The sequence below is a fragment of the Citrobacter sp. Cpo090 genome, assembly GCF_030332665.1.
Taxonomy (GTDB): Bacteria; Pseudomonadota; Gammaproteobacteria; order Enterobacterales; family Enterobacteriaceae; genus Citrobacter; species Citrobacter portucalensis.
Genome location: NZ_JAOWHK010000036.1, coordinates 241,975 through 406,974 on the forward strand (window position 1 = coordinate 241,975; position 165,000 = coordinate 406,974).

A 165,000-nucleotide genomic window follows, 5' to 3' on the forward strand; every position below is an offset into this window, starting at 1 on the left:
GCATCCGTAGCTCAGCTGGATAGAGTACTCGGCTACGAACCGAGCGGTCGGAGGTTCGAATCCTCCCGGATGCACCATCTTCTCCCAAATAACAGCTAAACTGTTTTTTCATGGTCTGCAAGATAATCGCGAGCACCAGGGAGGATAACGTTGCTTCAGCAACGGCCCGCAGGGCGAACACGAGTGAGTAATCCTCCCGGATGCACCATCTTCTCCCAAATAACAGCGAAACTGTTTTTTCATGGTCTGCAAGATAATTGTCAGCACCATCTCCCCCTCTAAATCATTTCCACATATTCTCTGAACACTCCTCAATTCGCTGTCAGCGACAAAATCAATCAATTACGATAAAATAACGTCTGGTCATTCGGCTTGTGAGAAGACGATGTACGAACGTTATGCGGGTTTGATTTTTGATATGGATGGTACCATCCTGGATACCGAGCCTACGCATCGTAAGGCGTGGCATGAGGTATTGGGGCATTATGGACTACGGTTTGATGAACATGCCATGGTCGCCCTCAATGGCTCCCCAACGTGGCGTATTGCGCAGTCGGTAATTGAATTGAACCATGCCGATCTTGATCCTCATGCACTGGCACGTGAAAAAACCGACAAGGTGAGAAGCATGCTGCTGGATAGCGTCCAGCCTTTGCCGTTGGTTGATGTCGTGAAAGCCTGGTATGGTCGACGTCCTATGTCGGTAGGTACGGGTAGTGAAAGCGCAATTGCAGAAGCGCTGCTCGCTCACCTTGGTCTGCGTCGCTATTTTGATGCTGTAGTCGCAGCCGATCACGTACAACACCATAAACCGGCTCCTGATACGTTTTTGCTTTGTGCCGAACGTATGGGGGTTGTTCCAGCTCGTTGCGTCGTGTTTGAAGATGCCGATTTTGGAATACAGGCAGCGCATGCCGCGGGAATGGATGCCGTGGATGTCCGGTTATTGTGAGTGATGGGCTGTCGCTCCTGTCACTGTTTGCCAGCAGTTTTCTCAGTGCCACGCTATTACCCGGCAATTCTGAAGTTGTTCTGGTTGCTTTGTTGGTTTCCGGGGTCAGTCATCCCTGGGTCTTAGTCTTAACAGCAACAATGGGTAATAGCCTTGGAGGGTTAACTAACGTTATCCTTGGGCGTTTCTTTCCATTGCGTAAAACATCGCGCTGGCAAGAAAAAGCCACTGGCTGGCTGCGGCGCTATGGCGCTGTCACACTATTATTAAGCTGGATGCCGGTTGTGGGGGATTTGCTGTGCCTGTTAGCCGGGTGGATGCGTATCTCGTGGGGCCCAGTTCTCTTTTTCTTATGTCTTGGCAAGGCGTTGCGCTATGTTGTTGTCGCAGCGGTTACGACGCAAGGCATTATGTGGTGGCACTAATTGTGTTGTGGGATAGCCTTCAGGGTAACCAATACCATTATGCTAATTAAAACGATTTTGACAGGCGGGAGGTCAATTTGATCCCGGACGTATCACAGGCGCTGGCCTGGCTGGAAAACCATCCTCAGGCGTTAAAGGGGATTCAACGTGGTCTGGAGCGCGAAACGCTGCGTGTTAATGCAGATGGGTCATTAGCAACGACAGGCCATCCTGAGGTGTTAGGCTCAGCGCTAACGCATAAGTGGATAACCACTGACTTTGCCGAAGCATTGCTGGAGTTCATTACTCCACCCGGTGACGACATTGAGAAAATGCTCACGTTCATGCGCGACTTACATCGTTATACCGCCAGAAACCTGGGCGACGAGCGTATGTGGCCGTTGAGCATGCCTTGCTATATTGCCGAAGGTCAGGATATCGAACTGGCGCAGTATGGTTCGTCGAATACCGGTCGCCTGAAGACGCTGTACCGTGAAGGCCTCAAAAACCGCTACGGCGCGTTGATGCAGACAATCTCGGGCGTACACTACAACTTCTCACTGCCTATGGCTTTCTGGCAGGCGAAATGCGGTGTAACCGAAGGTGAGGATGCTAAAGAGAAGATCTCCGCGGGCTACTTCCGTCTGATCCGCAACTACTACCGTTTTGGTTGGGTGATCCCGTATTTGTTTGGTGCCTCTCCGGCCATTTGTTCCTCATTCCTGCAAGGAAAACCGACAACTCTACCGTTTGAAAAAACCGACAGTGGGATGTATTACCTGCCGTATGCAACGTCGCTGCGTCTGAGTGATTTGGGCTATACCAATAAGTCGCAAAGCAATCTCGGAATTACGTTTAACGATTTGCATGAGTATGTGGCAGGATTAAAGCGCGCGATTAAGACGCCTTCCGAGGAATACGCGGCGATCGGTCTGGAGAAAGACGGTAAGCGTCTGCAAATCAACAGCAACGTTCTGCAGATTGAAAATGAGCTGTATGCGCCTATTCGTCCGAAACGCGTCACTCGTCGTGGTGAAACGCCATCAGATGCGCTTCTGCGTGGCGGTATTGAGTACATCGAAGTACGCTCGCTGGATATCAACCCGTTCTCGCCTATCGGCGTGGACGAGCAGCAGGTGCGCTTCCTCGATCTGTTTATGGTCTGGTGTGCACTGGCTGATGCCCCGGAAATGAGCAGCGATGAATTGCTGTGTACGCGTAAAAACTGGAATCGCGTGATTCTCGAAGGGCGTAAGCCTGGGCTGACGTTAGGTATTGGCTGTGAAACAGCCCAGTTCCCGCTGCCTAAGGTTGGGAAGGATTTGTTCCGCGATCTGAAACGCGTGGCACAAACGCTGGACAGCATCGATGGGGGAGAGGAGTATCAGAAGGTCTGTGATGAACTGGTTGCCTGTTTTGACAATCCTGAACTGACTTTCTCTGCCCGGATCCTACGGTCTATGATTGATGAAGGCATTGGCGGCACGGGCAAAGCGCTGGGTGAGGCTTACCAAAATCTGCTGCGTGAAGAGCCGTTAGAAATAGTGCAGGAAGCTGAATTTATTGCTGAAACTGAGGCTTCAAAGCGTCGTCAGCAGGAGATCGAAGCGGCTGATACTGAGCCGTTTAGCGTGTGGCTGGAAAAGCACGCTTGATACAAAAGAAAAAGGCCACTCGGGAGTGGCCAAAATTTCATCTCTGAAAACAGGGATGATGATAACAAATGCGCGTCTTTCATATACTCAGACTCGCCCCGGAACAAAGAGTTCAGATTATTTTTAAAAAATTTATCGGAGGTGGCTAAATGCCGTTGTTAGATAGTTTTACTGTCGATCACACCCGGATGGAAGCTCCCGCGGTCCGGGTTGCAAAAACGATGAACACCCCGCATGGCGACGCAATCACCGTGTTTGATCTGCGTTTCTGCATTCCGAACAAAGAAGTGATGCCTGAGAAAGGTATCCATACGCTGGAACACCTGTTTGCAGGTTTTATGCGTAATCACCTTAACGGTAACGGCGTTGAGATTATCGATATCTCTCCGATGGGATGCCGTACCGGCTTCTACATGAGCCTGATTGGTACGCCGGACGAACAGCGTGTAGCCGACGCGTGGAAAGCGGCAATGGCGGACGTGCTGAAAGTACAGGATCAGAACCAGATTCCGGAGCTGAACGTTTACCAGTGCGGTACGTATCAGATGCACTCTCTTAGCGAAGCACAGGATATCGCACGTCATATTCTGGAGCATGATGTGCGTGTTAACAGCAATGAAGAGCTGGCGCTGCCGAAAGAGAAACTGCAGGAACTGCATATTTAGTTGTCATGCTGGATGGTGACGCTAACGCATCTAATCCAGCCGACAAATAATTAGCGCCATCCGGCATAAAAAAGCCAGTTCATTTGAACTGGCTTTTTTGATCAATGCGCGCCGCCACCACCACCGCCCGCGCCGAAGGGCGGTTTGGCGAACCACACCAGGCCAAGCAGGACCAGGAAGATCCCCGCCGACATCCAGAAGATTTCGTTAGCGGAAATAATCAGCCCCTGATTGGTGATCTGCTGAGCTATCCAACCTGACGCCTGCTGGTGCGTCATCCCTAAATCCTGCAGCTTGTCGTACATAGCCTGTGCATTTGGGTTGTAGGGGTTAACAGATTCCGTTAGCTGAGCATGGTGCAGCGACTCGCGGTTCGTCCACATTGTCGTCGTAATTGATGTGCCAATGGAACCTGCCAGCGTTCGCGTAAAGTTCGACAAGCTGGACGCCGCCGCCAGACGCTCAGGCGGTAAACCGGACAGCGTAATTGTGGTTAGCGGCATAAAGAAGCAGGCTACCGCGAACCCTTGAATAAACTGTGGCCATGCCGATGCGCCAAAGTCCATACCCGGCTCGAACGTCCATGCACGCCAGTAGAAACAGACGGCGTACATAATAAAACTGAACGTCACCAGACGACGCATATCCAGCTTGTGCGCGAAGCGGCCGATAATCGGCGACAGGATCACCGGAATCACCCCAACCGGCGCTGACGCCAGGCCAGCCCAGGTTGCCGTATAGCCGTATACCTCCTGCAGCAGCTGCGGCAGCAGGACGATTGCGCCGAAGTAGAGCATATAGGCCAGACTGATACACAGACAGCCAATGGTAAAGTTGCGCGACTTAAACAGCGAAAGATCGACAATGGGGTGCTCGTCGGTAAGCTCCCAGACGATTAGGAAGCTGATAGCAACCACGGCGACCACCGTCAGGATGATAATCTCCTGCGAGGCGAACCAGTCCAGCTCTTTGCCGCGGTCGAGCATAATCTGCAAACTGCCGATACCGATGACCAGCAGTGCCAGACCAATGGCGTCAATGCGCCGCTGCTCGGTTTTGGTCTCCCGACCGCGCAGGGTTTGCAGGGTCATCAATACCACCACAGCCCCGATTGGCACGTTGATAAAAAATATCCAGCCCCAGTGATAGTTGTCGCTGATATAGCCCCCAAGAATAGGACCACATATCGGGGCAACAATCACCGTCATCGACCATAGCGCGAGGGCGATGGAGCGCTTGGCGGGTGGATAGTTATTCAGCAACAGGCTCTGTGACAGCGGAATTAAAGGACCGGCGACAATGCCCTGGATTACGCGGAAGAAAATCAGCATGTTCAGGCTGGTGGACATCCCGCATGCCCATGACGCAATGACGAAGGCGATAGTTGACCACATGAAGAGTCTTACTTCGCCAAAGCGTTTTGCCAGCCAGCCGGTGATCGGAATAGAGATAGCGTTCGCCACCCCGAATGAGGTGATCACCCAGGTTCCCTGGCTCAGCGAAGAGCCGAGGTTCCCGGCGATAGTGGGGATCGCCACGTTAGCAATGGTGGAGTCCAGCACCTGCATGAATGTCGCCAGGGACAGCGCGATCGTCATAATGACGAGCTGCGCGCCTTCCAGCGGTTTTTGCTGTTGCATCACACGCACCTTTGAATTAGCCCGCGTTGGCCCGCACGATCTCTTCGATCATCTTATTGACCGGAGCAAGGTCGATTTCACGTGCATTACTTTCTGCTACCGGTGTGGTACGAACCTGGCTTGCCAGAATTTTTCCGTCACGATTTGAGGTATCTACCGTAACCAGCGTAGACAAACCAATACGTAATGGATGCTGTGCCAGTTGCTGTGCATCCAGTTCGATACGTACCGGCAGACGCTGGACGACTTTGATCCAGTTGCCGGTCGCGTTCTGCGCCGGCAGCAGGGAGAAGGCGCTGCCCGTACCCATATCGAGGCCGACAACTTTACCGGTATATTTCACGTCGTCGCCATAAATATCGGTAACAACCGTCGCGGGTTGACCAATACGAATATGGGCCAGTTGTGTTTCTTTGAAGTTAGCATCTACCCACAGATTCGTGGCCGGAACAACCGCCATCAGCGGCGTGGTTGGGCTAATTTGCGCACCAGGCTGTACGGCACGGCGCGAGACATAACCGGTCATTGGGCTGACGATTCTGGTACGTTCCAGCGCCAGCCAGGCATCGCGCACTTCGGTGGCGGCTTGTTGGACGGCGGGTTGATCTTCCAGCTTGCTACCGAGAATCATTGCCTGGTTAGCATTATATTGTTGGATTGCAACATCAAGCTGCGCCTGAGCGCTGGCAACGGCATCACGCGCGTGTTGCAGCTCTTCGCGGCCAATCAGGTTGGCGTTGCCCAGCGGAACTCGGCGATTAAAGTCGCTTTGTGCTTGCGCCAGAGCGGTTTTCTGCACCTCAATGCTTGCCTGTAACTGCTTGCTGTTGATCATCAACTGGTGCGTCTGACGCACGCTGGAAGCCAGCGCAGTTTTGGCTTTTTCAAATGCCTGTTTGGCGTCTGTCTGGTCGAGGGTAACCAGCACATCGCCTTGTTTTACAAAGTCAGTGTTATCAGCCCAGACTTTCGTCACGCTGCCTGATACCTGAGCCATGATTTGAACCTGGTTCCCTGCCACGTACGCATCGTCTGTCTCTTCTACATGACGAAGTACTAAAAACCAATAAATCCCATATGCCACGGCAATGATAATAAAGAGCAAGGTCAGAAGGAGCAGCATACTTTTACGTTTGCCATTCTTCTTGACCGGTTGCTGCGGGGTTTGAGTCTCCGCATTTGCGCTCATGTTGTTCTCCACGATCTTATTTTTTCGCATCGGCTGAGCCGACCTGTTTATCAGACAGGCCAGCAGTATGCGTGCTGGCCTGTCGGTTTTTTCATTTATAAATCTGGATTTCTGAGCGAGTCGGCGCGTTAGCGCAGCGCTTCTAACACCGCGCCATCCTGCTCCATCTGATCAAGACGGGTCAGAAGTTTACGGGTAATTTGCTCAAGCTGATCTTTTTCGGTGGTGCTAAGAGACGACCAGAGTTGATGCAGGCAGTTATGCTGAGGCGGTAATACCTCTTGCAAAAATGCATGGCCTTTCTCGGTCAATTGCAGATGCAGACAGCGGCGATCGTTATCGCTTTCGCGACGTTCGATCCAGCCACGTTTTTCTAACTCATCCGCGATGCGGGTAGCGTTAGTACGCGACGAGCCAAGCGCACAACTCAGTTCAGAAGGCTGAATACTGTGGTTTTCCTGAGACTCCAGCGTAATCAACGCCATAAACAACGTCTCGTTAATCCCTTGAGCCTTCAGCATCTTATTGCGGTTTTCCAGCAGCTTGCCCTGCATGTGCATGCATAGACGAGTCAGAAGCACTTCCTGATAAGGGAACTCTTCGTAGCGGCTGGCGCGAAATTTTAGCATTTGTTCAATGGGCGTAAACGAACTATCCATTTGGGTATAACCTCATTAATTTCAGCCGATATAGTAACGACAGTGACAAATAAAGTAAATGTATTATTTATTTAAAATGATTGTTTTTATCTATAAGACAACCAGCATTTTCCAGGCTAATCCATAGCCCAGAGCACTCAGTAACGTTGGAATGATGATGCTGCGGGTCTTATAGAAGCTTGCACCCAGTATGACAAACCCCACCAGAGTAGGCACGAACCGACGAGCGTCGTGCATCACTTCTGGCGCTGTAGACACCACCAGCAGGGCGCAAATTGATGTAATGCCAATAGTGTCGAGTAATATGCCCGTCGCGCCGCGCTTGGTCGGGCGAACATTGCCGACCCCAAGACGGAGCGGCAAATAGCGAAAACAGTAATTAACGCAGCCGACCAACAGGCCAAGCAGCAGAACCTCATAGCTCATCAGGACCTCCCTGCCAAAATGACTGGATGAGCGCCGTCAGGCATCCACAGACAATACCTGAAAGGATAGCGGCAGGGATGGAAAACAGCATGACGCCAGCCAGCGCCCCGGCCAGGGCCGCTGTCACGCAGAGCGCTTGTTTACGTTGGAATGACGCGAGCAGGAAGCTCATAAACAGCGCCGGGAGCATGAAGCCCAGTGCCGCTTCAACCGCCGGGTAATCCTTGAGTAAACCACTGCCGGAAAACGCGCCGATCACCGTACCAAACACCCAGGAGGCCCAGGAGCACAGTGCGATGCCGATCATCCAGTTTTCACTCCAGCGCCGGTTATCCCGTACCAGCTTTGCCGTTGCGGCGGCAAAGACCTCATCGGTAAGGCCAAAAGCCCACAGCGCGCTTTTAGGTTTACTCAGTCGCTGGGCGATCCGACTACGCAGGGAAGGGCCGTACAAAACATGACGGACATCCATGGCCATGACGGTCAGCGCGGCGACCCACAGCGAACTGCCTGCGGCGAGCATGGTGGTAATGACAAACTGGCTGGCCCCCGCATAGATAATGCAGGAGAAAAAGACGCTTTCAACCGGCGTGAAGCCAAGGCGAGTGGCATTGAGACCAAATGCAAAAGCGACCGGAATATAGCTGATGACTATTGGCAGGCTGTCTTTAAATCCTTCCGTTAACGTTGCCGAACTGGATTCAGACTGAGGTACAGGGTGTTCCATAGGGTTATAGGTTTCATTACCGAAATTAATATAACTTGGTTCAATGAGTTATAACCTTAGCAGACTGATGGGCTCCTTAACACCCTGTGGAGCCCAATCAGCGGTAAACATGCGTTATACGCTTAATTTACGGCTTCCTGACGGTGAAAACCTCGCCACCAGACCAACAGGTTGAGTATGGCAACGGTCGTACCAGCCAGGCAAACGCCAGCCCACCCGGCATGCTGCCAGGCGGAGGCTGAAATCAGTGAACCTGCCGCTCCGCCAATAAAATAGCTGGTCATGTATCCGGCGGTCAGGCGATTACGCGCGTCAGGATGAATGCGATAGATAACCGTCTGGTTGGTGATGTGTACTCCCTGAACGGTGAGGTCCAGCACCAGAATACCGATAATCAGCATGGGGACTGAAGCGTGCCCAAGCCAAATAGCAAGCCAGGAGAGCAGCAGTAATAGCAGTCCCATGGTTGTGGTCAGGTGGGATTTACCCTTATCGGCAAAACCGCCTGCCGGACGTGCACCTAACGCCCCTGCGGCACCCGCCAGACCAAACAGACCAATCATTCCTTCCGAATAGTTAAACGGCGGCGCGGCGAGCAAAAACGCCATCGAGGTCCACAGAATACTGAAATTGGCAAACGTCAGGCAGCCCAGCATCGCGCGGGTACGCAGCAATTTATCGTGAATAAACAGGCTGAATACGGAGCCTAACAGCTGCGGATAGTTAAGATGAGTATCGGATTTCATCTTCGGCAGGCCGCGCCACAGTGCAACCGCCATCAGCGCCATTAATACCGATGCCACCCAAAATACGGTGCGCCAGCCGCCAAGATTCGCCAGTAATCCTGCCACGGTGCGCGCCAGCAGAATACCCAGCAGCAGGCCGCTCATAATCGTACCGACGACCTTCCCGCGCTTGTCCGGTGTGGCAAGCGTTGCCGCCAGCGGAACCAAAATCTGTGCCACTACCGAGAACAGCCCGGTTAGGGCAGTACCGAGAATCAGCATACCCAGCGACTGACTGCTGGCGGTGATCAGCATGCCGCCAGCCGCGAGCAACGTCATGGAGACAATCAGCATCCGGCGTTCAAACATATCACCGAGCGGTACTAAAAACAGCAGGCCGGCGGCGTAGCCGAGCTGGGCCGCGGTGACGATAAACCCGGCGGTACTGGCAGATAGCGAAAAGTTACGCGCAATGGTGTCGAGCAACGGCTGCGCATAATAGTTACTGGCGACGGCGAGGCCGGTGGCGATAGACATTAACAGGATTAGCGAAGGGCTAAGTCCCTGAGTGGTTTTCGTCATTGTTTTCAACTGAGTAATGGGTTGCAGAAAACAATCATAACGGAAGTGATTAAATGTTGCTGATTTGTTGGGTGATGGATTGTGCGGTTTAGGTGAGATAGAGGGAGGTAGACCGGATAAGACACATCGCGCCACCATCCGGTATTGGCATAGTTACAGTGCCTGATGAGACTACGCTCATCAGGCCTGCGTGCCGGTTATTTCTGCGCAGCCAGCGCTTCGTTCACCCAGCCGTCAAACTGCTGCTGGTGGGCTTTGATCCAGCCGTCAACGTGACCCTGCACGTCGGCTTCAGACGCTTTCCCGTCGTGCATCATCGCGTTCTGCGCGTTGATATCCGCCAGCGGCAGCTTCATGATGGCAAACAGTTTCGCCGCAGCCGGGTTTTTCTCCGCCCAGGCTTTATTGGCGACAATATGCATAGTGTTCACCGGGAAGCCGTAGTTGGCGCCGTTTGGCAGTTTGGTATCAATATCTTTCTGCTCGCCTGGCAGGGAAGAGAACGGCACCTGTAGCCAGACCACATCTTTACCTGGTTTCATTACATCGCTCACCCAGTACGGTGTCCAGGTGTAGTAAAGAATGGGTTTACCTTCTTTGAAGCGGGTAATGGTGTCAGCCATCATCGCCGCATAGTTACCGTGGCTGACCTCGACGGTTTTTTCCAGATCGAAAGCTTTGTTCTGGTGGTTGATGACTGCTTCACAACCCCAGCCCGGTGAACAGCCCATCATATCGGCTTTTCCGTCACCGTTGGTGTCAAAGATTTTGGCGATCTTTGGATCTTTTAACTGGGCGATATTGGTGATTTTGTACTGCTCAGCGGTTTTCTTGTCGATCAGATAACCCTGTGCGGCACCCGTAACGAATACCCCCTCGCGATAAAACTTTTTGTCTCCGCCCGCCGCGGCGTACATATCATCATGCAGCGGCTGCCAGTTCACGGCGGTAAAAGTTGCATCGCCAGAGGCAATGGAGGTATAGCCGACGTTGTAGTCAACTTCGCTGGTTTTGTTAACGGTGTAACCCAGTTTCTCCAGCGCACGGGCGACTAACTGCGTCTGGAAGGATTCTTCAGAGATCGTACTCTGGATTGGCTGTACGGTGATGCCTTTGCCCGGCAGGTCGGCAGCGAAAGTGCTGGTGGAGACAAGGGTGGCAAACGCTGTGGCAATAATTACTTTCTGTCGCATCGTTGTTCCTTATTACACATTCATCCTGAATGATTTTGTGTAAGCTGATGAATTGTAGGCCCGGTAAGCAATGCGCCACCGGGCAACGGGTGAATTACTTCGTGAATGGGCGAGTGATAAGCCCAACGGGACCGGTGGTGTACCAGCGACGGTTGCCACGACTACGTGAGTCGCGACCAACGGCCTGCGTCAGGCGGTCGAGAATGATGGCGAGGATCACAATCCCAACTCCGCCGACGGTGGCAAGCCCCATATCCAGACGACCGATTCCACGCAGAACCATCTGACCCAACCCGCCGACGGCAATCATCGACGCGATGACGACCATTGAGAGCGCCAGCATCAGCGTCTGGTTAACCCCAGCCATAATGGTGGGCATTGCCAGCGGGAGCTGCACTTTAAACAGCATCTGACGCGGGCTGGCACCAAACGAGCGCGAAGCTTCAATCAGATCGGCTGGCACCTGGTTAATCCCCAGAATAGTCAGACGCACGATTGGCGGCAGGGCGAAGATAATCGTCACCACTACGCCCGGGACGTTACCAATACCGAACAGCATGACAATCGGCACCAGATAGACAAACGCGGGCGTGGTTTGCATGGCGTCCAGCAGCGGGCGAACAATTTTTGCTGCTCGTGGACTGCGCGCCAACCAGATCCCCATCGGCAGACCGATCACCACGCAGAACAGCAACGCGGTCAACACCAGCGCCAGGGTTATCATGGCCTGCGACCACGCGCCGATGGCACCGATGGCAATCAAGGAAATCAGCGTAGCAACGCCCATCCCAACGCCGGAAATCTGCCAGGCAATCAGCGCGAACAGGATAATCGCCACCGGGGCTGGCATACCTAACAGCAGCTGTTGAAAGCCGTTAAGAATGTAATCCACCGGGACACGAATGCCCTGGAAGACAGGACGGAAATGGGTAACGACCCAGTCGATCCCCTCGGTGACCCAACTATCCAGCGGGATCAGCGTTTTATGGAACGGATCCATAATATTGAAATGCTCTGGTGCCGGCGCGGGTGCGCTGGTCAGCCAGTCCGCGCCACCGCCGTCAGTGGGCGCGCCTGACGGCGTACTCCAGGCGTCGGCATTTTGTGCGGCACTGTCGGCCGCTGGTGTGGTGTCCCACGGATTAGTTTGATCAGCCATTGTTTACCCCCTCACGATCTAAAGCCTGTAACAGCATGCGTTTTGAAATGATGCCCACATACTGCTGTTCCTCATCTACAACCGGCACCGCGCACGGGGCCTGGCCGACATGAGAAAGCAACTCGCTGAGAGGAGTTTGTGCATCAACGGCTAACGGCTCATCGATCAATGCCGCTTCAATACCTTGCGCCTGACTTAATGCTGTTTTTAATGAGTCGATAGAAACAACGCCAACGAATTTATTGCCACGTTCAATCACGTAACCATATTCGCGATCTTTGTCCTGCAATAATTGCAGCGCCGAACGTGGACCCACCCCGGGGTTTTTACGAATTAAACCTTCGGGACTACGGCGTGAAATATCTTTCGCGCTAAAGACCTGGCTAATATCAACGCCACGGAAGAAGGTGCGTACATAATCATTGGCCGGATTATTCAGGATTTCATCCGGCGTACCGACCTGGACCACTTCACCGTTTTGCATAATGGCAATTCTGTCGCCAATGCGCATGGCTTCATCGAGGTCATGGGAAATAAAGACTACGGTACGTTGATGTTTCGCTTGTAGCTTTACCAGCTCATCCTGCATCTCGGTACGAATTAACGGATCGAGGGCTGAGAAGGCCTCATCCATTAATAAGATGTCAGGATTAATGGCTAATGCGCGGGCGAGGCCCACACGCTGGCGCATCCCCCCGGAAAGTTCATCCGGGTAACCGTGAGCATAATTCTCCAGACCAACCTGGCGCAGCGCATCAAACGCTTTTTCACGACGTTCATCCGCACCAACACCGGCTAATTCCATGCCGAATGCCGTATTGTCCAGGACCGTCATGTGTGGCATCAGGGCAAAGGACTGGAACACCATCGCAATCTTTTTTCTGCGCACCTCGCGAAGCTCAGCATCGGATATCCGGGCGATGTCTACGCCGTCAATCAATACCTGCCCGCGGGTGGGTTCAATCAGGCGATTGAGAAGGCGTACCATTGTGGATTTACCCGAACCGGATAATCCCATGATGACAAATATCTCGCCTTCTTCAATGGCCAGACTGGCGTTCTTAACGCCAAGCGATAGCCCCGTTTTATCCAGAATCTGCTCTTTTGAAAGTCCTTTTTCAATATATTTGAAGGCTCTCTGGGGATGCTCTCCAAATATCTTATAGAGATTTTTAACTTCTAATTTAATTGCCATGCAATAGAATGATTCCTGTTATTTGTTTATATCGATATATTACCTGATGGAAATAGTGACCTTTTTCTACCCTAACATACTGAGAATCTGAGACAACCCTGAATTTGGTTGTGGCATGAATATTGCCAAAGGCCAGATGGCGGGACTTCCCGTGATATAAGGGCTGAGCGCGAATGTGAACCGGTTAATATTTTTTGTAAATGCCAATGAAAAATCGCCTGAATTGCTGGAATGCAGGCGAATAATGCGGCTGATATTGAGTGTAGATCACACAATTATATTTGCACGACAAAAGTGTGATCCTGTTAAAATATTTCCGTGAAAAATGTACGGTATTTCCCGTGAAAATGAGTGCTAGAAATTCCAGTCGTCATCTTCGGTTTCGACCGCTTTTCCCATCACATAAGATGAGCCGGAACCCGAGAAGAAATCGTGGTTTTCGTCAGCGTTGGGCGACAGTGCGGCAAGGATTGCCGGGTTAACCTCCGCCATTTCAGGCGGGAATAGCGCCTCATATCCCAAATTCATTAATGCCTTATTGGCGTTGTAACAAAGGAAGGCCTTGACGTCATCCACCCAGCCGGTTTCTGCATACAACTCTTCCGTATAACGCGCTTCGTTATCATACAATTCCATCAGCAGGTCAAAGGCAAAATTCTTTAACTCCTCGCGTGCTGATTCGGAAATATGCTCCAGACCTTTTTGATATTTATAACCAATGTAATACCCATGAACCGCTTCATCACGAATGATCAGACGAATGAGATCGGCGGTATTGGTCAATTTGCCGCGGCTGGAAAAATACATCGGTAACCAGAAGCCAGAATAGAAGAGGAAGGATTCCAGAAACACGCTGGCTATTTTTTTCTTCAACGGTTCGTCGCTGGCGTAATGTGCCAAAACGATCTGCGCTTTGCGCTGGAGTGAGGTATTTTCTTCACTCCAGGCGTAGGCTGCATCCACGTCATTGGTCTGGCAAAGGGTGGAGAATATAGAGCTGTATGAACGGGCGTGCACCGCCTCCATAAAGCTGATATTCGACAGCACCGCCTCTTCATGCGGCGTTAACGAATCAGCCATTAACGCTGGTGCTCCGGCAACATTCTGAATGGTGTCGAGCAGCGTCAGCCCGGTAAAAACGCGGATTGTTAACTGCTGTTCGGCAGTATTCAACGTTTGCCAGGCCGGAATGTCATTGGAGAGCGGGACCTTTTCCGGGAGCCAGAAGTTACTGGTCAGACGGTTCCATACCTCAAGATCTTTATCATCCTCAATCTTGTTCCAGTTGATGGCGCTCACGCGGGATAATGTCATTTTCTCCTCCTTACAGCGCGCATGACACGCAGCCTTCGATTTCGGTGCCTTCCAGCGCCAGCTGGCGTAGTCGGATGTAGTACAGGGATTTGATGCCCTTACGCCAGGCGTAAATCTGCGCTTTATTGATATCGCGCGTGGTGGCGGTATCGGGGAAAAAGAGCGTCAGTGAAAGCCCCTGATCGACATGGCGCGTTGCTTCTGCGTAGGTATCAATGATTTTTTGTGGACCAATCTCGTAGGCATCCTGATACAAGGCCAGATTCTCATTGGTCATAAATGGGGCAGGGTAGTAAACGCGCCCGGTTTTGCCCTCTTTGCGAATCTCCACTTTCGACACGATCGGGTGAATGCTTGACGTGGCATGATTGATGTAAGAGATAGAACCGGTGGGGGGAACCGCCTGTAAATTCTGGTTATAAATGCCGTAGCGCATCACATCTTCACGCAGCTGTGACCACATCTCGCGCGTCGGCAGCGTAATGCCGCTGGCGGCAAACAGGACGCGAACCTTGTCGGTTTTTGGCTGCCAGTCGCCCTGCAGATACTGCTTAAAATACTCACCGCTGGCGTAGCGCGACTGTTTGAATCCGGCAAAGGTTTGGCCGCGCTCGCGGGCGATCTTCATTGACGTATTCAGAGCATGCCAGGTGATGGTATAGAAATAGAGATTGGTAAAATCCAGCCCTTCCGGTGAACCGTAGGCGATCCCTTCCCGCGCCAGATACCCGTGCAGATTCATCTGCCCAAGACCAATTGCGTGCGATGCGTTGTTCCCGGCCTCAATCGAGGGCACGCTGCGGATATGGCTCATGTCCGAAACGGCGGTTAAGCCACGAACCGCCGTTTCCACGGTACGACCAAAATCGGGTGAATCCATGGTATGGGCAATGTTCAACGAGCCGAGATTGCAGGAAATATCGTGCCCAGTCTGCGCGTAATTGAGATTTTCATCGTAGGTGGAGGCACTGTTAACCTGCAAAATCTCCGAGCACAGGTTGCTCATATTGATCCGACCGGCAATCGGATTGGCGCGATTCACCGTATCTTCAAACATGATGTAAGGATAGCCAGACTCAAACTGGATCTCGGCCAGCCGCTGGAAGAAATCGCGGGCGTTAATGAATTTTTTGCGCACACGTTCGTCGGCAACCAGTTCGTCATACCGCTCGCTCACGGCGATATCACCGAATGGTTTGCCGTAAATCCGTTCCACGTCATACGGTGAGAACAGCGCCATTTGGGCATTTTCTTTCGCCAGTTGAAAGGTAATATCCGGGATCACCACGCCAAGCGAGAGCGTTTTGATGCGGATTTTCTCGTCGGCGTTTTCGCGCTTAGTATCGAGAAAACGTAAAATATCCGGATGGTGTGCGTGCAGATATACCGCCCCCGCACCCTGACGTGCCCCGAGTTGATTCGCATAAGAAAACGCATCTTCCAGCATTTTCATTACCGGGATCACCCCAGAGGACTGGTTCTCAATGCGTTTAATGGGCGCACCAGCCTCGCGCAGGTTGGAGAGCAAAAATGCCACGCCGCCGCCGCGTTTGGAGAGCTGAAGTGCGGAGTTGACCGCCCGACCAATAGACTCCATGTTGTCTTCAATACGCAACAGGAAGCAGGAGACCAGCTCACCGCGTTGCTGCTTGCCGCAGTTTAAAAAGGTTGGTGTGGCGGGCTGAAAGCGCCCGGAGAGCATTTCATCGGTCAACTGCATCGCGAGCGTTTCATCGCCCTGCGCCAGCGTGAGCGCCACCATCGTGACCCGATCCTCAAAGTCTTCGAGATAGCGCTTACCGTCGAACGTTTTCAGTGTATAGCTGGTGTAGAACTTCCATGCGCCGAGGAACGTCTGGAAACGGAATCCGCTGGCGTGGGCGTGAGCGAATAGCTTCAGCACGAACGCGCGATCGTAGCGGGCTAACACGTTGGCATCGTAATAGCCTTCATCCACCAACGTTTCCAGGCGCTCCTGCTGGCTGGCAAACGTCACCGAGTTGGGGCGGACGTGGGCGGCAAAGAAAGCATCCACCGCCTGATGGTCTTTGTCGAACTGAATGCGCCCGGCTTTATCGTACAGATTCAGCATGGCGTTCAGGGCGTGATAATCCAGCGTTGGCTGCATTACACGTTCTGCGGTTGTCGTTGCCAAAATTCGCTCACTCCTTTTCGAACGTTGTCGATATCGCTTTGGGTGCCCATCAGCTCAAAGCGATAGAGCCACGGCACGCCGCATTTTTGTGAGATGACATCACCTGCGCGACCGTAGGCGTCACCGAAATTACGATTGCCGGAGGCGATCACTCCACGGATTAACGCCTGGTTGTGCGTATCGTTTAAAAAGCGGATCACCTGTCTTGGGACCGCGCCAGCAGTGCCGCCGCCGCCGTAGGACGGCACGATTAATAGGTAAGGTTCGTCTACCCGGATCCGCTCGCGTTCGTTAAGCGGAATGCGGATGGCAGGCAGCCCCAGACGCAGAATAAAGCGGTGCGTATTTTCGGAGCTGCTGGAGAAGTAGACGAGCTGGCTCATGCGCTGGCCACACGGTGTTCCGGATGCAGACGGTTGATCATGTCCGGGCGAAACCCTGACCAACTGGTTTCACCCGCGACCACGACCGGTAGCTGGCGAAACCCTTGATCGCGCAGGCTATCAGCCAAATCGGGCTGTAAATCGACATTTACCATCTCAAAGTCAAACCCACGGCTTTCCATTGCCCGTTTGGTGGCATGACATTGAACACAGTTATTGCGAGTGTAAATAATAATACGCATGATTCGTATTTCCATTTAAAAATAAAAGATCGGCGCGATAGAGAGCGTCGGGTTGTGTGTGTCCTGATAGGAAAGATACTATATGTAGTTTTAAAAAGATTCAACTATACAAGATATGGGAATTTTAGATTGATGATGGGCAGGGTAATGAGCGTGGCGGGGGAAGGCTAACGGGGGGTTATAAATTGCCCGATAGCGCTAAGCTTATCAGGCCTACGGGCAACAGGAGAGCACAACGTAGGCCGGATAAGGCATTTATGCCGCCATCCGGCAGCGCAGAATCACATGCGCATCCCCACCGCCAGGCGGTTGAAGCAGTTCATCAGGCTAATGGCAAATGTCAGGTCGCTAATCTCTTTCGCGCTGAAATGGTCGAGCAGCGGCAGATAAACGTCATCTTCGGCGTGAGTAGTGGCAATTTGGGTGACCGATTCGGCCCACGCCAGCGCTGCACGTTCCTGCTCGCTGAAATGGTGACTCACTCGCCAGCCTGCCAGTGCATCCAGTTTGGCCTGCGCAACACCTGATTTTCGCAGTGCTTTACTGTGCATTTCCAGACAAAAGGCGCAGCCGTTGATTTGCGAGACCCGCAGGTAAATCAGTTCCGTCAACGTAGGTTCCAGCGCGCAGTTTTCCAGCGCTTGGCTTGCCTGAACCAGAGCGTTATAGATTTCAGGACTGAGTTCGTAATAGGGCTGGCGTAACATTGTCATGGTATTTCTCCTCGTTTGGATGACCCGCAATGTAGCACTATAATGGACTGCAACAGAGAGCCATATTGTTATCAAAAAAGCAGACCATAAATGCCGCGCTATCAGCAAATCGCTCGTCAGTTAAAAAACGCAATTGAGAAAGGCGAACTCAAGCCCGGTACCAGATTGCCCTCCAGTCGGACCTGGGCCCAGGAGCTGGGAGTATCACGCTCGACGGTGGAAAATGCCTATGCAGAGCTGGTGGCGCAGGGCTGGCTCGCGCGGCGTGGACAGGCAGGAACGTTTGTCAGTGAGCAACTGCGACCAGAAAGGGCGCCTGCATCTCCTGCCATCTTCGCCGGAGAAAATCCCAGACCACAACCTTTTCAGATGGGATTACCCGCACTCGATCTTTTTCCGCGCGAAGTCTGGGCGCGGGTGATGGGACGGCGTTTACGCACCCAAACGCGTTTTGATCTGGCGGTAGGTGATGTGTGTGGCGAACGGGTGTTACGCCAGGCAATTGTTGATTACCTGCGCGTTTCACGCAGCATTGAATGCCAGCCAGAGCAGATTTTTATCACTTCAGGCTATGCGGCATCAATGACGTTAATCCTGCGCGCTCTGGCGCATCCCGGTGAGGGAATGTGGGTCGAAGATCCCGGTTTTCCGCTGATCCGGCCCGTGGTGGCTCAGGAACGCATTGAGTTGATGCCGGTAGCGGTGGATGCCGATGGTCTGGATGTCAGCACCGGGATCCGCGACTACCCGCAGGCGCGTTTTGTACTGCTCACTCCCGCACATCAAAGCCCACTGGGGGTAGCACTGTCTTTGGACCGTCGCCACCAGTTGCTGGAGTGGGCGACTCGCGCGCAGGCGTGGGTAATCGAAGATGACTATGACAGTGAATTTCGTTACCACGGTAAGCCGCTGCCGCCGCTAAAAAGTCTGGATGCGCCCCAGCGGGTGATTTATGCCGGAACGTTCAGCAAATCGATGTTTCCGGCTTTGCGCACGGCGTGGCTGGTGGTGCCTCCGACTCAGGTCGAATATTTTCGTCAGCAGGCGGCGCTAACGGCCTGTAGCGTTCCGGTTTTATGGCAGCAAACGCTGGCAGATTTTATGCAGGATGGCCACTTCTGGCGGCACTTAAAACGTATGCGCCAGCATTATGCTCTGCGACGTCAATGGATGGAAAATGCTCTGACCGAACAAGGATTTAGCGTTATTCCTCAGGAAGGTGGGATTCAACTGGTGATGAGTGTCGACGGAGATGATATTGCGCTAGTGCGCAAAGCGAATCAGGCTGGGCTGGCGGTTCAGGCGTTAAGCCGCTGGCGAATGACTTCAGCAGGAAAGGGGGGAATATTGCTGTCATTTACCAATATCAGCTCGGCGGAAATGGCGCAACAGGCGGCGTATCAACTGCGGTTGGCGCTGACATAAATCTGTACGGTTCTTAAGATATTTGTCTCATCGTGTTCACTCGTTTATGGACTTTTCTGAAAGCGTTGCTAATGCTGAATCAGGTAAGGTAAGCCCGCAGTAAAAGATAACGAGGAAAATAATATGTATTTACGACCTGATGAGGTGGCGCGCGTACTTGAAAAAGTGGGCTTTACCGTTGATGTAGTGACGCAGAAAACGTACGGCTATCGTCGTGGCGAAAATTATGTGTACGTTAACCGTGAAGCACGCATGGGACGTACCGCATTAATTATCCATCCCACGCTAAAAGAGCGCAGTTCTTCGCTGGCGGAACCCGCGACGGATATTAAAACCTGCGATCATTACCAGCAATTCCCGCTGTATTTAGCCGGAGATACTCATGAGCATTATGGTATTCCGCACGGCTTTAGTTCGCGTATTGCGCTTGAGCGTTATCTGAGCGGGTTGTTTGGCGACGTTAATTCTAACTAATAACGCGACTGGCAGTGCCAGTCGCGAAGAAGTGTGTCAGGCTTTAGCCTGGTGATAGCTGCTGACCTTAAACAAGCGGCGGCAATAATCAAGAAAGTAGCCATAGACAGCGCCCATCAGCATTGATACCACGATGTTCGAACTTACTGCAGCCGTAATCTGATGCCAGTCCGCACCAACCGTTAGCAGAATAATCACATACACCGGCGACTGGAAGGTAACATAAGCCAGCACATCCGCCAGATTTTTTGCCCATCCTGCCTGTGTGGCTTTCCGCGCCGCGCGCATGAACAAATCACGGTACATGCCGTATGGCCACGCGATCAGTATGTTGACAGGGATAGCGACTAATCTGGAATACAGCGACTGTTCGAAGCTCATTCCAGAAAGGAATATTTCGATCAACATGTTCACGACAGAACAATAAACAACCATCGCGAACGTGTCTGCTACTGCATGACGCAAGCGTGACTGCGGAGAGAACATGTTAATGCTCCTTGTAAAAAGGGGAAAAAAGGTTTTGAATACCTTAACTACTAGTGATTTGTCTTGCTGCTTTCGCGTTTTAATAGGATATATGCCTGGATAATAACTAGCAACTAGCTTAAGATTTTTATTTATTGTCTTTTTGTCGATAAAATGCTCTGTAGTGGTTTGTTTTTTGTTCGTTTTGGTGTTTTCGTTGCTGTGTTGACTAAAATCTTTTTAGATCAAAGAGTTATTGTTGCTTGTTTTTCTGAATTTTTTGCGCTCCTTTTCTGAATGTTGACTGATGTGCAATATGTATACTCGTTGGTTCCACGCGATGCTGTGGCCTGTTTCTAAAGTGACGCACTGAGATACCTTGCAGGTATATTCAAAGCTGCAATCAGGGTAATAGAATATATTGTCTGGGCGATAGCAGAATGGATGCTATAAATATCAGAGTTGGCTATTTGTTTAATGATAAAAGAATAAATTAGACTGGAAATATAATAATCAGTTGCATACAATATTTAGCGTAATACCGTTTTTATGTTTTACGTTAAAGAGGTTTTGTTAATATGAGTTCAATGTTAAAAAACTTAAATAATATCCGCTCGCTGCGTGCAATGGCTCGTGAATTTTCCGTTGATGTACTGGACGATATGCTTGAAAAATTCAGGGTTGTGACCAAAGAACGGCGCGATGAAGAAGAACAGCTACAGCGCCAACGTGCAGAACAGCAGGCAAAAATTAATGCCTTGCTGGCGCAGATGCAGGCAGACGGGATCAGCCCGGAGGAGCTGCTGAGCATAACACCGGTTACGGCACGTTCAGTTAAAAAACGCCAACCGCGCCCGGCGAAATATCGTTTTATCGATCTCAATGGTGAAACGAAAACATGGACCGGACAAGGTCGCACACCGAAGCCAATTGCCCAGGCGCTGGCTGCCGGTAAATCTCTTGATGACTTTTTGATCTAATTACGAAGGCGGTGAGGAGACCCTCACCGCTTATTTTCAGCAAACGCCGAAATCACCTTCTTCGGTATATCGCGTGACATCAGCTGCTTTCAGCGTGAATTTATCACCGCTTTCATTACTGGCTTGTACCGCCACAATTTGATCGTCATTGACTTCAACAACCTTCAGTTTTGGACCGCCCATACGCGGTTGAACCAGATCGCCAGGTTTAAACATATTGTTGCGCTCCTTTATTTATCATTTATCGCAGAACTCACCATAGATCACGTCAACCGGCGGGTACAGTGCTGTTTCAATGATTACCGCTTAATGAGTACGTCGGTTCCAGGGCATTTTGTCCAGCAATCGTGCCATGCCGCAAAAGCCGGTCACGCCAGCGAGAATCAGCCCGGCGCCGACAAAACCGCTCACCAGGAAGAAGGCGCTGCTAACGCTATAGCCCAGAATGACGCCGAGTAGGGCAAGGCTGCCTGCGGCTATCTGTACCTGACGCATCAGCGGTAACGGTTGTGAACTGTCTTTTGCCACCGGCAAACCAGCGGCTTTCCAGCCCTCAATTCCACCTTCCAGCAACCAGACCTGCGCGGGCGCGGCAATGGCACTCAGTTTTGTTGCCGCATTTTGAGTACGTTTGCCTGACTGGCAGTGAAAAATCACCTGCTCTGCGCGTAAATTCGCAGGCAGCGATCCCTGCTCAAGGGTAGGTAACGGCGCCAGATGTGCCTCAGGAATATGCTCGTGTAGATACTCGTCAGCATCGCGGATATCAATCAGTTTTGCACCCTGCGCGACCAGTGTCTGCGCCTCGCGCGGGGAAATAGTCCCAATAGTCATGATGGCTCCTTATGGGCAATACAGTGTTTTTAATGTGGCGATCAGTGAATTCACGGCCGCATTTTTAATGGAGTAGAGGATGCGCTGGGCATCGCGCTGGCTTTCTATCAGACCTTCTTCACGCATACGCGCCAGATGCTGGGAAGTGGCGGAAGGGCTAAGACCGGTAACACGGGCTAATTCGCCCGCGCTGGTACCGGGCGAACCGCAGAGCATGCACAAAATCAGCAACCGTTTTGGGTTACTCATCGCTTTTAGCAGGGCGGCAGCCTGTTCAGCGCTGGCCTGGAGTTGTTCAAGTTCAGTCATATGTATTTAAGCATAATCTAAATTAAGCATATTCTAAAATAAACAACCAATGTACGCCAGCGTAAAGAGCGTAAAGGAGGGTAAAACAGCCGCGGAATGCTGGCAGAGTTGGGTAGAATGGCTACTCTTAGAGATAAAATCTCTTTTTAAACAATGATTAATTTTTTGCTTGTAGGGAGTGTGTATGGGTTTCTGGAGAATCGTTTTTACTATTATTCTGCCCCCGCTTGGCGTACTGCTGGGGAAGGGGTTCGGCTGGGCATTTATCCTCAATATCGTTCTGACGCTGCTGGGCTACATCCCAGGTCTGATCCATGCCTTCTGGATACAGACGCGTAACTAATTCCTTTCTACTACGGCGCTTTGGCGCCGTTTTCTTTGTGCCCCTTTCTCCTCTGCTACACTTTTGGGTGTTGATTGTTAATTACCGAGGTGGATATGGGACTCTTTAATTTTGTAAAAGATGCGGGTGAAAAACTGTGGGATGCGGTAACTGGAAACCATGACACAGCCGATCTGGCAAAAAAAGTGCAGGAACACCTGAACAAAACCGGCATCCCTGATGCGGATAAAGTGGATGTGCAAATTAACGAAGGCAAAGCCACTGTTTCTGGCGATGGATTAAGTCAGGAGGCGAAAGAAAAAATTCTGATCGCGATTGGTAATATCTCCGGTATTGCCAGCGTAGATGATCAGGTTAAAACCTCTGCGCCCGCGAGCGAAAGCCAGTTTTATACCGTGAAATCAGGGGATACACTGAGCGCTATTGCTAAACAGGTTTACGGTAATGCCAACCTGTATAACCAGATATTTGAAGCGAACAAACCAATGCTGAAAAGCCCGGATAAAATCTATCCAGGGCAGGTATTACGTATTCCGGAACAGTAATGTGATTCAGGCTTATTGCGCCAGCAATTTGCCGGACATAGCCTGTTGAATAATCGGAATCGGCGTCAGCAAGTGCTGGCGCATTAATTCGCTGGCGCGCGCGGCATCACGTGCCAGAATCGCTTCGGTTAGCGTCTTGTGCTGATCGTGTTTGTCTTCCAGCATTTCAACCGACAGCACCGTTTTACGCAGCCAGATAAACCGGTAGCGCGCCGCCAGAGAGAACAGCCGTTCACGCATTTGCAGCAGATATTGTGAACCACAGCCGGCGACAATCGCCGAGTGAAACGCCTGATGGCGCTGATCCCACTCGTCGAGCATCTGTTCGCTGGCGTCAATGGCTTCAAGCTTACTGAGCATATGCGCGCGCGCCAGAATTTCAGCTTCCCAGGCGTCGTCGCCGCGTTCAATGGCCAGCGCGACCAGCATGGCTTCCATATTGGCGCGGGCATCGAAAATATCGAGCAACTCCTGTTCTGACATCGGGGCGACACGATACCCTTTCTGATTAACCACCGTCACCAGCCGCTCGGCAACTAACTGCGAAAGCGCTTCGCGTAGCGGTCCCACGCCAAGCTCATAGCGTGAGGTCAGCAGGCTCATACGCAGTTTTTCATCAGGCTGATACACACCGCGGATGATGTCGTTCTTCAGCCAGCGGTATCCATCAATGGCCGTCGGTTGGGGAATGGCGGTCATGGTCATACTCCTGAAAGGATTTCCCGGCCTGCGCCGGGAACAGGTTTAATGCGTATTTTGCAATGGTGCTTTTTGCCACGATAGCAGTTTTTTCCAGCGTGACATAATGGGCACGGTGCAAATAATTCCTATGGCTAACAACCCGGTAGAGATAACTTCCAGCTGTTGGGCTGGGCGAAACAGCATGACCACCAGCACAAAGATAATAAACGCGATGACCAGCCAGGTAAGCCACGGATAGAGCCACATTTTCAGTTTAATTTCACCACCTCGCGCCAGCAGGATTTTGCGCATCCGCAGTTGAGAAACGGCAATGACCAGATAGACCAGCAGCGCGATGGCACCGGAACTGTCGATCAGGAATTTAAACACTTTGGCCGGGGCGTAATAGTTGACGATGACGGTGAGGAACGCGGCACCTGTCGACAGTAGCACCGCCACATAAGGCGTTTTGCTGCGGTTCGTTTTACCCATAAAGGCGGGGGCATCGCCACGGCGGCTCAGGGAGTAGAGCATGCGCGAGGATGTATACAGCGCGGAGTTAAGACAGCTGGTCACCGAAAGCAAAATGACGCAGTCCATGATCAATTTCGCGTGCGGGATATGCAGTAGCTCCAGTACCGAGCGGTAAGAACCCACTTCTTTCAGTCCCGGCATGTTCCACGGGATCAGCGCCACCACCACAAAAATAGAGCACAGATAGAAGATAGAGATACGCCAGATAACCGAGTTGGTGGCGCGAACGATATGTTTATCCGGGGTATCGGATTCGGCGGCGGCGATGGTAACTATCTCCGCACCCATAAAGGAGAACATGGTGATTAACATCGCGCTGATCACGGCGCCAAAACCGTTGGGCATAAAGCCACCCTGATCCCACAGGCGTGAAACTCCGCTAACCTCGGCATAAGGATAGAAACCGCTAATCGCCGCCGCACCGAGGGTAATAAACGCCAGAATGGCAATCACTTTGCACAGCGCCAGCCAGAACTCGAACTCACCGTAATTTTTGACGCTCAGCAAATTACTGCCGGTTAACGCCAGCGTGATAACCAGAGAAAACAGCCAGATAGGAATACCCGGAACCCAGGAGTGCAAAATGATGGCGGCGATATTCGCTTCCAGAGGGATAACTAACACCCAGAACCACCAGTACAGCCAGCCGATGGTATAACCCGCCCACGGCCCGATGGCCTTATCGGCGTAGGTGGAAAAGGAACCGGTATCCGGGGTGGCAACGGCCATTTCGGCCAGCATGCGCATAATCATCACCACCAGCAATCCGGCGAACAGATAGGCTAATAATACTGCGGGACCGGCTTCTGCAATCGCCACGCTTGAACCGACGAACAAACTTGCGCCGATTACCCCGGCAATAGACAGCATGGTGACGTGGCGTGATTTCAGCCCGCCCCCTAAATCATGTGATTGTGACACTTGCCCCATCTTTAAACCTCGTTATTGTTATTGACGTCGCTTCCTGCACCTTACCCGTAGGCCCGGTAAGCGTAGCGCCACCGGGCATCACAACATTGCCGGATGGCAGCGCTTGCGCTTTATCCGGCCTACAATTTCCCGTTTTTATTCGGGGGTTTAACCCTGTTTTGCCTCGGCAAAACACTGGGCGATAATGTCCAGCCCCTGGCGGATTTGCGCATCTTCAATGGTCAGCGGGACAAGAATGCGCAGCACGTTGTAGTAAGGTCCGCAGGAGAGCAGGATCAGTCCTTTATCGCGTGCACGCGCCACCACTTCCGCAGTCAGTTTGGCGTCTGGCTTCGTGTGGTCGCCGTTTTCAAACAGTTCGATAGCAATCATCGCGCCCAGCCCGCGTACGTCGCCAATCTCGCGATGAGTTTCCGCGATAGCCAGCAGGCCTTCGCGCAGGGTTTGTCCCAGCTCGTTGGCTTTTTGCAGCAGATTTTCCTGTTCGAAAATGTTCAGTACTGCCAGCGCGGCGGCACAGGCAATTGGGTTACCGGCATAGGTACCGCCCAGACCACCCGGTGGGATTGCGTCCATGACTTCGGCGCGTCCGGTCACGCCTGCCAGCGGGAAGCCTCCGGCGATGGATTTGGCGAAGGTGGTGAGATCGGGCGCAACGCCCATCTGCTCCATGGCAAACAGCGTACCGGTGCGGCCCGCACCGCTCTGTACTTCATCCGCAATCAGCATGATCCCGTGTTCGTCACAAATGGCGCGCAGCCGTTGCATAAAGGAAGGAGAGGCCGCGTAAAAGCCGCCTTCGCCCTGAACGGGTTCAATCACGATAGCGGCGACGTCTTCTGGCGCGGCATCGTTTTTGAAAATGCGGTGAATGCTGGCGATAGCATCGTCGTCACTGATGCCGTGCAGCGGGCAAGGATAAAGCGCGCGATACACGTGGCCCGGCATCAGCCCCATTCCGGCAGAGTATGGGTTAACTTTCCCGGTCAGTGACAAGGTGTAGTGGGTACGGCCGTGGTAAGCACCACTGAAGGCGATCGTACCGGTGCGTTTGGTGGCGGCGCGGGCGATTTTCACCGCGTTTTCCACCGCTTCAGAACCGGTCGTCACCAGCAGGGTTTTCTTGGCAAAATCACCCGGCACTTTCTTATTCATGATTTCGCACAGCTCCAGGTACGGCTCATAGGCCAGCACCTGGAAACAGGTATGAGACAGCTTTTTCAACTGCGCTTCTACCGCAGAGACGATCTGCGGATGCAGGTGACCGGTGTTCAGCACCGCAATACCGCCAGCAAAGTCGAGGAATTCACGGCCTTCAACGTCCCAAACCCGACAGTTTTCTGCCCGCTCGGCAAAAATAGGGTGGATCTGTCCTACGCCACGGGGAACGGCGTTGCTACGACGTTGCATTAGTTCTTTGTTGGTGCTCATCAGGTATTCTCCAGTATTTATTTTATTAAAGGCCGATGCACATATATTTGATTTCTAAGTAGTCTTCGATGCCGTATTTCGATCCTTCACGACCAAGACCGGAGGCTTTGATTCCACCAAACGGGGCGACTTCGTTGGAGATAATGCCGGTGTTAATCCCGACGATGCCGTATTCCAGCGCTTCGCCAACGCGGAAGACGCGGCTCAAATCACGGGCGTAGAAATAGGCGGCCAGACCAAACTCGGTGTCGTTGGCCTGAGCGATGACGTCAGCTTCGTCTTTAAAACGAAACAGCGGAGCCAGCGGGCCGAACGTTTCTTCTTTGGCGACCTTCGCGTTATCTGGCACATCCACCAGAATGGTGGGTTGGAAGAAGTTACCGCCGAGCGCGTGAGGTTTACCGCCCGCGATAATGCGTGCGCCTTTATCAAGGGCATCGGCGATGTGTTCCTGCACTTTGGCAACCGCTTTCTCGTCGATCAGCGGTCCGGTGGTGACGTCAGGTTGCAGACCATCGCCGAGATGCAGCTTGCTCACCGCCTGCTGGAGTTTTTCGGCAAAACGCTCATACACGCCGTCCTGCACGTACAGGCGATTGGCGCAGACGCAGGTTTGCCCGGCGTTACGGAACTTCGATGCCAGCGCACCTTCCACGGCTTTATCGAGATCGGCATCGTCAAAGACGATAAACGGCGCATTGCCGCCCAGCTCCAGCGATACCTTTTTGATGTCTTTGGCGCACTGCTGCATTAACTGACGGCCAATTTCGGTTGAGCCGGTAAATGACAGCTTGCGCACCAGCGGGTTGCCGGTCAGCTCGTTACCAACCGCGCTCGCAGAACCGGTCACCACGCTGAAAACGCCAGCCGGGATCCCGGCGCGATTAGCCAGTTCAGCCAGCGCCAGTGCGGAGTAGGGAGTCTGGCTGGCGGGTTTAAGCACCATCGTACAGCCCGCTGCCAGCGCCGGACCGGCTTTGCGGGTGATCATCGCCGCCGGGAAGTTCCACGGCGTAATCGCGGCAGTAACGCCGATCGGCTGCTTAATGACGATCAGACGCTTATCGGCCTGATGGCCAGGGATGGTATCGCCATAGATGCGTTTGCCCTCTTCGGCAAACCACTCAATAAATGACGCGGCATAGGTGATTTCGCCTTTGGCCTCCGCCAGCGGTTTACCCTGTTCCAGGGTCATCAGGCGGGCGAGATCGTCCTGATGCTCAATCATCAGGTTGAACCAGCGGCGCAGGATATTGGCTCGCTCTTTGGCAGTCAGCGCACGCCAGGCCGGCAGAGCGCGGTTAGCGGCGTTAATCGCTTCGCGGGTTTCATCTGCCCCCATTTTAGGTACGCTACCCAATTTCTGACCGTTGGCGGGATTGGTCACCTCGATGGTCTCGCCGCTGTTGGCGTCACGCCAGTTGCCGTCGATCAGTGCCTGCTGGCGAAATAAGGTTGGATCGTTAAGTTGCATGATTGCTTCCTGTCTTAATCGGTTTAACGGGTAAATGCGGCGTGTAATGTCTCCACGCTACGTGCCGCACGCAGCGTGCGTCCGGGATTACTCTGGTTCTCCAGCAGCGCATGAACTTTGCTGACAATATGTGCGCCGATAGGGATTGCCGACGTTGCCGCCGGAGAAGGAGCGTTACAGGTGTGAATTGAGCGTGGCGTGGTGACAAACAGAAAATCGTCGATAAGCTTGCCATCAGGTGACACCGCCTGTGCCCGCACGCCCGCAGGCCACGGTTGCAGATCCTTAAGCGTCAGGCTCGGACAGTACTTTTGTACCAGCCGCAGATAACCGCTTTTGCACAGCGAATTCTTCATTTCGCCAAGCCCTGAGCGCAGGTTGTTTTGCAGCACGCGGCGAATACCCGAAGAGCCGAGGATCTCCAGCGTATCGCTGAGCGAGAAGTCACGCTTACGGTAACCTTCGCGTTTAAATGCCAGTACTGCGTTGGGACCTACGGTGACGCTGCCGTCAATCATCCGGGTCAGATGAACGCCGAGAAACGGCATCGCCGGATCGGGGATGGGGTAGATCAGATGGTTGACTATCTGGTTATGTTCTGGCGCCAGGCGGAAATATTCGCCACGGAACGGGCAAATGATAAAGCCAGGTTCAACGCCGAGCATTTTCACCAGTCGGTCCGCCATCAGGCCAGAACAACTAATCAGCGTCGCACCTTCATATTCCTGGCCCTGACGGGTATGGACAATCACGCCCGCGGCATGCTCTTTCAGCGCGCTGACCTCGGCGTTGTAAATAATCTCACCGCCTTTGGCCTGGAAAATTTTCGCCATCGCGGCGGTGACTTCGCGGTAGCTGACGATCCCGCTCGACGGGACAAAAATGCCGCCCAGTCCGGTGATATTGGGTTCACGCTCGCGAAGCTCCTGCGAATTCAGCCATTCGCGCTCCAGACCGTTAGCGGCGGTGCGATCCCAAAGCGCGCGCATGCGCTCCATTTCCAGTGGGGAGGTGGCAACCAGCATTTTTCCGCAGACGTCGTAGCGGATGCCGTTTTGGTCGCAAAAGGCTTTTGTGGCGCGATTTCCGGCCAGGCAAAACTGAGCCTTCAGGCTGCCGGGGGTGTAATAGACCCCGGCATGAATGACGCCGCTGTTGTGGCCCGTCTGGTGGCAGGCCGGGCCGGACTCTTTTTCCAGTAGCGCGATTTTGGCGTCCGGATAGACATCAATCAGTTGCATGGCGGTCGACATGCCGATAATGCCGCCGCCAATAATCACAAAATCATACATCCGCTTTTCCTTCGCGCTTACTGATGGGTCTGGTAGTGGTTTGTCGCGTACGCAAAATAACCACGCTGGCGCATCAGTTCGCGGCGCAGGTCCGGGTGCGAAGTGAAACGATCGCGACCGTGCAGCCAGAACAGGTTGTTGATCAGCAGGAATTTACCCACTGAAACCGGAACGGAAATAATGCTCTTGCTGGTTTCCAGCGCATCGGACAGGTCACTCAGCCAGACGCCTTCTTCATAGTCTTTTGGCTGGACGAACTGGTCGATGTAGCGCATTACCGGGCGGCCCTGCTGGTCAACGTCAAACACCGGATGGAACACTTCCTGGCTGGCGTTTTTGCTTGGCGGAGCGGCAAAACGCATGGCGCGACGTGCCAGCGGATGGGTAAAGTACTGATCCAGATGTTCCCAGTCGTCGAGGTGTAGCAGCAGCGAGTTACCGCCGGTCATGTTCTGCTCGTCGATCTTCATCATCAGCACGTAATCGGTGATTTCTTCGAGGTAGGTTCCGTCGTTGTGCAACTCCATTACTCGGTGAGGCTGGCGCAGATAGCTGTCTGAGTTATCGACGTTTTTCACCACAAAACGTGCGTAATATTGACCGCTCATCGCATCAAAATTAGAGCGTCCGATTAGATGCGCTACCGCCGTTGCCAGCTTGACCATCTCTTCCGCCTGCGCCACGTCGTCTACGCCAACGGCATTGATCAGTAGTGCGCCTTCGGCACGATCGAGCAATGTTTTCAGCAGCAGGGGCTGTAACTGATTGCCGCACAGGTCGTCGAGGATCTTGCCCACTTTGAAGCGCAAGAAGGATTTGTATTCCAGCGCTTGAACCGGCCACTGCGCGACGGCCTGCAGAAATTGCTCAGTGGTTTCAGCGGAAAAAGTCAGCTCCAGCAGGCGTGGGGATTGGGCTGATGGTTTCAGCGTGAAACCGCTGTAGTGCTGGGCAGGATCTTCAGCATTCGGTTTTACGGCAGTCAGTGCGTTCATCAAATCGTTCCTCTCAGTAGATTGTCAGGGAGATATGGCGCAGCTCGTTTCGTAGCCATAAATTAAAAATATCTACATTTTTGAAAAACGCGCACAGAATGAGCTTGTTTGTTTATTATTTGTGATCAAAAACAACAATTTTTTAACATTGTAAACGATGTGGATATCACGGAGTGAGGCGGGAAGGCAAGCTATCAGGCATCATACAAGCAGAGTTTTTGTCTATCTAACTTTTTGGTAATTAATGAATTTTTTGAGTGGTGCCACGTGTTCCACGTGGCCAATTAGTCTTTTTCTTCTTCAGATTTATGGCGACTGCTTTGATTGCTCAGTTGCGCTATTGGCAGAGACCGAATACGACTGTGAATACTCTGCGTAGAAGGGGTAGATGGTAATAATATCGTCGCTAATACTCTGTAACTGACGCAGTTTAACTGAGAAGTAACTTAATGAAGTTTTATTCGCGTTGCAGGCATCTTTGCGTTTCTTCCCGACGACCAGGAAATCTTTTAGTGCTGCAATATTATTCCTGCTGTTGATGCGAGCGATTTTAATTAAAACATTGAAATGTTCTTCGCTGAGGCTTCCATTTGACAAAGAACGATAGCTACGTGGACGGCAGTGTGACTGAGAAGGATGGCGCTGTGACATAAAAGGATCCATGGCTTTGGTTTCAAAAGTTCATTTTTTGCCATAGAAAATCATAAAATTTAATAATTTGTAATAACTCTAATTTAATCTAAAATCCGTAAAAATCAATAATCTAATTTTATATAAATTTATATAAAAAATGATATATATAACGAGTTCATTATTGTGAACCATGAGCGAATGATTAAGTGTTTATCGATCCTGGAGGGCGATGTATAGAGTAGGTTTTCAGGTGCTTTTATGAAATTTTGCGGTAGTGACTATTTTTCTTTGGTTGATGAAACATATTGTTACATTTTAACTTGGGTTATGGATTATTCTTTGTTTAGCGATTAATTTTATTAAATTTATATAACTTTTATTTGTAATAACGATACGTGCATTTTTATATTACAATTAGTTAACTATTTTATTAACAATTTGCTGTCTATTTGTTAGGGTGAATAACAAAAAAAATAGCCACTTTTTTTCCATGTTTACACTTGGTCTTATTTTACTATCATAATACAAAGTTAAATGTGGCTGGGATAGATGGATGATTAAATGAAGTATACTTTATCAGCAAAGATATTCATTAGTGCTCTGGCTGTAAGCACAGTTTTTATCGCATGCTTGCTTTCCTGGATTGTCTCTTTGTAAATGTGGGGTGAAAAAATGAGCTCTAGTGAAGAAATTGATTTATTAGATTTTATAAAGTATGCCTTTAATAAATATCTACTAATATCATTTATCGTGTTTTTCTGTATTGTAATAGGTGGCGTGTTTTGTTACATCAATAACGATAAGGTGACGTTAACACTTGATATTACACCGAAAGTTTACTCGCCATTTTTTTACACTTCATGCAACGATGATGTTGAATGCCGTAATGAAATATTCAAAACATTATTGGTGTCCAGAGTTGATAGTCGCTTTAGTGTCAATGAAAATAAAAAAAGTAATACCCTGAATCTGAAAGCCTTGGTTTCCACGAATGAAGCAAATGAAATTGAGAACTCACTGCTCTCTCTTAACGCCGCACTCAATGCATGGTATGCAGATGATGTTGACAACGTGTTGCAGGAGTTGAATGCGCGGCACGCTGATAATAAATCAACAGAGACACTATCGCGTGCCTATCTAATCGCAGTGGCAACGAAACGTTATTTGGATAAGGGCGATATTGTTATTATATCAGATCCGGTAGTGGTAGCACGATACAATACTACTATGGTTCTTTTACTGTCAGCGTTTGTAGGCCTTATTTTTTCTTTGTTATTGTTGATGTTAAGCTACCATAACCGTCAAGAAGAAAATAAATGTATAAATTGTCAGTTTAATATCAAGTAAACTGCTCCACTTACGTAATTGCGCCCCTGATGATTTGCATCGATGAGGGGCGTTAAAATATTCATTAACGTATAGTGGAGAGGAACATAAAAAATAGTAGAATGATTTTCTCAAGTATCTACTTTAAAAGCTAGCTATGACATTTTTGAATTCATGAAGATGATTCAATTTTAAATAGTTTAGACCTGCTTTCCTGTGCGCATACAATGTTGGTGGTGTACGTCCAGTCTTTTCTGCAATCTCTTTAATCTCAACACCTATAAATGAGAGCCATAATGCTTCCCATTGATATTTTGTAAGCCCCAATATGCCGTTAGTATAGTGAGGATGACGGGAGCGAAGATAAGTACTTCTTTCAATGGAATCTTTTAAATCCGCAATCGGCGTTCTGATGTCATAGGCCCTCAGTCCAGTCATATCGACAAAACGTCTTTCATTCGCATTTTTTTGATCATATAACAAAATGCCTTTCCAGCCGTAGTTGTTGGAAATCTTACGCGTCATATCGAGCATTTTTATACGTTGTTTAAGGGTACTACCCGTGGTTACTAGCAACATGATGCCGATGCTTGCTGATGGATAGCAAAACGCAGGCGAAAGGTCTGATTCATTTATCCATGTGAAATCCACCAGGTTTTGGATGGCTAACTTCAGATAGCTATTAGCCGATATGCACACGATCTTAATATTATTACTCATTTTATATGAATTAGGTAAGTTAATTAATATTTGCACAATACCAAGGGTACATCTGTACGACGGAGCGACTAATGCGTTGCAATTGCCTGAGTTTAATTGACAGACAACTCTGTGAGACGCCGCTGATAAGACAAGCTTCATTTCGTTTTAATCCATTAACTAAATGAAGTTCGAGTGCGTATATGATCTTTTCACTATATATACTGGATATATCAATAAGTAAATGGAAATGGGTTTTATCTACCATTCCTGGTGTTAGGGTCCCTGGCGCTGGAATAGAAGAGTAATGTTCTGCAAAGCCATCCTTAATGTTCATTTCTTCCTCATGGCGCAAAATGATAACTATTCGCTTGAAAGGTTCATTGATGAACTCTTCTTTAATAATAGCTTTAACATTGATTTAGTAAATAGCTCACTGTTTTATATTTGACATTTTTGCGGGCTGATTTAATTCAGGAGTTACAAAAAAAACCAATAAAATCAATTGTGAAGGTGTTTTTTTGCTAATTATAACATTATGTGTTTTGATGAATTTGGCGATAATGCTCCTGGTATTTATTAAATAATGATAAAGGTTTAATCAATATAATAGAAAATTGATGTTTATTAAATGTTAAATTTATTAAAAATAATATAATTTGAATGAAAGTATAATAATTACCAAGTGGACTAAAATGTGCATCTATCTAACATAGGAAATGTGCAATGTATTGCCAGGCAACCGACTGGTGCAAATTAACTCTTTTGTGTGATGAAAGCATAAGTACTTATGGTAACTGGATGTGTAAGCCATACGAGTATAACTTTTTTAAAAATCACGAAGTCACCTACGTTAATTTTTTTAGGAGGATTACTTGCTATTATGAAAATTATAATTTTTTTTGTGTGTAGTAACAATGTCGACACAAAATAGTGAATTTTATGTCAATAATAAATTTTATACATCTGGCTGATGAGTAATTTAATTTGCTTAGAAAACATATGGTTGCATTATGACTAATCAACTGTATTTGCAATGGAAAGATAAATAATATAAAAATGCCAGAAATATTCATCACCTGGATAAGTATGAACAAAAAAACGTATAGATTTAGTAATGGATGGATTGTTGGTTTTTATATTATATTAATTGTCTTATATTTGGGGGTGGGGTTATGTCTTTCGCAATTTAAAATAAGTGTAAAAAACGTCCCGCAAACAACATACTTAATCGTCATTGTGGGACTGTTGTTTCTCTATGCAATAATGTTTTTGTTTATGCTGTTTCAATATCTATGTCGAAAAGAGTTATCCTATGTCTTTATTCTGGGTATAGCATTTATTAGTTGTGATATCTATTTTATTGAAACTATCTATATTGTGCAGGCGCTGATTAATGATAGTGTTTCAATCGAACAGAGAACCAATGACATTGCTATCTTTTACTACTTTCGGCAATTGAGTTTTATCATTACGTTGTGTATCGGCATTAAAGCATATAGAAACGATACGATTGTCATTGAGGATAAACAAAAGAAGCCGATACTGGAGATGATAACGGTCATCGTTGTGGTCGCAATAGGTATTCTTGCTCACAATTTATCAAGTTATAATCCTGATGTCGTGATAGATATCACCTGCTTAAAAGACGATCTGGTGACGTTGCATTGGGAATTAAGATACATTTATTCGTTAATTGCAGGTTGGGCCATAGCTTTAGTATACCTTACGTTGAAAACCCGATTGAACAATGCGTTGTGGGTCAGTATCGCTCTGATGTGCTGCTCGGCGATATTAACCAATTTACTACTTATCAGTCTTGATGAGTACAGTATGTATATCTGGTACGTCAGTCGCGGACTTGAAATAATAAGCGCATTATGCGTAATCTCAATTTTAATGTTTAATACTTTCCTGCTGCTAAAAAGAGAAACGGAATCCTCTATGAGAGATGTACTAACCAAAATTTATAATCGTAAGCTGTTCTATAAAACACTTAACTCTGCCATGCTACGTGGAAATGTTTGTGTGTTGATGCTTGATGTTGATAAATTTAAGAGGATTAACGACACTTATGGACATCAGGAGGGAGATAAGGTGATTGTCTCCATCGTTTATATCATTAATAAATCGATTCGTGACTCCGATGTTTTTGCTCGGGTGGGGGGAGAGGAGTTTGGCATTTTATTGAAATGCAATGATAAACAGGAGGCTATGGTGGTGGCTGAGCGGATTCGACAAAATGTAGAAAAACTCACGTTACCGCCAAATGTATTTGGTATTAAAGAACAGATGACCATAAGTATCGGGGTTTATTTTAGTTCTCCGAAAGATGAATCGGGTGATAAAGTCGTTTCCTATGCTGATGCTGCACTTTACGCCGCAAAAAATGCAGGCAGAAATAAAGTGATGTATTACTGCGGTCCCCACGAGCTAACGTGTCCGTGCGTACAGTCATAACCAGCAGTATGTTAGCCGGCCAACAACGCCATCGCGTAGTTGGCCGGCAATATTGACTAACCTGCACCTACCTGCGGTTTGCTGTTGCGTTTACGGATCATGCGCAGCACCGGCGGGACCACGATAACCAGTACCGCCATCACCAGCAGCACTTTCGCCACGCCGCTGGCCCACAGAATATCCATACTACCGTTACTGATAGACAACGCCCGGCGCAGGTTCTGCTCCAGCATTTCCCCGAGGACGAAGCCTAAAATTAACGGCGACATTGGGAAGTGCATTTTTCGCAATATGTAGCCCAGAACGCCGAGGGCGACCATCAACACCAAATCGAAGGTGGTACTGTGGACGGCGTACACGCCTACCGCGGAGACTGCCGCGATAGCCGGTACCAAAAACCACAGCGGGATAGTCAGCATGCGGGTAAACAGACCGATCAGCGGAATGTTCATCACCAGCAGCATTACGTTAGCAATCAGCAACGCCGCAATCAGCCCCCAAACGATATCCGGCTGCTCGGTAAACATGGCCGGACCCGGAGTGATGTTGTACAGCGTCAGCGCGCCCATCATCACCGCCGTGGTACCGGAGCCCGGCACGCCGAGCGTCAGCATCGGAATAAAAGAGCCGCAGGCCGAGGCATTGTTGGCGGCTTCTGGTGCCGCAACGCCGCGAATATCCCCCTTGCCAAAGCTGTCGCTGTTGCCGCTGAGCTTTTTCTCTGTCATGTAGGTGATGGCACTGGCAATGGTAGCGCCAGCGCCAGGCAGAACGCCGACGAAAAAGCCAATTACTGATGAACGCAGGGTGGCCCCTACGCACTGTGCACCTTCTTTGGCGTTGAACAACATGCGGCCCGTTTTACGCACCAGCGTTTGGCCACTGCTGGTATGTTCCAGCATTAACAATATTTCAGAGACAGAGAACAGACCAATCACCACCACGATAAACTGCACACCGTCGGAGAGATGGACACTGTCAAAAGTAAAGCGATAAACCCCGGTGTTGGCGTCTACGCCGACGGTCGCAAGTCCGAGACCGATAAGCGCTGCCAGAAATGATTTCAGCGGATTTTGCGCCATCATGCTGCCGAGACAGGCAATGGCGAAAACCATTAAGGCAAAGTATTCCGCCGGACCGAAGGCCAGCGACCATTGGGCTAACGCCGGGGCAAACAAAATGATGCCGCCGATGGCGATAAGCGAACCAAAGAAAGAGCTGACCGCCGAGATAGAGAGCGCCACTCCGCCGCGTCCTTGCTGCGCCATCGGGTAACCATCCAGAGCGGTCATAATCGCCGCCGCATCGCCGGGAACATTCAGCAGGATAGAGGAGATGCGCCCGCCATATTCACAGCCAATGTAGACCGTAGCCAGCAGGATCAGCGCGGATTCTGCGGGCAGATGCAAAGCAAAGGCCAGCGGCAGCAGGATCGCCACGCCGTTGATCGGCCCAAGGCCGGGCAGCAAACCCACAATGGTACCGACAAAACAGCCAATCAAGGCGATGACCAGGTTTTCCGGCGTCATTGCCACCGCGAAACCCTGAGAAAGATAAATCCAGGTATCCATCGTTTCTCCGTTAACCCAGCCAGGCGCCGAGTGGTAAGGTGACGTCAAGCAGTCGGTCAAAGGCATACCACAGCAGAATGCCGAGCACCGCGCCGGAAATACCCGCAGCCGGGATAGTTGCGCCAAACAGCATGCCAATCACCACGGTGAGAATGGCGGTGGCGATGGGAAAACCGAGCCACTCAAAACCCCAGGCGTACATCAACAGAACAATTACCATCGTCAGCAGCTTTTGCAGCACGTGGCGACGGGGCCAACTGATGGTGTCCGGATGGCGCAACAGCAGCGCCACGGCACAGACCAACATCAGACTGATAATGCCAAGCGGGAAGGGACGCGGCCCTACGGGTTCATAGCTGTATTCGCTGCTGATTTGCCAGGCCACGAACAGCCCGGCTATGCAGAGCAACAGCCAGATACCTGCAAAAATACGATCGCTCATCATCTTTGCCTCTGCGTTTACTTCGCCAGACCGAAGGCTTTCGCCTGCTCACGATAATCCGTGACCTGCTTTTTCACGTAGTCGTCGAGCTGTTTGCCGCTCATGTTGAACTCAAACAGACCGCGCAGATCGCGCTGCTTTTTAAACTCATCGGTCTGCTGGAGTTTGTTAAAGGCATCAACCCACCACTGATACTCGGCGTCGCTGACTTTTGGCCCAACGTAGAAGCCACGAATGATAGGCCACACGAGGTCATAACCCTGCTCTTTGGCGGTTGGCACGTTGGCTAACTGTCCCGGCAGGCGTTCATCAGAGAACACCGCGAGCACGCGGATTTTGTCGCCGCTGAGGTAAGGCACCATCTCACTGAGATCGCCGGAAACCACCTGCACGTGATTGCCCATCAGTGCGGTAACCGGTTCGCCACCGCCTTCAAAGGCCACATAGCGCATCTTGTGCGGATCGACATTGGCTTTTTGCGCCAGTAGCGCCGACTTCATCCAGTCCTGGCTACCGATAGAGGCGCCTGCGCCAATGACCACGCTGTTAGGGTCTTTCTCCATTGCCGTCAGCAGATCTTTCAGCGTTTTCCACGGTGAGTCCTGGCGTACGGCAATCATGCCGTAGTCGGTGCCGACACTTGCCAGCCAGCGGACATCATCCACGCCGTAGCGACCAAACTTGCCCTGTGACAGGTTCAGCAGTGAGCCGCCGGAGAAGGCCACTACGGTTCCCGCTTCAGCCGGGCGTTGAGCGACGATCGCGTTATAGGCCACGGCACCAACGCCGCCGGGCATGTAGGTTACGCGCATCGGTTTTTCGATAGCGCCGGTTTCCATCATGCTCACCTGAATCAACTTACAGGTGAGATCGAAACCGCCGCCGGGTTTAGCAGGGGCGATACATTCAGTGCGCGAAGGCGCTTGTTCCGCCAGTACAGAGGTACTCATCAATAAAATGCTTGCAGTAAGGGTACGAAGTAACTGTTTTTTCATTGTTTATCCTCACGCCGGAAAACCGGATTTTCGGGTACGGAAGAAGATTTTTGTGATTATGTGAGCCGATGTGTAGCAGTTCGGTTGCGTGATTGTTAAAACATTAACCTTTCAATTCCCTTTCAATGCGGCAGAAACTTTACAGGATGTGATATGCGTCTCTTATTAGCGGAAGATAACCGTGAGTTAGCTCACTGGCTGGAGAAAGCGCTGGTACAAAACGGTTTTGCCGTTGACTGCGTTTTTGATGGCCTGGCGGCCGACCATCTTTTACATAGCGAAACGTATGCGCTGGCGGTGCTGGACATCAATATGCCCGGTCTGGATGGTCTGGAAGTCGTTCAGCGGCTGCGCAAACGCGGGCAGACGCTCCCTGTCCTGCTGCTGACGGCGCGTAGCGCGGTGGCCGATAGGGTGAAAGGGTTGAACGTCGGAGCCGATGATTATCTGGCAAAGCCGTTTGAAATCGAGGAGCTGGATGCCCGGCTGCGGGCCTTGCTGCGTCGCAGTGCGGGACAGGTGCAAGGCATACAGCAACTGGGGGAGTTGGCGTTTCACGATGAAGGCTATTTTCTGTTGCAGGGGCAGCCGTTGGCGCTCACGCCGCGTGAACAGGCGCTGTTGACGGTGCTGATGTACCGTCGGTTGCGACCGGTTTCACGTCAGCAGTTGTTTGAACAGGTCTTCAGCCTGAGTGATGAGGTGAGTCCCGAAAGCATTGAGTTATATATCCATCGCTTGCGTAAAAAGCTACAGGGAAGCGATGTGCGTATTGCTACGCTGCGCGGTCTGGGCTATGTGCTGGAGCTTCGCGATGAAGTGGGTTAAACCCCAATCGTTATACCTGCAACTGCTGATGTTTCTGGGCCTGCCGCTAATGTTGCTGTGGGGACTGTCGGCATTTAACAGCTACGTTAGCGCATTACAGGCGGCGACCCAGGCGTATGACCGCACGTTGCTTTCATCCGCCAGGACCGTCTCTGAGCGGCTGGTGGTGCGCAATAAACAGCTGGAAGTGAACGTGCCATGGGTGGTGCTGGACAGCTTCGAACTGAATATGAATGACCGACTGTACTACAAAGTGGTTGATCCGGCGGGGAAGGTTATCTCTGGTTATGACGATTTACCGGCGCTGCCGCCAACTACCTCGCGCACGCGGCTTTATCCGGCGCTGGCATGGTTTTATCACACTGAATATCGCGGTGAGGCAATCCGCGTGGCGCGTCTGCTGCAGCCCGTCAACGAAGGCGGCATTGTCGGCATGGCGGAGATTTATGTTGCCGAAACGCTGCAATCGCGGCGTTATCTGGCGCGACAACTGCTGTTTTCCTCGTGGGTTTCGCAAGGGCTGCTGGTACTACTGACTCTGGTGCTGGTTGGCTGGCTGCTGCGCCGGGTGTTACGCCCGATGCGCCAGCTGTCATCCCTGATGGTGCGTCGTGAGCCAGGCCTGCTGACGCCGCTGCCGGAGCTGCTGCCATGGTCGGAAACCCGTCTGCTGATTGTGGCATTCAACCGTTATTTGGACCGACTTCGCGGTCTGATCTCTCGCCAGGAGCGCTTCAGCGCGGATGCTTCCCATCAGCTTAAAACGCCGTTGGCGGTACTGAAAACTCAGGCATCGGTGGCCCTCGCCAGCGCCGAGCCGCGGCAATGGTATGAGAGTTTACAAGCCATGAGTAGCACGCTGGAGAGCACCATTCAACTGACGGAGAGGCTGTTGCAGCTGTCTGCGGTGAAGCGCAAAGAGCAGGGGGAAAGGCATTTCTCGCCGGTTAATCTGTATGAGGTGGTGCAAAGCAGCTGTTTTACCCGACTGGCGCAGGCGCGTAGTAAAGGGATCGATCTGGGCTATGAAGGGGAACAGGACGCGGTGTGGGTCGAGGGAGATGAAGTGCTGCTCGGCGAACTGAGCGGAAATCTGCTGGATAACGCACTGAAATATACACCGCCGCATGGCGTGGTGACTGCCCGATTGCTGCGAGAAGGAGAGGCGGTGGTGCTGGTGGTTGAAGATAGCGGGCCGGGCATAGATGAGCAGATGGTTCATCAGGCTCTGCTACCGTTTCATCGTCTTGATAACGTAGGCAATGTCCCTGGCGCCGGGATCGGCCTGGCGCTGGTCAATGATATTGCTCGTCTGCATCGAACGCATCCTCAGTTAACGCGTAATGAGGCATTGGGTGGGTTGAGGGTTCGGGTGCGCTTTTTAAGCGTAGCGAGCTGAATTATCTTTTTGATGATGCGAACGGTATTAATATAATTAAAAGTAATTAATTGTATTGTTATTGTAATTTTAAATTTCACCGAGAGGCCGTGAATTATATTTTACTTGCTGTATTTAACAGCAATTCTGCGACAATTTAGCGTCAATTAAACTAAACTTTTGCGTTATTTATCATACATAAATTACTTTTTCATAGACCAAGAATTGTTACCTGTCAATAGCAAGAGTGTTGTTAAAAGTCATCTTTTTTGCTTAGTTGGCTAAAACTTTTCTTGATTCAATCCTCATCAAAATCATATAGATATGATTGTGCTTGGGATGTTTATCACAGTAAGAGACATTATTTTTTACATTTAATGACAATGTGCCATTGCGTTTTTTAGACTTGTGATATAATTAGCAACATAAATGAGAAAAAAACAATTAAAGATCAATAAATAATGGGCTGAGATATGCTTAAAAAATCGCTAAAGATTAGCAGCCAGGGATATCCAGTCTTTTTAAAACTGGTCGATTTCATTGTAATCAATGCGACGTTGGTTTTTAGCGCCCATCTGTTAGGTCTGGCGCCATTTAACACCATTGCCATTTTGAGTCTTCTCTTCTCGGTCTTTTTCTTGCTGTTTGCTGAATACATTAAAATGTACCAGCAAAAGATTAAGACGATCGGTTTGCGTAATCAAAAACGGTTGGTTTTTTGTACGTTACTGGCGATTTTTTTTAACGAACTGGTCAGTATGACGGTGGCTGAACCTGAGTCACTGGGCTACTTAGACAGACTGCCTTCCCCTTTTTATTCAGCCATTATTTACTGGTACTTCATTCCATTACCTTTTCTTTACTACATTCGCTTTTTTATTTTTAAGTATTCAACGAAAAAGAGTATACGCGTGGCGATTATTGGTCTGACGGACAATGGTCTGGCTGCAGAAAACGCGCTAATGAATGAATATGCCAATATCACATTAGATCTGGCTTTTTATGATGAGCGCGCCTTATCCCGCAGCGGCGATATCGTAGATAAGGTGAAAAGCCCCTTCCGTGGTCCGGTGATCAATCTGGTCGAGGAAGCCAAGAAGGGAAACATAGACGAAATCTATATTGCTTTACCGATGGTTGCTTTACATCGCATTCGTCACTTTTTGGCCATGATGTCAGACACCACCGTAGATACCTATATTGTCCCTGACTTTTATACCTACAGTAACAACATGTCCAAGTTACGCTCCATCCATAACCTGCAAACTATCGGTATCTTTAGTTCACCGTTTGAAGGGGCGGGCTCGTTTATTAAGCGGGCGGAAGATCTGGTTCTTGGCAGTATCATTATGGTGATGATTTCCTCCCTGATGCTGGCGATTGCCATTGGTATCAAACTCACGTCCCGTGGGCCGGTTTTTTTCAAACAGGATCGCTATGGCTTGAGTGGGCAAAAAATTAAGGTCTGGAAGTTTCGTTCTATGCGCGTCATGGAGAATTCCGATACGGTTATTCAGGCCACTAAAAACGATCCGCGGGTAACCAAATTCGGGAGCTTTTTACGTCGCACTTCGCTGGATGAACTTCCGCAATTTATTAACGTTTTGCAGGGAAGTATGTCGATTGTCGGTCCCAGGCCTCATGCGGTTACGCATAATGAGCAGTACCGCAAACAGGTCGAAAATTACATGATTCGCCATAAAGTTAAGCCAGGGATCACTGGGCTTGCGCAGATCAACGGGTTCCGCGGGGAAATCGATGCGCTTTATAAGATGGAAAAAAGGGTTCAGTACGATATTGAGTACATTCAAAACTGGTCGTTATGGCTGGATATAAAAATTATTATTAAAACTATTTTCAAAGGATTTGTCGGTAAGAATGCATACTAAATTACTCGTTATTACCGGAATCGTGATATCGCAGTCCGCATGGGCTGATTTAACACCGAAATCACACATTGGCTTTGCGGGGATAGACTTCCAGGGCAAGGTCGCTGTGGACTATGGTTATAATGATAACGTGTCTTATCAGCCACATAGCAGCGATGCTATCGGTTCCTCGTTTCAGAGTGCGGCGCCCGTTCTGAGTATGATTGGAGAGCGTGGCCAGGATAAGTATTTGCTGATGTACTCCGGAGATTATCGTAACTACTCAAGCGATTCCGCTGATAACTACAACGATCATTTTTTTCGTTTTAACGGTGCCTGGCGGTATGGGCTCAAGCATGGCTTAACCCTCAATCTGGAGGATTCGCTTGGGCATGAATCCCGCGGCCGTGGTATCACTGAGGGGTTTTTACCGAGCCAGTTTGAACAGTATGGGATTAAATCTCCGCTGACGACGAATTTTATCAATAGTGAATTGCGCTACAGCTACGGTGCACCTGATGGTCGCGGCAAAGCGGAACTGGCGTTGTTATACAAAAAACTGACTTTCGGTAACACTTCTGATGTTCAGGACAGTAGTGAAGACTTCTACAATTATATTCAGGAACAGGAATGGCATGAAAATAGCCTGATAGCGGAAGTTTTTGACCAATACTCATCCAGAACGCGCTTTCGCTATAGCTTTATTACTAACCAACGTCGCTATGATAACAACTCAGAGAAAGACACTAATGAGTATTATTTGCTGTATGGCCTGAAGTCGCAGTTGACGGGGAAAACCAATGTCGACATGAATATTTCATGGCTGTATAAAACATTTGAAAACAACGCAAACTCGCATGATTTTAATGGTCTAAACTGGGACATAAAAGCGGAGTGGAAGCCGTTACAGCAGTCTGTTTTCACGGCCCACTCTGCGCAAAGCATTAAAGACCCGTCGGAAGTTGGGGGATATATTCTGGTGACTCAGTATGGCCTTTCTTACCAGCATTTCTGGTTAGGCACTCGTTTTTCTACTTTATTGGACTACTCATTCACTTCGGAAGACTATAAAAAACAGAACAAGGATCGACATGATAAAGATGGCGTGTTTAGTGTCACCATGAGCTATGACTACACACCATCTGTTAATTTTGAGATTAAATATCAGATAGATACATTAAATTCGAATAAGGATACTGACTCGTTTTATATCGGTCCCAACGACAATCAGGAAGTCATTAGAACGTTGGGTTATGATAATTCTATGATTATGCTTAAAGCTAAGGTTCAGATCTAAAATGAAAATAATAGAACTGTGCGCGGTTTTGCTATTCAGTATCCTGATGGTCGGATGCACAACGTCCAGCCCGCGATTAATGGACGATCCTGCTACTGTTCAGCAGGATTACCGACTTGGGGCAGGGGATACTGTCAATATCGCTGTTCATGGTCAACCCGATATGACGATGCGATTTATTTTGGATAAGAGTGGGGAGATCAATTTCCCGTTTGTTGGCGCTCTTAAATTAAAAGATAAAACTGTCGATCAAGTGACCAATGAATTAACTCAACGCCTGACCGGAGATTATTTTACAACTCCGATGGTGACGGTGAGTATTGCCGAGTTCCGTAAATATTATGTTTCTGGCGAGGTGAAAAGTCCGAATGGCTTCGCCTATGAGCCAGGGCTTACCGTCGAGAAATCTATTGCGCAGGCGGGTGGATTTACAGATCGTGCTGACCGAAAAGATATCAACATTCGCCTGTCAGGGAGCAATCAGCTGCTTGAGAATGTCGATTTAACGCACTCTGTTCATCCTGGGGATGTCGTGATTATTGGCATGGGGTTCTTCTGACGATGAAACTATCAATAGTGGAAAACGGCAAAAAACGAGAAAGCAGTGTCGAATTCTCCCGCTTTGCTAAAGAGCTGAAAAAGAACGCCTGGAAAATTGCGCTGGCCGGTATTGTTGCCGGGGTTGTCGCGTATCCGTTAATCAGCATGATGTCCTCAAAGTATGTTTCAACGGCGACGGTGCTGATTAAGGCGCAGGCTGATAATGTTTCTCCGTTTCCACAGGTTGATGGTTTCGATTCAACGCGCAGTGGTTACTACGAAACACAATATGCGTTGATGCATTCACGTATCGTGCTGGAGCAAGCCGTACGTGATATGAAGCTGGATGAAAACCCGGAATTTACCGGGGAAAAAGCCAGTGCTCAGGGGGCCGATAGCAATGAAAGTCGGCAACTGAGAATGGAGCAAGCGCTGAAAACGCTGTCGAAAAATCTGAATGTCATTGGTATTCGTACGACGAACCTGGCGTCTATTACCTATGAATCAACGTCCCCTCAGGAAGCGGCTGACATTGCGAATGGCGTCGCGCAGGCTTTCATCAACTACACGGTGGAGCAAAAACGCCTGAAGATGGAGAAAGCTCGCGAACTGAATTTTGAAAAAATGGAAGAGATTCAGAAATCGATAGCCAGGCAAAAAGACGAGATGGACAGCTATCTGAAAAATGCCGGGCTGCTGACCTTCCGCGGAATCGATGGTTTTGAAACCGAGCAGTTAAGTATCGTAACCAATCGCCTGGCCGATGCAACCCAGCGTCGGGTTGCCGCTGAATCCGTCTATAACGAGGTGAACGGGGGAGGTAAGTCCATTGAGAGCGTTATCTCGCTGCCTTCGGTCTCTAACCACGCTCAGATCCAGGATTTGCGCATTGCGTTGATTCAGGCGCAACGAACGTTGTCCGAACAGCGTAAAGTCTATGGGCCAAAAAATCCCGCCATTTTAAAAGCAGAGGCTGATGTTCAGTCGATCCAAAGCCAGACTGGACGGGTATTGGGTGAGCTGAAGGTCGGTTTACGTCAGCAATATCTGGCAGCGCTGGCGGACGAAAAAAACTATCAACAGCAGGTGGCTGAGCAGAAAGAGATCTTCCAGAAAATGGCGTCAAAACGGGATATCTGGAACAGTCAAAAGCTGTCGTTAGATAAAATGGAAGACCTGTATAAATCGCTTTATCAACGTACTCAGGAGCTGTCGCTGTCCGGCGTGAATGCCGATGCGGTGTTATACGACCCTGCGGTACCCGCGTTAAAACCGGCGAAACCGAATAAATCACTGCTGTTGGTGATGGTGGTTATGCTGGTGGTCGTGTTCAGCATCATGTATTTCATTGTCAAAGCGGCAATGGATAACTCAATCGATACCCTCAGTCGCATGAAAAAACGGCTCAATGTTGTTCCGCTGGGTGAAATTCGTCGTTTTAGCGGAACCTCTGGGCGCGCGCAGGTGCGGGACATGATCATGAAGAACCCGCTGAATGCCGATATTGTGCACGGTATCCGTACCCGGATTATGCTGGATAATCGACCTTTACAGGCGCTTGCCGTGGCGTCAACGGAGCACAGCGATGGGCGTTCTTTGTTGGCGAATCTGTTAGCTAACTCTTTTAGTTTCGACCAGAAAACACTGCTTATTGATGCGGATTTTTTTAACACTGGTGGGCTCACATCCGAGCTGGCGTCAGCTACATCCGCAGGCTTAGCGGAGCTGCTGCGCGGGGAGACAGAGCTTGAACAGGCGCGGATCAAACTCAGTGATAATCTCGACTTTATTCCACACGGCAAGAGCACAATCTCATCTTTACTGATGCTGTCTTCGGAGCATGTTGAACGCTTAATGCGCGAGTTGAAATCGCATTATCAGCGCATCATTATTGATGTTGCTGCTGTGAATCAGAGTCAGGATGTTCAACTGATCAAACGTGCCGTCGATGGGGTTGTTTTCATTGTGAAAGCCGGGGCGGGGTCGGCGGGACAAATCGCCAACGCACTGGATAAGATCGAGGAAAATAACGGCGTGGTGATTGGTGCGGTGCTCAATGCAGTTGAAGAAAAGGATCTTGAGACGCAAGAGGGTCTGCGTTCACTGAACTTCAGTACCGATCAACTGATGGCAACGCCAGGCCGCGTATGAGTCTACTGAAGAGCGCTTCCACGATAGCCGGTTCATCAGTCATCTCGCAGTTGATTGGTGCACTGTCTATTTGGTTGATTTCACACAAGTACGATATGGCTGAAGTGGGGCTTTATGCGCTCAATTACAGCATCGCCGTGGTGGGCGCTCAGGTGTGTACCTTTGCATCACAGCTGCTAATTCCTAAACAGCAGGATGACGAACTGGTGCAGAATGTCGTGTTTTGCTTAATACAAAGCACGATCATTGCCTTACCTTACGCCGCTCTCACCGCGTGGCTGTTTCACCAGAACATCCTGTTTCTCTATTTGCTGACGCTGGCAACGGCGTGGGTTCTCATCTCGGAAAACCTGTCTCTACGCACGGCTAACTTTCGTTTTCTGATCTTCCAGCGCATTTCTGTTTCTGTGGTCGTTGTGCTTTCCGTACTTCTTACGCACCATGTGCAATTGTTTTATTGGTCGTGGGCCTGCGCGACGATGGTGCTGACCATAAGCTGTATTTTGCATTCGTTTGATATTCGTTCGGTGGCGGCCAGACATTTGAGACCCGCCAGTAATTGGCATTTTTTCAAACAGAATATTCATCACATAACCAAAGTGGGCAGTGCGGAAGTGCTGGCGATGGCCAGCAGCAATTTGCCGATTATGCTGATTAACTTTTGGTTCTCGGCGCTGACTGCGGGTTATTTTTCCGTGGTTAGCCGCTTTTGCCTGGCGCCGGTGGTGATCATCGGCAACGCGGTACGCAATACTATTTTTTCCAAGTGGTCCATCGACTTCAGAAATAATACCTTTAACTATCAGGAGTATACCAGGGTACGTATGCTATTGCTGGTACTAGGGGTTATCTGTACTCTTGGGGTTTTTATTTTCTATCCGATTGTGATGCGACTCGGTTTTAGCGAAGACTGGATAAACTCCATTGAGACGTCGCGCTACATGCTGCCCTATTTATTCCCTGCGCTGGCGATAAGCCCTCTGACGGTAATAGAGCTTATTTTTGGTTCTCATCGCTATTTTCTGCGTATCCAACTGGAACAGCTGGCGATTGTACTATTCGCTTTTGTCGTGACGCCCTATTTTTATAAAGATTATGCAACGTCGGTCATCTTGTTTTCTTCACTGACATTTATTCGCTACGCCTTCATTTATCTGAAAATGAATAAGCGGGCCAATCTCCTGAAAGACAAGCCGGTGATACTATGACGCTGAATACCGGATACTATTTACAGGTTTATACCTTTGTCACGTTGATCCTCTGTGGCCTGGTGCAATACTTTACCGGCATGCAGTCAGTGCTGTGGATACCTTTTTTCCTCACCTTATTGATGGTGGGATTATTGGTTATGCAGACGCGTGATGGCTCGCTGCAACTGGATGCGCAGGAGACGATTGTCCTGGCGTTGTATTTCTCGTTCCTGGTACTGGCTGGAACATCGACGTTGATTCAGGGCGGGATCACCGTTGCGATTGTGGCATTTAAAAACGAAATTGCATTGTCGCTGGTGATGATCTGTTTGCTGCTGGGATTTTGCCGGGAATCGCAGATTTATCGGGCAACGCGCTATCTGTATTGGGTGTTTTACGCGCAGATCCCGGTAATGATTTATCAGGTTTTACTGGTCGTTCCCCAGCGCGTCGCGGTGCGTGGTGAAGATGAGAAATGGGACTCTGTGGTTGGCACGTTTGGCGGAGACCCCATGGGGGGCGGTAACACTGCCGCAATGGGCCTGTTTTGCCTGTTAATTATGTTGTTAAAAGTCTCTGAGTATAAGCATGGGCTGACCACGTTTAAATCCATGGCGTTGCACATTGTTCTGGGGATCGGACTATGTATCATTGGTGAAGTGAAGTTCGTCATCCTGCTATCGCCTATATTCCTGGCGTGGGTGTGGCTCTCACCGAGCTACGTCAAAGACGTTAGTAAGGTCAATCTGAAGACGTTGTTGGTTATTGTGGCGGGAATGCTGTTGCTTATTAGCCTGTCGATTGTGATCCTCGCGTATTATTATTCTTCCGCGTTTGGCGGCGATCCGTCGAAAAGCTCGTTAAGTATTTTTATCGACTCATTAAGCTATATTTTTGATCCGAACTACATTATGTCTACCGGGGAGTTAGGGCGCTTTACGACGTTCTTGTTCTGGTTGAAAAATAACGATCTGTGGGGGCTTTCCGGAACGTTATTTGGTTACGGGCTCAACGCCACTAACAGCGGGAGTACTGTGTCGCCGGGCTTTTTGAATATCATCTATAACTTAATTCTCGACTCAACTTCCCTGAGTATGCTGCTGTGGGAAGTGGGGGTGATCGGCACATTACTCTTTATTAGCTTATTCATTTATATCCTTAAGGTCTGTCAGCCAAAGCCATTACTGACGCTTGAACAACTGGACCAGCAGGATCTCCAGTTATTGAGCTTTGCACCGGCGTTTAACGCTTTTGCTATCAGTTGCTTAATTAGCTTACCTTACAGCCAGATACTGATGATTACACCGATGTTACAATTCCTGTTCTATTTATCACTAGGATCAAGTTTAGTGATTCGTCGAACCGTCCTTCGCTGTGTAGGGTAATTGTATGGACCAAAAACCGTTTATTTCAGTGAGTATTAAAACACTCAATGAATCTGAATGTATTGAGAAAACGATCGACAGTATTCGCCGACAGCTTGTTGATTATCCACATAAAATTATAGTGGCAGATAGTCTGTCAACGGATAACACTCAACAGCTCGCTATCGATAAAGGGGCGACCGTGGTGTCCTTAACTAACCCAGACGATCGCTGCTGCGGTGTCGGGCATCAGCTAGGTTATCTGTATAGTGAAGGGGAATATCTGTTACTGATGGATGGTGACATGGAGCTGGAAGAGGGCTTTGTGGATCAGGCCGTCGCGTTTTTGCAGGCTGAACCGGAGTATGCTGGCGTTGCGGGAACCGTTGAAATGGACGATGCCGTAAACTATGAATTTAAATCGCGTAAGCAACGCATTAATAAAATCTATCCACTCGGGGATAGTGACCATTTAGGCGGTGGCGGGTTATATCGCCGCTCTGCAATTGAAAAAATTGGTTATCTTACCAACCGTAATTTGCACGCTTATGAAGAAGCAGAACTGGGCCTGCGCTTGCTCGATGCAGGTTATAAACTGCGTCGCCTGAATATTCCGTATTTTATTCATACTTCGCATACCATGCCGACCTTTCAGATGCTCAAACACCGCTGGAAAAGCGGATACTATCAGGCTCCGGGTGAGCTTTTACGTTGTGCCTGGGGAAAACCTTATTTCGGCAAAGCGTTAAAAATGGTCAGGAATGAGGCGATTTTTTCTGTTTACCTGATTGGCTTGTTCATTGCGGCGGTGACCTTCAACCTTGAACTTTTCGACATTGCATTTCTGCCCTTGCTTGCGTTTATTGTCCTGAAAACTGTACAGAATCGATCGTTATTAAACGGCCTGCAAAGTGTAATGAACCTGGCCGTGCTTTCCGCCGGGCTGGTTAAAGGGTTGACTAAACCAGTACGCGATCCGTTGACTCCGCCTGACAGCAAAATCATTCATGAATAACTAAGGCTGGCGTAATGAAAGTTTTACTCGTGAATAAGTTTTTTTTCATTAAAGGCGGCGCGGAAACGGTTTATTTTCAAGAGCGCGATATGCTGAAACAGGCCGGGGTTCAGGTTATTGATTTCTCGATGCAGCATGAGAAAAATTTCCCTTCAGATTATGCGGATTATTTTGTCAGTAATGTGGACTACCACAAAGCGAGCAATTTGCTGGGGGGGATCAAAACGGCGGTTAGCTTTATTCATAATTCACAGGCCTGCAAAAAAATGCTGGCGCTATTAGAAAAAGAGCGCCCGGATATTGTCCACTTTCACAATATCTACCATCAGTTAACACCGGCGTTGATTAAAGTTGCGCGCAATTTTGGCTGCAAAACGGTGCTGACTGCGCATGACTATAAGATTGTGTGCCCCGCGTATTCCATGCTGCGCGACGGCAAGGTGTGTGATTCCTGTATTACCGGGACGGTTTTCAATGCCTTCAGGTATCGTTGTCAGGAAGGTTCAGCCTCAAAAAGCTTACTGCTCTCCCTGGAGGCAACCTGGCAGTACATTGCACAAAACTATCAGGCACTGGATGTGATTGTTTCACCAAGCGTTTTTTTACGCGGTGTCTTGCTGCGCACGCTGCCAAATTCGCGCATTGATGTCATCGTCAATGGCGTCGATGACAGTCGTGCCCTGGCCGAAGTAAGCGATGAGGGCTATATGTTGTACTTTGGCCGTCTGAGTCGTGAAAAGGGGGTGGCAACACTGTTGGCGGCGCATGAAAAAATGCAGAACAAAGCGCCGCTGAAAATTGTGGGTCACGGTCCGCTGCACGATGAGTTAGCCGCCAAATATCCGGACGTTGAGTTTTTAGGTTATGTGCAACAAGGGGAAGCCCTCGATAACCTTATTAAGCATGCGCGAGCGGTGATCCTGCCTTCAGAATGCTATGAAAACTGTTCAATGGCGATATTAGAGGCGATGTCCTTAGGCAAGCCGGTTATTGGGTCGCGTATCGGCGGTATCCCGGAACAAATTCGTGACGGTATCGAAGGGATTTTATTTGAACCGGGTAATGTGCATGAGTTAGCCAATGCGATGGACGTCCTGGCCGACTCGCCAGAGAAGGCGCGGGATATGGGCTTACTTGGTCGTGCGCGGTTGAGTGAAAAGTATGCGCTGAGTAAACATATGGATACCCTACAGGCACTTTATAAAGAACTGCTGAGCAGGCCATAGTATGAGTAAAAATATAACGGTTTTTGGAACGCGTGGTATTCCTGATGTACTGGGCGGTGTGGAGACACACTGTCAGAATCTTTATCCTGCCATTAAACAGCAGTTCGACGTTGATATTTGCGTGATTGCTCGCTCGCCATATGTAAATTACAAACGATCGGTATATAAAAAAGTCGAAACCTACGCGCTGTGGGCACCCAAAAAGCGCTCGCTGGAAGCTATTGTCCATTCCGTTATAGCAGCGTTTAGGACATGTATCGACCATTCGGATATTGTGCATGTCCATGCTATTGGCCCTGGCCTTGTGATCCCGCTCTTACGAGTGATGGGTAAGAAGGTGGTTTTTACCCACCACGGTCCCGATTACGATCGCCAGAAATGGGGATTCGTAGCCAAAAAAATATTGCTGCTGGGTGAACGTTGGGCGGTGAGATATGCCAACGAGGTGATTGTGATTTCTGAAGTTATTAATCAACTGATCCAGAGAAAACACGGTCGCTATGATGCACATTTAATTCACAATGGCGTAAACGAGCCGCGATTGTTATCAGAGCTCACCATCGACAGTACGCTCTCCCGTTTTGGGCTACAGCCGAAAAACTACCTCGTGGTGGTTGGGCGATTTGTGGAAGAAAAAGGGATGCATGATGCCATCGCCGCCTATCAGCGCAGTGGTTTGACCATGCCGTTAGTGTTAATTGGCGATGCTGATCATCCGACCGAATATAGCGTGCGACTCAAAAAGCTTGCCGCGGACACGCCAGGTGTTGTGATGACTGGTTTTTTACGCGGTGATGAGCTGCAAGCGGTATTTTCGCAGGCCAGGCTGTTTGTGATGCCTTCATACCATGAAGGATTGCCCATTGCGCTACTGGAAGCGATGTCATTTTCTCTTCCAGCCGTCGTCAGTGATATTCCGGCTAACCTTGAAGTTCAGCTGCCTGCCGAGGCGTATTTTAAGGTGGGAGATGTGACCGGTTTGGCCGAAAAATTAACTCAGTGGGCGACAACCAATAGCGTGGACTATCGTGTATATTTACAAAACTACAATTGGCATGAAATTGCCAAAAAGACGGTTAACGTCTATCACTCCATTGATAAAGATATAGGCTAATTTTGACCAGTCCTCAAAATCGTCCTCCCATCATCGAACGATTTTATTCTCATCTTGATGAGTCGATTGCGCAGGGGTTGACCCCTGAACAAAAGGAAGAGGTGGAAAATGCTATCCTGGCATCGACGCTGGCTTCGCGGCATCAGATCGATATTCGTCGAAGCTTTCCTTTTTTCAGTAAGCGTTATTATCTGGTTTTTTTGTTTGGCAGAGATTTACGTCGCCAGCATCGCCAGGAATCTACCCTGTCGAGAATGCTGCTCACTTTTTTGCTGCTGATTGCCGTGCTGTTCGTCACCTGCTGCATATTGCTGACGCTGTATATGATCAAATCCGCGTTAGGTATTGATGTGTTCCAAAATTTTCACGTAGGTATCTGGGACTGGTGGTTAAGCCTGAAAGACCGCTAGCGTTAATAAACCTGTAGAGGCGTCGCTGCGATGAAGTGTAAATGGGTTTCCACGCTGTTGTTGATGTTCTTTCCGTTGACGGTCATGGCCGCATTAACGACCGTTACCCCCAAAGCATTGACAGGCCCACTGACCAATCCAGGGATCGGCGTGGCAAGTTTTCATCAGGGATACGGTGAAACGCTGGGGCTGGCGGATTATCCCAATACCGGATTTGAATACGAGCGTTTTTACTGGCGGGATCTGGAGCCAGTCGAAGGCCAGTACAATTATGCGTTGGTGGATGAGGCCTTCAAATACGCGGCGGCACATCGTCCTGCGATGAACGTCGGGTTACGGTTTATGGTACTGGCGGAGCCGGAAAGTGGCTCGCAAATTCCTGACTGGCTGATTAAAAAAGGCGTGAAGGGCACCTGGACGCCAGATAAAAAGACATTTGTCCCGGATTTAGACGATCCTCTGTTTATTGAGTACAGCCAGCGTCTGTTGAACGCATTTGGTAAGCGCTACGATGGTAATGAAAACCTCGCGTTTGTTGATATTGGTATGGTGGGATCGTGGGGAGAATGGCATAACAGCAACTTCCCGAACCTGAAGCCATTACTTGAGCGATATACCACGGCGCAGCTGGATCGCTACGTCGCGATGCACTTTTCTGCTTTTCCGGTGACGCCAAAAATCATGTTGATAAGCGGCGGACAAAGTATGGCGAATGCGGTGGCTCGTGGGGCAGGGTGGCGTGCGGACTGTTGGGGAGACCTGCGCGTATTTTCGGACTCCTGGAACCATATGGCTGATGATTACCCGCAGCGATTGCTGGCTGCGCAGCAGAGTTATTCTGGGTTCAACGACGCCTGGAAACGTGCGCCGGTGAGTCTGGAGATCTGCTCGTATATGCAGGACTGGAAGAACACCTTTCACTATACACGTGCTGAAGTGCAGGGGATTTTTGACTGGGCGGTCAAACAGCACGCCAGTACCATTAACCTGAAATCGAGAGCGATACCCAGCGACTATCGACCAATTGTCGACGATGCGCTGACCAAATTGGGCTATCGGTTTCGCCTGGCGTCTCTGAGCCATGAGTCCGTATGGGATAGCGGGCAAACGCTGACATTAAACAGTACCTGGTACAATGAGGGGATCGCACCGATTTATCTGCCTTACATGCTGGCATTCCGTGTTGTGGACAACGCTAATAAGGTAGTGGCACAGGGGAACTCCACGGTGGATATTCGCCGCTGGCTTCCCGGTAAGTATCAGGTCAGTTATGCGTTATCTATGCCAGGCCGACTGGCGAAAGGGCAATACGCGATTGAGGTTGCGATGCTGGATAAGTCGGGTACGGCAAGAATTAACTTTGCCAATGAAGGGAAGCAGAGCAGCGGCTGGTACCGGGTATCAACAATAACGGTACGCTAGTCAGACGCAGCAGCGAACCTGATGGTCAGGCTCGCTGCAGAGCACATCAGATGTTATAACCATTTGGGTTATTTTTTTGCCAGTTCCAGGTGTCACGCATCATTTCATCAAGGTTGTAGATGGCCTTCCAACCTAGCTCTTTGTATGCCAGCGATGGGTCAGACCAACATTCGGCAATGTCTCCGGGTCTTCTGGCGACAAACTTATAGTTAATTTTGGTCTGCGCTGCTTTTTCAAATGCCTCAATCAGATTAATTACGGAATAGCCGACACCGGTACCGAGATTAATCACCTTATAAGCCGCGCCTTTGTTCTGACAATCCAGCGCGGCTAAATGACCGGTCGCCAGATCCATGACGTGAATATAATCACGCACACCGGTACCATCAGGAGTTGGATAATCATTACCGTACACCGATACGGTTTCCAGCTTACCAATCGCGACCTGGGAGATATACGGAACCAGGTTATTAGGGATACCGTTAGGATCTTCACCAATGCGACCCGATGGATGGGCGCCAACCGGGTTGAAATAGCGCAGGCAGGTAATGCGGAAATCGGGTTGCGCACGTGAGAAGTCGGCCAGAATTTGTTCAACCATCAACTTAGACGTGCCGTACGGATTGGTGGTGCCGCCCGTACGCGATTGCTCGCTCAGCGGCACGCTTTCCGGATTACCATATACCGTGGCAGATGAGCTAAAAATGAATCGATTAACGCCTGCGGCCAGCATCTCATCCAGCAAAACCAGCGTACCGGTGACGTTGTTTTCATAGTAGGCGAGGGGCTCTTTTATCGACTCTGAAACCGATTTGAGCCCCGCAAAATGAATGACATCGGTTATGTTATGGTCGGCGAAAATGTTTTTTAATGCCTGCCTGTCGAGAACATCGGCGATATAGACAATTGGCTCTCTTCCGGTGAGTTCCGCGACCCTGTCAAGCGAGATTCGGCTAGCGTTCGACAGATTATCAATGACTACGACATCATCGCCTCTTTCCAGTAGCGTTAACACAGTATGTGAACCAATATAACCTGCACCACCAGTGACCAGAATTGCCATACAGACTCCAGATAAACGGGGATTGATTCACGCCAGTACCATAGAGAACACGCTACTGGTAACGCCTGGTAAGGTAATAGTTGCGATACTTAACCATGCATTTATAAGATATTTTTTTAAGTATAGATAAAAAGCTGAATTTGTTTATTTTTGTATCATAAACAATATAGTTATTTGAGAAGTTCAGCGTGTGGACGCCGTCACTGTGGTTGATTGATGAATTGATTTGTTCGATCAGATTCTCATCAAAATTAGCGTCATTCAGTGTCACTAATTCTTTGATATAGATTGATTTTCCATAAGTTTCAGGCGTGCATTCCTGTGTAAGGAAAAATATTCTGTTATCGACATGATAAGGGGCACCCGCTCCCCGATGATGATGATTGCTCACCTTCAATGCCGGATTAATTCGCTGCCACTGTCCGTAAAGATGATCTGCCGAATGAATAATTATTTCATTATCCATCGTAGTGGACAAAAGATAACATGTTTCATTAACTGAGATAAATATGTTGTCAGTTAATTCGGTATCAGAGATTAAAACTTTAACTTGCTTCCAGCGTGCAGGGAACTCTATTGACTGAAACAGTATTACCTCTTTTCTTTCTGAAGACTCGGGGATCATGAAGAGTTGATCGTTGATATGAATCAGGTAAGGGAATGACAAATGACACATTAAGTCATCAAAACCCTCAAGCCTAATATCATCAAGTTCAACCAGTTCGCGATCAAGAACGCGACATCGTAGCGTGCCTTTTGAGTTGCGAAAGCTAAAAGCTTCATAGAAAACATACAGTTTATCGTCCTTTTCAATCAGAAAAGGATCGGCCTGAAATGTATATTTCTTTTTTAACTGCTGTGCAGTGGATTTGCTTAATATCTCCAGGGTGTTATCAGGGAATAAGTGTGCGCCATTATCCTTAATAAGCATGATATCCCACGATTCATGATAAAATAACATATTTATTATTCTTTTTATTTTTGCTTGCATTCGTACCGGCTCCTTATTATCGCCTGCACCATGTATGAACAGCTGTCTGTACTCAGTGCATGAGACCTGTCGCAATATTTTATAAATGTGCGAAAACCGATGCAGGAACACCAGTGGCTATTTTAAAGCTAGTCGCAAGTTTGTGTTTTGTCTATAGCACAAAAGTAGGTAAAAGCTATACAGAGCATCCTTGCTCCAGTGGGGGAATTACTCGAAATGCACCTGCGGGTTATCTGCAAGGGAAACGTAGGTTTTGCTGTTTTTATCCAGGGTGCGGATTTCACCGCTTTCGATGTCATACACCCAACCGTGCAGACGAAGCGCATTATTGCGCAGCCCAACCGCGACACAAGGGTGCGTTTTAATGTTGTTAAGCTGTGCGATAACGTTCTCTTCCACCATGGCGTTAACTTTATCGGTTGGGTTATCCCAGGTTTTTTTATCGACCACGGCTTTCGCGGCATCGGCATAGTGCAGCCAGTGAGCGACAGCGGGCATCGGATCCAGGGGCTGGCTATCGGCAATGGCTTTCATCGCGCCACAATTGGAGTGACCACAAATGACGATATCCGTTACGCCAAGTGCGACAACCGCGTATTCGATAGTTGCGGATACACCACCCGGTTCCGGACCAAATGACGGTACGATATTACCGGCGTTGCGGATAACGAAAAGCTGTCCTGGATCTTGCTGAGTAACGAGTTCTGGTACCAGGCGGCTATCGGAACAGGAGATGAAAAGCGCTTTAGGATTCTGGCTGGATGCCAGGCTACGAAAGAGTTCCTTACGTTGAGGGAAAATCTCTTTTTGGAAGTTGAGGAAGCCCTCAATGATATGTTGCATAGCAGTGTCTCTTTTCTCTGTTTAAGCAGGTTATGATGAAGATCACACTTTCCAGTTTAACACCAGCCGACAGAAGGGAAAGACTTTATAGCAGTTCTGCAACATCTTTGGATAATTTTGCCCCACCATGGCGGGGCAAATAGTGTGATGCGCGTTACGTGTTCTGCCGTTTTTGGTACGCCATTTTAAGCCGGTTCATCGCGTCTACCAGGATGAAACGTGGGCAGCCAACGTTGAGTCTCATGTGGCCCTCGCCGCCGGGACCATATTGCGCGCCAGGCGACAGGCCAAGCCTGGCGTCATGCACAAAAAAAGCGCTTAGCTGTTCATCGCTGAGATCCATTTTTTCCGCGTTCAGAAACAGGAGATACGATGCGCCGCCATACACTATCGAGATCAAAGGACAGTGCTTTTCAATTTCACTTTTCACAAACGCTACATTGTCGGCCAGATAGGCTAATAATTTCTGATGCCAGTCGCCACAATGGGTAAAGGCGCTGTAAATGGCCGCCTGTTGCAATGAATGCGTCTCTGCAAGGTAGCAGTTATCTAAGAAACTATAGAACTGATGGCGCAAGTTATCATTTTTAATAATGGCGATTCCGCCCTGGATCGCCGCGGTATTGAAGGTTTTACTGATTGAGGTCAGCACGATTGACTGGCTACCTGTCGCTTCGTCGAGAGTAAAAAACGGCAGGTGACGCTTGCCTGGCAGGGTTAAATCACTGTGCACTTCATCAGACAGAATAATGACGCCAGCCTGCTGGCAATAGTGGCTTACTTTTTCCAGCGTTTCCCGTGACCACACCATACCGCCCGGATTATGCGGTGAAGGGAACAAAAACATTTTGCACTGCTTGAGTTTCTCGCTGAAATCATGCCAGTCAAATTCATAGTGCCCGTTCTTCTCAATGAGTCGAGTTTGAATCAAATTCCTGCCGCTGGTGTTTACCAGATTAGGGTAGGGATCATAGATTGGCGTACAGGTTAAAATATTATCGCCCGGACGGGTAAGCGCCATTAAAGAGAGTACGATAGTTTTTATGACACCGGGAATAAAATGTAACCAGTGTGCCTTGATATCAGCATCATATTGTTGTGCATACCAATGAATAACAGATTCTTTCCATTGCGGATAATCCAGGTTATAGCCTTGCACTGGTTGCGACACCACCGAACGCAGCGTGCTCATGATTGGCTCTGGTGTTGCAAAATCCATATCTGCAATCCACAGCGGTAATACATCGGTGGTGCCGTACATCTGTTGTAATTGCCCGTATTTGCGGCAATTAACATCCCTTGTGACAATATCATCAAACAAAGACATTGTTGACTCCTGGAAAGTCTCTGAAAATAGTGTAAGCAACGCAAAAGCGGAGAATGTTTATGTATATCTAATGGATATATTTAATTTACCCTGGTGATAGCTAATATTTAGCTATTTAGTAGTCTATGATTTTTGCTCAACCATATTCTCAGTGGCTTCATCAGGTTCATATTTAGCAATGCCAATACCGGTTGCCGCCCACAGTAGGGCAAAGATGACGCCGCTATAACAGAGGATTGCCCATGGTAAATAATCAAGCGTGGCAACACCCAGCATAGTGGCGCAATAAACGCCTGAGGCAGACCAGGGGATAATCGGTTCGACAACGGTTCCGGCATCTTCAGTGGTTCGCGAGAGGTTTTTTGCCGCAAGCCCTCGTTTTTTGTACTCCTCTTTAAAGGCATCACCACACAGCAGCAGCGGCAAGGTCCCATTTGCCGTACAGGCACAGATGGTAAATGTCGTCACAATCGTGGTAGCCACCAGGCGGAATGTGGATTTAACGCCTTTTGTCAGCGCGTTTATCACGGTGTGCAGAGAGCCTGTCGCACTCATTGCCCCGGCAAAGCTGAAGGCGCTGAAGACGGTAACGAAGCTGCTAAACATTGAAATAGCGCCGCCTCGCTCCAGTAAACGGGAAACATCCGAAGACAGTGTCGGCAGATTATCTCCGGTAAGCATGGCGAGCTTAAAGCCGCTGACCACAGATTCGCCGACAGAGGATGCCGTGAATTGCTGAAAGACTAACGCCAAAATCATTGAGACTATCGTAGATAAAAAGAGCATCGGAATGGGCGGTCTTTTTGACAGTGAGCCATATAAAACGATGATCGGCGGGAGCAGCAGCAGAATATTAAAGTGATAAATCTGACCAATAGAATTCATCAAGTTGGTAATATTGTCTGGCGCGCTGGAGGAGGCATCAATGCCCATGCCCATATAGCTGTAAACGACGCAGCAAATAATGAAACCCGGGCCAGTAGTCCACAGCAGATGGCCGATATGCGAGTACAGGTTTACCCCGGCAGCCAGTGCAGCCATGTTGGTTGAATCAGAAACCGGTGAGAGCTTATCACCAAACCAGCAGCCTGAAACAATGGCGCCAGCGGCAATGGGCAGCGAGACATTCAGACCAATCGCTACGCCAATCATAGCAATACCAACGGTCCCGATAGAACCCCAGGAGGTACCGGTGCATACTGAGATCAGTGCTCCCAGCATAAATGCCGAAATATAGAAATACTGCGGGTTAATCCACTTCAGACCATAATAAATCATCATTGGAATAGTGCCTGACACCATCCATGCGCCAATTAAGAAACCGATACTGGCGACGATTAATATGACCGGCAGCGCTTCAGATATTTTATTGCAAATAGATTGTAGAATGTCATCCCACGTGTAGCCGTGAGCGATGGCAATAAACGAGGCGGTTGCCGTTCCCATCAGGATCATGGGCTCAGCACGAATATTGAAGATAAAATATCCGACACTAATCCCGCCCAGCATGACTACCATGGGTAAAACTGACCAAAAGAAAGACAATGGCTTTCTGTTGTTGGCGGTGCAGTTATTTAATTCCATAATTCCATCCCAATCGTTAATGGTTGAACACGTCAAATAAATACCTGCTACAGGTTACTCATATCTGAGTAACATAGTTGCCAGAGCTCATGGCTGAACCCTATTTTATTAACTGCGGCAGATTGTTTTTTTTGACCTGCTATTTTGGTGCTTATATTTTATTAGTAAGGTAAGAGAACGTTTGGCGAATAAATTACCCCTCGGCATAAGGTGAATGATGTCGGCGTTGTTGACTCAATTTGCGATACTGCTGCGGCGGCATACCGACGTATTTATGGAACGAGCTGTAAAATCGACTGCTGGAGCGAAATCCTGCAATTGTAGCGATATCCAGAATTGTTTTATCCGTATCGCTGAGTAAAGCCCGCACATGGTTGATGCGCATCGCGGTAATATACTGTTTCATCGTCAGTTGCATCACCCGATGAAAAATACCCATCGCATAATTAGGATTGAGCTTAACGTGTTCGGCAATAGCATCAACCGTAAGCTGTTTGTCGCAGTTGGCGGCAATAAACTCCAGCATCTGGCTGACGTAAAACTGTGAATGCCGTGAAATACTGTTTTTCTGGGTGCGCGACGTTTTATTACCCAGTACCGGCCGCCAGCCAGCGAGGCTAAAGCGCTTGAGCATTAGCGCGATTTCATCAATGGCTAACTGACGAATTTGTTCGTTATCGCTATTGAGTTCATTCTGCCAACGCTGCACTTCAAACGCGCTCAGCTGCTGCGAAGCCAACGAAGTAATCACCATCCCGTGGGTCACGTGATTAATCAGCTCCCTGTCCAGTGGCCAGGACAAAAACAGATGCATCGGTAAGTTGAAGATGGCCATCTGTTTACAGTGCCCGGCATCCGTGAGTTGATGGGGAGTACAGGCCCAGAACAAGGTGATAAAACCCTGTTTGCTCTTCACCACTTCGTCATTAAAAAGATATTCCACATCACCATCAAATGGCACGTTCACTTCAACCTGACCATGCCAGTGGCTGTAGGTCATAGCCAGCGGCGCCCGCAGTTCGACATCCATACGCTGATACTCTGAATAGAGCGCCAGCGGACTTCGCGACTTTTTCTCATAGCTGCGACACATATGTGGGTCGAGCGGCAGCTGCGGGGTACTTTTTGCCATTATGGTTGGGTTCCTGGATAGTGATTCCGGCCATGGGGTAACGCCAAAGCATGAACATAGCTTAACCGAAATAAAACGTCGTTTTCTCTCCATTTTCGCGAAGTTATTCCCAAAAACTCAGATCCTGTGCCTGTCGCTTGCCGATCTGAGATATCGGGAATGGTGAGCTTTAATCTTAAAAGCGCTCAATCATAAGGGACTTTGCTGTACCTGACGGATGGCGGCGCGGGAAGCTCACAAACCGTACAGTTTTATTTTTCTATAGAGCGTGGCAATGCTGATCCCCAGTTCTGCCGCGGCTTGTTTTTTCCCCTCAACGCTTGAGCCGAATCGCTGGATGACGTGTTCGATAGCCTCCCTTTCTGCCTGTTTTCCTTTGCTGGCAAGCTGACGGGGTTGCGTGGGCATCGTTGTTTTTCTACCGTCAGCGGCGGTGAGCAGGTAAGGGGGAAGATGGCTGGCGTTGATCCCGGCGGCTTCTCCGCGCATCACAAAAATGTATTCGATCACGTTGCGTAATTCACGAATGTTGCCCGGCCAGTGCCAGGCATAAAGGCGGTTAATAACGTCATCAGGCAGTTTTTGCGGTGGTCGCTGATAACTGACCGAAAACTCATCGGCAAAATACTGTGCGAGGACCGCAATATCAGCCCGGCGTTCACGCAGGGAAGGAAGTACCAGAGGGACCACGTTCAGGCGATAGAAAAGATCTTCGCGAAACTGATTATTCTCCACCATCGCGTTAATGTTTTTGTTAGTTGCAGCAATAATGCGTACATCAATATTGATGGTGTTATTAGAGCCAACGCGGGTGATAGCCTTTTCCTGCAATACCCTGAGCAGCTTGGCCTGCAGGTGCAGTGGCATATCGCCAATCTCATCCAGGAACAGGCTGCCGCCGTTGGCCAGTTCAAATTTCCCCATCCGCCCTTTGGGATCGGCCCCGCTGAATGCGCCGCGAACATAACCAAACAGTTCGCTTTCCAGCAGTTGTTCGGGGATAGCCGCGCAGTTGATTGTTACGAAAGGTGCGGCTTTACGTGGGCTACTTTGGTGAATGGCAAAAGCCACGACCTCTTTCCCCGAGCCACTTTCCCCGGTGATGAGCACGCTGGCGTAACCGTTGGCGATTTTACCTATGGTGCTTCTGAGCTGCTCCATTGAAGGTGAGTGACCAATCAGTCGCACCTGCATGTCGGACTCATAAGGGGATGGAGTAAGGTTACTCAGGTAGTCGTGTGCATCACGAAAGATAACCATAGTTAAGCGATCGTTATCCTGCGAGGAGAGCGAAATTTGTTTGCACAGTACATGATGTTTCTGGCCTTCAAGCGTCAGCCACGCTTCTTCATCGCCATACAGGCTGTCCCCGGTTGTTTCAATGGTCAGTGGTAGTCCCTGAACCTCACGGTTGAGGATGCGATCGGCTGAATGATTGGCATGCCAGATAAGACCCTTGCCATCAATCGCCACCACGCCGCGGTCCATGGCATCGATTAAACGCCGAAATGCGCCAAGCGTTTCCTGTGCGCGTAAACGTTCCAGGCATTCAAAGACTTTACTGGAGATCATTACGGCGATTTGCTCAATAAAAGTGACAAATTTATCAATCTGACTCAGTAACGTGTCACGCTGTGCCTGGGTTGAGCAAATAATCCCGATCACGCCAATCACGCGGTTATTGAGAAAAATCGGTGCGTTCAAATCCAGCATTTCAGAACAGTAGTGGTGTTTTTCACATAACTGACACAGCGGATGCTCGCCGGGGTTTTTGATTAATACCGTTTCTCGCACCTGCAATACGTGACGATAGATGTAGCCATTTTTGGCCACGTTCTCATTGAGCATATGCCGGTATTTCCCGGTACCTGCGATGCGCATTAAAGATTCATCAATGATTTCAACGTCCGTGCCCGTTATGCCAGAAATAGCGTCGGCATAATTGCATATATCATCCTGAATATTGCTGAGTACTGAAATCATGATACTTCTCCGGCAGTGTGTCGCATTTCTCAAGGAAAATGATAAATAGGCGAAGCAATGCAAAAATGATTTGCGAAAAATCAATCTACCATGCTGTTTTTGGATGTTTTTTTAATTTTATCTTCCTCGATCACACTATTTATCAATGATGAGAATTTATCAAAATGAGGCGATAAACTGATGCGGTGATATTTTTAGGTGTCAATTTTAAATTCTATATAATTTATTGAAATTAAAGGTTTTATTAAAATATTCATAAGAATTTACTCAATTCATAAAAAGCTGGTAAGCATTTTGCTCTATTGCCAATACCGATAACGGAAATATCTCTGTATTGCACCGATTACAGGGAATGAAATATCAGGACAATGAGGTTTTATGATGCAGGAAAACTTATCATTTTTTATTAACCAGACACCGTTTACCGAACATCCGAACGCGCCGTTGGCACCGTTTAGCCGCCAGGAACTGGTAAAAGCGTTGAATTTTCATCGGTCTATTCCGGGCTACGCGCCGACGCCGCTGTATACGCTACCGGCGCTTTCACAAAAACTGGGCGTAAAAAATATCTACCTCAAAGATGAATCTCAGCGTTTTGGCCTGAAAGCCTTCAAAGCGCTGGGTGGCTCCTATGCGATGGCGTGCCATATCGCTGAATTAGTTGGCAAGGATATCAGTGAACTGCCCTTTGACGTGATGACCAGCGAAGAGGTACGCCACGATCTGCAAACCGTCACGTTTGCCACCACTACTGATGGTAACCACGGTCGCGGCGTGGCATGGATGGCGCGCCAACTGAAGCAAAACGCCGTGGTTTATATGCCGAAGGGTTCTTCGCAGCAACGTCTGGCCTCTATCCGTAACGAAGGCGCTACCGCTGAGATCGTCGATATGAACTACGACGATGCGGTTCGCATGACCGCAGAGCAGGCCGAAAAGTATGGCTGGATAGTGGTGCAGGATACCGCCTGGGAAGGATACGAAAAGATCCCGCAGTGGATTATGCAGGGCTACGGCACGCTGATGCTGGAGGCGATAGAGCAGCTGCATCAGGTTTCGCCGACGCACATTTTTGTGCAGGCAGGCGTCGGCTCGTTTGCCGGAATGGTGCAGGGAATGGTGACGGCAGCCTTGGGTGAGAATCGCCCGAAAGTGATCGTCGCCGAAGCGTTAATTGCCGATTGCCTCTACCGCTCAGCCCGTTCGAAAGAGGGGGACGCCATTGCGGTGGGGGGGGATTTACAAACCGTGATGGCCGGTCTCGCCTGCGGTGAAGCGAACAGTATCGGCTGGAAACTGCTGCGCGATTATGCCTACGCATTTGCCTCCTGTCCTGATGAAGTTGCAGCGTTAGGCATGCGCATGTTGGGCAATCCGCTGGCAGGCGATCCACAGATTATTTCGGGTGAGTCAGGTGCGGTTACTACCGGTCTGCTGGCGCTGCTGATGACCTCGCCTGAGCTGGCGCAAACGCGTGAGCAACTGGGGCTGGATGCGCACTCTCGTGTGCTGTTGGTCAGCACCGAAGGGGATACCGACCCGCAACAATATCTGGATATTGTCTGGGGCGGCCAGTACCCGGGCATCAACAAATAATTCCCTGATTAAGAGATATAACGGAGAAACCCATGTTATCTGCAAACCGCATTGAAGAAGTTATTAAAAACTGTCAGGCGCTGATCCAGCAAAAAAGTTATTCCGGTCAGGAAGGGGAAGTGGTTAATGCCATAAAAACAATGATGCAGCATTACCAATTCGATGACATCCACGTTGATAAGTACGGCAACATTGTTGGCGGTATTGTCGGCAACCAGCCGGGGAAAACGCTGGTTCTCGATGGACATATCGATACCGTGCCGGTGAATGAAGAGAAGTGGTCCCGCAATCCATACGGCGGCGATATTGAAGATGGCAAAATTTATGGTCGCGGCACAACGGACATGAAAGGCGCTGTGGCGGCGATGATCTCCGCCGTGGGCTTCTTCGGCCAGGACAATCAGCGAAATTTTGCCGGGAAAATCTACGTTGCGTGCATCGTGCATGAAGAGTGTTTTGAAGGCATTGCTGCCCGCCTGGTCAGCGAGCGCTATAAGCCCGACTACGTGATCATCGGTGAAGCTTCCGAGTTAAACCTGAAAATTGGTCAGCGTGGCCGCGCTGAGATTGTGGTTGAAACCTTTGGTAAGCCCGCGCACTCCGCTAACCCACAGGCGGGGATTAACGCGGTGTACAAAATGGCGCAATTGATCGACAAAATTCGCACGATCACACCACCAACGCATCCGGTTCTTGGGCCTGGCATTCTGGAACTGACCGACATTAAATCTTCGCCGTACCCGGGAGCCTCGGTGGTACCGGATTACTGTCGCGCAACCTACGATCGCCGTTTGCTGGTGGGGGAAACCAAAGAAAGCGTGATTGCGCCGCTGGAAAATGCGCTTGCGGAACTTATTGCTCAGGATCCGCAGTTTAAGGCCCGAGTGTCCTACGCGGTGGGTCAGGAGTCTTGCTATACCGGCGCCACGATTGAGGGAGAGCGTTTCTTCCCTGGCTGGGTTTATGACGAGTCCGACGAATTTGTGCAGGCAGCGTTAGCGGGGGTTCGCGAGGCTGGCTTTAATCCAACCATTACTCAGTACTCATTTTGTACCAACGGCAGCCACTATGCGGGCGAAGCGGGAATCAAAACCATCGGCTTCGGTCCTTCACGAGAAAATCTGGCACACACCATTGATGAGTATATCGAGATCGATCAGTTAACCGGCTCGGCCAGCGGCTATTACAGCATCATTCAGACACTCTATCGCCAATAAAAATAAAGATAACCACCTCTTACCTTACAGGCGGTGTGGCTCAGCAGCACCGCCATGGAGAATAACGATGAAAACCATTTTCAAAAACGGAAATGTAATCGATGGGACGGGCAGTGAAGGCAGAATTGCCGATGTGATGGTTGATGAAGGACGTATTGTCGAAATCGGTCAAATTGAGGTTGGCACCAATGAGCAGGTAATTGATGCAACGGGAAAAATTATTTGCCCTGGCTTTATTGATACCCATACGCACTCTGACCTGTCGGCCATTATTAACCCCGCGTTATCGGCAAAAATTCGTCAGGGTATTACCACCGAGCTATTGGGTCAGGATGGCGTCGCCTTAGCGCCGCTACCTGAAGAATATATTCCAGCCTGGCGTAAAAATATCGCCGGACTGGACGGTGACACCGACAAAATTGACTGGAAATACAAAAATACAGACGGTTATCTCAATCTGCTGGCATCGCGTCATCCGGCGACAAACCTCGCGTATTTAGTTCCTCATGGCAACGTGCGCATGGAAGCGATGGGCCTGGATGGGCGTCCTTCAACCCGTGAAGACGTGGCGAAGATGTGTGAAGTCCTTGAGCGGGAGCTAAAAGCCGGGGCATTTGGACTTTCCACTGGACTTATCTATATGCCTTGCGCCTTTGGTGATACGGCCGAAATGATTGAACTGTGTAAGGTCACGGCGAAATATGACGGGATCTTTGTGGTGCATCAGCGCAGTGAAGCTGACGATATTATCAACTCAACCCAGGAACTGATTGATATCGCCAAAGCCACCGGCGTCTGGCTGCATATTTCGCATATGAAGGTTTGCGGCAAGAAAAACTGGGGGCTGATCGACCAGATGCTGGGCATGCTGGAACAGGCGCAGGAAGAGGGAATTCGTATCTCTTTCGACCAGTATCCGTATGTGGCGGGCAGCACGATGCTCGGCGTGATCCTGCCGCCATGGGTTCACTCCGGTGGTACGGACAAATTACTTGAGCGTCTCGCCTCGCCCGAACTGCGCGCCAAAATGATTGATGATATTCAGCAGGGGATTCCTGGCTGGGATAACTTTATCGATTTTGCCGGTTTGGACCAAATTTTTGTCACCAGCGTGAAAACGGCAAAAAATCAGGATGCTGTTGGTTTGAACCTCGTCCAGTTGGGCGAGCTGCGCGGGAAAGATCCGTACAACGCCACCTTCGATCTGCTCTTTGAAGAGGAAAACGCCGTGGGGATGGTCGACTTCTACGGTACCGAAGAGCACGTGATTAAGTTTCTCTGTCGACCTGAACAAAACGTCTGTACCGACGGCTTAATGGGGGCTGGCAAACCGCACCCGCGCGTGTTTGGCGCATTCCCTCGCGTACTCGGTAAATATGTTCGTGAAGAGAGATGTCTGAGCTGGGAAGCGGCAATCCGCAAGATGACGGGGAAACCTGCTGAAGTATTGGGCCTGCATGATCGTGGACTGCTGAAAGTCGGTTATGCAGCGGATATTGTGATGTTCGATCCGAACACAATTGCGGATAAAGGCACTTTTGTGGAACCCAATCAGTACCCGGAAGGGATCGAAATTGTCATGGTTAATGGGCGCATTGCCTTAATCAATGGCACGGAAAGTTATGCCTGTAGCGGTACGGTTATTAGAAAACAATATTAATAAATAACGCTAAACACGCATGGATCTATCGCGACTATTTATGGCCGCGGTAGATCACTACACCCTAAGGACATCACAATGAACCTACAAACGTCTTTACCTTCAGGTAAACCAAAGACCTGGAAAGCAAGATATACCGTCCTGACACTGATCTGGCTGGCGTGGCTGCTCTCTTTTCTCGACAGAATGGTGATGAGCGTTTCGCTCCCATATATTGGCAAAGATTTAAATCTTGATACGACCCAACAAGGTTTAATTATTAGCGCCTTTTTTATTGGTTATGCCGCGTTTCAAATTCCCGGTGGATTACTGGCGGATAAGTTTGGCTCGCGCAAAATCATGGCCATTGGTATTGCATGGTGGTCTGTGTTCACCAGCTTAACCGGCGCTGTGTTGACCCTACCGCTGATGTTAGCAGTACGGTTCTTCTTTGGTATCGGTGAGGGGTGTTTTCCGTCGGCCTCATGGAAGATGATATCAACCTATTTCCCGTCGAAAGAGCGTGGTCGCGCCACGGCGATTCAGTCAACGGTTAACACCTTAGGCCCAGCGCTGGCGGTAGTCGTGGCGGCAAGCATCATCGGGGCATTTGGCTGGCACATGGTGTTTATCGTGCTGGGTATTCCCGGTCTGTTTATCGCGGCAGGAATCTACTTATTTACGCGTGACAATCCGAAAGATCACCCTGCTATTACGCAGCAAGACCTGGCGGAGCTGGCTGCTGACGATCAGGGGAGTCTGCAAAACACCAGTGCTATCGCGTTTAAAGACGTACTCAAAATGCCGGTGCTCTGGCAAATGGCCAGCATCTGGTTTTTGTTTGATATCACCTTCTGGGGGTTTTCAACCTGGCTGCCAAGCTACCTGATTACCGTACGAGAGTTTTCTCTGGCAAAGACCGGTGTCATGGCGGCCATACCCTTCCTGTTCGGCGCAGGCGGAACATTATTAGGCGGTTATTGCTCAGACAAATTCAAACCCCAGCGTAAAACGCTGTATGTCGTAACCTCTGTTATTGCCGCGGGTTTCCTGTATCTGACTTTCAGCGTGAGCAGTGCAGATATGGCGGTGGTTTATCAGTGTATCTCAGCCCTGTTCATGTTCTTCGCTATGGCAACATTCTGGGGCATTCTGATGGATACCATTCCCAGCAACATCATGGGGCGGGCATCCGGTATTGTTAACTTTGGCGGTCAAATGGCAGGGGTGGTATCAGCGCCCATCATCGGCTGGCTTATCCAAAGCAGCGGTGGAAGCTATAACAGCGCCTTTATCTTTATGATTGCTGCACTGTTGTGCTCAGCTGTCGTTACGCTGACAGTGAAAAATTCGCACGCAGTGGGGGCGTTGCCTAGCCAGGCCTGATAAATGTCTCTCTCTCTTGTGGCTCTGCTGTTCCAGAGCCACATTAAGGATGACGGGAATAAGTGATTAAGAGCCTATCCCAATAGGCTCTTAGCGGAAACTCAGGAATCGGTTGGAAAGAAATGCAGAGGATCTTTTAATCGTTTTCTCTAAGGAAAACAGTACAGGATTTTGTAAGCTGCAAAAATGAGATGTTTTGTTATCTCTTTTACCCATGACCGGAAAGGGGTAAAAAACCTTATTTTTAGGGAAGCATTCTGTATAAATGCTCATGTGGTTTAATACTTCGCTGTTCAATGGTTTGGCCTTGTTACATATCTCGTTGGCGAATGCGCTGCATTTGCTGCAATTACAACGGCATGCAGAATAGTCAGTCGAGATGAGGGACTCATTATTGCCAATGTTAAATCCTAGCTTTCCTCGCCGAATATAAGCATCCATTATTCCTTTGGCTTCATATTTTAGCAGTAATCCCTCCCGTTCACTCTGCGTTAAAGAGGGCGATAATATATAACTCAGCAACAAGATGGTTCTTTCATTTATGGATGGGTATAGATTTAAATCGCTGATCTGTTTTGTCTTGATGATGAAATAGGATGCGATGACAAAGCCAAGGCATCGAGCGGTACTCATCTGCAGATCCCAGTTGTCTTTTTGTACGGTATATTCGTAAGTTACAGACATGAGTGAATGTTCGTACGCTAAAAAGTCGGCAATAAACTCCATGGTCCTGATATACGGAAGTTGGTTGCCATTCATCTTGATGTATTGATGTTGGCAACACATCAAATGAACCAATTCATGAAAGAAGACAAAGTTCATAAAAGAGCGAGCGGTGTTAAGGGATACCTCTACTGAATGTATGTCAACGCGATTGGCTATAATACATAGCGCTGTATCGGCTAAGGCTGTGTGTTTAAATATGGAGGCAAGATCGAGACTGATGTTTAAGTTGTATGCTCCCGCAACAATTATTACCCATGAATAGAATCTGTGATTAATTGCAATATATGCAATATCTTCACGGATAGCTATCTGGATTAATGGTTCATTTTCGTTCACAAAACCCCATACGGTTTTGCTCACCGGGATGAGTGAGCCTTTACCCAGCCAGGCTTCAATCATCAAATCCAGCTCAGTAAATGAGTACCATGTAATATCGGTATCAATATCTTCAGGTGAACACCAGGATTGATAAGGCCATGCGTCAGGCATTGTGTCAGGGAATACAACATTGTTTAATGATTCTCGTATTTGATTCATTTCGCTATACGCCATCAATCAATTGCTTTGCTTACTACCAGAAGGGAAGCGTAAGTTGCTGTTCTGGTAACCTATTTTCTCCTTAGAATGTAAAAGTGATGCTTTTAACGTTGGCCGGTTTTTCTTCCCGCCAGGTTGTGCCAGTGTACGATCCCTCTGTGTTTACAGTTTCTCCAAAATTCAGGTTAGTAAAGTTGTTATCACCCGAAAGTATGAAAAACACATTTTTTTAATTAACACAGTCATTCACAAGGTAATTCATAAATACGCTACATCGGCTATATATGTACAAGGACAAGTGTAGAATAATTTTATGCAGAAAAAAAATCCATCAAAAGCAAATGCGTGCAACTTATTGAAAAAACAATATTTATTTGTTTTGCGAGTCTTATAACATATAAGAATATACGGCTGCGTAGCCATTATTGCAGGTGTGTTTGCGCCTACTGCGCCGATCATATTAAATATCTCATTAAGAATAAACCATGATAAATGAAAGCGTTGTCCTACATGTGTAGGAATATTCCCTGGATATTGTGTTAATGATTTGATATTTACAAGGGTTCAAAGTTTAATTTTTGTAAATCAAAATGTTATTTTTATGATTTATTCATTCGAATTATGAAAAAATAATAAAATATACGCATGGCTATGCTAGAATTTTCATCTTAAAGTCTTGCGTTTATAAAACATAATATTGAAGACTCACCTGCTCTATAGCCATCGCCTCTCTTTATTTATCGGGATTCTTATACGCAATGAACGCGATAATCGTTGACGATCACCCATTGGCACGCATTGCCATCCGCAACTTACTCGATACTAATGGTATCGCAGTGACCACCGAACTCGATAGCGGGGATCAAGTGGTTCAAACCGTTGAAAAAACTAAGCCCGAGCTGTTGATTATCGATGTAGATATTCCCGGTATCAGTGGCATCGAAGTGCTGGAGCAGCTGAGAAAGCGGCACTATGCTGGTGTAATCATTATCATTTCAGCCAAAAATGAATTTTTTTACGGCAAACGTAGCGCCGAATACGGTGCCAACGGATTTGTGAGTAAAAAAGAAGGCATGAATAATATTCTTGCCGCAATCGAAGCAGCAAAAAATGGCTATAGCTATTTTCCCTTTTCCCTTGAGCATTTTACTGGTACATCCGTCAGCGAGCAGGATAAGCTTGATACGTTGTCGAATCAGGAAATGAGAGTATTGCGTTATATCCTTAATGGCATGGATTACAGCACAATTGCCAGCAAAATGAATATCAGTAATAAAACGGTGAGTACTTATAAAAGCCGGTTGATGGAAAAATTAGATTGTTCATCATTAATGGAAATTTATGATTATGCGCAGAGAAATAAAATAGGATAGAGTAATGCTGGAACGCTTTTTTATTTTTTTGATGGTCATCTTTACCATCGGGTTGTCTACGGGTGTAAGCTCAGCTCGGCAAGTTGAGCTAAAAAGTAACTATAATACCTCAGTACAAAATATCAGCTTGAACAGGGAAGAAACAAACTGGTTAGCGCATAAAAAAACCTTGGTTGTTGGTACCTGGTTACCTGAAGTCTCCCCCATTGTTTATCAAAATAGCGGCGAATATTATCGGGGAGTCAACGCAGAATACCTTGCGTTAATGCAAAAGAATCTCAATCTAAAAATCATTATAAAGCAGTATGATAATGAGCAAGAGGCGCTGGCCGCGCTCGCCAATAACGATGTTGATACGCTGATAACCCAACTGTCCCGACGCCAGGATGTTGGCAGAAATTTGCTGCGCACTTCGGCATTGCTGACGACGTGGCCGACGCTTGTAACATCGCTAAAAAACACCATGCTGCCGCTGACCACCAACCATCAGGTTAGCGTCGCGTGTGTGCGGGATTGCCCTTTTCTCGATGTTATCCAGGGGGCTTTTCCTGAGGCTAAAGTCTCATTTTATGACGACGAGTATCAGGCCATGGCGTCGGTAGCGGATGGTGATAACCAATATTATATTGGTAACAATATCACCAGCAGCCATTGTATATCTCGATATTTCTCACAATCACTGGTTATTACGCACTACTTTGATAAGCAGGAACAATATAATTATTTTGTCGTTAACGAAGAACAGCCTGTATTAAGAAATATTCTTGATGGTTTCATTACGTCAATCAGTAATGAAATTCATATGCAGGTCATGCAGAACTGGCTGAACCGCGGCAATCTTGCCTATCTGAATGCACCTATACCTTTCACCGCACAGGAAAAAGCGTGGTTGAAGAAAAAGCATGTCATCCGCATTTTGATCAACCCAGATTACCCGCCCTATACGCTGGTCGATCGCAGCGGTGAATTACGCGGTATTCTTGGCGATTTGCTGAATATTATTCATCTGCAAACAGGGCTTGATTTTGAACCCGTTTTAGCTAGCTCCAAAAGTGAGCAGACAAAACAATTAAGCGGCGAACGATGGGATATGTATCCCACGATCACCCTGACTAGTCAAAATCAGCACAATTCGGCCTTTAGCGATCCGCTGATGAATGTGGAATTTGTGATGATCACTTCGCGCCAGGAAACCGTCGATTCACTACTGGAGAAGCCGATACGTATTGCTCTGCCTGCCGGGCATGTGCTGGAAAGCGAGCTGAAACAACGTTATCCGCAAGCCACCTGGGTGAATGCTGATACCGGCAGCGTTGCGATGGCCATGGTCAAGGAGGGCAGCGTTGATGCGGCAATCGCTACCGAATTGTCGGCAAGATTTATGGTCGATCATTACTACCAGAAAAATATGCACTTTTTTAGACTCCCGGATATGCCTGGTGCCTCGGTAAGTTTTGCAATCTCTCCCCGCGAGCCGATGTTGAAGTCTGTTATGGATAAAGCGCTGCAGGCCATACCGCCACGTGAAATTTTGCAGATGACGGAGAGGTGGTCGAAAATTTCCAATACGCAGGTCGATTTCTGGAGTCGATATAGCAAACAGTTCTATCAACTGGGAGTATTCGCCCTGCTGCTGATAGCGATTAGCCTAATCTGGGGGATCTCACTCTCCCGTGAGGTAAATAAAAGGAAACAATCGCAGCGGCTACTGGAAGAGCAGCTTCATCTCAAGGAAGCATTATCTCAAGAACTGGAAAACGAAAAGAATAAAGCGATTGAAGCAACCAAGGCCAAAAGTCGCTTTCTGGCGAGTATGAGCCATGAATTACGTACCCCGGTAAGTTCGATTGTTGGCTTTGTGGAATTACTGTCGAGTTCAGAACTCAGCCCGGCACAGCGAAAAGAGGCAATTGCCCTTACCGGGGCGACGGCCCAGTCATTGCTTGGGCTGATCGGTAAGATTCTGGATGTGGATAAGATAGAGTCTGGTAAATACCAGGTTGTTCCTCAATGGACGGATCTCTCGCAGCTCATTGAATTGCAGTGCCACTCTTTCGATGCTTTAGCCAGACAGAAAGGTATTACGCTGGCTTGCGTCAGCCAGTTGCCGGCAAACGAACGGGTATTTGTCGATCAGCAGGCTTTGCGGCAAATTCTCACTAACCTGGTGGGTAATGCGTTGAAGTTTACCGAGCAGGGAAGTATTCATGTGACGGCCCGCTTGACGCCTGACGGGGAGAATCACGGTACCCTGACCATCGCCATTAGCGACACCGGTTGCGGTATTAGTGAAGAGGAGCAGGCGGGGCTGTTTCATCGTTACGCGCAGGGGCGCTGCGGGCGTCAACAAACCGGTTCTGGTCTGGGGTTATTTATCTGTAAAGAACTGGTGACGCTGATGGGTGGGACGCTGGAGTTGATGAGCGTCCCGTTGCAAGGAACCACGTTTACCATAACACTGCCGGTTGAAACGGCTCGACAGTCGATTGTATCGGATGGCGATGCGCCGGGTACTCTGTTACCGCTGCCGTGTCTGTCTATTTTGATAGCAGACGATAATCCAACCAATCGCCTGCTGCTCAAGCGACAGTTGAATGCCATTGGCTACAGCGTGGATGAAGCGTGTGATGGAGAGGAAGCAGAAGCCAAACTGGCGAAGAAATCGTACGATCTGCTGATAACCGATGTAAATATGCCGAAAAAAGACGGGTTTGATCTCGCGGCTTCGCTACGTCGTCAACAGCCGAATTTACAAATATGGGGACTGACGGCCAGCGCACTTCCACAGTCACGCGATCGATGCCTGCAAAATGGTATGAATTTGTGCCTGTTCAAACCTGTGTCGATTCAGACACTGACCCATGAATTGAGTAAAATCGAAACCGGTTATTTGTCTCCTTGTACAATCCGGCATTTGAAATTCAATGTGTTGACGGAAAATACCGGCGGCGATCGCGCACTAATGAACGAGATCCTTGAGACATTTCGCGAGGCAACGCTGAATGATATACAAGCGGCTGAGAAAGCCGTTCTGCAAGATGAACCTCAGCTGTTTTTGCGAGCCCTTCACCGGTTGCATGGCTCGGCGCAAATTCTGGGTATCACTGCGCTACAAAACCTGTGCGAACCTTTCGAATCCAGACGACATGACGATCTTCCTCTGGCAGTCCGCGAGGAGGCATTGCAGAAGATTATTGCTGTTATGCGGGAAATTGAGATTGAGATAGACAGTCTGATTAGCCATTAATCCCCCTGATCGGGTAGCCGTAGCTGCCCGATCAGGAGAGAAAGTCCTGGTTTCAACACTCCGTAGTGCTGAGTACTACTGGCCTGCGCCGATCATCTCGCTATCGATCACAATGCCTTCTTCTGCACCTTTTAACACAAGGTTTGCTTCATAGTATTTACCGGTAGACAGCAGTTTTTGCGCGCTGGCAACGGCTTTACGAGTCTGATTCAGAGGCATCAGGTATTGGGTCTGAAGCACGCTGATACCAGCCAGTTGCAGGGTATCCACTGCACCTTTCCAGTCGCCATTGGCCATTTTGCCATTCGCTGTTTTGATAGCGGATTCTTTGGCCGGAGTCGCAATATAGTCTTCTGACAGCGCGATCGTAGCGTTAATAACTACATACTGATCGTCAATCATCTTGGCTTTAGGCGCAGCTTTTACAAATTTTGCCCAATCTTTACTGTCACCTGCCAGCAGGGAAGACGCGTCATCGGTTAATTTTTTAGCGCTGTCAGGCTGTCCATGAAACAGGGCCAGACGAGCAAGCTGAATATCACGCATCGCATTTGCGCCTTGCACTGCGACCTGCATAACATCGGCAGCTTCTTTTTGTACATTTGCGGTAGCAGCTTGCGCCGGGGTGGTTGTGGTAGCAGTAGCAGCCATCACTGGTGCTGAACCCATCATGGTTGCAAGCACACCCGCAAGAATAATCTTTTTCATTACTTTCTCCTGAATAAATTTGGCATATGTCACCAAACGCAATAAGCATATTAAATAATGTTAAAGAGCGAAATCAGAGCCGGGACAGAATAATGACCGTTTAATCCTACACGTGTCAGATGTCTGACATGTGTAGGAATATACGCATAGCGACATTCTCTTGCTCTTATATACGCTTCCTTAGCGGAAGTCTTATCATTCCACTGTAAGTAACATATGTTGAGTGAGTAATAATTCTTGTGTCAACAGGTTACATTGCGTTTATGTATAACGGAGGATGTATGTTTGTTTTTAATCAGCGTAGCCTGAGAGCGTTTAATGAAAAAACACTCGTTCATTATAAAAAGCACGCGACGATTATGGCGGTATTGATGTTGATTTGTGGCATCTGCTGCTTGATTTATCCGATTGCTGCAGGTGTTTATTTAAGCTATGCAACCGGCTTTATGTTCCTGGTATGTGGTTTCTATTCTATTTATAGCCTGTTTAGCTCAGGTAAAAAGCAATTGAAAGCCAAATTTACCTATGCCTTTTTTGCTATCGCGTGGTTACTGCTGGGTTACTGTTTCCTCGTGAATCCTGTGATAGGCATGAATTCATTGGCAATGGTATTTTGCTGCCTGTTTATTCTGGGGGGGATTTTTCGTATCGCATCTGGGGTCAAACTGTTCCGTAGTCCGGGTTATGGATGGAACATTTTTATTGGTATTTTTGACCTGCTTATTGCCGGTGTGTGGCTGAATATGGATCCCGACAGATCGTATGTATTCACCTCAATCTTTATTGGTGTCGAGATGATCTTTAGTTCTTTAGCTTTTATCAGTCTACGTAGAAATGCGACGCTGGTAAAAAATGATAAGCTCGCCGATAAAAATTAATACTACCTCTGGAGCGCATAGTGAATATTAAGATGATGGTTTCTGCAGCTATTCTTGTTACCTCTGTTATGGTGCCAATGACCCGTGCTTTTGCTACTCAGGCAACGGAAGCTGCGCCGCAAGATATGACCTGTAAAGAATTCGTTGATATGAGTCAGCAATACAAGACGGCAATTGCCTTTGTGATTGTTAATAAAAATTCGGACTTTAAAGGCGATGATTATGTTCCCCTGCATGAGGTGGAAACGGAAGCTGTACCGAAAATGGTTAAAATGTGTCATCAGCATCCGAATACAAAACTGGGTGAACTGGCTGTAAATCTGAAAGGTTCCGGTCTGCACTATTGATTAATCGTTTTGATAGCCTGGCATTCGTTAGAACTGACAACCTCTGTACCTACCCCAGTCGTTCCCTACAAAAAATCCGCATAATGTTGACCCTGCTATCCACGAGAAATTCTCTGGATAGCCGTGCCCGCTAATAACCGTAGACCTGGCAAACGCAGACCCATCCCTGGGATTTAATAATCTAAACCCAGGGATAGGGCAGGGGATCAACGTCGAGCTTTAAATCGCGCTAACATATTTTCAACGAGTACAAAGAACACTGGAACAAAATAGATTGCCAGTACCGTCGCGGCCAGCATCCCACCGATAACCCCCGTACCGACGGCATTTTGCGCACCAGAGCCTGCGCCGTTGCTTATTGCCAGCGGAATAACCCCCAGGATGAAGGCCAGTGAGGTCATCAGAATAGGACGTAAGCGCATTTGCGCGGCTTCCACCGCGGCTTCAAGCGGTGTTTTCCCCTCTTTTTGCATAATCTCGACGGCAAACTCGACGATCAAAATAGCGTTTTTAGCCGACAGCCCCATCGTGGTGAGCAGGCCGACCTGGAAATAAACATCATTGCTCAGGCCGCGCAGATCGGTGGCCAGCAGAGCGCCGACCACCCCGATTGGCACAACCAGCATCACCGAGAACGGTATTGACCAGCTTTCATACAGTGCAGCCAGTGCCAGAAACACGACGATCAGCGAAATGCCGTACAGCATTGGCGCCTGATTTGTGGACAATGCTTCCTGATAAGACAGACCGGTCCAGGCATAACCGACGCCCGCGGGCAGTTTGTTAATCAGCGATGCCATAAATTTCATCGCATCACCGCTGCTTTTCCCTTCGACCGGCTGGCCCAGAATTTCCATTGCAGGCTGACCGTTGTAGCGTTCAAGGCGAGGAGAACCGTAAGTCCACTCGGTGGATGAGTAGGCGGAAAGCGGCGTCATTGCGCCGGAGGCATTACGTACGTACCAGTGATTGATATTGTCCGGCAACATACGGAACGGCGTATCGGCCTGGACATACACTTTTTTTACGCGCCCCTGGTTCAGGAAATCATTAACATAGCGACTACCGAACGCGGTGGAGATGGTCTGATTGATATCCGATAATGCGACGCCCATGGCTTCAGCCTTCCTGGCGTTGACGTGAATGCGGAACATTGGTGTATCTTCCAGACCGTTCGGACGCACCCCGTCAACCTCACCGGATGACTGGTTGGCTAGTGCCAGAAGCTCGTTTCTGGCCTGCATCATTTTTTCATGCCCAAGATTGCCGTTATCCAGCAGCTCCATATCAAACCCTGATGCGGTACCCAATTCCGCGACCGCGGGTAAATTGAACGGATAAACGACGGCATTATTGATGGTGCTTAAGGCCATCATTGCCCGTCGAATAATGGCGGTAACCGAGTTTTCTTCGCCAACGCGTTCTGACCAGGGCTTCAGGCTGATAAACGCCAGACCGTTGTTTTGTCCCTGACCGCTGAAACCAAATCCGCCGACGGTGAAAACAGAAGCAACGTTTTTCTGTTCTTTCGTCAGGTAGTAGTCCGTTATTTCCCCGAGCACTTTACTGGTGTTCACCATTGTTGAACCCGAAGGCAATTGTGCCGTGGTCATGAATACCCCCTGATCTTCTTCAGGCAGAAAGGAGGTCGGAGTGCGTAAAAACAGCACGATCATGCCTGCGCCAATGACTAAATAGACGACCATATAACGGCCTGTGCGACGTAGCAGTGTACGGGTGCTGTCCGTGTAGTGCTGAGTGCATTTCTCCATGAAGTGATTGAAACGGGTAAACAGAAAATGTGTGTTTGCCTTTTCTCCCTCGTGAGATTTTAACAGCATGGCGCAAAGTGCAGGCGTCAGGCTCATTGCCACAAATACCGACAGCAGCATGGAGGAGATTAAGGTGATGGAAAACTGACGGAAAATTTCACCCGTTGCTCCGCTCATAAACGCCATCGGCATAAATACGGCGGATAACACGACGGCAATACCGACCAGCGCCCTCTGGAGCTGGCCCATTGCTTTATGCGTTGCCGCTTTTGGAGACAAGTGCTCTTCAGCAATAATACGTTCTACGTTCTCAACCACCACGATGGCATCATCGACTAACAGCCCTATCGCCAGCACCATGCCAAACATCGTGAGCGTATTAATCGAAAAACCGGCGACGTCGAGTATTGCAAAGGTGCCGAGGATAACCACCGGAACGGCGATAGTGGGGATAAGCGTCGCACGAAAACTTTGCAAAAACAGGTACATGACGAGGAATACCAGAATGATTGCCTCGATCAAAGTATGAAAAACACCCTGAATCGAAATCTCGATAAACGGCGTGGTGTCATAGGGGTAAACGGTTTTCATACTGGCCGGAAACCAGGCCGATAATCTGTTCAGCTCTTGTTTGACCGCCTGGGATGTTGCCAGGGCATTGGCGCCAGCTGCAAGTTTAATCGCAATCCCGGCGGCGGGTTTGCCGTTGTAACGTGCAACCGTTGCATAATTTTCTGCCCCCAGCTCAATGCGTGCGACATCGCGCAGCAGAACCTGAGAACCATCTTGCTGAACCTTAAGGAATATCTGGCCAAATTCATCGGTCGTTTGCAGACGCGTCTGGACGATTATCGACGCATTTAACTGCTGATCGGCTGACTGAGGCATGCCCCCCAGCTGCCCGCCGGATATCTGATTATTCTGCACTTTGAGCTGGGTAATGACGTCCTCGGGAGTGAGGTTATACTTGTCGAGCTTTTGCGGATCCAGCCAGATGCGCATGGCGTATTGCGAGCCGAATAACTGCACGCTCCCCACCCCGGCAGTGCGGCTTAGCGGATCTTTAATATTCGAGGCCACATAATCGGCAATATCATATTGGCTCAGACTGTTATTATCAGAGATAAAACCGGCGACCATTAAGATATTGCTGCTGGATTTATCAACGCTGATCCCTTGCTGTTGTACTTCCTGTGGCAAGGAAGGCATCGCCAGCTGCAGTTTATTCTGTACCTGAACCTGCGCAATATCGGGTGACGTACCCGTTTTGAAGGTCAGGATAATCGAGGCATTACCTGCCGCATCGCTGGTGGATGACATATACATCAGGCCATCAAGACCATTCATATTCTGTTCAATCACCTGGGTGACGGAGTCTTCGACGGTCTTCGCGTCTGCCCCTGGGTAGGCAGCGCTGATGGTAATGGTTGGGGGCGCAATTTGTGGATATTGGGCGACAGGCAGGTTCATTATCGCGATACCGCCCGTAAACATCATGATAATGGCGAGCACCCAGGCGAAAACCGGGCGCTCAATAAAAAAGTTGGCCATGAAGAAAGAGTCCTTAATGCCTGAAATATTACTGTTCAGCTACCGTGTCAGGTGCGTTCAGTTTTGAAGGGAGGACCCGGGCTTTGATTCCCGGACGAATTCTTTGTAATCCGGACACAATGACCCGATCGCCAGGACGTAATCCCGCGGTCACTAACCATTGATTACCAACGGCCTTCACTGCGTTTATTTCACGCAGTTGCACTACGTTTTCCTGGTCAAGGATCAGCGCGGTGGCTTTCCCTTGCTCGTTATGCGTAATTCCTTGCTGGGGAACCATCAAAACGTTCTGCTGGCTACCTTCGTCCAGCAACGCCGTGACATACATGCCGGGTAAAATTTCACCTTCAGGATTGGGAAATACAGCGCGCAGGGTTACTGAACCGGTGGTTTCATCAACAGCGGGATCGGAAAACTCAAGCGTACCGGTATGGCGATAGGGTTTGCCGTTTTCCAGCATCAGCTCAACCGGAATTTTGCCCTGTTGCTGGGCAATTTTGCCGTTGGCCTTCTCTTCTTTCAGGCGTAAGAAGTCCTGTACTGACTGCGTTAAATCAACATAGATCGGATCTAGTCTCTGAACGGTGACCAGCGCGTTTTCCTGATTGGCAGTAACCAGGGCACCCACGGTCACGGAAGATTTACCGCTGATGCCGTCAATAGGCGAGGTCACATTGGCGTATCGAAGATTGATGGTGGCTTGTTCAAGATCCGCTTTAGCGACGGCAACATTGGCTTGCGCTTCATTAAGCTGTGAACGCGTCGTGTCATAGTCCTGGCGGCTGACGTAATTGGATTTTATTAATGCTGACTGCCGATTGAGTGTCAGACGAACATTATTGGCGGTAGCCTGTGCCTTTGCCAACGCACCTTTGGCTGAGTCCAGTCGTGCCTGCAGCGGGGCTGGATCAATTTGATACAGTGACTCTCCTTTGCTGACTTTATCACCTTCAATAAAGTTGCGTTTTATGATGATCCCACCAACCTGAGGGCGTATTTCGGCGATCTCGTACGCAAGCGCGCGACCCGGAAGTTCACTTTTAATATTTACTGAGGAGGGCGCTAAGGTAACAACGCCGACCTCGGGCTCCATGGCGGTTTTTACTGCAGGTTTATTATCGCAGGCGGTGATGATGACGCTACTAAAGAATAATGGTATCAACAGTAAACATTTTCTGTTCATAGTAATCCCTGAATAATGTGTAAACACAAATTTTCTTTTATTGCATGCAGGGTGGGGGAGTTGTCGGTAAATAACAAAAGATGGTCAGGCATGAGAAGGGTAAAGCCCATTTCTTCGCTAAAGCATTAGCGGTTAAAAATTATATGTAACAGGAAGAATGCATGTTAAGCGAAGGATCTCATGAAGCAGGATGGCGCAATAAGATAAACGCGGGGTGATGAGAAGGGGTGTTTGCCAACACCTGACTCCGGAATATAGTCGCGCCATCTTACCTCTGGGATTATTTCACTAGCTCCGGAGTTACCTGAGTGACTGTATTAGCGTAGTAAGGTGCTCCCCACATCGGCTCAGGCCAGAACGCACCGTAGCCATAATCCCACATGTTATAGGTGGTGTTGACAGATTCAGTTAAATGCCAAACCTGGATACCTTGTAAATCAACTTTAACAAAGTTGTACGGGACTTTGTTGATGAATCCCGGCTCATCTCCCTGAATTGTCCCTAAAATAGTAACGAAGTGATTTCTGTAGTTTACCGGGTCGAGGAAACCTTTCTGCTGGGCAAGAATACGCCCCTGATAGCTCGCGTCTATTTGTGGTTTAGCATAGCTGTTCAGTGGCAGAACGGCGATTTCCAGTAACGTATCTTTTTTGGTGTTAATCACATTGATGACTTTACCGCCAAAGCGGGCCTGCTGGCCGGTATATAAACCGGGCTGGTTATGCACGGAGATAAAGTTTTTTTGGATATCGGGTTGATTATTACCTTTGATATTCTCAGGAATGGATGCACATGATGCCAGGGTGAAAGCAAGGGCAGTAATCATCAACCCTTTTGTATTTTTCATTTTACTTTCCTGCTTAAAAAAGACAGGTCTATAGTAAACCTTTACGCATTATTGTCAGTACGTGCATTGTTGATTATCTAATATTAATATAATTGTAGCTTATGGTAATAACGGATTGTATTTTAGCTGGCCGCTGAATGAGGGCGATATTTTCAACGACCATAAAAGTAACGGCTGACATCACGCTTTCACGTCACGCTGGCGGGAATGTAATAAAGCGGATCATCAATTTTCGCGGCGCTCATCACCCGACAGAATGACCGCGTTCATTACTCCCGTCACCCAGACGGTAGGCCAGCGCTACCACTAACGACTGCACCAGGCATAGCGTCGCAGACTGGGAGCGAAACGCGTCGACCTGCGCCTCTTTCACCACAAAGCAGAGATCGCTGAACGTGGCCAACGGGCTTATCTGGCTGTCGGTAATTACGATCTGGCGTGCGCCTGCATTGGCCGCAGTTTCGCTGACCATCACCGTTTCTTCCGCGTAAGGTGAGAAGCTGATCGACACCACGATATCGCGCGCTTTGATGCGATTGATCTGCTCGCGCAGCATTCCGCCCATTCCGTCGAGCAAAATAGGGCGACATTCAAGATGGCTCAGGGCGTAGGTGAGATAGGTGGCTACGCTAAACGAACGACGCAGACCAGCGATGTAGATAGTGTCGGCTTCTGCCAGTAATTGTACGGCGCGTTCCAGCATTTCAGGTTCGGCACGGGCTGCCAGCTGCTGGAGCGCCTGAGTATTCGAACGGGCGAACTCCTGCAGGATATCGAGCGGGGTTTCCGGTACGGCTTCGCTTTCCATCTCACGGAACATGCGCGCGCGGTCGCTGTAGCTGGCGGTTTCCTCCACCAGGTTCATACGAAACAGCTGTTTCATTTCGTTGAAGCCGGTGAAGTCGAAGGCATTAGCGAAGCGGATCAGCGTTGAAGGTGGCACTCCGGCACGTTCAGCAATGACGGCAACCGTATCAAAAGCCACGCTATTGGTATTATCCAGCACATAGCGGGACACCTGCTGCAGCCTCTTACTCAGGCTATCGTAGCGATCGCGGATTTGCTGCTGCAGCTCGTTCAGGCTGGTTGCTGTTGTCATTTTACCTCCTGGTACATAGTTTTATGATTCTAAACGCAAAACCGCGTCTTTGAAATGTCACTCATTCATCTGGCTGTAAAAACGAAACAAAAACTTCAGGCTTGTCGTTCGCTGAAACGTTCTGCCAGTGCACGCTAATCATGCGATTCCGCTTGTTAACATAAAAACCCATCCTTGATCACATTAATCATTATTTATTTTATTTCAACTTAAAATGGAATGTTTGTTTCATATATAGTACACAGATAACAGTGTTCAGGTAACAGTCACGTATCAACAGCGAGAGGTTAAGGATGGAGACAGTAGCGAATTTTATCCACGGCGAATGTGTCACCGGTTCAGGCCAGCGCGTTCAGGCAATCTTCAACCCGGCCACCGGCGAGCAGATCCGCCAGGTGGTGATGAGTACGACACAGGAAACCGAGCAGGCCATTGCGGCAGCGCACGACGCATTCCCCGGGTGGGCGCGCCAATCTCCGTTAAAACGAGCGCGAGTGATGTTCCGCTTTAAGGCGCTGTTGGAAGAAAACATGGAGAGGCTGGCTCGCATCATCAGCGAGGAGCATGGCAAGGTGTTCTCTGACGCAGTTGGTGAGCTGACCCGCGGCCTGGAAGTGGTGGAGTTTGCCTGCGGCATCCCACATCTACAAAAGGGCGAACACTCAGCCAACGTAGGTACCGGCGTCGATAGCCATTCGCTGATGCAACCGCTCGGGGTTTGCGTCGGGATCACGCCGTTTAACTTTCCGGCAATGGTACCGATGTGGATGTTCCCCATTGCGCTAGCAACCGGGAATACCTTCGTGCTGAAACCCTCAGAAAAAGACCCTTCTCTCGCCCTGGCACTGGCCAAACTGCTGCAAGAAGCCGGATTGCCGGACGGTGTGTTCAACGTCGTGCAGGGGGACAAAGAGTCCGTTGACGTGCTGTTAACTGACCCGCGCGTGCAGGCCGTGAGCTTTGTCGGTTCTACGCCGATAGCGGAATACATTTATCAGACGGCATCGGCCCACGGTAAGCGTTGCCAGGCGTTAGGTGGCGCTAAAAATCACTGCATTTTAATGCCAGATGCCGACATGGATATGGCAACCAACGCCATTATGGGGGCTGCTTACGGCGCGGCGGGTGAACGCTGCATGGCACTCTCCGTGGTGTTGGCGGTAGGGGACAAAACGGCAGATGAGCTGTGCTCGCGACTGGAAAAACAGATTGCGGCGCTGCGTGTCGGGCCGGGGCTTGATCAGACACCGGAAAACGAAATGGGACCGCTTATCTCCTCGGTACACCGTAATAAAGTGCTCGGTTATATCGACAGTGGGGAATCGCAGGGGGCCTGCCTGCGCGTGGATGGTCGGCGTTTTAGCGTTAAAGGCCATGAGCAGGGGTATTTTGTCGGGCCGACCCTGTTTGATAACGTCACGCCGGAGATGACCATTTATAAAGAAGAGATTTTTGGGCCGGTGCTTTCTGTGGTGCGCGTAGCAGATTACAGCAGTGCGGTGGAACTGATTAACCGTCATGAATATGGTAATGGCACGGCAATTTTCACGCGCGACGGCGGCTGTGCGCGTCGCTTCTGCGAAGAAGTGCAGGCGGGCATGGTGGGCGTAAACGTGCCTATTCCGGTGCCGATGGCGTTCCACAGTTTTGGCGGTTGGAAGCGGTCCATTTTTGGTGCGCTTAACGTTCATGGCAACGATGGCGTGCGCTTCTACACCCGGATGAAAACCGTCACCGCACGCTGGCCGGAGATGCTGCAGGACACAGGGGCCGCGTTCTCCATGCCAACGCTGGGCTGACAGGAGGGTTTATGCAAACCGAACGTATGACCATGGCTCAGGCGCTGGTCAAATTCCTTAATCAACAATATGTCTGTGTCGATGGCGAGGAAACGCCCTTTGTCGAGGGCGTCGCCACCATCTTTGGTCACGGTAACGTGCTGGGCATTGGCCAGGCGCTGGAGCAGTCACCCGGTCATTTGCAGGTGATGCAGGGATGTAATGAGCAGGGAATTGCGCACATGGCGACCGGATTCGCCAAACAGCATCGGCGCCAGCGTATTTTTGCCGTGACGTCATCGGTTGGGCCGGGAGCGGCAAACATGGTGACCGCCGCGGCAACCGCGACGGCGAACCGTATTCCGCTGTTGCTGTTGCCAGGCGATGTCTACGCCAGCCGTCAGCCGGACCCGGTATTGCAGCAAATTGAGCAATACCATGACCTTGGCATCAGCACCAACGACTGCTTCCGCCCGGTCTCGCGTTACTGGGACCGGATTAACCGCCCGGAGCAGTTAATGAGCGCGATGCTAAACGCGATGCGAACGCTTACTGACCCCGCAGACACTGGCGCAGTAACAATCTGCCTGCCACAGGATGTGCAGGGAGAAGCCTGGGACTATCCGCAGAGTTTCTTTGCGCGCCGCGTTCATCTGATTGAACGTCGACCGCCCGACCCGCAGCGTCTGGCGATGGCGCGGGCACTGATTGCCCGCAAACGCCGCCCGCTGGTGGTATGCGGCGGCGGGGTACGCTACTCCGGCGCGCATGAGGCATTTCGTACGTTTGTTGAAACGCTGCAACTGCCGTTTGCCGAAACTCAGGCTGGAAAGGGCGCACTGGTTAGTGACCACCCACTTAACCTCGGAGGCATTGGGGTAACTGGCGGGATGGCCGCCAATCAGCTCGCGCCGCAAGCCGATCTGGTGATCGGCATCGGTACGCGCCTCACCGACTTTACCACCGGTTCGAAAGCGCTGTTTTCTCATCCGGAGGTTGAGTTCCTGCTGCTGAACGTGGCGGAGTTTGACGCACTGAAGCTTGATGCCACCGCGCTTATCGCCGACGCCCGTAACGGGCTTACGGCATTAACTGAAACGCTGAAAGACTACCGCAGCGATTGGGGGAAGGAGGTCGCGCAGGCGCAAGAGGCCTGGTGCGATGAGTGCCAACGTTTATGGGATCGCGACTGGCGTCCCGACGACGAACCTGAAGTGGCTGGGCATCTTGACGCTCAGCTGGTGGAATATGGCGACACGCTAAACACCCGGCTGACCCAGACGAAGGTACTGGGACTTATCAATCGGCACATTGAAGATAACGCTATCGTCGTGGGGGCCGCCGGATCGCTGCCTGGCGATTTACAGCGTATCTGGCAGGTCAAAACTCCGGACAGCTATCACCTGGAATACGGCTACTCCTGTATGGGCTATGAGATTGCGGCTGCTATTGGGGCCAGGCTGGCGAAGCCGCAGCAGCCGGTATATGCCATGGTGGGGGATGGCTCGTACATGATGCTGCATTCCGAACTACAAACCGCCGTTCAGGAGGGGATAAAAGTCACTATCCTGCTGTTTGATAACGCCAGCTTCGGATGTATTAACAACCTGCAGATGGGGCATGGGATGGGGAGTTTCGGTACGGAAAACCGTCACCGTAACCCGCAAACCGGACGGTTGGATGGGCCGCTGGTGAAAGTTGATTTTGCCAAAAACGCGGAAAGCTACGGCTGTCGGGCATGGCGTGTACATGACGAGCAAAGCCTGCTGACGGCGCTGGAAGCCTCCCGTGCGCATTCGGGGCCTGTGCTGCTGGATATCAAAGTCCTGCCGAAAACCATGACCCACGACTATGCCGCCTGGTGGCGCACTGGCGATGCGCAGGTGGCAGAATCTCCGTCGGTGCGAAAAGCGGCTGAGCAGACGTTTGAGCAGGTGAAAAACGCACGTCAGTACTAAAAGCGATTAATGCCGGATGGCGCTGCGCTTATCTGGCCTACAGCGGATTCTACCCCCAGGCCGGATAAGGCGTTAGTGCCGTCATCCGGCAACCTGCGACAACGAAATTTTCATTTCATTTTTCCTTTTTCTTCATCCATCGCCTCCTTCCTGAACGGAAGGGGGCTAATTCCTTCATCTTTCCCGTCTTTATGTTGTGATATTGATAACAAATTTTATCTCGTTCATCTCAAAAGTGTTAACTTGCACTCAAAAACATAATTTTCACTATTTATAAAAATGAAATAAATGTTTTATTTAAAGGGTCGTTAGTTTATCGCATTCACCAACACCGGGAGCCGTTATGTTTAACATTGCTTTACTGGGCGCTGGCCGAATTGGCCAGGTACATGCAGCTAACATTGCCAGTCACAGTGCTACTACCCTCTGGTCCGTCGTCGACCCGAATCAGGACTTTGCCACCCGTCTTGCCACACAGTACCAGGCTCGTTTGCAAAGCCTGGATGAGGCGATGACGGACCCTAACGTTCACGCCGTGCTGATTGCCTCCGCGACTGATACCCACGCGGATCTGATTGAAATGGCCGCACGCCACGGCAAAGCCATCTTCTGCGAAAAGCCGGTCCACCTGGATCTGGCCCGTGTACGCGACTGCCTGAAAGTGGTCAAAGAGTACGACGTACCGTTGTTTATCGGTTTCAACCGCCGCTTCGATCCACAGTTTCGCCGTGTGAAAACTGACGCACTGGCCGGACGTATCGGTAAGCCGGAATCACTGCTGATAATCTCCCGTGACCCGTCGCCGCCGCCTGCGGAATATGTGCGTGTGTCCGGCGGTATGTTCCGCGATATGACCATCCACGATTTTGATATGGCGCGCTTTATCATGGGCGAAGAGCCGGTTTCGGTGTATGCCCAGGGCAGTAACCTGGTTGATCCAGCGATTGGCGAGGCGGGCGATATCGACACCGCGTTCATCGTACTGAAATATGCCTCCGGCGCGATGGCGACCATCGTCAACAGCCGCCGTTCTTCTTACGGATACGATCAACGTCTTGAACTGCACGGCTCTGAAGGGCTGCTGTGCGCGGGCAACATTCTCGAAAACCAGGTGCAGCACTACGCGAAGACTGGCTGCACCAGCGCGTTACCTGAACATTTCTTCTTGCAGCGTTATAAATCGGCCTATGCCGCGGAATGGGAACACTTTGTTGCGGTACTGCGCGGCGAAGCGGTCCCTGATTGCAGCGGGGACGATGGCGAGCGTGCACTGTATCTGGCGGATAAAGCGCTGGAGTCACTGCATAGCCAACGTGAAGTTCTCCTCTGATTGTCACCACAACCTACCCTACACAGAGAGACATAATAATGAAAAAACTGATCTTAGCTGTCCTCATCGCCATGACATCCGGGGCAGCCATTGCTGAAAATGAGCAAATTGTTTTCAGTACGCCAAACCTGGCGATGCCATTTGAAGTTCACATGCAGCGCACGGCGGTGAAAGCCGCAAAAGAGATGGGCGTGAGTTTACAGGTCCTGGACGGGCAGGGTAGCTCGCCAAAGCAGGTCGCTGACCTGGAAAACGCCATCACCCGTGGCGCACAGGGTTTTATTGTTTCGCCGAACGATGTCAACGCGGTGTCCAGCGCGGTAGATGAAATTCAGGATGCGAAACTGCCCGTAGTCACTCTTGACCGCTCCGTTGACAGCCAGAAAAAAGTGCCGCACTTCGGCGCGAACAACTACAAAGGCGGTCAGGCGATTGGCGACTTTGTCAAAACCAAATTCCCTGACGGGGCAGACATTATTCTGCTGACCGGCCAGCCAGGCTCCTCCTCCAACATTGAACGTACTAAAGGCATTCGTGACAGCCTGAAGGCGGGCGGTGAAAAGTACAAGATCGTTGCCGATCAGACCGGTAACTGGATGCGTTCTGAAGGGATGCGCATTGTCGAAAGCGTTCTGCCTTCGTTGCCGAAGCGTCCGCAGGTGATCCTCTCCGCTAACGACGATATGGCGCTGGGCGCGATTGAAGCGTTACAGGGACAAGGACTGAAACCGGGTGAAGTTCTGGTCACGGGCTTCGATGCTGTGCCAGAAGCACTGGCGCGTGTGCGCGACGGCTGGCTGGCTGTGACGGCGGATCAGCGTCCTGGCTTTGCGGTGAAAACGGCGATGAGCCAGTTGGTGAATAACGTCCGTGAGAAGACTGCGATCACCGGGGCTGACTACCCGCCAACGCTTATCACCAAAGAGAACCTGCAGCAGGCCGAGCGTATTAGTGAGGCCGGTAACTGATATGTCCGCAGCCGCCGCACAAGTGGCGGCTCTCTATGAGGAGGAGCAGACCGATGTCGCAACCCTTACTGAAAGTGACCGACCTGGCGAAAAGTTTTTCCGGCGTTTGGGCGCTGAGTAGCGCACAGCTGACCGTCGGAGCAGGCGAAATTCATGCACTGTTAGGTGAGAACGGTGCCGGAAAATCGACCCTGCTGAAAGCGCTGGCGGGCGCACAGCCGCAAACACGCGGGGATATTTGGTTCAACGGCGAAACATTGCCGGTAGAAGACTCTCCGGTTGAGCGGCAGAACAAGGGCATTATCACGATTTATCAGGAATTTAATCTGCTGCCCAATATGACCGTTGCCGAGAATATGTTCCTCGGACGCGAACCGCGTAAACGCAATCTGATTGTTGACGAAAAGGCGGTAAACCAAGAGGCGCAGGTGATTCTGGATTACCTGCAACTGAACGTTGCGCCAACCACGGCCGTGGCCCGACTGAGCGTGGCGCAGCAGCAAATGGTGGAAATTGCGCGGGCGCTGACGCTGAACGCAAAGCTGATCATCATGGATGAACCTTCCGCCGCGTTGAGCGACAGCGAAGTGGAAAGTCTGCACCGGGTGGTGCGGGAACTTAAAGGGCGTGGCGTGAGCATTATCTACGTCACCCATCGCCTGCATGAAGTTTTTCAACTCTGCGACCAGTTCACCGTTTTTCAGGATGGACGTTTTACCGGAAACGGTGCGGTTGCACAGACCACCGTAGAACAGCTGATCCGCCTGATGGTGGGGCGCGATGTGGCCTTTAATCGCCGCCCGGCCAGCGAAACTCACCATGAAGATAAACCTGTGCGTCTGGCGGTGAAGGGGCTTAGCCGCGAAAAACCGCCGCTGGATCCGCATGGTATCGCGCTGCACGACATTAGCTTCCACGTGCATGCTGGGGAAGTGTTAGGCATTGCCGGACTGGTGGGGGCCGGGCGTACCGAAGTGGCCCGCTGCTTGTTTGGCGCCGACGGTTTTACTTCCGGCAGCTTTGAACTTGATGGCGTGCCATATCAGCCGCGCGATCCGCTGTTTGCGCTGGATCAGGGGCTGGCGCTGGTACCGGAAGATCGCAAAAAAGAGGGCGCGGTGCTTGGGCTGTCGATCCGCGACAACTTGTCGCTTTCCAGCCTCTCGTCACTACTGCAATGGCGCTGGTTTGTGAATACCCGCAAAGAAGATGCCCTGATTGAGTCATACCGCCAGGCGCTGCAGATCAAAATGGTCAACAGCGCGCAAGAGGTGCGCAAGCTCTCCGGCGGGAATCAGCAAAAAGTGATCCTCGCGCGCTGCATGGCGCTTAATCCTCGGGTGTTGATCGTGGATGAACCAACGCGCGGTATCGATGTTGGCACCAAATCAGAAGTCCATCAGGTGCTGTTTGATATGGCGAAAAAGGGCGTGGCGGTGATCGTGATCTCCTCCGATCTACCGGAGGTCATGGCGGTTTCCGATCGGATCATCACGTTGAGTGAAGGCCGGGTGACCGGCGAGATCCACGGCGACGACGCTAATGAAGAGCGGCTAATGACGATGATGGCTATCAACCACAACGCCCTGAATGCGGCATAACGGAGTGATTCATGACGCAGATTATTTCTAAAACGCAGGTTCCAGCCAAACGCGGCGGACGTCTTGATCCCATTGCCTTTTTTGAGCGCTTTGGGGTACTGATTTTCATGATCCTGCTGCTGATTTTCTTTCAGTTGCAGAACAGCAATTTTCTTTCTGAACGCAATATTTTCAACATTCTGACCGAAGTCTCCATCTACGGGATCATGGCTGTCGGGATGACATTTGTCATTCTGACCGCCGGGATCGATCTGTCGGTGGGGTCCATCCTGGCGGTCTGTGCCATGACCGCCGCGTATGTGATTAAGGGCGACAATTTCACCACCGTCGACCCAAACGCCTGGGGCGGCATGAGCTGGCTGATTGGCCTTGGTATCTGTATGGCGATGGGCACCGCGATTGGTTTTCTGCATGGCCTCGGCGTGACTCGTCTGCGTCTGCCGCCGTTTATCGTCACCCTCGGTGGGATGACCATCTGGCGTGGCCTGACGCTGGTGATTAACGACGGTGCACCGATTGCCGGTTTCGACGCGGGATACCGCTGGTGGGGACGCGGCGAACTGCTCGGTATCTCCATTCCAATCTGGATATTCGCGCTGGTAGCGGTAGGCGGTTATCTGGCGCTGCATAAAACCCGCTGGGGGCGCTTCGTGTATGCCATTGGCGGCAACCCGGAAGCGGCGCGTCTGGCAGGGGTCAACGTGAAGCGCGTGCTGGTGAGCGTCTACGTACTGATTGGCTGTCTGGCGGGGCTGGCGGGCTTCATCCTCAGCGCGCGTCTGGGAAGCGCAGAAGCGGTCGCCGGGATCTCGTTTGAGCTGCGCGTCATCGCTTCGGTGGTCATTGGCGGCACCTCGCTGATGGGCGGCTACGGGCGTATCGGCGGCACCATTATCGGCTCGATCATCATGGGCATCCTGATTAACGGTCTGGTGCTGATGAACGTCTCGGCTTACTACCAACAAATTATTACCGGCTTAATTATCGTTCTGGCGGTGGCGTTTGACACCTACGCCAAGAGCCGTCGCGGCGCACTGTGAGGATCATGATGAAAGAGGTTCGTATTGGATTGATTGGCACCGGGTATATCGGCAAGGCGCATGCCATCGCCTATGCCCAGGCCCCGACGGTATTCAACCTGCGCGGCAAACTGGTGCGTGAAATGGTGGCGGAAGTTTCACCGGAGCTGGCCGCCGAGCGGGCGCAGGCGTTTGGCTTCAATCGCTCAACCGGAGACTGGCGTGCGCTGGTGGCCGACCCGGCCATAGATGTCGTGGATATCTGTTCTCCTAATCATCTGCACAAAGAGATGGTGCTGGAAGCGATTCGCCACGGCAAGCATGTGTACTCGGAAAAGCCGTTGGCGCTGAACGCCCACGACGCGCGTGAAATGGTTGAGGCTGCACAACGGGCAGGAGTGAAAACCCTGGTGGGGTTCAACTATATGAAGAACCCAACGGCGCAGTTGGCGAAAGAGATCATTGCGCGTGGCGAAATTGGTGAGGTGATCCATTTCTACGGCACCCACAACGAAGACTACATGGCCGACCCGCTTGCGCCGATCCATTGGCACTGTTTTAAAGAGACCGCAGGGCTTGGGGCGCTGGGCGATCTGGCGGCGCATATCGTCAATATGGCGCAGTACCTGGTTGGGGATATTCATCAGGTCTGCGGCGACCTGAAGATCGTGGTGCCACAGCGTCCGGCGAAAGTCGGTTCCTCGCAAATGGTGACGGTAGAGAACGAAGATCAGGCCCACGCGATGGTGCGCTTTGCTGGCGGTGCGCAAGGGGTGATTGAAACCTCCCGCGTTGCCTGTGGCCGCAAGATGGGGTTGTCGTATGTGATTACCGGGACCAAAGGAACTATCAGTTTTACCCAGGAGCGTATGGCCGAGCTGAAGCTCTATCTGCATGACGATCCGGTCAACCGCCAGGGGTTTCGCACTTTACTGGTTGGTCCGGCGCACCCGGACTACGGCGCGTTTTGCATGGGAGCCGGGCATGGTATCGGCTTTAACGACCAGAAAACTGTGGAAGTACGCGACCTGGTGGACGGCATTGCCGCAGATGCGCCGATGTGGCCGGACTTTGAAGAGGGCTGGAAGGTGTCGCGCGTGCTTGACGCTATCGCACTTTCGCACCATGAAGGCCGCTGGCTGAACGTGAACGACATTGTTTGAAGAGGTATCAACGTGGAAAAGCAGTTTGATGTGATATGCATGGGCCGCGTGGCGGTTGACCTCTACAGTCAGCAAATTGGCGCGCGCCTGGAAGATGTGTCGAGCTTTGCCAAATATCTTGGTGGTTCGTCCGGCAACGTGGCTTACGGCACGGCACGCCAGGGATTGCGTTCTTCAATGCTGGCGCGCGTTGGCGACGAACATATGGGGCGTTTCCTGCGTGAAGAGTTAAACCAGGTAGGCTGCGATACCAGCCATCTGCTCACTGATAAAGACCGCCTGACGGCGCTGGTGCTACTCGGCATTAAAGACCGGGACACCTTCCCACTGATTTTTTACCGTGATAACTGCGCGGATATGGCGATTACCGCCAGCGATGTTGATGAACAGTACATCGCTTCTGCTCGTTGTCTTGCCATCACCGGGACACATCTTTCTCATCCGCAAACCCGCGAGGCGGTGTTGACGGCGCTCGCTTACGCCCGACGTCACGGCGTGCGTACGGCGCTGGATATCGACTATCGCCCGGTACTGTGGGGGCTTACTTCTTTAGGTGACGGCGAAACGCGCTTTATCGCCGCCGAACAGGTCACCCGCCAGTTACAGGAGGTGCTGCATCTTTTTGATGTGATTGTCGGCACCGAGGAGGAGTTTCATATCGCGGGCGGCAGTACCGATACGCTGCAGGCGCTGTCGCAGGTTCGCGGCGTGAGTCACGCGACGCTGGTCTGCAAGCGCGGTGCGCTCGGCTGCTCGGTGTATACCGACGCCATCCCGGCCCGGCTGGACGATGGCCTGACGGTCACCGGCGTACGTGTAGAGGTGCTGAACGTGCTGGGGGCGGGGGATGCGTTTATGTCCGGTCTGCTGCGCGGCTATCTCAACGATGAGGGATGGGAGCAGGCATGCCGCTACGCCAATGCCTGCGGTGCGCTGGTGGTGTCGCGTCACGGCTGTGCACCGGCGATGCCGAGCAAAGTTGAGCTTGATGATTATCTTTCTCGCGCTGTAGAGGTTCCGCGTCCGGATCTCGATCCGCATCTCAACCATTTGCATCGCGTGACGACCCGTCGTCGCACATGGCCGGAGCTATGCGTAATGGCCTTCGATCACCGTAGCCAACTGGAAGAGATGGCGTTGCAGTGCGGCGCGTCTTTGAAGCGTATTCCGGCATTGAAACAGCTTATTTTGCAGGCCAGTCGTGAAGCGGCCAACAGCGCCGGGCTGGAGGGCAAGGCCGGGCTGCTGTGCGATGGCACGTTTGGTCAGGATGCGTTGAATTCGATAACCGGAGAGGGCTGGTGGATTGGTCGCCCTATCGAACTGCCGGGGTCGCGCCCGCTGGAGATGGAACACGGCAATATAGGCTCGCAGCTCATCAGTTGGCCGCAGGAGCATGTGGTGAAGTGCCTGGTCTTTTTCCATCCGGAAGATGCCCACGCGTTGCGTCTGGAACAAGAACAGAAAATCTCCGAGGTTTACCGCGCCTGTTGCCAGTCTGGTCATGAGCTGCTGCTGGAGGTGATTTTACCGGTCAGTATGCCGCGCAGTGATGAACTGTATTTACGCGCTATTTCCCGCTTCTACAACTTAGGGATCTACCCCGACTGGTGGAAACTCCCACCGCTGACTTCTGCTGGCTGGACGGCGTTGAGTGACATTATCGAACGGCGCGATCCGCACTGCCGTGGCGTGGTGATCCTCGGGTTGGACGCACCGGCAGAGCAACTGCGTGCTGATTTCAAAGCGGCTGCAGGCCACGGGGTGGTGAAAGGATTTGCCGTGGGACGCACGCTGTTTGGCGACGCTTCCCGCGCGTGGTTGAAACACGATATTGACGATGCGCAACTGGTGGCGCGCATTAAAGATAACTACCTGCAGCTTATCGCCTGGTGGCGCGAGCGCGGACAAGCATAATTCAGGAGAAGATGATGACGGTACAATTAGGTATTAATCCACTGACATGGACGAATGACGATCTTCCTTCACTGGGCGCTGAGACGTCGCTTGATACGTGTCTGAGCGAGGGCAAAGAGGCTGGATTTGCTGGTTTCGAACTGGGCAACAAATTCCCGCGCGAGGCGCGACTGCTTGGCCCCATTTTGCAGCGTCACGACCTGCAACTGGTTTCCGGCTGGTACTCCGGACGTCTGCTGGAACGCAGCGTGGAGGAGGAGATTGCCGCCGTGCAATCACATCTGACGTTACTGCGTGAACTGGGAGCCAGGGTGCTGGTCTTTGCCGAAGTCAGTGGCTGCATTCACGGCGAGCAGCAGACACCGGTACATCTGCGTCCGCGCTTCCCGCAAGAGCGCTGGCAAGAGTACGGTGAAAAGCTCACCGAGTTTGCGCGCTACACCCAGCAGCAGGGGGTACAGATTTCCTATCACCACCACATGGGAACGGTGATTGAATCTGCTGAAGATGTGGATAATCTGATGACGCATACCGGTGATGAGGTTGGCTTGTTGCTCGACACCGGGCATTTGACCTTTGCGGGTGCCGATCCGCTGGCTGTGGCGCAGCGCTGGGCATCACGTATCAACCATGTTCACTGCAAAGACGTGCGCGCCGACGTGCTGGCGGATGTCAAAAACCGCAAAACCAGCTTCCTTGATGCGGTGCTGAGCGGCGTCTTTACCGTGCCGGGTGATGGTTGCGTTGACTATCCGCCGATCATGGCCTTGCTGAAGGCGAACCAGTATCAGGGGTGGCTGGTGGTTGAGGCGGAGCAGGATCCGGCCATTGCGCATCCGCTGACGTATGCGCGTCTGGGCTATAACAACCTTAGCCGTCTGGCACGTGATGCCGGGCTTATCTGAGGAGGTGATATGTCACGTTTATTATCGCGCTGGCAGCACCCGGACGCGCAAGGGCGTACGCAGTCAGTGACGCCGGAAAGCGCCGGTTGGGGATATGTTGGCTTTAAAGCGTATGAACTGGAAGAAGGGCAGCAGCTTACGCTGCCCGCTGTCAGCGAAGAACGTTGTCTGGTATTGGTTGCCGGACGCGCGACCGTCACCACGCCGGGCGCAACCTTTACGGATATCGGCGAGCGGATGAGCCCGTTCGAACGGATCAAACCGTGGGCGGTTTATGTCACCTCTGGTGAGACAATACAGGTTCAGGCGGTAACCAGACTGGAGCTGGCGGTCTGCGCTGCGCCGGGGAAAGGCACGTACCCAACACGGCTGATCGCACCTAAGGATATCGACGGGGAAGCGCGCGGCAAAGGTCACAACCAGCGTTATGTGCATAACATTTTACCGGAAGATAAACCCGCTGATAGCCTGCTGGTGGTGGAGGTGTGGACCAACGAAGGCTGTACCAGTTCCTACCCAAGCCATAAGCATGACACCGATAATCCCCCTCAGGAAACCTATCTGGAGGAGACCTACTACCATCGCCTCAACCCACCGCAGGGATTCTGTATGCAACGGGTGTACACCGATGACCGATCGCTTGACGAGTGTATGGCTGTCTATAACCGCGATGTGGTGATGGTGCCAAAAGGATATCACCCGGTAGCAACCCTGGCAGGATATGACAGCTACTACCTCAACGTGATGGCGGGCCCGGTACGCAAATGGATGTTTACCTGGGAAGATGAACATGCGTGGATTAATCGTGAGTATCCGGTTGATAAGTAAGGATGAAAGCGTTTGGCGAGAGTGAAACAGGATTTACTGTCGCCATACGTGGAGTTAGGGGCAGAGCGTTACAGTGGTCCTGATCTGGTTTAACTGTAGAAACAGATTGCGATGAGGCGCCGATGCTGGATTGCGGCTTATTCCTAATAATAAAAAACCGCTTTCGCGGTTTTTTATTATTCAATGTTTGGAAGATTATTCGCTGACTTTTTTCTCAACGGAAGCAGCACCTTCTTTAGTCTTATTCCAGCCTTTCTCGGTACCTTCTTTTGTTGCATTCCAACCTTTTTCAGTACCTTCTTTGGTTGTATTCCAGGCTTTTTGTGAACCTTCACTCACCTTGCTGCTCAGGTCATCTTGTTTACCTTCAGCAGCATGTTTGGCTTTTAATTTTTGCTCTTCGCCCTGATTCTGCGCCTGATGCAGTTTTTCTTTTGCAGTATTGGCGTTTTCGTGTGCGGCGGCTACATCATTATCGGTTGCGTGTGTTGTTGCGGCAATAACCGGAGATGCCAGCAGAATTGCAGATAATGCGATAATTGTCTTTTTCATAATATCCTCGCTTAGCGTTATAAGTTATTAGCGTGGTTAAGCATGGCATACAAACGAAGCGCTGGCTTTAGGAAAAAACTGTAAGTGCTGATAACAGTATTTATCTATTTTGTGCAATTGTGAGTAATTAATACGGTTATTTTTTATTGGTGGAATCCACATTTAATGCTGGGTTAAATAAAGAGTAATAATCATTATTCAGCATGGGATCGACATCATAATGCTGCCTGATGTTTATTTGGGGATGTATTTTTTTATTAGAAATGAGGTTGAATTTTAATCATGTTTTACGTGTGAAACTATGCGTGTACCCATTTCTCAGAGTTTGACCGGTACTACGGGTAATACAGAGACTAAAAAGCCCTCAACTTGCGCTGAGGGCTTTTCATCTGTGTTTGGGCTGGAGTCCTTGTAATTGGTGGGGGAGCTGGTTGAGTTTGTTGGAGATTTTTGTTTTTTTCGCGAAGGGGAAGGCGCAAAAAGAGTGGCGATGATGTTGATATGGAAGATTGTTGGGAGCAGGATTCTCCGTGCTAGTTTAGGTTCTGGTGGACGCTACAGGCTTGTCGTTCGTTTCCGGAAGTGAGTGTTTCTGTCGGATAATTCACACTCTTGAATTTTCCAGACTGTAGACCATGCTCATCTAATACACGTGAAAAACAATAACGTCATCTATCGCAGAAGGAGATACGGGTAGATGACCTTTGGTATAGCCAATGATGTCCCTTTAACAATAAAAGAGCACCATGCTTGAAATCCGTCCTAATTGCGAATGCTGCGATAAAGATCTGCCACCTGAATCAAAAAATGGTTTCTGGCGTTACTGGATTGTCTACCGTGAAGTTAACGGAAACCATCGGCATTTTGAATATGCCGATCATTTGATTTGCATCGTTTTATAAGCTGAAATCCGTTATTTGCTCAGGCAAAAGATCTGGCATCGCAATAGGTCGCCCTTCATCATTAATAAATTCAACCATGTAAGCCAAATGTGGCTTTTCATGTATGAATACAATGGTACCTAACATGCCTTTAGTTAACCCTTCATTTGGCAAATCTTCAGCTAAAACAACCAATTCACTCTCTTCTCTTCTCATGGCCTGTACCTCACTTAACAAAAATTGTGGTCATGCGCGGAACGACAGCATCAGGTTCATATATCCAACCGCTGCGCACTATCACGGTTTCACCGTTAGCGCCTAATATCGGCATGTCTACGGCCATTCGTTGCCCGTGCTGGTTCGCGTCCAAAATTTTAGCCGGGGCGGTTAATACGCCCTCCTGGACTCGTGCTCCTAAAACGTCAGCATTCGTTGGGTTATAACCCAGCGCTGACTGGAAAACCCTCGCTTTATGCCCTCCAGATAGATGGTTAGGGTCTAAAGAGTAAGTTGATAGCTTTTTGTAATCTACAACGGCGTGTTCCGCGTTCAGTAATGAACCTGACTCTGAGGTAAACCCCTTTAAAGCTGGTGATTCAAACGTTGGGATTTTGCTTAACGATGATAATTCTAGTAGTTCGCTAGTAACGCTAACTCTTCCCATCGTCAGCCCGGCAGCGACAGACGCACCGGTAATGAGTAATGCTTTGTTGTCCATGACCTGAGCGTAACTCGCTGGCGCATCACCACCGAGCTGTTCTGCAGTCTGATGGAATCCCTCAATATTACCATTATAGATACCGCCAGCCGCCAAAAGCCTCCCGGCTGCTTTACTGTTAATCGTTTTACCCGCCTGGGCGTGCTGTATCGGGGCATCGGAATAATGATGTTTGATGGTCGGAGGCGGCTTTCTTCCCTGGTGCTCGTTGAGGCTATATGAAGTGGTCAACAAAAAGTGAGACAGCAGGGTAGCACCGAAGCTCTGTTTGGTTCGCTGCTTGGTCAGAGGTCGGTAGTAACGGAACTGTCAGAGCTTACTACCGCTGGACTTGATTAACAGAGTAAGCCCATCACCATCATATAGCTGGTAATCGGCATCTTTAGGTTTGGCGGCTTTGATTTCCGTATCGGTTAACGGCTTGGTTTTTCGTGCCATGGAGGAGTCTCCATGCGTTTAGGCCCAACGAAAACAATAGAGCTTTTCGTTGGGCCTATCAATGGGCCTAAAAAGTTCGGATTTAATTAGTTCTCTTCGGACTTCGCGGGACAAATTGCAGGCACAAAAAAGCCCGCAGGGCTTGCGCCGTGCGGGCTCTTAGGACTTCATCGGATGACTCTGGTAATCACCGATGGAGAATTTTGGTGGGCTGGCGGAGTCTGAATTGGTGCTATAATTGTTTGAATTATATGATCTAAATTCTAGTTCAACTTTGTGATGGTGCCTAATGTGGTGCCTAAAAATATTTTTACCTTTTTTGCCCGGTAAAGAGATGGGGTGTGGGAAGAGGGCTGACACAGATTAAGTTCTTGTTTCCCTCATAGTTCGCCTGGCTCTTAAAATGTCGACAGTAGTAATAAAAGGCGACTGTTCTTGCCAGCTAAACCCCTTACGATCGATGCGAACCAGTTCGTACTTTTCCACCAGAAAATTTACGGCATCAACTAAAGAGATACCTGCATCGATATGTTCCTTAATCACAGTTTCATTACTGAATGGCGTGTCGTTCAGTGTCAGGCCATAGTGCTGTTCAAGCAGGCGTGTCAGTAGCATTTGCCAGACAGCTACGGGCGACAGACAGGGCTTTACCGCCCGCGTAGTTATTGCAGGTTGAGGTTTCATGTTTGCTCTCGTGAAGGTAATTAACGCTGAGTGGGGTAAATGGCGATGTATACGTAGCCGCAACTGCCAAGGGTATCGGCTTCGCAGGTGAAACCGTTGTGATAAAGGATGACGCAGTGGGCATGGCGGGGATTCATTTCACCAGTGGTCAGCATCGATTCCATCTGGCTGATAAAGTGCGGGAATGTTTCATCCAGCTTCCGGCATTCGGCGTCACTGAATTTACCGGTGATACTGGCCCGGTCAGCCAGATAATGCAGCCGGTTCCCCTCCTGTACCAGACGGGCTCCCAGACGCGGCGTGGTATCCCGCTGCAGGCCCCATGTAATGTTGCTCATTTATAACCACCTTTATTGTCAGTTCAGAGTGATACTCATCAGACAGGCATAGGGCCCGTTGCGGTCCTGGCGGCGTTCGGCGTATACCGCCAGCACGCCGGGAATGTCAGGAACTACCTTACCGGTGTAATGACAGACACTGCCGTGCCACTGGTATCTGCCGGTGCAGTATCGAAAAATGCGGGAGACCGGATGCTGACGGTAAATCGTCATCGCCCGGCGTTTACTGATAATGTTCATGTCATACCTCACAGCAGACCGTGTTCAGCGAACGAATAGATTTGCTTGCCACCGACAATCAGATGGTCAGGCACACGGATATCAACGAGCTGAAGCGCCTGCACCAGACGCTGCGTGATGGTCTTATCTGCCCGGCTGGGCGTGGTGTCGCCGGAGGGGTGGTTATGCGCCAGAATCACTGCTGCTGCATTGAAATACAGAGCGCGTTTGACCACCTCCCGGGGATGTACCTCGGTGCTGTTGATGGACCCGGTGAACAGAGTTTCATGGGCAATCAACTGATTTTGCTGGTTCAGATACAGCACCATGAACTCTTCGCGTTCCAGTCTCGCCATTTTCAGTGTCAGCCAGTCACGGGCAACCTGGGCGGACGTGAATGCCACGCCTGTTTCTCGCAGGTGTCGGTCAAGCAACGTTAAGGCGCGTTTTACCGTGCGTTGTGCGGTTAGTGGAAGTACCGGAGCCGGTGGGATAAGTGACTGTTCCATCATGAGTATCCTTAATCAATAATGCGCAAAATGCCGCTGGATTCAGGGTGCTGCAGGGCGTAATCCCGCAGGCGGTAATAGTGCTCTGTCATGGCATCGCATTCGGTGCGACAGGCGTGATGGCTGTATTCAATCAGGCAGACAGCGATACCTGCGGCTTCCGCGCTCATTTCCGCACCATTGCCGTTCATGCCGTTGAACAGATGCCATTTATCGTCACCTTCAGCATCAGGAGCCATAAACGCGCCGCCATTGCTGAGCGTATAAAAGGACCAGATACCACCGCTATATTCATCACAAAATCGCTCCATCCAGGCGAAAATACGCGGTTCCAGCGTTATCCATTGCGGGATAGCGCCAAAGTACAGCGGCCAGAAATCGAGGCGCTGTTCGTCAGGTGCTGGTGTTGCAGTGAGGTCAAATTGAGGTTCATTAGTGGACATCAATTCGCATTGAGTTTGTGTCGTCATGGATATTCTCCGTCAATAAAAACGCCAGCAACGATGGCTGGCTTATGGGAAATAAAGGACATACAGGGATGATGAATGGGTGTGGTCAGGAGGAGGAGGTTCTGAGGATGCCTGACTTGTGGATATAACGGTTAAGCCCTTCACCGGCATCCGGTTCAAAGCACCACGCCCGCCAGATCATTCGACCTTCAGAGTCGCGAACCACCAGGCGGAAGTGACTGCGCTGGTCATCTTCAATAGTGATGTTTTGATACCGGCGGATAACCGCTTCGGCCTCCTGTCGGGTGAAAGGTCCTGGTGGCAACATGTGAGATTCAGGCATTCGGTGTACCTTAAAAGCAAAATCCCCTGTCGCAAAAGCGACAGGGACTGAAAGAGAGGAAGGAAAAATAGGGTATGTTTCGTGTCGTAACGATAACCCTACTGCTTAGCTGCCTGTTTTGCTTTTTCCCAGGATGGTCGGTTTGGGCCAGTGAACTCTTTCACATCTGACCAGTACCCGATCGGATATTGTATTACCGTTTCGTTGCCAACGCCGATGTCAACAGACAGATATTGACCACCTTTAATGGAGCCTTTGCGCACCCAGGCATTTGGACTACAGGTTCCGGTATCTCGCTGTTGCCAGGAACGGTCATCCTTGTCAATGATGTAAAAATCACCTAATGAACACCCACTTGCAGATTTGTGATTTAACACGGCGGCCACGTGTTTGGTATTACCAACAATCACACAACTGTTATGTTTACCGCCGCACATGTTCCACAGAGTGTCACCGTTACCCCCGGTAAATTCCCAGATGGTATTCGCTGGTGGTGCATCATTGGACGTGGTAGTGGCGGTTGGCGTGTGTGTTGGTTCCGCAGTCCCATTGACTAATGCACGTAATACTTTCAGCTCACCATCACTTGGGGTATTAACCCACTGCCCATCTTTACCGTTGCTGTAGAAGCCCACGAAGTTATGGAGGTCAGGCTGGTACAAGAATGTCAGATTGTGGTTACCACAGTTACCGTCTTCACACATAAAACCTTTCAGGTAGACTTTACCGTCAATTTTTACTGGTTCCATCGGACCCGCTGGACCATTCATCTCGTCGAGCATTGCCGGTAACCCATTCTGATTCATGGTCTCATCAAACGACTTTTTGTACGCTGGGTCGGTTTTGTACAGGTCGAAAGAATATGGGCAGGTATTGTTTTCTGACTGACAGTTCTTGGCTTCTACCGCCGTTTTGGCGGTTGCCTGGGCTGCAGTCGGGGCCATCAGTGCCACAGACAATGCCAACCAACTCCATTTCACATTTGCAGAGAAAGATTTTCTTTTCATTATAAGACTCCTTATAAAGCCCCTGATGCGTCAGGGGCTGTGGGCATATGTTGGCGTATGGCGCTCTGAAGTAGCACCGAAGCTAGTGGGGTGGCGGAGACCGGTTGCCACTCCGTCATTCCCTGTCGCCAAACCAGAGTGGCGGCAGTCAGTTCACCGTGAACAATCAGGCTGGTGATGTCGTCTTCGGTCACATTGTCGTGACGCACACCATTTTTCTCGTAATGCCAGGTCATTGTTTTTCCTTGTTAACAGAGGTCATTAAACCGAAGCTCATCCCGATCCCCCGTTATCGGCAGCCTGTGACAAAACTTCACGGATACAGCTGAAGTGAGGAAGTGCCCGGATAAAGCCTGCCTGAGTGGTTAACAGGCTGAGACGTTTTCGAGGGGTAAAAGTGGTGTTCAGGATTGTCACTGCATGGATGGTCGCCAGAGGATGCACGGTTATATGCCCGTTAAGTTCACCGGTGAGGTACCAGCAGCCGTCGAGAAATATCAGACGGTACGGGGCCAGTCCGTCACAACGTTCACCGTCCGCGAGCAGCAATACACGCTGACTGCCGGTGATGGCGCTGACCAGCCGATAAAATACCAGCGGGCTGGTGGCCGCTATCGGCTGTGGTGACTGCCACACCAGGCAAGGGGTTCCATCCGATGCCAGCAGTGCGCCCGCCAGACGCCGGTCCAGCCCCGGAAAAATATCGGCCAGTCCTGCCCGATGAGCAAAGGTCAGCGCATCCAGCTCGCCCTGTACGCCCCCACCGGTACTGCGCAGGCGGCATTGCCCCCGTCGATACTCAAGGTCGAGGTACATCAGCCGTTCGCGAAAATCCCGTCGCAGGGTACGGACTGACACACCAAACTCTGCAGCCAGCCGCGCCATGTTCAGCGTTTCACCGGCAACCAGGCGGCTGATTATCAGTGACAGCCTGACAGCCAGCCGGTCATGACGGCGCTCTGCCTGTGTCATCTTAAATCTCCGAAATAATTAACTGACTGAATATGAAATGATTCTAAAGAGGGGGGCGGACAGGGTATGGACATGGAATGAACTATTTTTTATCTGCCACCGGAGGCAGGCCCGACGCGGTACCCCGTGGGATGCGGTGATAAAACACTCAATCCAATGGAGGTAAAACGGACAGGGAGTGTCCCTTCCCAACATGTTGATAACAAGCTCAGGACTGAAACCCACTCAGCATCGCTTCCGCCATCACCCAGAGAGCCCGGTTGAGCTTCACATCACCGTCAATACTGCGCACCGCACGGGTATGCGTTCGTCCGCCTTTCGCACTCCGTCCACTGAGCCCACCCTTAATCAGATTCTCCTGAATACGCTGGTATGTGGTCCACAGATCATTGCTTTCATCCTGCCAGCGGCGTGGGGAGAGTATCTGAGGTGCGGTCACCGGCTGGTGGTCCTCACCGAAACGATACGTCAGTGCAGCCTGTGCCAGAGCCTGTTGTGCAGGTGCGGCAGCACCAGCGACTGCATGGCATCCCGCTTCTCTTCCACACGGTCAAAAATACCCAGCACTTCATACGCCCCCTCAATCACCTGACTCACGACATCTCCTTTGTGCGGCACCCGCACCTCGCCAAACGACTCACCGCAGACGAGTCCGTTCTGGCACACCGCACGGAATAGTCCCGGCAGCATCTGATACGAGCTGGTGCCGTCATGGGAGTTGAGCAGAATGATTTCCGGGACCTGTTTGCCGGTAATCTGCCCCTCCCGACGCAGGCGCAGCATGTGCTTTGTATGCTCGCGACGCCCAGGGTCACGAACACGGGTCTGGCAGGCAAAGAAAGGCTGAAAGCCTTCACGCTGCAGATTTTCAAGAACGGTAATGGTTGGTATCCAGGTATACCGTGCGCTGCGTGACGCATGCTTCTCCTCGCTGAAGACACTGGGCACCACACGAAACAGCTCTTCGTGGGTTAACGGACGGTCACGACGGATAAGATTTGCTGCGCCAAAGCGCGAAGCCAGACGGGTCATAAGCAGACTCCTCATGATAGAAAATTAAATACAAAAAGCCCCGCCGCAAAATCGCGGCAGGGCTCAGGAAACTACGGGTTAGAAGGGGGAATGTTCAGAAGAAGAAATTCCAGACTGCACGGGCGACTGATACCACGATGTCGCGCACAGACTGGATGACTGCCCGAACCTGGGACGGTATCAGGGGCATGGAACTTACTGTATCCAGTACCGAGCCGACCGTTTCACCAAAATCGTCACGGGCTTTTTTATTAACGGCATCGGTACGAAGTGGCGCACTGAGCTGTACTGCCACCTGACTACTGGCCTCCCGTGGCAGGCAACGAATCATCCGCTCAGCCATCATCCGCAGCCCCCACTGCAAACGTACCGACACCGCACAGACAGGGTTTACAGGTTGGAACAGCTCATGCAGCAGACAGATTTTGCGGCTGATATTTTGTTTCTGCTCTGTAGACAGCTTTTCACCACCGCAGGCGGGTTCAACCTTGTCGGACTGGCTGATAACAAACAGCACCTTATGGCGGTAAGCTTCCCCAATTATCTGATAATAAAAGTGCTCATCCACTCCAAGCGCCCGATCATCAGCCTTAATCAGCCACAGTACCAAGTCGAGTTGGGGGAGTTGTTCGTGGTACAGCGCAGCATACTCGGTATCACGAGCTCTGCTTTCACCCACGCCGGGCAGGTCGACGATGGTCATAAAGTGTTCGCCAACCTGCTGACGGAATCGCAAAGGTTCACGGGTACAGGCTGATATGTCGCTGACCGGCGATACCTCACTCGCAAACAGAGCATTGCACAATGAGGACTTACCCGCTCCAGTTTTGCCCATAATGCCGATCATTGGCTCGTAATTTGTCAGTTGACGAATTTGCTGCATGACTTGTTCTGAGGCCCATTCTGGTAAGCCTATAAGTGAGCCCTGCAGCGAATGCAAGCCTTCCTGATTTCTCATGGCATCTCCTGAATTTAAGAATAAAAAACGGCGAACCCTTATGGATTCGCCGTAATGATGTTGCGTTCAGAAGGATGATATATGTCTGAAATTATTTCGAATGCTTATACACCGGACTCTTTCAAGGTTTTCTGAAATTGCAATTCCTACTGGTAGGCTAATTCATTACTCTTTATAGGTAAAAAGGGGACGACATTTACTTTTTGGACAAACATAAAAAGCACCGTTAATTAGCCGGTGCTTTTTATGTTGTGATTACTTCTTCATTGGTGGGATTTTAGGACCGCTAGCTGGTGCAAAAGAGCTCTGGGATGTTGTCTGACCTGAGGTCTGGCGACCATATCCTGGAAGTTGGTTACCTTGTTGTGGCCGAGCAACCATTTGCAGCCCCTCAGACATTACCTGAGCACCATTTGTTACCATCTGTAGCCCATCCTGAATCCTGATCTGTCGACCGTCAAAAGTCGGCATGCTAGTTGTTTTCGGTGTCTGATTCTTTGACATTTGAAGCCTCAATGTAATTTTCAAATACGACCATTTTACCGTATTCTTTTGAGAGATAGATAAACCCCGTCGTCCAGAGAACTGCTCCCGTTTCGGAATTGAGTACAGTTGCGTTTAGAAGCCCTAGTTCCTGAGATTTGTCATTTTCGTTATACAGATAGACATTCCCATGAATGAGCATGTTGTTTTCATGCAACAGAACGTAGCATTGCCCGGTATTTCTATGCATGATCTCAACCGACCTTATAAAGGCATTATCATCACCGTATTTATTTGAAATACCCTTACGTAGTAATAGTTCATGAAATGTCCGCTTGGTTGCAAGATAGACAGCTATCAGCCCCAAGGGGATAGCACAAAGCCCGCCCAGCAAGATCTCCAGTGGATTAATTGCTATCTTTTCCTCATTGGGAATTGACCAGACCGACAGCAATCTCCAGCTTATGGATTTGGTATCACCGATCCCTGCAATCAGTTGAAATAAGCTCACAGCTGCCTGCATTGCCAGATAAGTAACGATACCAAATACAACCGACATCAGAACATATCGAAATGAATCCCAGGATTTATGTTGAGTGTAGGTATCATAAATTAGTGCCATAATGACACCAGGGATCATTATTGTTACCAGAGATACTGTCAGTGTATTCATTTATATTCCTGATAATTTACTCTTACGAACAAACCATTTAATAAAACTTTAATTTATAACGTTAATCTCGGTAACCTTAAAACTATCAGGCTTAACAGAAAAACTATTATAAGGGGCCTGTACTTTCCAGCTCTGTCCGGCCTCCAGACTCTCTACCATAGCGATGGTTTGCCCCACTACGGTATTATTCTGAAGAAGGTTAAATTTCACGAACACATGCTTTAGTGTTTGATTAGTAGTATTAATACCATTACCTTCAATTTGCTGCATCCCATTTGGTGTTGTGGCAAAATGAAGATCAGAAAGTGCAACCTGCTGGCTACTATCTGCTGCGAACACTGAACCAGAAACCACAGCTGTAGTAAGAATGATATTACGAAGAATTTTTTTCATTACATGACCCTTTAAATAGAAGTTGAGCTATGTATAGCAATTAAAGGCAGGCCACATTGACCTGCCTAGCACTGGTTGAACTATTTAGTCTTACGACAAGCCGTACAATGAGGAATGACAAGGACTTTACCCTTTTTCGGCAAAATTACCTTACCCGTCTTTTCATGAATGGCTTTTGTAGCAAAAGTGATTTCACAATCCTGTTTACAGCGCGGGCAGTAGCCCATTCGTGGTGTGGTCATATACCACTCCTTATGTTGCACGGAGTGTCATTTCACCGGAGGCAGGCTTGTCGGCTACGCTATAATTAACGTATACTCAACATTCTGATCAGCAAGACTCAGTGGTGAATGACGCTCCGCAGAGTTTTTGTTTTTCTGGTGAGGGATTGTTTGCAGACAGTCCCTCACCATCCCCTCGGAAATAATCCAACCAGACCAACGACTTCACCTGAATGAACCTTCCTGAGCTATCATGTCGATTTGATTACTTTCTCGACTGAGGTAATCCTATATCATTGCGTAAAGTAGTGCAACATGTGATAATGCACAGTATATTTAATAGATCATAAATTGGAGCGTATCGATGACGATGTTTCATGATGTTCATCTGGAACTGCTGGTCGACGCCTATTCACTTCCCCAGGCAGAACGACTTGCGTACATAGATCTCTGTATTCGCTATCTTGGCAGCATCTCCAGAGCTGAAATTATGGCTGAGTTCAAGGTTGCTCAGGCTGCAGCATCTAAGGATCTTGCTCTCTATCGGGAGTTAAAACCGGATAACTGCTGCATTGATACTGCAACCAAAAGAACTGTTATCCTTGCAGACAGCTATACCCCACTAATTAGGATTGGTGTCCACACGGCCCTTAACCTTATTCAGTATGGGTTTACACGCTCCGAATTAATGCAAAAGCGCCCAATGCTACCCATTGATGAAGTGGACCCGCTCTATCAGCCGGAACGCCTCAAAGAAGAACAGGTAGCGGCGGTAACAAGGGCAATAAAGGGACAATGTGCCATTAGATGTTCCTACGGTTCGAAAAGTGGTGATCACAGGGAAAGGATACTGTTTCCATCAGCATTGTTTGTTGATCGTAAGAACTGGTATTTCAGAGCTTATGACCGAAATGAGGAACAACCACAGCGCAGTGGTTTTAAGAACTTCAAATTGTCCAGGCTTTTTGATGCTCATTTGGAAACAACAATTTCGCCGACTCTTGCTGAGAAGACGGATAGAGAGTGGGACGAAGAAATCACTTTTATCATTGAATTTAAAAAGAATTTACCAAAAGAAACAATTAATGAAATTTCGCGCGAGTTCTCTATAAATGGTAACGTCCATTCCGTCACTTGCCGTGCAGCATTGGCCTGTTATGTAAAAACCAATTGGAAAATTGACTTGGTCAATGATGAAAATAATAAGTGGTTATACTTTGATGTACTGAATGCAGAAGCTTTACAAGAAGTTCAGTGTTTAGCACCATTGTTTGAAGAAAAAAATGGGTAAGCATGACAAGCCATTGTATCCGGCCCTCAAGGTCGCTAGCAACCATGCGGGAGTTGCTGCCCTTGCCATCTTCAACGGTGATACTGTTATGTTCGCAAGTAAGCACTCTGCCTCTCAGCCTACTACTGCAGAGTGAAAAGACTTTGGCAACAGTATAAAGCAAAAGCCCCCGACGCAAGCGTGTCAGGGGCTGTAGGACAGAGCATTGTTGCGATAATGCGATCAGTAACCAGCCTGCACCCGGCAGCCCCAATGCAGGCGGATCGATACGGCGCACACCGCATTTACCGGCCGGAGTAGCTCATGCAGCAGGCAGGTTTTGCGACTGATATTCTGCTTCTTCTCCGTGGATAGTTTATCACCACTGCTGGTGGGAACAACATTATCCGACTGGCTGATAACAAACAGCACTTTATGCTGGTATGCCTCACCAATCACCCGGCGATAAAAATGCTCATCCACCGCCAGCACCCGGTCATTGGCCTTAATAAGCCACAGCACAGGTCGAGGCCGGAAGCTGTTCACGGCACAGTGAGGTGTACTCCGCATCCCGCGACGTGCATTCACTGACTCTTGGTAAATCAAAAATCGTCAGTAAGCGTTCTCCGACCCGGATATGAAAGCTTAAAGGTTCACGGGCACATGCAGCAACAACGCTAATCGATGACACCTTCCCGGCAAAAAGCGCATTACACAGGCTACTCTTTCCTGCGCCAGTTTTGCCTATAATACCAATTATCGGCTCGTAGTGAGTTAACTGATTTATTTGCGGCAGGCCGTAAAGTGAGTTCTGTAGCGGGTGATGGTTATCAAGATACTTCATTATTTATCCTCTGAAAAAGAAAGTAAAAACGGCAGAACCAAATGGTTCTGCCGTTAAGATATTTATTCAGTGAAATAATATATATCTGAGATTATTTAAAACATTGCTGTCAAGTTTGATAATATAATAGATACGCTGTTCTTTAATAGTTAACTGATTAAAGAATAATACTCATGATAACTTCGTATGTAAACTTTAATACCTGATAAGCTAGCGTTATATTTATGTGTCTGACAAGGATCGGGCTGCGCGTGTAGCAGCCCAACATGGTAAATTAAACTCTTGAAAAAGGGACCGCATTTTTTATATATATATTAAAGAACTGCCCCTTAGAAGGGGCTGATTTGAATTGTTCGTAAAGATGCTCATTAACATTATAGTATTGATAAACAGCTCCATCCTTAAATTCGATTTCCATGGTTTCACTGGCAGAATCATAACCAGCAGACATAATGTTTGATGATGATACGGCGTCGCGGTGCATATTTAGCTCTCCTCAGGTTCGTCTTCGATTGGTGAACGGATGATTTCAAGTTTTTGGACAACAGCATTAGTCTGCTGACTACGCCAAGAGGCAACCACGCGGTCATAGCCTTCAGCTGAACGCCTACTAGCCCAAGCTTCGGTTACTTTAGGATCGTTACTACGGGGTAAATGTTTTTGGCAGGGCAAGGTAATGCGGCAGCGGACGGGGAGTCGAGCAGCTTCCCCGGTGATGATTGCTTCACCAGTTCTCAACACGGGCAAAAGATCCATCAGCCCGGCTAGGTTATCTGGCAAAGTTCCTTTCACGCGTGCACGATCTACAGGATTTGATAACCGGAGTGCTATGATCGTGCCACATTGAGATAAAACTGTCTCATCTACTTCTGCTGGTCGCTGGGACACAATCATAGCACCTACACCATATTTACGACCTTCTTTTGCTATGCGTTTTACCACTTCGGAAGCGACTGTTCCAGCATCAGGACCTAGATAACGATGAGCCTCTTCCATCACTACTAAAAGAGGGCGCTCGACTCCTCCCTCTGATTTTTCCCGACTCCAAAAAAGTGCTTCATAAACAATACGTAAAATAGAGCCGATGAGCCGAGTTAAAACCCCACTGGGAACTCCCGACAAATCCAATATAGTGATTTGCTTATCATGACCAAGCCAACCTTCCAATAGTTTATCGAGATCAGTTTTAACTGTTCCCGTAAGGTCTGGCTCCCAATCGCCAGGATGAAGAAGGAAGTCATAGCGGCGATCTAGCAGGCGGGAACGAAGTAAATTCAATGGTCTTCGAATACCTTTAGCTGCGGTGTTGGTGAATGGCCCTTTGGTACCCAGCGCATGAGGTTGGTACTTTGGTGCAACCAAACTATCGGCATCTCCTGTCTCCTCAAGCGCAGGTTCATCACGATTTACACCTGTATAGGTGGTTGTTTCAAAGTCAACTAATTCATACCAAAGTTTTTTTAAGCTAAATGGTACTGGACTATCTACAGTAAGAGTTCTGGAATCAATACCTGCTCTTGGATTTGCTTTAATACCCTTGTCTTTTAATTCCACGATTTTGTCTGTGAAGGCAATTTCGTGAGCTTCAGAAAGCCCTCCTGTTATGAAATCTAAAAGTTCACCAGCCTCTAAAGCCCAATAGGGAACAAATAACGGTTTTTGATCTTGGTTGGGGGTTGCACTGAAAACAGTTGATACATCCTCCAAAGCTTTAGTGTACTCGCCATGAATGTCGAGCATAAGGATACGTGCGCCTGGTGACCCCTTAATTTCATCTTTCCGAATAATTGATCTCAGGAGACTTGCAACAGTTGTGGATTTACCTGCTCCAGTTGACCCTAGTATTGCTGAATGGCGCGTTACAAGAGCATCTAAAGATAGACGTACGTCAATGTTTTCAGCACTCGCAAGATGTCCTATGCTCACTTGGTCATCACCGACTGAACCATAAATTCTTCTTAGATCAGTTTCGGTAACTAGGTGCACTGAGTCATTTATATTAGGATGTTGGCTCAGGCCTCTTTCGAATTGACCGCCGACTGTCTCACCAGCAAGCTGGACAGTCATCCATCTGCCTGAGTCTATTTCAGAGATATCAGATTGTGAGGGAGCTGCAGTGGCCCCGACCTCAGAAACGATACCAAATAAATCCTGATAGCCCTGAGGAATTCTGACAAAACTACCTACTTGGCCAACTCGATATGTATGTCCTTTAATGACGGCAAAACCAGAGTCTAAGGACTCAGCAAGTTTTATCGTGAGGGTGGCACCTGAAACAGCACTAACGACACCTAAATATGTCGGATCATTGCCACTCATTTTTGACCTTCCTCTAGCTCAATCTCATTTCTGCGGCTGCGATCAGTTTCATCCTCAGACCTTCCAGGTTCATCTCTTTTTAGAGATTGTGCTATCAAATCATTGGATTGAGCTAGTGCGCAGAACCGAGCAAAAGCGGCAAAGTCTCCCAATAGAAATTGATTAGGCTCTTTCGGCCATCGTGCAGCCCAAAAACTTTCACGAATACTTCCCCAGTTTTTAGGTAACTCCCCTGGACGCCACTTTCCTGGAACTCCACCTATGACAGCCCCATCAGCTGCGTAGACGCTCAGATTAGGCCTATCACTCGCTAATTTTACGGCAGGCCCTTCCTTTGCAAGAACTTGATATTGGAACGCCAAAACAGCTGTATTGGCATTCATCGCCAAACTTTCATCAAGAACTGCACAAATGTGTGCATCTCTAAATGAAAATCCAATCGTGAGCAACAAAGAATCAGGGGTAAGTAAAAATCTTTTAAGTCTTTCAAAGAGAGCGGAGTAAGGCTGTTTTTGAGTTAAATCATATTTTAAATGGTCTGGATAAACTAATTCGGCAGCTTCTCGTCCATGTCCTCGGACAACAGCTCCGTCTTCCAAGGCCCAGCCAAGGGAGCCATGCATCTTCCACAACTTTGCCCATCGAGCAGGCAAGTCATCGCCAGCTACCGAGACAGGGTCAAAGAAAGGTTTACTACCCCCTGAAAACCCATCGAAATAAGGAGATCTAACTCTTTCAAATGCCTCTTCGAAAAGAAAATCATAGTTTGTAGTGAATATTTCCACTGAGTTAGAACGAACTGTACCATTAATCCATGAGATTAAATCAGAATATGCGTTACGTTCTTTTGGTAAATAAACACCGACTATTTCAGAAATTTTTTTACAGATGTCTTTGCCTAGTTGTTTATATTCCTCTGCATTTAATCCCTCAACTTTCGTATTTCCCAGAGCTTGTTCTAATAAACGAATACGTGATAAAATTGATTCTATGTTAGCGGTACATCCCAAGCTTGCTTTTATTGCCTCGACCGCCTTCATTTGAACCTCTGTTAGCTCTGAGGTAGCTTGCTGCGTTAGGGACTCAACTCCTGGAATCAGCGGCTTCCCATTTGGCTCTATCTCATTCTTGTCATTTACGCGGATTGCGAGAGGTGCTCCTGCGCCAACAAGAATTCCAATACGCTTCCTACCTTGTGATAGTACCTGTCGTAGATCAGACATAAATCGATCTGGATTGTGGAACGTTTCCATGGTTTTCCTTTCATAGGTGTTGCTGCCGGATTTCCCCTACCGAACCTCAATATCAGACAATACTACTCAAGAGGGGCCAAGTTAAGAAGGAAGCCCATTTTTATTGAGTTGCTACTAAAAAACGTGCTGCTGAAGCAGCACGTTCGCTTGTTTGTTAGGTAGTCAGTTGTAGCAGATTAGATAGCTCTAGCCCTATCTTTTGTGTATCTATTCGACTTACTTCTTGAGTGTTATCTAGATAAAAGCCACTACTGCCTATAACTCACTAAAGTCGGTAAGTACCCTTTGTAGTTGCGGTGAAAAGCTGAGTTTGTAACAATAAAATTAAAAAACTTGCAAACTGATTTTTACTGTTTGTTGTTTAAGAATGCATTCAGTAGTCGGGAAACAGTGAAACTCGCGATTGGCGTAAGGAAAGCAATTGAATCAATGCATAATCGATACCGTAAAGAAGCGTAGTCGGACTACCGAGTGTGGTATCGAGTACAAGAGGGTTACAGCGAAACTCAAAGATCTGGACCGAGCAGAGCTTCATGTACACATGAATGGAGCAATCCCACTTTCAGCGATTCAAGACATCCTTGCTGACGAAGCAACAGATCTGCCTGCAGATTTCCTGATTGAACGGGATATATTGCGTAATAAGCCTTGTCGGTCGCTCGCTTCATATTTGACACCTTGGGAAGTGCTACGACGTTTTCCCAAAAAGAGAGAAAATCTCAGTCGCCTGTCCTTGGCTGTTTTTGAGAATCTGGCGCAGAACAACGTGCGTTTTGTGGAACTACGGAGCAGCGTGTTATATCTCTCTAAACTGCAAAATTGCTCGCCTGCTCAAGCTCTTGAACGACTTCTAGAATCGATTGAAGCTGCATCTAACAGCTTCGGCATACGGACTGGTTTAATCCTCACCATTGCACGTGGTGAACAGAGTTCAGTTGCTTTGTCCACAATTCTTCAAGCCTACCAAGATCTCGGGCAGCCAAGTGATGTGGTGGGGTTGGATCTGGCTGGCGATGAGGAAATTACTTACCCAGCCGAATTACCTTCACTATTTCGTAAGGCAAAGGATCGATTCGGGCTAGGGATCACTATTCATGCAGGCGAAACTGGTCGGGTGGATAACATTCGGGAAGCAATAGAATTGTTTGACGCGGATCGTATTGGCCATGGAACTGCAGCTAGTAAGTCTCCCCACCTGCTTGATTTCTTAGCAAAGCAAGAGGTCTGTGTTGAAGTATGTCCTATTAGCAACAGACTGACAGGGGCTGTTCCTGAAAACGAATCCCATCCTTTGTTTCAATTTCGACGTCATGGGGTCCCTTTCGTTATTTGCTCAGATAACCCAGGTATTCATCAAAAAGGCTTAGCAGATGATCATGCGGCGGCTATGAATGAAGGGCTCTCTGTCAGAGAGATTTACGAACAGTTTCAGGTCGCTAAGCGGTACTCATTTATAGAGGGTTTAGATTGAAAATTCGTTTTATGTCCGGAAACCAGCATAAGATCAATGAGGTTCAGAGAATCCTTACTCCTATCGGAGTAGAAGTTGTACCGGTGTCGAAGAAAATTGACGAATTGCAAACAGAAAATGTCCATAGCTTAGTTCGCGACAAGGTAATAAAAGCATTCGAGGCTATAGGTCGCCCGCTATTTGTCGAACATACAGGGCTTTATCTGAGTGGACTTAATGGGCTTCCTGCGGGGTTGACACAGATATTCTGGGATAAGTTGGAGGCGGAGCGTTTCGTTAAGCTGGTCGCTGGTCTAAATGATAATAAAGTGATCGCAAAAACGGTTCTAGGTTACTGTGATGGATGTGAGATTCACTTATTTGAAGGAGCTATCGAGGGAACGGTACCTGTAATACCTGCTGGTCCTGCAGATTTCCAATGGGACTGTGTTTTTGTTCCAAACGGATATGCCCAAACTTTTGCTGAGATGGGGCAGGAAAAGGATTCGATTTCTATGCGCCGTAAAGCACTTGATCAGTTTGCCGAATATCTCAAAGTTTCAGAGGGTGTAAAATGAATACTGAGTTGCTGCAAGCGTATCGTACCGGAAAACTCATGCTTTTTGTCGGTGCAGGGGTGTCTGCCAATCTTAATTTGCCTACATGGAGTGAGTTAATAGATCGTATCGCTCAAGACCTAGGCTACGATCCGAAGATTTTCTCTACTTACGGAACACCACTTGCGCTTGCTGAATATTACAAGAGGAAAAAAGGTACTCTTGGGCCGCTTCGGAGTTGGATGGATCGTGAATGGCACAAGCCAAGTACAGATGTTTCAACTTCTGAAATCCACCGATTAATTACTCATGGCCGATTTTCACGGATTTACACAACTAACTATGATAGGTGGTTGGAAATGGCTCATGATAAGTTTGAGGTGCCATACGACAAGATCGCTAGCGTTGCGGACCTCGTATCTGCTACTGAAGGCCGGCGCCAAATAATTAAATTTCATGGGGATTTTGATGATGAGGATTCAATCGTTCTTGATGAAACTAGCTATTTTCAGCGATTAAACTATGACTCTCCATTGGATATTAAGCTCAGCAACGATATCTTGGGAAACTCTGTACTTTTTATCGGCTACAGTATTTCTGATATTAATATCCGCCTCTTGTTCTATCGACTGACGGAGATGTGGGGGCGCTCGGTGTTGCCATCTGCCCGACCAAAGTCTTACGTCTTCACCAATCGACCGAATCCTGTAGCAAAGGAGGTTTTGGGTCAGTGGGGAATCGAAATGATTGTTTCAGAAGAGGATGATTCAAAGAAAGCACTAACGGAATTTCTTCACAAATTGGTGAATTAAACAAGTAGTTGGGCGCGAGCTTTGGATAGTTCTATTTCGTATGGTGTCAGTGATTGCGGATGACTGTTTGGAGCAGTTATCCCGATGCTGACAAGGTTGGACATAGTTGACTACAGGTGCTTGAAAACTATAAGCTATCGAACATGATTGGCAGTTCAAAACTTGTGAAGTTAAGTCTGTGGTAGAAAAACACAGATATAAACCTGATTATTTAGTTTAATCAATTCGATAGGTCTAATAATTTGGGGTATGCGGAAATGATTAATGGTAAGGACGATTTCACAGTGCCAGAGCTTATCTGTGTGCTAAATTCATGGCTAAAGCGCTGTAAAGATGCTCGTGATGGCCATTATAAAAGAGCAGAGACTTTATTTGATCGCTCACAGATCCTAGGGTATATGCTTATATATTCAACGGTTTTTGTTACGGTATTTTCTTTTTTCTCTTCAACTTCAACATTGATTGCTTTTTGGGGGATAACTAAACAGCATGTAGTAGTACTGATGGGGTGTATTTCAGCAGTTATTTCTGGGGTGGTTACTCAAGCAAGATATGGAGAAAGAGCTGAAATTCATCGTTCCTCTGGTGCTAGATATGCTAATTTAGCAAGAAAGATTGAGGTACTTCAGTTAAAAATTAATGCTGGTCTTATCGAAGATGGCAATATTGAAATTCAATCCAGTGAAATCATTGAGGAATGGAATAGTTTGTCTGAAGACTCGTTACTAACACCACACAACGAAAGTAGGTCAAAATTAATGTTGCATGGCGGCATTGCATTAATATTTGCTTTTTTATTTTTTTCTGTTGCTCATTCTTAAAAGTATAAGAACGTTTAAAAATATTAGGTTAAGAAAATTATATTTATTATATGGGTGGTTAGTCTGTGTCTTTATTGAGGTTGTAGTGCCTGTGGGAAAAATATTCTGGGTTGACGTTGAGCATCTTAAGTTAAAAATTCAGCATTATGTATGCTCCAATGAGATTGCATATCATGAAGATATGAGTAACATTCCTAATGTAATGGTCGTTACAGATATTCTATCTAAATACCTTAATAACAATACTTGGTATGGATAATTCAATGCCATACATAATTTGAGTTAAGGTCACTCAAATTATGTAAATAAAAATATCTATTGAACTTCAATCATTTAATCGGTATAGTGTTGACTAGGGACTGCAATCTATAATTGCACGCTACCCTAAGAGCCTAAACAAGGATGTTTATATGGCACATTATACCAAAAAATTTATTCTAAATGAACTATGCTCATTACGAGGTATTCGTAGTTTTTGTGAAGATGATAGGGAATGTATGATTTTGAACCAAAAAATCCGTACTTTAGAGAAGTTATTAGATTCTATTGTAATTGAAGAATATAACCCATTGTCTACTCGTTTCGATAACTGGAAATAAAACTACGCCAATATCGCTATTATTGATAGCGTGAGGCGTTATATTTAACTTGGTGTTTATTTTATCTCTTCTTTTTCCTCCGTTCCTAGTGCTACTCTACTTAATATATCTTCGCATTTAAACCTGAATAACTACGTCCGTTTATGTTATTTTACAATTACACAGCATTGTAAGTTGTTGGTTCAGAACCTTATCCTATTGATATACCCAACAGGGGGATATAGGGCACACACAGAAATGTTAGTTTAATAGGATAAATATGGGCGTATTTTTTAGAACCCAGCTACAACCTGCTACGTGTAGCAGGTTGTAGCTGGGTTCTGAGGCACAATAGTGATTTTTATTGCAAATTAATCTAACGTATTAATGAATCGGTAGGGCTCCTACCCAAAAAAGCTATTAGAGACCTAATTACCCCAAGCGTATATACTGGCTTGTGCCAAAGTTGCGGTAACCGTTGTAGACATCCTTAGTCTTGGTTTTCGCCAGATACGCCAGTCGAATCAGGAAACGCCAATAGACTGAGTTACGATCCAGTGCATCAATCCTGCTAAACCTGTAAACAGCATTTGGTGGAAATTCAGCTAATGTTGAGTAATCTTCGTGAGCAAGCCCTATAGCACTACACCAGGCTTTCTGTATTCGGGTTGCCATATTTTTAGCATTGAGTTCTTGGTAATTGCCTAGGTACCCATACACATCTGCATTAAACAACAGCATCAGGTGGTAATGGGGATGCTCACTAGTGTCACGTTCTCTACACCACCCATAAGATGGAAATGTCGGGTTACCTGGTCTCTTGGACCGGTTATGATCTGCCCGTAGCTGGCTTTTCAGTGACTCGAAGAAGCGAGTGATTGCCTGCGCATCTTCGCGCTGGAAGCATATTGGTAGATCAGGCTCTCCCGGAACATGAGACAGAGCGAACCTAGTGTCAGTACGAATAGCCAGTATCCGGTTATACTGCTCCAGCGTGTCGTAGACCATTTCAAGCAGTGAATTGAGAATATTGAGGTCAATGGGTGATCTATACTTTCTGGAGGCTATTTCTACCAAGTCATCGATTTCTTCGTTGGTAAGTGAATATTGTGATTCCATAATAATCCTTCATTCTGTAAATATTAATCATTGGATCATGGGTAGCGCGAGGGCTACCCATGTGATGTTGGATATAACTTCTGTAGGGGGGGACTCTTGATAATTACTTGTACAGGAGTAGAATATTGATAAAGGTATATTACATATACCGACTAAAACTCATGAGCTATCCTCCTTAATAATTTAAGCTGAATCCTTAGTGTTACTTGTCTTAAGAACAAAAAATATTAATCAGAAAGAGCCTGCTTACTCTGAAGTTATTCAGGTAAACGTAGTTTACTCATCGCAACTGTTCCTGAGTGTAACAACGGGATATTGGTTTTTTCAGCTAGTTCGCTAGGCTCCATTTTGGAACCAATAAATTTGACATAATTAACCCCACCTCGTTCAAATAATTGTACTATTCCTTCAGATTCAAGTTTTTCTAAAGCAGGCTTCAGACTTTCTGAACGCCTGACTGAATATGGGCCTTTTTTAATGATATCATTCCTCTTGAAATCGTAAGAACCATTACTAACAAGATGATCCTCCATAAACCATACTAATTTTTCTGCAGTTGTAGGTTCTCGAGTAGTATCGACCTTAGTGATAAGATGATTAATAATCCATTGTGTTATTTTCGTAGCTGACATCAAAGTATCCTTGGTAATTATTGGTGAGTCGGGTGTAATAAACATTTGCATTACTGATGCGATTCTCGTAGCTTGCTCCATAATTCTGGAACCAAAATCATCATAGTGATGCAACTCCTCTCCTTTTTGCATGAGCTCCCTGATTCGTTTACTTTGTGTATCCCATAACGCTTTCGCCTCTTCAGATAAAGTGATAAAGATACGTTCTTCATTTTTTTCTCTACGCTCTATCCCGTCTTGCAAATGCTTAACGAGAATAGAGAAAAAACCATCAAGTCCTAGTTCATCAGACCATGAACACGCATCAGGGATGTCGCATAGTTCAGGAAGTTGCTCCAGATCAATCAATAATAAACGTGCTAAGAATCCTGATTTTCTTAATTTTTTCCCCTGCTTACTTATAACGTCGTTAAATAATTCAGGCTGTAACAACAGCAATACGGTCAGCCGGACATCATCAACATCGTAGCTGTCACGAGATGCTCTGCTGTCAGAGACTCTCCCTTCTCCCCAAAGAGAGTTGAGAACTGATATATTGCGAAAAAGATTGCTGTCAAACACCCCTCCAGCTTCATCAGAACCGAGCATCAATGATGGAGACCCCAGCGCTAATACCTTTCTAAGTCCCTCACTTGTGGAATCGTTTTTAGTAAGGTACTTTCTTTCTGGGACTGATGGTGTTCTTCTTTGGCATTCCTCCAACGCCTCAAGTGCTTCATTTACATCAGCCATCTGACGAACAGCTTTGCCAAATTGTTTTTTAAGCTCTTTTAGCTCGGTTTCCCATGATACTAGTTTAAGCTTATAATTTTTCTCTTTTAACAGAAAATCATTTCGCAGCTCTTTTTCCAGTTGATAAATTTCTTCCATCAACAGCCTGAATACCGTTGATTTCCTGCTGCCTGAGCGTGCCAATAGCATGAGATAAAGTGATGTAAAGGTTCTCCCATTTTTAAGCTGAACATCAAATTTGTCCTGGCAGGCAAGTGCCATTACCCCAAGTAACACTATTAAAATAAGTTCGGCGGCGGCTCCTGTTTTATAATGTATGTAGCTGATTAACCGTTGTGCAAAAGTGGGCAGTGTCTGAAATTTGAGTACGAGTTCTTTATTTTGCGTTGAACTGTTTTTTTAGACATACATCTATCTAACTCCTCTTTAGAATTAATTAATAAGACTACGATGCAACAACCATTCATCAATTTCTGATTCAAGCCATCCAACTGATTGTGTTCCAAGCTTTCTTTTCTTCGGAAAAGTTGGATCATATCGTGGCGACCTCGGGTTCAACCAGTCATAAATTGTGGCTCGCGAGATACCTGTTTTATGGATAACAGCTGGTAAGCGGAGTATCCTGACTGCTGATGAAGTGTTCATACTGGTTTGCCTCTTGTTAGTTCAGTTTGGTTCCAGCAAAGATTAGCTGCAAGAACTCTTCGAAAAAATACGGATAGCAAAGGTTTATTTTTAACAGGTTTAACTTGTTGATATTGTGAGGGTAAATGTTTTCTATTAAAGATTTTAGTGAAGAAATTAGTCGAAAACGCAGTGCTCTGTACAGTGCGATGAAAGACTGTGAATGGAGCGTGCATGCACAATTTCTGGATGAAAAGCATACAGATATGCAAGCTGAACTGACTATGATGAAAGAGCGCGTCTGGAACTCTAAGAAGCATGGTCCCGGAATATTGTTGTATTCGTCTTCTTATTTGAAGGAGCATAGGTACACCGACTCCCATAAGGACTTTCCATCAAATGAGAAAAGCATCGAGTTAGCTAAACTTATTGAACGTTATTGGAGTACATTGGAGGCTGAACTTCTGAGAGATAATGTTGCTGTCATTATCCATGAATATATCTCTATGGATAAGCTTTTTAAATTTCACCTTAGGTATGCACAGAAGTGCTATAAATGGGGTGAATTAGTAATATCAGACAATGAGGATGTTGCATTTGAAGCATTCAAAAAAGCATCTGAGTTATTTGATAAAAGCATGGGGATGGTTTGGTATAAGATCTCTGTAGATAAACAAACTAAACTTTTATCTACCAGGAATAGGTCAGGAAGAAAAGGTGGGATAAAAAAATCTGAAATGTATCGACCTATTCAGGAAAAACTGGTGGAACTTATAAATGATTTGGCTCCTGAAGAAGGATGGAGAAGTAAAGCCGCAGCGGTGAATGTTCTCATTGAACCTTTGTGGCTATTTATAGAAGAGTCAAAATTGAATGTTAATAAGCACGATAAAAAATATCGAATGCCAACTACCAGTCAGGAAGCCTTAGCCGATACTATTTTAAAATCGTGGTCTACAAATGTTGATATTGTGAAACAGGCTTTCGAGAACACTGTAAGTAGAAAAAAAAGAACTGGTCAGTTGTAGTAATCTTTTATGTGAATTTGGATAATAAGAATAAGCGCTCCCTTTTAAGCGCTTATTCGTGTTTTAGCCGACAAGCCTTATACCTCTAATACCATCGCCAATCACGCTTCCACGGTCAGCTGCCATCACGAAATCAGCCCACCATTGCATCATTGGCCGCCGCTGCTCAAGATAATCGCTGCGGTTATAGGCACGCCGAACCTCGTTCTTATCCACATGAGCAAGAGCCGCTTCAATAACATCGGGCGGAAAACCCTGCTCATTAAGGGCAGTACTAGCGATAGATCGCAGACCGTGTGAAACGAGCACTCCACCAAAACCTGCGCGTTTTAGCGATGCGTTTACGGTCTGACTGTTCATAGGTTGGTTTGGCTTGATGCGGCTGGGAAAGATAAATTCTCGATTTCCACTTAACGGCTTCATCATCTCTAGTATCGCAATTGCTTCATCTGACAATGGAACAGTATGGTCGCGGTTCATTTTCATGCGTGCTGCAGGAATCTTCCACTCTTGTGCTTCTATGTCTATCTCTTCCCAGCGAGCTTCAGCCGCTTCGGCAGGGCGGGTAATAGTAAGAAGTTGCCACATGAACAGGCAGCGTGTGGAAAGGCTAATGCTGGCTGTTCGCATTGTCTGCATCAGTTGAGGTAGCTGATCCGGTCGAATGCTGGGCATGTTCTTTTTCTGAGGCTTCTCGAAGGCTTTACCAATATTAACGCTGGGAACAGCATCAATCAGCCCTGTGTTTTGGGCATAGATCATGACCTCATTAATGCGCTGGCACAGGCGACGAACGGTTTCCAGTGCACCTCTGGCCTGAACCGGTTGGACGGACTGAACCAGTGTGTGAGCTTTAATATCTGTAACGCTAACGTCGCCAATCGCAGGAAAGACATCTCTTTCAAGAGAGCGCCAGATATCTTCCGCATAGTCCTCTGTCACACTAGCTTTCTTCACATTCCACCAACGTTCAGCTACGAGCTGGAAAGTATTGGTTTTGGCTTCCAGCGAACTGCGAAGTTGTTCTTGCTGATGTTCCTGTGGATCGATTTGTTTCGCCAGGAGAGAGCGAGACTCTGCTCTGTAGTTTCTGGCATCGGCAAGGGTAACTGACGGGTAGGGACCAATGCTCTTCTTCGCTCGTTTCTTAGTGACAGGGCGAATGTAGCGAAACTGCCAGATTTTACTTCCGCTGGATTTGATGAGTAGCTCAAGGCCATCGCCATCATAGAGAACGTAGTCCGCTTCTTTGGGTTTAGCAGATTCGATTTCCTTAACGGATAGAGGTTTGGTTTGTCTTGCCATTGCCGGGTTTCCATAGTTTTAGGCACCTCAAAAACAATATAGCTTTATGAGGTGCCTAACAAGGTGCCTAAAAGGTTCGGATTTAATTAGTTGGCATCAGACTTCGCGGGACAAATTCAAGGCACAAAAAAGCCCGCAGGGCTTGCGCCGTGCGGGCTCTTAGGACTTCATCGGATGACTCTGGTAATCACCGATGGAGAATTTTGGTGGAGCTGGCGGGAGTTGAACCCGCGTCCGAAATTCCTACATCCTCGGTACTACATGCTTAGTCAGTCTTTACATTCGCCTGGCACCTGCGGACAGACACGCCACTACCAGACTAGCCTGATTAGATTTAACGCTTCAACCCCAGGCAGGGCCTCCACGCGATCTCTTTTGGGTTTGACCTCTCTTTGATCCCCGTCTTAAGAGCGGAAGCTAGGGAGAGAGGGCTCAGAGCAGGTTATTAAGCTGCTAAAGCGTAGTTTTCGTCGTTTGCGACTATTTTTTTGCGGCTTTTTACGAGGCCAACCGCCCCTCGGCATGCACCTTGGGTTTCGCGAATCCCGTCGAATCCAGAATCAGCCCCAATGTGTTAGAGCAAGTATAACAGACTTGTGACACGCGTGACCAGCCCCCGCAACCCCTAATCCTCAAGGATTTATCGCTCACGCAGCGCTTCTTTTGCGCGATTAAACGGTTTGATTAAATAGTCGACGATGGTTTTTTCACCTGTTTTTATATCCACTGTGGCAATCATGCCCGGTACGATGGAGAAATGGCGTCCCAGTTTATTCTGTAAGAAGTCCTGATGCGTGCGGATAAACACGCGGTAATAGAAGATTTCCGGTTTCACTTTGTCCTGAATGGTGTCCGGGGAGATGGTTTCGACTACGCCTTCCAGGCCGCCGTAAATGGCATAGTCATAGGCGGTTATCTTCACCAGCGCCCGCTGGCCGGGATGGATGAACGCGATATCACGCGGCGACAGGCGGGTTTCTATCAGCAGATGATCGTCCAGCGGCACAATCTCCATCATCTCGCCGTTGGGCGGGATAACGCCGCCAATGGTGGTGACCTGGATGTTTTTCACAATACCGCGCATCGGCGCACGTACGGTCAGGCGGGTGACGGAATCCTCACGTCCTTTTAAAATAGCCGCCAGCATATCCACTTCGGCGTTAGCTTTTGACAGCGCTTCCCGCGCCTGCACGAAATATTGTGAGCGCAGGTCGGTAATTTTTAATCCCAGATCGCTTTTTTGTCGTTGCAGGCGCAACACTTCTACGTGGCTGGCGGCACCACTTTTCTCCAGCCGTTGGGTGATAGCCAGCTCTTTATTTACTGAGACCAGCGCATCCTGCAGTTCTGCCATTGAATCCGCAAGCTGCGCGCGGCGGCTTTTATACAGGCGAGTTTCGGAGGCGATGAGATCCGGCCAGGCGCGCAGTGAATCGGGAAAGACCAGCGGCAGATCGTTAACTTCGGCATTGAGCCTTGCGCTGGAAGCCAGTGAGGCGCGATAACGGGCGGCGCTCTCCCCAACGTTGGACTCTGAACGGGTGGGGTCGAGGCGGGCGACAATTTGACTGGCCTGCACTTTATCTCCCTCGCGTACCGTAAGCTCAGCGAGAATGCCGCCATCCAGTGACTGTAAGACTTGCTCTCGCGAGCTGGGGATCACTTTCCCGCTACCGGTTGAGACTTCATCCAGCTTGCCGAAATACGCCCAGATGCCCAGGACGGCAAACAGCAGCGTGCTGAGCAGAATAATGCGGCTGGCCCCGGAAAAACGGTGTTCGCGGCGGATATCGAGGTCGTCCATGGCGGCATCATGCGGATTGGTTTTCATTTTTCCACTCCCGACCGTGAGTTGGGGCAGGTGCCCGGCTCGCATTCAACGCTTGCGCTTTCGGGGCATCCATGACCAGTTGACCTTCTTTCAACACCACCACGCGCTCGACAAGTTCCAGAACCGGTACGCGGTGGGTGGCGACAATCAATGTGCGGTTACCCAACCACTGGTTGAGGCGCTGAATAAACTCCCGCTCGGTATGTTCATCCAGCGAGGCGCTGGGTTCATCGAGCAGCACGATATTGGGCGAGCGCAGCAGCATTCTTGCCAGCAGGATCGACTGCCGTTGCCCACCGGACAAACCGTTGCCGCCCTCCATAATGGGATGCGCCAGCCCTTTGGCGAGCTGTTTAACGAAAGCTGCCGCGCCGCTGACCTCCAGCGCTTCGAAGATCTGCGCATCGCTGGCGTGCGGTGCGCCGAGGGTCAGGTTCTCGCGCAGGGTGCCGAAAAACAGCCGCGCGTTCTGGCTGAGAAAACCGATGTTGCGGCGTAAATCGGCCATATCGATCTGCGCCAGACTCAGGTTGTCGAGCCGGACATCGCCCTGGATAATCTCCACACCGCCTGCCATGGCCTGCAGCAGGGTTGATTTCCCGGCACCGTTACGCCCGAGGATCGCCACCCGTTCGCCGGGCATGACCTCCAGGCGCGAGATGCGCAGCGGAACGCGCTGATCGTCGCTGTGGTAGCGAAAGTGTGCATTTTCAAACAGATAATGACCGTGAAAAATCTCCTGATGCACCCGGTCTTCATCGTACTGTGTTTCAGTGGGGAGCTGCATGATGCTATCCAACCCCATCTTCGCCGCCTTGACCTGTTGCCAGCGGGCCAGCACGCCGCACAGGTTAGCCATTGGGGCAATCATTCTGGAACCGAGCATCGAAGCGGCCACCACGGCCCCGGTGGTCATCGTGCCTTCAATGACCATCGGCGCGCCAAACATAATGATGGCGGCATAGACCAGACTTTGTACCGACATGCCCCAGCCAATCAGCCCCTGAGTCAGCCTGCGCGTGCGCAGCCCGGACTCTCCGGTAATGCGTATGTAGCTGTTCCACTGCTGTAAAAAGCGGTTTTCCGCCTGCATCAGCTTGATGTCTTCCAGCCCCTGAACGCTTTCGACCAGCACCGCGTTGCGCAGGGTGGATTCATGGGCAGCCTGGTTGGCGAGCACCGCCAGCTTCTTCTGTAACAGCAAACCGGGCAGGATCATCAGCAGGGCCGCGACGGGAGCTATCCATGCCAGCGGCGGGGCGATAAATGCCAGCACCACGATAAACAAAAAGAAAAACGGCAGATCGACAATGGTCGACATGGTCGAGGAGGTGATCATCTCGCGAACCTGTTCCAGCTCGCGTAGTTGAGAAATAAAGCTCCCCGTCGAGCGCGGTACGGCGCTGTTGCGCAGGCGTAATGCATGACTGAACACGCGATCAGAAATGCGCATATCGGCGCGTTTGCCGAGCAGGTCCATTATGTGGGTACGTGCTTCGCGCAGCAAAAAGCCAAACAGCACCGCCACCAGAACGCCAGTGGAGAGAACATACAGCGTTGGATAAGACTGGGCGGGGATCACCCGGTCATAAACCTGCATGGAAAAGATAATCCCGGCGAGCGACAGGACGTTAATCAGAAAGGCGGCGATCATGACCGGCAGGTAAGGGCGGATGTCCTTTAACACCAGTTCGCGCATCCAGTCGGGCTTGAAGCGCGAAATATAGCGGTCTACCCGACTGTCCTTCAGCGCCGACAGTGGGCGCAGCGCGGTAATGCTCACGATCTCCGGCAGAAGTTCTGCAATCGTTAACCGGTTACGCTGGCCCTCTTCGGCGATGATAAACACATCTAACGTATCTTCGCCGTTGAAATGTTCTATCACCATCAGCTGGCCGTCGCGCAGCTCCGCCACTACCGGTAAACGCCACTGACCGAATGCCTGCGTGGCGGTATTCAGCGAATGAAATGACAGTCCCGCCTGACGCGCCAGTTGCGACAGGGCCGTGGCCCTGGTTTTTCCCGCAAACCACGGGGCGTTGGCCTGGATTGCTCCGGGAGAACAGGCCACGCGATAGTGATTGGCAATATGCGTCATCGCCTGCGCCCACTGGCTCAGGGCGTGTTCGCCAATCGCATCTTCCGCATGTGAATCGAGGTCGCTCATAGCTTGATCTCCACCGATTGAATACTGCGGTTATTTAAGGCGAACGCCTGGCGAAGCGAGCCGGTGTTATAGAGGCAGTTCAACTGGAGCTGGCGCAGCTGGTTTTGGGTCTGGAGTTCAGCAAAACGGGCCTGATACACCTCTTGCTCGGCGTTAAGTACGTCGAGCAGCGGGCGCGAACCGAGGTCCAGATACTGCTGTTGATAAAGCTCGCGCGTTTGTTCACTCAGTCGCTGCTGGCGACGCAGAATCTGCAGGGCGGTGGCGAGGCTCATCGCCTGGCTGCGGGACTCGAGTAATTTTTGCCGTACTTCGAGTCGGGTGCGCTGGATGGAGTACTGTGCAGACTCTACCGCGTGGCTGGCGGCGTTGCGCCTGGCGGTGAGTCCGCCCCCCTGATACAGCGGCATCTCAACTTTTACCCACGTGGAGTACTGGGTTTTGTCGAGCACCTCATGGCTGGGGTATTTGTCGTTGAGATAATGCTGAACCGACGGTTCCAGAGAGATGGTGGGCGTCATCTGCGCGTTGGCGTAATCGAGATTTGCCTGCGCCACATTTGCTTGTGCCCAGGCAGCCAGCACCGCAGGAACCAGTTTATCTTCCGGTTTGACCACATCACAGCTGCTGTCCAGTTTGGCCGGGAATTCGTTGCTGATGCCGTTAAGTGAGTTCCAGCCGAGGTAACTCATCAATGTGGCCTTACTGCTGTCGAGATTGGCCTGATACTGCGCCAGCTGAGAACGTGCAGACTCGATACGCGCATCGGTTTGCACCACGTCGGACAGCGAGGTTGCCCCTTCATCATTGCGTTGTCGGGTCAGTCGACCAATGCCGTTTAAGGCAGTGAGCTGCTCTTCGGCGGCATCCACCATTTGCTGCCACGTCTGCACCTGGACTATCGCGTTGGCAGTTGCGTGGGCGATGGTATCAATACTGAGTAATACATTCGCCTGCTGTTGCGCAGCTCCAGCGGTTTCGGCGCGAACCTGGCTTGCTACTTTGCCGAAGTCGTACAGCATTTGTGACACCGAAATAACCAGCGCCGGGCTAAAGCCGTGGTCGGTGTAGGTATTGCTGTAACCGTTGTTCATTCCGGCAGAAACTTGCGGGTAATATTTCGATTTTGCCACGTCGATCTGCTCGTTTTGTGAGAGCAGTTTGCCGATCGATTCACGAATAGAAGGATGCCAGCTCACGGCACGACTTACCGCGTCGTTGAGCGTCAGGCTGCCGGGGGCGGCAGCGCTCAGCGGCAGATCGGCAACCGCGCCGTCCAGCGAGGGAAGCATCTGGCTGGTGGCCAGCCCTTCCGGCGTAATAATTTGCGGTTCATCTTCGGCATTCACCCGCAGGGTACAGAGCGTTAATGCCAGCAGCAGGGCAACAGGCGCGACATTTCTCATAGTTTATCCCTTACAAAATACGGCAGCGACGACTGTTATTGCCCCGGACGTCATGGCATCCGGGGCTGTAGTTATGGCGCTTTAACGCATAGCGTTAACGTCAGGGCACAATGTGATTTTGTTGCACCAGCTCATCGAGCGTGGTGTGTACGTTCTCCAGCGTTATGAGATTGGTTGAGTGATAAGTGTTGCCCGTACCGTCGCGGTCGATAGCAATCACCGTATTGTTACCGCTGGTGGTCACGGTGAGGTAGTTGCCGAGCGTAGCATTTTGCCCGTTCCAGCCTACCAGCAGGTCGCCAATATCGATTTTGTCGCCCTGGGCCAGCGAGAAGTTGGTCCAGTTGTCGGTAGCGCCATTGCTAATGTTGCCACCGGTAGCGTCGTTGGCGTTGAGCAGGTGATAAATCAGCGTATCGCCGTAGACCGATCCGGTTATCACGTCATGCTGTGCGCTGCTTGCCATCTGCGGATTCATATTGATGGTCAGCGTAGCGGTGTCCGTATGTCCGTTTTGGTCGTTAAGGGTATAGGTAAAGGTCTCTTTGCTGGTGATCGATGCTACGGTTGTACCCGGCTTCAGCGTGTAGATGTATGAGCCATCCAGATTCATAGTTAGTGAACCATAATGCCCCTGAATTATTGCGCTGCTGATGCTGCCGGCCGGATTAAGGGTGGCCGTACTGCCGTTAAAGCCAGTGACGGTGAGCTGGGTATGGACAGTTGAGAGCTGATCGTGCGCGCCTGCGGCATCACTGCCATCAAAAATATTGCCATTCACCGTGGTGGCGTTAACGTCATAGGTATTGAGGTGCCATGTCGTGCCTGTGACGTTTGGCGTAATGCTGACGTTGCCAACTGCCAGCCCTCCCATCGTTCCTGTAAAGCTGATGTTGTAATGGCCTGCGGTTAGCTCGGCATTGCCCAGTGAGACGGCAATTGAACTGCCTAACAGGCTGATGGAACTGGCGGGTATCGAGCCTGAAAGCGAGAATCCGTCAGGACCGGTTATGGTCCAGGTCACGCCCAGCGTACCAACGGTGATAAGCGTGCCGATGCTGAAGTTGAGCGTGGCGCCTTTCAGAACGTCATTTGTTGCGATATCAAACGAACCTGTACCGGTTGCTTTGCTCCCCAGCGTCGGAATTGTCGCAGTTCCCAGCGCGCCGCTTCCGTACGCAGCAGAATCCTGAACGGTACTCACCGGCATCGTGCTGCTGACGTCATTTATTGCGTCCAGCGGCTGCGGTGTTGGTTTGATATTCAGTGATGCGCTGCCGGTATCGCCGTTTGGTGCTTTGACCTTATACACGAAGCTGTCCGGCGTATTGATACCGTCTGCGCCCAGTCCGCTTTTCAGCGTGTAGGTGTAGTTCCCTTTCGCATCAATAATCAGCGTGCCGTACTGTCCGTTAATGGTGGTGGTGCCCGTTGCGTTAACGGTGACACCGTTCACTTCGGTGATAACGGTATTGGCCGGAGCCGAGTCGTTGACCAGCAGGTTTCCATTGGTTGTCGCACTCAGGCTGTCGACGGCGTAGGTGTGATCGGCCTTAATATCCAGGGTGTAGCCGGTCAGCAGCGTCAGACCGCCGGAGGCGTTAAGCAGGAACAGATAGTCACCGCCCGGCAGGGTGATGGTGTAGTCCGTTGAGCTACCTCCTAACAGCGCCGTGACCCAGTTAGGTTTCACGCGGAACTGTTCATACTGCTGAATGGACTCGTTGAAGCGATAAACATAGAGATCAAAACCGCCCACTGTGACGCCGAGAACGCTTGCCTTGACGGTCAGCGTGCGGGTTGCGCCGTCATCTACGTTAAACTTGATCGGGTTGGTTAAACCGTTAACCAGGCTGACGTCCAGCACATTACCCAGTCCGACGTTGGCGAGGGTGAAGCCGGTTTGCTGTGATGTGCCATGATCAACCGCGATGACCTGCGTCCCGTAAGTCAGCGCAGCCACATCATCTGCCGCGGTTACCGTACTGGTGGTTGGGGCCTGACCCAGCGTTACCACCAGTTTTGCTGAGGAGTGATCGCTGCCATGTGTCAGCGTGTAGGTGAAGCTTTCGGAGCGTCCATATACCGAGATTGACGTATTGGTCAGGGTATAGGTGTAGCTACCGTTCTGATTGATATGCAGGATGCCGTATTTCCCCTGCACATCAATGCCGCCCGCCGGGATGTTCACGAGGTTGCCGTTACCGTCGGTGATGGAGGTGACCAGCGTGCCGGAAGGGGCGTTATCCTGTCCGTTGGTGGGATCGGTATCCGTGATGATATTCCCGGATTCCGTGGTACCGCCGGTGATGGTCCCTGCGCTGGCTTTTACCACTGAGACATCAAGGCTGGTGTATGCGCCGGTCGCCAGCAGGTTGGTGTTGTAGCTGACTACGCGGTAATCCCCGCCAGTCAGTCCGCTGTAATTGAGCGTTACGCCTGAGGCACCCAGGGTGAGCAGACTGGCAAAGTCTGGCTTTCCGGTATCTACCACCGTTACCCAGGCATTCAGCGCGGTGTCAAAGCGCTGGATGACGACTTCAAGCGTGTTTAAAAGCGACAGCACCACGCCGGTCGCAGCGGCATTGATCGTAATGGATCCGCTGCCGCCAGAAGCGATGCTGAAATTGACGCTTGCCGTATCGTTCCCCAGTACGTTGGCGACATTTCCAAGCGCATTGACCAACAGGAAACCATAATCGCTCTGATGCTCGGTGCTGACGGTGACATCGGTTTGTAGCGGTAGACTGGTGACATTGTCTTCAGCCAGCAGCGGCAATACCGGTGCGAGAGCGCTTGTCGGCGATGAGGTATTTCCCGCCGCATCGGTCGCCGTGGCGGACAGAGACTGCCCTTCAATCTGGCGAACCGGCAGGTTTACGCTGTAGACACCGCTGCTGTTGGCGATTGCCGTCACGCTAGTGCCGCCGGGCAGAGAAATGGTGACCGTGCTTCCCGCTTCGGCGACGCCGCTGACGGTGCCGCCATCGGCGCTGATCAGGATCGTTGGTGCTGTTGGTGGTGTGGTATCCACAATCACGCTGAACGAACCGGACAACCCGCTTGCGCCGTTGGCGTTGGTTGCAGTGGCGGTAAACGCATGGTTACCTTCGCTGAGCGCGCCGGATGGGGTATAGCTCCAGATCCCGTTACCGTCTGCAGTCGTGGTACCCATTAGTACGCCGTTGTTGTACAGACTAACCACCGCGTTTGCCTGGGCCGTTCCGCTGAGCGTTGGCAGGGTGTCATTGGTGGTTTTGCCAGCCGCGACAGGCCCCGTGATTGTGCCGACGTCATCGAACACGCTGGCAATAACGGGCGCAGGCGGTACGCCGGTAAACGGTGCCAGCACGTTACCCGGCGTACCGATGTTGCCTGCGGCATCCTGCGCGCTGACCTGCAGCGTTTGCCCACTGATTTGCGGTGGATTCAGCGTAAAGGTGAAATTACCGGAGGCGTTGGCCGTTGCGGTCCCGAGCACCGTTCCGCCGCTTGAGGTAATAATGACCGTGCTGTTTGGCTCGGCAACGCCGGTGAGAGCGGTGCCGTTGGCGTTTACCGCCAGCCCGGTTGGGATGCCAGGGGCAACGGTATCGACCACGATCGCGGCCGCAGACGATATGCCGCTGGTATTACCCGCGCTGTCCGTTGCGGTGATGGTAAACGAGTGGGTGCCTTGTGCCAGCGCGGTAGCTGGGGTATAGCTCCAGTTGCCGCTGCCATCCGCCGTCACGCTGGTAACAAAGCTGCCGTTATCATAAATATCAACCCGCGCGTTGGCTTCCGTGATGCCGTTTAACGTTGGGCGCGCGTCATTGGTCGGCTGATTATTGCCAATCGCCCCGGTGTTTGGCCCGACATCATCAATAATGCTGCTGATTGAAGGCTGCGTCGGCGCCGTGGTGTCAACCACCACGCTGAAGCCTGCGGTTGCGCCGCTGGTGTTGCCCGCCGCATCGGTGGCGGTGACGGTGAAGGTGTGCGATCCATTCGCCAGCGGTGTGGTTGGGGTAAACGACCAACTGTTATTGCTTTGCACCAGCGCGGTACCCAACAGGGTGCTTCCGTCATAGATGCTGACGGTGCTGCCAGCCTCAGCGGTGCCGTTCAGCGTTGGGCGTGCATCGTTGGTCAACTGTCCGTTGCCGAGCGCCGCATTGAACACGCCGCCTGCGATATCATCCACCACAGAGACCAGCAGCGGGACGGATGGCGCAATGGTGTCGACATTAATAGTAAATCCGCCTGAGACAGGGCTCACGTTCCCGGCGGCGTCGGTGGCGATAGCGGTAAACACATGCTGACCGTTGCCAAGTGTGGTGGTCAGATATTCCCAGGTGCCGTCTATCGCCGCAGTCACCGTTGCCAGCAGCGTGCCATTATCGTAGATGGCTACTCGAGCACCTGCTTCCGCCGAGCCGTTGAGTACGGGACGGGTATCGTTGGTAAAGGCTCCGTTCGATAGCGTTCCGGTTCCCGGCAACACGTCATCAAAAGCCTGAATAATCGTTGGCGCAAGCGGGGCAACGGTATCAACGACGATGTTAAATCCTGCAGACGTCGGGCTGATGTTTCCGGCCGCGTCGGTGGCTGTTACCGTCAGCGCGTGGTTACCATTGCCAAGTGGGGTTCCCGGCGTGAAGCTCCATGCGCCCGTACCATCCGCTGTGGTAAAGCCGATAAACGATCCGTTATCGTAAATTCTCACCGTGGAATTGGCTTCAGCCGTACCGCTAAGCGTCGGGAGCGGATCGTTCGTGGCCTGACCGTTATTCAGATTACCGATCAGCGGGCCGACATCATCTGCAACCTGAGTAATCACTGGTGCTGTCGGTGCCAGAGTATCGACGGTGTAGGTAAAGCCACCAGAAGGCAGGCTGGTATTGCCTGCGCTATCTGTAGCCGTGACGGTCAGAGTATGCTGGCCGTTACCCAATGCCGCGGAGGGCGTAAAACTCCAGCTTCCACCTGCGCCGACGATGGTGGTGCCAATGGGCTGACCATCGCTCAGGACGGTAATCGTCGCACCAACTTCACCGGTACCGCTGAGCGCCGGGCGACTTTCGTTGCTGATTTGCCCGTTGGAGATTGGCCCGGTTGTCGGCGCGGTATTGTCCTGAACGGTCAGAATTACCGGTACAGACGGGGCAGTTGAATCGACCAAAATGGTGAATGAGGTGGAGGCTCCGCTGGTATTGCCAGCTGCATCCGTCGCCGTCACGGTAAAGATATTTTCCCCCTGCGCCAGCGCGCTTGTAGGGGTGAAGCTCCAGTTACCGGATCCATCGGCATTTGCGGTGCCAATGATCGTACCATTGCTGCGAATAGTGACAATGGCATTGGGTTCGGTAATGCCATTCAATGTGGGTTGGGCATCATTGGTCAGTTGACCGTTGGTCAACTGAGTGCTTCCTGGCTGATCGTCGATGACTGACACAATAGTTGGCACTACTGGTGGAAGTGTGTCGACCAACAAAGAGAATGGCGCTGTTGCCGGGCTGACGTTACCCGCGGCGTCCGTGACCGTGGCGGTCAACGCGTGATTGCCCTCGCCGAGTGCCGGAGAAGGCGTAAAGCTCCAGTTGCCGCTTCCGTCGCTGGTGGTTGTGCCAATCACCGTGCCGTTATCGCGGATGGTGACCACGCTATTCGCTTCGGTAGTACCTGCCAGGGTTGGCGTATTATCGTTGGTTGTCTGCCCGGAAATGAGCGTGGTTGTTCCACCTACATCGTCGGTTACTGACACAATAACTGGCGCACCAGGCAGGCCTGTGTCCACCGTTATTGGGTAAGATGCGGATGGGGCTCCCTGATTGCCAGCCGCGTCAGTGGCGCGCACGGTAAACGTGTGAGGACCGTCATTCAGGGCATTTTGCGGGGTAAAGCTCCAGTTTCCGCTGCTGTTCACGGTCGTGGTTCCGATGGACACGCCGCCGTCATAAACCGTAATTGTCGCTCCAATTTCGCCAGTACCACTCAGTGTTGGACGCGTGTCGTTGGTGCTTTGTCCACTGCCGACGTTGCCCGTCACTGGAGCCACGTCATCAGTAACGGCGGTGATGCTTGGCGCGAGCGGCGCGGTGGTATCGATGGTAATGGCATAGTTTGGCGACTGGCCGCTGGTGTCATTGCCCACTTTTTGAGAGACCGCGTAATTCCAGGTCGTGCCGTCCGCCAGCGCGCTGGGGATGGTGTAGCTCCAGGCTCCGGTGCTCGCGTCAGCCCGGACGGTGATCAGCAGGATCCCGTTTTGGTAGATATTTACATCAGCTCCGGCGGTTGCCACGCCTTGTAAGGTTGGCTGCGTATCATTGGTGGTTTTTCCGTTACCGATTTCAGTTAAACCGGAAGGGACATCGTCGATAATTTGCAGAGTAGGTGGGTGCGGAAGGCCCGAGTTTGAGGCGGTAAACGGCGTTTCTCCGCTTTGGTTGCCCGCTGGATCCTGGGCGATCGCGTTCAATGCTTCACCTGTCGTCTGAGCCGGTGAAATCGTGACGGTGTAAGCGCCGGTAATGCTATCAGCAACGGCCTGGCCGAGGACCGTGGTTCCATTTCTGATGATGACGGTGCTGCCTGGTTCGGCGGTCCCGCTCACCAGCGTACCGTTATTATCTATGATGGTTACGATGGGGGCAGGCGGCGCTTGCGTATCGGTTGTTATAATTACCGGGTTGCCCGCCGGGAGGATATTGCCTGCCGTATCCTGCGCGCCGAAGGTCAGCGTATGCTGCACATTGGGCGAAAGCGGAACGTCCACGCTCCATTTGCCATCGGCTCCCACCGTTGTGGTTATTACTGGGCTTGAGCCTCCATTATCAAAAATTTGGATCGTACTGCCCGGTGTTCCTGTTCCGCTGACGGTGGGGGAGAGATCATCCGTGACGCTTCCATTGCTGAGCGTGCCGGTAATCACGCCGACGTTATCTTCGATATCCGTTACCTGCGGGGCGGTAAGCGGTGTCGAATTCACCGTAAACGAGATGCTATTTGAGGTACCGCTGGGGTTGCCTGCGGCATCGGTGGCGACTGCCGTCAGCGTGTAGGTGCCATTGGGCAGTGCCGTCGTCGGCGTGATGACCCACAAACCATTCACTACGGTAGCGGTGCCGATGACGGTAGTGCCGTTATACAGCGTAATGATCGAGCCACTTTCCCCGGTTCCGCGCACGGTTGGCGTGCTGTCATCGGTTGTGCCGTTCGCTGCGATATCTCCCTGAACTGTGCCTGCGTTGTCATTTGCAGCAGTGATTGTAGGCGTTGCGGGAGGCGTAATATCAATGTTCAGGGTGATGGCTGTCGACGGTTGGCTGACGTTGCCTGCCGGATCGGTTGCGGTGAGGGTAACCTGGTAACTATCCGGGTTAATAGGCATGGTCGGCGTAAAGCTCCAGGTGCCGTCTGCGCCAACCGTTGTGGTACCCAGCGGTGTGGTATTGCCGTCGAGATACACCGAAATAACATCACCCGCCGTACCGGTGCCGCTAAAGGTTGGCGTGGTGTCATTGGTGTTGCCATTCGTGACCACGCCCGTTACCGGAGCGACATCGTCGGTAATGACAGGCGCGCCAGGCTGCACAGGGGGCGTATTGTCAACCGTCAGGGTAAAGCTCGCCGACGGGATCCCCGTATTGCCTGCTGCGTCAGTCGCTGTAGCGGTGAATTTATGCGGTCCTTCAGGCAGCGCATTCGGTGGCGTAAATGCCCATGTACCGTCAGGCTGGACGGTGGTGCGACCCAACGTTGTGCCGTTATCAGCAACGGTGATGGTTGCTCCCGGCTCGCCAGTGCCTGAAAGAACAGGGGTGGTACTTTTCGTACTGCCACCGTTTGCCAGAGGGAGAGTGGCGCTGCCTATCAGTCCCTCTCCGGCGACAATAATTGGAGCAGCAGGTGGCGTGGTATCGATGGTTAACGTAAAGCTTGCGGGTGCGCTGGCATTACCTGCGGCATCTGTCGCCACGGCGGTCAGCGTGTGCGGCCCTTCGCTTAGCGGTTGAGTCACCTGAATGCTCCAGTTGCCGTCAGCCGGAACCAGCACGCTGCCAATAGGCGTCGTGCCGTCATACAGCGTGACGGTTGAACCGGCAACGCCCGTGCCGTTAAGTTTTGGTAGCGTATCGTCCGTACTCTGGTTGGTAAGTAGATCGCTTTTAATGCTGCCGACATCATCCGTCATGCTGAGAATGACTGGCGTGGCAGGCGCTTGTGTATCAACCGTGATAGTCACAACCGTTGGCGAGGTGGTGACGTTACCTGCCATATCTGTAGCCAATACCGTGAAATTATGCACCCGGTCGGTGAGCGGAGCGCCATTTGGCACTGTATAGATCCAGGAACCTGAGCTAGTGACGAGGATGGTGTCCAGTAAAAGGCCATTGTCAAAGAGGCTAACTAACGAACCTGGCTCACCGGTGCCTGAAATCGTCGGCGTGTTGTCGTTGGTGATGCCGCCGTTGTTAGCAACGTCGCCGGTTATCGTACCGACGTTATCGTTCACCAGCGTGATTGCGGGTACTGTGGGCGCAATGGTATCGACAATGATTTTCCAGCTTGCTGCGCTACTGGTGTTATTCGCGGCGTCTGTGGCGGTCACCGTGAAGATATGAGCGCCCTCGCTCAGCGCCGAGGCTGGCGTATAGTTCCATTTACCGTTGGTATCAGCGGTAACGGTCGTCAGCAGGGTACCGTTATCGTAAATTTTGACCTGAGAACCTGCTTCAGCGGTGCCTTCCAGTTTAGGTTTGCTATCGTTGGTGACGTCGCCGTTATTGAGAGGGCCCTGGTACATGGGCTGGTCATCCGTTACAGCGGTGATGATGGGCGTTCCGGGGGCGGTAATATCCGGTGCCAATGCGGAAGTCGGCTGACTCTCGTTGCTGCTACTGTCCGTTGCGGTAACGTTTACCGTTTCGCCGTTCTTTTGCGATGGCGTAATCGACACTGCGAAGTTGCCGCCGCTGTCAGCCTGACCTGTGCCAATCGGGTTACCGTTGCTGTCTTTGACTGTGATGGTGCTTCCCGCTTCAGCATGCCCACTCACAGAACCGCCGTCTCCGGCGACGATAACGCCGGTTGGCGCGTCAGGTGCTGTGGTATCCGGTGCGGTAATCGCGCTGTTACCGCTGGTATTGCCAGCCGCATCCGTCGCATTGGCGACAAGATGTTCTCCGTTGGTCTGCGGCGGAAGCAGCGTGGCGGTGAAACCTCCGCTCGGGCCGGCGGTTGCCGTTCCAATAATCGCGCCACCTGGATCCAGAATATGTACCGTACTGTTGGGTTCTGCGGTACCGGTAACTTGATCGCCCGCGGTGTTAATCACCAGGTTAGCAGGCGGCTGCGGGGCCGTGATGTCTGGCGCGAGCGCAGTTTCTGGTGGGCTTGGGTTTCCGGCTGGATCGGTGGCGATAGCGGTAATGGTCTCACCATTGGTCTGAGGTGGGCTAATGGTGATGGTAAATGAGCCATCTGTTCCGGTGACGCCACTGCCGATCTGATGACCATTATTATCATTGATGGTCACGGTACTTCCTGGTTCGGCCGTACCGGTGACGACAGAGCCATCGGCAGATACGTTCAGATCGTCCGGCGCTGACGGTGGCTGAGTATCGATAGTGATATTGAATGCCGCTGACGTTCCTCCCGTGCCCAGGTGGTTGGTCGCCGTGGCGGTGAAGGAGTATGAGTTGTCCTGCAAGTTGGTGCTTGAAGTCCAGGTCCAGTTGCCGCTGGGATCGGCTTGTACGCTTACAACTAACACCCCGTTGTTATAAATGTTAACCGTGCTGTTGGCGTCAGCGGTACCCGAGAGCGTGGGCGTTTGGTCGTTGGTGGCCTGATTATTGCTCAACAGACCGGTTGAGGGGGCAAAATCATCCATTATGCTGACGATAACGGGTACGCCCGGGTAGCCAGAGTTAGTGGCATTGAAGGAAGTATCTGGCCCGACGTTGCCTGCCTGGTCCTGAATCTTCGCGATCAGCGCTTCACCGTGCGTTTGCGAGGGAGAAATCGCGATGGAAAAATTGCCGGTTTGGTCGACCCTGATTGAACCTAAAACCTGATTATTACTACCGATGATAGTGACCAGGCTTCCCGCTTCCGCTCTCCCGGTAACAGTTGTACCTTCCGGATTAACGGAGGAAATGACCGCGGCGGCAGGTGGAATCGTATCAACGGTGAATGTCGGTACTTTCGTTTCCGCGCTCACGTTACCCGCGGCGTCAGTTTGCGTCAGCGTCAGATTGTGAACTCCGTCGCTGAGCGGCGTGTTCGGTGTAAACGTCCAGTTACCATTCTTATCCACCTGGACCATGCCAATCAGAATGCCGTTATCAGAAATACTGATGTAAGAACCTGCTTCGCCTGTGCCAGTGAGCGTTGGCGTAGCATCGTCGGTTACGCCGTTATTGGCGATAAGACCGGTAATGGAACCAACATTGTCGATTTCCTGAGTGACTACAGGGGCGTCGGGGGCAAGTGTATCGACAATAATGACCCAACTGTCCGACATTCCGCTGCTGCCCGCACCGTTCGAAGCGCTGACGGTAAACTGGTGGGTACCGTCTGTGAGAGGAGAGGATGGCGTAAACGACCAGTTGCCGTTGGTATCGATAGTGACCTGACCTATTTCGACACCGTTATCAAAAATATGTAATGTGGCATTCGCGGGGCCAGTACCCTGGAGTGTAGGCGTATTATCGTTGGTGGATTCCTGCTGATTAACAGGGCCAGTAATCAGTTCCTGGTTATCGATTACGCTGGTGATGACGGGCTCGTCAGGCTTGTTAGGGGTTGTCGTTGGCGGTGTGCCGCCATCGCCATCGCCGTCACCATTACCACCGTTACCGTTACCATTGCCATTGCCATTGCCATTGCCATTGCCATTGCCATTGCCGCCGTTACCGTTTCCGGCATTATTATCACTTCCGCCACCGCCACCGCCACCGCCACCGCCACCGCCACCCGCCGCGAGGCCAATTCCACCTGCGACCGCGATCCCACCAAGAACCCACGGCCAGACGGCGCCGCCTTCATGGCTTCCCTCGGCAGTCATTAGCGGAGTGAGATCGTCCAGATGCTGGAAGTGGAATGCCCCATCAGTATCCTGAACCCACCACAGCGCGCCATTACTGTCTTCCAGAACAAGCTGGTTTTGTGCATCACCTTTTCCGACGTAGAAGTTTTTAATGGTGATGGTTTCACCTGAGCGGAGTGTGACAACCAGATCCTGATTCACGCGTGTCAGTTGGCTCACCTCCTCACGCGACACCGACAGTTTCACGATAGAAGGTGAACTGAGTGTAACTTCAGAGGTTTCAACATTTGTGGAAACGCCAGTTAATTTTGATACAACGGCGAGTAGACGCATATGTTCACTCCTGATGGCATGCCGGGAGTATTAATCCGCAACAGCGCGCTGGGAAAATGAGCAGACAGGGGCCCGTTCATCATAAAGATGAATTTAGTCATGTAATTACTTTGATTAGGTCATACAGATGTTCGTTTACTTATCAAATACGTTCGCGCCCTGTCGGCTGAATAGTTCTTTCGTATTAGATGATATAGTCAGAAAGAAAGTATTCTGCAACTTATCCATATTAAAAATATATTTAGCTAATTGAAAAGAATACTTTCCGGTACGTATTTAACAATTTATTTTATGTTAACTCTTTGTATTTTATTGGTTTTTACTTTAATTAAAATGAGGGGTAATATAATAAACAACAGTAATAATAGTGTTATTAAATAAGTTTCAATATAGACGATATGGTCTTGAAGTTTTATTTTATTAGACTATGGAGCGCTACGGTAATGCCAGGGGAGTTTATTTCATACCTGAACGATTCAGCACAAATAAACTATAAGCCAGGTGAATGTATTGGGTGGGTTTCAATAACTAAAAATACGAACCAGTCTCAGGATAAGAGACTGGTCACAGGGGAGTAGCGTTTAGCGGCCAGCATTTTTCATAATACGCGCTTTATCTAACTGCCATTCGCGTTCTTTCACATCGGAGCGCTTGTCGTGCTGTTTCTTACCTTTCGCGACGCCAATTTTTACTTTGCACCAGGCATTTTTCCAGTACAGTGAAAGCGCAACGACGGTGTAACCGTCACGATTCATACGACCATACAGGGAGTCGAGCTCTCGTTGGTTTAACAACAGCTTACGGGTACGGGTGGGATCACATACCACATGCGTTGAGGCAACAGCCATCGGCGTGAAGTTGGCGCCAAACAGGAACGCTTCGCCATCTTTAAGGATGACGTAGCTGTCGCCGATGTTAGCTTTACCCGCGCGCAGGGATTTGACTTCCCAGCCTTGCAGAGCGAGTCCTGCTTCGAACTCTTCTTCAATAAAGTATTCGTGTCGTGCGCGCTTGTTAAGCGCGATTGTGGCTGAGCCAGGTTTGTGTGCTTTTTTCTTCGTCATAATGCCGCTCAGTATAGGTAATCTGGAATCGAAAAACACCCCATTTCATCCAGCGGGGCGCAAGGCGCTATCTTAGCACGAGTTAGGCTATAGCGTTTTTTTTAGCGGGGGATAAATGGTATTATTTGTGTGATTGATATTGATGGAAATTGTTATGCCTCAGATTAGCCGGACCGCTTTAGTACCTTACAGTGCGGAACAGATGTATCAGCTAGTGAACGATGTTAAATCCTATCCCCAGTTTTTACCGGGGTGCACCGGTAGCCGTGTGCTGGAGTCGACTCCGGGACAGATGACCGCTGCGGTGGATGTCTCGAAAGCAGGGATTAGCAAAACGTTCACCACGCGCAATCAACTGACCAGTAACCAGAGTATCCTGATGCATCTGGTCGACGGACCGTTCAAGAAACTCATTGGCGGATGGAAGTTTACGCCACTGAGTCATGAAGCGTGCCGCATTGAATTTCATCTCGATTTTGAGTTTACCAATAAGTTAATCGAGCTGGCGTTTGGTCGTATCTTTAAAGAGCTGGCTTCAAACATGGTGCAGGCCTTCACTGTCCGCGCAAAAGAGGTTTACAGTGTCAGCGTCAGCTAAAATTGTCGTTGAAGTGGCGTATGCGCTGCCCGAGAAACAGTATCTACAGCGTGTAACGTTGCAACAGGGCGCTACGGTGGAAGAGGCTATCCGCGCCTCCGGGTTGCTGGAATTACGTACCGATATCGATCTCAGCAAAAATAAAGTCGGCATTTACAGCCGTCCGGGAAAGCTTGCTGATGTTCTGCAGGACGGGGATAGGGTGGAAATCTACCGGCCACTGATTGCCGATCCGAAAGAGCTGCGCAGACAGCGAGCAGAGAAATCCGCTAAAAAATAGCAGACAATAAAAAAGGTGCTCATTGAGCACCTTTTTTGATCTCTCAAACCTACTTGTTGTCGGTCAAAGCAGGTTTGTTATCAATGTTGGTCAAAACGCCGCTGCTGTTAAAGGTCAGCGTCAGTGTTTGCTGGGTTACGCCTTCATGACCAGGTTGCTGACGGAACACATAAAACCAGGTGTTAGTGCCAAAAGGATCGGACATCATTGGTGTACCCAGAGCATAAGCAACCTGCTGTTGCGTCATACCCGTGCGCACTTTGGCGACATCGGTAGGTGTCAGATAATTTCCCTGGTTGATGTCAGGGCGGTAAACCACTCGCTCCAGAGTGGAACAGCCTGCAGTCAACATCAGTAGTACTGCTGCAGCAGCAGTCAGCGTTTTACAGCGCATAGTGATTTGATTCCTTTTCGGGCCCGAGCAGTACGCGGCTCATATGTAATATGCCGATGATAATAGACCTTTCACCACTTTAAAACCTTTTGCTGTCGGGTCGGTCGGCGATTTTATGTTGAACTCAGACCTTAACAAGGTAAAAAAGTTTATGCCGCCAGCAGTTCTTTTGCATTTGCGAGGGTATTGCGCGTCACTTCGCTACCGCCAAGCAGGCGGGCTAACTCCTGCAGACGAGCGCGTTTATCAAGCGGCTGCATGTGTGTTTCGGTCATCGCGCCATCTGTTTCTTTGCTGACATAGAAATGTTGATGGCCACAGCCAGCAACCTGCGGCAGGTGAGTAACACACATTACCTGAGTTGACTCGCCCAACTGACGCAGCATTTTTCCCACTACCGCAGCAGTCGGGCCGCTGATACCGACATCCACTTCATCGAAAATCAGCGCCGGTGTTTCCATTTTACGTGCGGTAATAACCTGAATAGCCAGCGCAATGCGCGACAGTTCCCCACCGGAAGCGACTTTCGCAATCGGCTGCAACGGCTGGCCTGGGTTAGTGGTCACTTTAAACTCTACGCGATCGGCACCGTCTGAGCTCAAATGATGTTCCTCAAATTTCACATCAATGCAAAAGACGCCGTGCGGCATTGAGAGAGTATGCATGCTCTCGGTAATCAGTTGTCCCAGTTCCTGAGCATAATGCTGGCGCTGTTGGTGCAGCATTTTTGCCGTTTCCAGTGCCTGCTGGTGGTGATTGCTCACCGCCAGAGTTAAGGTTTCGAGCGAGTCGGCCTGATCGTCTAATTGCTGTTGTTCATCCAGCAATGACTGATAGAACTGTGGCAGCGCTTCAGGGGCAACATGATGCTTGCGGGCCAATGAGATTTGTTTGGAAATACGCTGTTCAAGTTCGAACAAACGATTAGGGTCCAAATCCAGACGATCGCAATAGTGGCGCAGCTCGTCGCTGGCTTCGCTGAGCTGGATAGTGGCCTCTTCCAGCATATCCAGAATACCGGAAAGTTTGCCGTCCATGCCTGCCAGTTCAGTGACCAGCTGTTTTGCGGTGTACAGCTGGCTTTGCAGGTTGATGTCTTCACCATCTGCCAGGATAGCCAGCGCCTGTTGGCTGGTGGTCAGCAATTGCCCGCTGTTAGCCAGACGTTTGTACTCTTCATCAATTTGCTCAAACTCACCCGGCTGCGGGTTGAATTCGTTCAGCTCTTTTAACTGGTATTGCAACAGTTCCGCCCGGGCTGCGCGTTCCTGACTCTGTTGTTGATGATGTGCCAGGTCACGGCAGCTTTGGTGCCACAACTGGTAGCGCACAGCCATTTCCTGAGTCAGGGACGCTTCATTGGCGTAGCCATCCAGCAGAGACTTTTGGTGTTCTGATTTTGTCAGGAGCTGATGCGCATGCTGACCGTGGATTTGAATAAGCAACTGGCCCAGCTCGCGCAGCTGTGACAGCGGTACGGCAGTGCCGTTAATGAAGCCACGTGAACGTCCGTCGCTGCTGATAACGCGACGCAGCAAACACTCACGGCCTTCCTCAAGCTGGTTTTCTTCCAGCCAGCGCAGGGCCGCGGGGGTATCTTTTAAGGCGAAGCGGGCGCAGAGGTCGGCTCGCGTGGCACCTGCACGTACCATGTCGGCGTCTGCGCGTCCGCCCAGGCACAAACCGAGAGCATCAATGGCAATGGACTTACCCGCACCGGTTTCACCGGTAATAACGGTCATTCCGTTCTGGAAATCGATCTCAAGTTCACGAACGATAGCAAAATTGCTGATGGTCAGTTGTGCCAACATAGCTGTTTTCCTGTATGAAAAACCATAACTGTAATTACATACAGTATAAACTGGTTTTTTATACAGTAAAGAGGTTGGCGTTAAATTAGAATAATTTTTTTGACCAGCCTAGCTTAGTGCTTAATGTGTTGAAATAACTGTAATCTTTTGGGTGTATCAGGTTCAGATGATAATCACAGCGGCGAATTAATACGTCTTCACCTTCCTGTATAGGCAGGGCGATCTGGCTGTCGCAGCTGATTTCCAGATCGTTACGGCGATGAGAAAAACGCAGGCGGATGGTGCTGCTACTGTTGATCACCAGCGGTCGTGCGGAAAGCGTATGCGGGAACATTGGGACCAGCGTAATAGCATCCAGTGAAGGCGTCAGGATCGGGCCTCCGGCAGAGAGCGAATAGGCGGTAGAGCCAGTCGGTGTGGAAATAATCAAGCCGTCCGAACGCTGGGAGAAGGCAAAAATTTCATCGATATAGACTTCAAATTCAATCATGTGCGCCACTTTTCCGGGGTGCAACACAACTTCATTGATCGCCGTGCTAATACGCTTCTGGCAATCCTGTTGGCACACCTGTGCTTCCAGTAAAAAGCGTTTTTCGCTGATGTAATGGCCTTCAAGCACGTCAGCTAACTGTTGTTGTGCATTGTCTGGGTCAAGGTCGGTCAGAAAACCGAGATTACCGCGGTTAATGCCAATAACCTTGATGTCATAACGTGCCAGGGTGCGTGCGGCGCCCAACATATTGCCGTCGCCGCCGACTACTACGGCGAGGTCTGCCTGCTGGCCAATCTCTGCGAGCGTACCGGTTTTCACATTTTTCAGCTGCAGCTCGCGGGCGATTTGTTGCTCCACGATAACCTCATAACCTTTGGCGCACAGCCAACGGTAGAGCATTTCATGTGTGGTCAGTGCAGTGGGGTGACGTGGATGCCCCACAATGCCAATACACTTGAAATGTTTGTTCATTTTCTCGAGGTCCTTGTAACGAAGATTAGTGACAATGTGAGTACTTCCCTTGAATCCCTGAATCTGATCCCCATAATAAGCCAAGTTAGCGAGATGAATGCGAAAAAAACGCGGAGAAATTCATGAGTAGTAAAGAACAGAAAACGCCTGAGGGGCAAGCCCCGGAAGAAATTATCATGGATCAGCACGAAGAAGTTGAGGCGGTTGAACCAGACGCTTCTGCTGAGCAGGTGGATCCGCGCGATGAAAAAATTGCGAATCTGGAAGCTCAGCTTGCTGAAGCCGAAACTCGCGAGCGCGACAGCGTGTTGCGTATCAAAGCGGAAATGGAAAACCTGCGTCGTCGTACCGAACTGGACGTAGAAAAAGCGCATAAGTTTGCGCTGGAAAAATTCGTCAACGAACTGCTGCCGGTGCTGGATAGCCTGGACCGTGCGCTGGAAGTGGCGGATAAAGAGAATGACGCCATGGCGGCGATGGTTGAAGGTATTGAGCTGACCCGTAAGTCAATGCTGGATGTGGTGGCGAAGTTTGGCGTACAAGTGGTTGCGGATATCGACGTGCCGATGGACCCGAACGTGCACCAGGCGATTGCAATGGTAGAGTCTGACGACGTTGCTGCCGGTAATGTGCTGATGGTTATGCAGAAAGGCTATACCCTGAACGGACGTACCATCCGTGCAGCGATGGTCTCTGTGGCGAAAGCCAAAGGCTAATCAGCCTCAGACCGGGTAATGCTGATGCGCTACCCGGTCTGGATTACTCTCACTGGTCCGATACGCTTTCCCGCAGCGGTTTGACGGGCAATACCTGCACCTGTTTAATCATATTGTCCTGCACGTCGAGAATATCGATATCGTACTGCCCAATACGCACACGTGTGCCAGCAATTGGGATCTCCTCCAGCGCTTCAAGAATAATACCGTTCACAGTACGAGCATCATCTTCCGGCAGGTGCCAGTTGAACGCCTTATTGATTTCACGAACGTTGGCGCTACCGTCAATGATCACCGAACCGTCATTCTGCGGCGTGACTTCTTCGGCAAGCGTCGGAGACATTGAGGTCGTGAAGTCACCAACAATCTCTTCCAGGATATCCTCGACCGTAACCAGTCCCTGAATATCGCCATATTCATTGACGACCAGTCCCACTTTCTTCTTGTTGCGCTGAAATTTAATGAGCTGAGTGCTGAGTGGTGTGCCTTCCGGAACGTAATAAATTTCGTCGGCGGCGCGTAACATGGTCTCTTTGGTGAACTCTTTTTTCTCGGCCATCAATCGCCAGGCTTCACGTACGCGCAGCATGCTGATGGCGTCGTCGAGCGAATCGCGATACAGCACAATACGACCGTGCGGGGAGTGCGAAAGCTGACGCACGATTGATTTCCAGTCATCGTTAATATCAATGCCGATGATTTCATTACGCGGGATCATGATGTCATCGACGCTGACTTTTTCCAGATCCAGCACTGACAGCAGCATATCCTGGTTACGGCGTGATATTTGCGAGCGCGATTCATTCACCAGTGTGCGTAGCTCATCTTTACTCAACGAACCGCTCACTACGATATCCGTTTTGATGCACATCATGCGCATCAGAAGCCGCGTGATGGTGTTGAGTAGCCATACCAACGGCATCATCAGAATCTGTAGGGGAGCCAGCAGGACGCTGCTTGGATAGGCAACTTTTTCCGGGTATAGCGCGGCAATCGTCTTTGGCAGCACTTCAGCAAAAACCAGCACCACAAACGTCAGTACCCCAGTGGCAATGGCGACGCCCGCATCGCCATACAGACGCATACCGACAATAGTACCGAGCGCGGAGGCCAGAATATTCACCAGATTATTGCCGATGAGCACCAGGCTTATCAGGCGATCCGGCTTGCGAAGTAACTTTTCAACGCGTTTTGCCTGTCGATTTCCCTGCTTGGCCCGATGACGTAGACGATAGCGATTCAGGGTCATCATTCCGGTTTCAGAACCGGAAAAATAGGCGGAAATGACCACCATGATGAGGAGCGTGACAATGAGCGTGGTGGTGGAGATGTGTTCCACGTAGGATTCCTTAAAGATTTAACTCACGAACTGCTGCAGGATACGACTGCCGAAATAGGCCAGCGTCAGAATGCCTGCGCCTGCGACGTTAAACCATACGACGCGACGTCCGCGCCAACCTTCATGGTAATGCCCCCACAACAGAACGATATAGACAAACCATGCCACGATAGAGAGAACGGCTTTATCAATGTTCTCGGTACTGAACAGGTTATGCATGTAAAACAGGCCAGTGCACAGGGTGAGTGTTAGCAGAACCACGCCAATTTGGGTGATATGAAACATTTTCCGCTCAATACTCATCAGTGGCGGCATCTCATTGCTGAAGGCCAGTTTTTTGTTTTTCAGCTGGTAGTCAATCCATGCAAGCTGTAGCGCATAGAGTGCGGCGATAATCAGCGTGGCGTAAGCGAAAAGCGAAAGCCCGATATGGATCATCATGCCTGGCGTAGCTTCGAGATGGGTGATGAACTCGTTAGGCATAAACGTGGCGAAGGCCAGGTTTATCAGCGCAAAGGCGTAGACAATAGGCAGCAATAGCCAGCCACGATTGCGGGAAGCGACGATGGTCATTACCGTACAGATCATCAGGCTTACCAGCGAGCCGACGTTCAACAGACTCAGGTTTTGTCCGCTTTCACCACCAGGAAGGATACGCGCTTCCAGGGCGATAGCATGGCTTACCAGCGCAACGACCGCAGAGAGAATAGCCATACGCCGCCAGCCGCTGTTTTTTTGCAGCAGAGCGGGAATAATCAGCGCGAGGCTGACTGAGTAGGCGACAAGGGCGAGCAGAGCAAAAACGGGCATATAGGTGTCGACAGTTGGCCAGTGATAAAGAAAAGCAGTATAGCGTTACGTGACCGCTGCTCCAACCGTTGCATAACAACAAAGGCGGCTTCATGTTATACTGCGACAAATTTCTGTTGATGTGTCGCTGTCGCGACCGACCGTTTCCACCCCAGGCGAGAGACAATGTTTGATAATTTAACCGATCGTTTGTCGCGCACGCTGCGCAATATCAGTGGCCGTGGACGCCTTACTGAAGACAACGTTAAAGAGACGCTGCGCGAAGTGCGCATGGCGCTGCTGGAGGCTGACGTAGCGCTGCCGGTAGTGCGTGAGTTTATCAATCGCGTAAAAGAGAAAGCGGTTGGTCATGAAGTTAACAAAAGCCTGACGCCGGGTCAGGAGTTCGTCAAGATTGTTCGTAACGAACTGGTTGCGGCAATGGGCGAAGAAAACCAGACCCTGAATCTGGCTGCACAGCCACCAGCCGTGGTGCTGATGGCGGGCCTGCAGGGTGCGGGTAAAACGACCAGCGTCGGTAAGCTGGGTAAATTCCTGCGTGAGAAGCACAAGAAGAAGGTGCTGGTGGTCTCCGCGGACGTTTATCGCCCGGCGGCGATTAAACAGCTGGAAACGCTGGCCGAGCAGGTTGGTGTGGACTTCTTCCCGTCGGATGTTGGCCAGAAGCCGGTCGATATCGTTAACGCCGCGCTGAAAGAAGCCAAACTCAAATTCTACGACGTGCTGCTGGTGGATACCGCCGGTCGTCTGCACGTTGACGAAGCGATGATGGACGAAATCAAACAGGTCCACGCTTCTATCAAACCGGTAGAAACGCTGTTTGTGGTCGACGCCATGACCGGTCAGGATGCCGCGAATACCGCAAAAGCCTTTAACGAAGCGCTGCCGTTAACCGGCGTAGTGCTGACAAAAGTTGATGGTGATGCGCGTGGCGGCGCGGCGCTTTCTATTCGTCATATTACCGGTAAGCCGATTAAATTCCTCGGTGTCGGCGAGAAAACCGAAGCACTGGAGCCGTTCCACCCGGACAGGATTGCCTCGCGTATTCTCGGCATGGGCGACGTGCTGTCGCTGATCGAAGATATCGAAAGCAAGGTTGACCGCGCGCAGGCAGAAAAATTAGCCAGCAAGTTGAAAAAAGGCGATGGCTTCGATCTCAACGATTTCCTTGAGCAGCTCAACCAGATGAAAAACATGGGCGGTATGGCAAGCCTGATGGGCAAGCTGCCGGGCATGGGTCAGATCCCTGACAATGTGAAATCGCAGATGGACGATAAAGTGCTGGTGCGTATGGAAGCCATCATCAACTCGATGACGATGAAAGAACGCGCTAAGCCGGAAATTATCAAAGGTTCCCGTAAACGCCGTATCGCTGCCGGTTGCGGTATGCAGGTACAGGACGTAAACCGTCTTCTGAAACAGTTCGACGACATGCAGCGCATGATGAAGAAAATGAAGAAGGGCGGAATGGCGAAGATGATGCGTGGTATGAAGGGGATGATGCCCCCAGGATTCCCAGGCCGCTAATCGGCCTGGCTTGTTTGCCATTTCGGCACCGGGGTGTGCTCGCCATCCTCACGTACTGCGTGTACGCTCAGGTGGCTGCGCGCACGCCGGCACCGAACTGACGGCACCGCCAACGGCCTTTTATAGCAGAGTTATCAACTGCTGATTGCATTTTCCCCAGAAATCAGTAAAATTTTCGGGCTTTTAATATGACACCCGGGCTCCGTTCCTCGATGGGGCCTGGGTGTTTTATTCACACAAGAGGATGTTATGGTTACTATTCGTTTAGCTCGTCACGGCGCTAAAAAGCGTCCGTTCTACCAGGTTGTTGTTACCGACAGCCGTAATGCACGCAACGGTCGCTTCATCGAGCGCGTTGGCTTCTTTAACCCAATCGCTAGCGAAAAAGAAGAAGGCACTCGCCTGGATCTGGATCGCATCGCTCACTGGGTTGGCCAGGGCGCGACTATTTCTGATCGCGTAGCTACGCTGATCAAAGCAGCAAACAAAGCAGCTTAATCTGTCACGGTGGTCATGATGAGCAAGCAACTCGCCGCACAGGCTCCTGTAGAACCCATCGTTTTGGGGAAAATGGGGTCTTCTTACGGTATCCGTGGTTGGCTCAGAGTGTTTTCTTCCACTGAAGACGCCGAAAGCATTTTTGACTATCAGCCCTGGTTTATCCAGAAGGCGGGTCAGTGGCAGCAAGTACAGCTGGAAAGCTGGAAGCACCACAATCAGGATCTGATCATCAAGCTGAAAGGCGTTGACGATCGTGATTCGGCGAATCTACTGACTAATTGCGAAATTGTCGTGGATTCCTCGCAGTTGCCAGCGCTGGAAGATGGTTCCTATTACTGGAAAGACCTTATGGGCTGCCAGGTAGTGACCACTGAAGGCTACGATCTCGGTAAAGTCGTCGATATGATGGAAACCGGTTCGAATGACGTCATCGTCATCAAGGCAAACCTGAAAGATGCGTTTGGTATCAAGGAACGTCTTGTACCGTTCCTCGATGGGCAGGTTATCAAGAAAGTCGATCTCGCTACTCGTACTATCGAAGTAGATTGGGATCCTGGTTTTTAAACCACCGGATAAACGGTAAAAGTCGGCGTTATGGGGATTGGCTTGTGTTTATAGGTATTGTTAGCCTGTTTCCAGAAATGTTCCGCGCAATTACCGATTACGGGGTAACTGGCCGGGCAGTAAAAAATGGCCTGCTGAACATCCAGAGCTGGAGTCCTCGTGACTTTACTCATGACCGGCACCGTACCGTGGACGATCGTCCTTACGGCGGCGGACCGGGGATGTTAATGATGGTGCAACCTTTACGGGACGCCATTCATGCAGCAAAAGCTGCGGCTGGTGAAGGCGCAAAGGTGATTTATCTGTCACCTCAGGGACGCAAGCTTGATCAAGCGGGCGTTAGCGAACTGGCCACGAATCAAAAGCTGATTCTGGTATGTGGTCGCTACGAAGGAATAGATGAGCGCGTGATTCAAACCGAAATTGACGAAGAATGGTCAATCGGCGATTACGTACTCAGCGGTGGTGAGTTACCGGCAATGACGCTGATCGACTCCGTTTCCCGGTTTATTCCGGGAGTTCTGGGTCATGAAGCTTCAGCAATCGAAGATTCGTTTGCTGATGGATTGCTGGATTGCCCGCACTATACCCGACCTGAAGTGTTAGAGCAGATGGAAGTACCGGCAGTGTTACTGTCGGGGAACCACGCTGAGATACGTCGCTGGCGTTTGAAACAGTCGCTGGGCCGGACCTGGCTTAGAAGACCTGAACTTCTGGAAAACCTGGCTCTGACTGAAGAGCAAGCAAGGTTGCTGGCGGAGTTCAAAAAGGAACACGCGCAACAGCAACATAAACATGATGGGCAGGCGTAAGCCCCCAATATCAGTTTACCCAGGATAAGAGATTAAATTATGAGCAACATTATTAAGCAACTTGAACAAGAACAGATGAAGCAGGACGTACCTTCCTTCCGTCCGGGTGATACCGTGGAAGTGAAAGTATGGGTTGTTGAAGGTTCCAAAAAACGTCTGCAGGCATTCGAGGGCGTGGTTATCGCTATTCGTAACCGCGGTCTGCACTCTGCATTCACTGTTCGTAAAATTTCCAACGGCGAAGGCGTTGAGCGTGTCTTCCAGACTCACTCTCCGGTAGTTGACAGCATTGCTGTTAAACGTCGTGGTGCTGTTCGTAAAGCTAAACTGTACTACCTGCGTGAGCGCACTGGTAAGTCTGCTCGTATCAAAGAGCGTCTTAACTAAGATTCGCGCAAGCGACATCCTGTTAGAAAAGGGCTGGCCGAAAGGCTGGCCCTTTTTTTATCCTGACGTTTACTCTTTTATTCTTTATGGCAATGGAATGACTGCGCGGCGAGCAGCCAGTTGGGGGATGATTATGGCGTCGTGATCACTACCGCCACGCGGCGGTTTTCAGCGCGACCTTTTGATGTCTGGTTGCTGGCAATGGGATATTTCTTTCCGAGTCCCTGAGTCGTCAGGTTGGTGCGGGGAATATTAGCACCCTGCGCCCAGGCATCGGCAACGACATTAGCGCGTTTGAGCGACAGAGCTTCGTTGTAGCTGTCTTCGCCGTAGTTATCGGTATGACCATCCAGTCGCGCATGGTTTAGCCCGGTAGCAGCCAGTTTGGATGCCATTTCCTGGATTTGCTTTTCGCTTTCAGGACGGAGCTTATAGTCGTTTTTGTCAAACAGGATGTTGTCAGACAGGCCAAGAGACCAGTCTCCTGATGCTTCAGTAAATCCATACGATTTCATGGCTGCAATTTGCTCTGGGGTAAATTTTCCCTGAGGTGCCTGACAGCCAGCCAGAATCAGTAAAAGCAGAAGAAACGGGGATAATAAACGTTTTAGCATGTGTGTAATTCCTTATTATTTAATAATGCGTTCAGAACGCAAATGTTTGGCCTGATACATATTTTGATCGGCCAGTTCTTGTAATTTCTCGGCAGAGGCATGTTCCCACGTCAGCGCAAATCCAATGCTGAGTGTCATGCTTGCCAGATGACCATTATGCAGGTCAAAAGGTCGGTTAAACTCTTGTGACAGTGCCGCGCAGATCCGCTGAACCTCATATTCAGAGTGAACGCTGTACAGCACCATAGCGAACTCATCGCCGCCAAGTCTGTAGGGGTAATGGCGACTCCCCCCAAACTCGGACAGCCTTTTTGCGACTTCAATCAGGACCCGATCCCCTGCTGCGTGGCCCCAGGTATCATTAATAAATTTAAAATTGTCGCCATCAAGGAATAACAATGCCGAGCTGCTGTGGGCGGCATCATCATTCATTAAGGCATTAATGCTGCTGCGAAATGCGGCGCGATTTGCCAGACCCGTCAGAGGATCATGTAGTGCAGTACGCAAAAGCTGAGCGTTTTTTGCCTGCAGTTTAAGTTGCCATTCCTCCATCTCGTCCAGCAGACTATTAAAGTCCAGGGCAAAGAGATGAAACTCTTCAATACGTTCCTCTGATACGCGCCGTGAAAAGTTACGATTGGTACGAACATCATGTACCACCTCGGTAATATTTTGCAGGGCTTCCACGACGCCATTGTGTAAATAGCGAGTGAGCATTAATGCAATACCGGATGCCAACAGGATGCACCCGGTAAGGACGGCCAGCGACAAATAGATGAAATGACTGATAACGCTATCGCGCGCAGTCAATCGTACTTCGCCGATGACGTTGCCATTATGCAAAATTGGTTGAGTGACCGGTTGTGGGAACAGCCAGTGGCTGATCATCCCGCTGATCTTTTCAGTAGTATCCTGCGCGTTATAGCGCCAGGTGGCGATTACCTTCTGGTTTTTATTACGAACTTCTGCAACGGAAAATTGCCCCTGCTGGCCCAGTGCCGCCAGCGTTTCAGTTGCTGCAACACTATCAGAAAAGACTAATGCAGCTTCGAGCGTACGGGTCATGGTAGCGGCAGTCAGATCCAGATTCTTTTGCGCATACTGTCTTAATGCCAGCACGGAAGAAATGCTGAGCAGCAGCCAGATCAGCATCATGGTTACCAGAACGCTGATTATGCTGATACGCCGTAATGTCCGCTTAAACGTCGGGCGTGTTATGGGAGAATGACCCTTATCCATGCTTATTATTCCGTGCAAGCATCAATACGTCTGGACTGACCCTTACGCCGCTGCGTGAAAGGGAATCCATATTTACGGAAAATCTCACATCTTCATCTTTAATTATGAGGCAAAAGGCGCTGCCAATAATGCATTCGGAGTTCTGTTCGGCAATTAATAGCAATGCCTTAGTCGGATATTTATTCTTTAATTCCACCTGATAAGTAGGGGATTCTTTTCCAAAATAAAAACCGTCACATTGCGAAACTAATATTTCTTGTTCCGTACGGATGATGACGGGAAGATAGGGTAATGCACCAGCACTGGTATCTTCCAGGACACTGGAAAAACGCGATGAAGAGAAAATACACAGTTTTGGGGGCCCGGAAAGTGCAGGCCAGCGTGTATAACTGACGATGCCGGAAACCATAGCGCGTACAGATTTTGCTTCTTCCGTAACGCTTTGGGCATACAGCGGTAGTCCGGTCAGGAGCAGTGCCAGTAGAAGTATGAGTCGGTAAGAATAGCTCATGAATAGTTACCTACCAGCGTTTGCTGTAAAACGTCGAAATACATTCAAGATTGTTTGCAGCAAAATAACATTATTTTCCTAAGCCGTCATTATTCCTGGAATAATGCTACTGGTGATTTAAGTTAAATCTTAATGGTTTATAAAATATAACCCATTGTTTAATTTAACCTTATCGAGGCAGCACCCTCGTTTGCCCCTTGTTGCCAGGCACTGTGTAACTGGTCAACATTTTCGACCGTATCACAACTTGAGGGAAAGGTTTTCCCGGTCAAACCTTTGGCGTAAACAAAATCCGGCTGGCAGGTTTTACGTTGTCCCTCTCTGTAACCCTTAAGATATTCCGTACGATCGACTTCGGGATCATTGTAGTTGTCGGCAAGCGTTTCATTATCTTTAACGGCATACCCCGAAATGGCATCTTGTATCCCGACGTCATACCAGTCGGTACCAGTCCAGGTTGGGGCATGGGTGTAGGGATCTATCTGACATCCGCTAAGAAGTAATAGAAACAAGATGCTGATGAGTTGCTTCATTGCCTGTGCTCCTTCGTTTTTTTAAGCATAGTGGATCTGATAATTCGGCAGTGTAAATTTAAATGTACATCTACAGGGGCTGTTTTTGCCTTAAAATAACACCATGTAAATTAAAATTTACGGATTGTGGATTGAAATCTTTACCTGTTGTGATATCGTTATTTCTTCCTCGCTGAGGATCAACTATCGCAAACGAGCTAAACAGGATCACCATCATGCAAAAAGACGCGCTGAACAACGTACATATTACCGACGAACAGGTTCTGATGACTCCGGAACAGCTGAAAGCTGAATTTCCGCTGAGCCAGGAGCAAGAGGCGCAAATCGCCCAGTCGCGTAAAACCATCTCAGATATTATCTCCGGTCGCGATCCGCGCCTGCTGGTCGTATGTGGCCCATGCTCCATTCACGATCCTGAAATGGCTATTGAGTATGCTCGTCGATTTAAAGCCCTTGCCGCAGAGGTCAGCGATAGCCTCTACCTGGTGATGCGCGTCTATTTTGAAAAACCCCGTACCACCGTCGGCTGGAAAGGGTTAATTAACGATCCTCATATGGATGGCTCTTTTGATGTTGAAGCAGGTCTGAAAATTGCGCGTCAGCTGCTGCTTGAACTGGTAAATATGGGACTGCCGCTGGCAACTGAAGCGCTGGATCCAAATAGCCCGCAATACCTGGGCGATCTGTTTAGCTGGTCCGCAATCGGTGCCCGTACCACGGAATCGCAGACTCACCGCGAAATGGCTTCCGGTCTTTCGATGCCGGTTGGCTTTAAGAATGGTACCGACGGTAGCCTGGCGACCGCCATTAACGCCATGCGTGCGGCTGCGCAGTCGCACCGCTTTGTCGGTATTAACCAGGCCGGGCAGGTTGCACTGCTGCAAACACAGGGGAATCCGGACGGTCATGTGATCCTGCGCGGGGGTAAAGCGCCGAACTACAGCCCGGCAGATGTCGCCCAGTGCGAAAAAGAGATGGAGCAGGCGGGACTACGACCTTCTCTGATGGTAGATTGCAGTCATGGTAATTCCAATAAAGATTACCGCCGTCAGCCTGCCGTGGCTGAATCCGTGATTGCACAAATCAAAGATGGCAATCGCTCGATCATTGGCTTGATGATTGAAAGTAATATTCACGAAGGCAACCAGTCTTCTGAACAGCCGCGCAGCGAAATGAAATACGGCGTGTCCGTAACCGATGCCTGTATTAGCTGGGAAATGACGGATGCGCTGCTGCGTGAAATTAGTCAAGATTTAAACGGCCAGCTGTCGGCGCGTGTAGCATAAGAGGTTGGTTATGGTTGCTGAATTGACCGCATTACGCGATCAAATTGATGAAGTCGACAAGGCGCTGCTGGATTTACTGGCACGCCGCCTGGAGCTGGTTGCCGAAGTTGGCGAAGTAAAAAGCCGCTTTGGGCTGCCGATCTACGTGCCGGAACGGGAAGCCTCTATGCTTGCCTCTCGTCGCGCGGAAGCGGAAGCCCTTGGTGTGCCGCCGGACCTGATTGAAGATGTGCTACGCCGCGTTATGCGTGAGTCCTACTCCAGTGAGAACGACAAAGGGTTTAAAACGCTTTGTCCATCTCTGCGGCCGGTGGTGATCGTCGGTGGCGGTGGTCAGATGGGGCGTCTGTTCGAGAAAATGCTCACCCTGTCAGGTTACCAGGTGCGGATCCTGGAACAGCAGGACTGGGATCGCGCGCCGGAGATCGTCTCTGATGCCGGCATGGTGATCGTCAGCGTGCCGATCCACGTCACCGAGCAGGTGATCGCCAAACTACCGCGCCTGCCGTCTGACTGCATTCTGGTGGATCTGGCTTCAGTGAAAAATGGTCCTTTGCAGGCGATGCTGGCTGCACATGATGGCCCGGTGGTGGGGTTACACCCAATGTTTGGTCCGGACAGCGGCAGTCTGGCCAAGCAGGTCGTCGTCTGGTGTGACGGACGTCAGCCGGAATCTTATCAGTGGTTTCTGGAACAGATTCAGGTATGGGGTGCGCGACTACATCGGATTAGCGCCGTTGAACATGACCAGAACATGGCGTTTATTCAGGCACTGCGTCACTTTGCGACTTTTGCTTACGGTCTGCATTTAGCGGAAGAAAACGTTCAACTGGAGCAGCTGCTGGCGCTCTCTTCGCCGATTTACCGTCTTGAACTGGCGATGGTTGGCCGTCTGTTTGCTCAGGATCCGCAGCTCTATGCTGATATTATTATGTCGTCTGAGAGCAACCTTGCGCTGATTAAACGCTACTACCAACGTTTTGGCGAGGCGATCGGTTTACTGGAGCAGGGCGATAAGCAGGCGTTTATCGACAGCTTCCGTAAGGTGGAACATTGGTTTGGCGATTATGCGAAACGCTTCCAGAGTGAAAGCCGTACCTTGTTACGCCAGGCGAATGACAGCCGTCCTTAAGTAAGATGCCGGATGGCGGCTTCGCCTTATCCGGCCTACAAAAATCGTATGAATCGTAGGCCGGATAAGCGTAGCGCCATCCGGCATTGTCAAACGTTAGCTCGGATCGACTGGCACGACGTTCTCACTTGGATAGCAACCCAGTACTTTCATCGAACGCGTAATCTCACCCAGCTCTTTCAATGCTTTTTGCATCTGGGGCGATTCCAGGTTGGCCTGGATATCAAGATAAAACATCTCTTCCCACGGATTGCCGTGAATCGGGCGTGACTCCAGTTTAGTCATAATCAGATTATGGTTACGCAGCACCAGCAATGCTTCTACCAGCGCACCGGCCTGTTGTCCTGTTGCCATCAGCAGCGTGGTTTTCGCCGGAACCTGATCGGAAACATTGATTGCTTTGCGTGCCAGCACCACGAAGCGGGTGATGTTTTGCGACTGGTTAGCCTCAATATGCTCGAGAACCTGCAATCCATAAAGCACGCCTCCGGCTTCGCTCCCCAGGGCCGCCACGCGCGGTGAGTTAGCCTGCGCAACTTTTTCCATCGCCGCAGAGGTGCTTTCGGTGTATTCAATCTTCCAGTGTGGGTAGCGATTCAGGAACTTGCTGCACTGCTGGAACGGCTGCGGATGGCTATATACCGTTTCAATGGTCTCAAGATCCGTCGTGCCGGACACCAGTACACAGTGGTCTATCGTAATGGTCATCTCGCCAACGATAGACAGGCTGGTGTGCTGCAGCAGGTCGTAAACGTCATTAATCCCACCAGAGCTGGTGTTTTCAATCGGAACCACAGCATAGTCAGCCTGTCCGGTTTCGACCTGATTAAAGATATCGGCAAATTTTGCGCAGCCGCTTTCAATAAATTGTTCAAAATGGCGGGCGGCGTACTGACGTGCTGCGAGATGGGAATATGACCCTTTTGGCCCAAGGAAGGCCACGCGCGCGGAGTGCGGGTTAATTTTGTTCAGGTGCTGCTGCAGCAGTGCCTGTTGAGTCAGGACGGAGTCTTCGATTATGAGCTGGAACAGGCGAGTAATGTAGTGAGCATCAAGATGATGTGCTTTGCCAAGCTGAATAAGTCGGTCCAAAAGGTCACGTTCACGGTCGATATCACGAACCGGACGATGCGAAAGCAGTTTGGCTTTACCAACTTCTACGGCCAGCCCACGTCGCTCAGCCAGCAGGGCCAGTAATTTTTCATCCAGCGTGCTGATCTTATCGCGCAGCGCCAGCAATGGGTTTTCCGATGTCATAGTGTTGCCTTTCTTGTTATCAATAAAAAAGGCCCCCCGTAGTGGGAGGCCTTATTGTTCGTCTTCGCATTCTTTATCACACGACGAAACGCCTCCCATTCAGGGGAAGGTAAAAAAGAATGCGAAGAAGAACGGGACAAGTTTCATGTGATTTTCCTTTGGCTACATCAGTAAAGTACCCGTACTGTTTTCACCCTGTCAACAAAAAACGCGCCCGAAGGCGCGTTGGCGATACACTCAATGTAAGGGACTACTCTTCTTCTGCTTCGACGAAGTTGGCGTCTTTGACTGAAGTTGTTGCACGACGGGCTTCGCCTTTGTGCTGCACTTTATTGAGCTGCCGTTCCAGCTTGTTGATCAAATCGTTAATTGCGGTGTACATATCCTCGTGTTTTGCGCTGGCGACCAGATGTCCGTTCGGTGTATTGATGGTGGCATCAGCAATGAAACCCTGTGGCTCCTTAGACAGAATGATATGTGGATTAATCAGATGAGTTTGCCATTTTTCTAGTTTGGCGAGACGGTCTGCGACATGCTGGCGAATTGCCGGAGTAATTTCCATTTGTTTACTGGTAATGTTCATTGTCATAAATTTTACCTCTTGTCTTTCCCGTCTTGGTGATTCCAGCATACCGTTCCTAATGTCAAAATGTGTGATATAAATCACATTATTTTGTCGCTTTTTGTCAAGAAAACCTTTTTGTGAGGCACCGCAGGAACAAGCGATTTTTTACTTGAGGAATACCTGAAAGCAGGCCATATTTGATGAGATGCGTCGAAGCTAAACCGCTTCAGTTATGGCGTTAATGGATAAAAAAACGGCAGCCCTTGGGCTGCCGTTTTGCATTCTGAGGTGAATCAGGTGTTGCTGCTGTTGGCGGCAATAATTTTTGCTACTTTTTCGGCCTGCGCATTCATCTGCATCTGGCGATAAGCGTTTTCCATCAACGGCAGAGCATTACGTGTTGCCTGGGTATCCGGGTAGTCACGCAGCATGCCTTCCACACGGTTTACCACGGCAACCCATGCACCGCGGGCAGTGTAATACTCCGCAACGGAATATTCATACTTCGCCAGACGATCTTTCAGGAACACCAGACGTTTAGTGGCGTCAGTGGTGTACTGGCTGTTCGGATAGCCACGTACCAGCTTGGAAAAGTCATTAAACGCAGCTCGGGCATGTTGCGGATCGCGATCGCTGCGATCAACACCAAAGAAACCTTGCAGTGCGCTATCATCCAACGCCATATTGGTCAGGCCACGCATATACATGACATAATCAATGTTAGGGTGTGTCGGGTTAAGACGGATAAAACGATCGATGGCAGCCTGAGCAAGCGGCAGATCGGCGTTTTTGTAGTAGGCGTAGATGAGATCTAATTGCACCTGCTGAGAATACGGTCCAAATGGATAACGGTTATCCAACGCTTCCAATTGCGTTATTGCCTGTTTCCAGTTACCGTCCTGCAGCTTTTGCTGAGCAGTCGCGTAGATTTCATTTGGCGGATTATCGGGCACCTCTTCCTTTGAACCAGAGCAACCCGCCAAAAACAGGCTCAACGTGGCTGCTGCCACCAGATATTTCATGCGCGTCATGACGTTTTGACTTTCCTCAAAATGTAATACGGGAGATTCTCTGTTCCTGCTCCCGGTTAAGACCAGCTACAATAGCACACTATATTAAACGGCAAAGCCGTAAAACCCAACGTTAAACGAAGAAGCAGTTTATGGCACAACGAGTAGAACTCACCGCAACAGTCTCCGAAAATCAGCTCGGTCAACGCTTAGATCAGGCTTTGGCCGAATTGTTCCCTGATTATTCGCGATCGCGCATAAAAGAATGGATCCTCGACCAGCGCGTGCTGGTAAATGGCAATCTTTGCGATAAACCGAAAGAAAAAGTCCTGGGTGGAGAGCGTGTCTCCATCAATGCAGAAATTGATGAAGAGGTTCGTTTTGAAGCTCAGGATATCCCACTGGATATCGTTTATGAAGATGACGATATTCTTGTCATCAACAAACCCCGTGACCTCGTAGTGCATCCGGGCGCCGGGAATCCTGATGGTACGGTATTGAATGCGTTGCTGCATTACTACCCGCCAATCGCGGATGTTCCTCGTGCCGGTATCGTACACCGTCTGGATAAAGACACGACCGGATTAATGGTGGTGGCAAAAACGGTTCCGGCGCAAACTCGTCTGGTGGAGTCGTTGCAGCTGCGCGAAATTACCCGTGAGTACGAAGCCGTGGCAATTGGTCACATGACTGCTGGCGGAACCGTTGAGGAACCGATTAGCCGTCACCCGACCAAGCGTACGCACATGGCGGTACACCCAATGGGGAAACCGGCGGTAACGCACTATCGCATTATGGAACACTTCCGTGTGCACACGCGTCTGCGGTTGCGTCTGGAAACCGGACGTACGCACCAGATCCGCGTGCACATGGCACACATCACTCATCCGCTGGTGGGCGATCAGGTCTACGGCGGTCGTCCACGTCCACCGAAAGGCGCTTCTGACGAATTTATCTCCGTACTGCGTAAGTTCGACCGTCAGGCGCTGCACGCGACCATGCTGCGTTTATATCACCCGATTTCCGGTATCGAAATGGAATGGCACGCGCCGATTCCACAAGATATGGTGCAGTTGATTGAAGTTATGCGCGCTGATTTCGAAGAACATAAGGATGATATTGCCTGGCTATGAATAAGCTAATTGTCCCGCAGTGGCCGATACCGCAAGGTGTCGCGGCGTGTAGTTCTACCCGTATTGGCGGAGTCAGTATGCCGCCTTACGATTCGCTGAATCTGGGCGCCCATTGCGGCGATAACCCGGAGCATGTTGAAGAGAACCGCAAACGACTGTTTGCTGCGGGCAATCTGCCGTCAAAGCCGGTCTGGCTGGAGCAGGTCCACGGTAAGGATGTTCTGAAACTGACCGGCGAGCCTTACGCCTCCAAACGCGCAGATGCGTCGTATAGCAACACGCCGGGCACCGTGTGTGCGGTAATGACCGCTGATTGTTTGCCGGTGTTGTTTTGCAATCGTTCCGGAACGGAAGTGGCTGCGGCCCATGCGGGTTGGCGCGGATTATGCGCCGGCGTGCTGGAAGAGACTGTGGCGTGTTTTGCCGATAAACCTGAAAACATTATTGCCTGCCTAGGCCCGGCGATAGGTCCAAACGCGTTTGAAGTTGGGCCTGAAGTCCGCGAGGCATTCATGGCGAAAGATCCGCAAGCGGACCTCGCTTTTGTACCACGCGGTGACAAATATCTGGCGGATATCTACCAGCTTGCGCGCCAGCGTCTGGCCAATGTCGGGGTAGAGAACATCCACGGTGGTGACCGTTGCACCTTTAGTGAAAGTGAGACGTTCTTCTCTTATCGTCGCGACAATACCACGGGTCGTATGGCAAGTTTTATTTGGCTGATATAACCTAAAGAATCAAGACGATCCGGTACGTGTAATTTTCTTTTCACATAATTCAGGTCATTCACCTTGAATAATTGAGGGATGACCTCATTTAATCTCCAGTAGCATTTTGACCTGTTATGGGAGGAGTTATGCGTCTGGATCGTCTTACTAATAAATTCCAGCTTGCTCTTGCCGATGCCCAGTCACTCGCATTGGGGCACGACAATCAATTCATCGAACCACTTCATCTAATGAGCGCCTTGCTGAATCAGGAAGGGGGATCGGTACGTCCTTTATTAACGTCTGCTGGCATTAATGCTGGCCAGTTACGTACAGCCATTGACCAGGCGTTGAGCCGTTTACCGCAGGTAGAAGGTACCGGCGGTGATGTGCAGCCTTCTCAGGAACTGGTGCGTGTACTGAATCTTTGCGACAAGCTGGCGCAAAAACGTGGGGACAACTTTATTTCGTCAGAACTGTTCGTTCTGGCGGCGCTTGAGTCACGCGGTACGCTGACCGACTTATTAAAATCAGCAGGCGCGACGACCGCCAATATCACTCAGGCAATTGAACAAATGCGTGGAGGTGAAAGCGTGAATGACCAGGGGGCTGAAGACCAACGTCAGGCCTTGAAAAAATATACCGTCGATCTGACCGAACGTGCCGAGCAGGGCAAACTCGATCCGGTCATTGGTCGTGATGAAGAAATTCGCCGTACTATTCAGGTGCTGCAACGTCGTACTAAAAATAACCCAGTGTTAATCGGTGAACCTGGCGTCGGTAAAACAGCCATTGTTGAAGGGCTGGCCCAACGCATCATCAATGGTGAAGTGCCGGAAGGCTTAAAAGGCCGTCGTGTGTTGGCGCTGGATATGGGCGCGCTGGTGGCTGGGGCCAAATATCGTGGTGAGTTTGAAGAACGCTTAAAAGGTGTGCTGAACGATCTCTCGAAACAGGAAGGCAACGTCATTCTGTTTATCGACGAATTGCATACCATGGTTGGGGCGGGTAAAGCCGATGGCGCAATGGACGCCGGGAACATGCTGAAACCAGCACTGGCTCGCGGGGAACTGCACTGCGTAGGCGCAACAACGCTTGATGAATATCGCCAGTACATCGAAAAAGATGCGGCGCTGGAACGTCGTTTCCAGAAAGTGTTTGTGGCTGAACCTTCAGTGGAAGACACCATCGCAATCTTGCGTGGCCTGAAAGAACGTTATGAGCTGCACCATCATGTGCAGATTACTGACCCGGCGATTGTTGCGGCAGCTACGCTGTCTCACCGCTATATTGCCGATCGTCAGTTGCCGGATAAAGCTATCGACCTCATTGACGAAGCGGCATCCAGTATTCGTATGCAGATTGACTCCAAGCCGGAGGAACTCGACAGACTCGACCGCCGTATTATCCAGCTCAAACTGGAACAGCAGGCATTAATGAAAGAGTCTGATGAGGCGAGTAAAAAACGTCTCGATATGCTCAACGAAGAGCTGGACGACAAAGAGCGCCAGTATTCTGAGTTAGAGGAAGAGTGGAAAGCTGAAAAAGCCTCCCTCTCGGGAACGCAAACTATCAAGGCTGAGCTGGAGCAGGCGAAAATCGCCATCGAACAGGCGCGCCGCGTTGGCGACCTGGCGCGGATGTCTGAACTGCAGTACGGCAAAATTCCTGAACTGGAAAAACAGCTGGAAGCAGCCACCCAGTCTGAAGGCAAAACCATGCGTCTGCTGCGTAATAAAGTCACGGATGCAGAAATTGCTGAGGTGCTGGCGCGCTGGACCGGGATCCCGGTTGCTCGCATGCTGGAGGGCGAACGGGAAAAACTGTTGCGTATGGAGCAGGAGCTGCACAGCCGCGTGATTGGCCAGAACGAAGCGGTGGAAGCCGTTTCTAATGCTATTCGTCGTAGCCGCGCGGGCTTGTCCGATCCGAATCGTCCGATTGGTTCATTCCTGTTCCTTGGTCCAACCGGTGTCGGTAAAACCGAACTGTGCAAAGCGCTGGCAAACTTTATGTTCGACAGTGACGATGCAATGGTGCGTATCGATATGTCCGAGTTTATGGAGAAACACTCGGTGTCTCGTTTGGTTGGGGCACCTCCGGGATATGTCGGTTATGAAGAAGGTGGGTATCTGACGGAAGCAGTACGCCGTCGTCCTTACTCTGTCATCTTGTTGGATGAAGTGGAGAAAGCGCATCCGGATGTGTTCAACATTCTGCTGCAGGTGCTTGATGATGGTCGTCTGACTGACGGACAGGGGAGAACGGTCGATTTCCGTAATACGGTTGTCATCATGACCTCGAACCTGGGTTCCGATCTGATCCAGGAACGCTTCGGTGAGTTGGATTACGGTCACATGAAGGATATGGTGCTGGGCGTCGTGAGCCAAAACTTCCGCCCGGAATTCATCAACCGTATAGATGAAGTTGTTGTGTTCCATCCGCTGGGTGAGCAGCATATTGCTTCTATTGCTCAGATCCAGCTGCAGCGTCTGTACAAACGTCTGGAAGAGCGTGGCTATGAAATCCATATTTCTGACGAGGCGCTTAAACTGCTGAGTGCGAATGGTTACGATCCGGTGTATGGCGCGCGTCCATTGAAACGTGCCATCCAGCAGCAGATCGAAAACCCGTTAGCGCAGCAAATTCTGTCTGGTGAACTGATTCCGGGCAAAACGATTCGTCTGGAAGTGAATGACGATCGCATCGTGGCAGTGCAGTAAGTCACAAAATAACAATAAACGGGCCCTGCAGGGCTCGTTTTTGTTTAAAATCCAGGCAAAAATAGGCGCATTGATTGAAAAGTAATCGCTTGATAAGTTTTTTATATTTTTAACTTGTCAGCCTGAAATAACTCCCTATAATGCGCCTCCACTGACACGGAACAACGGATTACAAGCCGCCGGGTCAGCGAGGTTCCACTGAGAACTTCGGCGAAGAAAGCGAAATTAAATGCTTGACTTCGTAGTGGGATGGCGTAATATGCACACCCCGCGCCGCTGAGAAAAAGCGAAGCGGCACTGCTCTTTAACAATTTATCAGACAATCTGTGTGGGCACTCGAAGATACGGATTCTTAACGTCGCAAGACGAAAAATGAATACCAAGTCTCTGAGTGAACATACGTAATTCATTACGAAGTT

The 165,000-nt window shown here is 50.0% G+C and carries 144 protein-coding genes, 1 tRNA gene, 1 other RNA gene, 5 pseudogenes and 1 other annotated feature; of the genes and pseudogenes, 64 read left to right on the forward strand and 87 right to left on the reverse strand.

Translation table 11 applies throughout. From position 1 onward, the window contains the following. From OGY83_RS21160 to luxS, 5 genes are all read left to right on the forward strand, one after another. Positions 1–77 (forward strand) — tRNA-Arg (locus tag OGY83_RS21160). A gap of 308 nt (positions 78–385) precedes the next feature. Then, positions 386–952, forward strand: a complete 567-nt coding sequence (gene yqaB / locus OGY83_RS21165; protein ID WP_079938774.1) for a fructose-1-phosphate/6-phosphogluconate phosphatase — start codon at positions 386–388, stop codon at positions 950–952. After that, the gene (locus OGY83_RS21170; RefSeq protein WP_003825961.1) at positions 949–1,377 is read left to right on the forward strand and encodes a YqaA family protein; all 429 of its coding nucleotides are present in this window, start codon (positions 949–951) and stop codon (positions 1,375–1,377) included. The genes yqaB and OGY83_RS21170 overlap by 4 nt, the downstream gene beginning before the upstream one ends. Before the next feature lie 77 nt (positions 1,378–1,454). Further along, a complete protein-coding gene (gene gshA, locus OGY83_RS21175) occupies positions 1,455–3,011 on the forward strand; it encodes a glutamate--cysteine ligase (protein WP_286636847.1) in 1,557 nt (518 codons plus the stop codon). Positions 3,012–3,160: 149 nt separating this feature from the next. Beyond that, positions 3,161–3,676 (forward strand): S-ribosylhomocysteine lyase, encoded by a 516-nt coding sequence (luxS, locus tag OGY83_RS21180; protein ID WP_016154160.1) that lies wholly within the window; start codon positions 3,161–3,163, stop codon positions 3,674–3,676. Positions 3,677–3,777: 101 nt separating this feature from the next. Here luxS and emrB read toward each other — a convergent pair whose 3' ends face one another. The 14 genes from emrB to OGY83_RS21250 form a co-directional block, all read right to left on the reverse strand. Beyond that, complete coding sequence (gene emrB, locus OGY83_RS21185) at positions 3,778–5,316, reverse strand: multidrug efflux MFS transporter permease subunit EmrB (RefSeq protein ID WP_003825966.1); 1,539 nt, start codon at positions 5,314–5,316, stop codon at positions 3,778–3,780. Between the two features lie 16 nt (positions 5,317–5,332). Next, positions 5,333–6,505: a multidrug efflux MFS transporter periplasmic adaptor subunit EmrA gene (gene emrA / locus OGY83_RS21190; protein WP_286636848.1), complete on the reverse strand. Its 1,173-nt coding sequence runs from the start codon at positions 6,503–6,505 to the stop codon at positions 5,333–5,335. Between the two features lie 128 nt (positions 6,506–6,633). Then, complete coding sequence (gene emrR, locus OGY83_RS21195) at positions 6,634–7,164, reverse strand: multidrug efflux transporter EmrAB transcriptional repressor EmrR (RefSeq protein WP_003037300.1); 531 nt, start codon at positions 7,162–7,164, stop codon at positions 6,634–6,636. A gap of 90 nt (positions 7,165–7,254) precedes the next feature. Next, positions 7,255–7,590: an L-valine transporter subunit YgaH gene (gene ygaH, locus OGY83_RS21200; RefSeq protein WP_003037297.1), complete on the reverse strand. Its 336-nt coding sequence runs from the start codon at positions 7,588–7,590 to the stop codon at positions 7,255–7,257. Further along, positions 7,580–8,317 carry an AzlC family ABC transporter permease gene (locus tag OGY83_RS21205; RefSeq protein ID WP_191214043.1) on the reverse strand — a complete coding sequence of 246 codons (738 nt, stop codon included), beginning with the start codon at positions 8,315–8,317 and terminating at the stop codon, positions 7,580–7,582. Before OGY83_RS21205 ends, ygaH begins: the two co-directional genes overlap by 11 nt. A 122-nt stretch (positions 8,318–8,439) precedes the next feature. Beyond that, positions 8,440–9,624: an MFS transporter gene (locus OGY83_RS21210; protein ID WP_079938777.1), complete on the reverse strand. Its 1,185-nt coding sequence runs from the start codon at positions 9,622–9,624 to the stop codon at positions 8,440–8,442. A gap of 197 nt (positions 9,625–9,821) precedes the next feature. Continuing rightward, positions 9,822–10,817, reverse strand: a complete 996-nt coding sequence (gene proX, locus OGY83_RS21215) for a glycine betaine/L-proline ABC transporter substrate-binding protein ProX (protein ID WP_003825976.1) — start codon at positions 10,815–10,817, stop codon at positions 9,822–9,824. A 94-nt stretch (positions 10,818–10,911) separates the two neighbouring features. Further along, positions 10,912–11,976, reverse strand: coding sequence for a glycine betaine/L-proline ABC transporter permease ProW (gene proW / locus OGY83_RS21220; RefSeq protein ID WP_032944705.1), 1,065 nt, complete (start codon positions 11,974–11,976; stop codon positions 10,912–10,914). Continuing rightward, a complete protein-coding gene (proV, locus tag OGY83_RS21225; protein ID WP_286636849.1) occupies positions 11,969–13,171 on the reverse strand; it encodes a glycine betaine/L-proline ABC transporter ATP-binding protein ProV in 1,203 nt (400 codons plus the stop codon). The genes proW and proV overlap by 8 nt, the downstream gene beginning before the upstream one ends. A gap of 354 nt (positions 13,172–13,525) precedes the next feature. Further along, positions 13,526–14,485 carry a class 1b ribonucleoside-diphosphate reductase subunit beta gene (nrdF, locus tag OGY83_RS21230; protein WP_191214045.1) on the reverse strand — a complete coding sequence of 320 codons (960 nt, stop codon included), beginning with the start codon at positions 14,483–14,485 and terminating at the stop codon, positions 13,526–13,528. A gap of 10 nt (positions 14,486–14,495) precedes the next feature. Continuing rightward, positions 14,496–16,640: a class 1b ribonucleoside-diphosphate reductase subunit alpha gene (nrdE, locus tag OGY83_RS21235; RefSeq protein WP_286636850.1), complete on the reverse strand. Its 2,145-nt coding sequence runs from the start codon at positions 16,638–16,640 to the stop codon at positions 14,496–14,498. Beyond that, positions 16,613–17,023: a class Ib ribonucleoside-diphosphate reductase assembly flavoprotein NrdI gene (gene nrdI / locus OGY83_RS21240; protein ID WP_286636851.1), complete on the reverse strand. Its 411-nt coding sequence runs from the start codon at positions 17,021–17,023 to the stop codon at positions 16,613–16,615. The genes nrdE and nrdI overlap by 28 nt, the downstream gene beginning before the upstream one ends. Continuing rightward, on the reverse strand, positions 17,020–17,265 hold the full coding sequence (nrdH, locus tag OGY83_RS21245; RefSeq protein ID WP_048236625.1) for a glutaredoxin-like protein NrdH: 246 nt from the start codon (positions 17,263–17,265) through the stop codon (positions 17,020–17,022). The genes nrdI and nrdH overlap by 4 nt, the downstream gene beginning before the upstream one ends. 281 nt (positions 17,266–17,546) lie before the next feature. Then, entirely contained in the window at positions 17,547–17,978 is a 432-nt protein-coding gene (locus OGY83_RS21250; protein WP_003825991.1) for a carboxymuconolactone decarboxylase family protein, read from the reverse strand. Positions 17,979–18,068: 90 nt separating this feature from the next. On the opposite strand from OGY83_RS21250, the gene pdxR reads away from it, so the two are divergent. Both pdxR and OGY83_RS21260 read left to right on the forward strand, forming a co-directional pair. Continuing rightward, positions 18,069–19,403: a MocR-like pyridoxine biosynthesis transcription factor PdxR gene (pdxR, locus tag OGY83_RS21255; RefSeq protein ID WP_286636852.1), complete on the forward strand. Its 1,335-nt coding sequence runs from the start codon at positions 18,069–18,071 to the stop codon at positions 19,401–19,403. Between the two features lie 123 nt (positions 19,404–19,526). Continuing rightward, positions 19,527–19,877: a DUF2002 family protein gene (locus OGY83_RS21260; RefSeq protein WP_044699663.1), complete on the forward strand. Its 351-nt coding sequence runs from the start codon at positions 19,527–19,529 to the stop codon at positions 19,875–19,877. 36 nt (positions 19,878–19,913) lie between these two features. Here OGY83_RS21260 and alaE read toward each other — a convergent pair whose 3' ends face one another. Beyond that, entirely contained in the window at positions 19,914–20,363 is a 450-nt protein-coding gene (alaE, locus tag OGY83_RS21265) for an L-alanine exporter AlaE (RefSeq protein ID WP_003037259.1), read from the reverse strand. A gap of 557 nt (positions 20,364–20,920) precedes the next feature. Here alaE and stpA point away from each other — a divergent pair. Next, positions 20,921–21,322: a DNA-binding protein StpA gene (gene stpA / locus OGY83_RS21270; RefSeq protein ID WP_286636853.1), complete on the forward strand. Its 402-nt coding sequence runs from the start codon at positions 20,921–20,923 to the stop codon at positions 21,320–21,322. Positions 21,323–21,358: 36 nt separating this feature from the next. Here stpA and OGY83_RS21275 read toward each other — a convergent pair whose 3' ends face one another. The 3 genes from OGY83_RS21275 to OGY83_RS21285 all read right to left on the reverse strand — a co-directional run bounded on the left by OGY83_RS21275 (position 21,359) and on the right by OGY83_RS21285 (position 22,465). Further along, positions 21,359–21,538 carry a GDFGVC terminal motif YodC-like protein gene (locus tag OGY83_RS21275; protein ID WP_003825999.1) on the reverse strand — a complete coding sequence of 60 codons (180 nt, stop codon included), beginning with the start codon at positions 21,536–21,538 and terminating at the stop codon, positions 21,359–21,361. A 90-nt stretch (positions 21,539–21,628) separates the two neighbouring features. Further along, positions 21,629–22,156, reverse strand: a complete 528-nt coding sequence (locus OGY83_RS21280) for a rhodanese family protein (RefSeq protein WP_286636854.1) — start codon at positions 22,154–22,156, stop codon at positions 21,629–21,631. A gap of 9 nt (positions 22,157–22,165) precedes the next feature. Continuing rightward, positions 22,166–22,465, reverse strand: a complete 300-nt coding sequence (locus OGY83_RS21285; protein WP_003037247.1) for an ArsR/SmtB family transcription factor — start codon at positions 22,463–22,465, stop codon at positions 22,166–22,168. Between the two features lie 184 nt (positions 22,466–22,649). Here OGY83_RS21285 and OGY83_RS21290 point away from each other — a divergent pair, with 184 nt between their 5' ends. Then, positions 22,650–22,808, forward strand: coding sequence for a YqaE/Pmp3 family membrane protein (locus OGY83_RS21290; protein WP_003037242.1), 159 nt, complete (start codon positions 22,650–22,652; stop codon positions 22,806–22,808). A 95-nt stretch (positions 22,809–22,903) separates the two neighbouring features. Continuing rightward, a complete protein-coding gene (gene lysM / locus OGY83_RS21295; RefSeq protein ID WP_003037241.1) occupies positions 22,904–23,353 on the forward strand; it encodes a peptidoglycan-binding protein LysM in 450 nt (149 codons plus the stop codon). Between the two features lie 12 nt (positions 23,354–23,365). Here lysM and csiR read toward each other — a convergent pair whose 3' ends face one another. The 7 genes from csiR to OGY83_RS21330 form a co-directional block, all read right to left on the reverse strand. After that, a complete protein-coding gene (csiR, locus tag OGY83_RS21300; protein ID WP_123268097.1) occupies positions 23,366–24,052 on the reverse strand; it encodes a DNA-binding transcriptional regulator CsiR in 687 nt (228 codons plus the stop codon). 45 nt (positions 24,053–24,097) lie between these two features. Further along, positions 24,098–25,498, reverse strand: coding sequence for a GABA permease (gene gabP, locus OGY83_RS21305; RefSeq protein ID WP_048225221.1), 1,401 nt, complete (start codon positions 25,496–25,498; stop codon positions 24,098–24,100). 147 nt (positions 25,499–25,645) lie between these two features. Then, positions 25,646–26,929, reverse strand: coding sequence for a 4-aminobutyrate--2-oxoglutarate transaminase (gene gabT / locus OGY83_RS21310; protein ID WP_123268099.1), 1,284 nt, complete (start codon positions 26,927–26,929; stop codon positions 25,646–25,648). Between the two features lie 25 nt (positions 26,930–26,954). Beyond that, positions 26,955–28,403: an NADP-dependent succinate-semialdehyde dehydrogenase gene (gene gabD / locus OGY83_RS21315; protein ID WP_191214054.1), complete on the reverse strand. Its 1,449-nt coding sequence runs from the start codon at positions 28,401–28,403 to the stop codon at positions 26,955–26,957. Between the two features lie 23 nt (positions 28,404–28,426). After that, positions 28,427–29,695, reverse strand: coding sequence for an L-2-hydroxyglutarate dehydrogenase (gene lhgD / locus OGY83_RS21320; protein WP_286636855.1), 1,269 nt, complete (start codon positions 29,693–29,695; stop codon positions 28,427–28,429). A 17-nt stretch (positions 29,696–29,712) separates the two neighbouring features. Further along, positions 29,713–30,690 (reverse strand): glutarate dioxygenase GlaH, encoded by a 978-nt coding sequence (gene glaH / locus OGY83_RS21325; RefSeq protein WP_191234820.1) that lies wholly within the window; start codon positions 30,688–30,690, stop codon positions 29,713–29,715. A 306-nt stretch (positions 30,691–30,996) separates the two neighbouring features. Then, positions 30,997–31,341 carry a PapB/FocB family fimbrial expression transcriptional regulator gene (locus OGY83_RS21330; protein ID WP_044713312.1) on the reverse strand — a complete coding sequence of 115 codons (345 nt, stop codon included), beginning with the start codon at positions 31,339–31,341 and terminating at the stop codon, positions 30,997–30,999. A 654-nt stretch (positions 31,342–31,995) separates the two neighbouring features. On the opposite strand from OGY83_RS21330, the gene OGY83_RS21335 reads away from it, so the two are divergent. After that, complete coding sequence (locus OGY83_RS21335) at positions 31,996–32,670, forward strand: hypothetical protein (RefSeq protein WP_286636856.1); 675 nt, start codon at positions 31,996–31,998, stop codon at positions 32,668–32,670. Positions 32,671–32,793: 123 nt separating this feature from the next. On the opposite strand, the gene OGY83_RS21340 is transcribed toward OGY83_RS21335, so the two are convergent. Together OGY83_RS21340 and OGY83_RS21345 are read right to left on the reverse strand one after the other, a co-directional pair. Then, the gene (locus tag OGY83_RS21340; RefSeq protein ID WP_191214058.1) at positions 32,794–33,369 is read right to left on the reverse strand and encodes a hypothetical protein; all 576 of its coding nucleotides are present in this window, start codon (positions 33,367–33,369) and stop codon (positions 32,794–32,796) included. Positions 33,370–33,388: 19 nt separating this feature from the next. Continuing rightward, the gene (locus OGY83_RS21345) at positions 33,389–33,685 is read right to left on the reverse strand and encodes a PapB/FocB family fimbrial expression transcriptional regulator (protein ID WP_353622054.1); all 297 of its coding nucleotides are present in this window, start codon (positions 33,683–33,685) and stop codon (positions 33,389–33,391) included. Positions 33,686–34,437: 752 nt separating this feature from the next. On the opposite strand from OGY83_RS21345, the gene OGY83_RS21350 reads away from it, so the two are divergent. Further along, positions 34,438–35,808: a sensor domain-containing diguanylate cyclase gene (locus tag OGY83_RS21350; RefSeq protein ID WP_286636857.1), complete on the forward strand. Its 1,371-nt coding sequence runs from the start codon at positions 34,438–34,440 to the stop codon at positions 35,806–35,808. A gap of 56 nt (positions 35,809–35,864) precedes the next feature. Here OGY83_RS21350 and OGY83_RS21355 read toward each other — a convergent pair whose 3' ends face one another. The 3 genes from OGY83_RS21355 to OGY83_RS21365 are packed head-to-tail and all read right to left on the reverse strand — an operon-like array spanning position 35,865 to position 38,816. Continuing rightward, positions 35,865–37,379: a tripartite tricarboxylate transporter permease gene (locus OGY83_RS21355; protein ID WP_286636858.1), complete on the reverse strand. Its 1,515-nt coding sequence runs from the start codon at positions 37,377–37,379 to the stop codon at positions 35,865–35,867. Positions 37,380–37,389: 10 nt separating this feature from the next. Then, positions 37,390–37,824, reverse strand: a complete 435-nt coding sequence (locus OGY83_RS21360; RefSeq protein ID WP_008321484.1) for a tripartite tricarboxylate transporter TctB family protein — start codon at positions 37,822–37,824, stop codon at positions 37,390–37,392. Positions 37,825–37,838: 14 nt separating this feature from the next. Further along, entirely contained in the window at positions 37,839–38,816 is a 978-nt protein-coding gene (locus OGY83_RS21365; RefSeq protein WP_003826029.1) for a Bug family tripartite tricarboxylate transporter substrate binding protein, read from the reverse strand. A 153-nt stretch (positions 38,817–38,969) separates the two neighbouring features. Here OGY83_RS21365 and tctD point away from each other — a divergent pair, with 153 nt between their 5' ends. From tctD to OGY83_RS21430, 13 genes are all read left to right on the forward strand, one after another. Continuing rightward, positions 38,970–39,644, forward strand: coding sequence for a transcriptional regulator TctD (gene tctD / locus OGY83_RS21370; RefSeq protein ID WP_191214060.1), 675 nt, complete (start codon positions 38,970–38,972; stop codon positions 39,642–39,644). After that, on the forward strand, positions 39,631–41,043 hold the full coding sequence (locus OGY83_RS21375) for a sensor histidine kinase (RefSeq protein WP_286636859.1): 1,413 nt from the start codon (positions 39,631–39,633) through the stop codon (positions 41,041–41,043). Before tctD ends, OGY83_RS21375 begins: the two co-directional genes overlap by 14 nt. 452 nt (positions 41,044–41,495) lie before the next feature. Then, a complete protein-coding gene (locus OGY83_RS21380) occupies positions 41,496–42,911 on the forward strand; it encodes an undecaprenyl-phosphate glucose phosphotransferase (RefSeq protein WP_286636860.1) in 1,416 nt (471 codons plus the stop codon). Next, positions 42,901–44,187: an outer membrane beta-barrel protein gene (locus tag OGY83_RS21385; RefSeq protein WP_079934237.1), complete on the forward strand. Its 1,287-nt coding sequence runs from the start codon at positions 42,901–42,903 to the stop codon at positions 44,185–44,187. The genes OGY83_RS21380 and OGY83_RS21385 overlap by 11 nt, the downstream gene beginning before the upstream one ends. Position 44,188: 1 nt before the next feature. Continuing rightward, on the forward strand, positions 44,189–44,746 hold the full coding sequence (locus tag OGY83_RS21390; protein ID WP_079939272.1) for a polysaccharide biosynthesis/export family protein: 558 nt from the start codon (positions 44,189–44,191) through the stop codon (positions 44,744–44,746). 2 nt (positions 44,747–44,748) lie between these two features. Continuing rightward, positions 44,749–46,878: a GumC family protein gene (locus OGY83_RS21395; RefSeq protein WP_286636861.1), complete on the forward strand. Its 2,130-nt coding sequence runs from the start codon at positions 44,749–44,751 to the stop codon at positions 46,876–46,878. Then, a complete protein-coding gene (locus OGY83_RS21400; protein WP_079939270.1) occupies positions 46,875–48,086 on the forward strand; it encodes a lipopolysaccharide biosynthesis protein in 1,212 nt (403 codons plus the stop codon). Before OGY83_RS21395 ends, OGY83_RS21400 begins: the two co-directional genes overlap by 4 nt. Beyond that, entirely contained in the window at positions 48,083–49,453 is a 1,371-nt protein-coding gene (locus tag OGY83_RS21405; protein ID WP_123268117.1) for a capsular biosynthesis protein, read from the forward strand. Before OGY83_RS21400 ends, OGY83_RS21405 begins: the two co-directional genes overlap by 4 nt. A 4-nt stretch (positions 49,454–49,457) precedes the next feature. Next, on the forward strand, positions 49,458–50,447 hold the full coding sequence (locus tag OGY83_RS21410; protein WP_194211269.1) for a glycosyltransferase family 2 protein: 990 nt from the start codon (positions 49,458–49,460) through the stop codon (positions 50,445–50,447). 14 nt (positions 50,448–50,461) lie between these two features. Then, entirely contained in the window at positions 50,462–51,673 is a 1,212-nt protein-coding gene (locus OGY83_RS21415; RefSeq protein ID WP_286636862.1) for a glycosyltransferase family 4 protein, read from the forward strand. Between the two features lies 1 nt (position 51,674). Beyond that, complete coding sequence (locus OGY83_RS21420) at positions 51,675–52,787, forward strand: glycosyltransferase family 4 protein (protein ID WP_286636863.1); 1,113 nt, start codon at positions 51,675–51,677, stop codon at positions 52,785–52,787. A gap of 2 nt (positions 52,788–52,789) precedes the next feature. Continuing rightward, positions 52,790–53,197, forward strand: a complete 408-nt coding sequence (locus OGY83_RS21425; protein ID WP_191214066.1) for a hypothetical protein — start codon at positions 52,790–52,792, stop codon at positions 53,195–53,197. 30 nt (positions 53,198–53,227) lie between these two features. Then, the gene (locus OGY83_RS21430) at positions 53,228–54,619 is read left to right on the forward strand and encodes a DUF4832 domain-containing protein (RefSeq protein ID WP_286636864.1); all 1,392 of its coding nucleotides are present in this window, start codon (positions 53,228–53,230) and stop codon (positions 54,617–54,619) included. A gap of 46 nt (positions 54,620–54,665) precedes the next feature. On the opposite strand, the gene galE is transcribed toward OGY83_RS21430, so the two are convergent. The 7 genes from galE to OGY83_RS21465 all read right to left on the reverse strand — a co-directional run bounded on the left by galE (position 54,666) and on the right by OGY83_RS21465 (position 63,542). Then, positions 54,666–55,682, reverse strand: coding sequence for a UDP-glucose 4-epimerase GalE (gene galE, locus OGY83_RS21435; protein WP_286636865.1), 1,017 nt, complete (start codon positions 55,680–55,682; stop codon positions 54,666–54,668). A 52-nt stretch (positions 55,683–55,734) separates the two neighbouring features. After that, entirely contained in the window at positions 55,735–56,673 is a 939-nt protein-coding gene (locus tag OGY83_RS21440) for a glucosamine inositolphosphorylceramide transferase family protein (protein ID WP_286636866.1), read from the reverse strand. A 207-nt stretch (positions 56,674–56,880) separates the two neighbouring features. Then, on the reverse strand, positions 56,881–57,516 hold the full coding sequence (locus OGY83_RS21445) for a carbonic anhydrase (RefSeq protein ID WP_123268123.1): 636 nt from the start codon (positions 57,514–57,516) through the stop codon (positions 56,881–56,883). Positions 57,517–57,670: 154 nt separating this feature from the next. Beyond that, the gene (locus tag OGY83_RS21450; RefSeq protein ID WP_286636867.1) at positions 57,671–58,843 is read right to left on the reverse strand and encodes a MalY/PatB family protein; all 1,173 of its coding nucleotides are present in this window, start codon (positions 58,841–58,843) and stop codon (positions 57,671–57,673) included. 123 nt (positions 58,844–58,966) lie between these two features. After that, entirely contained in the window at positions 58,967–60,427 is a 1,461-nt protein-coding gene (nhaC, locus tag OGY83_RS21455; protein ID WP_079939260.1) for a Na+/H+ antiporter NhaC, read from the reverse strand. Positions 60,428–60,620: 193 nt separating this feature from the next. Further along, positions 60,621–61,559: a transcriptional regulator MelR gene (melR, locus tag OGY83_RS21460; RefSeq protein WP_003826064.1), complete on the reverse strand. Its 939-nt coding sequence runs from the start codon at positions 61,557–61,559 to the stop codon at positions 60,621–60,623. Between the two features lie 234 nt (positions 61,560–61,793). Further along, a complete protein-coding gene (locus OGY83_RS21465) occupies positions 61,794–63,542 on the reverse strand; it encodes a sigma-54 interaction domain-containing protein (RefSeq protein WP_286636868.1) in 1,749 nt (582 codons plus the stop codon). 381 nt (positions 63,543–63,923) lie between these two features. Here OGY83_RS21465 and dpaL point away from each other — a divergent pair, with 381 nt between their 5' ends. The 4 genes from dpaL (at position 63,924) to OGY83_RS21485 (ending at position 69,380) form a co-directional block, all read left to right on the forward strand. Next, complete coding sequence (dpaL, locus tag OGY83_RS21470) at positions 63,924–65,138, forward strand: diaminopropionate ammonia-lyase (protein WP_286636910.1); 1,215 nt, start codon at positions 63,924–63,926, stop codon at positions 65,136–65,138. A gap of 32 nt (positions 65,139–65,170) precedes the next feature. Continuing rightward, positions 65,171–66,355 carry a YgeY family selenium metabolism-linked hydrolase gene (locus tag OGY83_RS21475; protein ID WP_071445418.1) on the forward strand — a complete coding sequence of 395 codons (1,185 nt, stop codon included), beginning with the start codon at positions 65,171–65,173 and terminating at the stop codon, positions 66,353–66,355. A gap of 67 nt (positions 66,356–66,422) precedes the next feature. Continuing rightward, entirely contained in the window at positions 66,423–68,015 is a 1,593-nt protein-coding gene (locus OGY83_RS21480; protein WP_286636869.1) for an N-acyl-D-amino-acid deacylase family protein, read from the forward strand. A gap of 78 nt (positions 68,016–68,093) precedes the next feature. Then, positions 68,094–69,380 (forward strand): MFS transporter, encoded by a 1,287-nt coding sequence (locus tag OGY83_RS21485; protein ID WP_286636870.1) that lies wholly within the window; start codon positions 68,094–68,096, stop codon positions 69,378–69,380. 90 nt (positions 69,381–69,470) lie between these two features. Here OGY83_RS21485 and OGY83_RS21490 read toward each other — a convergent pair whose 3' ends face one another. Then, complete coding sequence (locus OGY83_RS21490) at positions 69,471–70,658, reverse strand: phage exclusion protein Lit family protein (RefSeq protein ID WP_286636871.1); 1,188 nt, start codon at positions 70,656–70,658, stop codon at positions 69,471–69,473. Positions 70,659–71,401: 743 nt separating this feature from the next. Here OGY83_RS21490 and evgA point away from each other — a divergent pair. Both evgA and OGY83_RS21500 read left to right on the forward strand, forming a co-directional pair. Further along, positions 71,402–72,016: an acid-sensing system DNA-binding response regulator EvgA gene (gene evgA, locus OGY83_RS21495; protein WP_079939254.1), complete on the forward strand. Its 615-nt coding sequence runs from the start codon at positions 71,402–71,404 to the stop codon at positions 72,014–72,016. Positions 72,017–72,020: 4 nt separating this feature from the next. After that, on the forward strand, positions 72,021–75,263 hold the full coding sequence (locus OGY83_RS21500) for an ATP-binding protein (RefSeq protein ID WP_286636872.1): 3,243 nt from the start codon (positions 72,021–72,023) through the stop codon (positions 75,261–75,263). A gap of 75 nt (positions 75,264–75,338) precedes the next feature. Here the strand turns inward: OGY83_RS21500 and OGY83_RS21505 are convergent, their stop codons facing one another. Then, positions 75,339–75,971: a YfdX family protein gene (locus OGY83_RS21505; protein WP_286636873.1), complete on the reverse strand. Its 633-nt coding sequence runs from the start codon at positions 75,969–75,971 to the stop codon at positions 75,339–75,341. Between the two features lie 281 nt (positions 75,972–76,252). Between OGY83_RS21505 and OGY83_RS21510 the strand changes: the two genes are divergently transcribed. Both OGY83_RS21510 and OGY83_RS21515 read left to right on the forward strand, forming a co-directional pair. Then, positions 76,253–76,849, forward strand: coding sequence for a DUF308 domain-containing protein (locus OGY83_RS21510; RefSeq protein ID WP_123268131.1), 597 nt, complete (start codon positions 76,253–76,255; stop codon positions 76,847–76,849). Next, positions 76,849–77,196 carry an HdeA/HdeB family chaperone gene (locus OGY83_RS21515; RefSeq protein ID WP_123268132.1) on the forward strand — a complete coding sequence of 116 codons (348 nt, stop codon included), beginning with the start codon at positions 76,849–76,851 and terminating at the stop codon, positions 77,194–77,196. Before OGY83_RS21510 ends, OGY83_RS21515 begins: the two co-directional genes overlap by 1 nt. A gap of 206 nt (positions 77,197–77,402) precedes the next feature. Here the strand turns inward: OGY83_RS21515 and OGY83_RS21520 are convergent, their stop codons facing one another. The 4 genes from OGY83_RS21520 to OGY83_RS21535 form a co-directional block, all read right to left on the reverse strand. Then, complete coding sequence (locus tag OGY83_RS21520) at positions 77,403–80,519, reverse strand: efflux RND transporter permease subunit (protein ID WP_191214079.1); 3,117 nt, start codon at positions 80,517–80,519, stop codon at positions 77,403–77,405. Between the two features lie 28 nt (positions 80,520–80,547). Next, positions 80,548–81,702 (reverse strand): efflux RND transporter periplasmic adaptor subunit, encoded by a 1,155-nt coding sequence (locus OGY83_RS21525; RefSeq protein WP_286636874.1) that lies wholly within the window; start codon positions 81,700–81,702, stop codon positions 80,548–80,550. Between the two features lie 280 nt (positions 81,703–81,982). Beyond that, positions 81,983–82,549: a Slp family lipoprotein gene (locus OGY83_RS21530; RefSeq protein ID WP_194211254.1), complete on the reverse strand. Its 567-nt coding sequence runs from the start codon at positions 82,547–82,549 to the stop codon at positions 81,983–81,985. 244 nt (positions 82,550–82,793) lie between these two features. Continuing rightward, complete coding sequence (locus OGY83_RS21535; protein WP_070804362.1) at positions 82,794–83,648, reverse strand: MurR/RpiR family transcriptional regulator; 855 nt, start codon at positions 83,646–83,648, stop codon at positions 82,794–82,796. A 293-nt stretch (positions 83,649–83,941) separates the two neighbouring features. Between OGY83_RS21535 and OGY83_RS21540 the strand changes: the two genes are divergently transcribed. From OGY83_RS21540 to iolB, 10 genes are all read left to right on the forward strand, one after another. Beyond that, positions 83,942–85,447, forward strand: coding sequence for a CoA-acylating methylmalonate-semialdehyde dehydrogenase (locus tag OGY83_RS21540; RefSeq protein WP_286636875.1), 1,506 nt, complete (start codon positions 83,942–83,944; stop codon positions 85,445–85,447). Positions 85,448–85,458: 11 nt separating this feature from the next. Continuing rightward, positions 85,459–87,384: a 3D-(3,5/4)-trihydroxycyclohexane-1,2-dione acylhydrolase (decyclizing) gene (gene iolD / locus OGY83_RS21545; RefSeq protein ID WP_286636876.1), complete on the forward strand. Its 1,926-nt coding sequence runs from the start codon at positions 85,459–85,461 to the stop codon at positions 87,382–87,384. 343 nt (positions 87,385–87,727) lie between these two features. Then, a complete protein-coding gene (gene iolG / locus OGY83_RS21550; RefSeq protein ID WP_286636877.1) occupies positions 87,728–88,714 on the forward strand; it encodes an inositol 2-dehydrogenase in 987 nt (328 codons plus the stop codon). A gap of 38 nt (positions 88,715–88,752) precedes the next feature. Continuing rightward, a complete protein-coding gene (locus OGY83_RS21555; protein WP_079939243.1) occupies positions 88,753–89,682 on the forward strand; it encodes a sugar ABC transporter substrate-binding protein in 930 nt (309 codons plus the stop codon). A gap of 53 nt (positions 89,683–89,735) precedes the next feature. Further along, entirely contained in the window at positions 89,736–91,283 is a 1,548-nt protein-coding gene (locus OGY83_RS21560) for a sugar ABC transporter ATP-binding protein (RefSeq protein WP_123268137.1), read from the forward strand. Positions 91,284–91,294: 11 nt separating this feature from the next. After that, on the forward strand, positions 91,295–92,323 hold the full coding sequence (locus OGY83_RS21565; protein ID WP_003826102.1) for an ABC transporter permease: 1,029 nt from the start codon (positions 91,295–91,297) through the stop codon (positions 92,321–92,323). A gap of 8 nt (positions 92,324–92,331) precedes the next feature. Beyond that, positions 92,332–93,465 carry a Gfo/Idh/MocA family protein gene (locus tag OGY83_RS21570; protein ID WP_286636911.1) on the forward strand — a complete coding sequence of 378 codons (1,134 nt, stop codon included), beginning with the start codon at positions 92,332–92,334 and terminating at the stop codon, positions 93,463–93,465. A 12-nt stretch (positions 93,466–93,477) separates the two neighbouring features. Further along, the gene (locus tag OGY83_RS21575; protein ID WP_191214085.1) at positions 93,478–95,382 is read left to right on the forward strand and encodes a bifunctional 5-dehydro-2-deoxygluconokinase/5-dehydro-2-deoxyphosphogluconate aldolase; all 1,905 of its coding nucleotides are present in this window, start codon (positions 93,478–93,480) and stop codon (positions 95,380–95,382) included. 14 nt (positions 95,383–95,396) lie between these two features. Continuing rightward, entirely contained in the window at positions 95,397–96,287 is an 891-nt protein-coding gene (gene iolE / locus OGY83_RS21580; protein ID WP_286636912.1) for a myo-inosose-2 dehydratase, read from the forward strand. A 9-nt stretch (positions 96,288–96,296) separates the two neighbouring features. Then, positions 96,297–97,115, forward strand: coding sequence for a 5-deoxy-glucuronate isomerase (gene iolB, locus OGY83_RS21585; RefSeq protein ID WP_286636878.1), 819 nt, complete (start codon positions 96,297–96,299; stop codon positions 97,113–97,115). 195 nt (positions 97,116–97,310) lie between these two features. Here the strand turns inward: iolB and OGY83_RS21590 are convergent, their stop codons facing one another. Then, positions 97,311–97,667 (reverse strand): KPN_00521 family repetitive protein, encoded by a 357-nt coding sequence (locus OGY83_RS21590; RefSeq protein ID WP_003826111.1) that lies wholly within the window; start codon positions 97,665–97,667, stop codon positions 97,311–97,313. A 746-nt stretch (positions 97,668–98,413) separates the two neighbouring features. Here OGY83_RS21590 and OGY83_RS25220 point away from each other — a divergent pair. Further along, entirely contained in the window at positions 98,414–98,569 is a 156-nt protein-coding gene (locus OGY83_RS25220) for a DUF1272 domain-containing protein (protein WP_353622055.1), read from the forward strand. Here the strand turns inward: OGY83_RS25220 and OGY83_RS21595 are convergent. From OGY83_RS21595 to OGY83_RS21670, 16 genes and pseudogenes are all read right to left on the reverse strand, one after another. After that, entirely contained in the window at positions 98,564–98,764 is a 201-nt protein-coding gene (locus tag OGY83_RS21595) for a DUF4926 domain-containing protein (protein WP_286636879.1), read from the reverse strand. The two genes, OGY83_RS25220 and OGY83_RS21595, sit on opposite strands and share 6 nt — an antisense overlap. Before the next feature lie 10 nt (positions 98,765–98,774). Next, positions 98,775–99,467, reverse strand: a pseudogene (locus OGY83_RS21600) (DUF6883 domain-containing protein); the annotation flags it as partial. 34 nt (positions 99,468–99,501) lie between these two features. Then, positions 99,502–99,704: pseudogene (locus OGY83_RS25340) on the reverse strand (integrase arm-type DNA-binding domain-containing protein); the annotation flags it as partial. Positions 99,705–100,067: 363 nt separating this feature from the next. Beyond that, the gene (locus OGY83_RS21610) at positions 100,068–100,388 is read right to left on the reverse strand and encodes a TA system toxin CbtA family protein (RefSeq protein WP_286636880.1); all 321 of its coding nucleotides are present in this window, start codon (positions 100,386–100,388) and stop codon (positions 100,068–100,070) included. Between the two features lie 20 nt (positions 100,389–100,408). After that, positions 100,409–100,726: a type IV toxin-antitoxin system YeeU family antitoxin gene (locus tag OGY83_RS21615; protein WP_000065829.1), complete on the reverse strand. Its 318-nt coding sequence runs from the start codon at positions 100,724–100,726 to the stop codon at positions 100,409–100,411. 18 nt (positions 100,727–100,744) lie between these two features. Then, positions 100,745–100,966, reverse strand: coding sequence for a DUF987 domain-containing protein (locus tag OGY83_RS21620; RefSeq protein WP_286636881.1), 222 nt, complete (start codon positions 100,964–100,966; stop codon positions 100,745–100,747). An 8-nt stretch (positions 100,967–100,974) separates the two neighbouring features. Next, complete coding sequence (gene radC, locus OGY83_RS21625) at positions 100,975–101,457, reverse strand: RadC family protein (protein ID WP_286636882.1); 483 nt, start codon at positions 101,455–101,457, stop codon at positions 100,975–100,977. 8 nt (positions 101,458–101,465) lie between these two features. After that, on the reverse strand, positions 101,466–101,924 hold the full coding sequence (locus OGY83_RS21630; protein ID WP_286636883.1) for an antirestriction protein: 459 nt from the start codon (positions 101,922–101,924) through the stop codon (positions 101,466–101,468). A gap of 85 nt (positions 101,925–102,009) precedes the next feature. Then, entirely contained in the window at positions 102,010–102,246 is a 237-nt protein-coding gene (locus tag OGY83_RS21635; protein WP_286636884.1) for a DUF905 domain-containing protein, read from the reverse strand. 98 nt (positions 102,247–102,344) lie between these two features. Next, the gene (locus tag OGY83_RS21640; RefSeq protein ID WP_286636885.1) at positions 102,345–103,253 is read right to left on the reverse strand and encodes an Ivy family c-type lysozyme inhibitor; all 909 of its coding nucleotides are present in this window, start codon (positions 103,251–103,253) and stop codon (positions 102,345–102,347) included. 41 nt (positions 103,254–103,294) lie between these two features. After that, a pseudogene (locus tag OGY83_RS21645) lies at positions 103,295–103,489 on the reverse strand (DUF4339 domain-containing protein); the annotation flags it as partial. Positions 103,490–103,526: 37 nt separating this feature from the next. Next, a complete protein-coding gene (locus tag OGY83_RS21650) occupies positions 103,527–104,225 on the reverse strand; it encodes a DeoR family transcriptional regulator (RefSeq protein WP_286636886.1) in 699 nt (232 codons plus the stop codon). A 208-nt stretch (positions 104,226–104,433) separates the two neighbouring features. Then, positions 104,434–105,257 (reverse strand): annotated as a pseudogene (locus OGY83_RS21655) (DUF932 domain-containing protein). A gap of 94 nt (positions 105,258–105,351) precedes the next feature. Next, on the reverse strand, positions 105,352–106,215 hold the full coding sequence (locus tag OGY83_RS21660; protein WP_286636887.1) for a GTPase family protein: 864 nt from the start codon (positions 106,213–106,215) through the stop codon (positions 105,352–105,354). 472 nt (positions 106,216–106,687) lie between these two features. Then, positions 106,688–107,371 (reverse strand): hypothetical protein, encoded by a 684-nt coding sequence (locus OGY83_RS21665; protein ID WP_029591126.1) that lies wholly within the window; start codon positions 107,369–107,371, stop codon positions 106,688–106,690. 48 nt (positions 107,372–107,419) lie between these two features. Continuing rightward, complete coding sequence (locus OGY83_RS21670) at positions 107,420–107,764, reverse strand: FxLYD domain-containing protein (RefSeq protein WP_020324802.1); 345 nt, start codon at positions 107,762–107,764, stop codon at positions 107,420–107,422. A gap of 585 nt (positions 107,765–108,349) precedes the next feature. Between OGY83_RS21670 and OGY83_RS21675 the strand changes: the two genes are divergently transcribed. Continuing rightward, on the forward strand, positions 108,350–109,276 hold the full coding sequence (locus OGY83_RS21675; protein ID WP_038434467.1) for a WYL domain-containing protein: 927 nt from the start codon (positions 108,350–108,352) through the stop codon (positions 109,274–109,276). 231 nt (positions 109,277–109,507) lie between these two features. On the opposite strand, the pseudogene OGY83_RS21680 reads toward OGY83_RS21675, so the two are convergent. From OGY83_RS21680 to OGY83_RS21695, 4 genes and pseudogenes are all read right to left on the reverse strand, one after another. Beyond that, a pseudogene (locus OGY83_RS21680) lies at positions 109,508–110,099 on the reverse strand (YfjP family GTPase); the annotation flags it as partial. A 274-nt stretch (positions 110,100–110,373) separates the two neighbouring features. Further along, on the reverse strand, positions 110,374–110,583 hold the full coding sequence (locus OGY83_RS21685) for a KTSC domain-containing protein (protein WP_038434469.1): 210 nt from the start codon (positions 110,581–110,583) through the stop codon (positions 110,374–110,376). 2 nt (positions 110,584–110,585) lie between these two features. Further along, positions 110,586–112,418: an ATP-binding protein gene (locus OGY83_RS21690; RefSeq protein ID WP_286636888.1), complete on the reverse strand. Its 1,833-nt coding sequence runs from the start codon at positions 112,416–112,418 to the stop codon at positions 110,586–110,588. Beyond that, positions 112,415–113,671 carry an SIR2 family protein gene (locus tag OGY83_RS21695; RefSeq protein WP_286636889.1) on the reverse strand — a complete coding sequence of 419 codons (1,257 nt, stop codon included), beginning with the start codon at positions 113,669–113,671 and terminating at the stop codon, positions 112,415–112,417. The genes OGY83_RS21690 and OGY83_RS21695 overlap by 4 nt, the downstream gene beginning before the upstream one ends. 421 nt (positions 113,672–114,092) lie before the next feature. Here OGY83_RS21695 and OGY83_RS21700 point away from each other — a divergent pair, with 421 nt between their 5' ends. The 5 genes from OGY83_RS21700 (at position 114,093) to OGY83_RS21720 (ending at position 117,910) form a co-directional block, all read left to right on the forward strand. Next, positions 114,093–115,142 carry an amidohydrolase family protein gene (locus tag OGY83_RS21700; RefSeq protein WP_286636890.1) on the forward strand — a complete coding sequence of 350 codons (1,050 nt, stop codon included), beginning with the start codon at positions 114,093–114,095 and terminating at the stop codon, positions 115,140–115,142. After that, the gene (locus OGY83_RS21705; RefSeq protein ID WP_286636891.1) at positions 115,139–115,699 is read left to right on the forward strand and encodes a non-canonical purine NTP pyrophosphatase; all 561 of its coding nucleotides are present in this window, start codon (positions 115,139–115,141) and stop codon (positions 115,697–115,699) included. Before OGY83_RS21700 ends, OGY83_RS21705 begins: the two co-directional genes overlap by 4 nt. Further along, positions 115,696–116,490, forward strand: coding sequence for an SIR2 family protein (locus tag OGY83_RS21710; RefSeq protein ID WP_105198627.1), 795 nt, complete (start codon positions 115,696–115,698; stop codon positions 116,488–116,490). Before OGY83_RS21705 ends, OGY83_RS21710 begins: the two co-directional genes overlap by 4 nt. A 257-nt stretch (positions 116,491–116,747) precedes the next feature. Then, positions 116,748–117,311 carry an SLATT domain-containing protein gene (locus OGY83_RS21715; RefSeq protein WP_286636892.1) on the forward strand — a complete coding sequence of 188 codons (564 nt, stop codon included), beginning with the start codon at positions 116,748–116,750 and terminating at the stop codon, positions 117,309–117,311. Positions 117,312–117,721: 410 nt separating this feature from the next. Continuing rightward, entirely contained in the window at positions 117,722–117,910 is a 189-nt protein-coding gene (locus OGY83_RS21720) for a hypothetical protein (protein ID WP_286636893.1), read from the forward strand. A 411-nt stretch (positions 117,911–118,321) separates the two neighbouring features. On the opposite strand, the gene OGY83_RS21725 is transcribed toward OGY83_RS21720, so the two are convergent. From OGY83_RS21725 to OGY83_RS21735, 3 genes are all read right to left on the reverse strand, one after another. Continuing rightward, on the reverse strand, positions 118,322–119,008 hold the full coding sequence (locus OGY83_RS21725; RefSeq protein WP_286636894.1) for an inovirus Gp2 family protein: 687 nt from the start codon (positions 119,006–119,008) through the stop codon (positions 118,322–118,324). Between the two features lie 257 nt (positions 119,009–119,265). Next, on the reverse strand, positions 119,266–120,723 hold the full coding sequence (locus tag OGY83_RS21730) for a YfjI family protein (protein ID WP_286636913.1): 1,458 nt from the start codon (positions 120,721–120,723) through the stop codon (positions 119,266–119,268). Between the two features lie 81 nt (positions 120,724–120,804). After that, positions 120,805–121,017, reverse strand: coding sequence for an AlpA family transcriptional regulator (locus OGY83_RS21735; RefSeq protein WP_013365117.1), 213 nt, complete (start codon positions 121,015–121,017; stop codon positions 120,805–120,807). Between the two features lie 125 nt (positions 121,018–121,142). On the opposite strand from OGY83_RS21735, the gene OGY83_RS21740 reads away from it, so the two are divergent. Then, complete coding sequence (locus OGY83_RS21740) at positions 121,143–122,024, forward strand: hypothetical protein (protein ID WP_286636895.1); 882 nt, start codon at positions 121,143–121,145, stop codon at positions 122,022–122,024. Positions 122,025–122,087: 63 nt separating this feature from the next. Here OGY83_RS21740 and OGY83_RS21745 read toward each other — a convergent pair whose 3' ends face one another. From OGY83_RS21745 to smpB, 7 genes are all read right to left on the reverse strand, one after another. Further along, entirely contained in the window at positions 122,088–123,329 is a 1,242-nt protein-coding gene (locus OGY83_RS21745; RefSeq protein WP_286636896.1) for an integrase, read from the reverse strand. Between the two features lie 204 nt (positions 123,330–123,533). After that, positions 123,534–123,897, reverse strand: a transfer-messenger RNA (tmRNA) gene (ssrA, locus tag OGY83_RS21750). A gap of 72 nt (positions 123,898–123,969) precedes the next feature. Next, positions 123,970–125,133 (reverse strand): beta-barrel domain-containing protein, encoded by a 1,164-nt coding sequence (locus OGY83_RS21755; protein WP_123268165.1) that lies wholly within the window; start codon positions 125,131–125,133, stop codon positions 123,970–123,972. Between the two features lie 7 nt (positions 125,134–125,140). Then, on the reverse strand, positions 125,141–127,327 hold the full coding sequence (locus OGY83_RS21760; protein WP_286636897.1) for a type I secretion system permease/ATPase: 2,187 nt from the start codon (positions 127,325–127,327) through the stop codon (positions 125,141–125,143). Further along, entirely contained in the window at positions 127,324–128,733 is a 1,410-nt protein-coding gene (locus OGY83_RS21765; RefSeq protein WP_286636898.1) for a TolC family outer membrane protein, read from the reverse strand. The genes OGY83_RS21760 and OGY83_RS21765 overlap by 4 nt, the downstream gene beginning before the upstream one ends. A gap of 100 nt (positions 128,734–128,833) precedes the next feature. Next, positions 128,834–140,104, reverse strand: coding sequence for a BapA/Bap/LapF family large adhesin (locus OGY83_RS21770; protein WP_286636899.1), 11,271 nt, complete (start codon positions 140,102–140,104; stop codon positions 128,834–128,836). 581 nt (positions 140,105–140,685) lie between these two features. Beyond that, positions 140,686–141,168 carry an SsrA-binding protein SmpB gene (gene smpB, locus OGY83_RS21775; protein WP_003031211.1) on the reverse strand — a complete coding sequence of 161 codons (483 nt, stop codon included), beginning with the start codon at positions 141,166–141,168 and terminating at the stop codon, positions 140,686–140,688. Positions 141,169–141,322: 154 nt separating this feature from the next. Here smpB and ratA point away from each other — a divergent pair, with 154 nt between their 5' ends. Further along, positions 141,323–141,766 (forward strand): type II toxin-antitoxin system toxin RatA, encoded by a 444-nt coding sequence (gene ratA, locus OGY83_RS21780; protein ID WP_003826396.1) that lies wholly within the window; start codon positions 141,323–141,325, stop codon positions 141,764–141,766. Beyond that, positions 141,750–142,046 (forward strand): RnfH family protein, encoded by a 297-nt coding sequence (locus OGY83_RS21785; protein ID WP_286636900.1) that lies wholly within the window; start codon positions 141,750–141,752, stop codon positions 142,044–142,046. The genes ratA and OGY83_RS21785 overlap by 17 nt, the downstream gene beginning before the upstream one ends. 49 nt (positions 142,047–142,095) lie before the next feature. On the opposite strand, the gene bamE is transcribed toward OGY83_RS21785, so the two are convergent. The 3 genes from bamE to nadK all read right to left on the reverse strand — a co-directional run bounded on the left by bamE (position 142,096) and on the right by nadK (position 145,215). Beyond that, on the reverse strand, positions 142,096–142,440 hold the full coding sequence (gene bamE / locus OGY83_RS21790) for an outer membrane protein assembly factor BamE (protein ID WP_003826401.1): 345 nt from the start codon (positions 142,438–142,440) through the stop codon (positions 142,096–142,098). Between the two features lie 149 nt (positions 142,441–142,589). Beyond that, positions 142,590–144,251, reverse strand: coding sequence for a DNA repair protein RecN (recN, locus tag OGY83_RS21795; protein WP_191214105.1), 1,662 nt, complete (start codon positions 144,249–144,251; stop codon positions 142,590–142,592). 85 nt (positions 144,252–144,336) lie between these two features. Next, positions 144,337–145,215 carry an NAD(+) kinase gene (gene nadK, locus OGY83_RS21800; protein WP_123268148.1) on the reverse strand — a complete coding sequence of 293 codons (879 nt, stop codon included), beginning with the start codon at positions 145,213–145,215 and terminating at the stop codon, positions 144,337–144,339. A 122-nt stretch (positions 145,216–145,337) separates the two neighbouring features. Between nadK and grpE the strand changes: the two genes are divergently transcribed. Continuing rightward, a complete protein-coding gene (gene grpE, locus OGY83_RS21805) occupies positions 145,338–145,931 on the forward strand; it encodes a nucleotide exchange factor GrpE (RefSeq protein ID WP_191214106.1) in 594 nt (197 codons plus the stop codon). 49 nt (positions 145,932–145,980) lie between these two features. Here grpE and OGY83_RS21810 read toward each other — a convergent pair whose 3' ends face one another. Both OGY83_RS21810 and OGY83_RS21815 read right to left on the reverse strand, forming a co-directional pair. Continuing rightward, positions 145,981–147,270: an HlyC/CorC family transporter gene (locus tag OGY83_RS21810; RefSeq protein ID WP_286636902.1), complete on the reverse strand. Its 1,290-nt coding sequence runs from the start codon at positions 147,268–147,270 to the stop codon at positions 145,981–145,983. A gap of 18 nt (positions 147,271–147,288) precedes the next feature. Next, on the reverse strand, positions 147,289–148,080 hold the full coding sequence (locus tag OGY83_RS21815; protein ID WP_003031224.1) for a cytochrome C assembly family protein: 792 nt from the start codon (positions 148,078–148,080) through the stop codon (positions 147,289–147,291). Between the two features lie 165 nt (positions 148,081–148,245). Here OGY83_RS21815 and ffh point away from each other — a divergent pair, with 165 nt between their 5' ends. The 5 genes from ffh to rplS all read left to right on the forward strand — a co-directional run bounded on the left by ffh (position 148,246) and on the right by rplS (position 151,871). Then, the gene (ffh, locus tag OGY83_RS21820) at positions 148,246–149,607 is read left to right on the forward strand and encodes a signal recognition particle protein (protein ID WP_003031226.1); all 1,362 of its coding nucleotides are present in this window, start codon (positions 148,246–148,248) and stop codon (positions 149,605–149,607) included. Between the two features lie 249 nt (positions 149,608–149,856). Continuing rightward, the gene (rpsP, locus tag OGY83_RS21825; RefSeq protein WP_003031228.1) at positions 149,857–150,105 is read left to right on the forward strand and encodes a 30S ribosomal protein S16; all 249 of its coding nucleotides are present in this window, start codon (positions 149,857–149,859) and stop codon (positions 150,103–150,105) included. 18 nt (positions 150,106–150,123) lie between these two features. Then, on the forward strand, positions 150,124–150,672 hold the full coding sequence (rimM, locus tag OGY83_RS21830) for a ribosome maturation factor RimM (RefSeq protein ID WP_003031230.1): 549 nt from the start codon (positions 150,124–150,126) through the stop codon (positions 150,670–150,672). A 44-nt stretch (positions 150,673–150,716) separates the two neighbouring features. Beyond that, positions 150,717–151,484 (forward strand): tRNA (guanosine(37)-N1)-methyltransferase TrmD, encoded by a 768-nt coding sequence (gene trmD / locus OGY83_RS21835; protein ID WP_003031232.1) that lies wholly within the window; start codon positions 150,717–150,719, stop codon positions 151,482–151,484. A gap of 39 nt (positions 151,485–151,523) precedes the next feature. After that, positions 151,524–151,871, forward strand: coding sequence for a 50S ribosomal protein L19 (gene rplS, locus OGY83_RS21840; protein WP_002914145.1), 348 nt, complete (start codon positions 151,524–151,526; stop codon positions 151,869–151,871). 131 nt (positions 151,872–152,002) lie between these two features. Here the strand turns inward: rplS and OGY83_RS21845 are convergent, their stop codons facing one another. The 4 genes from OGY83_RS21845 to OGY83_RS21860 all read right to left on the reverse strand — a co-directional run bounded on the left by OGY83_RS21845 (position 152,003) and on the right by OGY83_RS21860 (position 154,768). Further along, a complete protein-coding gene (locus OGY83_RS21845) occupies positions 152,003–152,485 on the reverse strand; it encodes an OmpA family protein (protein ID WP_044713232.1) in 483 nt (160 codons plus the stop codon). A gap of 15 nt (positions 152,486–152,500) precedes the next feature. Further along, entirely contained in the window at positions 152,501–153,724 is a 1,224-nt protein-coding gene (gene dgcN, locus OGY83_RS21850; protein WP_191228311.1) for a diguanylate cyclase DgcN/YfiN, read from the reverse strand. Continuing rightward, complete coding sequence (gene yfiR / locus OGY83_RS21855) at positions 153,717–154,235, reverse strand: regulatory sequestration protein YfiR (RefSeq protein WP_286636903.1); 519 nt, start codon at positions 154,233–154,235, stop codon at positions 153,717–153,719. Before yfiR ends, dgcN begins: the two co-directional genes overlap by 8 nt. A gap of 158 nt (positions 154,236–154,393) precedes the next feature. Then, positions 154,394–154,768, reverse strand: a complete 375-nt coding sequence (locus tag OGY83_RS21860; RefSeq protein ID WP_286636904.1) for a DUF2799 domain-containing protein — start codon at positions 154,766–154,768, stop codon at positions 154,394–154,396. Between the two features lie 215 nt (positions 154,769–154,983). Between OGY83_RS21860 and aroF the strand changes: the two genes are divergently transcribed. Both aroF and tyrA read left to right on the forward strand, forming a co-directional pair. Next, positions 154,984–156,054, forward strand: a complete 1,071-nt coding sequence (gene aroF, locus OGY83_RS21865) for a 3-deoxy-7-phosphoheptulonate synthase AroF (RefSeq protein ID WP_003031241.1) — start codon at positions 154,984–154,986, stop codon at positions 156,052–156,054. Positions 156,055–156,064: 10 nt separating this feature from the next. Further along, positions 156,065–157,186 carry a bifunctional chorismate mutase/prephenate dehydrogenase gene (gene tyrA / locus OGY83_RS21870; RefSeq protein ID WP_191228312.1) on the forward strand — a complete coding sequence of 374 codons (1,122 nt, stop codon included), beginning with the start codon at positions 156,065–156,067 and terminating at the stop codon, positions 157,184–157,186. A 96-nt stretch (positions 157,187–157,282) separates the two neighbouring features. Here tyrA and pheA read toward each other — a convergent pair whose 3' ends face one another. The 4 genes from pheA to bamD form a co-directional block, all read right to left on the reverse strand. After that, the gene (gene pheA, locus OGY83_RS21875; protein ID WP_003826458.1) at positions 157,283–158,443 is read right to left on the reverse strand and encodes a bifunctional chorismate mutase/prephenate dehydratase; all 1,161 of its coding nucleotides are present in this window, start codon (positions 158,441–158,443) and stop codon (positions 157,283–157,285) included. 22 nt (positions 158,444–158,465) lie between these two features. After that, positions 158,466–158,591: a sequence feature (Phe leader region), on the reverse strand. Further along, positions 158,543–158,590, reverse strand: a complete 48-nt coding sequence (gene pheL, locus OGY83_RS21880; RefSeq protein WP_100250063.1) for a pheA operon leader peptide PheL — start codon at positions 158,588–158,590, stop codon at positions 158,543–158,545. Its footprint overlaps the feature before it by 48 nt. Before the next feature lie 102 nt (positions 158,592–158,693). Further along, a complete protein-coding gene (raiA, locus tag OGY83_RS21885) occupies positions 158,694–159,032 on the reverse strand; it encodes a ribosome-associated translation inhibitor RaiA (protein WP_003031244.1) in 339 nt (112 codons plus the stop codon). Between the two features lie 269 nt (positions 159,033–159,301). Continuing rightward, positions 159,302–160,039: an outer membrane protein assembly factor BamD gene (gene bamD / locus OGY83_RS21890; RefSeq protein WP_003826460.1), complete on the reverse strand. Its 738-nt coding sequence runs from the start codon at positions 160,037–160,039 to the stop codon at positions 159,302–159,304. Positions 160,040–160,170: 131 nt separating this feature from the next. On the opposite strand from bamD, the gene rluD reads away from it, so the two are divergent. The 3 genes from rluD to clpB all read left to right on the forward strand — a co-directional run bounded on the left by rluD (position 160,171) and on the right by clpB (position 164,581). Beyond that, positions 160,171–161,151, forward strand: a complete 981-nt coding sequence (rluD, locus tag OGY83_RS21895; RefSeq protein ID WP_079939186.1) for a 23S rRNA pseudouridine(1911/1915/1917) synthase RluD — start codon at positions 160,171–160,173, stop codon at positions 161,149–161,151. Next, positions 161,148–161,879, forward strand: a complete 732-nt coding sequence (yfiH, locus tag OGY83_RS21900; RefSeq protein WP_286636905.1) for a purine nucleoside phosphorylase YfiH — start codon at positions 161,148–161,150, stop codon at positions 161,877–161,879. The genes rluD and yfiH overlap by 4 nt, the downstream gene beginning before the upstream one ends. Before the next feature lie 128 nt (positions 161,880–162,007). After that, positions 162,008–164,581 (forward strand): ATP-dependent chaperone ClpB, encoded by a 2,574-nt coding sequence (gene clpB / locus OGY83_RS21905; RefSeq protein WP_079939184.1) that lies wholly within the window; start codon positions 162,008–162,010, stop codon positions 164,579–164,581. The last annotated feature ends 419 nt before the right edge of the window (positions 164,582–165,000 follow it).

What these genes read in the sequence shown, in the direction of transcription:
- OGY83_RS21375 (WP_286636859.1), top strand. Translation starts at nt 39,631, where the DNA reads ATGAAGTGGGTTAAACCCCAATCGTTATACCTGCAACTGCTGATGTTT.
- OGY83_RS21630 (WP_286636883.1), bottom strand. Translation starts at nt 101,924, where the DNA reads ATGACGACACAAACTCAATGCGAATTGATGTCCACTAATGAACCTCAA.
- tctD (WP_191214060.1), top strand. Translation starts at nt 38,970, where the DNA reads ATGCGTCTCTTATTAGCGGAAGATAACCGTGAGTTAGCTCACTGGCTG.
- radC (WP_286636882.1), bottom strand. Translation starts at nt 101,457, where the DNA reads ATGATGGAACAGTCACTTATCCCACCGGCTCCGGTACTTCCACTAACC.
- csiR (WP_123268097.1), bottom strand. Translation starts at nt 24,052, where the DNA reads ATGACCGCCATTCCCCAACCGACGGCCATTGATGGATACCGCTGGCTG.
- OGY83_RS21670 (WP_020324802.1), bottom strand. Translation starts at nt 107,764, where the DNA reads ATGAAAAAAATTCTTCGTAATATCATTCTTACTACAGCTGTGGTTTCT.
- bamE (WP_003826401.1), bottom strand. Translation starts at nt 142,440, where the DNA reads ATGCGCTGTAAAACGCTGACTGCTGCTGCAGCAGTACTACTGATGTTG.
- lhgD (WP_286636855.1), bottom strand. Translation starts at nt 29,695, where the DNA reads ATGTATGATTTTGTGATTATTGGCGGCGGCATTATCGGCATGTCGACC.
- rimM (WP_003031230.1), top strand. Translation starts at nt 150,124, where the DNA reads ATGAGCAAGCAACTCGCCGCACAGGCTCCTGTAGAACCCATCGTTTTG.
- OGY83_RS25220 (WP_353622055.1), top strand. Translation starts at nt 98,414, where the DNA reads ATGCTTGAAATCCGTCCTAATTGCGAATGCTGCGATAAAGATCTGCCA.
- OGY83_RS21275 (WP_003825999.1), bottom strand. Translation starts at nt 21,538, where the DNA reads ATGTTTAAACCTGGCGATCTGGTTCAACCGCGTATGGGCGGTCCAAAA.
- ratA (WP_003826396.1), top strand. Translation starts at nt 141,323, where the DNA reads ATGCCTCAGATTAGCCGGACCGCTTTAGTACCTTACAGTGCGGAACAG.
- aroF (WP_003031241.1), top strand. Translation starts at nt 154,984, where the DNA reads ATGCAAAAAGACGCGCTGAACAACGTACATATTACCGACGAACAGGTT.
- proX (WP_003825976.1), bottom strand. Translation starts at nt 10,817, where the DNA reads ATGCGACAGAAAGTAATTATTGCCACAGCGTTTGCCACCCTTGTCTCC.
- iolG (WP_286636877.1), top strand. Translation starts at nt 87,728, where the DNA reads ATGTTTAACATTGCTTTACTGGGCGCTGGCCGAATTGGCCAGGTACAT.
- alaE (WP_003037259.1), bottom strand. Translation starts at nt 20,363, where the DNA reads ATGTTCTCTCCGCAGTCACGCTTGCGTCATGCAGTAGCAGACACGTTC.
- rpsP (WP_003031228.1), top strand. Translation starts at nt 149,857, where the DNA reads ATGGTTACTATTCGTTTAGCTCGTCACGGCGCTAAAAAGCGTCCGTTC.
- rplS (WP_002914145.1), top strand. Translation starts at nt 151,524, where the DNA reads ATGAGCAACATTATTAAGCAACTTGAACAAGAACAGATGAAGCAGGAC.
- OGY83_RS21490 (WP_286636871.1), bottom strand. Translation starts at nt 70,658, where the DNA reads ATGGCGTATAGCGAAATGAATCAAATACGAGAATCATTAAACAATGTT.
- OGY83_RS21620 (WP_286636881.1), bottom strand. Translation starts at nt 100,966, where the DNA reads ATGAACATTATCAGTAAACGCCGGGCGATGACGATTTACCGTCAGCAT.
- OGY83_RS21695 (WP_286636889.1), bottom strand. Translation starts at nt 113,671, where the DNA reads ATGGAAACGTTCCACAATCCAGATCGATTTATGTCTGATCTACGACAG.
- OGY83_RS21345 (WP_353622054.1), bottom strand. Translation starts at nt 33,685, where the DNA reads ATGAACATTAAGGATGGCTTTGCAGAACATTACTCTTCTATTCCAGCG.
- OGY83_RS21765 (WP_286636898.1), bottom strand. Translation starts at nt 128,733, where the DNA reads ATGAGAAATGTCGCGCCTGTTGCCCTGCTGCTGGCATTAACGCTCTGT.
- clpB (WP_079939184.1), top strand. Translation starts at nt 162,008, where the DNA reads ATGCGTCTGGATCGTCTTACTAATAAATTCCAGCTTGCTCTTGCCGAT.
- OGY83_RS21430 (WP_286636864.1), top strand. Translation starts at nt 53,228, where the DNA reads ATGAAGTGTAAATGGGTTTCCACGCTGTTGTTGATGTTCTTTCCGTTG.
- OGY83_RS21350 (WP_286636857.1), top strand. Translation starts at nt 34,438, where the DNA reads ATGAACAAAAAAACGTATAGATTTAGTAATGGATGGATTGTTGGTTTT.
- emrR (WP_003037300.1), bottom strand. Translation starts at nt 7,164, where the DNA reads ATGGATAGTTCGTTTACGCCCATTGAACAAATGCTAAAATTTCGCGCC.
- emrB (WP_003825966.1), bottom strand. Translation starts at nt 5,316, where the DNA reads ATGCAACAGCAAAAACCGCTGGAAGGCGCGCAGCTCGTCATTATGACG.
- yqaB (WP_079938774.1), top strand. Translation starts at nt 386, where the DNA reads ATGTACGAACGTTATGCGGGTTTGATTTTTGATATGGATGGTACCATC.
- lysM (WP_003037241.1), top strand. Translation starts at nt 22,904, where the DNA reads ATGGGACTCTTTAATTTTGTAAAAGATGCGGGTGAAAAACTGTGGGAT.
- OGY83_RS21440 (WP_286636866.1), bottom strand. Translation starts at nt 56,673, where the DNA reads ATGCAAGCAAAAATAAAAAGAATAATAAATATGTTATTTTATCATGAA.
- OGY83_RS21755 (WP_123268165.1), bottom strand. Translation starts at nt 125,133, where the DNA reads ATGGACGACCTCGATATCCGCCGCGAACACCGTTTTTCCGGGGCCAGC.
- OGY83_RS21410 (WP_194211269.1), top strand. Translation starts at nt 49,458, where the DNA reads ATGGACCAAAAACCGTTTATTTCAGTGAGTATTAAAACACTCAATGAA.
- iolD (WP_286636876.1), top strand. Translation starts at nt 85,459, where the DNA reads ATGCAAACCGAACGTATGACCATGGCTCAGGCGCTGGTCAAATTCCTT.
- OGY83_RS21540 (WP_286636875.1), top strand. Translation starts at nt 83,942, where the DNA reads ATGGAGACAGTAGCGAATTTTATCCACGGCGAATGTGTCACCGGTTCA.
- gabT (WP_123268099.1), bottom strand. Translation starts at nt 26,929, where the DNA reads ATGAGCACCAACAAAGAACTAATGCAACGTCGTAGCAACGCCGTTCCC.
- OGY83_RS21740 (WP_286636895.1), top strand. Translation starts at nt 121,143, where the DNA reads ATGTTTTCTATTAAAGATTTTAGTGAAGAAATTAGTCGAAAACGCAGT.
- OGY83_RS21500 (WP_286636872.1), top strand. Translation starts at nt 72,021, where the DNA reads ATGCTGGAACGCTTTTTTATTTTTTTGATGGTCATCTTTACCATCGGG.
- OGY83_RS21365 (WP_003826029.1), bottom strand. Translation starts at nt 38,816, where the DNA reads ATGAAAAAACAGTTACTTCGTACCCTTACTGCAAGCATTTTATTGATG.
- proW (WP_032944705.1), bottom strand. Translation starts at nt 11,976, where the DNA reads ATGGCTGATCAAACTAATCCGTGGGACACCACACCAGCGGCCGACAGT.
- OGY83_RS21355 (WP_286636858.1), bottom strand. Translation starts at nt 37,379, where the DNA reads ATGGATACCTGGATTTATCTTTCTCAGGGTTTCGCGGTGGCAATGACG.
- recN (WP_191214105.1), bottom strand. Translation starts at nt 144,251, where the DNA reads ATGTTGGCACAACTGACCATCAGCAATTTTGCTATCGTTCGTGAACTT.
- luxS (WP_016154160.1), top strand. Translation starts at nt 3,161, where the DNA reads ATGCCGTTGTTAGATAGTTTTACTGTCGATCACACCCGGATGGAAGCT.
- OGY83_RS21485 (WP_286636870.1), top strand. Translation starts at nt 68,094, where the DNA reads ATGAACCTACAAACGTCTTTACCTTCAGGTAAACCAAAGACCTGGAAA.
- OGY83_RS21260 (WP_044699663.1), top strand. Translation starts at nt 19,527, where the DNA reads ATGTATTTACGACCTGATGAGGTGGCGCGCGTACTTGAAAAAGTGGGC.
- OGY83_RS21770 (WP_286636899.1), bottom strand. Translation starts at nt 140,104, where the DNA reads ATGCGTCTACTCGCCGTTGTATCAAAATTAACTGGCGTTTCCACAAAT.
- OGY83_RS21535 (WP_070804362.1), bottom strand. Translation starts at nt 83,648, where the DNA reads ATGACAACAGCAACCAGCCTGAACGAGCTGCAGCAGCAAATCCGCGAT.
- pdxR (WP_286636852.1), top strand. Translation starts at nt 18,069, where the DNA reads ATGCCGCGCTATCAGCAAATCGCTCGTCAGTTAAAAAACGCAATTGAG.
- OGY83_RS21815 (WP_003031224.1), bottom strand. Translation starts at nt 148,080, where the DNA reads ATGCCCGTTTTTGCTCTGCTCGCCCTTGTCGCCTACTCAGTCAGCCTC.
- OGY83_RS21465 (WP_286636868.1), bottom strand. Translation starts at nt 63,542, where the DNA reads ATGATTTCAGTACTCAGCAATATTCAGGATGATATATGCAATTATGCC.
- nhaC (WP_079939260.1), bottom strand. Translation starts at nt 60,427, where the DNA reads ATGGAATTAAATAACTGCACCGCCAACAACAGAAAGCCATTGTCTTTC.
- OGY83_RS21560 (WP_123268137.1), top strand. Translation starts at nt 89,736, where the DNA reads ATGTCGCAACCCTTACTGAAAGTGACCGACCTGGCGAAAAGTTTTTCC.
- OGY83_RS21525 (WP_286636874.1), bottom strand. Translation starts at nt 81,702, where the DNA reads ATGAACAGAAAATGTTTACTGTTGATACCATTATTCTTTAGTAGCGTC.
- OGY83_RS21360 (WP_008321484.1), bottom strand. Translation starts at nt 37,824, where the DNA reads ATGATGAGCGATCGTATTTTTGCAGGTATCTGGCTGTTGCTCTGCATA.
- OGY83_RS21720 (WP_286636893.1), top strand. Translation starts at nt 117,722, where the DNA reads ATGGCACATTATACCAAAAAATTTATTCTAAATGAACTATGCTCATTA.
- OGY83_RS21335 (WP_286636856.1), top strand. Translation starts at nt 31,996, where the DNA reads ATGAGCTCTAGTGAAGAAATTGATTTATTAGATTTTATAAAGTATGCC.
- galE (WP_286636865.1), bottom strand. Translation starts at nt 55,682, where the DNA reads ATGGCAATTCTGGTCACTGGTGGTGCAGGTTATATTGGTTCACATACT.
- OGY83_RS21725 (WP_286636894.1), bottom strand. Translation starts at nt 119,008, where the DNA reads ATGGAATCACAATATTCACTTACCAACGAAGAAATCGATGACTTGGTA.
- dgcN (WP_191228311.1), bottom strand. Translation starts at nt 153,724, where the DNA reads ATGGATAAGGGTCATTCTCCCATAACACGCCCGACGTTTAAGCGGACA.
- OGY83_RS21860 (WP_286636904.1), bottom strand. Translation starts at nt 154,768, where the DNA reads ATGAAGCAACTCATCAGCATCTTGTTTCTATTACTTCTTAGCGGATGT.
- raiA (WP_003031244.1), bottom strand. Translation starts at nt 159,032, where the DNA reads ATGACAATGAACATTACCAGTAAACAAATGGAAATTACTCCGGCAATT.
- ffh (WP_003031226.1), top strand. Translation starts at nt 148,246, where the DNA reads ATGTTTGATAATTTAACCGATCGTTTGTCGCGCACGCTGCGCAATATC.
- OGY83_RS21380 (WP_286636860.1), top strand. Translation starts at nt 41,496, where the DNA reads ATGCTTAAAAAATCGCTAAAGATTAGCAGCCAGGGATATCCAGTCTTT.
- proV (WP_286636849.1), bottom strand. Translation starts at nt 13,171, where the DNA reads ATGGCAATTAAATTAGAAGTTAAAAATCTCTATAAGATATTTGGAGAG.
- iolE (WP_286636912.1), top strand. Translation starts at nt 95,397, where the DNA reads ATGACGGTACAATTAGGTATTAATCCACTGACATGGACGAATGACGAT.
- evgA (WP_079939254.1), top strand. Translation starts at nt 71,402, where the DNA reads ATGAACGCGATAATCGTTGACGATCACCCATTGGCACGCATTGCCATC.
- OGY83_RS21845 (WP_044713232.1), bottom strand. Translation starts at nt 152,485, where the DNA reads ATGCTAAAACGTTTATTATCCCCGTTTCTTCTGCTTTTACTGATTCTG.
- OGY83_RS21475 (WP_071445418.1), top strand. Translation starts at nt 65,171, where the DNA reads ATGTTATCTGCAAACCGCATTGAAGAAGTTATTAAAAACTGTCAGGCG.
- tyrA (WP_191228312.1), top strand. Translation starts at nt 156,065, where the DNA reads ATGGTTGCTGAATTGACCGCATTACGCGATCAAATTGATGAAGTCGAC.
- OGY83_RS21405 (WP_123268117.1), top strand. Translation starts at nt 48,083, where the DNA reads ATGACGCTGAATACCGGATACTATTTACAGGTTTATACCTTTGTCACG.
- OGY83_RS21510 (WP_123268131.1), top strand. Translation starts at nt 76,253, where the DNA reads ATGTTTGTTTTTAATCAGCGTAGCCTGAGAGCGTTTAATGAAAAAACA.
- nrdH (WP_048236625.1), bottom strand. Translation starts at nt 17,265, where the DNA reads ATGCGTATTATTATTTACACTCGCAATAACTGTGTTCAATGTCATGCC.
- OGY83_RS21520 (WP_191214079.1), bottom strand. Translation starts at nt 80,519, where the DNA reads ATGGCCAACTTTTTTATTGAGCGCCCGGTTTTCGCCTGGGTGCTCGCC.
- yfiR (WP_286636903.1), bottom strand. Translation starts at nt 154,235, where the DNA reads ATGAGCTATTCTTACCGACTCATACTTCTACTGGCACTGCTCCTGACC.
- OGY83_RS21745 (WP_286636896.1), bottom strand. Translation starts at nt 123,329, where the DNA reads ATGGCAAGACAAACCAAACCTCTATCCGTTAAGGAAATCGAATCTGCT.
- OGY83_RS21615 (WP_000065829.1), bottom strand. Translation starts at nt 100,726, where the DNA reads ATGAGCAACATTACATGGGGCCTGCAGCGGGATACCACGCCGCGTCTG.
- emrA (WP_286636848.1), bottom strand. Translation starts at nt 6,505, where the DNA reads ATGAGCGCAAATGCGGAGACTCAAACCCCGCAGCAACCGGTCAAGAAG.
- yfiH (WP_286636905.1), top strand. Translation starts at nt 161,148, where the DNA reads ATGAATAAGCTAATTGTCCCGCAGTGGCCGATACCGCAAGGTGTCGCG.
- OGY83_RS21590 (WP_003826111.1), bottom strand. Translation starts at nt 97,667, where the DNA reads ATGAAAAAGACAATTATCGCATTATCTGCAATTCTGCTGGCATCTCCG.
- OGY83_RS21415 (WP_286636862.1), top strand. Translation starts at nt 50,462, where the DNA reads ATGAAAGTTTTACTCGTGAATAAGTTTTTTTTCATTAAAGGCGGCGCG.
- OGY83_RS21480 (WP_286636869.1), top strand. Translation starts at nt 66,423, where the DNA reads ATGAAAACCATTTTCAAAAACGGAAATGTAATCGATGGGACGGGCAGT.
- OGY83_RS21330 (WP_044713312.1), bottom strand. Translation starts at nt 31,341, where the DNA reads ATGTCACAGCGCCATCCTTCTCAGTCACACTGCCGTCCACGTAGCTAT.
- iolB (WP_286636878.1), top strand. Translation starts at nt 96,297, where the DNA reads ATGTCACGTTTATTATCGCGCTGGCAGCACCCGGACGCGCAAGGGCGT.
- smpB (WP_003031211.1), bottom strand. Translation starts at nt 141,168, where the DNA reads ATGACGAAGAAAAAAGCACACAAACCTGGCTCAGCCACAATCGCGCTT.
- OGY83_RS21340 (WP_191214058.1), bottom strand. Translation starts at nt 33,369, where the DNA reads ATGAGTAATAATATTAAGATCGTGTGCATATCGGCTAATAGCTATCTG.
- OGY83_RS21450 (WP_286636867.1), bottom strand. Translation starts at nt 58,843, where the DNA reads ATGTCTTTGTTTGATGATATTGTCACAAGGGATGTTAATTGCCGCAAA.
- melR (WP_003826064.1), bottom strand. Translation starts at nt 61,559, where the DNA reads ATGGCAAAAAGTACCCCGCAGCTGCCGCTCGACCCACATATGTGTCGC.
- OGY83_RS21660 (WP_286636887.1), bottom strand. Translation starts at nt 106,215, where the DNA reads ATGAGAAATCAGGAAGGCTTGCATTCGCTGCAGGGCTCACTTATAGGC.
- OGY83_RS21640 (WP_286636885.1), bottom strand. Translation starts at nt 103,253, where the DNA reads ATGAAAAGAAAATCTTTCTCTGCAAATGTGAAATGGAGTTGGTTGGCA.
- OGY83_RS21400 (WP_079939270.1), top strand. Translation starts at nt 46,875, where the DNA reads ATGAGTCTACTGAAGAGCGCTTCCACGATAGCCGGTTCATCAGTCATC.
- nrdI (WP_286636851.1), bottom strand. Translation starts at nt 17,023, where the DNA reads ATGAGCCAGCTCGTCTACTTCTCCAGCAGCTCCGAAAATACGCACCGC.
- OGY83_RS21690 (WP_286636888.1), bottom strand. Translation starts at nt 112,418, where the DNA reads ATGAGTGGCAATGATCCGACATATTTAGGTGTCGTTAGTGCTGTTTCA.
- bamD (WP_003826460.1), bottom strand. Translation starts at nt 160,039, where the DNA reads ATGACGCGCATGAAATATCTGGTGGCAGCAGCCACGTTGAGCCTGTTT.
- OGY83_RS21390 (WP_079939272.1), top strand. Translation starts at nt 44,189, where the DNA reads ATGAAAATAATAGAACTGTGCGCGGTTTTGCTATTCAGTATCCTGATG.
- OGY83_RS21505 (WP_286636873.1), bottom strand. Translation starts at nt 75,971, where the DNA reads ATGAAAAAGATTATTCTTGCGGGTGTGCTTGCAACCATGATGGGTTCA.
- OGY83_RS21595 (WP_286636879.1), bottom strand. Translation starts at nt 98,764, where the DNA reads ATGAGAAGAGAAGAGAGTGAATTGGTTGTTTTAGCTGAAGATTTGCCA.
- OGY83_RS21675 (WP_038434467.1), top strand. Translation starts at nt 108,350, where the DNA reads ATGACGATGTTTCATGATGTTCATCTGGAACTGCTGGTCGACGCCTAT.
- rluD (WP_079939186.1), top strand. Translation starts at nt 160,171, where the DNA reads ATGGCACAACGAGTAGAACTCACCGCAACAGTCTCCGAAAATCAGCTC.
- OGY83_RS21250 (WP_003825991.1), bottom strand. Translation starts at nt 17,978, where the DNA reads ATGACAATGTTACGCCAGCCCTATTACGAACTCAGTCCTGAAATCTAT.
- OGY83_RS21385 (WP_079934237.1), top strand. Translation starts at nt 42,901, where the DNA reads ATGCATACTAAATTACTCGTTATTACCGGAATCGTGATATCGCAGTCC.
- OGY83_RS21280 (WP_286636854.1), bottom strand. Translation starts at nt 22,156, where the DNA reads ATGACTATTGGGACTATTTCCCCGCGCGAGGCGCAGACACTGGTCGCG.
- OGY83_RS21290 (WP_003037242.1), top strand. Translation starts at nt 22,650, where the DNA reads ATGGGTTTCTGGAGAATCGTTTTTACTATTATTCTGCCCCCGCTTGGC.
- OGY83_RS21420 (WP_286636863.1), top strand. Translation starts at nt 51,675, where the DNA reads ATGAGTAAAAATATAACGGTTTTTGGAACGCGTGGTATTCCTGATGTA.
- OGY83_RS21760 (WP_286636897.1), bottom strand. Translation starts at nt 127,327, where the DNA reads ATGAGCGACCTCGATTCACATGCGGAAGATGCGATTGGCGAACACGCC.
- OGY83_RS21205 (WP_191214043.1), bottom strand. Translation starts at nt 8,317, where the DNA reads ATGGAACACCCTGTACCTCAGTCTGAATCCAGTTCGGCAACGTTAACG.
- OGY83_RS21570 (WP_286636911.1), top strand. Translation starts at nt 92,332, where the DNA reads ATGAAAGAGGTTCGTATTGGATTGATTGGCACCGGGTATATCGGCAAG.
- OGY83_RS21735 (WP_013365117.1), bottom strand. Translation starts at nt 121,017, where the DNA reads ATGAACACTTCATCAGCAGTCAGGATACTCCGCTTACCAGCTGTTATC.
- grpE (WP_191214106.1), top strand. Translation starts at nt 145,338, where the DNA reads ATGAGTAGTAAAGAACAGAAAACGCCTGAGGGGCAAGCCCCGGAAGAA.
- OGY83_RS21555 (WP_079939243.1), top strand. Translation starts at nt 88,753, where the DNA reads ATGAAAAAACTGATCTTAGCTGTCCTCATCGCCATGACATCCGGGGCA.
- glaH (WP_191234820.1), bottom strand. Translation starts at nt 30,690, where the DNA reads ATGAACGCACTGACTGCCGTAAAACCGAATGCTGAAGATCCTGCCCAG.
- OGY83_RS21715 (WP_286636892.1), top strand. Translation starts at nt 116,748, where the DNA reads ATGATTAATGGTAAGGACGATTTCACAGTGCCAGAGCTTATCTGTGTG.
- stpA (WP_286636853.1), top strand. Translation starts at nt 20,921, where the DNA reads ATGAGTTCAATGTTAAAAAACTTAAATAATATCCGCTCGCTGCGTGCA.
- pheA (WP_003826458.1), bottom strand. Translation starts at nt 158,443, where the DNA reads ATGACATCGGAAAACCCATTGCTGGCGCTGCGCGATAAGATCAGCACG.
- OGY83_RS21650 (WP_286636886.1), bottom strand. Translation starts at nt 104,225, where the DNA reads ATGACACAGGCAGAGCGCCGTCATGACCGGCTGGCTGTCAGGCTGTCA.
- OGY83_RS21445 (WP_123268123.1), bottom strand. Translation starts at nt 57,516, where the DNA reads ATGCAACATATCATTGAGGGCTTCCTCAACTTCCAAAAAGAGATTTTC.
- OGY83_RS21710 (WP_105198627.1), top strand. Translation starts at nt 115,696, where the DNA reads ATGAATACTGAGTTGCTGCAAGCGTATCGTACCGGAAAACTCATGCTT.
- ygaH (WP_003037297.1), bottom strand. Translation starts at nt 7,590, where the DNA reads ATGAGCTATGAGGTTCTGCTGCTTGGCCTGTTGGTCGGCTGCGTTAAT.
- nrdF (WP_191214045.1), bottom strand. Translation starts at nt 14,485, where the DNA reads ATGACATTATCCCGCGTGAGCGCCATCAACTGGAACAAGATTGAGGAT.
- nadK (WP_123268148.1), bottom strand. Translation starts at nt 145,215, where the DNA reads ATGAACAAACATTTCAAGTGTATTGGCATTGTGGGGCATCCACGTCAC.
- OGY83_RS21665 (WP_029591126.1), bottom strand. Translation starts at nt 107,371, where the DNA reads ATGAATACACTGACAGTATCTCTGGTAACAATAATGATCCCTGGTGTC.
- OGY83_RS21210 (WP_079938777.1), bottom strand. Translation starts at nt 9,624, where the DNA reads ATGACGAAAACCACTCAGGGACTTAGCCCTTCGCTAATCCTGTTAATG.
- OGY83_RS21635 (WP_286636884.1), bottom strand. Translation starts at nt 102,246, where the DNA reads ATGCCTGAATCTCACATGTTGCCACCAGGACCTTTCACCCGACAGGAG.
- gabD (WP_191214054.1), bottom strand. Translation starts at nt 28,403, where the DNA reads ATGCAACTTAACGATCCAACCTTATTTCGCCAGCAGGCACTGATCGAC.
- OGY83_RS21530 (WP_194211254.1), bottom strand. Translation starts at nt 82,549, where the DNA reads ATGAAAAATACAAAAGGGTTGATGATTACTGCCCTTGCTTTCACCCTG.
- dpaL (WP_286636910.1), top strand. Translation starts at nt 63,924, where the DNA reads ATGCAGGAAAACTTATCATTTTTTATTAACCAGACACCGTTTACCGAA.
- OGY83_RS21610 (WP_286636880.1), bottom strand. Translation starts at nt 100,388, where the DNA reads ATGAAACCTCAACCTGCAATAACTACGCGGGCGGTAAAGCCCTGTCTG.
- OGY83_RS21395 (WP_286636861.1), top strand. Translation starts at nt 44,749, where the DNA reads ATGAAACTATCAATAGTGGAAAACGGCAAAAAACGAGAAAGCAGTGTC.
- OGY83_RS21565 (WP_003826102.1), top strand. Translation starts at nt 91,295, where the DNA reads ATGACGCAGATTATTTCTAAAACGCAGGTTCCAGCCAAACGCGGCGGA.
- OGY83_RS21685 (WP_038434469.1), bottom strand. Translation starts at nt 110,583, where the DNA reads ATGCACCGCGACGCCGTATCATCATCAAACATTATGTCTGCTGGTTAT.
- OGY83_RS21285 (WP_003037247.1), bottom strand. Translation starts at nt 22,465, where the DNA reads ATGACTGAACTTGAACAACTCCAGGCCAGCGCTGAACAGGCTGCCGCC.
- gabP (WP_048225221.1), bottom strand. Translation starts at nt 25,498, where the DNA reads ATGGGGCAAGTGTCACAATCACATGATTTAGGGGGCGGGCTGAAATCA.